The sequence below is a fragment of the Streptomyces sp. PsTaAH-124 genome (assembly GCF_000373685.1).
In the GTDB taxonomy this organism is placed as follows: domain Bacteria; phylum Actinomycetota; class Actinomycetes; order Streptomycetales; family Streptomycetaceae; genus Streptomyces; species Streptomyces andamanensis.
Genome location: NZ_KB892169.1, coordinates 1 through 230,001 on the forward strand (window position 1 = coordinate 1; position 230,001 = coordinate 230,001).

A 230,001-nucleotide genomic window follows, 5' to 3' on the forward strand; every position below is an offset into this window, starting at 1 on the left:
CCGCTGATCCGGGGGCGGGGCGGTGTGTGGTCAAGGTGCGCAACGGGCAGGGCTGCCGGGCCGTTGAGGGAGGTATTGGACGTCCCGACTCAGCAGCACGGGGGTCCTGTTGGTTCCGTATCCTGCCGCACTCGACCTGCCTCACGCGCTGATCGAATGGGTCACGATGCTCATCGTCACCCGTGAAGGTGACCGGCGGTGCAAACTGCCGCCGCACTGGCGTGCGCTGGTCGCACTCGTGTACCTGCGCCGCCACGACACCCTCGCCCGTATCGCCGCAGCGTTCGGGATATCCGTCGGCACCGCACACGCCTACGTCACCGCGGTCACCGCCCTGCTCGCTGAGCAGTCGCCGGGCCTGCTGAAGACACTGCGCGTGCACGACCCGGACTTCGTCCTCCTGGACGGCACGCTCGCCGAATGTGACCGCGTCGGCGACGGGAAGGCTGACTACTCTGCGAAACACAAGCGGCACGGGGTGAACGCACAGGTTGTCACCGATCCGGTCGGCCAGATCATGTGGCTGTCGCCGGCCCTTCCGGGCCGGACCCACGACCTGACGGCCGCCCGCACCCACAAGATCCTCCGGATCTGCGCGCGCCAAGGCGTCCCGATCCTCGCCGACATGGCCTACATCGGTGCGGGCGACTGCGTCACTACCGCCAAGCGCCGCCCGCCCAACGGCGAACTCACTCCCACCGAACGGACCCTCAACCGGGCCCTGTCCGCAGCACGGGCGCCCGTCGAACGAGGCATCGCACGGCTCAAGTGCTGGCAAATCTTCCGCAGATCCTGCATCAGCCCCAACCGCATGTCCGCCATAGCCAAAGCTGTCCTCACCCTGGAGAGGCAAGGCTGAAAACGCTCATTGGTTGTCGTAGAGGTCACGCTCGCCGTGGATTTGCCACGCTTCCACACCTTGCGGCCGTGTCACGCTCACGGTGCCCGGGACGCGGTACGAACTGCGGCCGCGCACTTCCAGCGCCCCCTCGGCAACGAGGCGCGCGAGCACTTGGCGCAGTGCCGTCCGACCGATACCGAGTTCTTCGATCAGCGTGCGTTCAGAGGGCAGCCTGTCGTCGGGGGCATACACGCCGGCCGCGAGCCGTTCGCGCAGCGTCTCGTAGACCTTGGTCGTCTTCGGTCCCATCTGCGGAGCACTCTCCGTTCTGAGGTGGTGCGTACCAGCGTAGCGGGGCGAGCCTGCAGATCCCCCCAGATCCTTCCCCAGGTCTTGCTGGTCTCGCTAGGGAACGTTGAAAAGTCCCGAACACTCGCGGGCGGAACGCTCTACTCTTGTGGCGAAAGCGACGTGAGTCAACTACTCAAATGGGAGGCGCTAGTGAACGAAAAGGAAAACAGCTCGTCGAATAGTGAAATCGGTGAGACGGAAGAAGAGGTTATTCAACTTCTCGCAAATTTCAAGATCTCCTTCCTGGAATCCGGTGACGAATATGTCACCTTTTCCTGTTATGAGAAAATGGCTCGTCGCGCGGCTCGTTATGGGGTTTCGCTGCCACGCAATTTTCTATCTGATCTTCGCGATCAGCTACGCTCGGGGATTGTGCCCCATCCGACACTGCGTGGCATTATCGCACCGGCCGCAGGTTATGTAGAAGTTATTGTGCAGGATTCTGTTAGGGTGGGTAGTGGACTCAGACTGCGCCGGGCCACCACCATGCCCGAAGTATGCCGACACATTGATGACGATCTAAGGATTGTGACCCTAAGGAGGGACGATCACGTTTATACGGATCTCCATATCGCAGGAAGTGGCAGTACTTGCCTGGAGATTTCACCAGCCTCCCCGGCCTGTTACATGTTTACTTCCCTCGAAAGGGTTGTCCCTAGAGAGGCAGGGCGTTGGAGCTTCGGGCTGACAGTAAAGGTCTACCTTGAAGGTGATACGGCCGAGAGTCTGGAGAAGGCTGCGAGTAAAGTAGTTTCCTCCCTGCTGTATGAGCTCGATGTCAGGAACGGTATCCGTCTGAATGCCGATAGATGGTTTGCGGAGCGAGGTGATAGAAATGCTTTGCGGCGCCCGGCGGCCACTTCGGTTGTTAGGTTCCCGGAGATTGCCATTAAACCAGAGATGGCAACCCTTTTCGGGTTTGCTGCCTCTGTCGCGGGTAACCCTCCGCTAGCCTTCCTTACGTACTATCAAATCTTGGAACACAATCTCGCTTCTGCGGTGAAGCGCAGGGCTCTCAGAAAGATGGCTAAGGAGCTGTCTGACCCTATATTTGACAAGTCCAGCAGAGATGACCTGCTGCGAATTTTCATGATCAGTGAGCGATCGACACATATGTCTGAGGTGGATCAGCTGCGGACACTTATCGATGAATGTGTGCGACCTGAGTCTTTGGCGAATTTCTTCACCGCGGGCGACTACGTGGGACACTTCGGCAAGAAGGGGCCCATAGTCGGCGTGGAAGCGGTAAACCCCTCGAATGGCCAAACATCTCTGGCGTCGCAAGTAGCGGACCGCGTGTACAAGATCCGTAACAGGATTGTTCATGCTAAAGACGACCCTAGATTTGGTGAGGCCCCACCGCTGCTCCCTGATGGGCCTGAAGCAGATGCTTTGTGGCCGGACATCATGTTGGCTCGGTTGCTGGCAACCGAGGTGATCCTCGATGGGCACGCAGGCATGTGAGTGCATGACAATAGCGGCAGTGAGCGGTGAGAACCTGCGACGGGCCCTCGGGCCCCGAATAGGGGGGCGGGTCACGATCGCTTTGTGTGTCTGCGGGGCCGTCTGTGGGCCGTCGAAGGGCGGCCCACAGCGACCAACGACGACCGCTCGACCAGTGCTCTGCGCTGGGCCGGCCTCGATCGCGTGAGGTCGCTCCGCGCCCGCGCCACTTCCTCCGCAACAAGAAGCAGGAGTGGGAGGAGTACAGAAGCGAGGTCACGGCGTACGAACTGCGGAAGCATCTGCCGGTGCTGTAGGGGGCGGGCTCGGGACGGGGCTCCCCGGGCGCAGGGGCGCTCTCGCCGCCGTGCGGGGCGAGGGCTGCTCAGAAGGACCGGACGACGGCTACTTCTGGGACCCGATGGGCAGCGCCTTGCCGAGAGCGTCCAGGATCGGCGCCCGAGCGGAGGACTCCCGGGGAAGCACGAGCGTCAGCGCCGCAGTGATCAGCAGGGTGATCCGCAGGCTGCCGGCGACCGCGGGGATTCTCGCCACGTCGGGAATGAGAGGGAGAGCGAACGCGGCTGTCAGCAGGACGAGCGGAGGCAGCAGGCGCTGCCATGCGGCGTGAATCTTCGAGAGGCGTGGGGCTTGGTCGATCTGCGCGACCACGGACTCCCAGTCGTCCTGCGTGAGAGCGGTGATTCCGGCCCACAAGGACGCCATTACGCGGACATGCGATCCCGGTCCGCCGGCTCGTGACAGGACATATTTGTGCTTCCGTATCACGTCGGCGACGCCGAACGCCTCTCTCCTGGCGGTGCTCCGGGACTCCCGATCGAAGATCGAAGCCGACCGGGAGAACTTCAGAGCCAGTACTTCGGCCGTGCCTGCGGCCGCTTCGAGCGCTACCAGAGCCGCGCGTGTCCTGGTCGACCTGAAGGGCTGCCCCATACTCGAATGCACCTTTGAACATGCCATCGTCATGGCGACAAGCAATTCATCGTAGGGATGGTCGTGTTCGGTGATGCGCGGATAGAACAGATATTTCAGCAGGGCGGCGAAAGCCAGGGACATGAGCAGATGGAGAGCCGCTGCCGCGCCGCCGAGCGCGAACCAGGCAAGACACTGCACCACCGGACGGTAGCCCGACGATGTGTCGGTGACCGTCCATATGATGAACGAGTCCACGAGCACCATCACGGGCAGAACACGGTGTCTCACTTTTCTGATGATTTTCAGTGTATGGATTGCTTCCGTCCTGGGCTTTATGCGGCAGGCTACGGCCGTGAGCACCAGTACATAGCCAAGACCAAAGGGGACCCCGAGGGTCACCAGCTGGTCGAACGAAATGCCTTTCACGGCCGCCTGGTCCCCGTGGGCGGATCCGGAGTCCGGCGGTGAAAACAGGCCCAGTGATATCATCCACGGGAGGAGGAGAATCATAGGGTAGTAAATCCACGTGACAGCCCACGCAAGTCTGTTGGCGCGGTTCAGGGTGGACCTCATTGCTCCCCGCCCGACCCTTCGCCGTACCTTCTCCACCTCCTCCGGGCTTGCCAGATCCTGCGCGAAGGCGGCGATCATGTCCGAGAGCCGACGATAGTTCGCTCGCGCCATCAGGAGGGTCATGGCCCTGAAGTGATTGTTTTTCAGAGCCTCCAGGAACGCGCGGCCGAATCCCCTTGTCCTGCCCAGTGCGGCCGCCGCCCGGCGCGATGCGCGGTGGTGCGGTGCGCCGGGGGTGCGGTTCGCGGGCGACGAGGCTTGAGACATGGCAGGCAGTATGGCCACTGGGGTGCCGTGTCGTCCCCGGTCGGCAGGAAACCGGGGCCGCTTGAGCCGTGCTCGTGTCAGCCGGTGCTGTCTGTTTATCACCCTTTGGTCTGGATCAATCGCTGCTACTCTGCGTCGATGTCCGGGTGCCGGGAGCGACGGTCTCGCTCTCCCGTCCGGGAGTGCCACCGTGACGCCGGAACCGGCCGCACCGGGTTGCAGCGGCGGTCGGGCCCGGCCCGACCGACGAGACGAAGCGTATGGATCTCTTACCGATACCGGACCCTGGCAGTCTCCGCACACCCGATGAACTCGCCCAATCCCTGCGGGCGTTGCGCGGCTGGGCCGGGAACCCGTCGTACGCCGAACTCGTCCGGCGGATCGGCGCCGTCCGCGCCGCCCGTGGGGTGCCGGCGTCGGAACGCATGCCGGGCCGGGTCACCGTCTACGACTGCTTCCGTACCGGTCGGCGCCGCATCGACATGAACCTGGTTCTGGACATCGTCACCGCGCTCGGCGTCGAGGGTTCGCCGCGGGAGCAGTGGCGTCGGGCGGTGCGGGCGATGCTGTGCCGGCCGGACAGCGACGGCGGAGGCCGGGTCAGCACGGAACTGCCCGTACCGGTCGAGCCGTTCGCCGGGCGGAGCGCCGAACTGCGCGCGGTGGCCGGGCCGGACCCCCGGCCCCTGGTGATCACCGGGATGCCGGGAGTGGGCAAGACCCAGTTCGCGGTCCGGGCCGCGCGGTCGCTGGCCGCCGCCGGGCTCGGTGCGCACGGCCGGCTGTTCGTCGACCTCCACGGCTATCACCCGTGTCTGCCGCCGGCCGAACCCGCCGCCGTCCTGGCGGGACTGCTGGTCGCCCTCGGGCAGCCCGCCGAGCGGGTGCACCGGATGTCCGCCCGCGCCCGCGCGGCCCGCTACCGTGAACTGCTCGCCGAACGTGACGTCCTCGTCGTCCTGGACGACGCCGCGGACGACGACCAGTTGCGGCACCTGCTCCCCGGCACCTCGCGCGGGGCGACACTGGTCACCGCCCGCAACGCCCTGGTCGGGGGCGCCGGTGCGCGGCGCATCGAGCTACAGCCGCTGAGCTGCGCGGAGGTGGCCGAACTGTTCGGCCAGGTGGTCGGCGCCGACCGGGTCCGCGCGGAGCCCGAGGCGGTCGCGGAACTCGGCAGGCTCTGCGGCAACCTGCCGCTGGACCTCGCGGTCAGCGCGGCGCGCATCGCCGCCACCCCGGCCTGGTCACTGGCCGACCAGGCCCGCAGGCTCGCCGCACGGCCGCGCGGGGCGGCCGCCGGACCGGCTCTCGCCGCCTCCTACCGGCGGCTGGCCCCGGCCGACCGGCGGCTGTTCCGGCTTCTCGCCCTGCACCCGGGAAGCCGGGCCGACGCCGCCTGCGCGGGCGCGCTCGCCGGACGGCCCGCCGCGCAGGCGGCCGAGTCGCTGGTGCGGCTCAGCCACGAGCACCTGCTCCGGCCTGTCGGCGACGACATGTATGAATTCCCCTGCCAGGTACGGGAGTTCGCCTTCGACCTGACCGTGGAGGAAGACCCGTACTCGGTCCAGCTCACCGCCCTGGAGGGACTGCTGGAGCACTACAGCGGTACCGCGGCGGCAGCCGTCGCGGCCCTGTCCGGCCCGGCGCGCGCCGGGCGCCACCCCGCTGTCGGCCCGCGCTTCCCGGACGCGGATTCCGCCATCGGCTGGCTGGAGCGGGAGTGGGCCTCCGCGGTCGCCGTCGCCGCCCGCGCGGCCGAGATCGGCCGTACGGAACATGCGTGTGCGCTGTCCCGCTCGCTCGGCCGCTATCTGAGGGACACCGACCGCGGTGATGTGGCCGAGACCCTGCAATGCCACGCCCGGACCCCGCGGACGCCCACCGGCCCGGCCGAGGGGCCGTCCCGCCGCGCCCTCGTCCCGGAGTGCCCGGTCAGGGACGCGGAGCCGGCCCGGCGCCACGGCGCCGCTCTGGAGCCGACGTAGACCACCGGGCGCGGGGCCGCCGCTGTTCGGGTTCGTTCGGGATGCTCGCCCGGAGTCGGTGCCCCGCGTGAGGCTGACCCGCGTCGGCCGGTGCCGCCCGTGTGCGAGGAGCCGCACGCCCACGCACCGGCCCGCACTCGGATCGACACGAAAGTCCGACACCCGGGTAAGGAAGGGGAACTGATGAAGCGCTTCATCAAGAGGATCGTCGCCCCACTGGCACTGGCACTCGGCCTGGGCCTGGGCCTGCCGGCCACCGCCGACGCCACACCGGCCAGCCCCCAGCCCTACGCCTACGGCTTCCTGGCCTCGCTCACCAGACCGACAGGCGGCGGCACGTACTACTGCATGGACGAACTGCGGCAGGTCAACGGCAACGGCCGTCCGGTCGTGCTGCGGCCCTGTGACGGTTCGTGGAACCAGTTCTGGTTCTGGGACGAGAACGGCCTGATCCACAGCACCAACGACGGCCGCTGTCTGTGGGCCCACTGGGCGAGCGGCCCGAGCGACGGGCCGGACGCCTCCGCCCGGGACTGCAACGGCAACGACTCCCACCAGCGCTGGACCCTCGGCACCGACCGCACCGTCTGCAACGGCGCCGGAGCGTGCCTGGCGAACACGGGCGTGCCCGGACCGCATGACTCCTACCACCTGTTCGGCCACGGCGTGAGCCCCGCTCCCGACCCCACCTTGCAGTTCGACTGGCACCACTCCGACAGCGACACCCCGATCAACCCCGGCAAGTAGCCCGCACGACGGCGCCAGGGCCCCGGCCGTCGCACGACGCCCGGGGCCCGAGCCCATCCGGAACCGGCCTTCCGGACCGCACGGGCACCAGCCGAGCACGACGGCATCCGGACCCGGGGGAGCCCCACCGGGGTCCGGCGGCAAGGGAGGACACCGGCATGGCCACCACCGACGACGGCCACCGGCCCGCGCACCGGGCTCCCGCCCCCGTCCGCCGCCGCGGCACCGACCGCCTCGTCTGCCGGACCGCCCACGCGGCCGAGGGGCACGCCGTCGAGGCCGACGGGATGACCCTCGACGCGGCCTCGTACGTCCTGGAGTACGACGTCGACGCGAGCCGCCGGTCATCGGCGCGGTGACGCCTTCACCGGACGAGCCGGAGGCGTGCCCTTCGGTACGAAGAGGCTCAGCCGGAAGGTGGTCGGCCGGGTCAGGCGTCCGCAGAACCTGTCCATCCGCACCGCCGTCCAGTCGATCCGCGGGTCCGACGCCCGCAGGCGGCGCAAGCCGGCGTGCCACTCCGACTCGTTTTGGGTCTCGAAGAGCACTTCCCAGTGGCCCGTGTCGGGCGCGAACCGGGCAGCCGTCCGCCGCGCCTCGTCCTGCGACCGGCGTCTTCTGCTGCGCTGCCCTGGCATCGGTCCAGCATCGGCCGCCCCCACCGGCACGGCAAGGCCGGGACCGGCGCGGATTTGATCATCGGGCGGGCGGCGCCTAGAACACTCCCATGGCATACAGGTTCACGGCGCGGGTCGCCTGCGGGCTCGATGATCCGGAGGCGGACGACTGCGTGATGGCGGGGGTGGCGGAGTCGGAGGACGCGGAGGCGTTCTCCTTGCTGTTCATGTGCGACTTCGAGGAGCCCGACGCCCAGGAGGCGGCGCTGGGCCTGGACACGTACTGCCTGGTCACGCCGGGGCAGGGCACCGCCTACGGGTGCGTACGGGAAGTGGTGCCGGCCGGGGACGTGCTGCGGGTGTCGCTCGACCCCGCGTCGCTGGCGGACCTGGGGCTGTCCGATCCGGTGGTCGAAGTGCTGCTCCGGGCGCCGGAGGCGGAGGTGGCGCGGATGCGGGAGGTGCTGCCGCGCATCCTGGGCCACGGGCGTCCGGACGCCCGTCCGGAGGTCGCCCTCCCGGCCCCGCCGCCGCGCGGATAAGGTGCCGCCATGCAGCGGATCCTGGTCGTGGGTGTCACCGGTGCGGGCAAGTCGACGCTCGCCCGGTCGGTCGGCGCCCGCCTGGGGGTGCCGTACCACGAGATGGACGCGCTGTACTTCGCCGGTCCCGGCTGGGCCGTGAACGGGCGGCTGGCCGAGGACGTGGGCGGGATCGCCGACGGGCCCCGCTGGATCATCGACTCCCTCGGCTACCCGGAGGTCCGCGACCTGCTGTGGGAGCGGGCGGACACCGTGCTCTGGCTGGACTATCCCCGGCGCGTCGTCATGCCCCGCGTGCTGCGCCGCTCCCTGCGCCGCACGGTCACCCGCGAGGCGCTGTTCGGCGGCAACCGGGAGATCTGGCGGGGATGGCTGAGCCGCGAGCACCCCGCCTGGTGGTCCGCCGCGCAGCACGGGCCGCGCCGCCGCGAGGTGGAACGCCGTACCCGCGACCCCCGCTTCGGCCCGCTCACCGTCCACCGCTTCGGACGCCCCGCCGAGACGGCGGCCTGGCTGGACGGCCTCTGAGCGACGGCCGACGGGAGTGGTACACGGTCTGTACCATGGAGTCATGGCCCTGAAGCGCACCAATGTCTACGCCGAGGACGACGACCTTCTCCTGATCAAGGAGGCCGCCGCCCGGCTGGGGGTCTCCGAGGCGGAGATGATCCGCGAGGGCATCCATCGGATCGCGCTGGCCCACCGGGTGTGGGACGAGCCGTTCGTCTCCGACGAGGAGACCTTCGACCTCGGCGGCCCCGTGACCCCGGAGGAGACCGGCGACGCGGTCGTGCGCGGACACGTGGAGCGGGAGCGGCGCAACCGGCGGGGCAGCGCCGCGTGATCGCCGTCGCCGATACCTCCGGCCTGCTCACCCTCTTCAACCGCTCCGACCCCGGTCACCACGCGGCGCGAAAGGCGGCGGACCAGTGCGGATTCCTGGTCACCACCCCGCTCGCGCTCACCGAGGTGCACCAGGTCGCCACCAGCCGCGCCGGACGGCGGGCCGCCGACGGGATCCTGCGCACCCTCACCGCCCGTGTCCGGCAACTGCGCCTGGTGCTCGCCCCCACGACCCCGGAGATCCTCGACGCCGCGCTGACCGTGCGGACCCGGTACGCCGGTCTCGACCTCGACCTGGTGGACGCGGTGAACGTGGCCCTGGCCGCCGAGTACGACACGGACGCCGTGCTCACCCGGGACCTGCGGGACTTCCGGACCGTACGTCCGGTGGGCGGCAGGTACTCCTGCTTCCGGATCCTGCCCGACGACCTCTGACCGCCGGGCAGGGCGCGGCCACGGCGACCGCCCGCCCCGCCCCGTCGACCGCCCCCCAGCCGACACCCCCGCCTGCCGCTACGCTCTGGCCAGGACCACCTCGATCCGACAGGAGACCGGGATGACGGCGCCGGGGCGCAGGAGCAGCACCTTCACACGGCTGCTGCGGCACGGCTTCACCGATGCCTCGGCCGCCGAGCGGAGGCTGGACAGCCCGGAGCTGGCCCTGGTCCGCGACGACCCGGTGCTGCTGGAGGCGCTGGGCGCCACCGCCGACCCCGATCTCGCGCTGGACGGACTGGTCCGGCTGCTGGAGGCGCAGCCCGCCCCGGCCGCTCGGCGGGAACTGCTGGACACGGTGATAGCGGCCAAACCGCTGCGCGACCGGCTGCTCGGCGTGCTCGGCGCGTCCGCCGCGCTCGGCGAGCACCTGGCGCGGCACGCCGGTGACTGGCAGGCGCTCGTCACCTACGAGCCGCGCGACCTGCACCCGGGTGTGGAGGAGTTCGAACGGGGGCTGGCCGAGGCGGACGACCCCGTCGCGCTGCGCGTCGCCTACCGCCGCTGCCTGCTGTCCATCGCCGCCCGCGACGTCTGCGGCACCACCGGGATCGCCGAGACCGCCGCCGAACTGGCCGACCTCGCCACCGCCACCCTGCGCGCCGCGCTGCGCATCGCCGGTGAAGAGGCCCCCGAGGACGCCGCGCGGTGCCGGCTCGCCGTCATCGCCATGGGCAAGTGCGGCGGCCACGAGCTGAACTACGTCTCCGACGTCGACGTCATCTTCGTCGGCGAGAGCGCCGAGGAGGGCGGCGACGAGACCGAGGCGCTGCGCGCCGCCACCCGCCTCGCCGCGCGGATGATGCGGATCTGCTCCGAGACGACCGTGGAGGGCAGCATCTGGCCGGTCGACGCCAATCTGCGGCCCGAGGGGCGCAACGGACCGCTGGTGCGGACCCTGAGCAGCCACCTCGCCTACTACCAGCGGTGGGCCAAGACCTGGGAGTTCCAGGCGCTGCTGAAGGCCCGCCCGGTCGCCGGGGACGCCGAGCTGGGCGCCGCCTACGTCGAGGCGCTCTCCCCGCTGGTCTGGCAGGCCGCCGAACGGGACAACTTCGTCGCCGACGTGCAGAAGATGCGCCGCCGCGTGGTGGCGAACATCCCCGTCGCCGAGGTCGAGCGCGAACTGAAGCTCGGGCCGGGCGGACTGCGCGACGTCGAGTTCGCCGTGCAGCTGCTCCAGCTCGTGCACGGCCGCGCCGACCCGTCCCTGCGCAGCGGCACCACGCTCGACGCCCTCCAGGCCCTCGCGGCGGGCGGCTACGTCGGCCGTGCGGACGCCGGACGGCTCGACGAGGCGTACCGCTTCCTGCGCTTCATGGAGCACCGCATCCAGCTCTACCGGCTGCGCCGCACCCATCTGCTGCCCGAGGACGACGCCGGACTGCGGCGCCTGGGCCGCTCCCTGGGGCTGCGCGCCGACCCGGTGGCCGAGCTGACCCGCGAGTGGAAGCGGCACACCGGCGTCGTACGGCGGCTGCACGAGAAGCTGTTCTACCGGCCGCTGCTCGACGCGGTCGCCCAGCTCGCCCCCGGCGAGGCCCGGCTGAGCACCGAGGCGGCCCGCGAGCGGCTGGTCGCGCTCGGGTACGCCGATCCGGCCGCCGCCCTGCGCCACCTGGAGGCCCTGGCCTCCGGCGTCACCCGCAAGGCCGCCATCCAGCGCACCCTGCTGCCGGTGCTGCTGGGCTGGTTCGCCGACTCCGCCGACCCGGACGCCGGACTGCTCAACTTCCGCAAGGTCTCCGACGCGCTCGGCAAGACCCCCTGGTACCTGCGGCTGCTGCGCGACGAGGGCGCCGCCGCCGAGAACCTCGCCCGGGTCCTGTCCGCCGGGCGGCTCGCCCCCGACCTGCTGATGCGGGCACCGGAGGCGGTGGCGCTGCTCGGCGACGGCGGCGGCGGACTCGGACCGCGCGGCCGGGCCCAGCTGGAGCAGGAGATCCTGGCCGCCGTCGGCCGCGCCGAGAGCGCCGAGCAGGGCGTCACGGCCGCCCGCGGGGTGCGCAGGCGGGAGCTGTTCCGCACCGCCGCCGCCGACATCGTCGGCTCCTACGGCACCGAGGCCCAGCCCGCCGAGACCGACCAGGGCCCCCTGGTCGACCAGGTCGGCGGCGCGGTCTCCGACCTGACGGCCGCGACCCTCGCGGGCACCCTGCGGGCGGTCGTGCGCGGCGGCTGGGGCGACACCCTGCCCACCCGGTTCGCGGTCATCGGCATGGGCCGCTTCGGCGGTCACGAACTGGGCTACGGCTCCGACGCCGACGTCCTGTTCGTGCACGAGCCGCGCGAGGGCGCCGACGAGCGGGAGGCCGCCGACGCCGCCAACCGGGTCGTCGCCGAGATGCGCCGGCTGCTCCAGCTCCCCAGCGCCGACCCGCCGCTGCTCATCGACGCCGGCCTGCGCCCGGAGGGCAAGTCGGGCCCGCTGGTGCGCACCCTCACCTCGTACGCGGCGTACTACCGGCGCTGGTCGCTGGTGTGGGAGTCGCAGGCGCTGCTGCGGGCCGAGCCGGTGGCCGGGGACGAGGAGCTGGGGCGGCGGTTCGTGGAACTGGCCGACCCGCTGCGCTACCCGGCGGCCGGCCTCGACGAGGACGCGGTGCGCGAGATCCGGCGGCTCAAGGCCCGGATGGAGTCCGAGCGGCTGCCCCGGGGCGCCGACCCCAAGCTGCACACCAAGCTCGGGCCCGGCGGCCTCTCCGACGTGGAGTGGACCGTGCAGCTCCTCCAGATGCGGCACGGCGCCGAGGTGGCCGGGCTGCGCACCACCCGCACCCGGCAGGCCCTCGCGGCGGCGCGGACGGCCGGTCTGGTCACCGAGGAGGACGCCGCCGTCCTGGACGAGGCGTGGGTGCTGGCCACCCGGGTGCGCAACGCGGTGATGCTGGTGCGCGGCCGGGCGGGCGACACCTTCCCGACCGAGCCGCGGGAGCTGGCCGCGGTGGGGCGCTACCTCGGGTACGGGCCCGGTCACGTCGGCGACATGCTCGACGCCTACCGCCGCACCGCGCGCCGCGCCAGGACCGTGATGGAGACCCTGTTCTACGGCACCTGAGCCGTGCTACGGCACCTCAAGTCCCGTACGAATCAAGTCCCGTACGACTGCGACCCCGCCCCTGATCCCGCCCCCGCCCCCGCCCCTGTCCCCGTCGGCCGCCGGGGCGCCGTCCTGGGCAGGGCGTGCGGCAGGGCGCCGTACCAGAGGCGGGCGACGGTGAAGCCGAAGGCGAGGCAGAGCACTCCGCCGACGGCGTCCAGCCAGAAGTGGTTGGCGGTGGCGACGATGACGACCAGGGTGGCCACCGGATAGAGCGCGGCCAGCACCCGCACCCACGGGACCGTGGCCAGGGCCAGCAGGGTCAGCCCGCACCACAGGGACCAGCCGATGTGCATGGAGGGCATCGCGGCGTACTGGTTGGACATGTGCTTGAGGTCGCCGGAGGCCATCGAACCCCAGGTGTGGTGGACCTGGACGGTGTCGACGAAGCGGCCGCCGGACATCAGCCGGGGCGGCGCCAGCGGATACAGGTAGTAGCCGAGCAGGGCCACGCCCGTGGTCGCGAACAGCGCGAGCCGGGCCGCCGCGTACCGGCCGGGGTGGGTGCGGTAGAGCCACACCAGAACACCCACCGTGATCACGAAGTGCAGCGTCGCGTAGTAGTAGTTCATCCCGACGACCAGCCAAGTCACCGCGTTCACGGTGTGGTTGACCCACTGTTCGGCGGCGATGCCGAGATGGTGCTCGGTGCGCCAGACCCAGGCCGCGTTGCGCAGGGCGGCGGCCTTCTGCTCCGGGACGGCGTTGCGGATCAGCGAGTACGTCCAGTAACTGACCGCGATCAGCAGGATCTCGAACCAGATGCGCGGCCGGCGCGGGACGCGCGCCGGTCTCGCGAGCCAGGGGCGCCCGGGGTCCGTGACGGGGTGCGGACGGGCCTCTTCGGGATCTTCCGGTCGGCGCACGGTCGTATCACCCATAGCCGCAGAGTCTGCCAGAAAAGCCGCCCCGCGGCCCTCATCCCGCGGCCCGGTCCCGCCCGCATGTTGTCCGCATGTTGTCCGCCCGTACGGTGTTCGACCGGGTCGCGCCGGGCGGGGGCTAGAAGCGGGCCCTGGGCGCCGACGCCGTCGAGCCGCGGACCACCAGTTCGGGCATGAACACGAACTCGCTGTGCGGCGCGGGCGTCCCGCCGACCTCCTCCAGCAGGGTACGCACCGCCGCCTGCCCCATCGCCGGGACCGGCTTGCGGATCGTGGTCAGCGGCGGGTCGGTGAAGGCGATCAGCGGGGAGTCGTCGAAGCCGACCACGGAGAGGTCCCGGGGGACGGCCAGGCCGTTCTGGCGGCCCGCGCGGATGGCGCCGAGCGCCATCATGTCGCTGGCGCACACCACCGCGGTGCAGCCGCGGGCGATCAGCGCCGTCGCCGCGGCCTGGCCGCCCTCCAGCGTGTACAGGGAGTGCTGCACCAGCTCCGTCTCGATGAGGTCGGGCGCCAGACCGAGCTGGTCCTGCACGGCGCGGACGAAGCCCTCTATCTTGCGCTGCACCGGCACGAAGCGCTTCGGCCCGAGGGCCAGCCCGACGCGGACATGGCCCAGCGAGACGAGATGGGTGACCGCGAGCGTCATGGCCGCGCGGTCGTCGGGGGAGATGAACGGCGCCTGCACCTTCGGGGAGAAGCCGTCCACCAGCACGAACGGCACGCCCTGGGCGCGCAGCCGCTCGTAGCGCTCCATGTCGGCGGTGGTGTCCGCGTGCAGTCCGGAGACGTAGATGATGCCCGCGACCCCGCGGTCCACCAGCATCTCGGTCAGCTCGTCCTCGGTGGACCCGCCGGGGGTCTGGGTGGCGAGCACCGGGGTGTAGCCCTGCCGGGTCAGCGCCTGCCCGATCACCTGGGCGAGCGCCGGGAAGATGGGGTTCTCCAGCTCCGGGGTGATCAGGCCCACCAGACCCTCGCTGCGCTGGCGCAGCCGCACCGGACGCTCGTAGCCGAGGACGTCGAGCGCGGCCAGCACGGACTGGCGGGTGGTGGAGGCGACGCCCGGCTTGCCGTTCAGGACGCGGCTGACGGTCGCTTCGCTCACCCCCGCCTGCGCGGCGATGTCGGCAAGCCGTGTGGTCACAGGAGTGGACTGTACCGGTTGCATGTCAGACTGCCCACCAGACGGCGCAGTCGCGGGGCAGTTGCGTCAAGTCGGGGCCGGGGACCACGTCTGAGCTGGCCAGCAGCAGGGTGCCGGGGGTGGGGAAGGCGACCGGAGCGGCGGTCAGATTGACCGTGCAGACGAAGGATCCCCCGCCGGTGTCGCGGCGGAAGGCGAGCACTCCCTCGGGGCTGTCCAGCCAGGTGATCCGGGTCCCGGCGCCGAGCGCCGGGTGCTCGCGGCGCACGGCGAGCGCGCTGCGGTAGAACTCCAGCGTCGAGTCCGGGTCGCCCTGCTGCGCCTCGACCGTCAGCTCCCGCCACTCGGCGGGCTGCGGCAGCCAGCTCGGGCCGCCCTCGACGGGACCGAAGCCGAACGGCGGCTCCTGCCCGGACCACGGCAGCGGCACCCGGCAGCCGTCGCGGGTGCCGTCCTGGCCGGAGCTGCGGAAGAACGCCGGGTCCTGGCGCACCTCGTCGGGCAGGTCGACGACCTCGGGCAGGCCCAGTTCCTCGCCCTGGTAGAGGTAGGCCGAGCCGGGCAGCGCCAGCATCAGCAGGGTCGCCGCGCGGGCCCGGCGCAGCCCGTCGGCGCCGTCGTCCGCCGCCAGCCGCGTGGAGTGGCGTACGACGTCGTGGTTGGAGAGCACCCAGGTGGCGGGCGCGTGCACGGCGTTCATGGCGCGCAGCGAGCGGTCGATGACGTCGCGCAGCCCGTCGGCGTCCCAACCGGTGGTCAGGTACGAGAAGTTGAACGCCTGGTGCAGCTCGTCGGGGCGCAGGTACAGGGCGCTGCGCTCCACGGTCGGCGTCCACGCCTCGGCGACCGCGATCCGCCCGCCCGTCGCCCGCCACCGCCCTTCCGAGGAAGGCCCTTCGGGCCCTGATCCGTCTTCGGCGTACTCCTCCAGGATCCGCCGCCAGCTGCGGTAGATCTCGTGCACGCCGTCCTGGTCGAAGTACGGCACTGCCTGGGTGCCCAGCAGCTTGACCTGCTCGTCGTGGCCGATGTCGGGCAGTCCGGCGGCCTTGACCAGGCCGTGGGCGACGTCGATGCGGAAGCCGTCGATGCCCAGGTCGAGCCAGAACCGCAGGATGGAGCGGAACTCGTCGTGGACGGCCGGGTGCTCCCAGTTGAAGTCGGGCTGCTCGGGCGCGAACAGGTGCAGGTACCACTGGCCCGGGGTGCCGTCCGGTTCGGTCACCCGGGTCCAGGCCGGGCCGCCGAAGATGGACTCCCAGTCGTTGGGCGGCAGTTCGCCGCCGGTGCCCTTGCCGGGGCGGAAGTGGAAGCGGTCGCGCAGCGGGGATCCTGGGCCCTCGCGCAGCGCCTGCTTGAACCACTCGTGCTGGTCGGAGCAGTGGTTGGGGACGACGTCGACGATGACGCGCAGCCCCAGCGCGTGGGCGTCGCGGACCAGGTCGTCGGCGTCGGTGAGGGTGCCGAACATCGGGTCGATGGCCCGGTAGTCGGCGACGTCGTAGCCCGCGTCGGCCTGCGGGGAGGCGTAGAACGGGGACAGCCAGACGGCGTCGACACCGAGATCGCGCAGGTAGGGCAGCCGGGCCCGGATGCCGGGCAGGTCGCCCATCCCGTCGCCGTCGCCGTCGGCGAAACTGCGCGGGTAGACCTGGTAGATGACCGCGTCGCGCCACCACTCCCGGCGCGCGGCGGCGGCGGCGGGGGCTTCGGCGGGGGCGGTGTCGGTGACGTGCTGGGTCATGGATTCCCTTAGGGGTGCGAGGGGAACGACAGGGCGCGTGCGCGCGGCGGCGGGAGGGGCCGCCGGCCGGGCCGCGCTCAGGACTTGGTGCCGCCGGCCGTCAGACCGGACACCAGGCTGCGCTGGACCAGCATGAACACGAGGGCCGCCGGGATGGTGATGATGATCGCGGTGGCGGAGGTCCACGCCCAGTCGGGGCGCTGGTCCTGGGCGAAGGTGCGGATGCCGACGGCGAGCGTGTAGTGGTCGGACTGCATGAACTGCGTCGCGTAGGCGACCTCGCCCCAGGCGGTGAGGAAGCTGTAGAACGCGGTCACCGCGAGGCCCGGCCTGGCCAGCGGCAGGATCAGCCGCCAGAAGGTGCCGATCGGGGTGAGGCCGTCCACCCGGCCCGCCTCGTCTATCTCCTTGGGGATGGTGTCGAAGTAGCCCTTCATCATCCAGGCGCAGAACGGCACCGCCGTGGTCGCGTACGCCAGGATCAGCCCGAGGTAGTTGTCCAGCAGGTGCAACTCGGACATCAGCAGATAGAGCGGCACGATCAATACGATACTGGGGAACATCTGGGTGACCAGGAAGGTCCACATCAGCTGGCGGCTGCCCGGGAACCGCATCCGGGACACGGCGTAGCCTGCGGTCGAGGCGAGGAAGACGCCGAGCAGGGTGGTGCCGCCCGCCACGACGACGGTGTTCAGGAACCACTTCGCCAGGTCCGAATGGGCCAGTACGTCGGTGTAGTTGTGCAGGCTCAGATGGCTGAGCACCTGGCCCGGCTCCTGCCAGGCGTTCTTGGGGCCCAGCGAGATGAACAGGATCCACACCACGGGGAACGCGGCGATCACGGTGGCGCCGACCAGAGTGGCGTGCAGGACGACGGAGACCCAGGGGGCGCGCTCCTGGCGGCCGCGCACCCTGCGCGGGCGCGGGGCGGCGGCGGGCCGGGCGGGGGCGGCGGGCGCGGCGGGGCCGCTCTCGTGCGTGGCTGCGGTCATGGCGAGGGCTCCTTACGCCTGCTCGGACTTCAGGGTGCTGCGGCGGTAGAAGGTCGAGAAGGCCAGCAGGAGAGCGAGGATGATGATCCCGTAGGTGGCCGATCCCGCGTAGTCCGAGATCCCGTTGAACGCCTTGTGGAAGGCGAAGGTGACGAGGATGTCGGTGTCGCCGGTGGTGTTGTTGCCCAGCAGCAGGTAGATGACGTTGAACATGTTGAACGTCCAGATGCAGCCCAGCAGGATCACGGTGTTCGACACCGGCTTGAGGCCGGGCAGGGTGATGTTCACGAAGCGCTGCCAGGGGGAGGCGCCGTCCATCTCGGCGGCCTCGTACAGCTCCTTGGGTATGGACTGGAGCCCGCCGAGCAGCGCGACCATGTTGAACGGGATGCCGATCCAGACGTTGACCATGATGACGGCGGCCTTCTGGGCCAGCGGGGTGCCCAGCCAGTTCTGCGCGGGCAGGCCGAAGGCCGTGATGACCTCGTTGAAGACGCCGTACTGGGAGTTGAGCATCAGCCGCCAGGCGAAGACGCCGATGAAGGAGGGCACGGCCCACGGCAGGATCAGCATGGCGCGGTAGAAGCCGCGCAGCCGCATCTCGCGGTTGAGCAGCACCGCGAGGGCCATGCCCAGGCCGACCTGGAGCACCACGCAGGACACGGTCCACACGACCGTCCACACCAGGCGCGGGTAGAAGTCGCCGTCCGCGCCGGACAGGACGTGCCAGTAGTTGTCGAGGCCGACGAAGTCGTAGGTGGCGGGCCGGTGGAAGGCGCCGATGGTGCTGGCGACGTTGGACTCGTTGGCGTTCGTCAGCGACTGGTAGAAGCCGTAGCCCAGGGGGTACAGCACCAGCACGGTGATCACGAGGGCGACCGGGGTCACCATCGCCCAGGCGTACCAGTGCTTGTCCCAGGACCGCCGCAGCGCCGAGGCGCGGGCGGGGCGCGGGGGCCGGTCACCGCCCGCCGTGGTGCGGTCGTCTCCGGTGCTCGCTGCGGTCGTCATGGTCATCGGCTCTCTCGCGGACGAAGTCGGGTGGTTCCGCGGCCCCGGGGAGCCCCGGTCGGGGCGGCAGCGGGGAGTCGTTTCCCCGGGGCTGCGTGTCTTCGGCTGCCGTGCGGCGACGGCGGGTGCGGCTGCGGCGGGTGGGGTCAGCCGACGGAGTAGCCGGGCAGGAGCTTCTGGAACTCCTTCGCGGTGGCGTCGAGGCCGCCCTTGACCGACTGGTCGCCCTGGAGGACCTTCACGTAGTTCTGCTGGAGCGGGGTGAACAGCGAGCCGACCTGCGGCAGGGCCACGCGCGGGCGGGCGGTCCGCTCCAGGAGCGGCTTGAAGCCGGCGATCTTGGGATCGGCGGTGACTTCGGAGGTGTACGCCGAGGTGCGGGTCGGCAGGGTGCCGGTGCCCTTGGCGACGGCGATCTGGCTCTCGGTGGACGTCATGAACTGCGTGAACAGATAGCTGGCGTCCAGGTTGCCCGAACCCTGGTAGACCGTGAGGTTGTGGCCGCCGGTCGGGGCCTGGGCCTTGCCGCCGGCGCCCGCCGGGACGGAGGCGAAGCCGAGGTTGGCCTCGTCGCCCTTGAACGCGCTGCCGGTCAGGTCGTCGCCGACCGACCAGGGGCCCTGGATCAGCATGGCCACCTTGCCGTTCTTGAAGGCGGTCTGCATGTTCTGGTAGGCGTTCGCGAAGTCGACCTTCATCGACGCCTCGTCGTTGATCTTCTTCGCGGTGGTGAGCGCGGTGACGGCGGCGGCGTCGCTGATGGTGATCTTCTTGGCGGACGGGTCGGCCAGGTCCGCGCCGTTGCTGTAGAGCAGCGGGAGCAGGAAGTAGGAGTCCGGGTTGACGTAGGTGCCGTAGGCCCCGGTCTTCTGCTTGATGGTCTTGGCGTCGGCGATGAACTCGTCCCAGGTGGCCGGGGGCTCGGCGATGCCGGCCTGCCGGAGGAGCTTCTTGTTGTAGAGCAGGCCGAGGGTGTCGGTGACCGAGGGGACGCCGTAGGTCTTGCCGTTGTACTTGGCGGTGTTCAGCGGTGTGGCGGTGAAGTCGGCGGTGTCCTTGAGGGCCGGGGTGCCGTCGAGCGGGGCGATGTAGCCCAGCGAGGCGTACTCGGCCATCAGACCCACGTCGGTGCGGACCACGTCGGGCGCGCCCTTGCCGCTCTTGGCGGCCGACTTGAACTTCTGCTCGACGTCGGTGAACGGGACGCTCTGGTAGTTCACCTTGATCTTCGGGTACTTGGCCTCGAACTGCTTGACCAGGGCCTTGTACGTCGGGGCTTCGGTCGCCGCGTCCGAGGTGTCCCAGTACGTGATCGTCCCGGAGACGTCCTTGGGGTCCTTCGGCTTGCCGGACGAATCGTTGTCCGACCCGCCGCAGGCCGAGGCGGCCAGCGCGACCACGGTGACCGCGGCGGCGATCGATATGCCACGTCGCATATGAACTCCCTAGATATGGGCCCGGATCATCCCTTGGGAGGACCGTGGGTGCCGTCGGTCCCGATCGACGGCCGCCGGGCGCGGGAGGAACGTAGCAAGGCTGCAATCCCTTGCGAAAGATGTTGCAAGAAAATTTCCGCACGGTCCGGCAAGCGTGACATTTTCGTTACCGCAGGGTGTCGGGTCCGATCGCGGGTGGACCCGTACTGCCCGTGCGGCGGGGGCGCGGGGGGAGCGGCCCCGCCGGGTCGCGTGAGCGTGCGTCGGAAAGCTGTTCCTGAAATTTCTTTCCATGGTTTTCATGACTCTTGCTGCAAGCGATTCACCGGGGATACGGTCTCGCCCGGCGTCCGGCCGCGCAGCCGGAGTGCGCGTGGACACGGGCCCGTCCGAGCCGTCGTCGGTGGTGCGGACCGCGTCCTGCGCGGCGGCCACCGGCACGTTCACCGTCCCGGCCCGTACGGTCGCGGTGTTCACCCGCGCACTAGGGTGACCCCGTCGCCGTAGCCACAAGGAGTGCTCATGCCGCAGATCACCGTCGACTACTCCGCGCCGCTCGCGGACGCCTTCGACCGGGCCGCGTTCGCCCGCGAGGTGCACGTGCGGACCGTCGAGATCGCGGCGGCCAGGCCCCCGGCCTGCACGACGCAGTTCCGCAGGACCGAGGACACCGTCGTCGGCCCGGACGCCGAGGGGCACGCGATCGTGCACGTCAGCGTCGGTCTGCTGGCCGGGCGCACCGAGGAGACCAAGGCACGGCTGGCGGAAGCGGTCCTGGAGGCGCTGCGCACCCATGTGAAGCCCGTCGAGGGCCTGGTCCTGCACGCCTCGGCGGAGATCCGCGACCTCGACGCGTCCTACCGCAAGTACGACACGGAGAGCTGAGGACCGGCGTCCTCCGGCACCGGCCCCGGAACCCGGGGCCCGTCCTGCCTAGGAGGCGAGCCGGAGGAGCCGGCCGAGCAGGTCCGTGAAGGGGCCGTCGGCCGGCTCCGCCGTGAACACGCCGCGCAGCAGCGCGGTCAGCTCCTCGTCCTGGGCGGCGGCGACGGCCAGCAGCGCGGCGAAGTCGTGCACGAGCTGGACCTCCAGCTCGGCGCGCGGCACCCGGCGGCCGTCCAGCCAGAGCAGCGCCGTCGACTCGGCCAGGGAGATCCAGGAGCGCACCACCAGGTCCAGGCGCGCGGGCGGGTCCTGCACACCGAGATGCGACAGCAACTGGTCGTAGGCCACCTGCCGGACGGAGTCGATGAGGGCGTTGGTCGTGGTCGAGCCGACCGCCGGGCCGCCCCGCATCAGGGCCGAGAAGCCGGGCCCGTGCGCGTCCACGAAGTCGAAGAAGCGGCGCATCACCCGCAGCAGCCGCAGCCCCAGCGGGCCTTCGCGCGGCTCGGTGAACCGGTCGGCCAGATCGTCCGCCGCCCGCTGGAGCGCCGCCTCGTACAGGCTGACCTTGCCGGGGAAGTAGTGGTAGACCAGCGGGCGCGATATGCCCGCCGCCGACGCTATCTCGTCGATGGAGACATCGTCGGGGGAGCGCCCGCTGAACAGTTCGAGGGCGACGCCGATCAACTGCTCGCGTCGCTCCTCGACTCCCATCCTGCGCCGTACCCCGGTGGTCATGTGCCCACCCTACCGACCGGATCCGGCCGTGAACGGTCCGGACCGGCCGCGGTGTTCGTCCGGTCCGTCCCGGGGTCCGCCGCCCGGGTCGGCGCACGCCGTGCCTCACATGTCGAGCACCAGGTGCTCGCCGCGCGCCCGGGAGACGCAGATCAGCACGGAGTCGTCCCGTTCGGCGTCGGTGAGCAGTTCGTCCCGGTGGTCGACCTCGCCCTCCAGCACCCGCTGGCGGCAGGTTCCGCAGAAGCCCTGCTCGCAGGAGTACGCGGTGTCCGGCAGCGCGGTGCGCACGGCGGCCAGCACGGTGGTGTCCGCGGGGACGGTCACCGTGCGCCCGCTGCGCCGCAGTTCCACCTCGAAGGCGTGGTTGCCGCCCGCCGCGGCGCGTGGCGCGAACCGCTCCAGGTGCAGTGCGGTGCCCTCGGGCAGCCGCTCCGCCACCGCCGCCATCAGGCCCTCCGGCCCGCAGCAGTAGACGGCGGTGCCCGCCGGGAGGCCGGTGAGCAGCGCGTCCAGGTCCGGGCGGCCGTGCTCGTCCTCGGCGGCCACGGTCACCCGGGTGCCGTCCGGGTCCAGTTCGGCCAGCTCCGCCAGGAACGGCATCGAGGCCCGGCTGCGCCCGCCGTACAGCAGCCGCCAGGGGGTGTGCTCGCCGAGCGCCCGCAGCATGGGCAGCAGGGGGGTGATGCCGATGCCGCCCGCGACGAAGACGTAGGAGTCCGCCGCGGTGAGCGGGAAGCGGTTGCGCGGGCCGCGCACCTCCACCGCGGTGCCCTCGGCGAGCTGTGCGTGCACCTCGCGCGAGCCGCCCCGGCCGTCCTCGATCAACCGGGTGGCCACGGTGTACGACGAGTCGTCCGCCGGGTCGCCGCACAGCGAGTACTGCCGTACGAGTCCGGAGGGCAGTACCAGGTCGAGGTGGGCGCCGGGCTCCCAGCGGGGCAGGGCGTGCCCCTCCAGGCGCAGCCGTACGACGCCCTCGGCGACCGTCTCGCGCGCGGTGACCAGCAGCCGCAGGGCCCGCGAGCGCGGCCGGCCCGAGACCGGCTCGTCCAGGGCGGGCAGCGGCCACAGCGGGGACGCCTGGATACGGCGGCGCAGGGCGCGGCGCGCCAGCACGGCGCCGCCCGCGACCGCCAGGACCGTCCGCAGTCTCGGCGGCTTCGGGCTCACGCGGTCTCCTTCTGGGCCTGCTCGGCCGCGAGCGCCGCCGGGGAGGCGGCGAGGTAGGCGACGGCCTGCTCGGTCGAGCCCTCCTGGGAGGGGTGGTAGCCGCGGGCGAGGTAGGTGGGTATGGAGCGCAGCATGGCGCCGGTGGCGGGCAGGGTGCCGCGGCGGCCGGCGCGGTGGAAGTCGCGCAGCCGGGCCCTGCCGTCGAGCAGCGTCGGGTCGTTCTCCATGAAGAACCGGGCCCCGCGCTGCCACAGGAAGACCAGCGCGGTGAAGGCCGTCGCCCAGGTGCGGGCCCGGCGCCGGTAGTTGCCGTCCACGTGCTGGAACAGGTCGAAGGCGACCGAGCGGTGCTCGACCTCCTCGGCGCCGTGCCAGCGCAGCAGGTCCAGCATGGTGGGATCGGCGCCGCGCCGGTCGAGTTCGCTCGCGTTGAGGACCCAGTCCCCGAGGAAGGCGGTGTAGTGCTCGATCGCCGCGATCAGCGCCACCCGCTCCATCAGCCACCAGCGCCGGGCCGCGCCGGGCGGCAGCGTGCGGTCGCCGAGCAGCTTCTCGAACAGCCAGTCCACCTGCGCGGTGTACGGGGTCGGGTCGAGCCCCAGCTCCCTCAGGTGCGGCAGCACCTCGTCGTGCGCCTGCGAGTGCATCGCCTCCTGCCCGATGAACCCGAGGACGTCCTCGCGCAGCCGCTCGTCGCGGATGTACGGGAGCACCTGCTTGTAGACGTGCACGAACCAGCGCTCCCCGGCGGGCAGCAGCAGATGCAGCACATTGATGGTGTGCGAGGTGAACGGGTCCCCGGGCACCCAGTGCAGTGGCGTGCCCTCCCAGGAGAAGGACACCTTCCGTGCCTTGAGCGGCACCCGGTCCTGCGTGTGAGACATGGCGTCAATGTACTGACGGGTAGGGCGTCCGGGAACCCCTTGGCGCCACCTTGTTGACGTTGATGTCAGTAAGGGGGCCGCCGGTGGGTGACCGTTCGGCGCCCGCCGGGAGGTCTCAGTGCAGCGCCTCCAGCGCGCCGCCGCCCTCCAGGGTGCCCTTCAGCTCCGCCTGCGTGCCCTGCTTCGCCCGCGCCGCGAGCAGCGGACCGGACGCGGTCGCCGAGACCCCGCCGGTCGCGGTGACCGAGGCCGTGTCCGCGTCACCGGCCGCGAGCAGATACCAGGTGTCCGTCTTCGACTTCCACAGCACCCCGGCCAGCACGTGCGGATCGCGGGCGCCGCACGCCGGTACGTCCTCGGCCCTGGCCGCGACCGCCCCGTACGTCCCGCCGTCCACCCGGACCTGGGCCAGCACCCGCGGACCGGCGCCTCGCCAGGTCTCCGTCCGGGTGCACACCCACGCGGCCGTGCCGCCCGATCCGGGCAGCGGCTGCTCGGCGAACCGCCAGGCGTTGACCGACCGCACACCCTGCCCGCGCACCGCGCCCAGCGAGCAGGCGAACGGCGCCCAGGCGCGCAGCCCGGCCGCGCCCGCCGCGCCGTGCGGGGCCGCCGGGCGCCCCGTGGTGAGCCGGGCGGGCACCAGCTCGCCCAGATCGCTCAGCAGTTGGCTGCCGCCGTCGCCGGTCAGCCGCAGCACCCGCCAGGAGGTGCACGCCCCGGTCTGCCGCGCGGTACCGGCCAGCGGCCCGGTCACCCCGTCCGACAGACCCAGGTCCAGCGCGGCGGACGACGGCTTCAGCAGATCGCGCTGGGCCGCCGCGCGGACCCAGGGCGCCGTCAGATAGCGCACATTGCCGTCGGAGCGGTCCAGCACCACCGCCGACGCCTCCGGGCCGCTCGCACCGTCCACCCGGGCGAAGTCGAGGGCGGCCCCGGCGGTGGAGCCCTGCGGTTCGGCGTAGCGGACGATGCGCAGCCCGTCGTAGAGGATCACCACGCGCGCGGCGTCGACGGTCCCGGCGTAGAGCAGTTGCGGCGGTCCGGCGGGGCCGCCCGAGGCGGTGCCGGGCGTCGCCGAGACCCGGACCGCGCCGCCGGGCCGCGCCCACACGGCCAGCGCCCGGCGCAGCAGGGACGCGTTCCCGGTCAGGTCGCCGCGGGCCGGCCACACCGAGAAGTCCAGCCGCGCCGAGGTCCGCCAGGCGGCCGGGGCGGCCCGGGTGAGCCGGCCCGGGTCGAGGGCCGCCTCGGCGGCCGGGTTCTGCGCGTAGGCGGGCGCTGCGGCGCCGTCCGGGCCCCAGCCGCCGCCGGGCAGCGCCACCAGCGCGCCGCACACCGCGAGCGCCGCCGCGGCGGCCAGCGCCGCCCGGGTGTGCTGCCTGCGCCGCAGCAGATCGGTGGGCCGTGCCTGGAGCGAGCACGGGTCGAACTCGGTGGACTCCAGCAGCGCGTGCCGGGCGGGCAGCCGGTCGGCCTGGCGCAGCGCGGCGCCCGGGTCGGCCACGCCCGCGGACGCCAGCACCTGGCGCACGACCGCGTCCGGCAGCCGCTCCAGACCGCGCAGCACATAGGCGGCGCGGGCCGGGGCGGGCAGGGACGCCAGCCGCTGGTCCAGGGCGAGTTCGTCGGCCCCGCCCGAGCGCGGGAAGAGCCGCAGCCCCCACACCTGCGGGAGCAGCGGCGGCAGCGCGGCCCGCCGCTGCCACGGCCCGCGCTTGGCCGCCCGGCCCGTCTCCAGCGCCGTACGGAGCACCTGGCGGCGCAGATAGGCGTAGCCCGGGTCGCCGTCGTCGCCGCGCGACTGCGCCGGGATCGCGGACGCCGCCGACCGGCCCCGGGGCAGCGCCCGCTGGGTGAGCGAGTGCGCGGTCAGGACGCGCCTGCTGCGGCCGAGCCCCGGTGGCAGCACCAGATAGGCGATCCGGACCAGCCGCGGATAGTGCTCGACGAGCGCGGCCTCGGCCTGCTCGACACCGGCGGCGGGACGGGAGGCGGAACGGGGGTGGCGCGGGGCGACGTCCTGTGACTGCACGTCCAGCAGAACGAGCAGAGCGGCGGTTGGTCACCGCCCCCGCGCCTCAGTCGTCCGAAGCCACCAGCAGACGGGCGTAGTTGGCCATCGAGCGCTGATAGCGCGGCAGATGCGGGGCGAGGGCGCCCAGCACCAGGGACAGGCCCTCGCGGTCCCGGCCGAGGGACGACAGGCACAGCGCCAGGCAGGCACGCACCGCGTCGTCCAACTCGTCGGAGGGGGCGTCCAGTTCGGGGGTGAGTAGCTCGACGCCCGCCTCCGGGTGCCCGGTGTTCCGCAGCGAGCTGGAGAGCTGGATCTTCGCGCGGCGGCCCCGGTAGCCGTCGAGCCCGCGCGCCAGCGCCTCCCGGTACAGCGGCACCGCCCGGTCCGAGTGCCCGGTGGAGTCCCACGCGCAGGCCCGCTCGAACGGCCCGAGCGGGCTGTCCTCGGGCAACTCCGCGACGAGCGCGTCGATCTCCGCCCGGAACGCGGGCGCCGCACTCTCGGGAAGCTCCCCGAAGCGGGCCCATGCGGCGGTCACGCGGTCTTCCCAGTCCTGGTCCATCGGGCCACTCTCGCACACCCGTTTGCCCGCACCGGGCGGCTCAGCGGTCGCGGTCCAGATGGGCGAGGACGGCCAGCACCCGCCGGTTGTCGTCGTCCGAGACCTCCAGGCCGAGCTTCGCGAAGATGTTGGAGGTGTGCTTGGCGATGGCCCGCTCGGTGACCACGAGCTGGTGCGCGATGGCGGCGTTCGACCGGCCCTGCGCCATCAGCTCCAGCACCTCCAGCTCGCGCGGCGTCAGCCGGGACAGCCGCCGGTCCGGACCCGAACGCCTCGCCAGCAACTGCTGGATGACCTGCGGGTCCATCGCCGTACCGCCCGCGGCGACCCGGTGCACCGCGTCGATGAACTGCGCCGCGTCGAAGACCCGGTCCTTGAGCAGATAGCCCACCGCGCCGTTGCCGTCGGCCAGCAGCTCGCGCGCGTACAGCTGCTCCACGTGCTGGGAGAGGACCAGCACCGGCAGACCGGGCCGCTCCTGCCGGGCCCGCAGCGCGCACTGGAGCCCCTCGTCGGTCTGCGTGGGCGGCAGGCGTACGTCGACGACGGCGACGTCCGGCTCCAGCTCGGCCAGCGCGCGGGCCAGCTCGGGGCCGGACCCGACCGCCGCCGCGATCTCGAAGTCATGGGCTTCGAGGAGCCGCACCAGCCCGTCCCGCAGCAGGAACAGGTCTTCGGCTAGGACAACACGCACGGAATCTCCATGGTGACCATGGTGGGGCCGCCCGCGGGGCTGCTGACGGCCAGGACGCCGTCGAACGTACCCAGCCGCCGCTCGATCCCGGCCAGGCCCGAACCGGCCCCGATCACCGCGCCGCCCCGGCCGTTGTCGGTGATCGCGATGCGCAGCATACCGTCGCGGTGGTGCAGGTCGATCCAGACCCGGTGGGCGTCGGCGTGCTTGACGGCGTTGGTGAGCACCTCGCTGACCGCGAAGTACGCGGCCGACTCCACCGGGGCGTCGGCCCGGCCCGGCAGCTCCACCGTCACCTCGGTCTCCACCGGCATCCGCAGCGCCAACGCCCGTACCGCGTCCCCGAGTCCGCGTTCGGCCAGCACCGGCGGGTGGATGCCGCGCACCAGGTCGCGCAGTTCGACCACGGCGTCGGCGGAGTTCTTCCGGGCCCGCGCCAGCAGCTCCTTGGCCTGCCCCGGGTCGCGGTCGATGAGCGCCTCGACGGTGCCCAGGTCCATGCCCATCGCGATCAGCCGGGCCTGCGCGCCGTCGTGCAGATCGCGTTCGATGCGCCGCAGTTCGGCGGCGGAGGTGTCGACCGCGTCGCGCCGGGTCTCGGTCAGCACCCGCACCCGCTCGGCCAGTTCGCCGCTGCCGCCGCCGAGCACCGAGCGGGTGAGCAGGAAGTGGCTCCTGAGCAGCAGCGGGGTGAGGCGCCAGGCGGCCGCCAGCAGGACCGCGCCGAGGGCGGCGGCGCCGAACGCGGTCGCCTGGCCGGAGACGGGCACGAACGCGTACCAGTACCCGGTGTGCGTGCCGTCCGTGAACGCCCGCCACAGCCCGGCCGCCAGCGCGAAGCCCTCCAGCGGGTAGAGCAGCAGCGCGGCGGGCAGCAGCGCGGTGGCGAACCCGGCCGTCATGTCGGTCAGCAGCCAGCCGAGGCCGCGCCAGGTCGCCGGGTCGCCCAGCAGGAGGAGGGTGCGCCGGAAGGGCCCGGCGCCCTCGGGCAGCGGCCGGTACACCGCCGGGATCCGCACCCCGCACCACTCCGCGGCCACCACCCGCCGCCAGTCGGTGAACGCCTTCACGCCGCCGAGCACCAGCGGGGTGGTGAGGAAGCCGATGCCGAGCGGCACGAAGGCGATCGACAGCACGGCGAGCACGAACAGCGTGATCGATCCGGTCAGCGAGACCACGGCGAGCAGCAGCCCCCGCAGCCCGGCCGCCGCCACCGTCCGTGCCCGCCCGGCCGCGCCCCGGCCGTCCCCCGTACCCTGCCCGCTCTTCGTGTCCATGCGGCAAGTCTCGCCCGGCGCGACGGCACCCGTCACGGGGCCGGGCCCCCGGACGAGGGGTGTCGCCGGCACCACCCTCGCGCGGTGTCAGGGCCGCCCGAGGCCCAGCACCTTCGCCTCCACCTCGGGGTCCAGGCCCACCAGGGGCCGGTCCGGGCGCTGGGGGGCGACGCCCCCGGTGTCGCACAGCCACCGCCAGGTGTCGGCGACCGTCTCGGCGGCCGGGCGGCAGCGCAGTCCGGCCGCGACCGCCCGGGAGACGTCGGCGGCGTGCAGGGCGTCGTGCTCCGCGCTGCCCGGGGGCGTCCACACGGGCAGCTGGGTCCACGGCTCGATGCCCGCGCCGAGGACCGTCTCCGGATCGGTCCAGCGCAGCTCGGCACCCGAGCCGGTCACCGCGACGCAGGCGTCCAGCAGCTCGCCCATGGTGGCGTGCCCCTGCGGGCTCATCAGGTTGTACGGCCCGCTCAGCTCCCGCTCCACCGAGCCGAGGATCCACGCGGCCAGGTCGCGCACGTCGACGTACTGCAACGGCAGCTCCCGCGGTCCCGGCGCCAGGACGGGCCCGCCGCGCGCGATCCGGCCGAGCCACCAGGGCAGCCTGCCGATGTTCTCGTACGGGCCGAGGATCAGCCCCGAGCGCACCAGCACCGAGTCACCGGCGCCGAACGCGCCGGTCACCGCCAGTTCGGCGCCCAGCTTGTCGCGGGCGTAGTCGGTGCCGTCCGCGTCCGGGTCGGCGCCCTCCACCAGCGGCGCCGCCTCGGTGTACCCGGCGGGCGGCGCCCAGGCGTAGACCGAGCACGTCGAGACGTACACGTACCGCCCGGCGCGGCCCCGCAGCAGCCGCGCCGCGTCGCGGACCGGGCGGGGCCCGGCCGACCAGGTGTCGACGACCGCGTCCCACTCCCCGCTGTCCGCGGCGAGGGCGGCAAGACCGCCGGGCGCGGTGCGGTCGCCGACGAGCGACCGCACCCCGGGGGCGGCGACCGCCCGCCGCCCCCGGTTCAGGACCGTCACGTCCCAGCCGCGCCCGGCCGCCGCCTCGACGACGGCCCGTCCCGCGAAATCCGAACCACCCAGCACCAGAAGTCTCATACCGGTGACTGTGCCCGGTCCGGCCGCGGGAGGGAACAGGGCTCTGCTGTCGGCAGAGCGGGTGCGTCCCGGCCGGTCAACGGCCGCTCGGCGGGGCGTACTTGTAGCCCACCCGGCGCACCGTCTGGATGGCGGCGCGGTGTTCGGCGCCGAGCTTGCGGCGCAGCCGGGCCACGTGCACGTCCACGGTGCGGCCGTCGCCCACGTGGCCGTAGCCCCACACCGTGGTGACGAGCTGGTCGCGGGTGTGCACCCGGTGCGGATGCGCGACGAGATGCGCGAGCAGCTCGAACTCCAGGTAGGTGAGGTCGAGTTCGTGCCCGCCGACCGCGGCGACACGCCGTGCGGTGTCCACCCGGACCAGCGGATCGCCGCCCACCGGGCCCACGGCGGCGGTACCGGTGTCCCCGCCGGTCGCCACCGGGGCCGCCTGCGGGCGGTCGGGCACGGCCACCGGCGGGAACGGCGGCTGCTGGTCGGCCGGGACCAGCACCAGGTAGCCGATCATCGGCGGGCGGCCCGGCAGCGCGGGCAGGGTGTGCTGCGGGGCCGGCAGCCAGGTGGCGCCCGGCGGCAGGAACTCCGTCACGTCCACGACCTCGTCCCGGTCCACGGCCCGCAGCCGGTGCCGGGCGGCGGGCGCGGGGGAGGCGGGGGAGGCGGCGGATCCGGAAGCGGCGGGAAGGGCGGCGGTGGTCAGAGAACGAGAGGTCGCCATGAGAGGTCAGCTCTTTCGCGCGTCGAGTTCGTCGGTCGGGACGGCGGCGGCGAGTTCGTGGTCGCGGGCGCCGGGGACGTACGTCGTGGTGCGCTGGCCGGAGACCGGGGTGTACGGCTCTACAGGGCCCGCGCGATCGTCGCGCGGCAACACACCCGGTCGAAGTCGTGGTGCTGACGGGAAGGCCAGAAGGGCTCGAGGTCATGGCGACCCGTCGCGCTGCACTTCTGGAAGCTGGCCATGGCTCCATTGAAGCAGACGCCGCGCCCCGGCAGGACCCTCCTCTCACTGCTTGGACGGTTTCCCGGACAGCACGAGGGGCGCCCACCTCGCGGTGGACGCCCCGGGGTTGCCGTACGGGTCAGACCTGGCCGGCCTTCTCCAGCGCCGCGCAGCAGGTGTCGACGAGCAGCCGCGTCACGACGTACGGGTCGACGTTGGCGTTCGGACGGCGGTCCTCGATGTAGCCCTTGCCGTCCTTCTCGACCTGCCAGGGGATGCGCACCGAGGCGCCGCGGTCGGAGACGCCGTAGCGGTAGGTGTCCCAGGGGGCGGTCTCGTGCAGCCCGGTGAGCCGGTCGTCGATGCCCGCGCCGTAGTTCTTCACGTGGTCCAGCGGCTTGGAGCCCTCGCCGAGCGCCTCGCACGCGGTGATGATCGCCTCGTAGCCCTCGCGCATCGCCCGGGTGGAGAAGTTGGTGTGCGCGCCCGCGCCGTTCCAGTCGCCCTTGACCGGCTTGGGGTCCAGGGTCGCGGAGACGCCGAAGTCCTCGGCGGTGCGGTAGAGCAGCCAGCGGGCCACCCAGAGCTGGTCGGCGACCTCCAGCGGGGCGAGCGGGCCGACCTGGAACTCCCACTGGCCCGGCATGACCTCGGCGTTGATCCCGGAGAGGTCCAGGCCCGCCTTGAGGCAGTTCTCCAGGTGGGCCTCGACCACGTCGCGGCCGAAGATCTCGTCGGAGCCGACCCCGCAGTAGTAGCCGCCCTGCGCGGCGGGGAAGCCGCCCTCGGGGAAGCCGAGCGGGCGCGAGCCCTTGAAGAAGGTGTACTCCTGCTCGATGCCGAAGACCGGCTCCTGCGCGGCGAACCGCTCGGCGGTACCGGCGAGCGCGGCGCGGGTGTTGGACACGTGCGGGGTGAGGTCGGTGTCGAGGACCTCGCACAGGACGAGCAGGTCGGCACCGCCGCGGATCGGGTCGGGGCAGGAGAAGACCGGCCTGAGCACGCAGTCGGAGGAGTGGCCCTCGGCCTGGTTGGTGGAGGACCCGTCGAAGCCCCACAGCGGCAGCTCGGTCCCCTGGGCGTCGTCGCTGAGGATCTTCGTCTTGGAACGCAGCTTGGCCGTCGGCGCGGTGCCGTCGATCCAGATGTACTCAGCCTTGAAGCTCACGGGGGCCACATCCTTCGGGGTGTCACGGGTGCACGCGCGGTGCGGTGCGGTGCCGCCGGGCCACCCCGGCGGGGCGGCGGCACCGGTGCGTCGCGGTGGATACCCGCAGCCTGTCAACAGCCGGTTTCCCGGCCGTTGCCCGAGTGTGAACCCCGTGTTACCGGGGGAGCGGCGGCGCGTCCGCGCCCGCGGGACCGGCCGCCGCCCGATCCGTCAGCCCCGGCCGAGCGCGTCCCGGACCGCCTCCTCGGTCCGCCCCACCACCGCCGTGCCGTCGTCGGCGGTGATGATCGGCCGCTGGATCAGCTTCGGGTGCGCGGCCAGCGCGGCGATCCAGCGCCCGCGCGCGGCGTCCTCGCGCGGCCAGTCCTTCAGGCCCAGCTCCTTCGCGGCGGCCTCCTGGGTGCGGGTGATGTCCCACGGTTCGAGCCCGAGCCGGGCCAGTACCGTCCGGATCTCGTCCTCGGTCGGTACGTCCTCCAGATAGCGGCGCACGGTGTACTCGGCGCCCTCGGCGTCCAGCACGCCGATCGCGCTGCGGCACTTCGAGCAGGCCGGATTGATCCAGATCTCCATGCGGCCACGGTAGCCGCCGCCGTCCCCGGCGGACCCGCCGCCGGGCCTCCGCACGGTTCGGGCGGCCGGAAACGGCACCGCACGCGCGTACGACTCGTCTTCCTCACGGATGCCCGTACGGCATGCGTACGCACAGCAGAGGGAGAACGGCGCGGTGAAGCGGCACAGCAGGGCAGGCAGGTTCTACGGGGCGCTGGCGGGCACGGCCGTCCTGGCGCTGACGGCCGGCGGCTGCGGCACGGGCGGCAGCGGGGCCGGGGGCGGCGAGCCGGGCGGCTCCACCGGGTCCACGGGCGCCACGCGCGGCCCCGCGCCCACGGCGGGCGCCCACCGGGACACCGCCGCCGACACCGCCGCCGCCTGGCACAAGTGGGGGCTCAAGCCCCTGCCCGCGGCCCCCGCGCCCCCGGCCGACAAGCCCGTCAAGCTCTCCGCGCACGGCACCGTCCCGGTCCTCACCCACATACCGACCTCGCAGAAGATCGTCTTCATCACGCTGGACGACGGGCAGGAGAAGGACCCCCGGTTCATCCGGATGATGCGGGACCTGAAGGTGCCGGTCTCGATGTTCCTGATGAACGACGCGGCCAAGTCGGACTACGCGTACTTCAAGCCGTTGCAGGAGCTGGGCAACCACATCCAGAACCACACCCTGCACCACCCCGTCATGAACACCCTCCCGCTGTCCCGCCAGAAGCAGGAGATCTGCGGCGACCAGAAGATCCTCACCCAGCAGTACGGCACCGCTCCGCTGCTGTTCCGGCCGCCCTACGGCGCCTACAACGCCGACACCAAGGCGGCGGTGAGCGCGTGCGGGCCCCGGGCGATCGTCTGGTGGCGGGAGTCCATGCAGATCCGCAACATGCAGTACCAGACCGCGGACAAGAAGCTGCGCCCCGGCGACATCATCCTGGCCCACTTCCGCGGCCCCTCCGAGCTCAAGGGCACGACCATGACGACGATGTTCGCCAACATGCTCAAGCGCATCCAGGAGCAGGGCTTCACCGTGGCCCGCCTGGAGGACTACATCCAGCCGCCCGCCCAGTAAGCCTCTGTTCGATTTTCTTCCGTCCCGCGCGCCCCGTGCGAACCGCGGGTGACGCAGCGACAATTTCCCTGCTCACCTGGGGCTTTACGCGGTTCCACGACCCTGCCGTTGTCAGTGCCCGGCGGTAGAATGGAGTCAGTGTTCGAGGGCGTCACCGGGGTCTCGGTCCCCGGCCGGCGCCCCCTCGCGACAGGAGGATGCCGGTGTCCGCCGCCACACTGAAGCCCGAGCCGAAGCCGTTGCCGACCCAGTCCACCGCCGAGCGCCCCGTCCCGCTCGACCGGCCCTACGCGCCCGTGCACAAGCGCCCGCTGCCGCCCGGCCGCCCGCGCGAGTGGTACGTCACGCACAACCGCCGCCTGAAGGCGATGCGGCTCGCCATCGCCCTGCTCGACTCCGGCATCCAGCCGGGCGGGGCCCGCGACGAGACGATAGGCGCCACCGCCGAACTCATCGGCGTCCACCCGCCGTCCGCCACCACCTGCCACATGGTCCGCGCCCTGATGCGCTACGCCCGCTGATCCGGCCGGGACCGGCCGCCCCCGGGTGCCGCGCGCGAGCGGGGCACCCGGCGGCACCCGGCGCGCCGCGGGGCACGGGCGCGCCCGGCGGGCGGCTCAGCCGTACCGCTTCAGCAGCCCGGCCACGTACGCCTCCAGCCGGTCGCCCAGCACCGCGGGCGTGAGATCGGTGCGGCCCAGCTCGCGCCAGGGCCCGGCGAGCCGGTCCGCGTCGGGCGCGTAGTGCAGGGCGTCGAGCAGCCGCCAGTACAGCTGGTCGCGCCCCCGGGCCAGACGGCGTCCGCCGTGCGCCTCGTAGCGGTCCGCGAAGGCGAGCCCGTGGCCGGGACCGTGCAGCAGCGCCAGCGCCGTCGCGCAGTGCGCCACGTCCAGATCGGCGGGGCCCCAGGACGTCTCCACCCAGTCGACGACCCCGCTGATCCGCAGCTCCGGGCCCGCCCCGGTGAACAGCACGTTCCCCGGGTGGAAGTCCCGGTGCAGGAAGCAGCCCTCGTACGCGGGCGGCTCGCGGCGCAGCATCCGCACCGCCCGCTCCCACAGCTCACCCGGCCGGGCCCGCACCCGCTCCGGCGGCGTCCATGCCTCGTAGGTCCGCGGCCGCTCGTGCGGCGCCCGCGGTACGACGGCGTGGACGCGGACGAGCTGCGCCGCCAGCAGCTCCAGGCGCCGCTCCAGCTCGGCCGGGCCCGGCTCGTCCAGCCGCGTCCGGCCCGGCAGCGCCGACATCAGCAGGCTCGGATGGTCGCAGTGCTCGGCGGCGGCGTCCACGGCGACCGGTTCCGGCGCCGGGACGCCCGTCTCACCGGCCAGCAGCGTCAGGACCGCCGCCTCACGGGCGAGCAGCGCGGGGGCGTGGCGGCGGAAGAACGGCCGGACGACCGTACGCAGCACCAGGGCGCCGCCGTCGTCCAGGGTGAGCGCCCGCATCTGCGAGGTGGACCCGCCCCGCAGCCGCTCGGCGGTACGCACCGAGCGGCCCGGCGGGAGCTGCCGGGCCACCCACGCCCGGGTCGCGCCCCAGCCGCGGCCGTCCGGCCCGGCGAGCACCGCGCTCACGAAGTCCCGCCGGTCCCCGGCGTGGTCGTGGAACCACTCGCCCAGCCGGTGCCCGGCGCCGGGCACGTCGAGGCGGGTCAACCGGGCGCGGGCGGCCAGGGCGTCCTGCACGGCCTCGGTGACCTCGGCCGGGATGACGTCGTCGGTGCCGGGCACGGCGAGCACCGCCCGGCCCTCGTAGGCGCGCAGCGCGTCCAGGGCGGGGGAGGCGCGCCAGGAGCCGGGGCGGCGGATGATCTCGCTGAAGGCGCCGTCCCCGGTGCCGAACGGCACGTCCCAGGCCTCGGCGGCGTAGACGGCGGGCGCGCACAGGCCCAGCCCGGCCACCCGGTCCCCGTAGTGCCGTGCCAGGTCGGCCGCGGTCTGCCCGCTCATGCTGAAGCCCACCAGCACCAGCGCCCCGTCCTGCGGCACCCACTTGTCGATCACCGCGACCGCCTGCTCGAAACGCCGCCGCAGGGTCAGCTCGCTCAGCGCGCCGCTGCTGGAGCCGTGCCCGGAGAAGTCGAAGGCGAGCACCGGGCAGCCGTGCGCGGCGAACTCGGCGAACAGCGGCCGCAGCCGCGCCGCGCACCCGGTGCCGGCACCGTGCAGCAGCACGGCCGTGGGCCGCCCGGGTACGGCACCGGCGTGGGCGTGGACCCCGCTGAGCGCCTCGCCGTCGTACTCCTGGACGAAGGCGGCGACGGTGCCGAGGGGGTCGGCGGAACCGGGCGGGGGACCGGGCAGGGCGTACTGGTCCGGGACGCGGGAGGGACGGTGCGGATCAGGCATCCCGCCATTCACGCACGGTTCACAGCCCCGGCGCGCCCCAAACCGGGAACCAGCGGCTCAGATCCTGCTCGATGCGCAGGTCACCGGCGAGGGCGGCCTTCACCTGGATCTCCAGGGCGTTGTCGCGCCGCCGCTCCTGGCCGGGCAGCGGGGCGAACGGATAGAAGCTGCCCCGCTTGTACAGGTACACCAGCGCGAGCGGGCGGCCGGTGCCGTCGGTGAAACCGGCGAGCGAGCACAGCAGCTGGGGTCCGAAGCCGTTGACCTCCATGGCGCTGTTCACGGCGTGCAGGTCGTTGACCAGGTCGGGCAGCTGGTCCGGGGCGCGGTGGGAGACCAGCCAGGAGTAGCCGTAGGAGTCCCGGGACAGCTCCACCGGCGGTCCGGTGCGGTCGGTGTCCGCGTCCAGGAGCGCCTGGACCTCGCGGTGGGTCTGCTCGAAGGCGGCGCCCTCGACCGTGGCGAAGCACACCGCGCCCTGCCCGGTCGGGGTGAAGCCGGTCGCCGCCTGGAGCGTCACCGCGGCGGACGGCAGCGCGAAGAGCTGGTCCAGGTCGGGCGGGGCGGGCCTGCTGCGGCCGAGCAGGATGTCCAGGAGGCCCATCCTCAGCCCGCCTTCCCCGGCGCGGCGGCCTCGCCCAGTTCGGCGGAGATCCGCCCCAGCTGGGCCAGCCGCTGCTCCAGGCTCGGATGGGTGGAGAAGAGCCGGGCGATACCGGGGTCGGAGCCCAGCGCCGGAGTGAAGTAGAACGCGTTGAACGCCTGGGCGGTGCGCAGATCCTCCGAGGGGATCCGGGCGATGTCACCGGTGACCTTGGTCAGCGCCGAGGCGAGCGCGGAGGGCCGCCCGGTCAGCAGGGCCGCCGCCCGGTCGGCCGCCAGCTCCCGGTACCGCGACAGCGCCCGGATCAGCAGGAAGCTGATCGCGTACACGGCCGCCGACACCCCCATCACCACGGCGAACACGGCCAGCGTGTTCTGGTCCTTGCGGCCCCGTCCGCCCAGCAGCTCCGAGTAGAACGCGAACCGGACCACCAGCCCCGCGAGCACCCCGAGGAAGGAGGCGACCGTGATCACCGCGACGTCCTTGTGCGCCACGTGCGACAGCTCGTGCGCGAGAACCCCTTCCAGCTCGGCGGGTTCCAGCCGCCGCAGCAGCCCGGTGGTCACGCACACCACGGCGTTGTCCGGGTTGCGCCCGGTCGCGAACGCGTTCGGCATGTCCATGCTGGACACGGCCACCGTCGGTTTCGGCATGTCCGCCATGGCGCACAGCCGGTCGATCACCGCGTGCAGCTGCGGGAACTCCTCCGGCTCCACCACCCGCCCGTGCATCGCGAACAGCGCGATCCGGTCGGAGAACCAGTACTGCGCGATGAGCACACCCGCCGCGATCACCACGACCAGCACCCACGACTTCAGCAACACGATCAACGCGGCCACGAACGCCACGTACAGCAACCCGAGCAGGAACAGCGTCAGCCCCATGCGCACGGTCAGCCGCCGGTCGCTCCGGAAGCGGCTCTGCATCGTCCATCACCCCGCAGAAAGGCACCCACGAATCAGTCCCCTCCCGCTTCCAGTGTGCACCTGCGGGGCGGCCCGGCGGGCGGCCCGCTACACCCCGTGCGTCTGGGCGTAGCCGATGAGGACGATCAGGGCGGCCACGGAGCCGAGGACGGCGGCGGTGGATATCCAGGAGGAGCGGCGGGGGACGGCGGGGCCCGGGTCGCCGCGGAAGGGGACCGGGCCGGGCGGGTCGTCCTTCCAGCGGGCGGCGAGCATACGGGCCCGCGCGGAGGGCTCCTTGTGCTCGGCGGCGCTCGCCCAGCGGTGATCGAATTCCCGCTCGAAGTCGTCGTGTCCGGCCATGCCCGTCACCTCTTCTGCTGTCTTCTGCCGTTCTTCTGCTGTCTTCTGCCGTCGCCGGCTCCGTCAGTAGGAGACCCGCCGGACGCCGGAAGGTTGCACGGGGGCGTCCCTCGTTCGGCTCAAGATGCTGAGTCGTGCGGCGGCGGCTAGCCTCGTTGCAAGTGAGCGCGCTGCGGCCGGCCGCGGCCTTCCGGCACGTCACCCGAGGAGCCGTACCAGCGGCACGAGCGGGTGGAAGGGAAGGTTTTCCATGAAAGCACCACGCGCGAGGCGACTCTTCGCACTGTCCACCGCCGGCCTCCTGCTGGCGGGCGGCGCGGCGATCGGCACGGCGGGCACCGCCTCGGCGGCCACCGCACCGGCCGGCACCTCGGCCACCGCGACCCACGGCAGCTGCGGCTGGTGGAGCAGCAACTGCTACGGCCGCCGCGGCGACCGCGGAGCCCTCTACGGCCCCGGGTACGGCTACGGCTATGGCTTCGGCTACAACCAGAGCTCGGTCGTCGTGATCGTGCTCTGACACCGGCGCCGGGTCCCCCCGACTGCACCCCGAGGACCGAGGACCGGCACCCCTCAAACGAGGAACCGCCCCCCGTGCGAGCACTGCACGGGGGGCGGTTCCATGGGGCGTCGCGCCGGGCGGCGCGGTGCCGGTCACACGTCGAAGTACAGCTCGAACTCGTGCGGGTGCGGGCGGAGCTGGAGCGGGGCGATCTCGTTGGTGCGCTTGAAGTCGATCCACGTCTCGATCAGGTCCGGCGTGAACACGTCGCCCTGGAGCAGGAACTCGTGGTCGGACTCCAGGCGGTCGAGGACGGCGCCGAGGGAGGTCGGGACCTGGGCGACGTTCGCGTGCTCCTCGGGCGCCAGCTCGTAGAGGTCCTTGTCGATCGGCTCGGCCGGCTCGATCTTGTTCTTGATGCCGTCGATGCCCGCGAGCAGCAGCGCGGAGAACGCCAGGTACGGGTTGCCGGAGGCGTCCGGGGCGCGGAACTCGACGCGCTTGGCCTTCGGGTTCGAGCCGGTGATCGGGATGCGCATCGCGGCGGACCGGTTGCGCTGCGAGTACACCAGGTTCACCGGGGCCTCGAAGCCGGGCACCAGGCGGTGGTAGGAGTTCACCGTCGGGTTGGTGAAGGCCAGCAGCGACGGCGCGTGCTTGAGGATGCCGCCGATGTAGTAGCGCGCGGTGTCCGACAGGCCCGCGTAACCGGCCTCGTCGTAGAACAGCGGGTCGCCGTTGCTCCACAGCGACTGGTGCACGTGCATGCCCGAGCCGTTGTCGCCGAAGATCGGCTTCGGCATGAAGGTCGCGGTCTTGCCGTTGCGCCAGGCGACGTTCTTCACGATGTACTTGAAGAGCTGGAGGTCGTCGGCGGCGGCGAGCAGCGTGTTGAACTTGTAGTTGATCTCCGCCTGGCCCGCGGTGCCCACCTCGTGGTGCTGGCGCTCGACCTTCAGGCCGGAGCGCTCCAGCTCCAGGGAGATCTCGGCGCGCAGGTCGGCGAAGTGGTCGACCGGCGGGACCGGGAAGTAGCCGCCCTTGTAGCGGACCTTGTACCCACGGTTGTCCTCCAGCGCGCCGGTGTTCCAGGCACCCGCCTCGGAGTCGATGTGGTAGAAGGACTCGTTCTCGGCGGTGCGGAAGCGCACGGAGTCGAAGACGTAGAACTCGGCCTCGGGGCCGAAGAACGCGGTGTCGGCGATCCCGGTGGACGCCAGGTACGCCTCGGCCTTCTTCGCCACGTTGCGCGGGTCACGGGAGTACTGCTCGCCCGTGATCGGGTCGTGGATGAAGAAGTTGATGTTGAGGGTCTTGTCCCGGCGGAACGGGTCCAGCCGCGCGGTGGACAGGTCGGGACGCAGGGACATGTCCGACTCGTGGATGGCCTGGAAGCCGCGGATCGAGGATCCGTCGAACGCCTGCTCGTCATCGGGGTCGAACGCATCGGCGGGCAACGTGAAGTGCTGCATGACGCCCGGCAGGTCGCAGAAGCGGACGTCGACGAACTTGACGTCCTCGTCCGCGATGAACTTCTTGGCCTCGTCGGCGTTCTGGAACATCCAGCTCCTCCTACTCCCGACCGTCCCGCCGGGGTGGTAGATCGTGCGTGCGGCCAGTGCGGTGGCACACGGTGCCTCGACCCTAGGGACGGGTGATTTCCCGGGCGTGACCCGTTTGTTTCGCAGAAGTTAACCGGCCGGGGCGCGGTCACGTCCGTGGACACCCCGGCGGCCGTCCCACTTCCAGCCTCGCAGTACCGTGGACGGGTGGACAACAGGCAAGCAGTGGGATCGTGGCTCTCCGGACCGCGCGCGGCCATGGAGGACGCGGGCGCCGACTTCGGTTACCGGGGTGAACAGCTCGGACTGCCGGAGCAGGGCCCCGGCTCGATCGCCCGGCCGGGCAGGCGGCTGGCCGCCCTCGCCGTCGACTGGGGCCTGTGCCTCCTGATCGCATACGGCCTCATCGCCGACAGTTACAACGAGGCGGCCCAGGTGTGGGGCCCCCTCATCCTCCTCGTACTGATGGTGCTCACCCTCGGCACGGTCGGCTGCACCCCCGGCAAGCGGCTGCTCGGGCTGCGGGTGGTCGCCCTCGGCACCGGCCGCGTCCAGCCGCTGCGTGCCCTGCTGCGCACGGTGCTGCTCTTCCTGGCCCTCCCGGCGCTGATCTGGGACCGCGACGGCCGCGGCCTGCACGACCGGCTCGCGGGCACGGTCGAGGTCCGGCTGTAGGAGCGTAGAGCTGAGTAGAGCTGAGGGGCGCCCGGAGTGATCCGGGCGCCCCTCAGCTCTACTCAGCTCTACGCTGTCCGCTCGTACGCCGGGAAGGCTCAGCGCGCCTTCGGGCCGCCGCCCCGCGGCATCCGCATGCCCTTGGGCATCGGGCCCTTCGGCAGCGGCATGTTGCTCATCAGGTCGCCCAGGGCGCGCAGCCGGTCGTTGGTGGCGGTGACCTGGGGGCCGGTCAGCACGCGAGGGAACTTCAGCATGGTCGTGCGCAGCTTCTTCAGCTCGACCTGGCCCTCGCCGGTGCCGACGATCACATCGTGCACGGGGACATCCGCGACGATGCGGTTCATCTTCTTCTTCTCGGCGGCGAGCAGGGTCTTCACCCGGTTCGGGTTGCCCTCGGCGACCAGCACGATGCCGGCCTTGCCGACCGCGCGGTGCACCACGTCCTGGCTGCGGTTCATGGCGACGGCCGGGGTGGTGGTCCAGCCGCGGCCGATGTTGTCCAGCACCGCGGCGGCGGCGCCCGGCTGCCCCTCCATCTGCCCGAAGGCGGCCCGCTCGGCCCGGCGGCCGAAGACGACCGCCATCGCCAGGAAGGCGAGCAGGAGGCCCAGGATGCCCAGATAGACGGGGTGGCCGATCAAGAAGCCGATCCCGAGAAGGACACCGAAGACGACGATGCCGACAGCCGCGAGTACGAGGCCGATCTTCGGATCGGCCTTGCGGGTCATCTTGTACGTCAGGGCGATCTGCTTCAGTCGCCCCGGGTTCGCAGCCTCGGCTGCGGTTTCCTTCCTCGCCATGCCACGAAGTCTACGTGCCCCCGCGAGTGGCCGACGACGCAGTGCCCGGCGTCCGGCCGCGGGCGTGCGACGGGGCGCGGCGCGGGCGTACGGCGGGGCGCGCTGCGGGCGCAGGCGCGGCGCGCGCTACGGGCGTACGGCCGGGAAGCGGTCGAGGACGCGCTGCGCCTCGACCCGGTCCTTGGCGCGGCGGCGGTCCTCCAGCACGGAGGTCCAGGCGTTGCGGCGGGCGGTGCGCTGGCCGCCGCTCATGAGCAGCGACTCGACCGCACGGAGTGCGACCGAGAAGGACGGGATGGCGGTGGCGCGGACGGGCGCGGCCTGCATGGTGGAGGTCCCCCCTCGTAACGGCTCCGGACGCGGATGGTGTGGAACCAGGGTCACTGTCTGGTGTTACCAGGGCGTGACCGACCGGTCAAACAGCGGTGAAGCCCTGACATCGCGGGCCAAAAGGGCGACGCGGCCCCGGCCGGCGCCCTCATCTGCGGGGACGCCCGGGACCGCGTCGTCTCGGCCTTTACTGAGCGGTAAGTTCTTGTGCTCGAATTCACACAGTCCCGGCGGTCCCGTCGGAGGCGGCGGGACGCGGCGGTTGACGGTGCGTCAGGCGGCGTGGGCGGTTCAGACGGCCTGCGCGGCGACGAAGGCGCCCCGCTTCTCGATCGCCATCTGGTACAGCCGCCCGGCGCGGTAGGAGGACCGTACCAGCGGCCCGGACATCACGCCCGAGAAGCCGATCCGCTCGGCCTCCTCCTTCAGCTCCACGAACTCCTGCGGCTTGACCCAGCGCTCCACCGGGTGGTGGCGCACGCTCGGGCGCAGGTACTGCGTGATGGTGACCAGCTCGCAGCCCGCCTCGTGCAGCTGCTTCAGCGCCTCGACGACCTCCTCGCGGGTCTCGCCCATGCCGAGGATGAGGTTGGACTTGGTCACCAGGCCGAAGTCGCGGGCCTCGGTGATGACCTTCAGGGAGCGCTCGTAGCGGAAGCCGGGGCGGATCCGCTTGAAGATCCGCGGGACCGTCTCGACGTTGTGCGCGAAGACCTCGGGCCGGGACTCGAACACCTCGGCGAGCTGCTCGGGGACCGCGTTGAAGTCGGGGGCGAGCAGCTCGACCTTGGTCCGGCCGCCCTCGCGCTCCGCCGTCTGCGCGTGGATCTGGCGCACGGTCTCGGCGTACAGCCAGGCGCCGCCGTCCGCCAGGTCGTCGCGGGCGACGCCGGTGATGGTGGCGTAGTTCAGGTCCATGGTGACCACGGACTCGCCCACGCGGCGCGGCTCGTCACGGTCCAGCGCCTCGGGCTTGCCCGTGTCGATCTGGCAGAAGTCGCAGCGCCGGGTGCACTGGTCGCCGCCGATGAGGAAGGTCGCCTCGCGGTCCTCCCAGCACTCGTAGATGTTCGGGCAGCCGGCTTCCTGGCAGACCGTGTGCAGGCCCTCGCTCTTCACGAGGTTCTGCATCTTCGTGTACTCGGGACCCATTTTCGCCCGGGTCTTGATCCACTCGGGCTTGCGCTCGATGGGGGTCTGGCTGTTGCGGACCTCCAGGCGCAGCAACTTGCGTCCGTCGGGTGCGACTGCGGACACATCGGCTCCCTGTAACTTCGATTCTTCGGCGTACCCAGCGTACGCCCGTGTTCCTTGCGCCCTGTCGGTGAGGCCAACCTTCGACCCGCGGAGATCATTCCCGTCGCCGGGCGAGTGCCGCGGGTCCGCCGGGCCGCGCCGTCAGACGGCCGCCGTCTTCTCCACCGCGCGCGGCCTGAGGTCGGCGTTCTCCAGGACGTCCCGCAGATGCCGCTCGACCACGGGCAGCACCTCGGCGATGGTGACGTCCCGGCCCAGCTCGGCCGCGAGCGAGGCGACGCCCGCGTCCCGGATCCCGCAGGGGATGATCCGGTCGAACCACTTGTTGTCCGGGTTCACGTTCAGCGCGAAGCCGTGCATCGTGACGCCCTTGGCCACCCGGATGCCGATGGCGGCGATCTTCCGGTCCTCGCGGCGCTGGCCCGCGTTGGAGGGCGCGTACTCGGGACCGTTCAGCCGGGGGTCGAACTCCTCGTCGGCCAGCCGCGGGTCGAAGTCGAGGGAGAGGCCGCCGAGCGCGGGCCGCAGCTCGACCGGGTCGCCGAGCACCCACACCCCGCTGCGGCCCTCGATCCGGGTGGTCTCCAGGCCGAACTCCGCGCAGGTGCGGATCAGCGCCTCCTCCAGGCGCCGCACGTGCGCCACCACGTCCACCGGGCGGGGCAGCTTCTGGATCGGGTAGCCGACCAGCTGTCCGGGGCCGTGCCAGGTGATCTTGCCGCCGCGGTCCACGTCGACGACGGGGGTGCCGTCGAGCGGGCGCTCGCTGTCCTGGGTGCGCCGGCCCGCCGTGTACACGGGCGGGTGCTCCAGCAGCAGCACGGTGTCGGGGATCTCGTCCGCGAACCGGGCCGCGTGCACCCGCCGCTGCTCGTCCCAGGCCTCCTGGTAGTCCACGGCCTCGGCACCGAATCCCCTGCGGACGAACCGCACCTCACTCACGGCAAGCGCCTCCCTGGAAGGTCGTCAGGCACGTCATGCGCCCACGCCACTGTACGTCCGGCCGCCGCGCGTCAGCCGCGCGGGCAATCCTCACACGATCGGATGAATAGGTGCCGAAGAGCGCAGCCGGGTGTTCACTCTCCGCTACATTCGCGCCGTTCATGAGGCCATAAGGGCTGCTCACAGGCAATCCGGGCACCACGCACCCGCGTGCGGGCCCGAAAGGCAGGAGACCGCACCGCAGATGACGGAACGACCCGCGCAGCGCACCCCCAACCGCCAGCTCGCCGCGCTCATCGCAGAAGCGGGGTTCTCCAACGCAGGTCTGGCCCGTCGTGTGGACCAGCTCGGCCTCGAACACGGCCTGGACCTGAGATACGACAAGACCTCGGTCACCCGCTGGCTCCGCGGCCAGCAGCCCAGAGGGACCACCCCCGCCCTCATCGCCGAGGTCTTCACCCGGCGCCTGGGCCGCCGCCTCACCGCGCAGGACCTCGGCCTGGACGCCTGCGCCCCGGTCTACGCCGGGCTGGAGTTCGCCGCCGCCCCCGAGGAGGCCGTCGACATCGTCAGCGGGCTGTGGCGCAAGGACTCCGGCAGCCAGGCCGAACTCCGCAAGATCGCCTTCACTCCGGCCGGGCTCGTGGTGCCCAGCCGCGACTGGCTGATCGGGCGGGCCGACGACCGCGTCGCCCGGACCGAGCAGCCCGCCGCGCCCCGGGTCCCCGCCCAGGGCCGTACGGCCGCCGCGCCGCCGTCCCGGCCCACGCCCGCGCCCGCGTCCGCGTCCGCGCCCCCGCTCGCCGGGACCGGGCAGCCGGTCCCCGGCGTGCCCCGCCAGCGCGGGCGGGCCGAGCGCGCCCGGACCGAGCAGGAACCCGGCCGCCGGGTCACCCCCGGGGACATCGCCGCGCTGCGCTCGGTGGGCGAGCTGTTCCGCAGCCTCGACGACATGTACGGCGGCGGGCACGCCCGGCAGGCCCTCGTGCGCTATCTGGAACACGAGTGCGAGCCGATGCTGCGCGGCAGCTACGGCGAGCAGACCGGGCGCCGCCTGTTCGCGGCGGCGGCCGACCTCACCCGGCTCGTCGGCTGGACGTCGTACGACATCGCCGCGCACGGCCTCGCCCAGCGCTACTTCGTCCAGGCGCTCCGGCTCGCCCAGGCCGCCGGGGACCGGGCCTACGGCGCCTACGTCCTGGTCACCATGAGCCGGCAGGCCGTCTACCTGGCGCACGGGCGGGAGGCCGTCCAGCTGGCCCGGGTGGCGCAGCAGGGCCTCGGCGGCTCCGCGCCGCCCGCCGTGCAGGCGCTGCTGCACGCGGCCGAGGCACGCGGGCACGGGGTGCTCGGCGAGGTCCGCGCCTGCACGGCGTCGCTGGCCCGCGCCGAACGCGCCCTGGAGGCGGCCAGGCCCGGTGACGAGGTGCCCTTCTGGGCGCGCTCCTACGACGAGGGACAGCTCGCCGACGAACTGGGGCACTGCCACCGGGACCTCCAGCAGTACCGCGCCGCCGCCCAGCACGCCGAACGCGCCCTCCAGCTCCGCGCCCCGGCGTACGCCCGCAGCCGCCTGTTCAGCCGGGTCGTCCTCGCCACCGCCCGCCTCGGCCTCGGCGACCTCGAACAGGCCTGCCGCCTGGGCGCCGAGGCCGCCGCCCAGGCCGCCGACATGCGCTCGGCCCGCGCCGACGAGTACGTCCGCGACTTCGAACGCCGCCTTGAGCCCTACAAGGACGCGCCCCCGGTCCGCACGTACCGCGACAAGGTGGCGTCCCTGGGCTGAGCAGCCGGGACGCGGTGCGGGCGGGCGACGGCCGGTCGTGCGGCCGGGCGGCGGTGCCTGGTCGCGGCGGGGCGGAGGGTGCGTGCTGGTCGGCCGAGGGCGTGGCCGGGGCATCGCGGCGCGCGGCCCGCGCCGAGTGGCCGGGAAGGCTGCCGCGCGTGCGGGTCGGCGTGGTGGTGCCCGGTCACGGGTGCGGCGGGCGGTGGGCGTCTGCCGGTCGCGGGCGGCACCTGCCGCCTGCTCGGCGGAGCGGGCGTGGACCGGCCGCCGTCCTCGCAGCCGGGGCGGCTCGGCACCGGCCGGGCCGCGCCCGGACAGCCGTACGGCTTCCGTCGGCGCCGACCGGACCGCGTCGCCGTGACTGCCCCCGGCCGGCCGCCCGGTGGCGGCACCGGCACCGTCCGTGTCGCGCCCGGCCGGCCGCGCGGCTCGCGTCGGCACCGAACGGGCCGCGTGGCCGTGACCGTCCCCGGCCCGGCCACCCGGTCGCGTCCGCGGCGGTCTCGGGAGGCCCTGCGGGCCGCCGCTGCGCCCCGCCGAGGGGCTGGCCCGGGTGCCCTCGGGCGAGCCCGCCGAGGTCCAGGGGCGGAGCCCCGGTGGGGCCGAAGGGGCGAAGCCCCTGGGGACGGGACGGGAAGGGGCGGCGGGGGCGAGAACCCTGGGCCCACCGGCCGGTCCCCGGGCCCACCGGGCTCTGGCTTCTGGGTCACCGGCCTTGGGCCCAGCCCCCAGGGCCCAAGGGCCCCGCCTCTTCCCGCACCCCCGGAGGGGATCCCCCTCAGGCCGCCGCCGCCCGCGGCGTAGTCGTCGGGAGGGGGTCCGCGCTGTGCATCGGGCGGCCCGTGCCGAGGTCGGCGAGGATCGCGGCGGCGGCGCGGTGGGCCGAGTGCAGGGCGCCCTGGAGGGTGCTGGTGTCGCGGTGGTCACCGCACACGTAGAGCCCGGCCAGCAGCCGCACCGGCCGCCGCAGATCGTGCGGCGCGCGCATCGCGGGCACCGCCTCGGCGTGGTGGTGGACGGCGAGCGTCTCCCAGCGGTCGGTCGAGGTGCCGTACAGCCGGGCCAGATGACGGCGTACGGCGGTGTCGACGTCGGCCGACGGCGTGCCCAGGACCGTGGAGGAGACCAGCGCGCGCCCGGCCGGGGCGCGGGACGGGTCCACGTGGCTCACCACGGCCGTGTGCGCGACCGGCCCGCCCCGCTCCGCGTCGAGCAGCAGGTGCGCGCCCGTCCCGGGCGGCTCGTCCGTGGTGTGGTGCACCACGGTCACCGGGTGGAAGCCGGGGACCCGCAGTCCGGGCAGCAGCGTGGCGGCGGTCCGCGCGCCGGTGGCCACCAGCACCGCGTGGCAGCGGATCTCGCCGTGCTCCGCCGTGGTCACCGTGTTGGTGGACACCGAGGTGACCCGCACGCCGGTGCGCACGGTGCCCGGCGGCAGCGTGCTCGCGAGGAGTTCCGGCAGCACCTCCGCGCCGCCCTCCGGCAGGCACAGCCGCCCGGTGGCGAAGGCGCGCAGCGCCAGGTCGGCGCAGCGGCTGGACGTGGTGAGGTCCGGGTCGCACAGCAGCGCGGACAGCAGCGGCCGCAGGAAGCCGTCGACGGTGCGGGCGGGCAGCCCGCGCTCCGCAAGGGCCTGGGCCGCGGGCACGTCCGGGCGGGCCAGGAGGCGTTCGACCGGGGTGGCGGCGATCCGGGCCAGGGCGGCGCGCACCCGCAGCGGGGTGCCGATGCCGAAGGGCTGGGCGCGGTCGGCCGCCGGTGCGAAGCGGCCGGGCCGGGCCGGTGCCGCGGAACCGGGTGCGGCGAAGTCGTCGGGCCGGGCCGCCCGGGACCGCGGCGGCGGCACGGGACGCAGGGCCCGGACGCCCCGGCCGCCGGGCAGCGCCGCGGAACGGGGGGCGCTCGCCAGGGCGCGCACGGCATGCAGTGCGCTCCGCGCGCTTCCGGCGCCCGCCGGGGCACCCGCCCGGTGGCGCCGCCCGTCGTGGTGCAGCAGGACCCCCGGCGCGAAGGGACGCAGCACGAGCGCGTCCAGCCCGGGACTGCGGGCCAGTTGGGGATACGACGTGAACAGCGGCTGTCCGATCCGGTCGAGCCGGAACCCGTCGGTCTTCTCCGTCGCCATGCGACCGCCCACGAAGGAGGCGGCCTCCAGGACCGCGGTCGTCACTCCTGCGCTGGTCAGCCGATGCGCCGCGGAGAGTCCGGCGACCCCGGCTCCCACCACCACGACATCCACCTGGTACGCGGGCTCAAGCACGTGCCCCTCCTCGAGGTTGCGCGACCGGTGGGGCGGTGATGCCCTCGACCGGCTTGAGGAATACCCGAGTTCGGCACGAGATTAGGGCGCCGTCCGGTCAGGGGCAGTCGCGCATGGACAGGGCACGGTCGCACGGCGGTCGCATACGGCCGCACGCGCACGGCGCCCGCCCCGAGGCCACCGCCGCCCGGCCCACCCCGCCCGTCCCACCGCCTCCCGTACGCCCCTTCCCGCACCACGGCCGGCCGGTACGCCCCACCCCGCACCACGGCCTCCCGCACGCCCTCCCCGGACCACGGCCGCGCCCGCCCCGGCGCCGCGCCCACGACCCTCAGCTCCCGGCGGCTCCCGGTGGCTCCCGGCGGCTTCCGGCGAGCCTGCCCACGGGACCCGGGCGCCCCGTCCGCGGGACCGCGCGCCGAGCGGCCTCCGCCCCCGGAACGGTGTCCTCACAGCGCCGCCCGCACCGCGTCCTCGATCCCGGGGAAGGCGAACACGAACCCGGACTCCAGCAGCCGCCGCGGCAGCACCCGCGCGCTGCCCAGCACGTCCCCGGCCATCTCCCCGAGCGCGGCCCGCAGCACCGGCGCCGGGACCGGCAGCAGCGCGGGCCGGTGCAGCACCCGGGCCATCGCCGCGGTGATCTCACGGTTCGTCAGCGGTTCGGGCGCGGTCAGATTGACCGGCCCGGACAGCGACTCGGTGTCGATGAGATGCCGCAGCGCCGCCACCTCGTCGTGCAGCGCGATGAACGACCAGTACTGCCGCCCGTCGCCCAGCCGCCCGCCGAGCCCGGCCCTGAACAGCGGGAACAGCCGCCCCCACGCGCCGCCCTCACGGGCCACCACCAGACCGGTGCGCGCGAACACCGTCCGCACGCCCGCCTCCTGCGCCGCGGCCGCCGCCTCCTCCCACTCCACGCACAGCGCGGCCAGGAACCCGTCGCCGGGCGGCGCGTCCTCGTCCACGGCCGCCTGGCCCGTGTCGCCGTAGAAGCCGATCGCGCTGCCGCCGACGAAGACCCGTGGCGGGGTGTCCAGGGCGGCGGCGGCCTCGGCCAGCGCCGCCGTGCCGAGCACGCGGCTGTCGCGCAGCGTCCGCTTGTACGCGTCCGTCCAGCGGTGGTCGCCGACCCCCGCGCCCGCCAGATCGACCACCGCGTCACAGCCGATGAGCCCCGCCGTGTCCACGTACTGCCGCTCCGGGTCCCAGCGGACCTCGTCCGCGCCGCGCACCGGCCGGCGCACCAGGCGCACCACCTCGTGCCCGTCGGCGGCCAGGGACCGCACCAGCGCGCTGCCGATCAGACCGGACGCGCCGGCCACCGCGATGCGTGAACGTTCCATGCGCCCCATCCTGCCCCGGCGTGCCCCTCCCACCCCCGCGCCCCGCCACGGAAATCCCCGGGACAGCCACCCGGGCCGCACCTACAGTGCCCCCATGCCCGACAGCACAGACAGCAGCACCGACAGCACCGACAGCGCCCGCATATCCGACGGCGCCGCCCCCGCGCCCGGCGCCGCCGCCCCCGCGCCCCCGGCCGCCCCGCGCATCCGCCGGGCCCGAGCGGCGGACGAAGAGGCCCTGGCCCGGCTCGACGGGGCCACCTGGTCCCCGCTGCACTCGGTGCAGCCGCGCCCCGAGGAGCCGTACCCGCCGTTCTTCACCGAACGCACCGGACCGGACCACCATCTGGTCGCCGAACTCGACGGCCGCCCGGTCGGCTACGTCCGCCTCGGCCACCCCACCGAACTGGCCGCCAACACGCACGTCCAGCAGATACGCGGCCTCGCCGTCGCCGAGGAGGCCCGCGGCGCCGGAACGGGCCGCGCCCTGGTGCGCGCCGCCGTCGAGGAGGCCCGCCGCCTCGGCGCCCGCCGCATCACCCTGCGCGTGCTGGGCCCCAACACCCCCGCCCGCAGGCTCTACGAGTCCGAGGGCTTCGTCGTGGAGGGCGTCCAGCCCGGGGAGTTCTTCCTGGACGGCGCCTATGTCGACGACGTCCTGATGGGCCGTTCGCTGATCTGAGCCGCACGCGGCCCGGTGCCTCAGGCGGCGACGAGCCGGCCCGTGTCCACCGCCGCCGTGGCGGCCGCCGCCCGCCGCGCGTCCGCTGCGACCTCGGCGGCGGTCAGCGCGTACCCCGTCTCGGCGTCCGAGGTGGAACGGGCGAACACCATGCCGTAGACCCGGCCGTCCGTGGTCAGCAGCGGGCCGCCGGAGTTGCCCGGCCGGACCGTGGAGCGGATCGAGTAGATCTCCCGGGTGACGGTGGCGCTGTTGTAGATGTTCCGGCCGGTGGCCCGGATCCGGTTCGCCACCGTCGCCGCCTGGAGGTCGAGGCCGCCGTCCTGCGGATAGCCCGCGACCACGGCCGCGTCGCCGCGCCCCGCGGTGCCGTCGAACCGCAGCACGGGGGCGCGCAGCCCGGGGACGTAGAGCACGGCCACGTCCCGGTCCGGGTCGAACAGGACCACCCGCGCGGCGTACGTGTGCCCGACGCCGCCGATCTGCACGTACGGGGCGTCGATGCCCGCCACCACGTGCGCGTTGGTCATCACGCGCTGGCGCGCGAACACGAAACCGCTGCCCTCGCGGCCCTGGTCGCCCGACGAGCCCTCGATCTTCACCGTGCTGAGCCGGGCGGCGTTCGTCGCGCTCGCCGTGACGCTGTCCCCGGAGGGCCGGGCGACCCCGGCCGCCGGTTCGTTCTCGAACGGGTTGAACACCTGCGGGAAGCCCGCCTCGGTCAGCGCGGAGGTGGCCCGCGAGAACCAGGCCGGGGTGGTGTCCGGCATCGCGTCCTGCACGGCGCCCAGCAGCTTCGAATCCCGTATCGCCGTCGTCACCACGGGGGAGGACGAGGCGCCCAGGACGCTCGCCGCCACCCAGGCCACGATCAGCACCGCCACCGCGTTCGCGGCGGCCCCGCCGATCCCGTCGGCCGCCCGCAGCGAGCCCCCGCCGGCGCCCTCCAGGCGGCTCCGCAGCCGCAGCGCGAGGCGCCCCGCCAGTTCGTGCCCGGCGACCGCGGGCACCAGGACCGTGACCACGGCGGTCACCGTCGCCGCCGTGCTCCCGCGCGTGACCAGGTCCATCACCCACGGCAGCACCCAGACGCCGACGGCCGCGCCACCCACGAAACCGGCCAGCGAGACACAGCCGGCCACCAGACCGCGCCGGTAGCCGGACGCCGCGTACAACACGACGACCAGCAGCAGCACGAGGTCGAGCAGATCCACGCAGGCCGCCTTTCTCTCGGACCCGGACACGCCCCGGGACGGACCCGGTGAGCGGCGTGACCGGTCACGCACAGGGGTCCGGGAACCGGCCGTGTGTACGTGTACCCGGAGAAACGCCCCGGACCAGGACGATGGTTCCACCAGGTGGCACAGCACACATCGCGGACGGCGCGGATGGGGGTGATCGTGAAGCCATGCGTGGAGTGGGAGATCCCGGGCCGCCCGAGCGTGCCCGAAGACCGTGGCGGTGGAGTGCCGGACGGTGGCGAGGGCCCCGGAGCCGGTGGAGCGGACGGGACGGGGGCCGGAACCGGAACCGGTGGAACGGCGGCGGCCCGGACGGGGCGTGGCGGCTGACGGCCGTGCGCCGTCGTACCCGGCGCCTGCGCCGCGCCCTCGTCGCGCTGCTGTGCCTCCTGCCCGCCGCCGCGGCCGTCGGCGCGCTGCTGCTGGGCGCCGAGGGCGTCGGCCGCACCGTGACCGGACGGGCGCACGCCGGAGCGCACGCGCAGGAACCCGGCGCCCGGCCCGAGCAGGCGGCGCCGGCCGGTTCCGCCGTCGCGCACGGAGCGCCCCGGCCGCGCATTGTGCCCCGCTCGGCCTGGCTGGACGCCACCGCGCGGCGCGTGCAGCCGCCCCCGCGCTACGACGACAAGGTCGTCGCCGTCTTCGTCCACCACACCGACTCGCCCAACGGCTACGCCTGCGCCGACGCCCCGCAGATCATCCGCCACCTCTACGCCGGCCAGACCGGCGCCCGCCGCTGGGACGACATCGGCTACAACTTCCTCGTCGACCGCTGCGGCACGATCTACGAGGGCCGCGCCGGGGGCGTCGACCGGGCGGTCACCGGCGCCCACACCCAGGGCTTCAACCACCGCACGGCGGGCATCGCGGCCATCGGCACGTTCACCGCGGGGACGCCCGTGCCGCGCGCCATGACCGATGCGATCGCCGCGCTGGCCGCCTGGAAGCTCGGCCTCGCGGGCGTCGATCCGCGCGGCAGCGTCGCCCTGGTCTCCAGCAACCGGCTCGCCCGCTACACCGCGGGCACCACCGCGCTGCTCCCGGCCCTGGCCGGTCACACCGACGGCTTCCGCACCAACTGTCCGGGCGCCGCCCTCACCGTCCGCCTCCCCGCCATCCGGCAGACGGCGGCCCGCCTCCAGGGCCGTATCTGACCCACGGGCCCGGCAGCCGCCCGGCGGGGACCGCGCGGCCCGGTACACCCGGCGGCCCCGTGCCCCCGGAACCCGCCGCCGCCCGCGCCGCGTCAGTCCCGGAAGCGTTCCCACAGCCGCGGATAGCGCCGGGCCAGCTCGTCGTCGTCCTCGAACGCGACCGGGGTGCCCTCCGGTTCCGCCGGGGCGGGCGGGATACCCAGGTCGGGGGCGACCGTCCCGGTGAGCTGCTCGTAGGCCTCGTCGGCCGCGTACCCCAGCTCCTCGGCGTCGCCGTCGATCTCCTCGTCGAAGTCGCCGAGCAGCCCGGCCAGCGCGTCCGGGTCGTGCAGCGCGCCCTCGAAGACCTCCCGCCCCTGGCCGATCAGCCAGCACCGGAAGAAGTCGAAGGCGTCGTCGCTGGCCCCGTCCAGCAGCACCCAGGCGGCGCCCCACAGGTCCCAGCGGTAGGCGCGGTGGTAGCGGGACTCGAAGTGCCGGGCGAAGTCCAGGACCCGCTCGGGGTCGAACGCGAGCAGCCGCTCCACGAGCAGGTCCGCCTGCTCCTCGGGATCACCCTCGGCGGCCCCGCGCGTCGCGTCGATCAGCTCCCAGAACTCCGTCTCGTCCATCACGGTGTCCAGCATCGGCCCTGCCCCCGCGCGCCGCACGCGGAGCCCGCGGAAGGGCGTCCGCCGCCGCGTCCCCGTCCACGGGCCAGCCCCCGTCCCCATCCCCGTCCATGGGCTCGTACAGCAGGGCCAGGCGCCGGGCGTCGCGGGCGAGGCGGGCGCGCAGGGACGGCGGGGCCAGCACCTCCGCCTCCGGGCCGAGCGCCGTGAGCTGGGCGTGGGCGACCTCCTCGGACTCCACCGGCAGGGTCACCGTGCGCCGCCCGTGCGCGTCGGCGGGAGGGGCACCGGCCAGCGCCGCGCGCGCGGCCACCGGATCGACGACGTGCGCCAGCCGCCGCACACCCTCCTCGGACAGCCGTACGACGGCCTCGGCGCGCAGGATCGAGCGGGCGAACTGCTCGGCGCGCTCCGCCCAGAACGCGGGCAGGTCGAAGCTCTCGTCCCGGGCGAACCCCGCTCCGTCCCCACCCGCTCCGTCCCCCTCCCGAGCCTCCACCGCCGTGAAGCGGTCCACCCGGTAGACGCGGAACCCGGGGGGAGCGGCCGGGGGAGCGGAAGGCGGTTCCCCGCCCGCCGCACGGGCCTCTGCGACCCGCGCGCACAGGTACCAGACCCCCGCCTTCAGCACGAGCCCGTACGGCTCCAGCTCCCGCGTCACCTCGCCCCTGCCGCCGTCCTCGCCCGCCCCGCGCCAGTACCGCACGGTTACGACCCGGTCGGCCCGGACTGCTTCGGCGACGGCGGGCAGCAGCTCGGGCACCTCGGGCTCGCGGAACCAGGCCGGGGCGTCCAGATGGAAGCGCTGCGCCGCCGTGCGCGGGGCGTCGCGCACCGAGGGGAGCAGCGCGGCCGACACCTTCAGCCGGGCGGCCGAGGCGGCGTCCGCCAGCCCCATGTCGCGCAGCGCGTCCGGTACGCCGCTGAGGAACAGCGCCTCCGCCTCGTCGCGCGCCAGACCGGTCAGCCGGGTGCGGTAGCCGCCCACCAGCCGGTAGCCGCCGGCCCGCCCCCGGTCGGCGTAGACCGGAACCCCCGCCTCCGACAGCGCCTGCGCGTCCCGCGTGACGGTCCGCTCCGACACCTCCAGCTCCCGGGCCAGCTCGGCGGCGGTCATCGGCTGCCGCGCCTGGAGCAGCAGCACCATCCTGATCAGCCGGGCGGCACGCATACGGCCATCATGCCGGGCCCCACCGACAACGACGAGGACGCCGGGGACGACGAGGCCGGTGGACGGTGGGGGGACGACGCAGACGGCGGCGGAGGGGTACGGCCGCTGCCGTACCCCTCCGCCGCCTGTCGCGTCCGCCGGCCCTTACAGGCCGTACTTCTCGCGGGCCTCCTTGACCGCCGAGGTCTTCACCTCGCCGCGCCGGGCCAGCTGGGCCAGCGCCGCGACGACGATCGACTCGGCGTCCACACCGAAGTGGCGGCGGGCCGCGTCACGGGTGTCCGACAGACCGAAGCCGTCGGCGCCCAGCGAGGACCAGTCCTGCTCGACCCACTGCGCGATCTGGTCCGGGACCTGGCGCATGTAGTCGGACACGGCCAGCACCGGGCCCTCGGCGCCCTGGAGCGCCTGCCGTACGTACGGCACCCGCTCCTCGCCGCGCAGCAGCGCCGCGTCGGCCTCCAGGGCGTCCCGGCGCAGCTCGGTCCAGGAGGTCGCCGACCACACGTCGGCGGCCACGCCCCACTCCTCGGCCAGCAGCCGCTGCGCGGTCAGCGCCCAGTGGATCGCGGTGCCCGAGCCGAGCAGCTGGATCCGCGGGGCGTTCGCCGGGGCGGACAGACCGGCCGACTCCGCCGTGTTGAAGCGGTACAGGCCCTTGACGATGCCCTCGTCGATGCCGAGACCGGACGGCTTGGCCGGCTGCGGCAGCGGCTCGTTGTAGACGGTGAGGTAGTAGAAGACGTTCTGGTCCTCGCCCTCGGCGGCCTCGCCGTACATCCGGCGCAGGCCCTCCTTGACGACGACCGCGATCTCGTACGCGAACGCCGGGTCGTAGGAGAGCGCCGCCGGGTTGGTCGCGGCGATGACCGGGGAGTGGCCGTCGGCGTGCTGGAGGCCCTCGCCCGTCAGCGTGGTGCGGCCGGCCGTCGCGCCGACGAGGAAGCCGCGGCCGAGCTGGTCGCCGAGCTGCCACATCTGGTCGGCGGTGCGCTGCCAGCCGAACATCGAGTAGAAGATGTAGAACGGGATCATCGCCTCGCCGTGCGTCGCGTACGACGACGAAGCGGCGATGAAGTCGGCCATCGAACCGGCCTCGGTGATCCCCTCGTTGAGGATCTGGCCGTTCTTCGCCTCCTTGTAGTACATCAGCTGGTCGCGGTCGACCGGCTCGTACGTCTGGCCCTTGGGGGAGTAGATCCCGAGGGACGGGAAGAGGCTCTCCATGCCGAAGGTGCGCGCCTCGTCGGGGACGATCGGCACCCAGCGCCGGCCGGTCTCCTTGTCGCGGACCAGGTCCTTGACCAGGCGGACGAAGGCCATGGTGGTGGCCACGTTCTGGGTGCCGGAGCCCTTGTCGAAGGAGGCGAACGCCTTGTCGGCGGGCGCGGGCAGCGGCGCGAGCGGGTGCACCCGGCGGGCCGGGGCCGGGCCGCCGAGGGCCGCGCGGCGCTCCTGGAGGTAGCGCACCTCGGGGGAGTCGGCGCCGGGGTGGCCGTAGGGCACCTGGCCGTCGGCGAAGTCGCTGTCCTTGATGGGCAGGTCGAGGCGGTCGCGCATCGCCTTGAACTCGTCCACCGTCAGCTTCTTCATCTGGTGGTTGGCGTTCTTCGAGGCGAAGCCGTCGCCGAGGGTGTGGCCCTTGACCGTCTGGGCCAGGATCACCGTCGGGGCGCCCTTGTGCTCCAGGGCCGCCTTGTACGCGGCGTAGACCTTGCGGGCCTCGTGGCCGCCGCGGGAGAAGTGGAAGCACTCGACGATCTTGTCGTCGCTGAGCAGCTTCGCCATCTCGGCCAGCGCCGGGTCGGCACCGAAGAAGTCCTGACGGATGTAGGCGGCGTCCCGGGTCTGGTACGTCTGGACCTGGGCGTCCGGCACCTGGCGCAGCCGGCGCAGCAGCGCGCCCGTGGTGTCGAGCTGGAACAGCTCGTCCCAGGCGGTGCCCCACAGCGACTTGACCACGTTCCAGCCGGCGCCGCGGAACTGGGCCTCCAGCTCCTGCACGATCTTGAAGTTGGCGCGGACCGGGCCGTCCAGGCGCTGGAGGTTGCAGTTGATGACGAAGGTCAGGTTGTCCAGACCCTCGCGGGAGGCGAGCGCGAGAGCCGCCGTCGACTCCGGCTCGTCCATCTCGCCGTCGCCGAGGAACGCCCACACGTGCGAGGACGAGACGTCCTTGATGCCGCGGTTGGTGAGGTACCGGTTGAAGCGCGCCTGGTAGATCGCCGACAGCGGGCCGAGGCCCATGGAGACGGTCGGGAACTCCCACAGCCAGGGCAGGCGCCGCGGGTGCGGGTAGGACGGCAGGCCGTTGCCGCCGGCCTCCTGGCGGAAGTGGTCCAGGTGCTGCTCGGTGAGCCGGCCGTCGAGGAAGGCGCGGGCGTAGATGCCCGGGGAGGCGTGGCCCTGGATGTACAGCTGGTCGCCGGAGCCGTCGCCCTCCTTGCCGTGGAAGAAGTGGTTGAAGCCGGTCTCGTACAGCCAGGCCGCCGAGGCGAAGGTGGCGATGTGGCCGCCGACGCCGTACTTGGAGCCACGGGTCACCATCGCCGCCGCGTTCCACCGGTTCCACGCGGTGATACGGGCCTCCAGGGCCTCGTCACCGGGGACGGCCGGCTCCGCGGCGGTCGGGATGGAGTTGACGTAGTCCGTCTCCAGCAGCTTGGGCAGGGCGACACCAGTGCCCTCCGCGCGCTCCAGCGTGCGGCGCATCAGGTACGCCGCGCGGTGCGGCCCGGCCGCCCGGGCGACGGCGTCCAGGGAGGCCCGCCACTCGGCGGTCTCCTCGGGGTCGCGGTCCGGGAGCTGGTCGAGCTCGCTCGGCTGGATGGCGTTGGGGTCGGTCATGTCGCCGCCTTCCTCAGTCGAAGGGGGTTCCCTCATCTGGTAAGGGTTCGGGGGTGCCCTAGGTCTTTGGCAGGACAGGGCGGAGGGCCCTGGTCAGAGCCCGTCGCCGACTGTAACCCCCTGATCGATGATCGATCAAAGGGTTGAGGGGGAAAACCTCTCGATTCCGAGAAAGTCGGCACCCGGTGCCTTTCGGACAGGCACGCCGTGCCGCCATTTTCGAACTGTTTCCGCAGGTGAGCGGGGAAGTGCTCGACTGGCGTCAGGGGCGCGGAGCGCACCCCAGGACATGCGCCTTGACCAGTTCCGCGATCCGCGGATCACGCCGCCGGAACGCCTGCACCAGCTCCTCGTGCTCCTCCGCGTACGACTGCTGCACCGTGCCCAGCCAGCGGATCGACAGCGCCGTGAACACCTCGATGCCCAGCCCCTCCCAGGTGTGCAGCAGCACCGAGTTCCCGGCGGCGCGCACCAGCTCCCGGTGGAAGCCCACGGTGTGCCGCACCTGCGCCGTCCCGTCGGCGCGCCGGTCGGCCTCGTAGAGCGCGGACACGTGCGGCTCCAGGGCCGAGCAGTCCTCCGCGAGCCGTCCGGCGGCCAGCTCCGCCGCTATGGCCTCCAGACCGGCCCGGACCGGGTAGCTCTCCTCCAGGTCGGCGGCGGTCAGATTGCGCACCCGGACGCCCTTGTTGGGCGCCGACTCGATCAGCCGCAGCGACTCCAGCTCGCGCAGCGCCTCCCGCACCGGCGTCTGGCTGACCTCCAGCTCGGTCGCGATCCGCCGCTCCACGATCCGCTCGCCCGGCTTCCAGCGCCCGCTGACGATCCCCTCCACGATGTGCTCGCGGATCTGCTCGCGCAGCGAGTGGACGACGGGCGCGGTCATGGAGGCTCCTTAACACGGGACCGAAGTCGGCCCCCGGGGGCATTGACGCTTAGACAATACGGCGGTCCGCGCACGGCGGAAGGGCGCATACGGGCGCTTTCACGCAGGTGAGACGAGGCTTACACGCCGTGATGGCCAAGAAACGGCAAACGGCGGCGCCCCCGCCCGGAGTGCTCCGGACGGGGGCGCCGCACCAGCTCCCTGCGGGGAGCGGACAGGTCAGAGGCCCAGCTCGACCTCGAACTCGCCCGCCTCCAGGATCGCCTTGACCGCCGTCAGGTAACGGGCCGCGTCGGCGCCGTCCACCAGGCGGTGGTCGTAGGAGAGGGTCAGGTAGGTCATGTCGCGGACGCCGATGACCGTGCCCTCCTCGGTCTCGATGACGGCCGGACGCTTGACCGTGGCACCGATGCCGAGGATCGCGACCTGGCCCGGCGGCACGATGATCGTGTCGAAGAGCGCGCCGCGCGAACCGGTGTTGGAGATGGTGAAGGTCGCACCGGACAGCTCGTCCGGCGTGATCTTGCTGGCCCGGACCTTGCCCGCCAGCTCGGCCGTGGCCTTGGCGATACCGGCGATGTTGAGGTCACCGGCGTGCTTGATGACCGGGGTCATCAGGCCCTTCTCGGAGTCCACCGCGATACCGACGCTCTCGGTGTCGAAGTAGGTGATGGTCCCCTCGGCCTCGTTGATCTTGGCGTTGATGGCCGGGTGGGCCTTCAGCGCCTGCGCGGCGGCCTTGACGAAGAACGGCATCGGGGAGAGCTTGACGCCCTCGCGCGCCGCGAAGGAGTCCTTCGCCTGGGCGCGCAGCCGCATCAGCCGGGTCACGTCGACCTCGACCACCGAGGACAGCTGCGCCTGCTCGTGCAGGGCCTTGACCATGTTGTCGCCGATGACCTTGCGGATCCGCGGCATCTTCACGGTCTGGCCGCGCAGCGGGGAGGCTTCCAGGGCGGGGGCCTTCTTCGCGGCGGGCGCGGCAGCGGCGGCGGGGGCCGGGGCGGCGGCCGGGGTCTTCGCGGCCTCGGCGGCGGCGAGCACGTCCTGCTTGCGGATGCGTCCGCCGACGCCGGTGCCCTTGACGGCGCCCAGGTCGACGCCGTTCTCGGCGGCGAGCTTGCGCACCAGCGGGGTCACGTAGGCACCGTCGTCGGTCGCCTGGGCGGCCGGGGCGGGGGCGGCCGGAGCGGCGGCCGGGGCCGGGGCGGGCGCCGGAGCCGGGGCGGCCGGGGCCTGCGGGGCCGGGGCCGGAGCGGCGGGCGCCTGCGGGGCCGGGGCGGGAGCGGGGGCCGCGGGCGCCTGCGGGGCGGCCGGTTCCGGAGCCGGAGCCGGGGCCGCGGGGGCCGGGGCGGGGGCGGCCGGAGCCGGAGCGGCCGCGGGAGCGGCACCCGGGGCACCGATGACGGCGAGCTTGGCGCCGACCTCGGCGGTCTCGTCCTCGCCGACCACGATCTCCAGGAGCACGCCGGAGGTGGGCGCCGGGATCTCGGTGTCGACCTTGTCCGTGGAGACCTCGAGCAGCGGCTCATCGGCCTCGACGGAGTCGCCGACCGACTTCAGCCAGCGGGTGACGGTGCCCTCGGTGACGGACTCACCGAGTGCGGGCAGGACCACGTCCGTGCCCTCGGCGCCACCGGCGGGGGCGGCGGGCGCCTCCGCGGCAGGGGCCGGGGCAGGGGCGGCGGGGGCCTCGGCGGCGGGGGCCGGGGCGGGCTCGGCGGCCGGGGCGGGAGCGGCCTCGGCGGCGGGCGCCTCGGCAGCGGCGGGGGCGCCCGAGCCGTCGTCGATGACGGCCAGCTCGGCGCCGACCTCCACCGTCTCGTCCTCGGCGACCTTGATGGAGGCCAGCACACCGGCGGCCGGCGAGGGGATCTCGGTGTCGACCTTGTCGGTCGAGACCTCGAGCAGCGGCTCGTCGGCCTCGACGCGCTCGCCCTCGGCCTTCAGCCAGCGGGTGACAGTGCCCTCGGTGACGCTCTCGCCGAGCGCCGGCAGGGTTACGGAAACCGCCATGGTTTCGGTTGCTCCTTACGAAGTACGGAAGTCTGTGTCGTCGCGCCCGTTGACCGAAGGCTCAGTCGTGGGAGTGGAGGGGCTTGCCGGCCAGGGCCAGGTGGGCCTCGCCGAGCGCCTCGTTCTGCGTCGGGTGGGCGTGGATGAGCTGCGCGACCTCGGCCGGCAGCGCCTCCCAGTTGTAGATCAGCTGCGCTTCGCCGACCTGCTCGCCCATGCGGTCGCCGACCATGTGGACGCCGACCACGGCACCGTCCTTGACCTGGACGAGCTTGATCTCGCCCGCGGTCTTGAGGATCTTGCTCTTTCCGTTGCCCGCCAGGTTGTACTTCAGGGCGACGACCTTGTCCGCGCCGTGGATCTCCTTGGCCTTGGCCTCGGTGATGCCGACGGAGGCGACCTCCGGGTGGCAGTACGTGACCCGGGGGACACCGTCGTAGTCGATCGGGACGGTCTTCAGACCGGCCAGACGCTCCGCCACCAGGATGCCCTCGGCGAAGCCGACGTGCGCGAGCTGGAGGGTGGGGACCAGGTCGCCGACGGCCGAGACGGTCGGGACGTTGGTGCGCATGTACTCGTCGACCAGGACGTAGCCGCGGTCCATGGCGACCCCGGCCTCCTCGTAGCCCAGGCCCTGGGAGACCGGGCCGCGGCCGATGGCGACGAGCAGGACCTCGGCCTCGAACTCCTTGCCGTCGGCGAGGGTGACCTTGACGCCGTCCTGGGTGTACTCCGCCTTCTCGAAGAAGGTGCCCAGGTTGAACTTGATGCCCCGCTTGCGGAAGGCGCGCTCCAGCAGCTTGGAGCTGTTCTCGTCCTCGACCGGGACGAGGTGCTTGAGCCCCTCGACGATGGTGACGTCGGTGCCGAAGGACTTCCACGCGGAGGCGAACTCGACGCCGATGACACCGCCGCCGAGGATGATCGCGGACTTCGGCACCCGGTCCAGCACGAGGGCGTGGTCGGAGGAGATGACGCGGTTGCCGTCGATGGTCAGGCCGGGCAGGGACTTCGGCACGGAACCGGTCGCCAGGAGGACGTGGCGGCCCTGGATCCGCTGGCCGTTGACATCGACGGAGGTCGGGGAGGACAGCCGGCCCTCACCCTCGATGTACGTCACCTTGCGGGAGGCGATGAGCCCCTGGAGCCCCTTGTACAGGCCCGAGATGACCTCGTCCTTGTACTTCTGGACGGCCGGGACGTCGATGCCCTCGAAGGTGGCCTTGACACCGAACTGCTCGCTCTCGCGGGCCTGGTCGGCGATCTCGCCCGCGTGCAGCAGGGCCTTGGTGGGGATGCACCCCTTGTGCAGGCAGGTACCGCCGACCTTGTCCTTCTCGATCAGGGCGACGTCCAGGCCCAGCTGCGCCCCGCGCAGGGCCGCGGCGTAACCGCCGCTGCCACCGCCGAGGATCACTAGGTCGAAAACGGTGCTGGCGTCGTTCGCCACGTCACGTCCTCCATGCATGTGCGCCGTGCCGGTCGTCGGTGACCGGCGGGCGGCTTGTGTCCGGCCGCTCGTTCTTCGGCCCTTTGGGTGGGGGCCCTGTCCTGCCGACGCCCATCTTCGCACTTGTCGGGGGTGAACGAGACGCGGGGCCGGGGTGTGAGACATACCACCCGCCGCACGCACCGGGACGCGGGGGCGCGCCGTGCGCCGGACGCGGCGGCCCCGGGTGCGCCGGGCACCCGGGGCCGCCGCGGTGCGGGAGCGGGCCTCAGCCCAGGTCGCCCGCGGCCGTCAGCTCGGCCAGCCGGACCAGGGTGCGCACCGCGCTGCCCGTGCCGCCCTTGGGGGTGTAGCCGAAGGGGCCCTGCTCGTTGAAGGCCGGACCGGCGATGTCCAGGTGGGCCCAGGTGATGCCCTCGCCGATGAACTCGCGCAGGAACAGACCGGCGACCAGGCCGCCGCCCATCCGCTCGCCCATGTTGGCGATGTCGGCGGTCGGGGAGTCCATGCCCTTGCGCAGGTGCTCGGGCAGCGGCATCGGCCACGCCTCCTCGCCGACCTCCTCGGCGGCCTCGTGGATCGCGGAGCGGAACGCGTCGTCGTTCGCCATGATCCCGAAGGTGCGGTTGCCGAGCGCCAGCACCATCGCGCCGGTCAGCGTCGCGACGTCCACGATGGCGTCCGGCTTCTCCTGCGAGGCGGCCCACAGCGCGTCCGCGAGCACCAGCCGGCCCTCGGCGTCGGTGTTGAGCACCTCCACCGTCTTGCCGCTGAACATGCGCAGCACGTCACCGGGGCGGGTGGCGGAACCGGAGGGCATGTTCTCGGCCAGCGCCAGCCAGCCGGTCACGTTGACCTCCAGGCCCAGCCGGGCGGCGGCGACGACGGCGGCGAAGACCGCGGCGGCACCGGCCATGTCGCACTTCATCGTCTCGTTGTGACCGGCCGGCTTGAGCGAGATGCCGCCCGAGTCGTAGGTGATGCCCTTGCCGACGAGCGCCAGGTGCTTCTTCGCCTTCGAGCTGGTGTACGACAGCTTGACCAGGCGCGGCCCGGCCGCCGAACCGGCGCCGACGCCGAGGATGCCGCCGTAGCCGCCCTTGGCGAGCGCCTTCTCGTCCAGCACCTGGATCTTCAGGCCGTGCGCCTTGGCCGCGTCCTGCGCGACGGCGGCGAACGAGGCCGGGTTCAGGTCGTTGGGCGGGGTGTTGATGAGGTCGCGGGCGCGGTTCAGCTCCTCGGCGAGGGCGGTGGCGCGCTCGATCGCCGCCTTGAACGCCTTGTCGCGGGGCTTGCCGCCGAGCAGCACGGCGTCGGCCAGCGGCGCCTTGCCGCCGCGGCCCTTGGCGTCCTTGCCCTCCTCCTTGTACGTGTCGAAGGAGTACGCGCCCAGCAGCGCGCCCTCGGCGACCGCGCCGGCGTCGGCGGCGTCCGCGAGCGGCAGCGCGAACGCGGCCTTCTTCGCACCGGTGAGGGCGCGGGCGGCCACACCGGCGGCCCGGCGCAGCGCCTCGGCGTCGAACCCGGCGTCCTTCTCGGGCTCGGCGCCCAGGCCCACCGCGAGGACGAGCGGGGCCTTGAAGCCGGACGGCGCGGGCAGCTTCGTGACCTCGCCCTCGGCCCCGGAGGCGCCGAGGGTCTCCAGGACGGCGGCGAGCTTGCCGTCGTAGGCCGCGTCGACGGCCTCGGCGCCCGGTGCGAGGACCAGGGTCCCGGACCTGGATGTGCCCTTGGCGACACCGACGACGATCGCGTCGGCGCGCAGGCCGGGCGCCGCGGCGGTGCTGAGAGTGAGAGCAGTCACGGTGGTGATTTCTCGCTTCCCTGTGAAAGGTGGTTGGCCGAATACGGGTGGGTCGACCGGGCCCGACGACCGACCTCAGGCCCTGTCGGACCCGACTCCATCTGCGGTGCGGTCTGCACCCGGGCAGGCAATCACCCGGCACGAGCCTACGCGCGTCCGCACGCCGATCCGTCGCGTGGTCTTCACCCGGCGGCGGCACGGCCGTCACCGGATGCCCCGCGCACCGCCGCACCATGCGTGCGCGGGAGGCCGCCGGGAAGCCAACTGCCCTGGCGGCGGGGTGCGGTGGGGCATCGGCGATGATCGAATGGTGCACACCCCCACGGATCACCCCACCACCCGTCCTGCCCGCCGCCCCGCCGCTCCCGCCGGATTCCGGTCCGCCGCCCGCCCGGCCGCGCTCGTCGCGCTCGTCCTCCTGCTGCTCGCCGGATGCGGGAGCGGCCCGCGCGACGGCGGCGACGGCGGCGACGGCAAGTCGCGTACCGGGAAGGCCACCGCGTCCCCGGCGGACCGCTGGCGCCCCCGGCCGGGCACCAGTTGGCAGTGGCAGCTCAGCGGCCGGCTCGACACCTCGGTGGACGCGGCGGTCTACGACATCGACGGCTTCGACCACTCGAAGGAGACGGTCGCCGCACTGCACCGCGCGGGCCGCAAGGTCATCTGCTACGTCTCCACCGGCGCCTGGGAGGACTTCCGGCCCGACGCCGGACGTTTCCCCGCCCCGGTGCTCGGCGAGGGCAACGGCTGGAAGGGCGAGCGCTGGTTCGACATCCGCCGCACCGACGTCCTCCGGCCGCTGCTGGCGGCCCGCCTCGACATGTGCAGGGACAAGGGCTTCGACGCGGTGGAGCCGGACAACATGGACGGCTACAGGAACCGCACCGGATTCCCGCTCACCGCCGCCGACCAGCTCCGCTACAACCGCCTCGTCGCCTCCCTCGCCCACGCGCGCGGCATGTCGGTCGGCCTGAAGAACGACCTGGACCAGATCCCCGAGCTGGTGGGCGACTTCGACTTCGCGGTCAACGAACAGTGCGCCCAGTACGGCGAGTGCGCGCGGCTCAAGCCGTTCGTCGCGGCCGGCAAGGCCGTCTTCCACACCGAGTACGAACTGCCCACCGGCCGCTTCTGCGCGCGGTCCCGCGAGCTGGAACTGAGCTCCCTGCTCAAGAAGTACGAGCTGGGGGCGTGGCGCCGGGCGTGCTGAACCCCGTACCCGACGGGGGGAACCCGGGGCCGGGCGGGGGAGGCAATCCCGGGCCGCCGCCGGGCCGGGGAAGTCCCTGGCCGCCGCCGGGCGCGGGGTATCCCGGGGCGGCGATCGGCGGGTACCCCGGGTCCGCGGGCGGCGGGAACCCCGGCGCGGCGGGCGCCGGGAACGCCGGACCCGGCGGTGCGTCCGGCGCGGTGAGGTCCGGGGCCGTGCGGAGCGGTGCGCCGGGGGCGGCGCCCAGCCACAGCCCGGTGACCGACGTCCGCGCCAGCCGGTCGGCCAGCGAGCGGCGCCCGCGGAACAGCACCGGCAGCGCGTTGACCAGGAAGAGCAGCACGGCCACCGCCCACACCAGCACCGACAGCAGGAAGTGCCCCTCGATCAGCAGCACGCAGGCCACCGCGTAGACGGCGACGTCGGCCGCGGTGGTGACGGCGGCCCGGACCGCGGCCGAGCGGCCCCGCCGGGACAGCGTCGACAGCGGGGCGACCTTCAGCCCGAGCAGCGCCTTGCCCGCCGTGCGCCCGGCCAGCGCCAGGCAGGCCCACTGGTAGAGGAAGGTGGCGAGCACCAGCAGCGCGAAGCCCTGCTCCACGTACAGCACGGCCTTGTTCCACAGCGAGAGGCCCAGGTGCTCGGAGCTGCCGACGACGTCACCGCGCGAGCCGAGCAGATCCAGGCCGCCGCGCGTGGCCAGCTCGGGTACGTCGGTGACCAGGGCGGCGATCCGGTGGAAGGTGAGCACGGCGAGCGCGGAGGCCGCCGCGACCACCAGCGCGAAGTCGATCAACCAGGCCATGACACGGCGTAGCTTCGGCACAGACGTCCCCCGATCCCGTCACCCGTTGTCTGTTCCGCTGTTCAGACTAGCGAGCGGGGGACGGGCGGCCGAAGGGTCCGGCGGGAATCGTTTCAGCCCAGTGACACGACGAGCAGCGCGCAGGTCGCCGCCGTCTCGGCGAGGCCGCCGAAGACGTCGCCGGTCACGCCGCCGAAGCGGCGCGTGCAGTGCCGCAGCAGCAGTTCCGCGGCGCCGAGCGCGGCGAGCACCGCAGCGGCCGCGCGCCAGGCGGTGCCCGTGCCGAGGGCCGCGCCCGCCGCGCCCGCCGCCAGGGTGACGGCGAGCGCCACGGCCAGCGCGGCGGGCACCGGCACCACCCCGGCGACGGCCGCGCCCAGCCCCTCGGGCCGGGCGGCGGGCACCCCGGTGCGCGCGGCCAGGGTCAGCGCCAGCCGGGCGGCGGCCGCCGCGACGACGGCCGCGAGGGCGCCTCTCGCCCACGATCCGGCGTACGCCTGGGTGAGGGCGGCCACCTGGGCGAGCAGCACGAACAGCAGGGTGATCACGCCGAAGGGGCCGATGTCCGACTGCTTCATGATGCGCAGCGCGTCCGCGGCGGGCTTGCCGCTGCCCAGCCCGTCGGCGGTGTCCGCGAGCCCGTCCAGATGCAGACCACGGGTCAGGACGGCGGGCACGGCGGCGGTGGCGACGGCGGCGAGCAGCGGAGCGGCCCCGAGCAGGTGCAGCAGCAGCCCGGCGCCCGCCGCGGCCACGCCCACCACGAGCCCGGCGACCGGCGCGCACAGCATCCCCCCGCGCGCCGCCCCCCGGTCCCAGCGGTGCACCCGGACCGGCAGCACGGTCAGCGTGCCGAAGGCGAACCGCGGCCCGTGCGTCCACGAGCCCGGCGGGGGAGAGGACGGGGAGGAGGGCGCGGTCGACGGGGACGAGGGGGACGAGGGGGACGAGGGGTCGGACACGCGGGCAGACTACGGGAGGGGCGCGCGCGGCGGGCCGGTGGGCGGGCGACCGCCCGGCGGACGGGGCAGACTGCTGTCCATGGGGCACTGGCTGTACCGCAACATCGTCGAACCCGGCAAACTGCCCCTGCTCCTGGCGCTGGGCGCGTTCGTCGCCACCTTCCTGATCACCCGTGTCATCACCCGTCTCATCCGGGCCGGCCGGGGCCCCTTCGGGAACGTCAAGGCGGGCGGGCTGCACATCCACCATGTCGTCCCCGGAGTCGTCCTCGCCGTCCTGGGCGGCTTCGGCGCGATCGCCACCAGCAGCAGGCACGGCGTGGGCGCCTCGGTGTTCGCGGTGATCTTCGGTACGGGCGTGGGTCTCGTCCTGGACGAGTTCGCGCTGCTGCTGCACCTGGACGACGTCTACTGGACCGAGGAGGGCCGCAAGAGCGTCGAGGTGGTGGTCCTCACCGCGGCCCTGGTCGGACTGGTCCTCGCCGGGTTCTCCCCGTTCGGCGTCAACGACGTCACCCCCGGTGAACTCCAGGACCGCGGGACGGTCATCGCGGGCGTGGCCGCGAACTTCCTCCTCTCCCTGGTGGCGCTCGGCAAGGGCAAGCTGCGCCTGGCGGTCTTCGGCGTGATCGTGCCCTTCGTCGCCCTGGTCGGCGCCGTCCGGCTGGCCCGGCCCGGCTCCTACTGGGCCCGGCACCTCTACCGCCACCGCCCGCGCGCCCGCGCCCGCGCCGCCCTCCGCGCCCACCGCCACGACCGCCGCTGGGCGGCACCCCGCCGCGCCTTCCAGGACTGGATCGCCGGCAAACCGACCACGTCCCCGCCCGCCCTCCCGACGGCGGGCCCGCCCCCCTTGACGGAACCGCGCCCCACCCCGGAGACGGACCCCGCCCCGCGCCCGGAACCGGGCGGAGCCCCCGTCCGGGACGCGGAGCCGGGAACAGACCCGGGGGAGGGACGAGGCCGAGGGAGCCGGGGGAAGGGACGAGGCCGGGGGAAGGGCCGGGATCCGGGTGGGGGCGCGGCCCGGACCTGAGGCCGGTCCTGGGCGGGACCCGGCGCGAGCGGTGCGGCGGGGGCCGGGTTCGGGTGGCCTGGCTCTGGCGTGGTCCGGTGCGGGTCCGGTGCGGGTGCGGGTGCGGGTGCGGCCCGGCTCGGGCGGGGGTACCGGCCGGGACCGCGGTACCGCGACCGGGCGCGGGCTGACGGCAGGGTGCGGCCCGGCTCGGGTGCCGGTCCGGCTCGGGTGTTCGGCCCGGACGCGCCCTCCTGGCCAGGGACCCGGAGCCCCGGCGTCCTCCGCGCGTGGTGCGGCGCCGGGTCAGGTGTCACGGACGCGGCCGGACGCCGGGCCCGCCCCGCGCCCCGGCGGTGTTCCGCGCGCCGGTCCCGGCCCGGACCCAGATGGCGGCCCCGCGCCCGGACGCCGTCCCGGGCCCCGGCCCGGCGGCCGCGGTCGCAGCCCCTGGCTCCGTCCGGGCGCAAACCCCGCCCGCTCGACCGGATCCACCGCCTCGGCCGACCCGGCCGCCCCGGCCTCCGGGACCACGACCGGCGACGCCACCCGGACCGGTCCCCGGCCCGGCCCCCGTCTCCGCCCCCGCGCGGCAAGCGGTGCCGCAGGCCGCCGCTGCCGTCGGCGGCGGGGGAGGCGGTGGGCGGCGGGGGGTGCGGCGCAGGGCCGCCGGGGCGGCGTACAGCAGTGCCGCGCCCGCGATCGCGGCCAGGTGCTCCTTTCCCGCGAGGTTGTCCTTCAGGGCGGCCTCGGCGGCCATGGCCGCGGTCACCGCGCCCGCCGTGAGGTACGCCCCGTGGCGCAGGCCGACGTACACCGCGAGCCCGACGACGGCCGCCGACGGGCCGGTGTCGACGACGTGCGCGTCGGCGGGCGGCAGACCCAGCGGGCGGTGCGGACCCAGGGCGAGGCCGAGCCGCGCGTACAGCGTGCCGGTGAGCGTGGCGGCGTAGGCGACGGCCAGGGTGCGCGGCCGGCCGAGGCAGATCTCGGCGACGCCGAACACGCACAGGACCTGTGCCAGCGCACCCCACACCGGCAGGTCGGGCGCCGGGACGCACAGCGAGAGCGGGGTGTGCAGCAGGGCCCGCCACAGTGGGTCGTCGGCCCGTACGACACCGGTCCGCCGCACCAGGGCCTCCCCCCACGGCCGGTGCTGCGCGAAGTACAGCAGCGCCGTCAGGCACACGGCGGCCAGCGTCATCGGCACCGCACGCGGCCCGCGCCCCAGCAGCGGGCCGCGCACGGTGCCGTACACCCGCGCCCACTCGGCGCCGACCCGGCGGACGGCGCGCCCCATCAGGCCCGTACGCCGTGCCCGGCGCACCGCTGCCGCGCCCCCGGCGACCCCGGCGGTTCCAGTGCTCCCGTTGGTCCCGGCGTCCCCGCCCTCATCGCCGGGTCTCCAGCCGCCCCCGGCGGCGCAGCCACTCCGGTAGCCCGCGCACCGCCGGACCGGTGGTCAGGAAGCCCTCGGCGCGGGCCGCCGCGAGGCCGATGCGCGGCAGATCCGCGCTCTTCTCGAAGAGCAGGAACCGCGGCTCCCACACCGGCCGGTACTTGGCGTTGGCGCGGTACAGCGACTCGATCTGCCACCACCGGGAGAAGAAGCCGAGCAGCGAGCGCCACACGCGCAGCACCGGACCGGCCCCGAGCCGCGCCCCGCGCTCGAAGACCGAGCGGAACATCGCGAAGTTCAGCGAGACCTGGGTGACGTGGACCTCCCGTGCCCGGCCGAGGAGTTCGATGACCATGAACTCCATGAGGCCGTTCTCGGCGTCCCGGTCACGGCGCATCAGGTCCAGGGACAGTCCGTGCGGCCCCCAGGGCACGAAGGAGAGCAGGGCGCGCAGACCGCCCTGCGCGTCGTGGCACTCCAGCATCACGCAGCGGCCGTCGGCCGGGTCGCCGAGCCGGCCCAGCGCCATGCTGAAGCCGCGTTCGGTGGGCCCGTCCCGCCAGTCGTCCGCCCGCCGCACCAGGGACGCCATCTCGTCCGGCGGGATGTCCTCGTGCCGCCGTACGCGCACGGTGTACCCGGCCCGCCGCACCCGGTTGTGGGCCTGGCGCACGGTGCGCATGGCCCGGCCCTCCAGGGTGAAGTCGGCGACCTCCACCACCGCCTCGTCGCCCAGTTCCAGGGCGTCCAGGCCGTGGCGCGCGTACACCGTGCCCGCCTCCTCGCCCGCGCCCATCACAGCCGGGATCCAGCCGTGCGCCCTGGCCTCGGCCAGCCACGGCCCGATGGCGCCGGGCCACGCCTCCGGGTCGCCCAGCGGATCCCCGGAGGCCAGCGACACCCCGCCCACCACCCGGTAGGCGACGGCCGCCTTCCCGGTCGGCGACCACACGACGCTCTTCTCGCGGCGCAGCGCGAAGTAGCCGAGCGAGTCCCGCTCGCCGTGCCGGTCCAGCAGCTCGCGCAGCCGCTTCTCGTCGTCCTCGGTGAGCGGGTCGACGGCGCGCCGGGAGCGGAAGGCGGCGTACAGGACGGCGAGGACCAGCGCCGTGGACAGCACGTTGACGGAGACGTCCGCCCAGGGCGGGGTGGCGATCCCGGGGAACCTGGCCTCCGGCGCGGCCACCGAGACCAGCCGCAGCGTGCCGTAGTGCCAGCGCTCGGGCCAGGTCGAACGGGCCGCGTCCGGCGCCTGGTTGGTGACCGTCACCAGCAGGGTGGCCAGCAGCGAGGCGGTCAGCAGCCCGGCCGTCGCGACGAGGGCGGCGAGCTTCGGGTTGGCGCGGTCGCCCTTGGCGTAGAACTCGCGCCGCCCGAGCAGCAGGGCGGCCACGAAGGCGGCGGTGAGGACCAGCGAGACCCAGTTCTGTGCGGAGCCGCGGATCTCCGGCAGCGTCATCGCGACGGCGAACAGCCCGAGGAACGGCGCGCTCAGACCGAGGTTCAGGATCCAGGCGGCCCGCTTGCGCCGCCGCATGGTGACGGCCAGGAAGGCGGCGAACACCCCGGAGGCGAAGCCGGCGGTGAGCAGGTACGGGGTGAACAGGTTCTCCTGGTTGTGCCGCCGCACGTCCTGGCCCAGGGAGACCCACACCGCGCTGAGGAAGTCGACGAACGCGACCGCCCGCAGATACCAGACGGCCCACGCGGCGGCCCGCCGCGCGGTCGCGCCGGTCGGACGGCCCGGACCGGCGACGCGAGCGGATGCGGGTGCGATCGGGGCATATCCCATGAATACGGATCATATGCATGGCGTCACGGCACGGTACGGACGCGCGTCGCGCCGTACCGTGCCGTGTCCCGTTCCCCGGGCGAGTGCCGCCCGCCACGTCACCCCGCGGGGTGACCGCGGGTCAGTCCAGGCCGGAGTAGTCCGTGGGCTCGTCCTCCGGAGCGGCGGCGGCCGCGACGGTCCCGGCGGCGGCGTCGGTCTCGTCGTCGGCGGCGGGCGCCGTCTCGGGCAGCTCGGCCGCCAGGTCCGCGGCGGCCCGCACCAGCGGGAGCGCCAGCAGCGCGCCCGCGCCCTCCCCGACCCGTACGGCGTGGTCGAGCAGCGGCTCCAGCGCCATCCGGTCCAGCGCCTTGGCCTGTCCCGGCTCCCCGCTGACGTGCCCCGCCAGCCACCAGTCCGGCGCCCGGAAGGCCACCCGCTGCGCCACCAGCGCGCACGCCGCCGAGACCACGCCGTCCAGGATCACCGGCAGCTTGCGCACCGCGCACTGGAGCAGGAAGCCGGTCATCGCCGCCAGATCGGCCCCGCCGACCGCCCCGAGCAGTGCCAGCTGGTCCCCGAGCACCGGCCGCGCCCGGCGCAGCGCGTCCCGGATCGCGGCGCACTTGCGCATCCAGGCCAGGTCGTCGATCGCCTCGCCGCCGCGGCCGGTCACCACCGACGCGTCCGTCCCGCACAGCGCGGCGATCAGCACCGCCGCCGCCGTCGTCCCGCCCACGCTGACGTCACCGAGCACCACGAGGTCCGTACCGGAGTCGGCCTCCTCGTCGGCCACCGCGACCCCGGCCCGGAACGCGGCCTCGGCCTCCTCGGGGGTCAGCGCGTCCTCGATGTCGATGCGTCCGCTGCCGCGCCGCACCCGGTGCCGTACGACGTCCTCGGGCAGCGCCCCGGGCTCGCAGTCCAGGGCCATGTCCACCACCCGCACCGGCACGCCCTGGCGCCGGGCCAGCACGGAGACCGGCCGCGCGCCCTCCAGCACCGCCCGGACCGACTGCGCGGCGGTGCCCGCCGGGCGGCCCGACACGTCGAGCGCGGCGATGCCGTGGTCACCGGCGAAGAGCACGACGCGCGGCTGTTCGACCGGCCGCACCGGTACGGCGCCCTGGGCCGCGGCCAGCCACTCACCCAGGTCGTCGAGGCGGCCCAGCGCACCGGGCGGCACGATCTGACGCTCCCGGCGCGCCTCGGCGTCACGCCGCACTCCGCCGTCGGGGCGCTCGATCAGGTCGGAGAAGTCGTCGAGATTCAGCGAGCTCATTCGCCGAACAGTACCGGCCCCGGCCGAACGGGACCGACCCACGTCCCGAAGACCCCGCCACCCCTGCACGGCCGACGCCGCCACCCCCGCACGGCCGACGCCGCCACCCCCGCACGGCCGACGCCGCCACCCCCGCACGGCCGACGCCGCCACCCCCGCACGCCGACGCCGTCGCCTCCGCGCGCCGGGCCGTCGGCACACCCGTACGGCGTCTTCCCGGCCGCGACACGGATCCCATACGTTCCCTTTTGCAGGGAATTGTCGACAGTGGCCGCACGACCGGCCGCCCCGGCCGCTCCCCGCCGTACGCCCGCTCGCCCACCGGGAGCCGACCATGCCGCCCCTGCCGTACGCCCCGCGGGTCTACGACCCGCGCCGCATCGGGTACGCCGCCGAACTCGCCCAGGGCACCGACCGGTTCCACGAGCCGCGCCGCGCGGACTGCCCCTGGTGCGGCTCGCCCCGGCTGCGCACCCGGCTGAGCGCGCCCGACCTGCTCCAGCGCAAGCCGGGCAGATTCGCGCTCGACCAGTGCCGCGACTGCGGGCACGCCTTCCAGAACCCCCGGCTCACCCCGGCCGGACTCGCCTTCTACCACCGCGACTTCGACGAGAGCGACCCCGGCGCGCTGCCCGACCCGGTGCTCGCCGCCCGCCGCAGCCACCGCAGGCACCGCTGGGACGCCCACCTGATGCGCGAGGTGGGCGAACCGGAGAGCTGGCTCGACGTCGGCACCGGCCACGCCCACTTCCCCGCCGCGGCCCGGGAGATCTTCCCGTACACCTCCTTCGACGGGCTCGACCCCACGCCCCGGGTGGAGGCCGCGCGCGCGGCGGGGCGGATCGAGGAGGCGCACATCGGCCACCTCTCCGACCCACGCGTGGCCGAACGGCTGCGCGGACGCTACGACGTGGTCAGCATGTTCCACCACCTCTCCCACGCCCCCGACCCCCGGGCCGAGCTGCGCGGCGCCCTCACCGCGCTGCGCCCCGGCGGCCACCTCCTGATCGAACTGCCCGACCCGCGCAGCGCGTTCGCCCTGCTGCTCGGCAAGTGGTGGCTGCCGCACGGGCAGCCGCGCCATCTGCACCTGCCGCCCGTGCGCAACCTGCGCGCCGCGCTGGAGTCCGCGGGCTGCACCGTCCTCGTCACCGACCACCGCACCCCGCACACCCCGAACGACCTGTCGGCCGCCCTCGCCCTGGCCCTCGCCCGCCTGCTGCCCGCCCCCGACGCCCCCTGGCGGCAGACCCCGCCCAGCGCCCCGCGGCGCGCGCTGCGCACGGTCCTCGCCGCCGCCACCAGCCCGCTGGTCGACCTCGCCGCCCTGCTCGATCTGGCCCTCGCCCCGCTGCTGCGCCGCACCCCGGGCTGCTCGAACACCTACCGGCTCGTCGCCCGCCGCGACACGGCCTGACCCGCCGCGACACGGTCTGACCCGTCCGACCGTCCCACCCGCGCGGACCCGCCCCGGCAGCTTCCGCCGCTTCCGCTGCTTCAGCCGCGCAGGCGCAGCGCCTGGCCCGCCACCACCAGCAGCACCTGCTCGCACTCGGCGGCGAAGGCCGCGTTCAGCCGCCCCAGTTCGTCGCGGTAGCGGCGGCCCGAGGCGGTGGCCGGGACGATGCCCGAACCGACCTCGTTGGAGACGGCGACCACCATCCGCCGGGCGGCCCGGACCGCCGACGTCAGCGCGGCCGTCCGCTCCCGCAGCGCCCGTTCGCCGCCGTCCGCCCACTCCGCGTCGTCCCAGGCGCCCACGGAGTCCATCGCGTCCGTCAGCCACAGCGACAGGCAGTCGATCAGGAGCGGCGGACCGTCCTGCGCGAGCAGTGGCACCAGGTCGCACGTCTCGGACGTACGCCACGAACCCGGCCGCCGCTCCCGGTGCAGGGCCACCCGCGCCGCCCACTCCGTGTCCCCGCCCCGGGTGCCGCCGGTGGCCACGTACAGGACGTCGGGAAAGGCCGCCAGCCGCCGCTCGGCCTCCACCGACTTGCCCGAACGCGCCCCGCCCAGCACCAGCGTGCGCCGGGGCACGTCCGGTACGGCCGCCATGTTCTCGTACGCCCCGATCACCAGCGTGCTGCCGTCCGGCACCGCCCGCGCCCCGGCCGCCGCCAGCCGCCGGGACAGCTCGGGACCCGGCGGCACATCGTGGTCGAGATGGACCGCGACGACATCGGTCGCCCGCCCCACGGCCCCCACCGCCCGCAGCTTCGCCAGCGCGTCCGGCCGTCCCGTCACATCCGCGACGACCATGTCGTACGCAGGTACCGAACCCTCCTCCAGACCGGCCGGGGCGCCGCCCGGCGGCAGATACAGCAGCCGCTTGCCGTCCGGCCCGGTCACCGCGTACCCCGTGCCCGGCGCGTCCAGCGCCACCGCCCGCACCCGGTGCCCGGTCAGCAGCGCCAGCTCCCGCCCGTCCGGCACCCGGCCCGGCTGCGGCAGCCCGGCGGGCACCTCCACGGCCGGACCGTCGTGCGGATGGGACAGCAGCACCTGGGCCACCTGCCCCAGCGACTGCCCGGCCCGAGCGGCGGCGAACGCCACGCCGGGCGTCAGGTCCAGCAGCAGCGAGCCGTCCACGAGCAGCGCCGTCGCCGCGCGGGCCTGCGCACCGAGGGCCGTCGCGCAGGCCGCGCACGGGCAGTGGGGGCGGGGCAGCCCCGCGGGGGCACCGGTACCGAGCAGAGTCACGTCCACGGACCCGATTTTCCCGTGCCGGTGCGGGTCGTGCGCATCCGGCTAGGCTGCTCCGGGCGGGAACCGGATCATGCTCCGCGTGATCCGGCCGCCGATGGGCAGTGTGTGCAGTGGGTGCGCAGTGCGCCCGCAGACGTGTGCCCGTACTCGTGTGCTCGCATCAGGGAGGCGTACATGGCGGCATGGACGTGGCGGTTCGAGACGGCCGACGGGACGGAGGTCCAGCCCGCGGTGGAGCCGGAGGAGTTCACCACGCAGGGCGATGCCGAGTCCTGGATCGGGGAGAACTGGAAGGCTCTGGCCGACGGCGGCGCGGACCAGGTGCGGCTGTTCGAGGACACCGCCGAGATCTACGGTCCGATGAGCCTGCACGCCGACCAGGCCCAGGCGTAGGGCCCGGGGCCTCGCGGACCGGGTCCATCGGACGGTCCCGGCCCGCCGGACGGTCCCGGCGCGGCGGCGGCCACCGACGGCCGCCCCCGTGCCGGGCCCCGCTCACGCTCACTGCTCGCCCAGCGTCACGTCCACCGTCCGCTCGGCGCCGTCGCGGGAGTACGTCACCTTCGTCCGCTGCCCCGGCCTGTCCCCGGCCAGCGCCTCCGACAGCGAGGTGATGTCGGTGATGCCGGTGCCGCCGACCTTGAGGATGATGTCGCCGGGCCGGATCCCCGCCCGGTCCGCCGCGCCACCGGACTTCACCTCGACGACCGCGACCCCGGCGGGCTGGTACGAGGTGTCGATGACGGTGCGCCCGGTGATGCCGAGCGCGGCCCGCCCCGAGTCGACGACCTTGCCGTACCTCACGATCTGCCCGGCGATCGTCCTCACCATGGACGAGGGGATCGCGAACCCGATGCCGGGCGCCGCGCTGCCCCCGAGCTGCGGATCGGTGGCGGCGAGCGTCGGGATGCCGATGACCTGGCCGTCCAGGTTCACCAGCGCGCCCCCGCTGTTGCCGGGGTTGATCGCCGCCGAGGTCTGCACCATGTCGGCGATCGTCGCCCCCGTGCCGCCGCCGCTCTGCCCCTCGCTGACGGTCCGCCCGGTCGCCGACACGATCCCCTGGGTGACGCTCGACGAAAGACCCAGCGGCGACCCCATGGCGAGCACGATCTGCCCGACCGCGACCTTGTCCGAGTCCCCGAAGGCGGCTGCCTTCAGCCCGTCCGGGACCTTGTCCAGCTTGACGACGGCGAGGTCCTGCTCGGGATAGGCGGACACGAGGGTCGCGGTGAGCGTCTCCTCGCTGCCCGCCGTGGTGACGCGGAAGCGCTTCTCGTTGCCGACGACGTGCGCGTTGGTGACGATGTGCCCCTTGTCGTCGAAGACGACCCCCGAGCCGAGGTCGCGGCTCGCCTGGATCTGCACGACCGAGGGCAGGACCTCCTTGATCACCCGCTGGTAGTCGCTCTGGAGGTCGTCCGCCGCCGCCGGGGCGGCCACCTGCCGCCCGCCCGAGGAGGGCGTCGGGGCGCCGGAGGCCGCCGTCTCCTCGGGCCCGGCGGAACCGCTGCACCCGGCCAGCGCGGCGGCACAGCACACGAGCGCGACCAGCGGCCCGGCCGTCCGGCGGCCCCGGACACAGGGACGGCCACGGGTGCGCGTACGGCCGGGTGCGGCACTGCCGGTACGGCTGACGGGGCTGCTACGGCTACGGAAAGCGTCCATGAGCCGAGTCTGTCGCCGGGACGGACACCGGGCCCTGCCGACGCACCCGATCGGGCGGCCGGGCGGCCCGCCAGGGGGAGGAGGGGGCCGAGAGACCGAGGCAGCCGGCCCGGAGAAGGGACCGGGCGGCCGGGCCAGGTCGCCAGGGAGTGCTAGCCCCGCACCCCGCACAGATGCAGCAGCGCTGCCACCGCGCGGTACGGGTCGGTCCGGCCGGCCCGCTCCTCCGTGTCGAGCAGCGTGGCCACGTCCGCCGACGGCTCGGCGCCGTCCGCCGCCGTGTCCGTGAAGACCCGCACCCCGTACCAGGCGTGCAGCGGCGCGCCGATCCCCGCGAGGGTCGCGGTCAGATCGGCGAGCCGGTCCGCCCGTACGTCCAGGCCCAGCCGGTTGCGGTACACCGTCGAGTCGAACGCGGCCAGCGCGGTCGGCCAGTCGCCCATCAGCCCCGGCCGCAGCGCCAGCGCGTCGGCGTTGCGCACCAGCAGCGACAGCAGACCGCCCGGCGCGAGCATCCGGGCCAGCCCCGCCAGCAGCGGGTCGGGCTCCTCGACGTACATCAGCACGCCGTGGCAGAGCACGACGTCGAAGCTGCCGGGCAGGAAGTGCACCCCGGTGTCCTGGCCGTCGCCCTCGACGATCCGCATCCGCGCCCGGATGCCCTCGGGCTCGGCGGCCAGCGCCTCCCGGGCCACGGCGATCATCTTCTGGTCGCGCTCCAGGCCGGTGACCTGGTGCCCCGCACGGGCCAGCCGCAGCGCCTGGGTGCCCTGGCCCATCCCGACGTCGAGCACCCGCAGCCGCTGCCCGACCGGGAAACGCCCCGCTATCTGCTCGTCGAGCTGCCGGGCGACCAGCTCCTGCCGTACGACGTCACGCAGCCCGCCGAGCTTCTGGAGCCAGGCGTCGGCCGCGCCCCCGGAGAAAGCGGTCGTACTCAGGGCCGCTCTCCACGCTTGACCTGCGGCTTGGGCAGCCGGAGCCGGCGCATCTGGAGGGAGCGCATCAGCGCGTAGGCGACGGCGCCCTTGCGGCTCTGGTCCGGGAAGCGCTCCGCCAGCCGCTTCTTCAGCCGGAAGACGCTGAGGACCGAGTCGAGCACGATCAGCACGATCACCACGAGCCACAGCAGCAGCGCGAGGTTCTGCAAGTAGCCGACGCGCACCATGCTCAGCACCAGGATGACCACGGCCATCGGCAGGAAGAACTCCGCGATGTTGAACCGCGAGTCGATGAAGTCACGCGCGAACTTGCGCACCGGGCCCTTGTCACGGGCCGGGAGGTAGCGCTCGTCGCCGCTGGCCAGCGCCTGGCGCTGGCGCTCCATCTGGACGCGGCGCTCCTCGCGCTGCCGCTTGGCGGCCTCCTTGCGGTTGGTCGGCGTGTTGGCGACGCTGCGGCGCTGGCCCTGGGCCTCACTCCTCTTCGGCGTGGGGCGGCCCTTGGGCGCCTGCGGGTCACGGGGCTGCTTGGAGATGCTCACCGTCGTCTTTTCGGCGACCGGCGCCTTCTCTTCCTTGGCACGGCTACGGAACACAAATCCCAAGGGTACGGGCTCGACCCGCATGGACCCCAGCCCGGTGGGGAACGATCCGGCAACACCGGACGTCTTAAGGGGACAGGGGGAAGACGGTCCGCACTCCGGCCGGGCCCACAGTCGGGGTCACCTACTCCCTACGCCGGATCGGGAACGCGGTCAGTCGTCCTTGGGGATGACCGCATCCGTTCCCGAACAGTGCGGTAATGGTTGCAGGGCCCGTACTGTGGGTTCTGTCGCAGAGCTGTGAGCTGGAGTCCGTCAGAAGGGGGCGCGCGAAGCCCATGAGCGGTGTCATGAAGCGTATGGGGATGATCTTCCGCGCGAAGGCGAACAAGGCCCTTGACCGGGCCGAGGACCCGCGCGAAACCCTCGATTACTCGTACCAGAAGCAGCTTGAGCTGCTCCAGAAGGTCCGCCGCGGCGTCGCCGACGTGGCGACCAGCCGCAAGCGCCTGGAGCTCCAGCTGAACCAGCTCCAGCAGCAGTCCGGCAAGCTGGAGGACCAGGGCCGCAAGGCGCTCGCGCTCGGCCGTGAGGACCTCGCCCGCGAGGCGCTGTCCCGCCGTGCCGCGCTCCAGCAGCAGGTGACGGACCTGGAGACCCAGCACTCCACGCTCCAGGGCGAGGAGGAGAAGCTCACCCTGGCGGCCCAGCGGCTCCAGGCGAAGGTGGACGCCTTCCGCACCCGCAAGGAGACCATCAAGGCGACCTACACGGCGGCCCAGGCGCAGACCCGGATCGGCGAGGCGTTCTCCGGCATCTCCGAGGAGATGGGCGACGTCGGCCTGGCCATCCAGCGTGCCGAGGACAAGACCGCGCAGCTCCAGGCCCGCGCCGGTGCGATCGACGAGCTGCTCGCCTCCGGTGCCCTGGACGACCCCACCGGCATGGCCAAGGACGACATCGCCGCCGAGCTGGACCGCATCTCCGGTGGTACGGATGTGGAGCTGGAGCTTCAGCGCATGAAGGCCGAGCTGGCCGGCGGCTCCTCCGCCGACCGCCAGGCCATCGAGGGCGGCCAGGGCCAGGGCCAGGCCCAGCCCCAGCAGCAGCCGCAGGACACCCCGCGCTTCGACAAGCAATGAGCACCGTGGCCCCGGCCACCCCGCCGAGGAGGGCGACATGATCGTACGGATCATGGGGGAGGGACAGGTGAGGCTGGCCGACGACCACCTCGCCGAGCTGGACGAGCTGGACGACGAGCTCCTGGCCGAGATGGAGAAGGGCGACGGCCCCGGTTTCCGCCGGACGCTGTCCGCCCTCCTCACCAAGGTCCGGGAGCTGGGCGAGCCCCTCCCGGACGACGCCCTGGAGCCGTCCGAGCTGATCCTGCCCGCCCCGGACGCCGGCCTGGACGACGTACGCGCCATGCTCAGCGACGACGGCCTCATCCCCAACTGAACCCTGCTCGGTGCCCGGCCCCCGCCGCCAGGCCGCGGGGCCGGCCTCCGGGCGGGACGTTCCGGGAGGCGCACCGGAGGCGTCCGGTGCGCGCCGGGAGCGGCGCGCGCCCCGGCCGGAGCCGATGACCCGGCCCGCAGTCCCGTACCGGGCCCCCGCGCCTCGCAGCCACCCGGGCCGGGTCCGGAAACCGCGTGAAGCGGCTCACGGAGCCGGTGGCCCGGCCCAGGGTCCCGGCCCCGTCCCCCGTGTCGCCCGTATCGGGCCGCCGGTTCACGGCCCTCAGACGGCCGCCGGGTTCCCCGCGCCCGCGCCCGCACCGGCCACGGCCCCGCCGATCGCGCGGCACCGGCCCGCCGCGCGTCCCCGCGCCGCACGGGCCATTCGTGCCCCCGCGGGCCACCCCACCCGTCCCACGGGCCACCCCACCCGCCCCCACGGGGCACCCGTCTCACGGACCCAACGCCCCACGCCCCACCCGCCCCAAGAATCCCCCGCACCCCCCGACCCACCCCCACCCCGCTTCCCGCCGGACGTGCCCGTGTCCGGCGCGCTCCCCGTACCGTTGGCAGGCGTGAGCCCCCTCGACCGCATGCGCAGCCGGCTGACGGCGCACCCCTTCGCGCTGGACGCGGCCATCGCCGCGGGAGTGCTGGTCTGCATGGTCGCCGGTTCCTTCGTGGAGCCGCGCGGCGAGCACGGCGTCAGCTGGGCGGTGCGCCATCCGGAACCGATCAGCCTGGTGCTGATGGCCCTCGGCGCCGCCGCGCTCGTCTTCCGCCGCCGCGCCCCGCGCGCCGTGCTCGCGGTCACCGGCGCCGTCTCGCTGGCCGGCTGCCTCACCGGCGACCCGCGCGCGCCCGTCGCCATGGCGGCCGTCATCGCCCTGTACACCGTCGCCGCCACCACCGACCGCCCCACCACCTGGCGCCTGGGCCTGTCCACCATGACCGTGCTGACCGGGGCCGCCATGCTCGGCGGCCCCGAGCCCTGGTACGCCCAGGAGAACCTCGCCATCTTCGCCTGGACCGGCATGGCCGCAGCGGGCGGCGACGCCGTCCGCAGCCGTCGCGCCTTCGTCAGCGCCATCCGCGAACGCGCCGAGCGCGCTGAACGCACCCGCGAGGAGGAGGCCCGCCGCCGCGTCGTCGAGGAGCGCCTGCGCATCGCCCGCGACCTGCACGACGTGGTCGCCCACCACATCGCGCTGGTCAATGTGCAGGCCGGGGTCGCCGCCCACATCATGGACAAGCGCCCCGACCAGGCCAAGGAGGCCCTCGCCCATGTCCGCGAGGCCGGCCGCTCCGCGCTGAACGAACTGCGCGCCACGGTCGGGCTGCTGCGGCAGTCCGACGACCCCGAGGCCCCCACCGAACCGGCCCCCGGCCTGGACCGGCTCGACGACCTCGTCGGCACCTTCCGCAGCGCGGGCCTGCGCGTCGAGGTCGCCCGCTCCGACGGCGGCGCCCCGCTGCCCGCCGCCGTCGACCTGGCCGCGTTCCGCATCGTCCAGGAGGCCCTGACCAATGTGCAGAAGCACGCGGGCAGCGGGGCCGCGGCCGAGGTCAGCGTCGTACGGGTCGGACCGAACGTGGAGATCACCGTGCTGGACGACGGCGCGGGCGCGGACGGTGCCCCGGGCGCCGACGGGGGCGGCCACGGGCTGCTCGGCATGCGCGAGCGGGTCACCGCCCTGCGCGGCACCCTCACCACCGGCCCCCGCTACGGCAGCGGCTTCCGCGTCCATGCGATCCTTCCCGTCAGGACCGACACCGGCACCACCGCCCGTACCGGTGGCACCGGTGGCACCGCGACCCGCGCCCCCGGTGAGCCCGGCACCGGCACCGGTTCGTGCACCGCCCGCACCCGCACCCGCGCCCCGGGGGACCCCGTATGACCATCCGTGTCCTGCTCGCCGACGACCAGGCACTGCTGCGCAGCGCCTTCCGCGTGCTCGTCGACTCCGAGCCCGACATGGAGGTGGTCGGCGAGGCGACCGAGGGCACCGAGGCGGTGCGCCTGGCCAAGGAGCAGCGCGCCGACGTCGTCCTCATGGACATCCGGATGCCGGGCACCGACGGCCTCGCCGCCACCCGTCTGATCAGCGCCGACCCGGCCCTCGACCAGGTCCGCGTGGTCATCCTGACCACCTTCGAGGTCGACGACTACGTGGTGCAGTCGCTGCGCGCGGGCGCCTCCGGCTTCCTCGGCAAGGGCAGCGAACCCGAGGAACTGCTGCACGCCATCCGCACAGCCGCCGCCGGGGAGGCCCTGCTGTCCCCGGCGGCCACCAAGGGCCTCATCGCCCGCTTCCTCGCCCAGGGCGACGGCACGGACGACGGCCGCGACCCGGTCCGCTCCGCCCGCCTCGACGCGCTCACCGGCCGCGAACGCGAGGTGCTCGTCCAGGTCGCCGGGGGCCATTCCAACGACGAGATCGCCGAACGCCTCACGGTCAGCCCGCTGACCGTGAAGACACACGTCAACCGGGCCATGGCCAAGCTGGGCGCCCGAGACCGCGCCCAGCTCGTCGTGATCGCCTACGAGTCCGGTCTGGTCCGCCCCCGGGTGGACTGAGCCCCTCCACCCCCGGTACATCCAGGGGTGGAGCGGCCTCTACCCGGGCGTACTGCGGCCGGAGTAGGCGTACCGCGCGGAATTGGACCAGGGGGCTACGGATCACCGGGTGTCCATGCCCGAGGGTGTAGGGGTGGGCGCTGCTGCGCGCCCGTGCCGCTCCTGCCGCTCCCGGCGCTCACAGAAGAGAGACCCTGACCCATGTCCTGGCTGTCCAGATTCAGCCTCGCGCAGCGGGCGCTGATCGGGCTGATCTCGATCGTCGCGCTCGTCTTCGGGGCCATCGCGATCCCCCAGCTCAAGCAGCAGCTGCTGCCCAGCATCGAACTTCCCGTGGTGTCCGTCCTCGCGCCCTACCAGGGTGCCTCCCCGGACGTCGTGGAGAAGCAGGTCGTCGAGCCCCTAGAGAACAACATCAAGGCCGTCGACGGCATCACCGGCGTCACCGCCACCGCCAGCGAGGGCAGCGCCGTGATCACGGCGTCCTTCGAGTACGGCAACGACACCCAGCAGCTCGTCGCCAACGTCCAGCAGGCCGTCAACCGCTCGCGCGCCCTCCTCCCGAACGACGTCGACCCGCAGGTCGTCGCCGGTTCCACCGACGACATACCCACCGTGGTCCTCGCCGTGACCTCCGGCAAGGACCAGCAGGCGCTCGCCGACCAGCTCGACAGGACGGTCGTCCCGGCCCTGAAGAACGTCGACGGCGTCGGCCAGGTCACCGTGGACGGCGTACGCGACCTCCAGGTCACCGTCACCCCCGACGACGCGAAGCTCGCCGGTGCGGGCCTCACCACCGCCGATCTGGCCCAGGCGCTCCAGGCGGGCGGGGCCACCGTCCCGGCCGGATCCTTCGACGAGGGCGGCGCCGGCCGGACCGTCCAGGTCGGCGGCGGGTTCACCTCGCTGAAGCAGATCGAGGACCTGCGGATCGCGGGCCAGACCGGTGCCGGGCAGTCCGCCGCCGGGGAGGGCAAGGCACCGGCCCGTCTGGGCGATGTCGCCACCGTGCGGCAGCAGCCCGCCAAGGCCGACTCCATCACCCGTACCGACGGCCGTCCCAGCCTCGCCGTCGCGGTCACCCTGGACCACGACGGCAGCGCGGTCGCCGTCTCGGACGCCGTCCGGGACAAGCTGCCCGAGCTGCGCAAGAGCCTCGGCTCCGACGCGAAGATCACCACGGTCAGCGACCAGGGCCCGGCCGTCTCCAAGTCCATCGAGGGCCTGACCACCGAGGGCGCGCTCGGTCTGCTCTTCGCCGTCCTGGTCATCCTGGTCTTCCTGGCGTCGCTGCGCTCCACGCTGGTGACGGCGGTCTCGATCCCGCTCTCCGTGGTCATCACCCTGATCGTCCTGTGGACCCGCGACCTGTCGCTGAACGTCCTGACCCTGGGCGCCCTGACCATCGCCATCGGCCGCGTCGTCGACGACTCGATCGTGGTCCTGGAGAACATCCGCCGCCACCTCGGCTACGGCGAGGAGCGCCGCGAGGCCATCCTGGGCGCCGTGCGCGAGGTCGCCGGGGCGGTGACCTCCTCGACGCTGACCACGGTCGCCGTGTTCCTGCCGATCGGGCTGGTCGGCGGTCTGGTGGGCGAGCTGTTCGGCCCGTTCAGCATCACCGTGACGGTGGCGCTGCTGGCCTCGCTGCTGGTGTCGCTGACGGTCGTGCCGGTCCTGTCGTACTGGTTCCTGCGCGCCCCGAAGAACACGCCCGCCGATCCGGCGGAGGCGCGCCGCAAGGCGGAGGAGAAGGAGGCCGACAGCCGTCTCCAGCGCTTCTACGTGCCGGTCCTGCGCTTCGCGACCCGCCGTCGCCTCACCAGTGTGCTGATCGCGGTGGTCGTCCTGGTCGGCACCTTCGGCCTGGCCCCGCTGCTGAAGACCAACTTCTTCGACCCGGGCGACCAGAAGGTGCTCAGCGTCAAGCAGGAGCTGAAGCCGGGCACCAGCCTGGCGGCCACCGACGCGCAGGCGAAGAAGGTCGAGAAGCTGCTCTCCGGCACCAAGGGCGTCAAGGACTACCAGGTGACGGTCGGTTCCTCCGGCTTCCTGGCGGCCTTCGGCGGCTCCACGGACGCCAACCACGCCTCCTACCAGGTGATGCTGGAGGACTCCGCCTCGGCCGAGGACGTCCGCAAGGACATCGAGTCCGGGCTGCACAAGCTGTCCGGCATCGGCACCACCACCGTCAACGCCGGTGACGGCTTCGGCGACCAGGACCTGAAGGTCGTCGTCAAGGCGCCGGACGCGAAGTCGCTGCGGGACGCGGCCGAGCAGGTCCGCAAGGCGGTCGCCGGACTCGACGATGTCAGCGACGTCACCAGCGACCTGTCGCAGAGCGTGCCCCGCGTCTCGGTGCGGGCCAATGACAAGGCGGCCGCGGCCGGTTTCACCCAGCAGACCCTCGGCGCGGCCGTCGCCCAGGCGGTGCGCGGCACCACGGCCGCCAAGGCGGTCCTGGGCGACACCGAGCGGGACATCGTGATCAAGTCGGCGAAGCCCGCCGAGACGCTGTCCCAGCTGCGGAACCTCCGTCTCGGTCCGGTGAAGCTCGGGGACATCGCCACCGTCGAACTGGTCGACGGGCCGGTCTCCATGACCCGTATCGACGGTCAGCGCGCGGCGACCGTCACCGCCAAGCCGGTCGGTGACAACACCGGCGCGGTCAGCTCCAAGCTCCAGTCGAAGGTCAAGGCGCTGGACCTCCCGGCGGGCGCGACCGCCGAGATCGGCGGTGTCACCTCCGACCAGGACGACGCCTTCAAGAACCTGGGCCTGGCCCTGCTGGCGGCCGTCGCCATCGTGTTCATGCTGCTGGTGGCGACCTTCCGTTCGCTGGCCCAGCCGCTGATCCTGCTGGTGTCCATCCCGTTCGCGGCCACCGGCGCGCTCGGCCTGCTCATCGCCACCGGCACCCCGCTGGGCGTGCCCGCGATGATCGGCATGCTGATGCTGGTCGGCATCGTGGTCACCAACGCAATCGTGCTGATCGACCTCATCAACCAGTACCGCCGACAGGGTTACGGCGTCGTCGAAGCCGTCGTGGAGGGCGGTCGCCACCGCCTCCGCCCGATCCTCATGACGGCCCTGGCGACGATCTTCGCCCTGCTCCCCATGGCCCTCGGCGTCACCGGCCAGGGCGGCTTCATCGCCCAGCCGCTCGCCGTGGTCGTGATCGGCGGCCTGATCACCTCCACCCTCCTGACCCTCCTCCTCGTCCCGACCCTCTACGCCATGCTCGAACTCCGCAAGGAACGCCGGGCCGAGAAGCGCGAGGCGAAGCGGACCACCAGGACGGAGACGGAAGACCTGGAACCGGCGGGCGTCTGACACCCCCTCACCACAAGAGACGGCCGGGCCTCTTCTCGGAGGCCCGGCCGTCTCGTTTCGCGCGTGCCCCGCCCGGGGCACCACGGACAGGCCCGCGGTCAGGGGTCAGGGTCAGGCGGGCGGGGTGCCGGGGCGGGCGTCGTACGCGGCGCGGGCGGCGTCGATGCGGGTCAGGTGGGCGATGCTCCACTCCAGCAGGGGCGCGGTGGCTTCGCGGAGGGTCCTGCCCATCGGAGTGAGTTCGTAACTGACGTGCGGTGGCATGACATTGCGGACGGTCCGGGTGAGGATCCCATCGCGTTCCAGGCCGCGCAGGGTGACGGTGAGCATGCGCTGGCTGATCCCGTCGACGGCCCGCTTGAGTTCGGTGAAGCGGCGTGGCCCCTGGCTGAGGTTGCGCACGACCAGCAGCGACCACTTGTCGCCGACGATGCCGAGCACTTCACGGGCCTTGCACGGGTCCTCCGGCTGTGCCGCCCGCGACTCGCCGCCCGCTGTGCCGTCCATGGTTACCTCCAGAGAACCAGGGCACCTAAATGTGCCTTATTGATCGGGGTGCGGCAGGTGCAGCACGATTATCACGGTTCCCCAAGAGTACCGAGGCACGAACAGGAACCGTGATGTTCCCGTGCCGTCACGCCCCGAAGAGGAAGAGACATCCCCTCATGGCAACTTTTCTGCTGGTACACGGTGCCTGGCACAGCGGCCGGTGCTGGGAGCGGGTGGCCCCCCTCCTGGAGGCGGCCGGACACCGCGTGTTCGCGCCCTCGCTGACCGGCTACGGCGACAAGGCACACCTGCTCGGCCCCGAGGTGGGGCTCGACACGCATGTCGAGGACGTCGTGGAGCTGATCCGCGAGGAGGACCTGAGCGAGGTGGTGCTCGTGGGGCACAGCTACGCGGGGCTGGTCGTCTCGTCCGTGGCCAACGAGGCGCCGGAACGGATCGCGCATCTGGTGTACCTGGACGCGATGGTCCCGGAGCACGGCGAGACCGCCGTCGACGTGCAGCCCATGACCCAGAACCTGATCGACCTGGCCGCCGAGTCCGGCAACGGCTGGCGCATCCCGCCGCTGCCCGAGCTGCCCGCGCCCTTCGGGCTGTTCGGGGTCACCGACCCGGCGGACAGGGCATGGCTGCGTGCGACGCTCTCCGACCAGCCGGTGGACTGCCTGCGGCAACCGGTCCGGCTGGACAACCCCGCCTCGGACTCGGTTCCGCGTACGCACATCCACTGTGTCGGCGCGGAGCCGGAGGGCATTGTGCGGCGGCCCGTCCCCGCGACACAGCCCAACGGCTCCCCGGCACGGATACGGGAACTGCCGACCGGACACGACTGCATGATCACCATGCCGTCGGCCCTGAGCGAACTGCTCCTGGAATCCGCTCCCGGCCGGCATCCGGCCCGCGACGGCGCCGGCGAGCCGGACAAGGTCCGCCACTGACGGACGGTGAACCTGGGCCACGAATCCGCCCGCTCCGACGAGCCGGGCTGCACCGCCGCTACGAGCGAAAGGCCGAGCATCCCCTCGCCTTCGCCCGCATCACCGCAGCCCTCATCGGCCACCGCCGACCCGCCAACTGGAACGATGTCTCAGAAGGAGACTTGTCCCTGCTTGTCCGCTGGTTCGTAGGCCACGACCTGCTGGACGAACCAGGACATGATCTCGGCGATCTCCTCGGAACGATCCGCCAACACCTCGAGAGGGAACGACGGGCGCAGTTCGAGCTTCGCCTCTGCCAGCTCGATCCCCGGGACGGCATTCAGGCGGGACATGAATTCCTGACGCAGTCCGCTGTCGTCGAAAGGCGGCCTGGAGCGCATGTACTGGAAGACGACCTCGACCGTGCCGAATACAGGGTAGAGGGTGAACGGCCAGATGGCGGCGGCACGGGACGCGGACTCCTTGCGGAGCATCAGGAAGCAGCTCGTCTCGGTCGCCTTGCCGTAGTCGAGATGGCAGCCGGGCGCGAGCGCTTTCCATGACTGGAGGAACGCGAGGATGGCGTCGGCGGCGTCGGGCCGATTCGCCCGCAGCAGTTCGGTGAAGCGCGCGGCACGCGCATCGAACGTGCTGCCCGGGGCCACCTGGTCGGGGGAGCTGCTGGACGTTCCGATCTCGGGCACCTCTTTGCCCAGGAGCGATGCGAGGTCCTCTGCGGTCAGGCGATGGGAACTGCGCGCCTTCCCGCTGGAGTCGAACGGCACCCCTTCTGCGTGGAGGAGCGTCAGAGGGTTGCCGCCGTGTTCGTCGTTCGGCCAGCGGAATGAAGCGGAGACCCGTCCGGCGGCGGTCAGGACCCGGTAGGCCCCCCGCACGCCGGCCTTCGTGGCGAGGAAGTTGCCGACGGAGACAGGGTGGCTGCCGATCAGTTCGGCAATGTCCCCGTAAGTGGTCCAGGTGCCGGTGGGCATGGCGATCAGCGCGGCGCGCAGATCGGCCCATCCCGTCCACTCATCGCCGTCGGCGCGTTGCTCGCCCTCGGGGCCGGGCCACAGGGAGACGGCACGCGCTGCCAGGTTGTCGGCACGTTCCAGGATCTCTCTGCGGCCCCACCGGCGTGTCCCGGCGATTTCCTGGTTCATCCGGAGCGAACTCGCTTCCAGGATCTGTTGCTTCCGCTGGAAGGGGTGGTTGGAGAGTTTTGTGTTCTCGGCCGAGAGCGTCAGGTTTCCCAAGGTGTGAACCAGCAGATCGTGCAGTTCCTGAGGAGTCTGGCCGTCGTCCGAATCCTCGGCGAGGACATCGATCCAGGCCTGGGCCGGCCGCTGTGGCAGCACGTGCTCCACCGTGAACTTGGCCTGCTTGAAGTCCACGGGCTCCGCAGAGCCGTAACTCTCCTCCAGCCGCTCCAGGACGTACGCACGTTGCGGTGCTTGTCCGTTCCAGTAGAACGGCTTGCTGCGGATCCCTGCGGCCACCTCGGCGTCAGTGGGCCAGCCGCGGCGTCGGCCCGAGAGATAGCGCTGCACCGCCTCCGCGGCCGGGCGGTCGGCCTCCATGTCACCCGGCATCGACATGAAGAGCCGGTTCAGGCTCTGGGTGCTGGTCTGGCACAGCATGCGGCGGACCAGGAATCCTTCCACGTATCCGAGGGCTTTCGCCGCCTCGTCGGCCTGGGCGCGCCCGGCGTCCACGAGATCGAGCAGGTGGAGTGCGATCGGATAGTGGATCCGTCCGCCCCAGCGGGCAAGGTGGCGAAGCTGCCGGCGCAGCTCGTCATGCGGCTCCAGGGCGGGATCGAGGATCCGCCCCAGCAGCTCGGCGCGCCGGGCGAGCTCGCTGATCTCCTTCTCCAGCGCCTCCTCGTTCCCCGCCAGCGGTTCGAGTCGCTGCTGCTGAACGCGGTAGATGTCGGTCTGCTTCGTCTTGCTCTCGCCGCGTACGACGAGGTCGAGCCAGACGAGGAGTTCCAGATTCTTGGGCCCCAATTGCTGCTGCATGGGCAGCCACAGCTGCTCGTACACACGCTCCCCCCGGCCCGGGAGCAGCATGAACACATAGTTGCGGAGCAGATCGCTCTGGCTGAGGCCGACGCCGGTGTTGTTGATCGATTCGAAGATCCGGTACACGTTGTCACCGCGCTCGGCGGTGATCTCCACGATGGAGAGCAGATCCCGTAGAGCGATCTCCACCGCGTTCGTCCACTCCGCGCCGTGCTGCTCCTGGCCGCTCGCCAGCACGCCGCGGAAGAACCGGTAGGAGGCTCCGATGTTGTCGGCGCCGCCCGAACGGGGGCTGTTGGAGACGCAGGCTCCGTAGGACGCCCGGTCGGCCTGGGTGGGAAGCAGCCGGAAGTGCTCGTCGCCTTCCAGGAACTCGTTGACGAGGTACTGGCGGTGGATGCGGTCGGCCGTTCGCGCGGAACCCTCAGCCGCCGAATCCCTGATGTGGTCGCGCAACGCGGTGAACGCCAGCATGATCGTCGTGATCCGCTGCTGCCCGTCCACGACGAGCCAGCGTTGCACTCCTCCGGCCTGCAACTGGCCCGGGGCAAGAACGACGGAGCCGAGGAAGTGCGAGGCGGGCCTGCCGCCTTCGAGCTGCTGCTCGACCAGATCGCTCAGGTCGTCCCACAGCCGTTCCAACTGCTTGCGCGTCCAACTGTAGGTCCGCTGGTAGAGAGGTACCTGAAACTGCTTCTCCCCCTGAACGAGCTTCAAAAAGGTGATCTCTTGCGCGCGCAAGGAGCGGCCCCCCTCGATTGTGAACGTCCTGCCCGGCGGCCTCGCGCCCTGTGACGTCTCTCTGTCAAGAGCGTAGTGCGCGGCTTCGCCGCCCATGGTCCGGTCGGGGAAGCCGCAGGGCTCCGTGAAGTCGTCAGGCGCACCGTGATGCCTGCCCTCGGTACCGGGAACCGTTCCCTCGATCGTGGCACGAAAGGGGCGCCCCCGGCCGCCGGAAGCGGTCAGGGGCGCCCCTTGTCGGTTCCCGGGTCCTACGGCAGCGCCAGCATCCGTTCCAGCGCCAGCTTCGCGTAGGTCTCCGTCTCCTTGTCGACCTGGATGTGGTTGACGAGGGTGCCCTCGGCCAGGGATTCCAGGGTCCAGACGAGGTGGGGGAGGTCGATGCGGTTCATCGTCGAGCAGAAGCAGACCGTCTTGTCGAGGAAGACGACCTCCTTGCCCTCGGGGGCGAAACGGTTCGCCAGGCGGCGGACCAGGTTCAGCTCCGTGCCGATGGCCCACTTGGAACCGGCCGGGGCCGCCTCCAGCGCCTTGATGATGTACTCCGTCGAGCCGACGTGGTCCGCGGCGGAGACCACCTCGTGCCTGCACTCGGGGTGCACCAGGACGTTCACGCCGGGGATGCGGGCGCGGACGTCGTTCACCGAGTCCAGGCTGAAGCGGCCGTGCACCGAGCAGTGGCCGCGCCACAGGATCATCTTCGCGGCGCGCAGCTCCTCGGCGCTCAGCCCGCCGTTCGGCCGGTGCGGGTTGTAGACGACGCAGTCCTCCAGGGACATGCCCATGTCCCGCACCGCCGTGTTGCGGCCCAGGTGCTGGTCGGGCAGGAAGAGGACCTTCTCGCCCTGCCGGAAGGCCCACTCCAGGGCCCGCTTGGCGTTCGACGAGGTGCAGATGGTGCCGCCGTGCCGTCCGGTGAACGCCTTGATGTCGGCCGAGGAGTTCATGTACGAGACGGGGACGACCTGCTCGGCGACGCCCGCCTCGGTCAGCACGTCCCAGCACTCGGCGACCTGCTCGGCCGTCGCCATGTCGGCCATCGAGCAGCCGGCCGCCAGATCCGGCAGGACCACCTTCTGCGCGTCGTTCGTCAGGATGTCCGCGGACTCCGCCATGAAGTGCACACCGCAGAAGACGATGTACTCGGCCTCCGGCCGCGCCGCCGCGTCCCGGGCCAGCTTGAAGGAGTCGCCCGTGACGTCGGCGAACTGGATGACCTCGTCGCGCTGGTAGTGGTGGCCGAGGACGAAGACCTTGTTCCCGAGCTTCTCCTTGGCCGCGCGGGCGCGCGCCACGAGGTCCGGGTCGGACGCTGCGGGGAGGTCGCCGGGGCACTCGACGCCGCGCTCGCTCCTCGGGTCGGCCTCGCGGCCGAGCAGCAACAGGGCGAGGGGCGTCGGCTGAACGTCGAGCTCCTGGGTCTGGGCGGTGGTCACGACACGCACCCTTTCTACTTTTCGTCTAATTGACGCTATCTATCATAACCGCTTCACGTCACTTTGACGATGGCCATCGTGTCGATGTGACGTGAATCCCGGCGCCCGGCCACTGCGCGCACTTTCGGGTATGTGCGAGCATGAAGTGGACGAGCGGGACGAGCGGCACGCGCGTGGAACCGCGTGGAACACCGAAAAGCACGCGCCCGGCCCGGAATGAATGCGTGGCCCCACCGGTTGAACTCGTCGGCAAGCAGTCTCCGTACAACCCGGGAGAGATGTAGATGTCCGTATCGGACGAGACCACCACCGTCACCGACGGCATCGTCCTGACCGACGCCGCCGCGGCGAAGGTCAAGGCCCTGCTCGACCAGGAAGGCCGCGACGACCTCGCCCTGCGGGTCGCCGTCCAGCCCGGCGGCTGCTCCGGCCTGCGCTACCAGCTCTTCTTCGACGAGCGCTCCCTCGACGGGGACGTCGTGAAGGACTTCGGCGGCGTCAAGGTCGTCACCGACCGCATGAGCGCCCCCTACCTGGGCGGCGCCACCGTCGACTTCGTGGACACCATCGAGAAGCAGGGCTTCACGATCGACAACCCGAACGCGACGGGCTCGTGCGCCTGCGGCGACTCCTTCAGCTGAGCCGCGGCCCGGCGGCACGGGAAGCGAACGGAAAGGCGGCAGCCCCCGCGCGGGGGCTGCCGCCTCTTTGTCGTTCAGGGCTCACCGCACCGGCGTCCCCGACTGGGGCAGCCCGGCGCCCGCGGCCCGGGACGGGATCGCCCGGCCGTCCGGGCCGACCACCGTCCGCTCCCCGAGCGGCCGGTCCAGGTGCACGGTCCGGTGGTACACCTTGGCGATCATGATGCAGACCTTGCCCTGCCAGGGCGTCTCGGTCACCGTGACGGTCACCCGCCCGGAGTCCTCCTTCGCCGACACCCGGTAGTCGGCGCACACGCCGCCCTCGAAGGTCACCGTCAGCTCGTCGCCGCTGACGCTGTACCCGGCCGGGTGCACCTCACGGGTGGCCGGGGCGGTGGTCGCGCCCGGTCCGCTCGGCCGGGGCTCCGGCTGCCCGGACGGCGGGGTGGGCGTGGTCAGGTACCTCGGGTCGACCGCCGGATACGTCACCGTGAACGGGGACTGCCCGGCCGCCCCGCGCACCTGGAACAGCCAGGACGGCACCAGCGTCTGCCGCCCCCCGGAGGGGTGCGCCGCCAGCCCGAACACGGCCTTCTCGACGGTCAGGGTGGTCCGCGTGCCGCCGCCCGGCGCGGAGGAGGAGCCGCCGGCCGCCTTCCCGCCCGTGGCGGACGAGTCGCACTTCGCCGCCGGCCGGTCCTTCGCCGGGTCCTCCAGCGGTACGGGAGCGGCGCACCCGCCGATGCCGCCGCCCCCGCCGGTGCGCGGCGCCGCGTTCAGCAGGTCCAGCGTCCGGCGCGCGTCCAGCACGGGGTACGTGTCGCCCTTCACCGGTGCCTTCAGCTGCCCGCCCGCGGCCAGCACCTCGCCCTGCGGACCGAGTGTCAGGCTGGTCGTCCAGCCCTGCGTGGGCAGCCCGCCGACCACCGGATCGGCCTCGACCACCCGCTGGGCGCCCTGCGTCCGGCTCGCGTCCACCTGCGCGCCGTCCTGTCCCGCCGCCTTCAGCACCGGGGCCGCCGCCTTGCGCGCCGCGGCCTCGCTCACCGGGTGCGCGGCGGGCGCGGCGGGGTCGTGGCGGCACATCAGGCCCTTGCAGTCGTCGGTGCCCGGCAGATACCGGTCGAACGTCCAGGTCCCCGGCGCCGCCCGGCCGACCCGCAGCACCGGCCCGGCGCCGTCCTTGACGTTCCCGGTCCGCCACCCCTGCGCGTCGGCCACCGGAGTGCCCGTCACCCCGAGCGCCGCGGCGAGCCGCGCCGCCTCCTCGCGGGTGACCTCGCCCCGCGCCGTGTACACCGGAGCCGAACCGGGCCCCTCGGGCAGGGCGCCCGCCGCCCGGTACGTGGTGCCGTACGGGTCCGGCTCACCGGGCGCGATGCCGTTCGAGCCGCCGTTCGAGCCACCGGCGGGGCCCGCGCCGTCCGTGCCCGGTCCCGACCGGGCGGCGGTCGCGGTGTGGTCGTCCAGCGCCAGCGGCGGGGGAGTGCCGTGGCCGCCGGACGCCGCGGCGCCCGTACGGCCGTCGCCGGAGCCGCCCGTCGCGCCCATGGCCAGATACGTCCCGCCGCCGCCCGCCAGCAGCACGGCGGCGGCCACCGAGGCGGCGACCAGCGGCGGACGGCCCCGCCGGAAGCGCCCGCCGCCCCCGTCGTCCGGGCTCCGCCCGCCGTCGCGGTCACCGCCTCCGCCGCCGCCCCTGCCGTCGTCACCGCCACCGCGGTCGTCCTGCCCGCCGCCGGCACCGCCCGCGGGCCCCGCGGCATCCGCGGTCGCCGCCTTCGCCGCGTCCTCGTGGTCCGGTCGCTCGGTGTTCACCGCATCGCTCCTTCGCCTGCGCAGCCGTCCGGTGACCCTGACCCGGCCCTGACAAAGTCGACGGCCGACGGGTCGTGTCCCGTATCCCCCTCACGGGGGGACAGCGATGGGACGCGCCGGAGGAGCGCCCGGTTCCACCCGCCGCGACGGATCCCGCGACGGATCCCGCGCCGGACCCGTGACCGCTCAGGCGCCGCACTCCGCTCAGTCGCCGTACTCCGACATCCCCTCCAGCAGCCGGGCGGACGTGTCCGGGACCGATACGCCGTGGATGCGGGCGGGGGACACCGCCGTCGGGTCCGCTCCGGACTTCCGGGCGGGAGCCGACCAGCGCGGGGCCATCCGGGCGCCGTCCCCGCGCAGCGACGCCAGATCACCGTCCAGGTCGCCGCCCGGATCGCCGCCCGGGGCGGTACGGACGGGAACGGCATGGAGCTCTTCGTTCGTCATGAGGGAACCGTAAGCACGGCACACCCCGCCGAGAAAGATCTACTATCGGGTAGTTTCGCCCGCTTCAGCGCTCCGCGCCGAACGGGTAGCGTGAACTGTCAGTCCCTCCGCCCACCAGGAGCGTCCACGCCGTGCGCATCGCAGTCACCGGCTCCATCGCCACCGACCACCTCATGACCTTCCCCGGCCGATTCGCCGACCAGCTCGTCGCGGACCAGCTGCACACGGTCTCGCTCTCCTTCCTGGTCGACCAGCTGGACGTGCGGCGCGGAGGCGTCGGCGCCAACATCGCCTTCGGCATGGGCCAGCTCGGCACCGGCCCGGTGCTCGTCGGCGCCGCCGGATCCGACTTCGGCGAGTACCGCGCCTGGCTGGACCGGCACGGCGTCGACACCGCCTCGGTCCGCATCTCCGAGACCCTGCACACCGCCCGCTTCGTGTGCACCACCGACGCCGACCACAACCAGATCGGCTCCTTCTACACCGGTGCGATGAGCGAGGCCCGCCTCATCGAGCTGAAGACCGTCGCGGACCGCGTCGGCGGCCTCGACCTGGTGCTGATCGGCGCCGACGACCCGGAGGCCATGCTCCGGCACACCGAGGAGTGCCGCTCGCGCTCCATCCCCTTCGCCGCCGACTTCTCCCAGCAGATCGCCCGGATGAACGGCGACGAGATCCGGATACTGCTGGACGGCGCCACCTACCTGTTCTCGAACGAGTACGAGAAGGGCCTCATCGAGACCAAGACCGGCTGGAGCGACGCCGAGATCCTGGACCGCGTCGGCCACCGGGTGACCACCCTCGGCGCGCGCGGCGTGCGCATCGAGCGCACCGGCGAGGACCCGATCGAGGTCGGCTGCGCGGACGAGGAGCGCAAGGCCGACCCCACCGGTGTCGGCGACGCCTTCCGCGCCGGGTTCCTGTCCGGCCTCGCCTGGGGCGTCTCCCTGGAGCGCGCCGCCCAGGTCGGCTGCATGCTGGCGACCCTGGTGATCGAGACGGTGGGCACCCAGGAGTACCAGCTGCGCCGGGGCCACTTCATGGAGCGCTTCACCAAGGCGTACGGCGACGAGGCGGCCGAGGAGGTCCGCGCCCACCTCGCCTGACCCGCACCCGCGCGCCGGTCCGCCCCGCGTGGCGGACCGGCCGTCAGGAGATCCGGCGGACGACGTAGGCCGAGCCCTCGTCCGCCGGCTCCTCGCCGACGTACTCCTGCCCCCGCATCTCGCACCACGCCGGGATGTCCAGGCGCGCGGCCCCGTCGTCCGAGAGGACCCGGACCGTGCCGCCGACCGGTACGTCCCCGATGACCTTCGCCAGCTCGATGACGGGGATCGGGCAGCGCCTGCCGAGCGTGTCGAGCACCAGCTCCCCGGCGCGGGCCCCTTCTCCGGCACGGGCCCCTTCCGCGGCACGCGCGCCCGGTGTCTCCCGCTGCCCCGGTCCCGGACCCGGCGCCTGCGCCGCCGCCCCCAGCTTCTCCCGTACGCCCGCCACCACGCCCGGCAGCACCGACAGGAACCGCTCGACGTCCTCGGCCGCCGTCCCGGCGGGCAGCGACACCCGTACGTTGCCCTCGCTCAGCACCCCCATCGCCCGCAGCACATGACTCGGGGTCAGCGTGCTGCTGGTGCAGGAGGAGCCCGAGGAGACGGAGAAGCCCTCCCGGTCCAGCTCGTGCAGCAGGGTCTCCCCGTCGACATAGAGACAGGAGAAGGTGACGATCCCCGGCAGCCGGTGCACCGGGTCGCCCACCACCTCCACTTCCGGCACCAGTTGCGGCACCCGCGCCCTGATCCGCTCGGTCAGCTCCCGCAGCCGTACCGCCTCGGCCGCCGCCTCGGCCCGCACCGCCCGCAGCGAGGCGGCCGCCGCCACGATCGCCGGCAGGTTCTCGAATCCGGCCGCCCGGCCCGACTCCCGCTCGTCGGCCGGTCCCCGCGGGGCGAACCGCACCCCCTTGCGCACCACCAGCAGCCCGGTCCCGGACGGCCCGCCCCACTTGTGGGCGCTCGCCGTCAGCAGCGACCAGTCGCCGCCGACCGGCCCCCAGCCGAGCGACTGCGCCGCGTCCACCAGCAGCGGCACCCCCGCGGCGCGGCACACCTCGGCCACCTCGGCGACCGGCTGCTCGGTGCCCACCTCGTGGTTGGCCGACTGGAGGCACGCCAGCGCGGTGTCGGGGCCGAGCGCCGCCGCGTAGGAACCGGCGCTCACCGCGCCGTGCCGGTCGACCGCGACCCGGCCGACCGTCCCGCCCCCCGCCTCGTGGACCTCCGCCGAATGGAGCACCGAGGAGTGTTCGACCGCTGACACGATCAGGTGACGTCCGACCCGGCGCCGCCCGGCCAGCGCCCCCGCGACACCGGTGTGCACGGCCCGGGTGCCGGACGAGGTGAACACCAGCTCGTCGGCCCGGCATCCCACCGCCTCCGCCGCCGCCTGGCGCGCCGCGTCCAGCAGCAGCCGCGCGCGCCTCCCCTCCTTGTAGAGCCGTGCGGGATCGGCCCACCCCTCGTCGAGCGCGGCGAGCAGGGCCTGACGGGCGACGGGGTGCAGGGGAGCGGCGGAAGCGGCGTCGAAGTAGGGCACGGGTTCACGCTAAGCGCCCCGCGGGGCACCGGGGAACCGCGGGAGGCGCCACGCCAGCCCCGCGCCCGCTGCCGAACCGTCCCGCCGGTGTGGACCGCCCGTCTCCGCCCCCACCGCCCCGCGCCCGCCGCCGCACCGCCGCGCCGGTGCGGAACGCCCGCCTCCGCCCCGACTGGCCCCCACCCGTCCCGTTCGCCCCGCCCGTCCCGCACCCGCCCCCGCCTGCCCCCCATTCGCCACGAACGGCCTACGCCCGCCCCGTTGGGCACCCCGGTGCGTGCCCGGCACGCCCCGGCGAAGCGCCCCACTTCAGGGCATCCCACCCGTCGGCGTGACCCGCGGCGCGTTGGGCCCCCCTCCCCGCGACCCGCCGGAAGGCGTCCAGTAGGGTTTGGTCCGCATAAACATCCAAACCCCTGCCCGACGCAGGGCGGCGACCGACCAGCGAGAAGGCAGGCCGCAGCCAACCGCGCGGGCGAGACTCTCGGGAAGGCGCTACGTGAGTCCCAACGGCTCCGACCGCTCGCCGCGGCGCCCGATGCGGCGGAAGCTGCTGCAGGCACTGACTGCGGGCCTGGTCCTGGCGACCGCAACCGGTTGCACATACAAGGACTTCCCCCGGCTGGGCATGCCCACCCCGGTCACGGAAGAGGCTCCGCGGATCCTCTCCCTGTGGCAGGGGTCCTGGGCCGCCGCGATCGCGGTCGGCGTGCTGGTGTGGGGTCTGATCCTGTGGAGTGCTTTCTTCCACCGGCGCAGCCGCACCAAGGTCGAGGTACCTCCGCAGACCCGGTACAACATGCCCATCGAGGCCCTGTACACGGTGGTCCCGCTCATCATCGTCTCGGTGCTCTTCTACTTCACGGCCCGCGACGAGTCGAAGCTTCTCGACGAATCGAAGAAGCCCGACGTCACGGTCAACGTGGTCGGCTACCAGTGGAGCTGGGCCTTCAACTACGTCACGCCGGTCGCCGGTTCGGCGGGTGACGCGAAGACCGACAAGAACCTGACGGCCATTCCGGACCGGTTCAAGAAGGACTTCCCGGCCGCCGCCGGCGGTGTCTACGACTACGGCACCCCGGGCACCCGGAACCCGCAGACCGGCAACCCGGGCCCGACCCTGTGGCTGCCGAAGGGCAAGACCGTCCGCTTCATCCTCACCTCGCGGGACGTGAACCACTCCTTCTGGGTGGTCCCGTTCCTGATGAAGATGGACGTCATCCCCGGCCACACCAACTCCTTCCAGGTGACCCCCAACCAGGAGGGCACCTTCAAGGGCAAGTGCGCCGAGCTCTGCGGCCAGGACCACTCCCGGATGCTGTTCAACGTGAAGGTCGTCTCGCCGGAGCGTTACGAGCAGCACCTCAAGGACCTCGCCAAGAAGGGGCAGACCGGTTACGTTCCCGCCGGCATCGCGCAGACGAGCCACGAGAAGAACCGGGAGACGAACAACCTGTGAGCATCCTCAACGAACCTCAGGGTGCCGCGGCGGCTGCGGGCTCATACGAGAGCGAGCTGCCGGTCCGGCGCAAGCAACCCGGCAACGTCGTGGTGAAGTGGCTGACGACCACCGACCACAAGACGATCGGCACGCTCTATCTGGTGACGTCGTTCGCGTTCTTCTGCATCGGTGGCGTCATGGCGCTGCTGATGCGTGCCGAGCTGGCCCGTCCGGGCCTCCAGCTCATGTCGAACGAGCAGTTCAACCAGGCGTTCACGATGCACGGCACGATCATGCTGCTGATGTTCGCGACGCCGCTGTTCGCCGGCTTCACGAACTGGATCATGCCGCTCCAGATCGGCGCGCCGGACGTGGCCTTCCCCCGGCTGAACATGTTCGCCTACTGGCTCTACCTGTTCGGCTCGCTCATCGCGGTGGGCGGCTTCCTCACCCCGCAGGGTGCGGCCGACTTCGGCTGGTTCGCCTACGCGCCGCTCTCCGACGCGGTGCACTCGCCGGGCATCGGCGGCGACATGTGGATCATGGGTCTGGCCTTCTCCGGCTTCGGCACGATCCTCGGCTCGGTCAACTTCATCACCACGATCATCTGCATGCGCGCGCCCGGCATGACCATGTTCCGCATGCCGATCTTCGTGTGGAACGTGCTGCTGACCGCGGTGCTGGTCCTGCTCGCCTTCCCGGTGCTGGCCGCCGCGCTGTTCGCCCTGGAGGCGGACCGCAAGTTCGGTGCGCACATCTTCGACGCGGCCAACGGCGGAGCACTGCTGTGGCAACACCTCTTCTGGTTCTTCGGCCATCCAGAGGTGTACATCATCGCCCTGCCGTTCTTCGGCATCATCAGTGAGGTCATCCCGGTCTTCTCCCGCAAGCCGATGTTCGGCTACATGGGTCTGATCGGTGCCACGATCTCCATCGCGGGCCTCTCCGTGACGGTGTGGGCGCACCACATGTACGTCACCGGCGGTGTGCTGCTGCCGTTCTTCTCCTTCATGACCTTCCTGATCGCGGTACCGACCGGTGTGAAGTTCTTCAACTGGATCGGCACCATGTGGAAGGGCAGTCTCTCCTTCGAGACACCCATGCTGTGGGCGACCGGCTTCCTGATCACCTTCACCTTCGGTGGTCTGACCGGTGTCATCCTGGCCGCGCCGCCGCTGGACTTCCACATCTCCGACTCGTACTTCGTGGTGGCCCACTTCCACTACGTGGTCTTCGGCACGGTCGTCTTCGCGATGTTCTCCGGCTTCCACTTCTGGTGGCCGAAGTTCACCGGCAAGATGCTGGACGAGCGCCTGGGCAAGATGACCTTCTGGATGCTGTTCATCGGCTTCCACGGCACCTTCCTCGTGCAGCACTGGCTGGGCACCGAGGGCATGCCGCGACGCATCCCGGACTACCTGGCGGCGGACGGCTTCACCGCGCTGAACACGGTGTCGACGATCTTCTCCTTCCTGCTCGGCCTGTCGATCCTGCCGTTCTTCTACAACGTGTGGAAGACGGCCAAGTACGGCAAGCCGGTCAACATGGACGACCCGTGGGGCTACGGCCGCTCCCTGGAGTGGGCGACGTCCTGCCCGCCGCCGCGGCACAACTTCCTCACCCTGCCGCGGATCCGCAGTGAATCCCCGGCGTTCGACCTGCACCACCCGGAGATCGCCGCGCTGGACCAGCTGGAGAACGCCGGTCACGGCGGGTCCGAGAAGGCTGCCGTCGCCGGCGGCAAGGAGGCCGGCAAGTGAAGATCCAGGGCAAGATGTTCATCTGGCTGAGCGTCTTCCTGCTCGTCATGGCGATCGTCTATGGCGTGTGGTCGAAGGAGCCGGCCGGTACCACGGCGCTCTTCCTCTCGTTCGGCCTGAGCATCATGGTCGGCTTCTACCTCGGCTTCACGGCCAAGCGGGTCGACGCCGGCGCTCAGGACGACAAGGAGGCCGATGTCGCGGACGACGCCGGTGAGCTGGGCTTCTTCAGCCCGCACAGCTGGCAGCCGCTCGCGCTCGGCGTCGGTGGCGCGCTGGCCTTCCTGGGCGTGGCCCTGGGCTGGTGGCTGCTGTACTTCGGCGCTCCGATCATCCTGATCGGTCTGTTCGGCTGGGTCTTCGAGTACTACCGCGGTGAGAACCGCACCCAGTAGCACAGGGCGCACTTCGGGGAACCCGGGCACTCCATCGAACGAGTGTCCGGGTTCCCTCTTTTTGTCGTACCGGCGTCCCCCGGACGGACGATCCACCGTGCCGGAGTTGACGGGGCTCCTTAGCGTGCTGCCATGAGCACCGAACTGTTCTCCCGGGGCGCAAAGGCCGGTCTCAGCTGCACTCTGCTGGTGGTCGCCCTCGGCGCGGGCGTCACCGCCTGCGGCGCGGACGGCAACCCGCTGGCCGCCGACCCGTACGACGCGGCGGATCAGATCACCTTCAGCGGGCCCACCGAGGCCGGCAAGAAGGTTGACCCGGACAAGCCCCTGGTGGTCACCGCCACGGGCTCCGACGGACACCTCACGGACGTCAGCGCCGAGGACGCCACCGGACGGCACGTCGCGGGCGAACTCGCCGCCGACGGCAGCCGCTGGCACAGCACCTCGCCGCTGGCCGCCGGCGCCCACTACACGCTCACGGTCCGCACCGAGAACGACGACGGCGCACCCGGCCGCAAGGTCCTCACCTTCGACACCAGCAAGCCCGCCACCACCCGGCGCCTGAACATCGAGTTCGGCCCGGAGGCGGGCACCTACGGCGTCGGCGAGCCCCTCGTGGCCGAACTCGACCAGCCCGTGAAGGACAAGGCGCAGCGCGCCATCGTGGAGCGCGGCCTCCAGGTGCGCTCCACCCCCGCCGTGCAGGGCTCCTGGTACTGGGTGGACGACAAGCAGCTCCACTACCGGCCCCGGGACTACTGGCCCGCGAACGCCACCGTCGAGGTGCGCAGCACCCTGGAGGACATCCGGATCGCCGACGGGCTCTACGGCGGCAGCGCCAAGCCGCTGACCATCACCACCGGCGACCGCGTCGTCGCCGTCACGGACGCGGCCACGCATGCGATGACGGTCTACCGCAACGACGAGAAGATCAAAGAGATCCCGGTCACCACCGGCAAGCCCGGCTTCGAGACCCGCAACGGCGTCAAGGTGGTCCTCGCCAAGCAGTACTTCGTGCGGATGAAGAGCTCCACCGTGGGCATCGCCGCGGGCTCGACGGACTCCTACGACCTGCCGGTGTACTACGCCACCCGGGTGACCTGGAGCGGGGAGTTCGTGCACGCCGCGCCCTGGTCCATCGGCTCCCAGGGCATCGCCAACGTCAGCCACGGCTGCACCGGTATGAGCACGCCGAACGCCAAGTGGTTCTTCGACCACATCCACGAGGGCGACGTCGTGCAGGTCGTCAACTCCAAGGGCGACCCGATGGAGCTGTTCGACAACGGCTACGGCGACTGGAACCTGTCCTGGCAGAAGTGGCTCCAGGGCAGCGCCCTGAGCGGCGGTCCACAGGCCGGCAGCCCGCAGGCGGACCAGTCCAGGCTGCGCCCGCAGAGCCTCTGAGAGGCCGTACGAGGGCCTGTCCCGGGGCGGTCCGCGGTCAGTGGCCGCGGACCGCCCCGGGCGCTCAGGCGACGAGAGCCTTGCGGCGCAGCAGCGAGGCCAGGGCGCCCGCGAACTCCACCGGGTCCACCGGCAGGGTCACGGCCGCGTCCGCCCGGCTCCAGGTGGCCAGCCAGGCGTCCTGGGGCCGTCCGATGAGCAGCAGCACCGGCGGGCAGCGGAAGACCTCGTCCTTGATCTGGCGGCACATCCCCATGCCGCCCATCGGGACGGCCTCGCCGTCCAGGACGCACACGTCGATCCCGCCCCCGTCCAGCTCGGCGAGGACCGCCGCCGGCGTCGCGCACTCCACGAACTCCACGAGGGGCGCGTCCTGGGCCGGCCGCCGGCCGGTGGCCAGCCGCACCTGCTCCCGGGTGTCGGCGTCGTCGCTGTAGACCAGCACCGTGGCGGTCGCCTGCATTGTTCCTCCACGCATCTTGACTCGAGAAGACACAGCAATGTTCGGGAACTTCCGGGTACCGATGGCGCGGATGCTACTCCCTCGGCCACCCCGCCAACACCGCCTGGAACACCCCTTCGATGGGCCATACGGGCTGGACACACCCCACAGACACTCCGAACGGCACCCCCCGGAGTGAGGGCGGGATAAGCGACCGACATAATGTCGGTCGTGGCGACAGCAACGACAGTAGAAACCGGGCACGCGCACCCGTCGGTCAACCGGCCGAACCTCACCAGCGTCGGAACCATCATCTGGCTGAGTTCCGAGCTGATGTTCTTCGCGGCCCTCTTCGCGATGTACTTCACCCTGCGATCGGTGACGGGTCCGGCGCACTGGAAGGAGATGGCGGACAGCCTCAATGTCCCCTTCTCGTCGGTGAACACCACGATCCTGGTGCTCTCCTCGCTCACCTGCCAGCTCGGCGTCTTCGCCGCCGAGCGCGGTGACGTGAAGAAGCTCCGGGGCTGGTTCATCGTCACCTTCATCATGGGTGCGATCTTCATCGGCGGTCAGATCTACGAGTACACGAGCCTGGTGAAGGAGGAGGGGCTCTCCCTCTCCTCCGACCCGTACGGCTCGGTGTTCTACCTGACCACCGGCTTCCACGGCCTGCACGTGACAGGCGGTCTCATCGCCTTCCTGCTGGTCCTCGGCCGCACCTACGCGGCCAAGAGGTTCACCCACGAGCAGGCGACCGCGGCCATCGTCGTGTCCTACTACTGGCACTTCGTCGATGTCGTCTGGATCGGCCTCTTCGCCACGATCTACCTGATCAAGTAGCCGACGAACCGATCCCAGTCCGCAAAGCATCGACGCAGAAGATCCTGACACCGGGGTAATCCGTGAAAAAGCTCTCCGCACGACGACGCCATCCGCTGGCGGCGGTCGTCGTCCTCCTTCTCGCGCTGGCGGCCACGGGGGGGCTGTACACCGCGTTCGCGCCCGCGAGCAAGGCGAAGGCCGACGAGTCGGCTCAGTCCCTCACCATCGAGGAGGGCAAGAAGCTCTACCAGGTCGGCTGCGCAAGCTGCCACGGCACCGGTGGTCAGGGCACCACTGACGGTCCGTCCCTGGTGGGCGTGGGCGCCGCGGCAGTCGACTTCCAGGTGGGCACCGGCCGTATGCCGGCCCAGCAGCCCGGCGCGCAGGTCCCGCGCAAGAAGGTCATCTACACCCAGGCCGAGATCGACCAGCTGGCGGCGTACATCGCCTCCCTGGGCGCCGGCCCGGCCGTGCCGACGACGAACCAGTACAGCCCGGAGGGCGCGGACATCGCCAAGGGCGGTGAGCTGTTCCGCACCAACTGCGCCCAGTGCCACAACTTCACCGGCAAGGGCGGTGCGCTCACGCACGGCAAGTTCGCCCCGGACCTCGAGGGTGTCGACCCGAAGCACATCTACGAGGCCATGCAGACCGGCCCGCAGAACATGCCCTCCTTCCCCGACACGACCCTGTCGGAGAAGAACAAGAAGGACATCATCGCGTACCTGAACGCGGTCAACAGCGACAACTCGGACAACCCCGGCGGTCTCGAACTGGGTGGCCTCGGGCCGGTCAGCGAGGGTCTGTTCGCGTGGATCTTCGGACTGGGCGCGCTGGTCGCCGTCGCCGTGTGGGTCGCCGCTCGGACCGCAAAGGCCAAGAAGTCATGAGTACCCAAGACATCCCAGAAGAGAACCTGCCCGCTGAGCAGGGCGCGGCGCACACCGCCGCAGAGGTCGCGGACGACAGGAACCCGTTCGCCGACCCTGGCCTGCCGCCCCACGAGCACCGGATCCAGGACATCGACGAGCAGGCCGCCCGCCGGTCCGAGCGCGTCGTCGCCATGCTGTTCACGGTCTCCATGCTGGCCACCGCGGGCTTCATCGCCTCGTACGTGACCATCCCGAACGACAAGTCGGTCTACGTCTTCCCGCTCGGGCACATCAGCGCGATCAACTTCGCGCTGGGTCTGACGCTGGGTGTGGCGCTGTTCAGCATCGGCGCGGGCGCGGTCCACTGGGCCCGCACGCTGATGTCGGACGCCGAGGTCGCCGACGAGCGTCACCCGATCGAGGCGTCCCCCGAGGTCCGCGCGAAGGTCCACGCCGACTTCAAGCAGGGTGCCAAGGAGTCCGCGATCGGCCGCCGGCCGCTGATCCGCAACACCATGCTGGGCGCGCTCACCCTGGTGCCGCTGTCCGGTGTGTTCCTGCTGCGCGACCTGGGCCCGCTGCCCAAGGAGACGCTGCGGCACACCCTGTGGGCCAAGGGCAAGCGCCTGGTCAACATGAACACCAACCAGCCGCTGCGTCCCGAGGACGTCATCGTCGGTTCGCTCACCTTCGCCAAGCCCGAGGGCCTGGAGGAGACGGACGAGGACTTCCAGACCGAGATCGGCAAGGCCGCCCTGATGATCGTCCGGCTCCAGCCGGACAACATCAAGGACAAGCGCGAGCTGGACTGGTCGTACCAGGGCGTCGTGGCCTACTCGAAGATCTGCACCCACGTCGGTTGCCCGATCTCCCTGTACGAGCAGCAGACGCACCACGTGCTGTGCCCGTGCCACCAGTCCACCTTCGACCTCTCCGACGGTGCCCGAGTGATCTTCGGCCCGGCCGGTCACGCCCTGCCGCAGCTGCGCATCGGCGTGGACAGCGAGGGGTACCTCGAAGCGCTCGGCGACTTCGAGGAGCCCGTCGGTCCTGCATTCTGGGAGCGCGGATGAGTACTCATGCGAGCAACGAGCCGAACCGCTCGCGCGGCAAGGCACCGGCCGGCGAGAAGCTGGCCGACTGGGCCGACGGCCGGCTGGGCATCTACAGCCTGGCCAAGGCCAACATGCGCAAGATCTTCCCCGACCACTGGTCGTTCATGCTGGGTGAGGTCTGCCTCTACAGCTTCCTGATCATCATCCTCACGGGTGTGTATCTGACGCTGTTCTTCCACCCGTCGATGAACGAGGTGGTGTACCACGGCAGCTACGTCCCGCTCCAGGGACAGCTGATGAGTGAAGCGTTCAACTCGACCATGCACATCTCCTTCGAGGTGCGCGGTGGTCTGCTCATCCGGCAGATCCACCACTGGGCGGCGCTGATCTTCCTCGCCGGCATGTTCGTGCACATGATGCGCGTGTTCTTCACCGGCGCGTTCCGCAAGCCGCGTGAGATCAACTGGATGTTCGGCTTCCTGCTGTTCGTCCTGGGCATGTTCACCGGTTTCACCGGCTACTCGCTCCCGGACGACCTGCTCTCCGGCACCGGTGTCCGCTTCATGGAGGGCGCGATCCTGTCCGTGCCGATCGTCGGCACGTACGTCTCGTACTTCCTCTTCGGCGGCGAGTTCCCCGGCCACGACTTCGTGGCCCGGTTCTACTCGATCCACATCCTGCTGCTGCCGGGCATCATGCTCGGCCTGGTCGTCGGCCACCTGATCCTGGTCTTCTACCACAAGCACACGCAGTTCGCGGGCCCCGGCAAGACGAACAACAACGTCGTCGGCATGCCGCTGCTGCCGGTCTACATGGCCAAGGCCGGAGGCTTCTTCTTCCTGGTCTTCGGTGCCGTCGCGGCCGTCGCGGCGATCGCGCAGATCAACCCGATCTGGGCCATCGGCCCCTACCGGCCGGACCAGGTGTCCACCGGCGCCCAGCCCGACTGGTACATGGGCATGGCCGAGGGCCTGATCCGCGCGATGCCCGGCTGGGAGATCAACTTCTGGGGCCACACACTGGTCCTGGGCGTGTTCATCCCGCTGGTGCTCTTCGGTGTGGTCCTCATCGCCCTCGCGGTGTACCCGTTCATCGAGTCCTGGGTCACCGGCGACAAGCGCGAGCACCACATCCTGGACCGCCCGCGCAACGTCCCGACCCGCACCGCCTTCGGCGCCGCGTGGATCGCCTGGTACTTCGTGCTGCTGGTCGGCGGTGGAAACGACCTGTGGGCCACCCACTTCCACCTGTCGATCAACGCCATCACCTGGTTCGTGCGGATCGCGTTCTTCGTGGTCCCGGTCATCACCTTCGTGATCACCAAGCGGATCTGCCTCGGCCTCCAGCGCCGGGACAAGGAGAAGGTGCTGCACGGCCGCGAGTCCGGCATCATCAAGCGCCTGCCGCACGGTGAGTTCATCGAGGTCCACGAGCCGCTCAGCCAGGAGCAGCTGTACACCCTCACCGCCCACCACCAGTACGAGCCGGCCGAGATCGGCCCGACGGTGGACGAGAACGGTGTCGAGCGCAAGGTCGGCGGTACGGAGAAGCTGCGCGCCAAGCTCAGCAACGCGTACTACGGCGAGGACAGCCAGATCTCGAAGCCGACCGTCGAGGAGTACAAGGAGATCACGAGCGGCCACGGCCACCACTGATCACTGACCCCTGAGCGTCGCCACGCCAGGCCGGAGGGCCCCGTCCGAACCCCGGACGGGGCCCTTCGCCGTCCTCCGGGCTGGATAGGGTGGATGTCGATACGAGAGGTAGCGTCCCGGAGTCCGGGACACCGAATCAGGAGCGGCTTATGAGCGCTGTGACCCCCGCTGGAGGCGACACCGCGGCGGGCCGTTCCTGGCCCGTCCTGCTGAACGGCCTGCTGGACCGCCGTGACCTCACCGCCGACGACACCGCCTGGGCCATGGACCGGATCATGGGCGGCGAGGCGACCGACGCCCAGATCGCCGGGTTCGCGGTGGCGCTGCGTGCCAAGGGCGCCACCGTCGCGGAGATCACCGGCCTGGTGCGCACGATGTACGAGCACGCCAAGGTGATCCAGGTGCCCGGCGCCACCGTCGACATCGTCGGCACCGGCGGCGACGGCGCCAGGACGGTGAACATCTCCACCATGTCCTCGATCGTCGTGGCGGGCACCGGCGCCAAGGTCGTCAAGCACGGCAACCGGGCCGCGTCCTCCGCCTCCGGCGCCTCCGACGTGCTGGAGAAGCTGGGCGTGAACCTCGATCTGACGCCGCGCCGGGTCGCCGAGGTCGCCGAGGAGGCCGGGATCACCTTCTGCTTCGCGGTGAAGTTCCACCCGGCGCTGCGCCATGTGGGCGCGGCCCGTGGCCAGCTGGGCATCCGCACGGTGTTCAACCTGCTGGGCCCGCTGACCAACCCGGCCCAGGTGAAGGCGCAGGCGGTCGGCGTGGCCGTGGCCCACGAGGCGCCCATCGTGGCGGGCGTCTTCGCCGAGCGCGGCAACTCCTCCCTGGTCTTCCGGGGCGACGACGGCCTGGACGAGCTGACCACCACGGCCACCTCGCGGGTCTGGGTGGTGCACGAGGGCACGGTCACCGAGGAGCGCTTCGATCCCCGCGACGTCGGCCTCGACCTGGTGCCGGTGGAGGCGCTGCGCGGCGCCGACGCCTCCTACAACGCGGAGGTGGCCCGCCGCCTGCTGGACGGCGAGCACGGCCCCGTACGGGACGCGGTGCTGCTGAACTCGGCGGCTGCCCTGGTCGCCCTGGAGCCGGGCTCCGGGACGCTGGCGGAGCGGATCAGGGCCGGTATGGCGCGGGCCGCCGAGTCGATCGACTCCGGGGCGGCCCGGGGCACGCTGGAGCGCTGGGTGGCCGCCAGCAACGCCTGAGCGCCCCCGCGGTGCGCGTCCGCACGCGGTGAGGTGACGCAAGGCGCGGTCCACGATCCGGACCGCGCCTTGCGCACAGAAGATCGTGTGGCAGGATGGCACCAGGTCATGAGTGACAGCCATGTGGCCCCGGCCGGCTGTCCGGCAACCCTCCGTCCGTGGCGGGGTGCCCCGGGTGAAGACCAGGTCGTAGGCAGCGAGGTCTACGGCAAGCGCGGACCCCTCGCGCGCTTCCCGAGGAAGTGCGGGGCCAGGGGTCCTGGTCGGTCGAGGGAGCCTTCCGTGAGCAAGCGAATGCGTTAGGGCGCCGAGCCCCGCCTCCGCACACCCACTTCACCCTTCCGCGCCGGTGCCCCGTGCCGGGCTCGCGCGGTCGGTTCACCCTGCTTTCACGGGAGTTCCCCCATGTCTGTCTCCACCGCTGCCGCCGACCAGTCCGTCTGTGCCCCGCTGCCCGTTCTGGGCCGGGATGTCACCGTGCCGCTCGTCACCGGCGGTGAAGTCACCTACGCCGCCCTCGACTACGCGGCCAGCGCCCCCGCGCTCCAGCGGGTCTGGGACGACGTGGCCGCCTACGCGCCGTACTACGGCAGCGTGCACCGCGGCGCCGGCTACCTCTCCCAGCTCTCCACCGACCTGTTCGAGAACGCCCGGCGCACCGTCGCCGAGTTCCTGGACTGCCGCATCGAGGACAGTCCGGGCGAAGCCCGGTCCGGCAAGGGTGGTGGTGGGCGACGGGAGGGCGACCAGGTGGTGTTCACCCGGTCCACCACCGACTCGCTCAACCTGCTGGCCCGGGTGGTCCCGGCCGATTGCCGGGTGTTCGTCTTCGAGACCGAGCACCACGCCTCGCTGCTGCCCTGGCGCGACGCCCAGGTGACCTATCTGAACGCCCCGCGCACCCCGGAGCAGGCCGTGGCCACGCTGGAGCGGGCGCTGGCCGACCGCGAGCCCTACGGCCCGGCCCTGGTCTGCGTCACCGGCGCCTCCAACGTCACCGGCGAACTGTGGCCGGTACGGGAACTGGCCGCCGCCGCCCACGCGCACGGCGCCCGGATCGTGCTGGACGCCGCCCAGCTCGCCCCGCACCACCCGGTGTCCGTCAAGGACCTCGACGTCGACTGGGTCGCCTTCTCCGGGCACAAGCTGTACGCCCCCTTCGGCTCCGGCGTGCTGGCCGGACGCGCCGACTGGCTGCGCGAGGCCGAGCCCTACCTCGCGGGCGGCGGAGCCAGCCGCCGGGTGTCCCGCCGCACCGACGGGGGAGTGGACGTGGAGTGGCACGACAGCGCCGCCCGCCACGAGGCCGGCTCGCCCAACGTCATCGGCGCCTACTCCATCGCGGCGGCCTGCAAGGCGCTGACCGAGGCCGGGTTCGACACGCTGGTCGCCCGCGAGCAGCACCTCATCGACCGGGTCCGCGAGGGCCTGGCCGCGGTCCCGCAGGTGCGGGTGCTCTCCCTGTTCGGGGACGACGCCCCGCGGGTCGGTGTGATCTCGTTCGTCGTCGAGGGCTGGAACAGCTCGCACTTCGCCGCCGCGCTCTCCGCCGAGTACGGCATCGGCGTGCGCGACGGGCTCTTCTGCGCCCACCCGCTGGTACGCACCCTGCTCGGCAGCGACCCGCAGACCCAGGGCGAGTGCGGCGCCCCCGAGGCCGCGCCCGGCGAGAAGTCCCTCAACGCGATCCGCGTCAGCTTCGGCGCGGGCACCCCCGACGAGCACGTGGAGCGCTTCGTGACGGCGGTGCGCGAGCTGGTCAGCGACGGCGCCAAGTGGCGCTACCGCACGGAGGACGGCCGCTGCGTCCCGGCGGTGTGAGGCGCGCGGCCCCGGAGGCGGCGGACCGGCCGGAGGTCAGGAGTCCAGACCGATGGCGAACGCCGCCTCCAGGTCGTGCTGCGAGTACGTACGGAACGCCACGTGAGTGTCCGTCGCCTCCACCCCGGGGATCTTGCTGATCCGGCCCGGGATGATCTCCGCCAGGTCCTCGTGCCGGCCCACCCGCACCATGGCGATCAGGTCGTAGGTGCCGGTGACGGAGAAGACCTCGCTGACGCTCTCCAGCGAGGCGATCCGCTCGGCGATCTCGGGGATCCGGTCCACGCTGGTCTTGATGAGGACGATCGCGGTGATCACGGCTGGTTCTCTCCCTCGGGGGCCGGAGCGGGGCTGACCTTCACTCTAGCCGTGCGCCCGTGGCCGGCCCACGCGCAGCCGAAGCCGAGGCCGAAGCCGATGACATGGGCCAGGTACGCCACGCCCGGTCCGTCGCCGGCCCGGCCGGCGGCCAGCCACTGGAGGGCCGCCCAGAAGGGCAGCACCACCCAGGCGGGCAGGCGCAGCGGCAGGAAGAACAGGAACGGCAGCAGGCTGGTCACCCGGGCCCGCGGGAACAGGTACAGGAAGGCGCCGAGCACCGCCGAGATCGCCCCCGACGCCCCGACCAGGGTCTGGCCGGAGTCCGCGTGCGCCGCGGCGTACCCCAGCAGGGCCAGATAGCCGCAGCCCAGGTAGAACAGGGTGAAGCGGACCCGGCCCAGGCGCTGCTCGGTCATCGCGCCGAAGACGTGCAGGAAGAGCATGTTGCCGAGCAGATGCACCCAGCTGCCGTGCACGAACAGGGCCGTGGCCGGGGTGAGCGCCGCCCGCGGCGAGCCCGAGAACAGGTCCACGGGGACCACGCCCCAGCGCCGGAAGTACGCCTGCTGGGCGAGGAGTAGTCCGTGCCCGGTGCCGTAGGACGGGATCAGGCCGGAGGCCGGGCTCATCGCGAAGACCAGGCAGCACAGGGCGAGCATCGCACGTGTCACCGGCGCGCGCGTGGTCCGTACCGCCCGCAGGGCCCGGAGGACTCGGGCGGGCACCGCGTTCCTGGAGCTGGTCATGTGCACAGAGCATGGCGTAACGGGACGCATCCGCACACAGCGCCTCGCCGCCGTGGACAGCCGGGCGCCGAGTGGCTCCCAGGCCGTAGGGTTACGGCCGACGCTCCGGGGACACCGGCGCGGCACGGTCCCGGAAGGAAAGTGAGCAGCCACGATGACGGTTCCCCTGCCGACCGCCACGACGCGGTGGCGCTGCACGCTGTGCGGCAACCTCACCCGTTTCGACGTGACGCGCTCGTCGAAGGTCGTCGAGTACGTCCACCTCGACCTGGCCGGTGAGCCCACGGTCGAGGAGCGCGAGGTCGTCAGTGAGACCATCGAGTCGGTGCGCTGCCGCTGGTGCAACGCCGTGGACAAGGTGGAACTCGTGGACAGGCCGGGCGCCGGCTCCTGAGCGGAGCGGGCCCCGCACAGGTGGTCCCCGCGGGGATCCCGTGACGCATTGGGGTGACGGATGGCGCAGACACAAGGCGGGGAGCCGGGCGACGGCGCCGCTGAGGTGCTGGACCGTCCGCTGCCCGACGGCGTACGGCGCCGGGTCGTGCAGATCGTGGCCGACGCCTTCGGGCAACTGACCGTCGGTGAGCTGCCCGCGCAGCTGCGCCAGTACGCCCGGTTCGCGCCCAACCGCCGCGCCAAGTTCGCGGGCAACGCGATGGCGGCGGCGCTGGAGACCGATCCGCTGTTCCGGCAGCGGGTCGGGGAGAAGTTCCGCGAGGCGCAGGGCGAGCTGTGCGGCGCCCTGGACTCCGGGGCGCCGCCGCCGGCCGCCGACCCGCTCGACGTGGCCGCCGCCGCCTATGTGCTGCGCCCCGCGGGCTGGGTGAAGCTGGTGACCGCGGCCGGTGAGGAGGCGCTGCGGGCGCACGCCGAGCGCGCCGACGAGGAGAGCCGGGCCGAACTGGAGCGGTTGCGCGAGCAGCTCGCCGGGGCCCGCGAGCAGACCCGCGCCGAGACCGAGCGCCTGCGCGCCGAACTGGACGCGGCCCGCCGGGAGACCGAGGCGCTGCACCGCAAGCTGCGCGCCGCGCTCAGCGACGTCAAGCGCGGCGAGGCGGCGCTGCGCAAGGCGCGCGGCGAGACGGAGAGCGTGCGCGCCGAGGGGCAGGTGCAGATCTCGGCCGCCGAGAGCGAGAACCGGCGCCTCAAGGCCCGTCTGGGCGAGGCGGAGGCGGCCCTGGAGGCCACCCGCAAGGCGGCGCGCGAGGGCCGCAGCGTCGAGGACATGCGGGTGCGGCTGCTCCTGGACACCGTGCTGGAGGCGGCGCAGGGGCTGCGGCGCGAACTCGCGCTGCCCCCGGTGTCCGTACGGCCGGCCGAGACCGTGGACGCGGTGGAGCCGGGCCGGATGACGCCGAAGGACATCGCGGCGCGGGCGCTGTCCGAGCACGACCCGGCGATCCTGGACCAGTTGCTGGCGCTGCCGCAGGCGCATCTGGTCGTCGACGGCTACAACGTCACCAAGACCGGCTATCCGCAGATGCCGCTGGAGAAGCAGCGGCTGCGCCTGCTCGGGCAGCTCTCGCAGCTCGCCGCGCAGACCGGCGCCGAGGTCACCTGCGTCTTCGACGGGGCGGAGCTGGCGGCGCCGGTGCTGCTCGCGCCGCCGCGCGGGGTGCGGGTGCTGTTCTCCAAGCCGGGCGTCACCGCCGACGAGTTGATCCGCCAGCTGGTGCGGGCCGAGCCGCCGGGCCGGCCGGTCATCGTCGCCTCGACCGACCGCGAGGTGGCCGACGGCGTCGCCAGGGCGGGGGCGCGGCCGGTGGCGTCGGCGATGCTCCTGAAGCGCCTGTTCCGCGGCTGAGCGCGTCTGCGGCCGAGAGCGTCTGCGGCCGAGAGCGTCCGCGGCTGAGCGCGTCCGCGATGCGGATGATTCCGGACATAAGCCGATCTCCTGCTCATTCGCAACGGAGAGGTTTGATGCCCGAATTGACGGAACCGTCACGCGACGTAGCGTCAACCGGGCCTCACCCCTGGTGAGTTCCTGGCAAAGAATGCGGTGCGTGACGGGTTTTCTTGTCGGTAGGATTTGAATTCATCACGATGAGGTCACTAGGGTCTGGCTTCGAACCTCCGAGCGGGTGATCACTCACAAGAAGGAGCTCGCTTCCGTGGCGTCCCACCGTCGACCCAAACAGCCCAGCCGTGCCCGGGTGACCATGCTCACCACCGCGGCAGCCGCCGCCGTCGCGATCAGCGCGCAGGCGGCCAACGCGGCACCGAGCGAGAAGCCGAGCAAGGACGCGGTCAAGTCCAAGGTCGACGCGCTCTACGAGCAGGCGGAGCAGGCCACCGAGAAGTACAACGGGGCCAAGGAGAAGCAGGAGAAGCTCCAGAAGGAGATCTCCACCATCCAGGACAACGTCGCCCGCGGTCAGCAGGACCTCAACAAGCTGCGCGACGGCCTCGGTTCGATGGCGGCCGGCCAGTACCGCAGCGGCGGCATCGACCCCTCCCTCCAGCTCTTCCTCTCGTCCCACCCGGACGAGTACCTGGACAAGGCCGCCACCCTCAGCCAGGTCAGCGGGCAGCAGGCCGACTCCCTGAAGAAGATCCAGGACAAGCAGCGCCAGCTCGCCCAGCAGCGCGCCGAGGCCACCGGCAAGCTCAAGGACCTCTCCGCCACCCGCACCGAACTGGGCAACAAGAAGAAGGAAGTCCAGAGCAAGCTGGCCGAGGCGCAGAAGCTCCTCAACACCCTGACCGCGCAGGAGAAGCAGCAGCTCGCCCAGGCCGAGCAGTCCCGCGCCACCCGCGGCACCGAGCGCGTCTCCATGGGCAAGACAACGCCCGGCAGCGGCCACGCGGGCGCCGCCTTCTCCGCCGCCCAGAGCGTGATCGGCACCCCCTACGTCTACGGCGCCACCGGCCCGTCCTCCTTCGACTGCTCGGGCCTGACCTCCTGGGCCTACGCCCAGGCCGGCGTCTCCATCCCGCGCACCTCCGAGGCCCAGGCCAACGCCGGCCAGCGCATCTACTCGCAGAGCCAGCTCCAGGTCGGCGACCTGGTGCTCTTCTACGGCGACCTGCACCACGTCGGCCTGTACGCGGGCAAGGGCATGGTCCTGCACGCCCCGCACACCGGCGCCAACGTGCGCTACGAGGCGATCGGCAACATGCCCTTCCAGTTCGGCGTCCGCATCTGAGTCCGAACCGGCTCCACCGGCACGCCGTCACACCGCCCGAACGGGCGAATCGCATCAACCCACGCTGACCCCGCGCCCCGCCCCTGACCTGTGTCGGAGGCGGGGCGCCGTGTCGTACGCCCGCCGAGGTCTTTGGCCGGTGCGTGCCGACACGGCTACTGTCGGCCGCGTTTCCCCCACCGCCGTGGCGCACCGCGCCGCACCCGCGGCCCGAGGGGAGACCGTCCGTGCTGACCAGTGGAGGGAGTTCGGCTTCCCGTGGGGTCCCATCGCCGTCTTGCACCGTCCGGTCCCGACCGGGGCACCGGTGCCGCCCGTGCCGCCGTCACCGTGCTGTCCGCCGCCGCCGCGGCCCTGGGCGCGCTGCCGGCCGCCGCCCCGGCCGCCGCCGCACCGCACGGCGGGACCCGGGCCGAGGTGGACCGCCTCTACCACGAGGCGGAGAAGGCGACCGAGGACTACGACCGGGCCGACGAACACGCCGACGCGCTGCGCCGCCAGGTGCACGACGCCCAGGACCGCATCGCCCGCCGGCAGCAGCGCGTCAACACCCTGCGCGAGTCGATCGGTTCGGTGGCCGGCGCGCAGTACCGCTCCGGCGGCATCGACCCGTCCCTGGCGCTGCTGTTCTCCCACGACCCGGCCGAGTACCTGGACCGGGCGAGCACCCTGGACCGGATCGGCGCGCACCAGGCCGGTGAACTCCAGGCGCTGCGCCAGGCGCTGCGCTCGCTCGCCCAGCAGCGCGCCGAGGCCACCGCCGCCCTCGCCGAACTGGAGAAGAGCCGCACCGCCGTCGCCGCCCACAAGCACACCGTGGAACGGAAACTGGCCCAGGCCCGGCGGCTGCTGAACTCCCTCACCCGCGCCGAGCGCGACGCCTACACCAGCGTCTCCCGCTCCGGCCGCGACGACCTCCTGTCCGGGCCCGACTCAGGCCCGGCCGCCTCCGGACGCGCCGCCGCCGCCCTCGCCGCCGCCCGCTCCGCGCTCGGCCGCCCCTATGTGTGGGGCGCCAACGGCCCCTCCGGCTTCGACTGTTCGGGCCTCATGCAGTGGGCGTACGCACAGGCCGGGGTGCATCTGCCGCGCACCTCGCAGGAGCAGCGCTACGCGGGCCGGCAGATCCCGCTCTCCCAGGCCCGGCCCGGCGACCTCGTCGTCTACCGCTCCGACGCCAGCCACGTGGCCATGTACGTCGGCGGCGGCCGGGTGATCCACGCCCCGCACCCGGGCGCCCCGGTGCGCTACGACCCCGTGAACATGCTGCCGATCTCGTCGGTCACCAGGGTCTGACGGCGCCCCGGCGCCGCCGTACGATCGGGCAATGGCCGGGCGCGGACGGGTACGGGGACGAGCGGTGGCGGCGGCGTGCCTGCTGCTCGCCTCGCTGACGGCGTGCGGCGGGCCGAGCGCCGCCGACACCGCCCGCGCGCAGGTGCAGCATCTGCTCGACACCCGCGCGGCGGCGGTCCTCCACCACGACCCGGCGGCCTACGCCACCACCGGCACCCGCACCCCGTACACCCGGCTGCGGTCCGTGCCGTTCACCGCCTGGTCCTACCGCGTGGCCGCGGTGCGCCGCAGCGGCGCCACGGCCACCGCCGACGCCGAGCTGAGCTACCGGGTGACCGGCTACGACACCGCCCCCGTCATCGTCGGCCGCACCCTGACCCTGTCCACCGCCGCCGACGGCGCGTGGTACGTCGACTCCGAGCGTCCGGCGCGCGACGCGGCGCAGCAGCTGTGGGACCAGGGCACCGTGGGTGTGGCCCGGGGCCGCAGCAGCATCGTCCTCGGCGTCGGGCAGAGCACACGCTCGCTGCGCGACTACGCCTCCCTCGCCGACCACGCGGTGCCCGCCGTGTCGGACGCCTGGGGCACCGACTGGAGCCGCCGCGTGGTCGTCCTGGTCCCCGGCTCGCTGGACGCCATGGCCGCGCTGCTCGGCTCGCCCGCCGACGACTACCGGGGCATCGCCGCCGTCACCACCGGCGAGGCCGGGGGCAGCGGGCGGGCCCCCGCCGACCGGGTCGTCGTCAACCCCGACGCGTACAGCCTGCTGGGCCCGCTCGGCCGGCAGGTCGTGCTCACCCACGAGACCACCCATGTCGCCACCCGCGCCCACACCGACGCCGCCACCCCGCTGTGGCTCTCCGAGGGCTATGCCGACTGGGTCGGCTACCGCGACTCCGGGCGCACCCCCGAGCAGGCCGCGCCGGAACTCCAGCACGCCGTGGCCGACGGGCATGTCCCCGCCGCGCTGCCCACCGACAAGGACTTCGGCTTCGCCGAGGACTCCACCCGCCTCGCCCAGTCCTACGAGGGCGGCTGGCTGGCCTGCCGGATGATCGCCGCCCACTGGGGCGAGAACCGGCTGGACGCGTTCTACCGCGCCGTCGGCGCCCACGACCGCCGCTCGGGCGCGGTCGAGGACGCGCTGCGCACGGTGCTGGGCACGGACCTGGCGCGGTTCACCGGGCAGTGGCGGGAGTATCTGCGGGAGCAGCTGGGCTGAGCGGCGAGCGGCCGGGCCGGGGAGCGGACGCCGAGGGGCGCCGGGTCAGGGGGCGGGGGACGGCTGCCGGGTGCGGGCGGGGGCCCGGTCGTGCGGGGGCGGCGGTCCGGCGGGCCGGGCGGCGGTGCCGCGCCACAGGACGCGGCCCGCGCCCAGACAGGCGGCCACCAACAGGCCGTTGCGCAGGAACATCAGCGTCAGGCCCAGCGGGTCGCTCGCCACGACATGCCCGAAGTACACCGGGAACTCCAGCACGGTCACCAGCGCCGCGGCCAGCACCAGGGCGACGGGCGGCCACATCCGGCTGCCCGCGCAGCACCCGCAGACCGCGCCGAGCCCCACCAGCCACACCAGGTACTGCGGGCTGATCACCCGGCTGGTCACCGTGAACAGCAGCACCGCCGTGAACGCGGCGTCCACGACCACGCACGGCGCGAACCGCCCGTGCCGGGTCCGCAGCCGCCACCACAGCAGCCAGCCGAAGGCCGCCGCCGTCAGCACCTGCGCGCCCGCGCTCACCACACCGACGTACGGCCCCAGGAACTCCATCGAGCCGTAGTGCAGCAGCACCTGCCCCGGCCAGCCGAACCGCCGTGCCGCGTGCAGGACGAGCGCGCCCAGCGACTCCACCTCCGTGCCCCGGCCGCTCTGCGCGGCCAGGAAGGACAGCGTGCCGGGCACGCACAGCGCGCACACCGCCACCGGCACGGCCATCGTCACCGCCGCGGCCGTCCACGCCCGCCGCCCGCCCCGCCCGCGCACCCCCGCCAGCAGCAGCACCGGCCACACCTTGAGCAGCGCCCCGATACCCGCCAGCACCCCCAGCACCCGGGGCCTGCGGGCGCCCGCGAGCAGCGCGGCCACGGCCACCGCGGTCACCAGCACGTCGTAGCGGGCGTAGAGGACCGGACCCAGCAGGGGAGCGCCCGCCGTCCACACCCACGCGCCGCGCAGCGGACGCCCCAGCCGCCGCCCGCCGCACAGCAGCAGGCACAGCACCGCCAGATCGGCCGCGCACGCCAGGGCGAAGAAGGCGTCGGCGTACCCGAGGAACGGCAGCGCCAGCGGGGCGAGAAGGGCGAGCGCGGCCCCGGGCGGGTACTGCCAGGCGACGTCGCCGGCCGGGAACGCGCCCTGCCGCAGCACCTCGGACCAGCCCTGGTAGATCACCGACACATCACCGGTGACGTCCGGACCCGGGAACACCAGCACCCGCAGCACGTACAGCAGCAGCACCGCACGGCTCACCGCCCAGACCGCGAGCACCACCGCCGGACGCCGCACCCCGCCTGCCTCGTCCACCTCGGCCCCTCGTCCGTCCGCCGCCGGCCACGTCCCACGCCCATCGTCCCCGCCGCCGCGCCCGCCGGCCACGCGGACACCGCCGCACGAGGGCCGGGCGGGGGCCGGGCGGGTGGAGAGGGTGGATTGGGTAGGGTCTGCGGCGATGCACAAGACCCTCGTCGTCACCAACGACTTCCCGCCCCGCCCCGGCGGCATCCAGGCGTTCCTGCACAACATGGCGCTGCGCCTCGACCCCGGACAGCTCGTCGTGTACGCCTCCACCTGGAAGCGGAGCCGGGAGGGCGTGCGGGCGACGGCCGCCTTCGACGCGGAGCAGCCCTTCACCGTCGTACGGGACCGCACGACGATGCTGCTGCCCACCCCGGACGCCACCCGGCGCGCGGCCGGGCTGCTGCGCGAGCACGGCTGCACCTCGGTGTGGTTCGGGGCGGCGGCCCCGCTCGGCCTGATGGCACCGGCCCTGCGCAGGGCGGGCGCCGAACGGCTGGTGGCCACCACCCACGGCCACGAGGCAGGCTGGGCCCAACTGCCCGCCGCACGGCAGCTGTTGCGCCGCATCGGCCGGTCCACCGACACGATCACCTACCTCGGTGAGTACACCCGCTCCCGGATCGCCGCCGCACTGACACCCGAGGACGCCGCACGGATGGCGCACCTCCCGCCGGGCGTGGACGAGAAGGTCTTCCACCCCGCCTCCGGCGGCCCCGAGGTGCGCGCCCGGCTCGGGCTCACCGACCGCCCGGTCGTCGTGTGCGTCTCCCGGCTGGTCAAGCGCAAGGGCCAGGACACCCTGATCCGCGCGATGCCCGCGATCCTCGCCGCCGAGCCGGACGCCGTCCTGCTGATCGTCGGCGGCGGCCCCTACGAGCGGGACCTGCGCCGCCTCGCCGACGAGACGGGCGTCGCCGCGTCCGTGCGCTTCACCGGCGCGGTCCCCTGGAGCGAACTGCCCGCCCACTACGGCGCCGGTGACGTCTTCGCGATGCCCTGCCGCACCCGCCGCGGCGGCCTGGACGTCGAGGGCCTGGGCATCGTCTACCTGGAGGCGTCCGCGACCGGTCTGCCCGTCGTCGCGGGCGACTCCGGCGGCGCACCCGACGCCGTCCTCGACGGCGAGACCGGCTGGGTCGTCCCCGGCGGCTCCCCCCACCACACCGCCGACCGCATCACCACCCTCCTCGCCGACCCCCAACTCCGCCACCGCATGGGCCAACGGGGCCGCCAGTGGATCGAACAGACCTGGCGCTGGGACTTGTTGGCGGAACGGCTGAGGGGACTTCTGTAGCGGGGGCGGGACAACTCACTTGGGGGTGCAGGGGGCGGAGCCCCCGCAGGAGCTCCGGGGGTCCGGGCGACCCACCCCAGGGGTGCAGGGGGCGGAGCCCCTGTCGGGGTCCGGGGCGGAGCCCCGAGGCTGACCCACCGCGCGCGCTCCGGGGGTCCGGGCGACTCACCCCAGGGGTGCAGGGGGCGGAGCCCCCGCCAGGGTCCGGGGCGGAGCCCCGAGGCGGGTCCCCTCTCCCCACCGAGTCGGGCGGGTGGGTGGGACAGCTGTTGCGGGGTCCGGGGCGGAGCCCCGGGAGGGCGCCCCCGCACCCCACCGAGTCGGGCGGGCGGGTGGGCAGAGCTTCTCCGGGGTCCGGGGCGCAGCCCCGCGAGGGCACCCCCCACCCCACCCCGTCCTACTTCGAGTAGATCGCCTCGATCTCCCCCGAGAAATCCTTCGCCACCACACTCCGCTTCAGCTTCAGCGAGGGCGTGAGATACCCCGCCTCCTCACTGAACTGCGCCCCGAGCACCCGGAACTTCCGCACCGACTCCGCCTTCGACACCGCCGCGTTCCCGTCGTCCACCGCGCTCTGCACCGCCGCGAGCAGATCCGGGTCCTCCCGCAGGGACTCGGCCGTGGACCCGGCGGGCTTGCCGTGCTCCGCGCACCAACGCCCCAGGAACTCCTCGTCGAGGGTGACCAGCGCCCCCACGAAGGGCCGCCCGTCCCCGACCACCATGCACTCCGCGACCAGCGCATGCGCCCGGATCCGGTCCTCGATCACCGCGGGCGCGACGTTCTTGCCGCCCGCCGTGACGATGATCTCCTTCTTGCGGCCGGTGATCCGCAGATACCCGTCCTCGTCGAGCGTGCCGAGATCCCCGGTGTGGAACCAGCCGTCGGCCAGCGCCTCCCGCGTGGCGTCCGGATTGTTCCAGTACTCCTTGAACAGGTGCTCGCCGTGCAGCAGCACCTCCCCGTCGTCCGCGATCCGGATGACCGAACCGGGCAGCGGCTGCCCGACGGTGCCGATCTTCGGCCGGTCCCACGGGTTGAAGGCGGTGGCCGCGCAGGACTCGGTCAGCCCGTACCCCTCCAGGACGGTGAAGCCGATGCCGCGGAAGAAGTGGCCCAGCCGCTCACCGAGCGGCGCCCCGCCGGAGATCGCGTACTCGCCGCGCCCGCCGAGCACCGCCCGCAGCTTGCCGTAGACCAGCTTGTCGAACATCTTGTGCCGCAGCCGGAGGCCGAACGACGGCCCGGAGACGGTGTCCAGCGCCCGGCTGTAGGCGATCGCCGTGTCCGCCGCCCGGTCGAAGATCTTCCCCTTGCCGTCCGCCTGCGCCTTGGCGCGCGCCCCGTTGTACACCTTCTCGAACACCCGCGGGACGCCCAGTATCAGCGTCGGCCGGAACGAGGCCAGTTCCTCGGTGAGGTTCTTGATGTCCGGGACGCAGCCCAGCCGGATCGGCGCCATCATCGGCGCGATCTGCACCAGCCGTCCGAAGACGTGCGCGAGCGGCAGGAAGAGCAGCACCGAGCACTCACCGGTGCGGAAGAGCGGACGCAGCCGCTCCACCACGTTGCCGCACTCGGCGAAGAAGCTGCGGTGGGAGAGCACACAGCCCTTGGGACGGCCGGTGGTGCCGCTGGTGTAGACGATGGTCGCCGGGTCGTCGGCCTTGGCCAGCGAGCCGCGCTCCTCGACCGTGGCGTCGCTGACGTCCTGCCCGGCCCGCTCCAGCTCCGCGACCGCGCCGGCCTCGATCTGCCAGACGTTCTTCAGCGCGGGCAGGTCCTCGCGCACCGACTCCACGGCGGCGGCGTGGACGTCTGTCTCCACCAGACAGGCCGTCGCGCCCGAGTCGCCGAGGATCCACCGCACCTGCTCGGGCGAGCTGGTCTCGTACACCGGCACGGTGACGCCGCCCGCGCTCCAGATCGCGAAGTCCAGCAGCGTCCACTCGTAGCGCGTACGGGACATCAGACCGACGCGGTCGCCGGGCTGGACACCGGAGGCGATGAGGCCCTTGGCGGCGGCCCGCACCTCGGCGAGGAACTCCCGCGCGGTGACGTCCTGCCAGCTGCCGCCCGCCTTGCGGGCGATCACGGCGACCTCGGGATGCTGCGCGGCGTTTCTGCGGACGATGTCGGTCAGATTCCCGTCCGCGGGGACCTCGTACAAAGCCGGAAGGCTGAACTCGCGCAAGACTGCTGCTCCTCATAGGGCGCCGGCGCCACGACGTTGTGTGATGCGACGGTGCGGTCCAAGGCTCGGTCGTGCCCGGGACCTCGCCGGGAACCTCGGGGGCCCGGTGGCCGAAATCCGGAGCACGACTGGACTGCCCGGACGTTACCCGCCGGTATGGCTTTTTCGACAGGGGGTCCCGGTGAGATGTTCGCTGCGTCACACGATGGGTGTCTCCTTGCGCACAGTAGTCGACCCGTTGAACGACTGGCCAGTAACCGCAGGTCCGGCCACCCCCGGCACGGCCTACCCTTCTTGCTCATGGTTCCCCTCTCGGCACCCGGGCCCACACGCCCCGGCGGCACCCGTGTCCATGTGGTCAGCGACGTGCACGGCAACGCCCGTGACCTGGCCCGCGCCGGCGAGGGTGCCGACGCCCTGATCTGCCTGGGCGACCTCGTCCTCTTCCTCGACTACGCCGACCATTCGCGCGGGATCTTCCCCGAGCTGTTCGGCGTGGAGAACGCGGACCGCATCGTCGAGCTGCGCACCGCCCGCCGCTTCGCCGAGGCCCGCGAACTCGGCGCCCGGCTGTGGGGCGGGCTGGACGGCGACCGCGCCCAGGTGATCGAGGCGGCCGTGCGCCGCCAGTACGCCGAACTCTTCGCGGCCTTCCCCACCCCGACGTACGCCACCTACGGCAATGTCGACATGCCGCCCCTGTGGCCGGAATTCGCCCACGAGGGCACCACCGTCCTGGACGGCGAACGCGTCGAGATCGGCGGCCGCGTCTTCGGCTTCGTCGGCGGCGGCCTGCGCACCCCCATGCGGACGCCGTACGAGATCGGCGACGAGGAGTACGCCGCCAAGATCGAGGCGGTCGGCGAGGTCGACGTGCTGTGCACCCACATCCCGCCCGAGGTGCCCGAACTCGTCTACGACACCGTCGCCCGCCGCTTCGAACGCGGCAGCCGCGCCCTGCTCGACGCCATCCGCCGCACCCGTCCCCGCTACGCCCTCTTCGGCCACGTCCACCAGCCGCTGGTCCGGCGCATGCGCGTCGGCGCCACCGAGTGCGTGAACGTGGGGCACTTCGCGCGCACCGGCACCCCCTGGGTCCTCCAGTGGTGAGCCCGGCCGTGACCGCAGGTGGGGGTGGAGTCCGCCGTCCGCCTGCGCGGTAGCCTTCACGCTGCGCACACGTGCGCACGACGACCGACTTTGGGCCCGCACCTGGAGGAGCCACGGCGATGGCGGAACACACCAGCTCGAGCATCACGATCGAGGCGGCCCCCGCCGACGTGATGGGGGTGATCGCCGACTTCGCCCGCTACCCCGACTGGACCGGGGAGGTCAAGGAGGCCGAGGTCCTCAGGACCGACGAGCAGGGCCGCGCCGAGCAGGTCCGCCTCGTCATGGACGCGGGCGCCATCAAGGACGACCAGACCCTCGCCTACACCTGGACCGGCGCCGACGAGGTGTCCTGGACCCTGGTCAAGTCCCAGATGCTGCGCTCCCTGGACGGCTCCTACCTGCTCAGGCCGGCCGGCGCGGGCGCGACCGAGGTGACGTACCGCCTCACCGTCGACGTCAAGATCCCCATGCTGGGCATGATCAAGCGCAAGGCCGAGAAGGTCATCATCGACCGCGCCCTGGCGGGACTGAAGAAGCGGGTGGAGTCGGGCGCGGCGCCCGACGGGCCGTCCCTGGAGAAGTAGCGCGGGACCCCGGCCCCGGGGCGGCCCCGGATCCCGTACGACCCGGGCGCGGGTAGCGTTCACCCCCATGCGCACCCTGCTGATCACCGGACCGGGCGGTTCCGGCCGCACCACCGTGGCCGCGGCCACCGCGCTCGCCGCGGCCCGCGAGGGACTCCGCACCCTTGTCCTCGGCGCCGACCGCACCGACACCCTCGGCGCGGCCCTGGGCGTGCCCACCGGCGCGCGGCCCGCGCCCGCCGCACCGGACCTCACCGCCTGGCGCCCCGACGCCGCGGCCGACTTCCGGGCCGACCTCACCGCCTTCCAGGACCGCGCGGCGAGCGTCCTCGACCTGCTCGGCGCCGCCCGGCTGGACGCCGAGGAGGTCACCCCGCTGCCCGGCGCCGAGGAGCTGGCCCTGCTGCGCGCGCTGCGCGACGCCGCCCTCTCCGACCGCTTCGACCTGCTCGTCGTCGACCTGCCGCCCGCCCCGCAGGCCCTCGCCCTGCTCGCCCTCCCCGCCGAGCTGCGCCGCTATCTGCGCCGCCTGCTGCCGCCCGAGCGGCAGGCCGCACGCGCCCTGCGCCCGGTCCTCGGCCGCCTCGCCGGTGTCCCGCTGCCCGCCGAGCGGTTCTACGAGACGGCGGCCCGCTGGGACGTCGAACTGGCCGCCGCCGAGGCCGTCGTCACCGACCCGGGCACCGCCGTACGCCTGGTCGCCGAACCCGGACCGGCCGGCACCGACGCCGTCCGCCGCACCGCCCTGGGTCTCGCCGTGCGCGCGCTGCCCGTGGAGTGCCTGGTCGCCTCCCGCGTCCTGCCCGACGCCCCGGCCGACTCCTGGCTGGCCGCTCCGGTCGCCCAGCAGCGCAAGGCCCTGGAGGAGTGGCAGGAGACCTACGCCGTCCACCCGGCCGCCCACCTGGGCCGGGACCCGCGCGGCGGCGACGACCTGACCGCCCTCGCCGTCCCCGCGCCCGGCCCGGCCGCGGGCGCCGCGCCCGCTCCCGCCGAGTGGCCGGTCGAGGACCGGATCGCCGACGACGGCGTCCTGGTGTGGCGCATCCCGCTGCCCGGCGCCCGCCGCGACGAACTCGACCTCGTCCGGCGCGGCGACGAACTGGTGCTCACCGTGGGGGGCTTCCGCCGCATCGTGGCGCTGCCCTCGGCGCTGCGCCGGTGCACCGTGGACGGCGCCGCCCTGCGCGAGGACGAACTGCGCATCCGGTTCGCGCCGGACCCGGCGCTGTGGCCCCGCGACAGGTGAACGGCCGGGCCCCGTTCGGGTAACGTCGGAAGGACGAACCGTAGTCAGGAGCCCGCCATGAGCGAAGAGCGCCCACCGTCCGACGACGCCGCGCGGGACGACGCCGCTCAGGAGCGCACCACCGGTCCCACCAGCACCGGCGGCCCCACCAGCCGCACCGGTCCCACCGGTCCCACCGGTCCCACCGGCCGCGCGGACACCCCCCGGCCCGGCGGGGACGAGGACCCGGAACCGCCCCGGGCCGCCGACGCCGACGCCTGGGCCACCGCCTGCGCCGAGGACCTGGAGGCCGAGCAGGCCCGGCGCCGCGCGCGGTACGGACCGCCCCCCGGCTCCGCCGCCGAGGAGCTGCGCAAGTTCGTCGACACCGTCGCCGACAAGCTGTCCTCCTTCCGCTCCCCGCTGCTCGGCGCCCTCGCCGGACCCGCCGCCGAGCAGCTGGTGCGCCAGGCCGTGCGGCAGGCCAGGGCCGCCGTCGAACCGGTGGTGGAACGCAACCCCGGCGTCTTCGACCACCTCGCCGCGGCCGGCGGCGAACTGCTGGCCGCCTACCGCTCCGCCGTCGAGGCCCAGGAGCACCGCTGGACGTCCGGTGCGTCCGGCGCGGACGATCTCCGCGACGACCGGCCGGGAGACGGCCCGCACGACGGCCGCGAGGACGGTTCACGGGGCGGCCGCGAGGGCGGCGCAGGGGGCGGCCCGCAGGCCGGTCCCAAGGGCTTCGGCGACCGCCGCGACCCCGGCGAGGGCACCGGCGGCGGCGAACGGATCGACGTGGACTGACGGTCCGCTCGGGTACGGTTGGCCGTAGCGGGGCTCGACCGGAACTGAGGGATTCATGGGACTCACCATCGGCGTCGACATCGGCGGCACGAAGATCGCGGCCGGCGTGGTCGACGAGGAAGGCAACATCCTCTCGACCTTCAAGGTGCCGACCCCCACCACACCCGAGGCCATCGTGGACGCCATCGCCTCGGCGGTGGAGGGCGCGCGTGCGGGGCACGAGATCGTCGGCGTCGGCATCGGCGCCGCCGGATACGTCAACCGCCAGCGCTCCACGGTCTACTTCGCGCCCAACATCGACTGGCGCCAGGAGCCGCTGAAGGAGAAGGTCGAGGCGCGCGTCGGCCTCCCGGTCGTCGTGGAGAACGACGCGAACGCCGCGGCCTGGGGCGAGTACAGGTTCGGCGCGGGCAAGGGCCACCGCAACGTCATCTGCATCACCCTCGGCACCGGCCTCGGCGGCGGCATCATCATCGGCAACAAGCTGCGCCGCGGCCACTTCGGCGTGGCCGCCGAGTTCGGCCACATCCGGATGGTCCCGGACGGCCTGCTGTGCGGCTGCGGCTCACAGGGCTGCTGGGAGCAGTACGCCTCCGGCCGCGCCCTCGTCCGGTACGCCAAGCAGCGCGCCAACGCCACCCCCGAGCGTGCCGAGGTGCTGCTCGCCCTCGGCGACGGCACGCCCGACGGCATCGAGGGCAAGCACATCTCCATGGCCGCCCGCCAGGGCTGCCCGGTCGCCGTCGACTCCTACCGCGAGCTGGCCCGCTGGGCCGGTGCGGGCCTGGCCGACCTGGCCTCCCTCTTCGACCCGTCCGCCTTCATCGTCGGCGGCGGCCTGTCCGACGAGGGCGACCTGGTCCTGGACCCGATCCGCAAGTCGTACAAGCGCTGGCTGGTCGGCGGGAACTGGCGCCCGGTCGCCGATGTGATCGCCGCCCAACTCGGCAACAAGGCCGGTCTGGTGGGCGCGGCCGACCTCGCCCGGGAGCCCGACCCGGTCATGTGAACCACCCCGCCGCGCCGTCGCGGCGGCACGCGCCCACCGTCCCCTCCGTCCGGGCCGGTGGGCGCCGTCGTACCGCGCGCCCGGACCGCGCCTCCTGTCGCGCCGGGGCGCCGGAAGGCCCCGGCGGGCCGTCCGTGACCTCGGCGACCTCGGCCGGGAGCCGGACGGGGGCCGGGCACGGGCCGGACACGGGCCGCGCAGGGAACCGCTGTTCGGCAGCGCCCCCGGCCCCGCGTATGTTGATCGTCATGCAGCTGCCCAACTCCCGCACTGAAGCCGACGGTTCCGCCGTCGTCCGCGTCCTGAGCCTCAACATCCGGTCGATGCGGGACGACACCGCCGCCCTCGCCCGGGTGATCAGCGCCTGCGCGCCCGATCTCGTCCTCCTCCAGGAGGCGCCGCGCCTCTTCCGCTGGCGCAAGAAGCTGGCGCGGCTGGCGTCGGCCTCGGACCTGGTGATCCTCACCGGCGGCGGGACGGCCGCCGGTCCGGCCGTTCTGTGCTCCCTGCGGGCCACCGTGGAACGCACCGAGGACGTCCTGCTGCCCCTCACTCCGGGCCTGCACCGGCGGGGCTTCGCCACGGCCGTGGTCCGCTTCGGCGGCGCCCGGCTCGGCGTGCTCGCCTGCCACCTCTCGCTCGACAGGAACGAGCGGTACACGCAGAGCGGCGCGCTCCTGGACCGGCTGGCCGGGATGGGCGTGCGGCACGCCATCGTCGGCGGCGACCTCAACGAGGGCCCCGAGGGACCGGCCTTCCAGCGGCTGACCGGCACCCTCCAGGACGGCTGGGCGACGGCGCCCTGGGGCGGCGAGCACACCTTCCCGGCCCGCGCCCCGCAGCGGCGCATCGACGCACTGCTCGCGACCGAGGGCGTCGAGATCCTCGGCTGCGGGGTGCCGCGGGAGCTGCCGGGGGTGACGGAGGCGGACCTGAGGGCGGCCACCGACCACCTTCCGGTCCTGGCCGCCGTCCGCGTCCCGGCGGACGCCTGACGGAGCCGGGTCCTGGCCGGGCGGTCCGCCCCGGCGGCCCGGACCCGCGCCGGAGTGTCTAGACCACGGCTCCGCGGCCCGGGTCGTCGTCGTCCTCGTCACCCGGGTTCATGCGGGCCACCAGTGTCGCCACGCCGCCGACGAAGCCGCCGATGCCGAGGGTGGTCAGCCACCAGGTCATCTCCCAGCCGAGCAGGACGGCCAGCAGGAGCAGCACGGGGCCGCCGAGCACGCCCAGCCACGCGAACTTCGCGGTGGCGTCCGCCTCGGGCAGCGGCGGCGGCTCCGGCGGGACGAAGTGGCCCTCGTCGTCCGGGCCGAGGTCGTCGTCGGACGGCTCGCGCGGCGCGTAGTCGCGCGGTCCCGGCCCGGCGAGGCCCGGCGCGAAGGAGACGGAGCTGCCCAGCGGCTTGGCCGGGCGGTTCTCGCCGCCTCCGGTGTCGCCCGCGCCTCCGGTGCCGTCGCCGCTGTCGCCGTCACCGGTGCCGTTCTCGTCCGGGGGTTCCGGCAGCAGCAGGTCCTCGATGGGCTTGAAGGGCTTGGCGCCCGGCGGGTCCGGCGGCTCCTCGCCGTACCCGGCGACGATCGCCGCCCAGACGGCGTCCTCGTCGAGCGCCGCCGCCTCCTTGCCGGAACCGGACCCTCCTGGCCCTGCTGACCCACCGGCTCCACCGGCATCGCCCGTACCGGCGGAACCACCGGTGTCGCCCGGCCCACCGGCCCCTTCGGCGCCGCCCGTCACATCAGCGACCTCCGCGAGGTCCGCCGACGCCACCGGCTCCACGGGCTTGACCGGTTCCGCGGGCTTGACGGGGTCCACGGACCGTACGGGATCCACGGACTTGACGGGATCCACGGACTTGACGGGGTCCACGGGCCGTACGGGCCGCGCGGCGCCCGCCGGGTCCACCGGCTGCGCGGGAGCGGCCGGCGGCGGTGCGGGCTCGACCGGCTCACGGTTCTCCCGGCCTTCGCGGTCGGAGTCGTGCTCAGCCACCTGCGGCCGTCCCTTCCTTGCCGACACTGGGTGCGATCCGGCCGATGAAGGCGAGGCTCTCCTCGAAGATCCGGTCCGCGTCGTGGTCCAACGTCGCGACGTGGTAGCTCTGTTCCAGCAGGATCTCCGTGACGTCCACCGAGGAGATGCGGCCGAGGATCCGGGCCGAGTCGGCGGGCGGCACCACATGGTCCTGCGGGCTGCGCAGGAGCAGCAGCGGCTGGGTGACCTGCGGCAGCTCGCCGTCGACCAGCCGGAAGAAGGTCCGCAGCGAGTGCGCGCTGTGCAGCGGCACCCGGTCGTAACCCAGTTCGGCGCTGTCCTCCCTCGCGATGTCGCTGGCGATCCCCTTGGTCGTCCGCACCAGGTGCCGGGCCACCGGCAGCGCGTACGCGGACAGGCCGTGCACCTTGTTGGCCGGGTTGACGACCACGACACCGGAGACCGCGTCCCCGTGCTTCGCCGCGAGCCGCAGCGCCAGGGCGCCGCCCATCGACAGACCGGCCACGAACACCTGTGCGCATCGCTCGCCGAGCACGCGCAGCTCGCGGTCCACCTCCGCGTACCAGTCCTGCCAGCCGGTGACCTGCATGTCCTGCCAGCGGGTGCCGTGGCCCGGCAGCAGCGGGAGCGAGACCGTCAGGCCGTGCCCGGACAGGTACTCGGCCCAGGGGCGCAGCGACTGGGGGGAACCGGTGAAGCCGTGGCAGAGGAGGACGCCGACCTCGCCGCCCTCGTGGCGGAACGGCTCGGCTCCGGGGAGGACCGGCACGTCGGTCTCCTGTTCGTGGAGTGGGCTGGGCACGTCGATGGCAGGTACTTCACCGTACGCGACGGCACTGACACCGACCAGGGCCGTAGGCGCCTTCCGTGCCGCTCCGGGTTATGGTCTGAGCGACACACACGGGAGGCAGTCGGTTGTTCTACGGCACGATGAAGGTCGCCATCGGGGGGCCGCTGAAGCTCGCCTTCAGGCCCTGGGTGGAGGGACTGGAGAACATTCCGGCCGCGGGTGCGGCCATCCTGGCCAGCAACCACCTCTCGTTCTCGGACTCGTTCTTCCTGCCCGCGGTGCTCGACCGCAAGGTCACGTTCATCGCCAAGGCCGAGTACTTCACGACGCCCGGGGTGAAGGGCCGGCTGACCGCCGCGTTCTTCAAGGGCGTCGGCCAGCTCCCCGTGGACCGCTCGGGCGCGCGCGGCGCGGGCGAGGCCGCGGTGAAGAGCGGCATAGAGGTGCTGGAGCGCGGCGAGCTGTTCGGCATCTACCCCGAGGGCACCCGCTCGCCCGACGGGCGCCTCTACCGCGGCAAGCCGGGCGGCCTGGCCCGGGTGGCGCTGGCCACCGGGGCGCCGGTGATCCCGGTCGCGATGATCGACACCGAGAAGATCCAGCCGCCCGGCAAGGTGGTCCCCAAGCTGATGCGTCCGGGCATCCGGATCGGCAAGGCGCTCGACTTCAGCCGCTACCAGGGCATGGAGGGCGACCGCTTCGTCCTGCGCGCGGTGACCGACGAGGTCATGTACGAGATCATGAAGCTCTCCGGCCAGGAGTACGTCGACATCTACGCGACCGCCGCCAAGCGGCAGATCACCGAGGCGGCGAAGGCCGAGAAGGAGGCGGAGAAGGCCACGAAGGCCGCCCTCGCCCAGGCCGCCAAGGAGCAGAAGGAACAGCAGGAGCAGGCGGGGCAGTCCGGGCAGCGGGAACAGCAGGAGCAGTAGCCGCCCCGCGCGGCAGGGGGCGGACGGGGACAGGGGGACCGGGGGAGATGGCCCGACGCGTGCGCGTCATGAGGATGTCGGTCGAGCAGCCGCTGTGGCGCGCGCTCGCCGGCTACCGGGTGCTCACCCTCTTCTACGCGGTCGGGCTGTTCGCCACCGCCTACGCCCGCTTCCCGCACCCCTGGGTGGCCATCGCGTACTACGGCGTGCTGTTCGTCTGGACCCTGGGCACCCTGCCCCGGGTGGCGAGCGCCGCGAACTGCACCAAGCGCTTCCTCGCCGCCGACCTGACGCTCGCGGTGGGCGGCATCCTGCTCACCCCGCTCGCCGACGCCCACACGCGGATCGCGCACGGCGGGCCCACCCTGCCGTCGATATGGACCGCCGGTTCCGTCCTCGCCTTCGCCCTCAAGGGCGGCTGGCGCTGGGCCGCCGTCGCCTCCACCGCGGTCGCCGTGGCCAACCTGGTCGAGCGCGGCAACCCGGCCCGCGACACCGTGCACAACGTGATGCTGGTCTGGGTCGCCTCCATCGCCATCGGCTACGTCGTCGAGGTGGCCCGCGCCTCCGAACGCACCCTGGCCCGCGCCCTGGAGATCGAGGCGGCGACCCGGGAGCGCGAGCGGCTGGCCCGCGACATCCACGACAGCGTGCTCCAGGTGCTGGCGATGGTGCAGCGGCGCGGCGCGGTCATCGGCGGCGAGGCGGCGGAGCTGGGCCGGCTGGCGGGCGAGCAGGAGGTGGCGCTGCGCACCCTGGTCTCGGGCGGGCTCAACCCCGTCTCCCGGGTCTGTGAGGACGCGGCCGACGGCGCGGTGGTCCGGATCGTCGACGAGCCGGTCCCGGAGAGCGCCGACGAGCCCCTCGACCTGCGCGCGCTGCTCGCCCCCTACGCCGGTTCCCGGGTCGCGCTGGCCGAGCCGGGCGCCCCGGTGCCGCTGCCCGCGGCGGCGGCCCGCGAGGTGGCCGCGGCGGTCGGCGCCGCGCTGGACAACGTCCGCCGCCACGCGGGCGAGGACGCGCGGGCCTGGATCCTGCTGGAGGACGAGCCGGACACCGTGCTGGTGACGGTGCGCGACGACGGTCCGGGCATCCCCGAGGGGCGGCTCGCCCAGGCCGAGGGCGAGGGCCGGCTCGGGGTGGCCCAGTCGATCCGGGGCCGGCTGCGCGACATCGGCGGCACCGCCGAACTGATCTCCGTGCCCGGCCAGGGCACGGAGGTCGAGCTGTCCGTCCCCAGGGCGGCGGTCCGCCCGAGCGACACCAGGAGCACCCGCCGTACCAGGAGCACCAAGAGCATCACGAGCCCCGAAGACATCAAGAGCACCACGAGCACGAAGAGCGTCAGCAGCACCACGACGGGGAGGGCGGAGAGCCGATGACGGCGACGAGCGGACGGCAGGGCCCGGTCAGGGTCATGGTGGTCGACGACCACCCGATGTGGCGGGACGCCGTCGCCCGCGATCTGGCCGAGGCCGGCTTCGACGTGGTCGCCACCGCGGGCGACGGCGAGCAGGCGGTGCGCCGCGCCAGGGCGGCCGCGCCCGACGTGCTCGTCCTCGACCTCAACCTGCCCGCCAAGCCCGGTGTCCAGGTCTGCAAGGAACTCGTCGCGGACAACCCGGCGTTGCGGGTGCTGGTGCTCTCCGCGAGCGGTGAGCACGCCGATGTGCTGGAGGCCGTGAAGTCGGGGGCGACCGGCTATCTGCTGAAGTCGGCCTCGACGGAGGAGCTGCTGGACGCCGTGCGCCGCACCGCCGTCGGCGACCCGGTGTTCACGCCCGGCCTGGCCGGTCTGGTCCTCGGGGAGTACCGCCGCCTCGCCGCCGAGCCCCAGCCGGGGGACACCGCCACGGACGGCGAGCCGAAGACCCCCCGGCTCACCGACCGCGAGACGGAGGTGCTGCGCCTGGTCGCCAAGGGCCTGAGCTACAAGCAGATCGCCGAGCGCCTGGTCATCTCGCACCGCACCGTCCAGAACCATGTGCAGAACACCCTGGGCAAGCTCCAGCTGCACAACCGGGTGGAGCTCGTCCGGTACGCCATCGAACGCGGCCTCGACGGCGAGTAGGCGGGAAGGGCCGTCCGGCGAGCGGGCGAGCCGGAGGAACGGCTGAGGCGCGGGCGCGGACGGCCCGGTCAATCCGCGGCCCGCGCGCGTCCACTCGTCCGAGTGGATTTGCTCTGATCAACTGCCGGACATTCCACCGGAATTGACTTTTCCGCCCATGTCGGAGTGACGTGGGTCACCATTACCGTGCCCTTCACCAGGCAACCGTGGCGAAGGGACATTTCCATGCGCGTCGGAGTACTGACCGGTGGCGGCGACTGCCCCGGGCTCAACGCCGTCATCCGGGGGATCGTCCGCAAGGGCGTCCAGGAGTACGGCTACGACTTCGTCGGCTTCCGGGACGGCTGGCGCGGTCCGCTGGAGAACGACACCGTCCGCCTCGACATCCCCGCCGTACGCGGCATCCTGCCCCGCGGCGGCACCATCCTCGGCTCCTCGCGCACCAACCCCCTCAAGCAGGAGGACGGCATCCGCCGGATCAAGGACAACCTCGCCAAGCAGGAGGTCGAGGCGCTCATCGCGATCGGCGGCGAGGACACCCTCGGCGTGGCCGCCCGGCTCAGCGACGAGTACGGCGTGCCCTGCGTCGGCGTGCCCAAGACCATCGACAACGACCTGTCCGCCACCGACTACACCTTCGGCTTCGACACCGCGGTCGGCATCGCCACCGAGGCCATCGACCGCCTGCACACCACCGCCGAGTCCCATATGCGGGTCCTGGTCTGCGAGGTGATGGGCCGGCACGCCGGCTGGATCGCCCTGCACTCGGGCCTCGCCGGTGGCGCCAACGTCATCCTCCTGCCCGAGCAGCGCTTCGACGTCGACCAGGTGTGCGCGTGGGTCACCTCCCGCTTCCGCGCCTCGTACGCCCCGATCGTGGTCGTCGCCGAGGGCGCCATGCCCAAGGACGGCGAACTGGTCCTCAAGGACGGGTCGCTGGACTCCTTCGGGCATGTGCGGCTCTCCGGCGTCGGCGAGTGGCTGGCCAAGGAGATCGAGCGGCGCACCGGCAAGGAGGCGCGGACCACCGTCCTCGGGCACATCCAGCGCGGCGGCACGCCCAGCGCCTTCGACCGCTGGCTGGCCACCCGCTTCGGGCTGCACGCCGTCGACTGCGTCCACGACGGCGACTTCGGCAAGATGGTCGCCCTGCGCGGCACCGACATCGTCCGCGTCCCGATCGCCGAGGCCACCGCCAAGCTGAAGACGGTCGACCCGGCGCTGTACGCGGAGGCGGGCGTCTTCTTCGGCTGACCGCGCCGACCGGTCGCGGGGCAGGGCCCCGCGCCGGTCGGGCCGGTCGCGCCGGGGGGAGGGGCCGGATGTCCGCGCACACCCGTATATTCGGCCCATACCCCACCGAACGGGAGGCACCGTGGAGATCCTGGCCTTCGGCGTGCAGGCCGACGAGAAGCCCCTGATCGAACACGCCTTCCGGGACCACCACGAGGTCCGCTGCCTGGACGTCTTCCTCACCGAGGACACCGCCCCCATCGCCGCCGGTTACGAGATCGTCTCCACCAGCGTCAACGCCGAGCTCGGCGGCCGGGTCCTGGAGACCCTCGCGGCCGGCGGCACCCGGCTGGTCGCCCAGCGCTCCACCGGCTTCAACAACATCGACCTGCACGTCGCCGAACGCCTCGGCATGACGGTCGCCCGGGTCTCGTACTACTCGCCCCACGCGGTCGCCGAGTTCGCCTGGACGCTCGCCCTCGCGGTCAACCGGCGCATCGTGCGGGCCGCCACCCGCACCCGCGACTTCGACTTCCGGCTCGACGGGCTGATGGGCCGCGACCTGCACGGCCGCACCGCCGGAGTGATCGGCACCGGCAAGATCGGCGAGGCGTTCACCCGCATCGCCCACGGCTTCGGCATGCGCCTGCTCGGCTGGGACGTCGCCGAGAACCCGGCCTGCATGGAGCTCGGCATGAAGTACGTCCACAAGGACCAGCTCCTCGCCGAGTCCGACCTCGTCTCCCTGCACGTCCCGCTGATGCCGCAGACCCAGCACCTGATCGACGCGGCCGCCCTCAAGGCGATGAAGGACGACGCGATCCTGGTCAACTCCAGCCGCGGCGGCCTGATCGACACCGAGGCCCTCGTCGCCGAACTGCGCGAGGGCCGTTTCACCGGCGTCGGCCTGGACGTCTACGAGTCCGAGGCGGGCCTGTTCTTCCTCGACCGCTCCCTGGAGGCCATCGAGGACGACACCCTGGCCCGCCTGGTCACCTTCCCCAACGTCCTGGTCACGTCCCACCAGGCGTACTACACCGAGGACGCGCTGCGGCAGATCGTCGACGCCACCGTGCGCAACGTCCTCGACTACCGGGCGGGCCGCCGCTCGGAGAACGTCCTGGTCCCGCACAGCTGACCCATCAGCCCGGTCACGATCGCGGCGCCGTTCAGCGTCAGCACCGACTCCGGGTGGAACTGCACGCCCGCGAAGCCCGGCCCGCGCAGCGCGTGCACCTCGCCGCCCGCGCCGCGGCTCACCTCCACGCCGTGCGCGGCCAGCTCGGCGCGGGCCTCGTCGTCGCAGCGCGCCGTGAAGCTGTTGTAGAAGCCGACGGTCTCCGGGCGCCCGAACAGGTCGACCGTCGTCTGCGCCCCCTGGTACGGCACCTCCTTGCGGACGATGTCCAGGCCCAGTTCGGCCGCGATCAGCTCGTGCCCCAGGCAGACGCCGAGCACCCCGTGCCGGTGCCCGGCCAGCACCTCGGCGGTCAGCGCGCGCAGCAGCCGCATCTTGGGGTCGGCCGGGTCGCACGGGTCGCCGGGGCCGGGTCCGAGCACCAGCGGCCCCTCGTGCGCGCGGACGGCCGCGCGCAGCCCGGCCTCGTCGTAGCGGCGCACGGTGACGTCCAGACCGCAGGAGCGCAGCACATGGGCGAGCATCGCGGTGAAGGTGTCCTCGCCGTCCACCACCAGGGCGTGCCCCGCCAGGGCCTGCGACCGCTCCTGCATCCGCAGCCAGAACGGTGCCAGCGAGGCCCGCCGCCCGTCCAGCGCGGCCCGCACCCGTGGATCCTCCGCCAGCCGGGGCAGCTCCCGCTCCCCGCCCGGTGCGCCGGGGCGCACGCCCAGCGCGGCCAGGACGCCCGCCGCCTTCGCGTGTGTCTCCGCGACCTCGCCCGCCGGGTCCGAGCCGCGCACCAGGGTGGCGCCCACCGGCACGCGCAGCCGTCCGTCCGCGTCGATGTCGGCGGTCCGGATCAGGATGGGGGAGTCCAGCGTCTGGGCGCCGCCCGCGTCCCGCCCGAGCAGCGCCAGCGCGCCCGCGTAGTAGCCGCGCCCGCCGGACTCGTGCCGTTCGATGACCCGGCAGGCGTTCTGCACCGGCGACCCGGTGACGGTCGCCGCGAACAGCGTGTGGCGCAGCACCTCGCGCACGTCCAGCGAGGACCGCCCGCGCAGCTCGTACTCGGTGTGCGCGAGGTGCGCCATCTCCTTCAGCCGGGGCCCGACCACCACTCCGCCCATGTCGCCGACCGTGCACATCATCTTCAGTTCCTCGTCGACGACCATCGACAGCTCCTCGATCTCCTTGCCGTCGGCGAGGAAGCCGAGCAGGTGCTCGGGGGTCGGCCCGGTGGCGGGGTAGCGGTAGGTGCCGCTGATCGGGTTCATCACGACCGTGCCGCCGGACATGCGCACATGCGCCTCGGGGCTCGCGCCCACCAGCGTCCGCCCGCCCGGCCCGTCCCCGGTGTGCACGACGAACGTCCAGTACGCGCCCCGCTCGCCCGCCAGCAGCCGCCGGAACAGCGCGAGCGCGTCGGCCCGCCCGAAGCCGGGGATCTCGCCCCGGTAGGTCCGCCGGATGACGAAGTTGGCGCCCTCGCCGGTGCCGATCTCCTCCTCCAGCACCCGCCCGACGATCCGCGCGTACTCCTCGTCGTCCACGTCGAAGCCGCCGCCCGTGACCCGCACCGCGTGCTCGGGCAGCCGCGCCAGGGCGTCGGCCAGCGGGACGGTGTACGACTCCTCGGGCGTGAGGACCGCCAGCGGGGTGCCGTCGTCGCGGACGTCGAAGCCGCGCTCGCGGATCTGCCGGAACGGCACCAGGGCCAGCCCCTCGTCGGGCAGGTCGGCGAGCCGTTCGCAGGTGGTCACCGGGCCGGTCAGCACCTCGACCAGGTCGTGGTCGTGTCCCGGCGTGCGGCGCCGGAGCAGGGCGAAGGGGCGGGAGTCGTGCAGCAGCCTGGCCAGGTCCATGGGGTCGGTTCCTCTTCCCTCGGTGGTGCGTCGGTGTCGGGGAGGAACGGCCGGGCTCCGCAAACGCCGAAGGCCGCCCCTCGGGCGGCCTTCGCGAAGTCTGGGATACGCGCAGTCAGCGGGCCGCCGGAGAAGCGGTCCACCACCAGTTCTGGATCTGGGTCGGGTGCGCGAACATGCCCGCACCCTATCCCATCCGCGCGGGCCGCCGGATCGCCCGGACGCACCACACCCGGTTTCCGCCGGGTCGGGGCGGTGGAAGGAGGGCGGGCGTCCCCACCCGCCCGGCACCAGGAGCACACCATCGCCACGCCACGCCCGCGCCGCCACCGCGCCGCGCGCCTCCCGAGAGCACTGGCCGTGCCGGCCGCGCTGGCCGTACCGGCGCTCTGCGCGGCCCTGGCCGTCGGCCGGCCCGCCGCCGCCCTCCCCGACGCGTCCGGCACCGACGCGTCCCCGGCCGCGTCCCGGAGCGTGCCGCCGACCGCGTACCGGACCGTCGCCTACCGCGGCCACACCTTCACCGTCCCCGCCGACTGGCAGGTCGTCGACCTCACCGCCGACCCGGCGGCCTGCGTCCGTTTCGACCGGCACGCCGTCTACCTGGGCACCCCGGGCGAGCAGCAGGACTGCCCGGCCCGCGCCACCGGCCGCACCGAGTCCCTGTGGGTGCGGCCCGCCACCGCCGAACGGGCCGCCGTCACCGAGAACCGCACCGCCCGCCTCTTCCACGCCACGGCGTCGGCCGAGGGAATCGCCGTCACCGCCCCCTACCGCGAGGACCGCGCGGTGGTCCAGGAGGTGCTGCGCAGCGCGGGACTCCCGGTGTCGGCGGCCCGCACCGGGCCGGGGGACGGCAGCGCGCAGTCCGTCCCGGCGCTGCCCGCCGACGCCACCGTGTACCGCGGCCGGGGCTTCGACACCTGTGCCGCGCCGGGCCAGAAGGCCATGGACGCCTGGCGGGCCGCCTCGCCCTACGGCGCCGTCGGCGTCTACATCGGCGGCGTCAACCGCGCCTGCGCCCAGCCGAACCTCACCGACACCTGGGTGCGGACGCAGTACACCAGCGGCTGGCGCCTGCTCCCGCTCTACGTCGGCCCGCAGCCCTCCGCCGGTGCCGGGAGCTGTGCGGACGACTGCGCCGCCATCACCGACCCGGCGCCCCAGGGCCGGGCCGCCGCCGAGGACGCGGTGGTCCAGGCGGGCGCCCTCGGCCTCGGTCCCGGCGCGGTGCTCTACAACGACCTGGAGCAGTACACGCCCGGCGCGGCCCTCACCGCGCGGGTGCTCGGCTATCTGGAGGCGTGGACCCTGCGGCTGCACGAGCTGGGCTACCGCTCGGGCGCGTACGGCAGCGTCTCCTCGCTCGTCGCCGACCTGGTCGGCAACGCGGCGCGGACCACCCTGCCGGACGTGATCCACTTCGCGCGCTGGAACGACGAGGCCGTCACCACCGACGCCGCCCTCCCGGCCGGTCTGTGGAGCCAGGGGCAGCGCGTCCACCAGTACGCGGGCGACCGCGCCGAGACGTACGGGGGCACGCGGATCAGCGTCGACCGGGACCAGCTGGACGTCGGCGCGGGCACCTGACGGGGGCGGCTTCGGAAGTGTCCGCAAACAAGCGGTGTCCGTCTCACTTGATGAGCAGATGAAGGGACCCGCTCAGTGACCCCTTAGGGTTTGTGGTGTGACCGTGAACGCTAAGACCAGCACGAGTGCTGGCAACACCTGGCGAGACCTGCCCGCGGCGCAGCAGCCCGAGTACCCCGACACCGAGGCTCTGCGCGCAGTGATCGCGGACCTCGAGTCGTATCCACCGCTCGTCTTCGCGGGCGAGTGTGACCAGCTGCGCGCCCGGATGGCGGCCGTCGCCAGGGGAGAGGCGTTCCTCCTCCAGGGCGGCGACTGCGCGGAGTCGTTCGACGCGGTGTCCGCCGACGACATCAGGGCCAAGCTCAAGACCCTGCTCCAGATGGGCGCCGTGCTCACCTACGCCGCCTCGGTGCCGGTCGTCAAGGTCGGCCGGATCGCGGGGCAGTACTCCAAGCCGCGTTCCAAGCCGACCGAGACCCGCGACGGGGTCACCCTGCCGACCTACCGCGGCGACTCCGTCAACGGCTTCGAGTTCACCGAGGCCGCCCGGATCCCGGACCCGGAGCGGCTGAAGCGGATGTACCACGCCTCGTCCTCCACGCTGAACCTGGTGCGCGCCTTCACCACCGGCGGCTACGCCGACCTGCGCCAGGTGCACGCCTGGAACCAGGACTTCGTGAAGTCCTCCCCGTCCGGCCAGCGCTACGAGCAGCTCGCCCGCGAGATCGACAACGCGCTCAACTTCATGCGGGCCTGCGGCACCGACCCGGCCGAGTTCCAGACGGTCGAGTTCTACTCCTCCCACGAGGCGCTGCTGCTCGACTACGAGTCGGCGCTCACCCGCACGGACTCGCGCACCGGCCAGCTCTACGACGTCTCCGGGCACATGGTCTGGATCGGGGAGCGCACCCGGCAGCTCGACCACGCGCACATCGAGTTCGCCTCGAAGATCCGCAACCCGATCGGCATCAAGCTCGGCCCGACCACCACGGCCGAGGAGGCGTTGCAGTACATCGAGCGCCTGGACCCGGACCGCGAGCCGGGCCGGCTGACCTTCATCGTGCGCATGGGCGCCGACAAGGTCCGCGACAAGCTGCCCGAGCTGGTGGAGAAGGTCACCGCCTCGGGTGCGACCGTGGCCTGGGTGACCGACCCGATGCACGGCAACACCTTCGAGGCCGCCTCCGGGCACAAGACCCGCCGCTTCGACGACGTGCTCGACGAGGTCAAGGGCTTCTTCGAGGTGCACAAGGAGCTGGGCACCCACCCGGGCGGCATCCATGTGGAGCTGACCGGCGACGACGTCACCGAGTGCGTGGGCGGCGGCGACGAGATCTTCGTCGACGACCTGCACCAGCGCTACGAGACGGCCTGCGACCCGCGGCTCAACCGCAGCCAGTCGCTGGACCTGGCCTTCCTGGTCGCGGAGATGTACCGGGACCAGTGAGCCGTCCGCCGGGCACCGGCTGACGAGTGGGGCGCGGATCACACACGGTCCGCGCCCCCCTCTCTTTCTCGCGTCCGGTACGACGGGTAAGGTTAGGTTTGCCTCACCGAGAAGTCGGGACGGCGCCACTGATCGATCCCGGCGGGAGGTGAGCCGCGCGTGTACGTCTGTAGTTGCTTCGGCATCACCGAGCAGCAGGTCCAGCAGCACGCGGAGAGCGGTGCCTGCACCCCCCGCCAGATCGCCTCGGCCTGCAAGGCGGGCACCGACTGCGGCGGCTGCGTCCGCCGCATCCAGGCCCTGCTCGGCCGGGGCGCCTGCCCGCGGCGCGAGCTGATCGAGCGGCGCGCCCCGGCGTTCGCGCGGCTCGCCGCCGAGGACGACGCGGGCGCCGCCCGCAGGGAACTGGGCGACGCCGCGTAGGGTCCGTCCGGCCGGGGCCGGGTGCCTCAGTGGGTGGAGAACCCGCTGGTGCCGGGGCCCGAGGAGTCCGGCTGGCTCTGCTCGATCACGGTCGAGAGGTACAGCGCCTCGCCCAGCTTGTCGACCAGCTCCAGCTGGGTGTCCAGGTAGTCGATGTGGTGCTCCTCGTCGGCGAGGATCGCCTCGAAGACATTGGCCGACGTGATGTCGCCCTTGTCGCGCATGACGTCCACGCCCCGGCGCAGCCGGTCGATGGCCTCGACCTCGATCTGCCGGTCGGCCCGGAACATCTCGGTCACCGTCTGCCCGACTGACACATGGAAGAGCCGCTGGTAGTTCGGCAGGCCGTCCAGCAGCAGGATGCGGTCGGTGAGGATCTCCGCGTGCCGCATCTCGTCGAAGGACTCGGCCCGGGTGTACTCGGCGAGCTTCGACCACCCCTTGTGATCCTGGAGCTTGGCGTGCAGGAAGTACTGGTTGATCGCGGTCAGCTCGGCGGTGAGCTGCTCGTTGAGCAGTTCGATGACCTCGGGGTCGCCTTGCATGCGGGGCACTCCTTCTGTGCTGGTACGGGCCGTCACGGGCCGATAGCGCCGCATGATTCCATCGGCTCCCACATCAGTCCAGTAAGTGCACACTTAGTATGAGTTGCCCGAATTGGTCCGGGGCTGGTCCTGCGCACCCCGCCCCGTCTGTCAGGATGGAGGCATGGGTCAGCCGGTGGAACGCGCGTCCGGGGAGGCGTCGGGAGCAGCGCAGGGAGCAGCGGTACAGCCGGAGCTTCCGCCGGGCCAGCGGCTCCAGCGGGGCTGGCCGGTCACCCACTACGGTCCGGTGCCCAAGTTCCGGCCCGAGCGCTGGGAATTCAGGGTCTTCGGCGCCACCGCCGACGGCGAGAAGCACTGCTGGACCCATGAGGAGTTCACGGCGTTGCCGTACGCCACCGTGGTCGCCGATCTGCACTGCGTCACCAAGTTCAGCATGCTCGGCGCCGAGTGGGGCGGCATCCCCGCGCGCACGATCCTGGACATCGCCCCGCCCGCGCCCGACGTCACCCATGTCATGGTCTGGGCCGAGTACGGCTTCAGCTCCAACCTGCGCCTGACGGACTTCGCCGCGGACCGGACCCTGTTCGCCACCCACAAGGACGGCGAACTGCTCACCGCCGAGCACGGCTTCCCGCTGCGCCTGGTCGTCCCCCACCTGTACGCCTGGAAGGGCCCCAAATGGGTCCGCGGCGTGGAGTACATGACCGCCGACCGCCGGGGCTTCTGGGAGGAGCGCGGCTACCACAACATCGGCGACCCCTGGCAGGAGCAGCGCTACTCCTACCAGGAGGGGCCCGGGGACGGCCCCGGGCTGTGAGGCTCCGGCTCAGCCGTCCCTGAGCCGCTTCAGCCGGGCCACGTCCGCCGCGTGCCCCTCCTTGCCGCCGGGCGTCTCGATCACCAGCGGCACACCCGCGGTGGCGGGATGCGCCATCAGGGCCCGGAACGGGTCCTCGCCGATATGGCCGGAGCCGATGTTCTCGTGCCGGTCCTTGTGGGCGCCCACCACGTCCTTGGAGTCATTGGCGTGGATCAGTTTCAGCCGGCCCTCGCCGACCGTCTCCACCAGCAGGTCCAGGGTCTGGCGCATGCCGTCCGGGCCGGTCAGGTCGTGGCCCGCGGCGAAGATGTGGCAGGTGTCCAGGCACACGCCCAGCATCGGATGGGCGTCCAGCGCCTCGAAGTACGGCCCGAAGTCCCAGGTGCGCGAGCACAGCGACGCGCCCTGCCCGGCGGTCGACTCCAGGAGCAGACACGGGTCGTCGTCGTGGGTCAGCTCGTCCAGCAGCGGCAGCATGTGCTCCCGTACCTGCTTCAGCGCCACCGCCCGGTCCCGGCCGCCGGTCGCGCTGCCGGTGTGCACGACGACGCCGAGCGCGCCGATCCGCCGGGCGCGCCGCAGCGAGTGCCGCAGCGAGGTGACGGAGCGCTCCACGGTCGCCTCGGTGTGCGAGCCGAAGTTGATCAGATACGGGGCGTGCACATAGGCCGGGACGGACTGCTCGGCGCAGGCCGCGCGGAACGCCTCGTCCTGGCGCGGGTCGCCGGTGGGCGTGGCCCAGCCGCGCGGATTGGCGACGAAGACCTGCACGGTCTCGGCCTCCAGCTCACGGGCGTAGGACAGGCCCACGGAGTGGAGCCCGCCGGCCACGGGGACATGGCCGCCGACCGGATTGCGCACGGCGCCGGACAGGCCCGGGACCGGGGCCGCGGCGGACGGGGAGGGGGCGGGGGACTGCTGACTGCTCACCTGTTCAGGGTGTCATGCGGGCCGGGGCCACCGGCCGTCGGCCGTGGTGATCCCCGTCTCCTCCGCCCGCTCCTGCCGTGCCCTGCGGGCACCCCGGCGGGATCACCTGATGGTGATCTTTATCGTCGAGCCCTTCGGCGCCTGCTCGCCGCCCGCCACCGACTGCTTCTTGACGGTGTCGCCGAACAGGCCGAGCAGCCCGCGGTCCTCGGAGACCTTGAAACCGGCGTCCTCCAGCGCCTTGTGCGCGTCGTCGACGCTGTCGCCCGTCACATCCGGGACCGTGATCATCTCCGGGCCCTTGGACAGGGTCAGCGTGACCGTGTCGCCCTCGGCCGCCTGGCCGTCGGCCGCCGGGCTCTGCCGGGCGACCTGCCCCTTGTCGTACTCGGAGTTGACCTGCTCGGAGGCGATCGTCACCTTCAGACCCGCCTCCTCCAGCTCGGACTGCGCCTGGTCCAGGTCGTCGCCCGTGACGTCCGGCACGTCCACCGGGCTGCCCTTGCTGACGGTGAGCGCGATCGCCGAGCCCGCGTGCCGCTCGGTGCCCGAGGCGGGGTCCGTGCCGATCACCGAGCCCTTGGCGACGTCCTCGCTGAACGCGCGGCGCACCATGCCCGGCTCCAGACCGGCCTTCTTCAGCAGGCGCTGGGCCGCGTCCAGCGGGCGGCCCTTCAGATCCGGCACCTTCACGGTCTCCGGGCCGTCGGAGACGGTGAGCGTCACCGAGTCGTTGCTGCGGATCCGGGCGCCCGCCGCCGGGTCGGTGCTGATGACGGTGCCGCGCTTCACGGTGTCGCTGTAGGCGTGCCTGACGTCCTTGACGTCCAGACCGGCCGCGTCGAGCCGCTTCCTGGCCTGTGCCTCGGTCTTCGCCAGCAGCGGCGGCACCTTCGTGAACTGGCCGGAGTTGATGTACCAGACGCCGCCGCCGACACCGAGGACCAGCAGGACGGCGACGACCACGGTCAGCACCATCCGCTTCGGCCGCCGGGCGGACCGCCGGGGTGCCAGGGCCGCGGACGCCTCGAAGCGGCTGGTGCGGTGCAGCGGGTCCCCGCCGCCCGCACCGGCCGGGTCCGGCGTGTCCTCGTTCACCGGCAGCGGCCGCGGCACCGTCAGCGCGCGCGGGATCACGCTCGTACGGTCCTCGCCGTTGTCGTGCTCCGCGGTGCGGGCCCGCGGCGGCAGGGCGTCGAGCTGCTGCGCGGAGAGCGCGGCACGGGCCTCGCGGACCCGCGCCAGCAGCGCCACCGCGTCGTGCGGCCGGACGTCGGCGGTGCGCGCGGTGGCCGCCGCGACCAGCTCGTCCAGCGTGTGCGGCAGGCCGGGCACCGCGGCGGACGGGGCCGGCACGTCCTCGTGCAGATGCTGGTACAGCACCTGGGCCGGGCTGTCGCCCTGGTGGGGCTTGCCGCCGGTCAGCATCTCGTAGAGCACCACACCGCACGCGTACACGTCGACCCGGGTGTCGGCGGTGCCCTGCTCTATCTGCTCGGGGGCCAGGTAGGAGACGGTGCCGAGGACGGCGCCGGTGGTGCTGGTGACCGAGTCCACCGCGCGGACCAGCCCGAAGTCGGCGACCTTGACCCGGCCGTCGTCCCCTATCAGCACGTTCTCCGGCTTCATGTCGCGGTGCACGAACCCGGCGCGGTGCGCCGCGCCGAGCGCCGCGAGCACCGGCTCCAGGATGTCCAGCGCGGCCCGCGGCTGGAGCGCCCCACGCTCGCGCAGCACGTCGCGCAGCGTGCACCCGGCGACGTACTCCATGGCCAGGTAGACGTACGACCCGTCGGTGCCCTGGTCGAAGACCTGCACCACGTTCGGGTGGTCCAGGCGGGCCACCGACTTGGCCTCCCGGATGAACCGCTCCACGAAGGAACCGTCGACCGCGAGCGCCGGGTGCATCACCTTGAGCGCGAGGACGCGGTCCAGGCGGGTGTCCAGGGCCCGGTAGACCGTGGCCATCCCGCCGACGGCGATCCGCGCGTCGACGCGATAGCGGCCGTCGAGCACCTGCCCGACGAGAGGGTCCTGAAGGGTCGTATCCACGCACGTGAGTCTACGAGCCGCCACCGACACGCTCACCGCCCCGCGGGCCCCGGCGGCGGGACTGCGACCGAGCTGTGACGCTTCCCACGCGCGCGGGGCCTGTGACGGGCCTAGAACGCGGGCCGTTCCGGGTCCAGGTCGGCCAGGCCCTGCTCCGGGGACGACGCCCGCGCGAAGTGGCGCTTGGGGATGCGGCCCGCCAGCCGGGCCAGCCGCCCGGCCGTCACCGCGTGCCGCATCGCCTCCGCCATCACCGCGGGCTCCTGCGCCCGCGTCACCGCCGAGGCGAGCATCACGGCGTCGCACCCCAGCTCCATGGCCAGCGCCACGTCGGAGGCCGTACCGGCGCCCGCGTCCAGGATCACCGGCACGCGCGCGTGCTCCACGATCAGCTCGAAGTTGTGCGGATTGCGGATGCCGAGGCCGGAGCCGATCGGCGAGCCCAGCGGCATGACCGCGGCACAGCCCACGTCCTGGAGCCTGCGGGCGAGCACCGGGTCGTCGTTGGTGTACGGCAGCACCGTGAAGCCGTCGTCGACCAGCGTCTCCGCCGCGTCCAGCAGCTCGATCGGGTCCGGCAGCAGGGTGCGCTCGTCGGCGATGACCTCCAGCTTGACCAGGTCGGTGCCGAGCGCCTCGCGGGCCAGCCGGGCGGTCAGCACCGCCTCGCCCGCCGTGAAGCAGCCCGCCGTGTTGGGCAGCACCCGGATGCCGAGCCGGTCCAGCACGGACAGCACGGAACCGTGCGAGGAGGGGTCCACCCGGCGCATCGCGACCGTGGTCAGCTCGGTGCCGGAGGCCACCAGGGACCGTTCCAGCACGTCCAGGCTGGGCGCACCGCCGGTGCCCATGATCAGCCGGGAGGTGTAGGACGTGCCTCCCAGGAGGAAGGGGTCGTCGGCCATGGGTCAGCCTCCTTGGACAGCGGTGAGGATCTCGACGCGGTCGCCCTCGGACAGCGCGGTGGCGGGCCACTGCGCGCGCGGGACGACGGTCTCGTTGACGGCGGCGGCCACCCCGGAGGGCGCTGCGGTCACGGCGCGCACGACTGCGTCCAGGGCCGTGCCGGGCGCGATCTCGCGCGGCTCGCCGTTGACGGAGACGGACAGGAGCGGGGACGGGGGCAGGGGTGCGGAGGTGTTCATACGGGCTGCTCCGTGCGGGAGGCGGCGAACCGCCGCGGGGTGAAGGGACGGGCCTCGTCCGGCAGCGCGCCGGTGGTCAGGACGTGCGCCATGACGTCGCCGGTGACCGGGGTGAGCAGCACACCGTTGCGATGGTGCCCGGTGGCCAGCAGCAGCCCGTCCAGACCGGTCGGGCCGAGCAGCGGGGCGTTGTCCGGGGAACCGGGACGCAGCCCGGCGCGGGTCTCGGTCAGCGGCAGCTCGGTGATCCCGGGCACCAGCTCGTGCGCGTCGCGCAGCAGCTCGTAGACGCCGCCCGCGGTCACCGTCGTGTCCCAGCCCAGCTCCTCGCTGGTGGCACCGACGACCAGCTCGCCGTTCAGACGCGGCACCAGGTAGACGTGGCCGCCGCGCACCACGGCGCGCACGGTACGGCTCAGGAACGGCGCGTACCGCTTCGGCACGGTCAGCCGCAGCACCTGCCCCTTGACCGGGCGCACCGGCGGCAGCACCTCGTCCGGGACCCCCGCCAGGCGTCCGCTGAGGCTGCCGGCGGCCAGCACCACCTGCTCGGCGGCGAGCGCCGTGCCGTCGCGCAGGACGCAGCCCGCGGCCCGGTCCCGGGCGAGGGTGAGCCGCTCGGCCCGGTCGCGGTGGAAGACCACCCCGGCGTGCTCGCAGGCGGCCACCAGGGCGGCGGACAGGCGGCGCGGATCGATCTGGTGGTCGCCGTCCACCCGCAGGCCGCCGCGCACACCCGGTGCGAGCATCGGCTCCAGCCGGCGGCAGTCCCGCCCGGACAGCCACTCCGCCTCCAGCCCGCAGCGCAGTTGCAGGGCGTGCAGGTCCCGCAGGTGGGCGCGGTCGTCGGCGTCCAGCGCGACGGCCAGCGTGCCGCAGCGGCGGTAGCCGAGGTCGTGCCCGGTGGCCTCGGTCAGCTCGGCCGCGAAGTCCGGATAGCGGCGGGCCGAGGCCAGGTTCAGGCCGAGCAGCGTCTCCTCGCCGTAGTGCAGCTCCGTGACGGCGGCCAGCATCCCGGCCGCCACCTGCGCGGCCCCGCCGCCCGGCTCGGGGTCCACCACGGCCGTGGACAGCCCGCGCAGGGCCGCCCGCCAGGCGGTCACGAGCCCGATGATTCCGCCCCCGACGACGAGGACGTCTGACGTACGTGGCGACGACATGGGCGTCCAGCCCCTCCCTTCGCCGGCATGACCCGGATCAGGTTCGTACGGTCGGAGGCCGCCAGCCTCCCTCTCAGCCCGGTGCGTCCGGGCTCCCGCGAGTGCTTGTACGGTCGCCAGCCTAGCCCCACGAGCAGCGCCCCTGTAAGGGAGCCTCCGGTGCGCCGCCTCCCCGCGGACCGGGGCCCGGACCGGACCGGCACCCGCGCCCGGACCGGCCCCCTGCCTGACGCCTTGTCAGGTGACTATGGTGATCGGGTGAGCGAGCAGACACCGGAACCGGGACAGGCGCAGGAGCAGGAGCACGGGCGGACCCGGCAGGGCGCGCCGCAGCCGCGGCGCGTGGTCGTCGTCGGCGCGGGCATGGCCGGCGTGCAGACCGCGGTCGCCCTGCGCGAACAGGGCTTCACCGGCACGGTCACCCTGATCGGCGCCGAACCCCACCAGCCCTACGACCGGCCGCCGCTGTCCAAGGCCGTCCTGCTCGGCAAGGCCGAGGGCTCCGCCTTCGACGTCGACTTCGAGGCCCTCGGCGTCGAGCTGCGCCTGGGCTGCGCGGCCCTGGCCGTACGCACCGACGCCCATGTGCTCGACACCTCCGAGGGGCCCGTCCCGTACGACGTGCTCGTCCTGGCCACCGGCGCCGAACCGGTGCGGCTGCCCGGCACCGAGGACGTCCCCGGTGTGCACCTGCTGCGCACCCTGGACGACGCCGAACGGCTGCGCCCGGTCCTCGCCGGGCAGCGGGACGTCGTGGTGGTCGGCGCCGGCTGGATCGGCGCCGAGTTCGCCACCGCCGCGCGCGAGGCGGGCTGCGCCGTGACGGTCGTGGAGGCCGCGGGCCGGCCGCTGGCGGGCGTCCTGCCCGCCGAGGTGGCCGCGCCGATGACCGCCTGGTACGCCGACAGCGGCGCCGTACTGCGCACCCACGCGCGCGTGGCGGCCGTCGAGCCCGGCGCGGTCGTCCTCGACGACGGCGAGCGGCTGCCCGCGGGCGCCGTGGTCGTCGGTATCGGCGCCCGCCCCGCCACCGGCTGGCTGGCCGGTTCCGGCATCGCCCTGGGCGAGTGGGGCGAAGTGCTCGCCGACGACCGTCTGCGCACCGGCGCGCCGGACGTGTACGCGGTCGGCGACTGCGCCTCCTTCCCCTCGCGCCGCTACGGCGAACGCCTGCTGGTCCACCACTGGGACAACGCGCTCCAGGGGCCGCGCACCGTCGCCGCCGACGTGATCGGCCTGACCCCCGCGGCCTACGACCCGGTGCCGTACTTCTGGTCCGAGCAGTTCGGCCGGTTCGTGCAGTACGCCGGGCACCACACGGCGGCCGACGCCATGGTCTGGCGCGGCGAGCCGTCCGGCCCGGCGTGGACGGTCTGCTGGCTGCGCCAGGGGCGGCTGGTCGCCCTGTTGGCGGTCGGCCGGCCGCGGGATCTCGCCCAGGGCAGACGGCTGATCGAGGGGGGCGCGCCGATGGACCCCGAGCTGCTGGCGGACCCGGCGCGGCCGCTGAAGACGGCCGTCGCCTAGGGCCTGTCGTCAAATTCCCGTCGTCCGCCCGGAGGGCGGGCTTCGCGGCGTCAGGTGCGTGCTCTCGGCGTGCCGGGTCCTGGCCTGCGTACTGGACGTACTCGGGTCGGGTCCCGGTGCGGCGAGAGTGCGTGCATGGCGTCGCGGGGCAGGCGGGAATTTGACGACAGGCCCTAGGAGAGGTCCCGGGGCGCGGCGCCGCCGCGCCGCCCGGGTGGACGGGGTCGGCTTCCGCGTGTCAGTGGCAGATGGCACGCTTGGTTCCGTGACCGAGATTGACGCGAAGACCGATGGGCTCGTCCCCGCCTGGCTCACCCTCCCCGATATCGCCGAGATGCTCGGCGTCGAGGTGACGCGTGTGCGGCAGCTGGTGAAGGAGGGCCAGCTCATCGCCGTACGCCGGGGTGAGAACCGCGCGCTGCACGTCCCCGCCGCCTTCATCGACGGGGACAAGGTCGTCAAGGGCCTGACCGGGACCCTGACCCTGCTGCGGGACGACGGCTTCACGGCCGAAGAGATGATCGAGTGGCTCTTCACTCCCGACCCCAGCCTGCCCGGCACCCCCGCGCAGGCCCTCAGCGAGAACCGTGGCACGGAGGTGAAGCGCCGCGCCCAGGCGCTGGCCGTCTGAGTCCGCGGCCGGGACGACCGGCCCACCGAGCCGTGCGGGGCGTGCGCGCCGCGCGCGCCCCACGCCTCGCCTCCGGCCCGCACGGCGACCGGAACGCCACCATGCACGCACACGTACGCATACGGCGTAGGAACTACGCGCGGTACGCACGCCCCGCAGCCCCGCAGCCCCGCAGCACGCACGACACGCACGACCACGCACGACTGATCCGATCGCAGGGGGACTCCACGCATGTCCGACACCGCAGCCGCCGCCCGCGCCCGTCTGGCCGACGCGCGCCTGTATCTGTGCACGGACGCCCGCAGGGACCGGGGCGACCTGCCCGAGTTCCTGGACGCGGTCCTCGCGGGCGGGGTCGACATCGTGCAGCTGCGCGACAAGGGCATGGAGGCCGGGGAGGAGCTGGAGCACCTGGAGGTGTTCGCCGACGCCTGCGCCCGCCACGGCAGACTGCTCGCGGTCAACGACCGCGCGGACGTCGCCCACGCGGCCCGCGCCGACGTGCTGCACCTGGGCCAGGGCGACCTGCCGGTCCCGGCGGCCCGCGCCGTCCTCGGCGACGACATCCTGATCGGCCGCTCCACGCACGCCGAGTCCGAGGCCGCCGCTGCCGCCGTCCAGGACGGCGTGGACTACTTCTGCACCGGCCCCTGCTGGCCCACCCCCACCAAGCCCGGCCGCCACGCGCCCGGCCTCGACCTGGTCCGGTACACCGCCTCCCTGGGCACCGACCGCCCCTGGTTCGCCATCGGCGGCATCGACCTGGGCAATCTGGACCAGGTGCTGGAGGCGGGCGCCCGGCGTGTCGTCGTGGTCCGGGCGATCACCGCGGCCGCTGACCCCGGCGCCGCGGCGGCGGAGTTCGCGAAGCGGCTGCGCGAGACGGTCTGACCCCGGCCCTGCCCCGGCCGCGGTCTCAGCCCCGCCGCGGACCGGCCCGGCGCGTCCGTGGACAGAAAGTGTCCAAGGAGTGGACAACAATTCGGCAAATCGGGCAAAAAGCCATCGTTCGGTTGGGTGGCCGCCGCACCCTGGCTAACCTGCGGGTATGGCCCTCGGCACCGCATCCACCAGGTCGGACCACGCCCGCACGGTCCGCGACATGCTCGCGACCGGTAAGACGACGTACTCCTTCGAGTTCTACGCCCCGAAAACCCCGAAGGGCGAGCGGAACCTGTGGAACGCGCTGCGCCGGGTCGAGGCCGTGGCGCCCGACTTCGTCTCGGTGACCTACGGCGCGGGCGGCTCCACCCGCGCGGGCACGGTCAAGGCGACCGAGGCCATCGCCTCGGACACCACGCTCACCCCGATCGCCCACCTCACCGCCGTCGACCACTCCGTGGCCGACCTGCGCAACATCATCGGGCAGTACGCCGACGCCGGGATCCGCAACATGCTGGCCCTGCGCGGCGACCCGCCCGGCGACCCGATGGGCGAGTGGGTGCCCCACCCCCGCGGTCTGCGCTACGCCGCCGAACTCGTCGAGCTGATCAAGACCTCCGGTGACTTCTGCGTCGGTGTCGCGGCCTTCCCCGCGATGCACCCGCGCTCCGCCGACCGGGACACCGACGTCCGCCACTTCGTCGACAAGTGCCGGGCCGGCGCCGACTACGCCGTCACCCAGATGTTCTTCGACCCGGAGGACTATCTGCGGCTGCGCGACCGGGTCGCGGCGGCCGGCTGCGAGACCCCGATCATCCCCGAGATCATGCCCATCGCCAGTGTGAAGACGCTCGCGCGGATCCCGTCGCTCACCAACGCCGTCTTCCCCGGCGCCCTGAAAGAGCGCATCCTCGCGGCGCAGGACGATCCGGCCGCTGTACGCTCCATTGGCATCGAGTTCGCCACGGAGTTCTGCGCGCGGCTGCTGGCCGAAGGAGTGCCCGGACTGCACTTCATCACGCTCAACAACTCCACGGCGACGCTGGAGATCCACGAGAATCTGGGCCCGCACCGCTCACCGCGGGCCTAGACCGGTCGCATCCGTGTGCGACACACTGCGGAACGGCCACTGGGAGAGGGGCGTACATGGGCTGGGCGGTCCTCTACATCGCGTTCGGCGGCGTCGCACTGTGGCTGCTCGGCGAAGTGCTGTTGCAGTACAAGGCGCGGCTGCGCTGGCGGCTGCTCGCCTTCGGCGGCTTCCTCTGCGTGGTGCTCGGTGTGCTCATGCCGTCCGTCCTGGTCATCGCCCTGGGGGCGATCGCCTTCGCGACCGGGCAGACCTATGTGACGCTGTCCTTCCGCCGCGGCTTCGTCGCGGGCTGGGCGGTGCGGCAGCCCGGCGGCGCGGAGGGCACCAAGCGCCGCCGGGGCAGGGGCGGCCGCAAGGACGCGGCCCCGGAGAACTCCGGTCCGGAGGCCGCCGTCGACGGACCCGGTGAGGCGTTCGGCGCCGATGACCCGGCCTCCGTGCACGACGGGCCCGGACCCGACGGTTCCGCCTATGGGCACGACGACGATCCCGACGACGTCTTCACCCCGGCCCGCCCGCTGGAGCCCACGGCTGCCGAGTCCACCGCCGTCTACGCCCCGCAGCCGCTGCCCGACGACACCGGCTCCTACGGCGTCTACGGCGGCACCGCCCCCGCCACCGGCGGCCCGGCCCAGGACCCGTACGCCGCCACCGCCCAGGCCCCCGACCAGGGCTACGGCTACGACTACTCCGGGTACCAGCAGCAGGGGTACGCCTACGACGGCACGGGCCAGCAGCAGTACGCCGCCTACTCGGACCCGTACATCGGCACCCAGACCTACGACGGCGGCACCGGCACCGGCTACCCCGGTGACTACGGGCGGCAGGGCTACGGCGGCCAGGACCAGTACGCCGCGGGCGGTCCGGGCGGCGGCTACGGCGGCGAGACCCCGGCGGGCGGCGTGTGGGTCCCGCAGCAGCGCAGCGACGACCCCTACGGCGGCCAACTCCCGCCGGAGCAGCAGCCGTACCCGTACCAGGGCGACGGGCAGGGCGACGGCACCCACGGCCAAGGGCACGGCCAGGGTCAGGGACACGGCCAGGGTCAGGGCCAGGCGCCGCACGGCGCGGGCTACGACGAGCAGTACCGTTTCTGAAGCAGCCTCACCGGCCGCCCCCGGGCAGCTTCCTCGGCCCTCGGACGGCCCCACCGGCGCTCCGGCGGCCTCGCTGCCCTGCCCCTGAGCCGACCTCAGTACTGGCCGCGCCCCCGGCTCACTGCGAGCCGCGGAAGTCCGGGCCCTCCACGACGAGTCCGGCCACCAGCGCGCCCGACATCCCGGCGTGCGCCAGCCCGCCGCCGGGATGCGCCCAGCCGCCCACGGCGAACAGGCCCTCGGTGCCGGTGGAGTTCGCCGGGTGCAGCAGCCGCCCCCGGCCCGCGGCCAGCGCCGGTGCGGGCACCGAACCGCCCGGCGCGCCCGTCTCCCGCGCGATGTCGGCGGGGGTGCGGACCTCGTGCCACAGCAGCCGGTCGCGCAGTCCGGGCACGGCTCGGGCGGCGGCGGTGATCATCCGGTCGGCGTGCGCGGCCAGGTCACGCTGCCCGGCGGCCGCCGAACCCCGGGCCGGGACCGTGGCCGTGAGCGTGACCGCCTCGTGCTCCGGGTCCGGGACCAGCGCGGGATCGCCGGGGCGCGTCACGACGACCGTGGGCCGCGCGGGCAGCCCCGCACCGCCCGCACCGTCCGAGCCGAACAGTGCCTCGAACTCCTGCGCGGGGTCGGGCGCGTGCACCACGGTCCGGTGGGCGGTCCCCTCCGGGCGGGCGCCGCGCAGCGCCAGCAGCACGGTCAGCCGGCTCGGCAGCCCCCGCTGCGGCGCTACCGCGCCCGCACCGTTCGGCGCCGTGCCGGGGCCGCCCGGCGTCCCGGGGGCCGCCGCGGTGACCACGAACTCCGCCTCGGCGCCGCCCCCGTCCGCGAACTCCACCCCGGCCACCCGGCCGTCCTTCTCGACGACCCGCGCGACCTCGGTGCCGAAGACGAACCCGACCCGGCGGGCCGTGCACCGCTCGTACACCGCGCGCGCCAGCTCCCGCAGCCCGCCGCGCACGTACCAGACGCCGAAGGCGTGCTCCATGTACGGCAGCACGGCGGCGCTCGCCGGGGCGGTCCGGGGATCGAGTCCGTACGCGAGCGCGTGGCTGTCCAGGAGCGCGGCCAGACGCGGATCACGCAGCTCCCAGGCGCCGATCTCGGCGAGTGTGGCGGCCCGGCGGGTGCGCAGCAGGCGCTTGTGCGGGACCGCCGGATAGGGCTCGCGCTCGGCCAGCACCCGCCAGTCGGGCCACAGCGGCTCCTCCAGCAGGGGGCGGCGGGTGCGGTCCCACGCCTCGCGCGCCCGCACCAGGAAGTCGCCCCAGCGCTGCCCGGCGCCCGCGCCGAGCGCGTCGTCCAGGGCGGCGACGACGCCCGCGCGGGAGGCGTTCGGCAGGGCGCACTCGGTGCCGTCCGCGAAGACATGCCGCGCCGCGGGGTCGACCTGGACCAGCTCGACCCGGTCCTCCAGGGGCTCCTTGCCGGTCTTCACGAACAGGTCGCGGTAGACCGCGGGCAGCGGGAGCAGGGCGGGACCGGTGTCGAAGGCGAAGCCGTCCCGCTCGAAGCGGCGCACCGCTCCGCCGTACGTCTGGGTCCGCTCGTACACCGTCACCCGGTGGCCCGCGACGGCCAGCCGGGCAGCCGCCGCCATCGCGCCCATCCCGGCGCCGATCACCGCAATCCGTGCCATGCCCGCGACTTTATCGACCACCACCGACAATCCCTGTTCCGGGTGCGGCGGCCGGCGCCTTCGCGGCGGCGCGCGGGCTCGTCCGGGCCGGGTGCCCGGGGACGGGTACGGAGGGCTGAGTACGTGTACCTAGACGGCGAGATGAGTACGTGCGCGGATGGGACACGGCCCGCGCGGACGGAAGAGTGGAGGCACGGGAAGGGGCACAGCGCCGGTACCGCCGACACGGGGCGGCGGAACGGCGCTGCCCTGGACCGCTCCTTCCGCCGGCCCAGGTCGGCGGGAGCGAGGCACGGGGGAGCCCGGAACGACCGAACGGGGTCCGACGGGGGAGCAGCGAGGTACGGGGGAACACGGGGGAACACCGGGAGGCGCCGGTGCGTGGTGGCCCGCGGGGGACGCGGCCACGGCGCACCGGCGCCTCTCCCCGCGCGTGCTCTCAGCGGGAGCCGCTCACCCGGCCCTGGAGCAGCCGCGACAGCGCGGCGTGGACGTCGTCCAGGGAGCGCTCCGGCTGGAACGCCTTCCAGTCCAGGGCGGCCACCAGCACCATCCCCACCAGTGCGGCGGCGGTCAGCGGCACATCGATCTCCGTGCAGAACTCGCCGCTCGCCATGCCGTCGCGCAGCACGTCCTCGACGACCGCGACCGCCTGCTTCCTGACCACCATGAGCGTGGACTGCCAGGCCCGGTTGGTGCGCCACAGCTCGGCCACGTACAGCTGGGTGAAGGCGGGATAGCGGTCGATGAAGACCAGCCCGGCGCGGATCATCGCGTCCAGGGCGTCGACCCGGCCGCCGCCCTCGCGCGCCGCGTGCTCGGCCGCCTCCCGCAGGGAGGCGGTGAGCAGGCCCACGCCGTGCCGCAGCAACTCCTCGAAGAGGACGGACTTGCTGGCGAAGTTGTAGTAGACGGTGCCCTTGGCGACCCCGGCCCGCTCGGCGATCTCGTCCACCGTGGTCGCGGAGAAGCCCTGCTCGGCGATGAGCGTGACGGCTGCCTCGTAGAGCTTCTGCCGGGTGGCCTCGCGGCGGGTACGGCCGCCCGGCGTGGCGCTGCTGCTTTCCATGGCCCTGATTGTCACAGGAACGGACCGCCCGCCGAGCGCCGCCACCGGCCGCGGCCCCGGACCGCCACGCGCCGGACGGCCCCGCGCCGCCGCCGGGCCCGCACGTACGAGCGAGGCAAAAGACCAGGTCAGAACGGATTGTCAGTGGCATACCGCACGATGGGCACATACGGCACCCGTGCCGTCACCCAGACGACAGGAGGTTCGTCATGGCCAAACCCTCCGCGGCCGCCGCCCACCGGCGCCGCGCCACCGGCCCTGCCCCCTCACTGACCGGCCCGGCGAGCGACGTGCACCCCGTGCTCCGCCGGGCCACGGCCCCGCCCGCCGCCCTCGACCTGCTCGCCCAGGCCCGGTCCGGCCTCGAAGAGGCGGCCGTCCTCCCCACACCGAACGAGCGCTACGCCACCGCCCACCTCGCCGCCCTGCGCACCGCCGCCGCCGTGCTCGCCGCGCGGGCCCGCCCGGAGACCGGCTCCCGGCGGCGGGCCCGGATCCGCAGCGCCTGGGAGGTGCTCCCCGAGATCGCACCCGAACTGACCGAGTGGAGCGCCCTGTTCGCCTCGGGCGCCCGCCGCCGCGCGCTGGCCGAGGCCGGGGTGCGGGGCGCGGCGGGCCACCGGGACGCCGACGACCTGATGCGGGACGTGGCGATGTTCCTGCGCCTCGTCGAGCGGATGCTGGTCCTCCAGCCGGTCCTGCCGGCGCCCCGGCCGGGGGACCCGGCGGCCGACCCGCGCACCGCGGGCTTTGAGCAGGCGAGAGGTCCGCGGACCGGCGGCGCGCGGGTCGCGCGACCACCGGCCGACGGCATACCGGACGCGGGCTGACCCGCACGGGTCCGGGGCGGCGGAAGGCGGCGCCGAGGCGACGGGCGGACCGGGCGGCGGAGGCAATAGGGTGGAGACGCCTGAAGCCTTCCCACCTCCCGTGTCGCGGGCCGGGGAGGCAGCCCGATCGCTCCGCCGTACCCGAGGCGGTGCCGCCGCGAGGAGTCAACTGCCGTGTCGGACCCGATGCGCCCACCCGTCGCCCGATCCCGCGCCTCGCTTCGCACGGCCGTGGTCTGGGACGTCCTGCGGGACGCCCTCGACCGGCTGGCCAAGGCCACGGGCCGGGAGTCGCTGGACGTCCTCGACACCGGCGGCGGCAGCGGCAATTTCGCCGTGCCCGTGGCCCGCCTCGGCCACCGTGTCACCGTCGTCGACCCCAGCCCCAACGCGCTCTTCGCGCTGGAGCGCCGCGCCGGCGAGGCCGGTGTGGCCGACCGGGTGCACGGCGTGCAGGGCGATGTGCACGGCCTCTTCGACGTGGTCGAGCGCGGCGGCTACGACGCGGTGCTCTGCCACGGCGTCCTGGAGTACGTCGACGACCCGGCCGCCGGTGTCCGCAACGCGGTCGCGGCGCTGCGCGCCGAGGGCGTGCTCAGCCTGCTCGCCGCCGGACTCGGCGGTGCGGTGCTCGCCCGTGCCCTGGCCGGCCACTTCACGGAGGCCCGGCAGGCGCTGGGCGACCCGGAGGGACGCTGGGGCGAGGGCGACCCGGTGCCGCGCCGCTTCACCGCCGAGCAGCTCACCGGCTTCGTCGAGGAGGCGGGCCTGGCGATCGGCGCGGTGCACGGCGTACGGGTCTTCGCCGACCTGGTGCCGGGCGTACTGGTGGACACCGAGCCGGGGGCGCTGGACGCCCTGCTCCAGCTGGAGGCGGCGGCGGCCGAACTGCCGGCGTTCCACTCCGTGGCCACCCAGCTCCATGTCCTCGGCGAGACCCGGGGTGCGTCCGGGGCCTGACCGGCCTGGTGCGACGGGCCGCCGCCCGGCGGTCCGACCGGGCATGGAGTGTGCCACAGGCCCCCCGATCCAGGTCGTGGCGCCGTATGATCGAGGGAGGCCGCCCGGCATGACGGGCCGGTCGCCGGGGAATGAAGCCTCAGCGAGCCGGGTTCCGTCATGGTGATCCGGTTGGCCAATTGGCGTAGAGGGGCGGGTTTCACGGGGGCGATTCCCTGCCTATCCTGAAGGGACCCCCCGGGTCGCCCCGGCGACTGCACGATGAGGAGGACTCCGTGCCGCTCTCGGAGCACGAGCAGCGCATGCTCGAGCAGATGGAGCGAGCGCTGTACGCCGAAGATCCCAAGTTCGCGTCGGCGCTCGAGGGAAGCGGGCTGCGTACGTACACCCGGCGGCGGGTCTACCAGGCGGTCGCGGGCTTCCTCGTAGGTATCGCGCTCCTCATGGCAGGTGTGATCGCCCAGTATCCCTGGGTGAGTGTGGTGGGCTTCCTGGTGATGCTGGGATGCGCGCTGCTGGCCGTGACCGGCTGGCGCAAGGCTCCCAAGCCGGGCGAGCGGCCCGCCGCCGGCCCGCACCCGGGCCGTCAGGCCCGCCCGAAGCGCTCCATGATGGACCGCATCGAACAGCGCTGGCAGCGCCGCCGCGACGAGCAGGGACGATAGCCCCGCCCGAGCGGCACGTCACGAACGGCTTGTGTGAGGGGCCGACCACGACTCGTGGTCGGCCCCTTGCCCATGCCTGCCCCACCTCCGCGGCCCGCCGACCCGTCGGCCCGCCCGCACCCGGCGCTCAGCCGCCCGGCGGCCCCGTCCGTCCCGCCCACGGCGGCTTGTCGGCCGAGGAGGAAGCAGCCGAGCGGTAGGCGATCCGGCAGGACGCGATCCGGTCCGGCAGGACGCGCCTCGGTCGGTCATGACACGCGCCGGTCCGTCACGACGCGACGCGGCCCAGTGCGGCCCCGGCTGGTCCGAGCCCCCCGGCGGTCACCCGGAGTATCCGGGCGACCGCCTCGCGCCGGGCGGTCAGCCCTGCTGGCGCGAGGGCTGGCGCGAGGAGCGGCGCAGGGCCGGGCGGAGGGCCGCGGCGCGGGCACGGAGGGCGGCCGAGCGGGCGGAGAGGGCCCAGGACAGACGCGCGGTCGAGCGCGGGGCGAGGGCGGCGCGCAGCCGGGCGCCGCGCGAGGCCGTGCCGCGCAGCCCCGCGACGACCCGGCGGACGTCGTCGGCGAGCCCCGGCATCGGGCTCGGGCTCGGCGCGTAGAGCACCTGCTCCAGGGCGTCGGCCAGCCGGTGGGCCGAGGCCGCGGCCACCGGGTCGAGCCGTCCCACCCGGACGATCCGCTCCGCCGTCCTGCGCGGTGTCTGCGACTCGTCCGGGAAGATCCCGAAGTCCCAGGCCGTATCGGTCAGTTCCTGCCAGACGGCCAGTCGGTGCGGGAGCGCGTCCGCCGGGCCACGGCCGTGCGCCCCCAGCCGGACGGCTCTTCTCCGCTTCCGCCACAGCAGCGGTGACAGCAGCAGGACGAGCACGGCGAGGCCGCCCAGCGCCCAGCCCGTGATCGCCCCCCACGGCGTGCCACTGTCCCCGACGGGCAGCGCCGCCTGCGCGGACGGGCTCGGGCACTCCTGGAGCCGCTTCATCTGCGGGGTGCAGCCGGTGCTCGCGGACGGTGCGGCGGACGGCTGCGAGCTGGCCCCCTGGGACGGCTGCGCCGGGTTCGGCAGCGTCGAGTTCGAGGGGTCCGAGGTGGTGTACTGCGGGACCGTGCCCCGGGTCGGCGTGGGCTCGAAGCGGGTCCAGCCGACTCCCTGGAAGTACAGCTCGGGCCACGCGTGCGCGTCCTTGAGCCCCACCTGGACACTGCCGTCGCCCTGCGGGGCGCCCGGGGCGAAACCCACCGCCACCCGCGCGGGGATGCCGAGCGTACGGGCCATCGCCGCCATGGTGAACGAGAAGTGGACGCAGAAGCCCCGCTTGTCCCTGAGGAACCGTGTGATCCCCTGCGAGCCCGCGCCCACCTCGACCTGCGTGTCGTACTGGAAGCCGCCTTCGAAGGAGAACCAGTTCTGGAGCTTCACCGCCTGCTCGTAGTGGTTCGCCGCTCCCGACGTGACCCGGCGCGCGGTGCTCGCCACGACACCCGGCAGGCTGTCGGGCACCTTGGTGTACTCGCGCTCCAGGGCCGCGGGAGGCTGCCCGGCGGTGGCGAGCTGCTCCGCCGTCGGCTGCACCTCCAGGCTCTTGACCTGGTACGACAGACCGCGGGTGTTCTGCCCGTGGTCGCCGACCAGGGTCATGCCCACGGGTTCGTAGCGCCAGCTGCCGTCGACCCGCACACCGCTCGGCGGGTACGGCATCGGCAGCCAGTCCTGCGCGTACCAGTCGGCGGCGGCGATGGAGGTGGTGATCTCGGTGCGCCGGACGCCGCCGTCCAGGCCGGACGGGGTGGGGAACGGGTCGGGCACGCCGACGATGTGCCGCTGGGACGGCTTCCAGGTGGTGCCGTCGAAGTCGTCCAGGGAGACGATGCGCAGATACAGGTCGGAGGCGTTCGGGGAGTTGGTGCGCAGGCTGAGGACCGTGCGGTTCTCGTCGACGTTCAGGCTGTCGCGCAGGGACACCAGCGGGTTCACCGCCGAGATGGTCCCGCCGCCCCCGATGCCCGAGCCCACGCCGCCGTCGCCGTCCAGCAGGCCGCCGCGCATCCCGGGCAGGGCGAGCGGCACCACCAGGGCGACGCCCAGCGCGACCGCGCCGATCCGGCGTCCGGTGCGGATCGGGGCCACCGCTCCGCCGGATCCGCCGCCCGGCGCCCGCGCCGCCCCGCCGAACACCCGCCCCCACTGCGCGAGCCGGTCCCGGCCCTCGACCAGCAGCAGCATGAGGTAGCCGGCCGCCGCCAGGAGGAACCACAGCCAGGCCGAGCCGCCGTCGGACAGCCCGGCGGCCACGGAGTACAGCGCGAGCAGCGGGAGCCCGGCGGGGGCCGCGCTGCGCAGGGTCACCGCGAGGGTGTCCACGATCAGCCCGATCATCAGCACACCGCCGATGAGCATCAGCCGGATGCCGTCGGACAGCGGCGCCGGGATCGCGTAGCGCCCGACGTCGTCACCGCCCTGCTGGAGCAGTGCGGCCAGCCGCCGGAAGGCGTCCGGCCCGGGGATCAGCCCGGCGATCGCCTGCTGCCGGGCGAAGAGGAGGGTGAGCAGCAGCAGGGCGGCCAGGGCCTGCGCCGCCACGGTCAGCGGGCGCGCCAGCGGCACCCGGCGGGCCGCCACGCCGACGCCCGACTGCACCGCGAGCATCAGCGTCGCCTGGAGGATCCAGGTGGCGGGGGAGACCAGCGGCAGCAACGCGCACGCCGCCATCAGCGTGGCCACCGCCGCGCACAGCGCCAACCGCGTCCGCCCGCTCATCCCCGCCCCTCCCGCCGGCCCACCGGCCGGGCCACGCCGCTCATGCCCCTGTCCCCGCTCGCCCGCGCCCCGGCCCGGTCCGCCGTGACACTCCGACGCGCCCGGACCCGGCCCGTGCTCGCCGCCGGAGGCCGCGCCCACCTCTGCACCCGGCTTCTGCGCCCGACGCGGCGGCCGGTTCCCCGCCCGCTGCCCCGGTCTCGCCGACCGCCCCGCCGACCGCCCCGGGCCGCCTTCCTGCTCCCGGCGCGGGCCCTGGCCGCCCGGCGGCCCCCGGCCAGGTACGCGGCGGTGCTCCGCCCGGCCGCCGCGGTGCCCGGCCCGCTGCTCTGCCCTTCACCACGACCCCTCCCCGCCCGCGCCCGCGCGGCGCGCCGCCACCGGTCCACCCGGGCCCGGCCCCGCCTGGCTCGCCGCCGTCGACGTGGCGAAGTGGGAGCCGCCGGCCGGGCCTGAGGCGGAGCGCTCGTGGTCCGCCCGGCGCCATGCCTCGTCCAGGGACATGCCCCGGGACACGCGCACGGCCGTCCAGCCCGTGTCATGGAGCATCCGCAGCCGCTCACCGGCCGCGTCGCCCGCCGCGGGCGCGCCCGCCGGGTCACGGCTCCAGTCCTCGCTGTCCAGGACGAAGGCGACCGCGCCCCCGCTGCGCTGCCGCATCTTCGCGGCCATCGTGGTCTGCGCCTCGTCGAGATCGCCGAGGAAGGCCACGAGCAGGCCCTCGTTGCCGCCGCGCAGCACGTCGTAGGCGCGGGACAGACCCGCTCCGTCCGAATGGTCGATCACGGCGAGGGTGTCCATGAGCAGCCCGGCCGCGTCCGCCGAGTCCTGGCCGGACCCCGCGAAGCCCTCCGAGCCCTCGCCCGGCACCGAATCGCCGGTGTCGGTCAGCAGCCGCACCGAGAAGCCGCGCTCCAGCATGTGCACCAGGACGGAGGCGGCACCGGAGACCGCCCACTCGAAGGCCGCGTCGGGGCCCGCGCCCCGATAGGCGACGGCGCGGGTGTCCAGCAGCACCGTGCAGCGGGCCCGCTGCGGCTGCTCCTCGCGGCGCACCATCAGCTCGCCGTAGCGCGCGGTGGAGCGCCAGTGCACCCGGCGCAGATCGTCGCCGTGGCGGTAGCCGCGCGGGATCACGTCGTCCTCGCCGGCCAGCGCCAGCGAACGCTGCCGCCCGTCGCCGTACCCCTTGGCCTCGCCGCTCAGCCGCACCGGCGGCAGCGGCTCCACGCGCGGGACGACCGTGAGCGTGTCGTACGCCGAGAAGGAGCGGGTCAGCTCGCACATCCCGAACGGGTCGGTCAGCCGCAGTTGCAGCGGGCCGAGCGGATAGCGCCCGCGCAGGTCGGAGCGGACCCGGTAGGACACCTCGCGGCGCCCGCCCGGCTCCATCCGGTCCAGGACGAAGCGCGGCCGGGGCCCGAGGACGTAGGGCACCCGGTCCTGGAGCATCAGCAGGCCCGTGGGGAGCCGGGAGACGTTGTCCATCCGCAGATGGACGCGGGCCTCGGCGCCCGCGGGCACCCGCCCGGGGCTGAGGCGGCGGCTGCCCGCGACCCGGTGGCGGGTGCGGTGGAGCACGGCCGCGCAGACCAGGGGCAGCACGGCCAGCAGCAGCCCGACCCGCAGCAGTTCGCCCTGCCCGAGGATGTACGCGCACACGGCCGCCGCGATCCCGGCGGCCAGGAAGGACCGGCCGCGGGTGGTGAGACCCGAGAGCGCGGTACGGACGCCGCCCCGGCCGCCCTGCTCGTCCTCCGCGCGCGCGGGCCCCGGGCCGGTCATCACAGCCTCCGCGGCTGCTGCCGGCCGAACTCCGGTGCGGTGTTGCCCATCCCGAGACCGCCGCCCGCCTGGGCCGCCGCGGGCACCGGGGTGCGCTGCACGATCTCGTCGACGACCTGCTCCGCCGTCCGCCGGTTGAGCTGCGCCTGCGCGGTGGGCAGCAGCCGGTGGGCCAGTACCGCGACGGCGAGTGCCTGCACGTCGTCGGGCAGCGCGTACTCCCGGCCGCTCAGCGCGGCCGACGCCTTCGCCGCGCGCAGCAGATGCAGCGTCGCGCGCGGGGAGGCGCCGAGTCTGAGGTCGGGGTGGGTGCGGGTGGCGGCGACCAGGTCGACCGCGTACCGCTGCACGGCCTTGGCGACGTGCACCGCGCGGACCGCGTCGATGAGCTTCACGATGTCGTGCGCGTGCGCCACCGGTTGCAGGTCGTCCAGGGGGCTGACGCCGCCGTGCACGTCCAGCATCTGCAACTCGGCCTCCGGGCTGGGGTAGCCGATGGACACCCGGGCCATGAAGCGGTCGCGCTGCGCCTCGGGCAGCGGGTAGGTGCCCTCCATCTCGACCGGGTTCTGCGTGGCCACCACCATGAAGGGGGCGGGCAGTTCGTAGGTCTGCCCGTCGATGGTGACCTGGCGCTCCTCCATGGACTCCAGCAGCGCCGACTGGGTCTTGGGGGAGGCGCGGTTGATCTCGTCGCCGATCACGATCTGCGCGAAGATGGCGCCCGGCTTGAACTCGAAGTCCCGGCGCTGCTGGTCCCAGATGGACACACCGGTGATGTCCGACGGCAGCAGGTCGGGCGTGAACTGGATGCGCCGCACCGAGCAGTCGATGGAGCGCGCCAGTGCCTTGGCGAGCATCGTCTTGCCCACGCCGGGGACGTCCTCGATGAGGAGGTGTCCCTCGGCGAGCAGAACGGTCAGCGAGAGCCGTACGACCTCGGGCTTGCCCTCGATCACTCCTTCCACCGAACCGCGGACCCGCTCCACGGTGGCGGTCAGATCACCCCCCACGCCCGACCGCGCTCGCGCGGGGGCACCCCCATGGCTCGCTCGATCGTCATAGGTCGTCACCGGCCCTCCTCGGCCCGTCCCCACGCCCGTCGCCGGGCGGGGGGATTCCCCAGATTTCCGGGCCGACGCCCCGCTGCGCGGACCGGGCCCACCCCGAACACGACATCACCCGGAAGGTCCCGCGTGATGTCACACCCCGCATTCTTGCCGCCGTTACCGATTCGTGTCACTCGCCTGTGGACAACTGGCCGCGATATTCGGGTTTCACGACTTTTCACCGTGGACGACGCGCAACCCGCCCACATGGCGCCGCGGCACCGCCCACGTGTCACCGCCGTCCCGCCCGTATGTCGCCGCGGCCCCGCCCCGGCACGCCGGGGCGGGGCCCGGGATCACTCCGGGTCGATCTCGCGCAGCCGGCCCGTGCGGACGTCGAACACGAAGCCGCGCACGTCGTCGGTGTGCGGCAGGAACGGCGAGGTGCGCACCCGCTGCATCGACTGCCGCACGTCCTGGTCGGCGTCCTTGAAGGCCTCCACCGCCCAGGAGGGGCGCTGTCCGACCTCCATCTCCAGGTCGTGGCGGAAGTCCTCGGTGATGGTCTGCATGCCGCAGTTGGTGTGGTGGATGAGCACCACCCGGCGGGTGCCGAGCGCGCGCTGGCTGATGGCGAGCGAGCGGATCACGTCGTCGGTGACCACGCCGCCCGCGTTGCGCAGCGTGTGGCAGTCGCCGAGGCGCAGACCGAGCGCGGCGTGCAGGTCGAGACGGGCGTCCATACAGGCCACGACGGCGACCTGGAGGACCGGCCGGGCGTCCATGCCCGGGTCGGTGAACGCGTCGGCGTAGGTCCCGTTGGCCGTGACGAGCCGGTCGATGACGGAACGGTCCGTTATGGCGTCCTCGGGACCGGCGGGAACTGATGCGGAAGTCGTCATACTCATGACGTTACTGGGCGTGCGCGCCGCGGTCTCGTCGTGGGAGCCGACAAAGAACATCACAGTGGCTTGTTGTGAGAGAACCCACACACAGGGTATCCGCGTCCGGACGGGTGAACCGGCGGCCCGCGCCGTGTCCCGGCACTCCGGCGGGCGACGCGCAGGCCGGTTGATTGACCGGGCGACACGGTGGACTAAAGTGACGCGAAGCGGGAGGCGCAGCCCTCCCTGCTGCACGGCATTTCCCCGGAGACCACGGCTCGCGCCCGACGGTCTCCCCACGTGCGCGGCGCGTACGTACGGCTCGGCCTCCTCCCGCTCCCGGTCGGCTGACGCTTCCGGCGCCGGCAGGGCCCCCTCGTCCCGCGAGCGGCCGGGGACCCGGCGGTGCGTGCGGGCCCGCCGGACCTGAGAGGGCCCCTTGAGCGACAGCCGACACGTCCCCGTGATGCTCCAGCGGTGCCTGGATCTGCTGGCACCCGCCCTGGAGCGGCCGGGAGCGGTGGTCGTCGACTGCACCCTCGGGCTCGGCGGACACAGCGAGGCGCTGCTCACCCGCTTCCCCGAGGCCCGCCTCGTCGCCCTGGACCGCGACAAGGAGGCGCTGCGCCTGTCCGGCGAACGCCTCGCCCCCTTCGGCGACCGCGCCACCCTGGTGCACGCCGTCTACGACGAACTGCCCGAGGTGCTCGACCGGCTCGGCCTGCCGCGCGTGCGGGGCGTCCTGTTCGACCTCGGGGTCTCCTCCATGCAGCTCGACGAGGCCGACCGCGGCTTCGCCTACGCCCAGGACGCGCCCCTGGACATGCGCATGGACCAGTCGGCCGGCATCGGCGCCGCCGAGGTGCTGAACACCTACCCGCCCGGCGAACTGGTGCGCATCCTGCGGGCCTACGGCGAGGAGAAGCAGGCCAAGCGGATCGTGGCCGCCGTGGTGCGCGAGCGGCAGAAGGAGCCGTTCACCCGCAGCGCCCGCCTGGTGGAGCTGATCCGCGACGCGCTGCCCCAGGCCGCCAAGCGCACCGGCGGCAACCCCGCCAAGCGCACCTTCCAGGCGCTGCGCATCGAGGTCAACGGCGAACTCGCCGTGCTGGAGCGGGCGATCCCGGCCGCGGTGAAGGCCCTCGACGTCGGCGGAAGGATCGCCGTACTGTCGTACCAGTCGCTCGAAGACCGCCTGGTCAAGCAGGTGTTCGCGGCCGGAGCCGCCACGACCGCGCCCCCCGGGCTCCCGGTCGTCCCCGAGCGTTACCAGCCCCGGCTCAAGCTGCTCACCCGCGGTGCCGAACTTCCCACCGAGGAAGAGATCGCCGAGAACCGGCGGGCGGCACCGGCCAGGCTGCGCGGGGCCGAGCGCATCAGGGAGGACGCCGAGTGAGCCAGGGGGACCAGTGAGCAGCAAACCCGAGCCGCGGGGGCGTGCCGCCCGGCTGGCGCGGCTCCTGCCGGGAAAGGGGCCCCAGGCCGCCCGCGCCCCCTTCGTCCTGCTCGTCGTGCTGCTCCTGGGCGGCGGCCTCATCGGACTGCTGGTGCTGAACTCCGCGCTCAGCGAAGGCGCCTTCCAGATGGACGACCTGAAGAAGGACACCAAGAACCTCACGGACGAGGAGCAGGCCCTCCAGCGGGACATCGACTCCTACTCCGCCCCCGACGCCCTCCAGCGCCGCGCGCGGCAACTGGGCATGGTGCCCGGCGGTGATCCCGCCTTCCTGAACCCCGACGGCACCGTCAAGGGCGTGCCCTCCGCCGCCGCCGAGCAGTCCGCCGCGTACGACCTCCCGGTGTCCGTACGGCCGCCCGAGAGCCTGACGGGCGGCACGCTGCCCACGGCCCCCGCGCCCGCCGCCGACGGCACCGCCCCGGACACCGGGCAGAGCGCGCCCGCCGCGACCCCCGGGAGCGACACCGCCGCGCCCGCGGGCCAGGCCGACGCGACCGGCCCCCAGCCCGCCACGACCCCGACCCCCGGCAGGTGACGGAAGTGACCGACAGGGAACCGCCGCGCCGCCGCGTGCCCGGACCCGCCAGGCCCGCCAGGCAGGCCCGCCCCGGCGGCGGCAGGCAGCGGCCCGGCCCCGGCGCCCGTCCGGCCCGCCGCCCGAACTCCACCTGGCGGCCCCCGCCGGTGCGCGTCCTGCGCCTGGGCAGCCCCCGGCCCAGGCTGCGCATGGTCGCCCTCGCGCTGACCCTGGTGATGCTCGTCTTCGTGGTCCGGCTGCTCCAGGTGCAGGCCGTCGACGCCGGTGCCTACGCTGCCAAGGCCGAGGCCAACCGCTACGTGGTGCACACCATCGCCGCCGAGCGCGGCGGCATCACCGACCGCAACGGCGTCTCCCTGGCCACCAGCGTGGACGCGAACGACATCACGGCCGACCCGACGATGTTCACGCGCGAGAGCCTCAAGGTCGGCGACGGCCCCGAACAGGCCGCCGCGCTGCTCGCCCCGATCATCGGCCAGGACCAGGCCCAGCTGGCGAAGAAGCTCCGCACGGCGAACACCCGCTACGTGCTGCTGGCCCGCCGCCAGACCCCGCAGGTCTGGACGCAGATCAAGGACCTGAAGGCCGCGCTCGCCCAGAAGGCGCGCACGGACAAGACCGCCGCCAACGTCCTGGCCGGTGTCTTCTCCGAGCCCAGCACCAAGCGCGTCTACCCGGGCGGCGACCTGGCCGCCGCGCTGCTGGGCTGGGTCAACGCCGAGGGCAAGGGCGGCGGCGGCATCGAGCAGCAGCTCGACAAGCAGCTGGCCGGCAAGCCCGGCAAGATCCGCTACACCCAGTCGGGCGGCCGCGAGGTGCCCACCGCGGGCTCCACCGGCACCCCGGCCGTCCCGGGCACCGACGTCGAGCTGACCATCGACCGCGACATCCAGTGGGCCGCGCAGAACGCCATCACCCAGCAGGTGCGCGACTCCCGGGCGGACCGCGGCTATGTGATCGTGCAGGACACCCGGACCGGCGAGATCCTCGCCATGGCGAACTCCCCGGGCTTCGACCCGGGCGACCTGGCCCACGCCGACCCGGCGGCGCTCGGCAACGCCGCCGTCCAGGACGCCTTCGAGCCCGGCTCCACCGCCAAGCTCATGTCGATGGCCGCCGTGCTGGAGGAGGGCGTGGCCACCCCGGGCACCCATGTGGTCGTACCCAACCGGCTGCACCGCGGCGACCGGCTCTTCCAGGACGACGTCGACCACGAGACCTGGTATCTCACGCTCAACGGCGTGCTCGCCCGGTCCAGCAACATCGGCACGATCCTGGCCACCGGACGGCTCGGCAAGACCCAGCCGGAGGCCAACAAGGTCCTCTACTCGTATCTGCGCAAGTTCGGCATCGGCGGCTACACCGGCATCCACTTCCCCGGCGAGACCAAGGGCATCCTGGCGCCGCCCGAGAAGTGGTCCACTTCGCAGCAGTACACGGTCCCGTTCGGCCAGGGCTTCTCCCTCAACGCGCTCCAGGCGGCGTCCATCTACTCGACGATCGCCAACGGCGGGGTCAGGATCCAGCCGAGCCTGGTGCGCGGCACCAAGGGACCCGACGGCCGCTTCGCCCCGGCGGCCGAGCCCGCGAAGCAGCGGGTCGTGAGCGCCGAGACGGCCAAGGAACTCTCCCAGATGCTGGAGTCCGTGGTCGACGACGAGCAGGGCACCGGCCTCAAGGCCCGCATCCCCGGCTATCGCGTCGCGGGCAAGACCGGTACGGCCAACCGTGTGGATCCGGCCACCGGCAGATACCGCGGCTACACCTCGTCCTTCGCCGGGTTCGCCCCGGCCGACAACCCCCGCATCACCGTCTACTGCGCGATCCAGAACGCCACCAAGGGCAACTACTACGGCGGCCAGATCTGCGGCCCGATCTACAAGCAGGTCATGACGTTCGCGCTGAAGACCCTCCAGGTGCCGCCGACGGGCGCGCAGACCGCGAACCTGCCCGTCGACTACAAGCCCTGACCCGCCGGGCAGACCCTTTCGGCCCAGCGCCCCCCCAGCCCCTCCCGAGCCCGTACCCGAGCGCCCCAGCGGCCCCCGACCGGCACGCAGCACCCGCCGGAACCCGTACCACCGGACCAGAACCACCAGGAACCAGCCCGTGACAACGATCACCCCCGACCCCGGGAACCGCCGGCCGCCCGCGGCCTCGCTTCGCCCGCAGGCCGGTGAGCCCGGTACGCTCACCGCCGTGTCACACCCTGATCAGTCCCAAACCACCCAGAAGGGCGCTTCCGTGACGTACCCGGGACCGCCGCGACCGGTTCAGGTCACCGCCATCCCCCTCGCGGAGCTGGCCGATCAGCTGGGTACCGCGCGACCGGACCGCAGCGCCGAGGTCACGGGCATCACCCACGACTCACGTGCCGTGCGCCCCGGCGACCTGTACGCCGCCCTGCCCGGAGCCCGCGCGCACGGCGCCGACTTCGTCACCCAGGCGGCGAGCCTCGGCGCGGTCGCCGTGCTCACCGACCCGGCGGGCGCCGCCCGCGCCGCCGCGACCGGACTGCCCGTGGTGGCCGTCGAGGACCCGCGCGCGCGGATGGGCGAGCTGGCGGCGGCCATCTACGGCGGGCCCGGCCGCGACCTGCTCCAGATCGGCATCACCGGTACCTCCGGCAAGACCACCACCGCCTACCTCGTCGAGGGCGGCCTGAAGACCGCGCGGTCCACCGGTCTGATCGGCACGGTGGAGATGCGCATCGGCGAGGAGCGCATCAAGTCCGAGCGCACCACGCCCGAGGCCACCGACCTCCAGGCCCTGTTCGCCGTGATGCGCGAACGCGGCGTCGAGGCGGTCGCCATGGAGGTCTCCAGCCACGCGCTGGTGCTCGGCCGGGTCGACGGCTGCGTCTTCGACATCGCCGTCTTCACCAACCTCAGCCCGGAGCACATGGAGTTCCACTCCGGCATGGAGGACTACTTCCAGGCCAAGGCGCAGCTGTTCACCCCAAAGCGCAGCAGGCTCGGCGTGGTCAACCACGACGACGAGTACGGCCGCCGGCTCGCCCGGGAGGCCACCGTCCCGGTCGTCACCTTCTCCGCCGAGGGCCACCCGGACGCCGACTGGCGCGCCGAGGACGTCCAGGTCGGCCCGCTCGACTCGACGTTCACGGTGATCGGCCCCGAGGGGCAGCGGATCGCCGCCAGGTCCCCGATCGCGGGCCCGTTCAACGTCGCCAACACCCTCGCCGCGATCGTCGCGCTGGCCGCCGCCGGACTCGACCCGCAGACCGCCGCCGACGGCGTGGCCGCCGTCCCGGGCGTGCCGGGCCGCCTGGAGCGGGTGGACGCCGGACAGCCCTACCTCGCGGTCGTCGACTACGCGCACAAGACGGACGCCGTCGAGTCGGTGCTCAAGGCCCTGCGCAAGGTCACCAAGGGCCATCTGCACGTGGTGCTGGGCTGCGGCGGCGACCGCGACACCACCAAGCGCGCCCCGATGGGCGCCGCGGTGGCCCGGCTCGCCGACACCGCCGTGCTGACCTCCGACAACCCCCGCTCCGAGGACCCGCTCGCGATCCTGGCCACCATGCTCCAGGGCGCCGCCTCGGTGCCCGCGCACGAGCGCGGCGAGGTGCTCCTGTTCGAGGAGCGGGCCGCCGCCATCGCCGCCGCCGTGGGCCGGGCCCGGCCCGGGGACACCGTCCTGGTCGCGGGCAAGGGCCACGAGCAGGGCCAGGACATCGCCGGTGTGATCCGCCCCTTCGACGATCGAGAGGTCCTGCGCGAAGCCGTCCGCACCACCCAGGGATGACCGTCCGTGAGACCAGGGGCGGCCCCGTACACCTGAACAGCCAGGGACGACCGTCCGTACGACCCAGGGATTGAAAATCCAGAAGACCCAGGGGATGAACTTGTGATCGCCCTCTCCCTCGCCGAGATCGCAGCAGTCGTCGGCGGGCAGACGCACGACATACCGGATCCGTCCGTCCAGGTCACCGGACCCGTCGTCCGGGACTCCCGGGAGGCGGTGCCCGGCAGCCTCTTCGTCGCCTTCGCCGGTGAGCGCGTGGACGGCCACGACTTCGCCGCGGACGTCGTCGCGGCGGGCGCCGTCGCGGTGCTGGCCTCCCGTCCCGTCGGCGTGCCCGCGATCGTGGTCGAGGACGTGCAGTCCGCCCTCGGCGCCCTCGCCCGCCACGTCGTGGCCGAACTCGGCGCGACCCTCGTCGCCCTGACCGGCTCCGCGGGCAAGACCAGCACCAAGGACCTGATCGCCCAGGTGCTGCGGAGCAAGGCCCCGACCGTGTTCACGCCCGGCTCGCTCAACAACGAGATCGGGCTGCCGCTGACCGCCCTGACCGCCACCGAGGAGACCAAGTACCTCGTCCTGGAGATGGGCGCCCGCGGCATCGGCCACATCCGCTACCTCACCGGGCTGACCCCGCCGAAGGTGGGCCTCGTGCTCAACGTCGGCAGCGCCCACATCGGCGAGTTCGGCGGCCGGGAGCAGATCGCCCAGGCCAAGGGCGAGCTGGTCGAGTCCCTGCCGCCGGCCGAGGAGGGCGGCACCGCGATCCTCAACGCCGACGATCCGCTGGTCCGTGCCATGGCCTCCCGTACGCAGGCGAAGGTGCTCCTTTTCGGAGAGGCGGGCGAAGCGGACGTACGCGCCGAGAACGTGAGACTCACGGACAGCGGACAGCCTTCCTTCAGGCTTCACACACCCTCCGGTGCATGCGATGTGACCATGCGCCTGTACGGTGAGCACCACGTGTCGAACGCGCTCGCCGCGGCCGCCGTCGCCCATGAGCTGGGCATGTCCGCAACGGAGATCGCCACCGCGCTCTCCGGGGCGGGCTCCCTCTCCCGCTGGCGGATGGAGGTCACCGAGCGCCCGGACGGCGTGACCGTCGTCAACGACGCCTACAACGCCAACCCGGAGTCCATGCGAGCCGCCCTGCGCGCGCTCGCGGCCATGGGCAAGGGGCGGCGGACCTGGGCGGTGCTCGGCAAGATGGCCGAGCTCGGGGACGAGGCGCTCGCCGAGCACGACGCGGTCGGACGGCTCGCCGTCCGGCTCAACGTCAGCAAGCTCGTCGCGGTCGGGGGCAGGGAAGCGTCCTGGCTGCAACTGGGCGCATACAACGAGGGTTCGTGGGGTGAGGAGTCGGTGCACGTGTCCGACGCACAGGCGGCGGTCCACCTGTTGCGCAGCGAGTTGCGCCCGGGGGACGTCGTGCTCGTGAAGGCGTCCCGTTCGGTCGGTCTGGAGAGCGTGGCCCAGGCGCTCGTCGAGACCGGTGCCGAGGGTGAGGTCGCCGCCCGATGATGAACCAGGTCCTGTTCGCAGGAGTCATCGGTCTCTTCCTGACGCTGGTCGGCACCCCGCTGCTGATCAAGCTGCTGGCCCGCAAGGGCTACGGCCAGTACATCCGGGACGACGGCCCGCGCGAGCACGCCAGCAAGCGCGGTACGCCGACGATGGGCGGCATCGCCTTCATCCTGGCCACGGTCGCCGCGTACTTCCTGTCCAAGGTCATCTCCGGCAAGCCCCCGACGTACTCGGGTCTGCTGGTGCTCGGCCTCATGGTCAGCATGGGCATGGTCGGCTTCCTCGACGACTACATCAAGATCGTCAAGCGCCGTTCGCTGGGTCTGCGCGCCAGGGCGAAGATGGCGGGCCAGCTGATCGTCGGCATCGGCTTCGCGGTGCTGTCGCTGATGTTCTCCGACAGCCGCGGCAACACCCCCGCGTCCACGAAGCTGTCGTTCATCACGGACTTCGGCTGGACCATCGGCCCGGTGCTGTTCGTGATCTGGGCGCTGTTCATGATCCTGGCGATGTCCAACGGCGTGAACCTCACCGACGGTCTGGACGGTCTGGCCACCGGCGCCTCCGTGCTGGTCTTCGGCGCCTACACCTTCATCGGTGTCTGGCAGTTCCAGGAGTCCTGCGCCAACTCGATGACGCTGACCAATCCCAACGCCTGCTACGAGGTGCGCGATCCGCTGGACCTGGCGGTCGTCGCCTCCGCGCTGATGGGCGCCTGCCTCGGCTTCCTGTGGTGGAACACCTCGCCGGCCAAGATCTTCATGGGCGACACCGGTTCGCTGGCGCTCGGCGGTGTCCTCGCGGGCCTGGCCATCTGCTCGCGCACCGAACTGCTGATGGCGCTGCTGGGCGGCCTGTTCGTCCTCATCACCATGTCGGTGGTCATCCAGGTCGGCTCCTTCCGGCTCACCGGGAAGCGGGTCTTCCGGATGGCGCCGCTCCAGCACCACTTCGAACTCAAGGGCTGGTCCGAAGTGCTCGTCGTGGTCCGTTTCTGGATCATCCAGGGCATCTGTGTGATCGTCGGACTCGGCCTCTTCTACGCGGGATGGGCAGCGGACAAGTGACCGACTGGCAGGGGAAGAACGTCACCGTCGCCGGACTCGGCGTCTCCGGGATCCCGGCGGCCAAGGTCCTGCACGGCCTCGGCGCGCACGTCACCGTCGTCAACGACGGCGACGACGAACGGGCCCGTGCGCAGGCGGCCGAACTGCGCACCCTGGGCGTCACCGTGCGCCTCGGCGACGGCGACACCCTGCCCGAAGGCACCGAACTGATCGTCACCACGCCCGGCTGGAAGCCGGACAAGCCGCTGTTCCTGGCGGCGGACCGGGCGGGCGTCCCGGTCTGGGGGGACGTCGAACTCGCCTGGCGGCTGCGCGGCCTGGACGGCCGGGAGCCGGCCCCCTGGCTGGCCGTCACCGGCACCAACGGCAAGACCACCACCGTGCAGATGCTCGCCTCCATCCTGGCGGCGGCGGGCCTGCGCACGGCGGCCGTGGGCAACATCGGCGTCTCGCTGCTGGACGCCGTCCTCGGCGAGGAGCGCTACGACGTGCTCGCCGTCGAGCTCTCCAGCTACCAGCTGCACTGGGCGCCCTCGCTGCGCGCCCACTCCGCCGCCGTCCTCAACCTCGCCCCGGACCACCTCGACTGGCACGGCTCCATGGAGGCGTACGCCGCCGACAAGGGCCGTATCTACGAGGGCAACCAGGTGGCCTGCGTGTACAACGCGGCCGACCCGGCGACCGAGGACCTGGTGCGCGCGGCCGACGTCGAAGAGGGCTGCCGGGCCGTCGGGTTCACCCTCGGCACCCCGGCGCCCTCCCAACTCGGCGTGGTGGAGGGCATCCTGGTCGACCGGGCCTTCGTCGAGAACCGGCACAAGAACGCCCAGGAGCTGGCCGAGGTCTCCGACGTCCGGCCGCCCGCCCCGCACAACATCGCCAACGCCCTTGCCGCGGCGGCCCTCGCGCGCGCCTTCGGCGTCCCCGCGACGGCCGTGCGGGACGGCCTGCGGGCCTTCACCCCGGACGCGCACCGCATCGCGCACGTGGCCGACGTGGACGGCGTCGCCTACATCGACGACTCCAAGGCCACCAACCCCCACGCGGCCGAGGCGTCGTTGGGGGCATATGAGTCGATCGTATGGATTGCGGGCGGTCTGGCGAAGGGCGCGGACTTCGACGAGCTGGTCGCCCGCTCGGCGAAGCGGCTGCGCGGCGCCGTCCTGATCGGCGCCGATCGCGCGCTGATCCGCGAGGCCCTGGCGCGACACGCCCCCGAAGTCCCCGTCGTCGACCTCGACCGGACCGACACTGGGGCCATGCTCCAGGCGGTCCGGGAGGCGCGGCGGCTGGCCGCCGCGGGCGACACGGTGCTCCTCGCCCCGGCCTGTGCCTCCATGGACATGTTCACCAACTACAACCAGCGCGGTGACGCGTTCGCGGAGGCCGTTCGCGAACTCGGCACCCGCTGACCCCGGCCGCCCCCGCCGCCGGGCGACCTTGGGAGGGACGCGTGGGACCCGCGAACCGAGCCAGGCGTACGCCGCCGACGTACCGCGGAGGCGGAGATGCCCGGTAGTCCCGGCAGCCGCCGGGGCCGTCCGCCCGTGCAGCGGGCCGGGCGCGGGCCCGCCGCGGTCCGCGGCCCCCGCGACAACGCCGTACGCACCCTCGTCACCCGCGCCCGCAAGGCCTGGGACCGGCCGCTCACCGCGTACTACCTGATCCTCGGCGGCAGCGCGCTGATCACCGTGCTGGGCCTGGTGATGGTCTACTCGGCCTCCCAGGTCACCGCGCTCCAGATGGCGCTGCCCGGTTCGTACTTCTTCCGCAAGCAGCTCCTGGCCGCCGTGATCGGCGCCGGACTGCTGCTGGCCGCCGCCCGGATGCCGGTGAAGCTGCACCGGGCGCTGGCCTACCCGATCCTGGCGGGCGCGGTGTTCCTGATGGCGCTGGTGCAGGTGCCGGGGATAGGGATGTCGGTCAACGGCAACCGGAACTGGATCTCGCTGGGCGGCTCCTTCCAGATCCAGCCCAGCGAGATCGGCAAGCTGGCGCTGGTGCTCTGGGCCGCCGACCTGATCGCGCGCAAGCAGGAGAAGCGGCTGCTCACGCAGTGGAAGCACATGCTGGTGCCGCTCGTCCCGGTCGCCTTCATGCTGCTCGGGCTGATCATGCTCGGCGGCGACATGGGCACCGCGATCATCCTCACCGCCATCCTGTTCGGCCTGCTGTGGCTGGCGGGCGCGCCCACCCGGCTGTTCGTCGGCGTGCTGTCGGTCGCCGCTCTGATCGGCCTGGTCCTCATCAAGACCAGCCCCAACCGCCTGGACCGGTTCGCCTGCGTCGGCTCCACCGACGTGACCAAGTGCTGGCAGGCGGTACACGGCATCTACGCCCTGGCCTCCGGCGGATTCTTCGGTTCCGGACTCGGGGCGAGTGTGGAGAAATGGGGGCAACTCCCCGAAGCCCACACCGACTTCATCTTCGCGGTGACCGGTGAGGAACTGGGCCTCGCGGGGACTCTGTCGGTGCTCGCCCTGTTCGCGGCTCTAGGCTATGCGGGCATCCGCGTGGCCGGACGCACGGAGGAACCCTTCGTCAGGTATGCCGCGGGAGGCGTGACCACCTGGATCATCGCGCAGGCGGTGATCAACGTCGGTGCGGTGCTCGGTCTGCTGCCGATCGCCGGTGTCCCGCTCCCGCTGTTCTCCTACGGAGGATCCGCCCTGCTGCCGACCATGTTCGCCATCGGGCTGCTGATCGCCTTCGCGCGAGACGAACCCGCTGCGCGGGCGGCGCTTGCCATGCGGCAACCTCGCTTTGGTAGAAAGCGGGCAGGAGGCTCCGCGGCCGGCCGCTCGGCCGGCCGGGGGCCCGCGCGGACGCCCGGCCGGAATCCCGGACGGGAGCCCGCCGGGGGCTTAGGCCGCGGCTCGGACCGGGGATCCGGTGCAGGATCGGGTCAGGGGTCCGGCCAGGGGCCTCGGAGATGGAACACGATGCGACGGCGCGCCTCGGCGGCGCGTTCGTCCGGAGAGCGGTGAATTTCGGTGCATGTCGTACTCGCCGGCGGAGGTACCGCGGGCCACATCGAGCCCGCGCTCGCCCTCGCGGACGCCCTGCGCAGGCAGGACCCGACCGTGGGGATCACGGCCCTGGGCACGGAACGGGGCCTGGAGACCCGGCTCGTCCCGGAGCGCGGTTACGAGCTGGCGCTGATCCCGGCGGTACCGCTGCCGCGCAAGCCCACGCCCGAGCTGATCACCGTCCCGGGCCGGCTGCGCGGCACGATCAAGGCGGCCGAGCAGATCCTGGAACGCACCAAGGCGGACGCCGTGGTGGGCTTCGGCGGCTATGTCGCCCTGCCCGGCTACCTCGCCGCCAAGCGGCTCGGTGTGCCCATCGTGATCCACGAGGCCAACGCCCGTCCGGGCCTGGCCAACAAGATCGGTTCGCGCTACGCGGCCCAGGTCGCCGTCTCCACCCCGGACAGCAAGCTGCGCGGCGCCCGCTACATCGGCATCCCGCTGCGCCGGGCCATCGCCACGCTGGACCGGGCGGCCGCGCGGCCGGAGGCCCGCGCGATGTTCGGACTCGACCCCAACCTGCCCACGCTGCTGGTCACCGGCGGCTCGCAGGGCGCCCGCCGGCTCAACGAGGTGGTCCAGCAGGTCGCTCCCTGGCTCCAGCAGGCGGGCATCCAGATCCTGCACGCGGTCGGCCCGAAGAACGAACTGCCGCGTGTGCAGCAGATGCCGGGTATGCCCCCCTATATCCCGGTAAGTTATCTGGACCGGATGGACCTCGCGTACGCCGCCGCCGACATGATGCTCTGCCGCGCCGGCGCGATGACCGTCGCCGAACTCTCCGCCGTCGGACTGCCGGCCGCCTACGTCCCGCTGCCCATCGGCAACGGCGAACAGCGGCTGAACGCCCAGCCGGTGGTCAAGGCGGGCGGCGGACTGCTGGTCGACGACGCGGACCTCACCCCGGAGTGGGTGCAGCAGCAGGTGCTGCCCGTGCTCGCCGATCCGCACCGGCTGTACCAGATGTCCCGGGCCGCCGGTGAGTTCGGCCGGCGCGACGCCGACGAACTGCTCGTCGGCATGGTGTACGAGGCCATCGCCTCGCGCCGTTAGGACCATATGAACGAAGGGGATCGACAGCGTGGCCGGAGCGACGTCCGAGGAACGCGGTGAACGCCGGCGGGAGTCGCCGTCCGGCCCGCCCCTGGTCCGCCGGTTGCGGCGGCTTCCCCTTCGCACGCTCGTCCTGGCGGCCGTGGCCGTGCTCCTGCTCGGCGGCGGCACCCTGTGGGTCCTCTACGGCTCCTCGTGGACCCGGGTGGAGCGCGTCTCCGTCTCCGGGACAAGGGTGTTGACCGCCGCTCAGGTGCGCTCGGCCGCCGCGGTGCCGGTGGGCGACCCGCTGGTCTCCGTGGACACCGGCGCCGTCGCCGCCCGGCTGCGGCACCGGCTGCCCCGCATCGAATCGGTCGCCGTGGTGCGCTCGTGGCCGCACGGAATCGAGCTGAAAGTCGTCGAGCGAACCGCGGTCATGGTGGAGGAAAAGGGCGGAAAGTTCGTCGAAGTGGACGCCGCCGGTGTCCGATTCGCCACAGTTCCGCAGGCGCCGAAAGGCGTTCCCGTCCTGGAATTGTCGCTTTCCCGCACCGCCGCCACGGCGGCGAGTCTGCGCCGCTTCGACGAGGCGCGCCTGGTGCGCGAGGCCGTCACGGTGGCCGGCCGCATCCCGGCCGCGGTGGCCCGCACGACCCGCGCCGTCAAGGTCCGTACCTACGACGACATCTCGCTGGAGCTGAGCGGCGGACGCACCGTGTCCTGGGGCAGCGGGGAGGGCAGCGCCGCGAAGGCCCGCGTGCTCACCGCGCTGCTGAAAGCCACCCCCGACGCCCGGCACTTCGACGTGAGTGTCCCCATCGCCCCGGCGTCATCCGGGAGTTGACGGGTATACGTGCAGGCCAGCACCCTGGTTGGGCACCGCTATGCCTGATCACATAGGGTGAAAAGAAAAACGGGAGGTTCGGCGTGTTCGTTGAACGGGCGCCACTTGTCGACTTAGTGTCCTGTTCAGAAGACTTCAAGGAACAGGCACACTGGTAACCCTAAACTTCAGGGTTAGGGTTCGGGTCGGCGTTACGGACCGTCCCATTCGGCATCAGCCGTCGCGGCGCGGACAGCGCGCAACGACGGCGACGTAATTCGAGGCGAGAGGCCTTCGACGTGGCAGCACCGCAGAACTACCTCGCAGTCATCAAGGTCATCGGTGTCGGCGGCGGTGGTGTCAATGCCATCAACCGGATGATCGAAGTCGGTCTCAAGGGCGTCGAGTTCATCGCCATCAACACCGACGCGCAGGCGCTGTTGATGAGCGACGCCGACGTCAAGCTGGACGTCGGCCGCGAACTGACCCGCGGACTCGGCGCCGGGGCCAACCCGGCCGTCGGCCGCAAGGCCGCAGAGGACCACCGCGAGGAGATCGAAGAGGTCCTCAAGGGGGCCGACATGGTCTTCGTGACGGCCGGTGAAGGCGGCGGCACCGGCACCGGCGGCGCACCCGTCGTGGCCAACATCGCGCGCTCCCTGGGCGCCCTCACCATCGGCGTGGTGACACGCCCGTTCACCTTCGAGGGACGGCGCCGCGCCAATCAGGCCGAGGACGGCATCGCCGAACTCCGCGAAGAGGTCGACACCCTCATCGTCATCCCCAACGACCGGCTGCTGTCCATCTCGGACCGCCAGGTCAGCGTGCTCGACGCGTTCAAGTCCGCGGACCAGGTGCTGCTGTCCGGTGTGCAGGGCATCACCGACCTGATCACCACCCCCGGCCTGATCAACCTCGACTTCGCCGACGTCAAGTCGGTCATGTCCGAGGCCGGTTCGGCGCTCATGGGCATCGGCTCGGCCCGCGGCGACGACCGCGCGGTGGCCGCGGCCGAGATGGCGATCTCCTCCCCGCTGCTGGAAGCCTCCATCGACGGCGCCCGCGGCGTCCTGCTCTCCATCTCCGGCGGCTCCGACCTCGGTCTGTTCGAGATCAACGAGGCCGCCCAGCTGGTCAGTGAGGCCGCGCACCCCGAGGCCAACATCATCTTCGGCGCGGTCATCGACGACGCCCTCGGCGACGAGGTGCGGGTCACCGTGATCGCGGCCGGCTTCGACGGCGGCCAGCCCCCGGCCCGTCGGGAGAACGTCCTCGGCTCGGCCGCCTCCTCGTCGTCCGCGCCCCGCCGCGAGGAGCCCGCTCCGGTACGGCAGTCCGAGAGCCGTCCGACCTTCGGCTCGCTGGGCAGCGTGACGCCCAAGGAGGAGCCGGAGCCGGTCGCCCCGGAACCGCTGAGCGACCTCACCACCGCGCCGCCCGCCCCGCCGGCGCCGCGCACCTACACCGACAGCGCGGCCGAGGAACTGGACGTCCCGGACTTCCTGAAGTGATAGGACCGCGCGACACCGTGAACGGCGCGCACTTCGCCTTCACCGACCGGTGGGGCGGGGTGAGCGCCGTTCCGTACGAGGAGCTGAACCTGGGCGGCGCCGTCGGGGACGACCCCGGCGCCGTACGGGCCAACCGCGCACGGGCCGCCGCCGCCCTCGGGCTCGAAGCGGCCGACGTGGTCTGGATGAACCAGGTGCACGGCGACGACGTCGCGGTCGTGGACGGCCCCTGGGACCCCGCGGCGGACATCCCGGCCGTCGACGCGCTCGTCACCGCCCGCCGGGGACTGGCCCTCGCCGTGCTCACCGCCGACTGCACCCCGGTGCTGCTCGCCGACCCGGTCGCCGGGATCGCCGCCGCGGCCCACGCGGGCCGGCCCGGCATGGTGGCCGGGGTGGTGCCCGCCGCCGTGCGGACCATGGTGGAACTCGGCGCCGACCCCGCCCGGATCACCGCCCGCACCGGACCCGCCGTGTGCGGCCGGTGCTACGAGGTGCCCGAGGCGATGCGCGCCGAGGTGAGCGCCTCCGAGCCGGCGGCGTACGCCGAGACGAGCTGGGGTACGCCGGCGCTCGATGTGAGTGCCGGGGTGCACGCGCAACTGGAGCGCCTGGGAGTGCGCGACCGCGAGCGGTCGTCGGTCTGCACCCGGGAGTCGGACGACCACTTCTCGTACCGCCGCGACCGCACCACCGGTCGGCTCGCGGGCTATGTCTGGCTGGACTGATGAGGCATGACGGAACGTAAGGACGAACTCGCCGCGAATCTGGCGAGGGTGGAGGGGCGCATCGCCGCCGCGTGCGCCGCGGCGGGACGCCCCCGCGAGGACGTGACCCTCATCGTGGTCACCAAGACCTACCCGGCCTCGGACGTGCGGATCCTGGCGGACCTCGGGGTCCGGCAGGTCGCCGAGAACCGGGACCAGGACGCGGCACCGAAGGCCGCGGAATGTACGGATCTGCCCTTGAGTTGGCATTTTGTCGGTCAACTTCAGACCAACAAGGTGCGATCCGTCGTCGGCTACGCGGACGTCGTGCAGTCCGTGGACCGCGATCGGCTGGTCACCGCGCTCTCCAGGGAGGCCGTGCGCGCGGGGCGCGAACTCGGGTGCCTGATCCAGGTCGCCCTGGACGCGGGCGAGCAGGCGCGGGGCGAGCGGGGCGGGGTGGCGCCGGGCGGCATCGGGGAGTTGGCGGACCTCGTCGCGGACGCCCCGGGGCTGCGGCTCGGCGGCCTGATGACCGTCGCGCCGCTGACCGGGGAGTACGCCGGCCGCCAACAGGCGGCGTTCGAACGGCTCATGGATTTGTCGACCTCCCTGCGCCGGGCCCATCCTGCTGCCACCATGGTCTCGGCAGGGATGAGCGCGGACCTCGAACAGGCCGTGGCCGCCGGAGCGACACATGTGCGCGTCGGCAGCGCGGTACTCGGAGTCCGCCCCGGCCTCGGGTAACGTCGCCAAGAAGTCGGACCACAGCAGAAAATATGGTCAATACCGCCGAAGAAGGCGCAACGACCTCGTGGATCGCGGGGACTTGGCGGTCGTCAGTCGATCCACCACAGAGCGGAGGACTCAGAGAATGGCCGGCGCGATGCGCAAGATGGCGGTCTACCTCGGCCTCGTGGAGGACGATGGGTACGACGGCCGGGGTTTCGACCCCGATGACGACTTCGAACCCGAACTCGACCCGGAGCCCGAGCGGGACCGCAGGCGGCACGAGCCGTCGCACCAGCCGCACGGCACACATCAGCAGCAAAGGGACGAACCGGTACGGGTGATGCAGCCTCCGGCACCCCGCGAACCCGTGTCCCATTCCGCTTCGCTCCCGGCGGAATCCCCTCGTCCGGCGCGTATCGCGCCCGTGGCATCCATCACACAAGAACGCGCGAGCCTGGAGAAGAACGCACCGGTGATCATGCCCAAGGTCGTGTCGGAACGTGAGCCGTACCGGATCACCACACTTCACCCCCGGACCTACAACGAGGCCCGTACCATCGGGGAACACTTCCGTGAAGGCACTCCGGTGATCATGAATCTGACGGAGATGGACGACACGGACGCGAAGCGACTTGTCGACTTTGCGGCCGGTCTGGTGTTCGGCCTCCACGGCAGCATCGAGCGGGTGACGCAGAAGGTGTTTCTGTTGTCGCCTGCTAACGTCGATGTCACGGCGGAGGACAAGGCCCGCATCGCAGAGGGCGGGTTCTTCAACCAGAGCTGAGACGCAACACCGGACAACCGGCACGGAACAGGGGAGAGGGAAGCACCGATCATGGGCGTGGCCATGGAGGTTCTCTACATCGCGCTGATGGTGTTCCTCATCGTACTGATCTTCCGATTGGTCATGGATTATGTGTTCCAGTTCGCCCGCTCGTGGCAACCCGGCAAGGCGATGGTGGTCGTTCTGGAGGCCACCTACACTGTCACCGATCCACCGCTGAAGCTTCTGCGGCGGTTCATCCCGCCGCTGCGTCTCGGGGGCGTGGCGCTCGACCTGTCCTTCTTCGTTCTGATGATCATCGTCTACATCCTGATCTACATCGTGGGAAGCCTCGCGACGTGAGTGTGGACGATACGGTCTTGCCGACTGCCGATGACTACGTTGAGGTGAAGAGATGCCGTTGACCCCCGAGGACGTGCGGAACAAGCAGTTCACGACCGTCCGCCTCCGAGAAGGCTATGACGAGGACGAGGTCGATGCCTTCCTCGACGAGGTCGAGGCCGAGCTGACCCGTCTGCTCCGTGAGAACGAGGACCTGCGCGCCAAGCTGGCCGCGGCCACCCGTGCCGCCGCGCAGAACCAGCAGAACATGCGCAAGCCTCCGGAGCAGCAGCAGGACCAGCAGCAGCACCCGCAGCACCCCCAGCACCAGCAGCAGGGGCCGGGCATGCCCCAGCAGGGCGGGATGCCGCAGCAGGGCATGCGAGGTCCCGGCGCTCCGGTGCCCGCCGGCATATCGGGCCCGCCGCAGCAGCAGATGGGTGGCCCCATGGGTGGTCCGCCCCAGCTGCCGAGCGGTGCCCCGCAGCTGCCCGCCGGCCCCGGCGGACAGGGCCCGCAGGGTCCCGGCCCGATGGGTCAGGGTCCGATGGGTCAGGGTCCCGGACCGATGGGCCAGGGCCCCGGTCCGATGCAGGGCCAGATGGGTCCGGGCCCGATGGGCGGCCCGAACCCGATGGGCGGTCCCGGACCGATGGGTCAGGGTCCCGGTGGCGACAGTGCCGCGCGGGTGCTGTCGCTGGCCCAGCAGACCGCCGACCAGGCGATCGCCGAGGCCCGTTCCGAGGCCAACAAGATCGTCGGCGAGGCCCGTTCGCGCGCCGAGGGTCTGGAGCGCGACGCCCGCGCCAAGGCCGACGCGCTGGAGCGGGACGCGCAGGAGAAGCACCGCGTCGCGATGGGCTCCCTGGAGTCCGCCCGCGCCACGCTGGAGCGCAAGGTCGAGGACCTGCGCGGCTTCGAGCGCGAGTACCGCACGCGTCTGAAGTCGTACCTGGAGTCGCAGCTGCGCCAGCTGGAGACCCAGGCCGACGACTCGCTGGCCCCGCCGCGCACCTCCCCGGCGGCCGCTTCGCTGCCGCCGTCCCCGGCGCCCTCCATGGCTCCGGCCGGTGCCAGCGCTCCGTCCTACGGCGGCAACGGCGCGATGGGCGGTCCGTCCGGCCCGTCCGGTCCGTCCTACGGCGGCCAGCAGCAGATGTCCCCGGCGATGACCCAGCCGATGGCTCCGGTCCGGCCGCAGGGCCCGTCCCCCATGGGCCAGGCCCCGTCCCCGATGCGCGGCTTCCTGATCGACGAGGACGACAACTGAGGCGCCCTGACGGGTTCCTGAGCGAACGCACGAACAAGGCGTCGGCAGCCTGAGAGAACGGCCCCGGAGGATCTCCTCCGGGGCCGTTCTCGTGTGCACGGGCAGTGGCTGGCCGTACGGGTCTCCCCGCGCTCCCCGCGCCCCCGGGGGAGCGCGGGGAGCCCGCCCGGCTACGCCTTGCGCAGCCGGAACGTCAGGGACAGGCCCTCGTCGGTGAACGGGTCACCGTAGGCGCCGTCCGCCTCGCCCTGGGCGAAGTCCGTGGCCAGGACCTCGTCGGCGATGAGCCCCGCGTGCTCGGACAGGGCCGCGATGACCGCCGGGTCGGTGGAGGTCCAGCGCAGCGCGATCCGGTCCGCGACGTCCAGGCCGCTGTTCTTGCGCGCCTCCTGGATGAGCCGGATGGCGTCGCGCGCCAGGCCCGCCTGCCGCAGCTCCTCGGTCAGCTCCAGGTCGAGCGCCACGGTCGCGCCCGAGTCGGACGCCACCGACCAGCCCTCGCGCGGGGTCTCGGTGATGATCACCTCGTCCGGGGCCAGTGTGACGGTCTCGCCGTCGACCTCCACCGACGCCGTGCCCTCGCGCAGCGCCAGCGACAGCGCCGCCGCGTCGGCCGCGGCGACGGCCTTCGCCACGTCCTGGACGCGCTTGCCGAACCGCTTGCCCAGGGCGCGGAAGTTGGCCTTCGCGGTGGTGTCCACCAGTGACCCGCCGACCTCGCTGAGCGACGCCAGCGAGGAGACGTTGAGCTCCTCGGTGATCTGCGCGTGCAGCTCGCGGTCCAGGGTGTCGAAGCCCGCCGCCGCGACCAGCGCGCGCGAGAGCGGCTGGCGGGTCTTGACGCCCGACTCCGCGCGGGTGGCCCGGCCCAGCTCCACCAGCCGTCGCACCAGCACCATCTGCCGGGACAGCTCGGGGTCGATCGCGGACAGGTCGGCCTCGGGCCAGGAGGCCAGGTGCACCGACTCCGGGGCGTCCGGCGACACCGGCACCACCAGGTCCTGCCAGACCCGCTCGGTGATGAACGGGGTCAGCGGGGCCATCAGCCGGGTGACCGTCTCGACGACCTCGTGCAGCGTGCGCAGCGCGGCCTTGTCGCCCTGCCAGAAGCGGCGGCGCGAACGGCGGACGTACCAGTTGGACAGGTCGTCCACGAACGCGGAGAGCAGCTTTCCGGCACGCTGCGTGTCGTACGCCTCCAGGGCCTGTGTGACCTGGTCGGTCAGCGCGTGCAGCTCGCTGAGCAGCCAGCGGTCCAGCAGCGGGCGGTCGGCCGGGGCCGGATCCGCCGCGCTCGGCGCCCAGTTCGACGTACGGGCGTACAGCGCCTGGAAGGCGACCGTGTTCCAGTAGGTCAGCAGCGTCTTGCGCACCACCTCCTGGATGGTGCCGTGGCCGACCCGGCGGGCTGCCCAGGGCGAACCGCCGGCCGCCATGAACCAGCGCACCGCGTCCGCGCCGTGCTGGTCCATCAGCGGGATCGGCTGGAGGATGTTGCCCAGGTGCTTGGACATCTTGCGGCCGTCCTCGGCGAGGATGTGGCCCAGGCACACCACGTTCTCGTAGGACGACTTGTCGAACACCAGGGTGCCGATCGCCATCAGCGTGTAGAACCAGCCGCGGGTCTGGTCGATCGCCTCGGAGATGAACTGCGCCGGGTAGCGGCTCTCGAACAGCTCCTTGTTCTTGTACGGGTACCCCCACTGCGCGAACGGCATCGAACCCGAGTCGTACCAGGCGTCGATGACCTCGGGCACGCGCACGGCCGTCGCCCCGCAGCCCTCCTCGGGGCAGGCGAAGGTCACCTCGTCGATGAACGGGCGGTGCGGGTCCAGGCCCGACTGGTCGGTGCCGGTCAGCTCGGTCAGCTCCGCGCGGGAGCCGACGCAGGTGAGGTGGTCCTCGGCGCAGCGCCAGACGGGCAGCGGGGTGCCCCAGTAGCGGTTGCGGGACAGCGCCCAGTCGATGTTGTTGTTCAGCCAGTCGCCGAAGCGGCCGTGCTTGACGCTGTCCGGGTACCAGTTGGTCCGCTCGTTCTCCGCCAGCAGCCGGTCCTTCACGGCGGTGGTGCGGATGTACCAGGACGGCTGGGCGTAGTACAGCAGCGCGGTGTGGCAGCGCCAGCAGTGCGGGTAGCTGTGCTCGTAGGGCAGGTGCCGGAAGAGCAGGCCCCGCTCGCGCAGATCCTCGGTGAGCCGCTCGTCGGCCTTCTTGAAGAAGACACTGCCGACCAGCGGCAGGTCCTCCTCGAAGGTGCCGTCCGGGCGGACCGGGTTGACCACCGGCAGCCCGTAGGAGCGGCACACCCTGAGGTCGTCCTCACCGAAGGCGGGGGACTGGTGGACCAGACCCGTGCCGTCCTCGGTGGTGACGTACTCGGCGTTGACCACGTAGTGGGCGGGCTCGGGGAACTCGACCAGTTCGAAGGGGCGCCGGTAGGTCCAGCGCTCCATCTCGGCGCCGGTGAAGGACTCGCCGGTCCTCTCCCAGCCCTCGCCGAGCGCCTTGGCGACCAGCGGCTCGGCGACGACGACCTTCTCCTGGCCGTCCGTGGCGACCACATAGGTGACGTCCGGGTGGGCGGCGACGGCCGTGTTGGACACCAGGGTCCAGGGGGTCGTCGTCCACACCAGGAGCGCCGCCTGCCCGGCCAGCGGTCCGGAGGTGAGCGGGAAGCGCACGTACACGGACGGGTCGACGACCGTCTCGTAGCCCTGCGCCAGCTCGTGGTCGGACAGGCCGGTGCCGCAGCGCGGGCACCAGGGGGCGACCCGGTGGTCCTGCACCAGCAGGCCCTTGTCGAAGATCTGCTTCAGCGACCACCAGACCGACTCGATGTACTCGGGGTCCATGGTCCGGTAGGCGTCGTCCAGGTCGACCCAGTAGCCCATGCGCGTCGTCAGCTCGGCGAAGGCGTCGGTGTGCCGGGTCACGGACGCGCGGCAGCGGTCGTTGAACTCGGCGATGCCGTACGCCTCGATGTCCTGCTTGCCGGTGAAGCCCAGCTCCTTCTCCACCGCCAGCTCGACGGGCAGGCCGTGGCAGTCCCAGCCGGCCTTGCGGCCCACGTGGTAGCCGCGCATGGTGCGGAAGCGGGGGAAGACGTCCTTGAAGACGCGGGCCTCGATGTGGTGGGCGCCGGGCATGCCGTTGGCGGTGGGCGGGCCCTCGTAGAACACCCATTCGGGGCGGCCCGCGGACTGCTCCAGGCTCTTGGCGAAGATCTTCTGCTCGCGCCAGAAGTCGAGCACCGCGTGTTCGAGCGCGGGCAGGTCGACCTGGGCGGGCACCTGGCGGTACTGCGGCTGCGTATTCAACGAGCTTCCTCCGGCGGATGTGCTGCCTACCGTCGGAGGGACGAGAGCGTTCGTGCTTCCACGCCGTGCGGCGCGCTCCCGCGGTACCACCCTCCTTGGCCCTCCGGTGCGCCGTACGCTCCGGCGAGCCCCCTCATTGGGCTCGCGATGCCGGGTCTACTGGCCCCCGGGCTGCTCCCTGGGGTGTTCTTCCGGCGGCTCCGGGGTGATCTTCACGTCGCGCTCGCCCCCGGGCTCACACCGTCCCCGGGTCGCTCTGGGCTGCCTGCGCCGCTACTCGTCCCCATCCACGCTTCTCGCTCCGCCCAGTGTACGGCGCTCCGGGGACCGCGGCCGACCGGTTTTCGGCGCCCGGCGCCGGGCGCGGGGCGGGGGCGCGGGTGACCCGAACGGCGGCGGCGCCGCCCGCCGAGATCGTCCGACGTGCGTCTTGTCGGATTACCCGGCGGGGAGCTGGGCACAACGCTTGCATGCCGGGCGCGCGGTGCGCGCGAGGCGGGCGAATCGGGCGGCGTGCCCCGTTGCCGCGGGGCTTGAGTCGATTTATCGTCCCAGCACGATTCGCGAGCAAGATCACAATATATGAAGGGGCCGCGGCCATGGTGGCGAAGAAGACCGCCGAGCAGTCGGCGTCCGACGGGTCCCGGCACACCGGCGCGGACGGCCGGACGACCGGGTCCGCGCGGTCCACCGGAGCGGAAGGCGCCGCCCGCGAGAGGGCCACGGGCCGCGCGCAGGGCCGTACGAAGGCCCCGGCGGAGGGCGGCGCGGCCGGGGCGGGCCCGGCCGGGGATCCGGAACGGACCGCGGCCGCCGCACCCCGGCGCACTCCGGCGCGGAAGACCGCCCCCCACAAGACCCCCGCGCGCAAGGCCGCCCCGGCGAAGGAGTCCGCGCCGGACGACTCCCCGCCGAAGAGCGCCGCGCAGGGTGGGAGCGGTGCCGCTGTGGGCAGGAAGAGCTCGGGCAAGAAGGCGGGCGCGGCCGAGGCCGCGAAGCAGACGGGAGCCACGACGGTGGTTGCGAAGAAGACTCCTGGCAGGGCCGGCAGGACCGGCAGGGCCAGTACGGCCACGGCGGCCAAGACCGCGGTCCCCATGGCGCGCGTCGCCGCGGCGGTGGAGCCGGGCGACCTCGCGGTCCGCCCGGGTGAGGACCCGTGGACCGAGGAGGAGGTCGCCGAGGCCCGCGCGGAGCTGGAGTCCGAGATGGAGCGGCTGAGCACCGAGATCAGCTCGTCCGAGGCGTCCCTCGCGGGTCTGATGCGGGACTCCGGGGACGGCGCGGGCGACGACCAGGCGGACACCGGCACCAAGAACATCACGCGCGAGCACGAACTGGCGCTGGCCGCCAACGCGCGCGAGACGCTCACCCAGACCGAGCGCGCCCTCGACCGGCTGGACGCGGGCACCTACGGCGTGTGCGAGAACTGCGGCAACCCCATCGGGAAGGCCCGTATGCAGGCCTTCCCGCGGGCCACCCTGTGCGTGGAGTGCAAGCAGAAGCAGGAGCGCCGGTAGCCACCTGCGGTGAACGGGTGCCGGCGCCCTCCTGAGCGCGTCGGCCCCGCGGGACGTGCCGTAGTCTCGTCCTCAGTCAGGTACCTAGGTCGAGGGACTCACGTGGCAGAGGCGGAGCGCATCATCGGTACGCCGGACGAGACCCCGGACGCGGAGCGTCCCGGGGAGCAGCGGCGGCCCGACGCCGCGGCGGAGACGGCCGCACCAGCAGGGACGACGCCGGACGCGCCGGAGGCCGGCGGCAGCGCGCAGGAGGAGTCCGCCGCCGCGGACGGGCCGCCGCGGGGCAGGCGCCGCGTCGGCGTGCTGTTCGCGGTGGCCGCCGTGGCGTACGCCCTCGACCTCGTCAGCAAGATCCTCGTGGTGGCCAAGCTGGAGCACCACGCCCCGGTGAAGATCATCGGGGACTGGCTCCAGTTCCAGATGATCCGCAACTCCGGTGCCGCCTTCAGCTTCGGCGAGGCGTACACGGTGATCTTCACGGTCATCGCCGCCTCCGTGATCGTGGTGATCGTCCGGCTGGCCCGCAAGCTGTACAGCCTGCCCTGGGCGTTCGCGCTCGGCCTGCTGTTCGGCGGCGCACTGGGCAACCTCACCGACCGGATCTTCCGCTCGCCGGGGGTCTTCAAGGGCGCGGTCGTCGACTTCATCTCGCCCAAGCACTTCGCCGTCTTCAACCTCGCCGACTCGGCGATCGTCTGCGGCGGCATCCTGATCGTGCTGCTCTCCTTCGGCGGCCGGGACCCGGACGGCACCATCCACAAGGACTGAGGCGCGCACCGGCGCGTACGGGAGTGTCCGGCCCGTCCGGCATACTCGACGGGTGAGCACCCTTCCCGAGATCCGTACCCTGCCCGTGCCCGACGGCCTGGAGGGCGAGCGTGTCGACGCCGCCATCTCCCGCATGTTCGGCTTCTCCCGTACGAAGGCGGCCGAGCTGGCCGCGGCGGGCAAGGTGCTGGTCGACGGCACGGCGGTCGGCAAGTCCGAGCGGGTGAGCGGCGGCGCCTGGCTGGAGGTCGAGATGCCGCAGGCCCCCGCGCCCGTGCAGATCGTCGCCGAGCCCGTGGAGGGCATGGAGATCGTCCACGACGACGACGACGTCGTCGTGATCGTCAAGCCGGTCGGCGTCGCGGCGCACCCCAGCCCCGGCTGGACCGGCCCCACGGTCATCGGCGGGCTCGCCGCCGCCGGGTACCGCATCTCGACCTCGGGCGCCGCCGAGCGCCAGGGCATCGTGCACCGCCTGGACGTCGGCACCTCCGGCCTGATGGTGGTCGCCAAGTCCGAGTACGCGTACACCTCGCTCAAGCGCCAGTTCAAGGAGCGCACGGTCGACAAGCGCTACCACACCCTGGTCCAGGGCCACCCCGACCCGACCAGCGGCACCATCGACGCCCCCATCGGACGCCACCCGAACCACGACTACAAGTGGGCCGTCACCGCCGAGGGCAAGCCGTCCGTCACGCACTACGACCTCATCGAGGCCTTCCGCGCCGCCTCCCTGCTCGACGTGAAGCTGGAGACCGGCCGCACCCACCAGATCCGCGTCCACATGGCCGCCCACCGCCACCCCTGCGTCGGCGACCTCACCTACGGCGCCGACCCCACCCTGGCCAAGCGGCTGAAGCTGACCCGGCAGTGGCTGCACGCGGTGCGGCTCGGCTTCGAGCACCCCGGCGACGGCCACTGGGCGGAGTTCGCCAGCGACTACCCGGCCGACCTCCAGCAGGCCCTGGACCAGGTCCGCGAGGAGACCTACGCGTGACCCGGACCGCGTACCGGACCCGGGTGGCCGCCGGCGCCGCCGACCGCGAGGCGTGCTTCGCGGTGCGCAAGGAGGTCTTCGTCACCGAGCAGGGCGTCCCCGAGGACCTGGAGTACGACGAGCTGGACGCGGTGGCGGTGCATGTGCTCGCCGTCCGCGACGACGGCACCCCGCTCGGCACCGGACGGCTGCTGCACGGCGCCGCGGCGGCCGGCCGCACCGGCGGCGACCCGGCCGTCGGCTCGCTGGGCCGCCTCGCCGTCACCGCCGCCGCCCGGGGCCTCGGCGTCGGCGCGGCCCTGGTGCGCGCCCTGGAGGACGCGGCCCGCGCGCACGGCCTGACCGCCATGGACCTGCACGCGCAGACCCACGCCCTCGGCTTCTACGAGCGGCTGGGCTACACGGCCCACGGCCCCGAATTCCCGGACGCCGGCATTCCGCACCGGGCCATGCGGCGCACCCTGTAGCCGCGGCCAGGCGGTTCCCAGCAGGCCGACGCGGCGGACGGCATGGCACGCTGGAGGCTGCCGTGTGACCGTCCGACCCCCGGAGCGCCGAGCGTGGATCAGCTGGCCCTGTTGTTCGTCGTCCTGCTCGGGGCCGTGATCAGTGTCCCCGTCGGAGACCGGCTCGGGCTGCCCGCCCCGGTGCTCATGACGCTCCTCGGGATCGTCCTGGCGGTCCTGAACTTCGTGCCGAACATCGACATCCCGCCCGAGCTGATCCTGCCCGCGCTGCTGCCGCCGCTGCTCTACGCCGCCGTACGGCGCACCTCCTGGCGGCAGTTCGCGGCGAACAGACGTCCGATCTTCCTGCTGGCCGTGGCCCTGGTGTTCGTCACCACCCTGTGCGTCGCGGTGGTCGCCCACACCATCGTGCCGGGGCTGCCGCTGGCCGCCGCGGTGGCGCTCGGCGCGCTGGTCGCGCCGCCCGACCCGGTCGCGGCGACCGCGGTGGCCGGACAGCTCGGGCTGCCCCGCCGCCTGGTGTCGATCCTGGAGGGCGAGGGCCTGTTCAACGACGTCACCGCCATCGTGCTCTACCACGTCGCGATCGCCGCCGCCGTCAGCGGCGAGTTCTCCGCCTGGCAGGCCGGACTCGACCTGGTGCTGTCCGCGGTGGTCGCCGTGATCATCGGCGTGGCCCTCGGCTGGGGCGCCAACAAACTGCTCGACCTGCTGGGGGACGCCACCCTCCAGATCGGCCTGACGCTCCTGGTGCCGTACGCCTCCTACGTGCTGGCCGAGGAACTGCACGGCTCCGGCGTCCTCGCCGTGCTCACCACCGCGCTGTTCCTGGCCGAGTACGCCTACGGGGCCGACGACGTGATGAGCCGGCTGGCCGGACACACCGTCTGGGACGTCGTCGACACCCTCGTCACCGGAGTCGCCTTCGGACTGATCGGCCTGGAACTGCACAACGCGATCCGCACCGCGTCCGGCCGCTGGCTGGAACTGCTCGGCTGGGCCGGGGTGGTCGTGGGCGTCGTGATCCTGGTCCGGCTGCTGTGGCTGCTGCCCGCGACCTGGCTCACCCAGCGCCTGCACGCCCGGCGGGACTACGACGAGGACATCCCGACGAGCTGGCGGGAGACCGTCGTCATGTGGTGGGCGGGGATGCGAGGGGTGGCCTCGGTGGCGCTGGCCCTGGCCATCCCGCTCAAGACGGACAGCGGCGCGCCCTTCCCCGACCGCGACGAGATCGTCTTCATCGCCTTCGGCGTGATCATGGTGACGCTCGTGCTCCAGGGGCTCACCCTGCCGTGGCTGGTCAAGCGGCTCGGGGTGCGCGCCGACACCGAGCGCGAGAAGGAGTTCGAGAAGGAACTGGCGGTGCGGGCGGCGCGCGCGGCCAAGCGGCGGCTGAAGGAGATCGAGTCGGTCGAGGACCTGCCCGACGAGGTCTCCGAGCAGATGCTGCGGCGCGCCTTCGAGATCGGCCTGCGGATCAACCCGCAGATCGGCGACGAGGAGCGCCGCGAGGCCCAGGAGCACCGGGTGCGCAGGATCAAGCGGCTGCGCAGGATCCAGGCCGAGATGCTGAGCGCCGCCCGGCACGAGGTGCTCGCCGCCCGCAGCGAGCCGGGCGCCGACCCGGAGATCGTGGACCGGGTGCTGCGCCACCTCGACGTGCGCAGCCTGCGCTGACCCGTCGGCGGCCGGGCAGGTCCTAGTCTCGGTGGCATGACACGCAACGTAGTGATCAGCGGTGGTGGTACGGGCATCGGGCTGGCCGCGGCGCGGGCGTTCGCCGCCGACGGGGACCGCGTCCTGCTGCTCGGACGGCGCGAGCAGGTGCTGCGCGAGGCGCGGGTGCCGGGGGCGCTCGTCCGCGCGGCCGACCTCACGGACGTGGACGACGTACGGCAGGCCGCCCGCTTCGTGGCCGAGGAGATGGGCGCCGTGGACGTGCTCGTGCACAGCGCGGGCGGCTCCGGACTGCTGGAGCAGCGGCCGGAGCGGGCCGACCCGCTGGAGCGGATCGCCGACGACTGGTCGCTCAACTTCCGGCTCAACACGCTGACCGCCGTGCTGCTCACCGAGGCCCTCAGGCACCGGCTGGCCGAGCCCGGCGGACGGGTGCTGTTCCTCAGCTCCATCGCCGCCTACCGGGGCTCGGGCAGCGGTGCCTACGGCGCGGCCAAGGCGGCCCTGCACCCCTACGCCCACGATCTGGCCCGTCAGTTGGGCCCGCACGGCATCACGGTGAACGTGGTCGCCCCCGGCTACATCGAGGACACCGGCTTCTTCGGCGACGCGATGGACGACGAGCGCCGCGCCCGGCTCGTCGGCGAGACCTCGACCGGCCGCGCCGGCACCCCCGGCGATGTCGCCGCCACCCTGCACTGGCTGGCCTCCCCGGCCGCCGCGCACGTCACCTCGCAGATCGTCCAGGTCAACGGCGGCGCCGAGCGCGGCCACTGAACGCCCGGCGGCCCCGTCAGCCGCGCCCGGCGCGGGACGCGTCCAGGCCGGTGCGCGTCCCGTCCGGACCGGCGACGGGCACTGCCCGGTCCCCGTGCCCGTCCCCGGCGGCGCGGTCCCGCGGCGGCACCGCCTCGCCCGTGTTGACGCGGGGCAGCGCGTACGGGTGCTCCTCGCACAGCCACCGGAGCATCTGCTCGCGCACCGCGACCCGTACCGTCCAGATGTCGTCGGCGTCCTTCGCCGTCACCAGCGCCCGCACCTGGACGGTGGTGGGCGTGGTGTCCGTGATCTGCACGTTGCAGGCGCGGCCGTCCCAGGCCGGGCAGGTGCGCAGGATGTCGCGCAGCTTGTCGCGCATCGCCTCCAGGGGCGCGGAGTGGTCGAGGTGCCAGAACACGGTGCCGGTCATCTGCGGGGTGCCGCGCGACCAGTTCTCGAACGGGTTGGACGTGAAGTAGGAGACCGGCATGGTGATCCGGCGCTCGTCCCAGGTCCGTACGGTCAGGAAGGTCAGCGTGATCTCGTCGACGGTGCCCCACTCGCCGTTGACGACGACGGTGTCGCCGATGCGCACCATGTCGCCGAAGGCGATCTGGAGCCCGGCGAACATGTTGCTCAGCGTGGACTGCGCGGCGACACCGGCGACGATGCCGAGGATCCCGGCCGAGGCCAGCAGCGAGGCACCGGCCGCGCGCATCGCCGGGAAGGTCAGCAGCATCGAGGCGGCGGCCACCACGATGACGACCGCGGTGACCACCCGCATGATCAGCTCGACCTGGGTGCGCACCCGGCGCACCCGGGCCGGGTCCCGCTGGGCGCGGGAGCTGGCGTAGCGGGAGTACGAGGTCTCGACGACGGCCGCCGCGATCCGGACGGCCAGCCAGGCGGCGGACCCGATCAGCACCAGGGTCAGGGTGCGGCCGATGCCGCCCCGGTGCTCCTGGAGGAGTTCGGCGCGGTCGTAGGAGCCTCTGAGCAGGGCGGAGCACAGGACGAGCTGGTAGGGCACGCGGGCCCGGCGCAGCAGTCCCCACAGCGGTGTCTCGTGGTGCCGTTCGTCGGCCTTGCGCAGCAGCAGGTCGGTGGCCCAGCCGATGAGCAGGGTGAGGACGACCGAGCCGCCGATCACGGTCAGCGGGCGGAGTGCGTCTTCCATGCCTGCGAACGTAACCGGGGGCGGCCGGGGACGAACATGTGTCTTCCGGCGGTTCGTGGGTAGGGCCGGGCCCGTGTGGCGAGGCCCACGCAGGACGTTCACATCCGGGCGGGTGCGCTCGGGCGTTGTCGTACCCGGCTGGCACCATGGCCTCATGAACATCATGCTCTTCCACTCGACCTACGGCCTCACCCCCGCGGTGCGGCAGGCCGCCGACCGGCTGCGCGCCGCCGGGCACGAGGTGTGGACGCCCGATCTCTTCGCGGGCCGTACGTTCGACTCGGTCGAGGAGGGCATGGCCTTCAAGGACGAGACCGGCAAGGACGAGCTGCTCAGACGGGCCGTGCTGGCCGCCGCCCCCTACTCGGAACGCGGCCTGGTCTACGCCGGGTTCTCCTTCGGCGCCTCCGTCGCGCAGACCCTCGCCCTCGGCGACGACAAGGCCCGCGGCCTGCTGCTCCTGCACGGCACGTCCGACATCGCGCCGGGCGCCCGGGCCGACGAGCTGCCCGTCCAGCTGCATGTGGCCGAGCCGGACCCGTTCGAGACGGACGACTGGCTGAGCGCCTGGTACCTCCAGATGGGCCGCACCGGCGCCGACGTCGAGATCTACCGGTACGCCGGGGCCGGTCACCTCTACACCGACCCGGACCTGCCGGACTACGACGCGGAGGCCGCCGAGGCCACCTGGCGGGTGGCGCTCGGCTTCCTCGACAGCATCGGCTGAGCCCGCGCCGGACAGGTCCGGCTAGACGGGGTCGTAGGTCCGCTCGATCTTCTGCGTGCCGCTGCGGGTGCGGTACGAGCGGGCCCAGGAGGAGGTCGCGTCCGCCCGGGTGCGGTCGGAGACGACGTAGTAGTCCATCTGCGCGCGCTCGGCGGTGATGTCCAGGACGCCGTAGCCGTGGCGGTCGGTGTCGACCCAGTGGACGTGCCGGTTGGCGGCCCGGATCACCGGCGCGGCCAGCGCCGAGACGGTGCCCTCGGGGACCTTGACCATGTCGTCGAGGTTGTCGGAGGTCAGCGAGGTGACCACGAACTCGGTCGCGGCCGAGGGAGACAGCGGATAGGTCCCGGCGTCCACCGGCACGTCGTTGGCCCACGCCATGTGGATGTCCCCGGTCAGGAAGACGGTGTTGCGGATGGCGTTGCCCCGCAGATGGCCGAGGAGTTCGCGGCGGTCGTCGGTGTAGCCGTCCCACTGGTCGGTGTTGATCGCCAGGCCCTCCTGGGGCAGCCCCAGCAGCTTGGCGAGCGGCTTCAGCAGGTCCGCCGAGAGCGCGCCGACGACGAACGGGGAGATCATCACCGAGTTGCCGACCAGCCGCCAGGTGGTGTCCGAGGCCGTCAGACCCGCCTTGAGCCAGTCCAGTTGGGCGCGGCCGGTGAGGGTGCGGCCGGGGTCGTCGACCGATCCCGAGCCGGTGGACGCCTGCTGCGAGCGGAAGGAGCGCAGGTCGAGCAGGGACAGATCGGCGAGCCTGCCGAAGCGCAGCCGCCGGTAGGTGGTGCCCGCGATCGCCGGGCGCACCGGCATCCACTCGAAGTAGGCGCGCTTGGCGGCTGCCTGGCGGTCGCTCCAGGCGCCCTCGGCGCCCTCGGTGTGGTTGACCGCGCCGCCCGACCAGGCGTTGTCGGCGAACTCGTGGTCGTCCCAGATCGCGATGACCGGCGCGCGGTGGTGCAGCGCCTGGAGGTCGGGGTCGGTCTTGTAGCGGGCGTGCCGGATCCGGTAGTCGGCGAGCGTGAGGATCTCGTGCGCCGGTTCGTGCGGGCGCACGACCGTGCCCCGGGCCGCGTACTCGCCCGACTTGTACTCGTAGATGTAGTCGCCCAGGTGCAGCCAGGCGTCCAGGTCGCCGCGGTCGGCGAGGTGGCGGTAGGCGGCGAAGCGGCCGGCCTCCCAGTTGGCGCAGGAGACCACGCCGAAGCGCAGGCCGGTCACGGCGGCGTCGTGGGCGGGCGCGGTCCGGGTGCGGGCCACGGGCGAGTCGGTGCCGCCGGCCGAGAAGCGGAACCAGTAGTCGGTGGCGGGCCGCAGGCCGCGGATGTCGGCCTTGACGGTGTGGTCCGAGGCCGCGCTCGCGACGGTGGAGCCGCGGGCGACGACGGTGGTGAACGCCCGGTCGGTGGCGACCACCCAGCTCACCTCGGTGTCGGGCCCGGCACCGGAACCCGGCAGCGCCTCCGGGACCGGGGTCACCCGGGTCCACAGCAGGACGCCGTCGGGCAGAGGGTCGCCGGAGGCCACCCCGTGCAGGAAGGCGGGCGCGGCGGTCGCGGCGCGCGCGGGCAGCGCGGCGGCGAGCGGCGCGGCCAGGGCGGCACCGGCCGCGGCGGCCTTGACGACCGTACGGCGGCGCGGGCCCGGCGCGGGGCCGTCGGCGCGAGGAGGGGTCTGGGCAGGGTCGGACGCTCTGTGTCGGCTGGTCACGGCCGATCACATTACTGACCGGTACGCGCAAAGAGCGGGCGAACGGGGAAAGTTCGCCCGCTCTTCAACGGGGATTGGCGCAGGGCCGTGCGAACCGGGACGGATCCGGCGCGCACCGCCCCGGCCGGGTCAGCCCTTCAGCGCGGCGCCGACCACCGAGTCGAAGTCCTCCACCGTCATCGGCGCGTTGTCCGAGCCGGGGGTGGTGAGCTTCTTGCCGTTCATGACCAGGCTCGGGGTGCCCTTCACGTCGTCCTTGTTGTCGTCGAAGGACTTCGACATGGCCATGGCCCAGGCGTCGTAGGTGCCGTTCTTCACGGCGGTCTGGAACTTGGCGTTGCCCTTGAGCGCCGAGACGGTGTCGGCGATCTGGATGAGGTACGAGTCGTTCTTGAGCTTGTCGTCGTTCTCGTCCGGGTGCCACTTGGCGGAGTAGAGCGCCGTCTTGTACTCCAGGAACGCCTCGGGGCTGACGTTGAGCGCGGCACCGAGGGCGCTCAGCGCGTTCTTGGAGCCCTCGCCCTGGTCGTGGTCGTCGAGGAAGGTGCCCGAGATGAACTGCATCTTGAACTTGCCGTCGTCGATGTCCTTCTTCAGGGTCGCGCCGACGGTCTGCTCGAACTGCGCGCAGACCGGGCAGCGCGGGTCCTCGTAGACCTTGAGGGTCTTGGCGGCGGTGCTCTTGCCGAAGACGACCGTCGTGCCGTCCTTGCCCGAGGTGTTGGCGGGCGCGACGACCTTCTCGTCCTTCACGGCCTCCCAGTGGCCGGGCTTGTTGGCCTGGACGACGGCGTAGCCGATGCCGCCCGCCGCGGCCAGCACCGCGACGACCGAGACGCCGACGATGACCTGCCGCCTGACCTTGGCCCGCTTCGCCTCGCGCTCGCGCTCGACGCGCAGCCGCTCCCGGGCCGCCGTCTTCGCCGACTGGCTGTTCCGCTTGCTCATGGTGGTGTTCTCCCTGTGGGCCGCGCAGCCTGGTGCGCGGACGTACGTGTGACGTGGTGGGGACCGGTCGGTCCGGACCGGCGCCGCCGCTCAGCCGAGGGCGGGGGCGTGCCGGTGGGCGCGGGCGGCCGGGCGCGGCGGACCGCGTCGTCCCAGGGAGTGGACGAGGAGGCGGGCGCGCAGGGTGGTGCGGTGCGGCGCGGGACGCGTCGGGCGCCGCACCGTGCCGCGCCGGCGGACCGTGACCGCGGCGACCGCGAGCAGCAGCGGCCGGAAGGTGGTCGCGGCCATCGCGCGCACCAGCTGGGCCAGTGCCCGCTCGCCGCGGCGCAGCCAGCCCGCCGCGAGCAGGCCCACGGCGACATGCGCGGCCAGCAGCAGCCAGGCGGTCGCCGGGTCGGCGTGCGCGAGCAGCAGCGCGAGCCGGTCGGTGTCGGCGCCGGTCATCCGGGCCAGCGGCGTGCCGACATGGGTGTTGCTGCCGCACAGCACGTCCCAGCCGACCGAGCGCAGCGGACCGGCGAGCGGGCCGCCCGCGCTGCCGTAGCAGACCTGCTGGCCGGTGGTGAAGACGGTGTCGGCGGCCAGTTCCAGCGGGACCAGCAGGGCGGCGATCCGGCCGAAGCCGCGCTCGCGGCCCGCCAGGGCGTAGGCGAGGACGAACACGGCGCCCGCGACGGCGGCCACCGTGTTCAGCGGCAGCGGGACCTGGGACAGCAGGATGTGCGACGCGGTGCTGAGCGTCACGACCACAGCCGTGAACAGCGCCGCGCGCACGGCTCTGAGTCGGGTCCCGGATATGTCCATAGCAGAAGGAGAGTGTGGCACGTCCGCCGGTAAGGCGCCCCTAAAGGGTCCCTGTGAGCGTCCCTGTCGTCACAGACCCGGAATACGACCGTTGCGGAACAGGTCGACGAAGATCCGGTGGTCCTCGCGCGCGCGGGCCGCGTAGGTGTGCGCGAAGTCCGTCAGCATCGGGGCGAAGCCCTCCTCGTCGGCCGCGATGGCGGCGTCGATGGCCCGCTCGGTGGAGAACGGCACCAGGGACTCGCCGGACTGGTCGTCGGCCGCCGCGTGCATGGCGGCGGTGGCGCGGCCGAGGTCGGCGACGACCTGCGCGATCTCCTCCGGGTCGTCGATGTCGCCCCAGTCCAGGTCGACGGCGTACGGCGAGACTTCGGCGACGAGCTGCCCCGCGCCGTCCAGCTCGGTCCAGCCCAGCCACGGGTCGGCGTGCGCCTGGAGGGCGCGCTGGGAGATCACCGTGCGGTGGCCCTCGTGCGCGAAGTAGTCGCGGATCGCCCGGTCGGTCACATGCCGCGAGACGGCGGGGGTCTGGGCCTGCTTGATGTAGATCACGACGTCGTTCTCCAGGGCGTCGCTGTTGCCCTCCAGCAGGATGTTGTACGAGGGCAGCCCGGCCGAGCCGATGCCGATGCCCCGGCGCCCCACGACGTCCTTGACGCGGTAGGAGTCCGGGCGGGCCAGGGACGACTCCGGGAGGGTCTCCAGATAGCCGTCGAAGGCGGCGAGCACCTTGTAGCGGGTGGCCGCGTCCAGCTCGACGGAGCCGCCGCCGGGCGCGAAGCGGCGCTCGAAGTCGCGGATCTCGGTCATCGACTCCAGCAGGCCGAACCGGGTCAGCGAGCGGGCGTCGCGCAGCGCGTCCAGGAGCGGGCCCTCGGCGGTGTCCAGGGTGAAGGGCGGCACCTCGTCGCTCTTGGCGCCGGTGGCCAGGGCGTGCACCCGCTCGCGGTAGGCGTGCGCGTAGACGCTCACCAGTTCGGTGATCTGCCGGTCGCCGAGCGCCTTCGCGTACCCCACCAGGGCGACGGAGGCGGCGAAGCGCTTGACGTCCCAGGTGAACGGGCCGACGTAGGCCTCGTCGAAGTCGTTGACGTTGAAGATCAGCCGACCGTTCGAGTCCATGTACGTACCGAAGTTCTCCGCGTGCAGATCGCCGTGGATCCACACGCGCGAGGTGCGCTCGTCCAGATACGGTCCGGCGGCGGCCCGCGCGCCGTCGCCGCCGGGGCTCTGGGCGGCCAGGTCGTGGTAGAAGAGGCACGCCGTGCCCCGGTAGAACGCGAAGGCGGAGGCCGCCATCCTGCGGAACTTCACACGGAACGCGGCCGGGTCGGCGGCCAGCAGTTCGCCGAAGGCGGTGTCGAAGACGGAGAGGATCTCCTCGCCGCGCTGCTCGTCGCTGAGCTGGGGGACCGACATCGCGGGTGCCTCCTGGTACGGGTGGTGCGTGACATGGGCGGATCACGGCAAGCCGGGGCGGGGCCGGGCCGCCCCGGCCCCGCGACTTCTCCCGATCAACGTCCGGCGCCGCGGGGGAGTGCCCGGTTCCCCGCCGAAGGTACGCCCGGCCGGACTCCGGGTGTCAGTGCCGGGGCATAGACTTCGACGCTGTCCCCCAGACTGTCCGCAGCCCGTCGCCGAGAGCTCTCCCAGGAGGCCGCACCGTGTCGAAGCCGCCGTTCACGCACCTGCACGTCCACACCCAGTACTCGATGCTGGACGGTGCCGCGCGGCTGAAGGACATGTTCGACGCGTGCAACGAGATGGGCATGTCGCACATCGCCATGTCCGACCACGGCAACCTCCACGGGGCGTACGACTTCTTCCACACCGCGCAGAAGGCCGGGGTCACCCCGATCATCGGCATCGAGGCGTATGTCGCGCCCGAGTCCCGGCGCAACAAGCGCAAGGTCCGCTGGGGCCAGCCGCACCAGAAGCGCGACGACGTCTCCGGTTCCGGTGGTTACACCCACAAGACGATGTGGGCGGTGGACCGCACGGGCCTGCACAACCTCTTCCGGCTCTCCTCCGACGCCTATGCCGAGGGCTGGCTCCAGAAGTGGCCCCGCATGGACAAGGAGACCATCGCGCAGTGGTCCCAGGGCATCGTCGCCTCCACCGGCTGCCCCTCGGGCGAGGTGCAGACCCGGCTGCGTCTGGGGCAGGACGAGGAGGCGCTGAAGGCCGCCGCCGACTACCAGGACATCTTCGGCAAGGACCGGTACTTCCTGGAGCTGATGGACCACGGCATCGACATCGAGCACCGGGTCCGCGAGGGCCTGCTGGAGATCGGCAGGAAGCTCGGCATCCCGCCGCTGGTCACCAACGACTCGCACTACACGTACGCGCACGAGGCCGGTGCGCACGACGCCCTGCTGTGCATCCAGACCGGCAAGAACCTCTCCGACCCCGACCGCTTCAAGTTCGACGGCACCGGCTATTACCTGAAGTCCACGGACGAGATGTACGCCATCGACTCCTCGGACGCCTGGCAGCAGGGCTGCGCCAACACGCTCCTGGTGGCCGAGATGGTCGACACCACGGGCATGTTCGAGAAGCGCGACCTGATGCCGAAGTTCGACATCCCCGAGGGCTTCACCGAGGTCACCTGGTTCAAGGAGGAGGTCCGGCGCGGCATGGAGCGCCGCTTCCCCGGCGGCATCCCCGAGGACCGCCAGAAGCAGGTCGACTACGAGATGGACGTCATCATCTCGATGGGCTTCCCGGGCTACTTCCTCGTGGTCGCCGACTTCATCATGTGGGCGAAGAACAACGGCATCGCGGTCGGCCCCGGCCGGGGCTCGGCGGCCGGTTCCATCGTCGCCTACGCCATGGGCATCACCGACCTCGACCCGATCCCGCACGGTCTGATCTTCGAGCGGTTCCTCAACCCCGAGCGCATCTCCATGCCCGACGTCGACATCGACTTCGACGAGCGCAGGCGCGTGGAGGTCATCCGGTACGTCACGGAGAAGTACGGCGCCGACAAGGTCGCCATGATCGGTACGTACGGCAAGATCAAGGCCAAGAACGCGATCAAGGACTCCGCGCGCGTGCTGGGCTATCCGTACGCGATGGGCGACCGCATCACCAAGGCGATGCCGGCCGACGTCCTCGGCAAGGGCATCGATCTGAACGGCATCACGGACTCCTCGCACCCGCGGTACTCGGAGGCCGGCGAGGTCCGCGCGATGTACGAGAACGAGCCGGATGTGAAGAAGGTCATCGACACCGCGAAGGGCGTCGAGGGCCTGGTGCGGCAGATGGGCGTGCACGCCGCCGGTGTGATCATGTCCAGCGAGACCATCACCGAGCACGTCCCGGTCTGGGTGAGGCACACCGACGGGGTGACCATCACACAGTGGGACTACCCGAGCTGTGAGTCGCTCGGCCTGCTGAAGATGGACTTCCTGGGCCTGCGCAACCTGACGATCATGGACGACGCCGTCAAGATGGTGAAGTCCAACAAGGGGATCGACATCGATCTCCTGGGGCTGCCGCTGGACGACCCGACGACCTTCGACCTGCTCCAGCGCGGCGACACCCTGGGTGTCTTCCAGTTCGACGGCGGGCCGATGCGTTCCCTGCTGCGGCTGATGAAGCCGGACAACTTCGAGGACATCTCCGCCGTCTCGGCGCTGTACCGGCCCGGTCCGATGGGCATGGACTCGCACACCAACTACGCGCTGCGCAAGAACGGCCTCCAGGAGATCACCCCGATCCACAAGGAGCTGGAGGAGCCGCTCGAAGAGGTCCTGGCCGTCACCTACGGCCTGATCGTCTACCAGGAGCAGGTGCAGAAGGCCGCGCAGATCATCGCGGGGTACTCGCTCGGCGAGGCCGACATCCTGCGCCGGGTGATGGGCAAGAAGAAGCCCGACGAGCTGGCGAAGAACTTCACCATCTTCCAGGCCGGAGCGAAGAAGAACGGCTACAGCGACGAGGCGATCCAGGCGCTGTGGGACGTGCTGGTGCCCTTCGCCGGGTACGCGTTCAACAAGGCGCACTCGGCCGCGTACGGGCTGGTGTCGTACTGGACCGCCTATCTGAAGGCCAACCATCCGGCCGAGTACATGGCGGCCCTGCTGACCTCGGTCAAGGACGACAAGGACAAGTCGGCGGTCTACCTCAACGAGTGCCGGCGCATGGGCATCAAGGTGCTCCCGCCCAACGTCAACGAGTCCGAGGCGAACTTCGCCGCGCAGGGCGACGACGTGATCCTCTTCGGCCTCTCCGCCGTCCGCAACGTCGGCACCAACGTGGTGGAGTCGATCATCCGGAGCCGCAAGGCCAAGGGGAAGTACTCCTCCTTCCCCGACTACCTCGACAAGGTCGAGGCGGTGGTCTGCAACAAGCGCACCACCGAGTCGCTGATCAAGGCCGGCGCCTTCGACGAGATGGGCCACACCCGCAAGGGCCTCACCGCGCAGTACGAGCCGATGATCGACAATGTGGTCGCGGTCAAACGCAAGGAGGCCGAGGGGCAGTTCGACCTCTTCGGCGGGATGGGCGACGAGCCCAGCGGCGAACCCGGCTTCGGGCTGGACGTGGAGTTCACCACCGATGAGTGGGACAAGACGTACCTGCTCGCCCAGGAGCGGGAGATGCTCGGCCTCTATGTCTCCGACCACCCCCTGTTCGGCCTGGAACACGTCCTCTCCGACAAGGCCGACGCGGGCATCTCCCAGCTCACCGGCGGCGAGCACGCCGACGGCGCGGTCGTCACCATCGGCGGCATCATCTCCGGCCTCCAGCGCAAGATGACCAAGCAGGGCAACGCCTGGGCCATCGCCACCGTCGAGGACCTGGCCGGCTCCATCGAGTGCATGTTCTTCCCGGCCACCTACCAGCTCGTCTCCACCCAACTCGTCGAGGACGCGGTGGTGTTCGTCAAGGGACGCCTCGACAAGCGTGAGGACGTGCCGCGGCTGGTCGCCATGGAGCTCCAGGTCCCCGACCTGTCCAACGCGGGCGCCAACGCACCCGTGGTGCTGACCATCCCGGCCACCCGGATCACCCCGCCCATGGTCAGCCGTCTCGGCGAGATCCTCACCCACCACCGGGGCGACAGCGAGGTCCGGATCAAGCTCCAGGGGCCGTCCAAGACGACCGTGCTGCGGCTCGACCGGCACCGGGTCAAGGCCGACCCCGCCCTCTTCGGCGATCTGAAGGTCCTGCTCGGCCCGTCCTGCCTGGCGGGCTGAGCCCGGCGGCCCGGCCGACGACGAGGGGCGTTCCCGTGTGCATCGGGTACGCCCCTCGCGGGTGCCAGGGCCCGGTCAACGGCCCTCGCGCCGGTCTCAGTTGTGGCCGAAGCGCTTCTGCCGGCCCTTGCGGGCCACCTCGGTCGGACTCAGCTGCGGCGCGTGGTGCTCGGACTGCGGTTCCGACACCGAGTGCTCCGACTCCCGCGGGCCGCCCGCGCCCACGGACGCCTTCTGCTTGCCGCGGTCCTGCTTGCGGTTCTTGGCCATGGTGATCAGCCTCCTGAAGGGGGTCTAGGGGCCAGGGCCGCGACCAGATTCACATATGGCGACAATGAACGCATGTCGGATAATTACCGTATGTAACAAGGGGCATCGGACCGCGGTCCCCCGAAACGCCACGCCGAAGATCGAGTTCGGGCCGTTAACCCCGTCGTGGTCGGGCAGACTCGAAACAAGCCCGAAGCACCTCCCTGAGCAACCTCCCCGGAAAGAGGGTGGATCGCGTGGACCGCTGCATCGTCCTGGTGGACGCCGGGTATCTGCTGGGGGCCGCCGCGAGCCTCCTCGCCGGTGAGCCGTCGCGGTCCCGGATCACGGTCGACCATGCCGCCCTGATCCAGGGGCTGCGCGAGCAGGCCGAGTCGGAGACCGAGCGTCCGCTGCTGCGCATCTACTGGTTCGACGGCGCCCCCGACCGCGTCCCGCAGCCCGAGCACCGCAGGCTGCGCGTGATGCCCCGGGTCACCGTCCGGCTCGGCGCGCTCACCCGCAGCGACGGGCGCTGGGCGCAGAAGGGCGTGGACGCCGCCATGCACGCAGAGCTGACCGAACTGGCCCGCAACCGCGCCTGCTCGGACGTGGTACTGGTCACCGGCGACGGCGACCTGCTGCCCGGCATGATGGCCGCCAAGGAGCACGGCGTCGCCGTCCACCTGTGGGCCGTACAGGCCGCCGACGGCGACTACAACCAGTCCGAGGACCTGGTCGCCGAGGCCGACGAGCGCCGGGTCCTGGACCGCACCTGGATCACCAAGGCGGTCCGCGCCAAGGAGGCGGGCGGCGTGTGCGCCCCGCCGCCGGTGCCCCGGCCCGAGATCGCCGCGATCCTCTCCGCGCCGCTGCCCGAGTCCGGCCTCTCCGCGTCCCGCGAGCGCCCCGCCGACCGCCCGCGCCATCCGGCCGACGCCGGCGAGCGCGCCGCCGCCGAGGAGCGGCTGCCCGCGGCCAAGGGCGTCCCCACCCCCAAGGACCTCGCCGCCCTGCGCGCCCCCGGTGCCCAGGGCGCCGACCGGCAGCCGGCCACCGCGACCCTGCGCTGGTCCTCCGACAAGGGCTGGGTGGACCGCCCCGGCACGGCCACCGAACCGCCCGAGGCCGCCTCCATGCCCACCCTCGCCCAGCTCACCACGGCCGAGCAGCGCTGGGCGGACCGCGAGGAGGACATCACGACCGTCGGCGGCGACCCGTACGAAGTCGGACAGGTGTTCGCCCGCCGCTGGGTGGAGCGCCTCGGCGACCAGGTCCATCTCCAGAAGCTGTCGTCGATGTACCCGCGGGTGCCGCACCGCGTCGACGGCGAGCTGCTGCGCTACGCCGCCCGGTTCGGGCTGCTCGCCCACAAGGACGACCAGATCGACGAGCACGACCGGTATGCCATCCGGGCCGGGTTCTGGCGCGAGATCGACGTCCGGACGGACGCCGAGCACGCCCCGGCGGGCGACTGACCCGGGGCCCGGGGCCGGCACGATGTCCGCACGCCCGCCACAGCCAGTGCTTTGAGGCGCGAGTGCCGCGCGTCGTAGAGCCGGACAGGGCGAAGCGCGGGGCGCTTCGTGAACCGTACGTCTGCTCCCGGAGGGCCCGCGTGTTCACGGGCGCCCCCAGCTCGTCTCCTGTGTCTGCTCCGCACGGTCTTGCTTCGCTGCGATGAACCGGGCGTCGGACGCCATGGAGCTGACGCCGGAGCGGCGGAGGTAGGCACCGGACGTGATGGCCGGTCTCCTTCGAGGCATGGCCGGAACAGGTCACGGCGTGCTGGAGTGGCCGAAGAGCCGAACCAGGACGCGGCAGCGGCTCGTACGGCGCTGGACTCGCTCCAGCACCGCTTGAGCAGCCACCTTCGAGCGCTGTACGCGGACCCAGTGAGGCGGCACGGTTCTCACGAGCGAGCAAACGGCATCCCGTAGTTACCGCAGAACCGAGCTGCCTGGGTACCGTCGGAGGGAGCACCGAAGGAGGACCCATGTCCGATGAACACGGCCTCGGAGACCGGCTACGGGAGATCCGCAAGCGGCGCGGTCTCTCGCAGCGCGAACTGGCGCGAGCATCGAAGGTCAGCCACTCGCTGATCACCAAGCTGGAACAGGGCGTGGTGGCCGACACTCGCATGGAGACCGCGCGGAAGCTGGCCGCCGCCCTCCGGGTGCCCACCACCACGCTGGTGGCGCGTGCCGCCGCTGAGCCTCATCCTGCGCCCGAGCCGTGGCAAGCCCTTCAGCGCGCCGTTGAACGCCCCGCAGAGCAGCCCGACGAGGAGCCGACGACCCGGAGCGTCCTGGCGGGACTGGAGGCCGTCAGGGCCGCCCACTTCGGGAAGCGGATGCGAGAGTCTGTGGACCTCTTGGTGCCGCTGCTGCGGGACGCCGAAGCCCTCGGGGACTCCCCGGCCGCACGGGCGGCCCGCGCGCAGTTGCTCCAGATCGCCGGATCGACCCTGACCGGAGCCCGGCAGTTCGCCGCGGCCGAGACCGCGCTGCGCCGCGCCCTGGACGAGGCCCCGGACCGACTGCGGGCCGCAAGCGTCGTCACCACCTGGACATGGCTGCTGGTGAGGCAGGGACGGTTCGACGCTGCTCGCGCCATGGCGGTGAAGTGGGCGGACGACGCCGAACCCCGCATGTCCCGGGCGACCGCCGAAGAGATCGCCGCCTGGGGGTGGCTGCTGATCCAGGGACACGCGGCAGCCCTCCGGGACAACCGGGGAGGGGAGGCCGCCGACATGCTGCGCCTCGCCCGGTCGGCGGCCGTCGCCACGGGGCCGCTCCGGCACGGGGACGTACGGATCGCCACCTGGGGGCCCGCCACGGTGGCGTACAAGGCCGCCGAACAGGGTGTCGTGACGGACCGGCCGGACGAGGTGCTGGAGATCGCCCCCCGGCTGAAGGGCGGCACCGGATCCGAGTATCACCGTCACAGGCTCGATGTGGCGAAGGCGTACACCATGACGCGTCAGCACGGACGCGCGCTCGAAGTGCTCGGGGAGGTCGCGGCCGAGGCCCCGGAATGGATCGCAGAGCAGCCTTATGCCCGCGACACGCTGGCCGACACGATCGCCCGTCGGCGCACCCTCACCACCGAGACGCGTCAACTTGCCGACCTGGTGGGTCTACCGCTCTGAACTACGCCTTTGATACTTCGGGCTGACGGCACGCCAGACTGTCATTGAACCGGCGGAGCGGTGTCGTCACGGTTGAGACCATGACCCCTTTCGTACTCCGCGCCGTCTGTCCGCCCCCGCCTCGCAGAGCCCCGGGCCGGGGGCACAGGTCGGGGGAGCGTGTCCGGTGATCATGGCTGCCTCTCCGCGCCCGACCGGGCGCCCCGGGTACAGCGAGACCCTGCCGCGCGAGCCCGGAAGCGCCGCCACCGCGCGCCGCCTGGTCCGGGTCGCCTTATCCGTCTGGGGCCTGGATGAGTTGGCCGACGACGGGGCCCTGATCGTCACCGAACTGGTGACGAACGCCGTGCAGCACGCCCGGAGGGAATCCATCCGGATCACGGTCGATCGGCCCGAAGGGGGCCGGGTGCGTGTCGCTGTCGTGGACTTCTCCCAGCGATACCCCGTACGTAGGGACTCGGGTCCCGAGGACGAGGGCGGGCGTGGCCTCGCGCTCGTGGAGAAGTTGGCGGCGGACTGGGGAACCGACCCGCTGCCGTGGGGCAAGCAGGTGTGGGCGGACCTGGAGGGGCGCGGGTGACTACCGAAGAGATGCCCGGCCGCAGCATGGCCCGTGCCCACCTGTCGCAGTTGATCGAGTTGTTCGGTACGAACGGGTGGCTACAGGTCAGAACCACTCACGACCCCGCCACAGCCGGTGAAGCCTCGGACGCCGCTCCCGGCGGTGGCGAGCCGGAGGACGGGGAACGGAGCTGACCCAGGGGAGGGCGAAGCCCCGGCCGGGGCTTCGCCGTCTCACGCCGCTCTCGCGGATTGTTGGGGGACTGTATGGAAAATACGGTGCTGACCTGGGAAGGCACGTAAACCCTGGACGCCTGTGGACGCCAAAAGACGGCCTGTAGGGTAGACCCTTGTGAGTACGCGCGCGGCACCCGGACTTCGGCACACGGACGACGTCGTGTGCGCGGTGCGCGGACTGACCAAGACCTATCCCGCCGTCCGGGGCCGCCGCGGCACCCCGGCCACTCCCGAGGTGCGGGCCACCGACGACATCGGGCTCCAGGTGCGGCGCGGCGAGATCTTCGGGCTGCTCGGCCCGAACGGCGCCGGCAAGTCCACCCTGGTGCGGCAGCTCACCGGACTGATGCGCCCCGACACCGGCAGCGTGGAGATCCTCGGCCACGACATCGTGGCGCACCCCGAGCGGGCCGCCCGTATCCTCGCCTACCTCGGCCAGGAGTCCACCGCCCTGGACGAGCTGACCGTCTCGCTCGCCGCCGAGACCACCGGCCGGCTGCGCGGCCTGGACGTCCGGCGGGCGCGGGCCGAGCGGGACGCCGTCCTCGGCGAGCTGGGCCTCACCCCGATCGCCGGGCGCCCGCTCAAGAAGCTCTCCGGCGGCCAGCGCCGTCTGGCCTGCTTCGCCGCCGCGCTGGTCGGCGAGCGCCCGCTGCTCGTGCTCGACGAACCCACCACCGGCATGGACCCGGTGGCGCGGCGCGCGGTGTGGTCCGCCGTGGACCGGCGCCGCGCCGAGCACGGCACGACCGTGCTGCTGGTCACCCACAACGTCATCGAGGCCGAGACCGTCCTGGACCGGGTCGCCGTCCTGGACCGGGGGCGGGTCATCGCCTGCGACACCCCGACCGGCCTCAAGGAACGGGTCTCCGGAGAGGTGCGGGTCGAACTGGTGTGGCGCGAGCGCGCCCCGCTGGAGGTCCCGGAGGTCGCGGCCCTCCAGGACCGGGCCGCCCGCTCGGGGCGCCGCTGGACGCTGCGGCTCGCGCCCGAGGAGGCCCGCGCCGTCGTCGCCACGGTCACCGGCGGAGCCGCCTTCGCCGCCCTGGACGACTTCACCCTCACCACGCCCAGCCTGGAGGACGTCTACCTGGCGCTGGGCGGCGCCGCCCGGCAGGGGCTGGTCAAGGCATGACCGGGCCGGACCACGCCGCGGAGCGGAAAGCGATAAGGAGCAGTTCCACGTGAGTGTCGTATCCGCCGATGTGCCGGCCGCCGTGCCGGCCGCGCAGGACACCGGCCCCGCGCGGCGGACGGCGGTCGCCGAGCTCGCGCCGCGGGCCCGGCTGTGGCCCTCCCTCGCGGCCGTCTACCGGGCCCAGCTGTCCCGGGCACGGGTGGCCCGGATCCCGCTGCTGTTCGTGGCGACCTTCCAGTCCGTCGGCATCATGGTCATGATGCGGGGCGTGGTCAGCGGCGGCGGCGAGGCCCGGTCGGTGGTGGCGGGCGCGTCGATCGTCGTCGTCGCCTATGTCGCGCTCAACCTGCTCGCGCAGTACTTCGGCCAGCTGCGCGCCAGCGGCGGGCTCGACCACTACGCGACGCTGCCGGTACCGCCCGCGGCCGTGGTGCTCGGCGCGGCGGCGGCGTACGCGTCCTTCACGGTGCCGGGGACGCTGGTGACGGCGGTCTTCGGATGCGCGCTGTTCGGGCTGCCGCTGGGCAACCTGTGGGTGCTCGTGGCGGTGATCCCGCTCGCGGGCGCGGCCCTCTCGGGGCTCGGCGCCGCCTGCGGGCTGCTCGCGGCCCGCCAGGAACTGGCCACGCTGCTGGGCCAGTTGGGCATGTCGGCGGCGCTGCTGCTCGGTGTGCTGCCGCCCGAGCGGATGCCGGAGCTGATCCGGCTCGCGCGCGCCCTGCTGCCGTCGACCTACGGCGTGGAGGCGTACACCCGCAGCTTCGCCGACCATCCCGACTGGGCGTGGGTCGGCATCGACATGGCCGTGTGCGCCGGGGTCGGCGTGATCTCGCTGGCCGTGGCGACCTGGGCCTACCGCCGGGCGGCCGTCCGGTGACGCGGCCCACAGAGTCACCTGGCACGATGACAGGGTGAGCGCTCCGTTGACTCCCCCCACGCCGCCGAACCGGCGGCCCGCCCCGTCGTCTCCGTCGTCCCCGTCCGGCGAGGCCGCCGGGCCCCCGGCGCCGCAGCCGTCCGGGCCCGCGCCGCAGGACGGGCCGAGCGCGGAGGAGCAGGAGTACGCGCGCACCTGGCGGGCACCGGGGAGCGGAGCGGGGACGGAGGGCTCGTTGTACACACAGGACGGCCCCGGGATACGGGCCGAGCTGCGGGAGGCCGCCGTGGTCACGGTGGCCGTGGCGCTCGGCGGCGTACTGCTGGGCCTGCTGTGGCTGTGGCTGGCCCCGCGGGTGCCCCTGGTCGGGACCGTCACCCAGAACAGCTGGGCCGTCTACCTCAAGGACGTCGAGGGCGAACAGGCGATCGGCGTCGACGGAACGTTCACGCTGCTCGCCGTCGGGCTCGGTGTGCTGAGCGCCGCGGTCGTCTTCCTGCTGCGCAGGCGCGGGGGAGTGCCCCTGGTGGTGGCCCTCTGCCTCGGCGGGCTCCTCGGCTCGCTGCTCGCCTGGCGGCTCGGCGTGTGGCTCGGCCCCCAGCAGGACATCGTCGCGCACGCCAGGGCCGTGGGCCAGGGCAAGACCTTCTCGGCCCCGCTCCGCCTCGGCGCCAAGGGCGCCCTGCTGGCCTGGCCGCTGGCCGCGCTGGTGATGCATCTGGCGGTGACGGCCCTGTTCGGCCTGCGCGACCCCGACCCGTACGCGCAGACACCGGCCCAGGGCCCGGCCGGTGATCCGGCGCAGGGCCCGCAGGAGAGCGCCCCGCCGACGCCGTAGCCGGTCCGTCCGGCCGACCGACCCCGGTCCGGTGCCGGTACCGCCAGTGCCACCGCAGCCGCCCCGCTGGACGGCCGGACCCCAGGCGGGCTCGGCGGAGCCGGGACGGCGGGCGTCGCCCTGCTCGCCGACGCCCGTAGCGGCGTTCTTCCGTCACCTGGGGTGTCCCCTGTGGTCGGGGTCCGTGGGCTCGGCGGGGGTGGTCCGCGATCCGCCTTCCGCCCGAGCCGGGGGCCACCGGCCGGACGTCCGGACCCGGGCCGGTGCCCCCGGCGCCGCATTCGCCGTAGCCGCCCACCGGACTGCCAGCACCGGTCAGTGCCGCACCGGCACCGCGGCTGCCCCGGTGGACGGCCGGATCTCGGGCCGCCTCGGCGGAGCCGGGAGCAGGTGCGGCGGGACCGGGAGCCGGGACGGCGGTTCGCGGTCCGGCGCTCCGTCCGCGCCGGGGCGCCTACCCGGAATCACCTGCCGGGCGGCCGGGCCCGGCTCACCGAAGCAGGGCAGGGAGCGGGGCAGGGAGCAGGGCCGGGAGCCCGGAGCGGGGGAGTGGTGGTCAGGGGCGGCCGATCGGCGCCAGGACCGCCCCGGTCAGGCGGGACAGGTCCGCCGGGGCGAGTTCGACCTCCAGGCCGCGCCGCCCGGCCGAGACGCAGATCGTGCCATGGGCCGTGGCCGAGGCGTCCAGGACGGTGGGCAGCCGCTTGCGCTGGCCCAGCGGGCTGATGCCGCCGCGGACATACCCCGTGGTGCGCTCCGCGAGGGCCGGGTCGGCCATCGCCGCGCGCTTGCCGCCGACCGCCGACGCCAGGGCCTTCAGATCGAGCGAGCCCGCGACCGGGACCACGGCCACCGTCAGCGCGCCGTCGACGTCCGCGACCAGCGTCTTGAACACCCGCTCCGGCGAGACCCCCATCGCCTCGGCGGCCTCCTCGCCGTAGGAGGGGTGGGCGGGATCGTGGTCGTAGGAGTGCACGGTGTGGGCCACGCCCGCCGCGGTCAGCGCCACCGTCGCGGGCGTCCCGCCCGCCTGCTGCTTCTTCGCCTTCTTCGCCATCGGGCGCTGCTCTTTCTGCTCGGCCTGCTCGGCGTGCCGTGTCTCGGTGTCAGTTGAAGCTGGTCGGACCGCGGGTCAGCTCCGGGGCCGGGAGCGACGGCAGGCTGCGGATGATCGACGTCTCCGAGCGCAGCAGCCGCAGCTCGTCGCGCAGCCGCGAGGAGGTGTCCGGGGCCTGGAGCAGCCGCTGCCGGGTCGGGGTGTCCAGCACCATGGCCGCCGCCACCAGGTACGACACCACGCTCGGCTCGTCCGGGAGTTCCGCGCCCGTGGCCAGGGAGCGCTCGCGCGCCCCGGCGAGCCGCTTCTGGTACTGCCGGAAGGACCGCAGTACCCCCTCGGCCAGGGCGCCCGCCTCGTCGCCCGGCTCCTCGGGCAGCTCCTCCAGCTCGGCGGTGAGGAAGGGCCCCGAGGCGTCCACCGACAGCAGCCGCACCCGGGTGGTGCCGGTGGCCAGCACCTCGAAGCTGCCGTCGGAGCGCTCCCGTATCGTCGCCGCGTCCGCCACACAGCCCACGCCGTGGAACGCCTTGACGGGGTCGGGCCCGAAGCCGGCCGTGGGGCCGCGCTCGGGCACGGCGGTCGGATCCGGCAGGCCGGGGGCGCTGGGCGCCACCTCGTGGCCGTCGCGGATCGCCACGACGGCGAACCGGCGCGGCTCGTCCTCGGGAGTCTTGAGCAGGGTGCGCAGCATGGCGCGGTAGCGCTCCTCGAACACGTTCAGAGGCAGCACCAGTCCCGGGAACAGCACCGAGTTCAGGGGGAAGAGCGGAAGCCGGACGGTGGTCACGGCGCAAAAGCCTAATGGTCCCGCGATCCGGCCCGTCCGCCGCGCCCGGTTCCGGCGCCGCCCGGGGCGCTCGGGGCGCCCGGCAGGGGCATCGAGCGGACGTCGGCGCGCAGTTCCAGGAACAGTCCGAGCGGATCGTCGGACACCCGGTCCCAGGGGAAGGAGGTGGCGTAGGGGCCGATGAGCCGCAACTGCGCCAGCGCGTCCCGGTGGCGGCCCAGCCGGACCAGGACGTACGTCAGCAGATTGCGCAGTTCCGCCGGTGCGGGCGCCGTCGCCGGGAGCAGCGCGGACAGCGCGATGGCCCGGTCCGCCGCCGCGTCCAGCCGGGCCCGCCCCACCTCGGCCCCGCGCCCGGCGGCCAGGCAGGCGAGGGCGGCCCGGAGCGGCAGGCCCTGCACCAGGGCGTGCGCGGGGGCGTCCTGGGCGGCCCGATCGGCGAAGTCGAAGCACTCGCGGTGCGCGCCGTGCGGGCCGTGGGCGGCCAGATAGCGCAGGGCGGCCACATGGCAGCCGTGGTGGTGCGGTGCGCGGCGCACGGCCGCCTCCCACAGCTCGCCGAAGTACCGGTGCCCGGCGCGGCTGCCGCGCGCGTGGTCGAGGGCGACCCGCCAGGGCACCGGGTCCCGGTCGTCGGCGCGGGCCGCGGCGGTGATCAGCGGGCTGACCTCGCGCAGCAGATCGGCGCGGGCCGGTGAGGGCCAGGCGCGGTCCACCGCGAGCTGGGCGGCGACCAGCAGCGCGTCCGGGTCGTCGGGGGCGGCGGCGCCCCAGGCGTCCAGCCACTCGCCGCGCGAGCGCGCGAACGCGGCCAGATGACGCGCGTAGCGGTCGCGGTCCTCCCACTCGGCGCGCTCCCGGGTACCGGCGAGCAGAGCGGCGGCGGGTCCGTACGCGCCGCGGGCGGCGGCGACCAGGACCGGGCCGAGGCGTTCGTCGGGCGCGTCGAGAAGCACCTCGTCGTCGGCGGGCAGTCCGGTGGCGGGGGCGGCCCCGGCGGCGGGGCGCCCGCTTCGCGGCATCCGGGCGGGGCGGATGAAGGGGGGCAGCAGAGCCATGGTGTCGACCATTGAAAGACGCAGGTCGCGGACGCGCCAGAGGGTTGGGGGAAGCCGGTGAAAGTTGTACGGCAGCCGGTCAAGGTCGGGTAAAGAGGTGACTGACCGTCAGGTGTTCGGACGCCGTCCGGACATTCGGACGGCGGCGCACGGACCGGCGCGCCGGGACCTGGGACAACGCCGGAACCGGGGACAGCGGCGGGGCCGGGGGTCAGGGACCCCAGGGGCCAGGGGCCAGGGGCCAGGCACCGGAGAACGGAGGACCGGAGACGGGGGAGGGCGGACCGGCGCGGCGGCCCCGGCGGCCTTAGCGGCCTCAGCGGCCCCGGCGGCCTCAGCTGCGGCGCAGCAGCCGCGTCGCGCCCGCGGCCACCGTGGTGGCCAGGGTCCAGCCCGCCATGACCATCGCCGCCGCGAGCCACTGCCAGCCGCCGCTGAGCTGCCACTGGCTGACCTGGCCGAAGTCCACGACCGGGAGCAGCAGGTCGAGCGCGTACAGCGCCGGGTTCCACGGCGGGTGGTCGCCCGCGCCCGCCCCGGCCCCGGCCGCGGGCCGGCCCGCGTGCGCGAAGGCGAGCGAGCCCGCCGCCCACAGCACCGCCATCCACACCGCGGCCCGGCCGGGCCGGTAGCCGTAGGCCACGGTCCCGTCCTGCACATAGCCCCAGAGCCTGGCCGCGGGCGGCAGCGTCTCGCGGCGGCGGCGGTGCTTGGCGAGCAGCACCTCGCGCGCGTCCTCGTCCTCCCCGGCCTCGCGCAGCACCGCGGCCAGCCGCTCGTACGGCTCCGGGTTGTACTCGGCGGTCGCCGCCGCCACCCAGCCGAGGCGCTCGGCCAGCGGGAACGGGCCGCGCGGCACGAGGTTCTCGTAGACGAAGCCGCCCATGTGCAGACAGCCGGGTCCCGGCCAGCCGGCCGCCCGGTCGACGAGGGTGGAGATCCGCGCCCCGGACAGCACCACCTGGCCGCGCGGCAGCCGCTCCCCGAGGAAGCGCAGCTCGGGCGCCTGCACCCGGCGCAGCGACAGCGCCTGCTCGTCGGTGAGGGCGAACCGCGCGCCCTCCAGGTCGACGGCCTCGCCGAAGCGCCCGTCGTCCAGCCGCACCCCGCCCTGGCACTCGAAGTGCTGGATCCGTGTCCCGCGCGCCGGGGTGACCCCGCTCAGCAGCGGGGAGCCGAGGGCGGCCGGGGTCAGGTACAGGGTGCGCCCGACCGTCAGCTGCGGCGCGTTCAGCGCGAAGCGCGTGTACGGGCCGGCCAGCCGGGCGCCGCGCAGGCTCAGCGAGGCGCCTATCTTCGCGCTGCGCAGGCTCACCTCGCCGTGCGCCTGGAGCATCTCGGCCTGGAGGTCCTGGCCGACGGTGAGCCCGTCGGCGGCGATCGACCGCCCGGCGCGGTCGTGGTGCACGCTGGCCTGGTTGAGCAGCAGGTCCGTGCCGATGCGCGCGTCGGTGAGCCGGACACCGGCCAGGAAGCGGCAGCGGGGCAGGTGCAGATCGCCCTCGGTGTGCACCCGCGCCGCCTCCAGGCGCGGCACCGCGCAGTCCACCAGGCGCACGGTGGTGAAGCGGGCCTCGGGCAGCAGCACCTCGTTCTCGAAGCGGCAGCCCATCATCTCGACGTAGGGCACCACCGTGCCCCCGGCCAGATCCAGCGTGCCGGTGATGCGCAGTCCGGTCAGCTTCAGGGAGGAGACACGCCCGGCGAGCGCGGGCGGTCCGTCCAGCAGCAGCCAGCAGACCACCCGGGCGCGTACGCTCCGCTGCGGCCCCCACGGGTGCAGTCCGTGCGGGTCGTCCACCGCCGCGTCGCCGCCGCGCAGGTCGTACACGCTGCCGTTGCGGAAGGCCTGCCACATCCCGGCCTCGACGTCGGTCAGGTCGTCCGGCAGGTCCCCGGCACGGCCGCCGGTCCCCTCGGTCACGTTTCTTCCCTTCTTTCCCTGCTACCCGTGAGTTCGGTCGTTTTGTACAACCGGTGATGCCCGTTGTGTGACGGTCTGAACGCGGAATGTGAAGCGGATCTTCCGACTTGTACCGGAAGGCCGGAACCGTGCGCTCCCGGGCTCTGTATCAGCCATTGATACGGGCGCACGGGCCCGGAGCGCGGTCTGAGAGAATTGGAACCGTGATCTCCCGAATCGATCTGCGCGGCGACGCCCTTCCCGAGGGCCCCGCCCTGCGTGACCTGCTGCCCCGAGCCGACTTCGACGTACAGGCCGCCCTGGAGAAGGTGCGCCCGATCTGCGAGGCCGTGCATCATCGCGGGGACGCGGCACTGATCGACTTCGCCGAGAAGTTCGACGGGGTACGGCTGGAATCCGTGCGGGTTCCGGCCCAGGCGATCAAGGACGCCCTGGCGGAGCTGGACCCCGCGGTGCGCGCCGCCCTGGAGGAGTCCATCCGCCGGGCCCGTCTGGTCCACCGCGCGCAGCGCCGCACCACGCACACCACCCAGGTCGTCCCCGGCGGCTCGGTCACCGAGAAGTGGGTCCCGGTCGAGCGGGTCGGGCTCTACGCGCCCGGCGGCCGGTCGGTCTACCCGTCCTCGGTGATCATGAACGCGGTGCCCGCGCAGGAGGCCGGTGTCGAGTCCATCGCGCTCGCCTCCCCGGCCCAGGCCGAGTTCGGCGGACTGCCGCACCCGACGATCCTCGCCGCCTGCGCCCTGCTCGGCGTCGACGAGGTGTACGCCGCGGGCGGCGCCACCGCCGTCGCGATGTTCGCGTACGGCACCGAGTCCTGCCCGCCCGCGAACATGGTCACCGGCCCCGGCAACATCTGGGTCGCCGCCGCCAAGCGCTACTTCACCGGCCGCATCGGCATCGACGCCGAGGCCGGGCCCACCGAGATCGCGGTCCTCGCCGACGCCACCGCCGACCCGGCGCACGTCGCCGCCGACCTGATCAGCCAGGCCGAGCACGACCCGCTGGCCGCCGCCGTCCTGGTCACCGACTCCGCCGAGCTGGCGGACGCGGTCGACAAGGAGCTGGCGCCCCAGGTCGCCGCCACCAAGCACGTCGAGGACCGCATCCGCCCGGCGCTGTCCGGCAGGCAGTCCGCGATCGTCCTGGTCGACGGCGTGGCGGAGGGCCTGAAGGTGGTCGACGCGTACGGCGCCGAGCACCTGGAGATCCAGACCGCCGACGCCGCCGCGGTCGCCGACCGGGTGCGCAACGCCGGCGCGATCTTCATCGGCCCCTGGGCGCCCGTCTCGCTCGGCGACTACGCGGCCGGCTCCAACCACGTGCTGCCCACCGGCGGCTGCGCCTGCCACTCCTCGGGCCTGTCCGTGCAGTCCTTCCTGCGCGGCATCCACATCGTCGACTACACGCGCGACGCCCTCGCCGAGGTCGCCCACCACGTGGTGACGCTGGCCGAGGCCGAGGACCTGCCCGCGCACGGCGCGGCGATCAAGGCGAGGTTCGGGTGGAAGGTACCGGCGGACCAGTGAACTTCGGCATCGACGACCTCCCCGTACGCGACGAGCTGCGCGGCAAGTCCCCCTACGGCGCGCCCCAGCTGGACGTCCCCGTACGGCTGAACACCAACGAGAACCCCTACCCGCTGCCCGAACCCCTCGTCGAACGGATCGCCGAGCGGGTCCGCGAGGCGGCTCGCGGCCTCAACCGCTACCCGGACCGGGACGCGGTCGAGCTGCGCACCGAGCTGGCGACGTACCTGACCCGCACCGGCGGCCACCGCGTCGGCCCGGAGAACGTCTGGGCGGCCAACGGCTCCAACGAGGTCATCCAGCAGTTCCTCCAGGCCTTCGGCGGCCCCGGCCGCACCGCGATCGGCTTCGAGCCCTCGTACTCGATGCACGCGCTGATCGCGCGTGGCACCGGCACCGGCTGGATCTCCGGGCCGCGCGGCGCGGACTTCACCATCGACGTGGCCGCCGCCGAGAGGGCCGTCGCCGAGCACCGGCCCGACGTCGTCTTCGTCACCACCCCCAACAACCCCACCGGCAACGCGGTCCCGGCCGACACGGTCCTCGCGCTCTACGAGGCCGCGCAGGCGGTGAAGCCGACCATGGTCGTCGTCGACGAGGCGTACGTCGAGTTCAGCCACGGCGCCTCGCTGCTGCCGCTGCTGGAGGGCCGGCCCCACCTGGTGGTCTCCCGGACCATGTCCAAGGCGTTCGGCGCCGCCGGGCTGCGCCTGGGCTATCTGGCCGCGCACCCCGCGGTGGTGGACGCCCTCCAGCTCGTCCGGCTGCCGTACCACCTCTCGGCGATCACCCAGGTCACCGCGCTGGCCGCGCTGGAACACACCGACACGCTGCTCGGCTACGTCGAGCAGCTGAAGTCCGAGCGGGACCGGCTCGTCGGCGAGCTGCGGGCGATCGGCTGCGACGTCACCGAATCGGACGCCAACTTCGTCCAGTTCGGGCGGTTCGAGGACTCCCACGACGCCTGGCGCCGGATCCTCGACCGGGGCGTCCTGGTCCGGGACAACGGCGTACCGGGATGGCTGCGGGTCACCGCGGGGACCCCGGCCGAGAACGACGCGTTCCTCGATGCGGTGCGCGATCTCAAGAAGGAACAGGAGCAGAGCGGATGAACCGCGTCGGGCGCGTGGAGCGCACCACCAAGGAGACCTCCGTCCTGGTCGAGATCGACCTCGACGGCACCGGCAGGACCGACATCGCCACCGGTGTCGGCTTCTACGACCACATGCTCGACCAGCTCGGCCGGCACGGACTGTTCGACCTGACCGTCAAGACCGACGGCGACCTGCACATCGACTCCCACCACACCATCGAGGACACCGCCCTCGCGCTGGGCGCCGCCTTCAAGCAGGCGCTCGGCGACAAGGTGGGCATCTACCGCTTCGGCAACTGCACGGTCCCGCTGGACGAGTCCCTCGCCCAGGTCACCGTCGACCTCTCCGGCCGCCCCTACCTCGTGCACACCGAGCCCGAGAAGATGGCGCCGATGATCGGCGAGTACGACACCACGATGACCCGGCACATCCTGGAGTCCTTCGTCGCCCAGGCCCAGGTCGCGCTGCACGTGCACGTGCCCTACGGACGCAACGCCCACCACATCGTCGAGTGCCAGTTCAAGGCGCTGGCGCGGGCCCTGCGCTACGCCTCGGAGCGCGACCCGCGCGCGGCCGGCATCCTGCCTTCGACGAAGGGCGCCCTGTAACCGCCATGAACAGCTTCTCCACCATCCTGATCGTCCTTGGCCTCTTCCTGGCCGGCGGCGTCTACTCCTTCGCCAAGCAGAAGATGCCCACGAGCCTGATCGTGCTGCTCTCGCTCGGCGCGGCGATGTGCATCTTCACGGGCGTGCTGCGGCTGGAGGTGTGGAATTGAGCACCGGCGGCGCCAAGAAGGTCGTGGTCTTCGACTACGGCTTCGGCAATGTCCGCTCCGCCGAGCGGGCACTGGCCCGCACCGGCGCCGAGGTCGAGATCACCCGTGACTTCGACCGCGCGATGGCCGCCGACGGCCTGCTGGTCCCCGGCGTCGGCGCCTTCGCCGCCTGCATGCGCGGCCTGAAGGAGGCCCGCGGCGACTGGATCATCGACCGCCGGCTGTCCGGCGGCCGCCCGGTCATGGGCATCTGCGTCGGCATGCAGATCCTCTTCGCGCGCGGCATCGAGCACGGCGTGGAGGCCGAGGGCCTGGACGAGTGGCCCGGCACGGTCGCGCCGCTGGCCGCCGACGTCGTCCCGCACATGGGCTGGAACACCGTCGAGGCGCCCGGGGACTCCGAGCTGTTCGCCGGTCTGGACGCCGCCGCCCGCTTCTACTTCGTGCACTCCTACGCCGTCCAGGACTGGCAGCTGGAGACCGCCAACCCGGCGATGCGCGCCCCCAAGGTCACCTGGGCCACCCACGGCACGCCCTTCGTGGCCGCCGTGGAGAACGGCGCCCTGTGGGCCACCCAGTTCCACCCCGAGAAGTCCGGCGACGCCGGAGCGCAGCTGCTGAACAACTGGATCGGAACCCTGTGATGGCTTCGAAGCTCGAACTCCTGCCCGCCGTCGACGTCCGCGACGGCCAGGCCGTCCGCCTCGTGCACGGCGAGTCCGGGACCGAGACCTCCTACGGCTCCCCGCTGGAGGCTGCCCTCGCCTGGCAGCGCTCCGGCGCCGAGTGGCTGCACCTGGTCGACCTGGACGCCGCGTTCGGCACCGGCGACAACCGCGCCCTGATCGCCGAGGTCGCCGAGGCCATGGACATCAAGGTCGAGCTGTCCGGCGGCATCCGCGACGACGACACCCTCGCCGCCGCCCTCGCCACCGGCTGCACCCGCGTCAACCTGGGCACCGCCGCCCTGGAGACCCCCGAGTGGGTCGCCGAGGTCATCGCCCGGCACGGCGACCGGATCGCCGTCGGCCTGGACGTGCGCGGCACCACACTGCGCGGGCGCGGCTGGACCCGCGACGGCGGCGACCTCTACGAGACGCTGGCCCGCCTGGACAAGGAGGGCTGCGCCCGCTACGTCGTCACCGACATCGCCAAGGACGGCACCCTCCAGGGCCCCAACCTGGAGCTGCTGAAGAACGTCTGCGCGGCCACCGACCGCCCCGTGGTGGCCTCCGGCGGCGTCTCCTCGCTCGCCGACCTGCGCGCGCTGGCCGCGCTGGTGCCGCTCGGTGTCGAGGGCGCCATCGTCGGGAAGGCCCTGTACGCGAAGGCGTTCACGCTCGAAGAGGCCCTGGAGGAAGTGTCGTCATGACGTCCGATGCCGTACGGCGTGTGCAGAGCGGAGTTCCCTGGGAAGAGACGTTCGGATTCGCACGGGCCGTCGCGGCGGGGGACCTCGTCCTGGTGGCGGGCACCACCGCCTTCCGGGGCGACGTCCTGTACGGGGAGGGCGACCCGTACGAGCAGGCACGGACCGCCTTCGCCAGCGCGGTGGAGGCGATCGGCGCGTTCGGGCTCGGCGTGGAGTCCGTGATCCGGACCCGTATGTATCTCGGCCATGCCCGGGATATGGACGGTGTGGGCCGCGCCCACAAGGAGCTGTTCGACGCGGTGCGCCCGGTGGCGACGCTGCTCGTCGTGGACGGTTTCGTCGACCCGCGCATCCTGGTCTCGGTGGAACTCGAAGCATTCAGAGGAAGATCAGAGGAGCCCGTTCCATGACCCTGGCGGTCCGAGTCATCCCCTGCCTGGACGTCGACAACGGCCGGGTCGTCAAGGGCGTCAACTTCCAGAACCTGCGCGACGCGGGCGACCCCGTCGAGATGGCCAAGGTGTACGACGCCGAGGGCGCCGACGAGCTGACGTTCCTGGACATCACCGCGTCCTCCGGCGACCGGGAGACCACGTACGACGTGGTGCGCCGCACCGCCGAGCAGGTGTTCATCCCGCTCACGGTCGGCGGCGGCGTGCGCACCGCGCAGGACGTGGACCGGCTGCTGCGGGCGGGCGCCGACAAGGTGGGCGTCAACACGGCGGCCATCGCCCGCCCGGACCTGATCCGGGAGATCGCCGAGCGCTTCGGCCGCCAGGTGCTGGTCCTTTCGGTGGACGCGCGCCGCACCGAGGGCGGCACCTTCGAGGTGACCACGCACGGCGGGCGGCGCGGCACCGGCATCGACGCGGTGGAGTGGGCGCACCGCGCCGCCGAGCTGGGCGCGGGCGAGATCCTGCTCAACTCCATGGACGCGGACGGCACCAAGGACGGCTACGACCTGGAGATGATCGCGGCCGTCCGCAAGCACGTCACCGTCCCGGTGATCGCCTCCGGCGGCGCCGGGCGGCTCGCCGACTTCCCGCCGGCCGTCGCGGCGGGCGCGGACGCGGTCCTCGCGGCCTCGGTGTTCCACTTCGGTGATCTGCGCATCGGCCAGGTCAAGGAGACGCTGCGGGAGGCCGGGCACCCCGTGCGGTGACCCGGCGGGCCCGGAGCCCCGGCCGCCGTACGGCGGCCGGGGCTTTTTCCCGCGCGGATCCGCAAGAAAAATTGCGCAAGAGAAGTTGTGCAAAACTAGTTGTGCAACTTTTCTTTCGCATCTAGCGTTGCGGTCATGACGGACAGGAAACGAGACCGCCGGATCCAGGACCTGGGCACGCTCAAGGCCATCGCCCACCCGCTGCGCATGCAGCTCTACCGCGCGCTGACCATCGCCCGTACGGCGACCGCCTCCCAGCTCGCCGAGCAGGTCGACGAGGCGGTCTCCCTGGTCAGCTACCACTTGCGCAAGCTGGCCGAGCACGGGCTGATCGAGCAGGCCGAGCCGCAGACCGCGGACGGCCGCGAACGCTGGTGGCAGCCCGCCAGCGACGGCGTCTCCATCCACGACGAGGACTTCTCGGACGCCCCCGAGAAGGCCGCCGCGCACACCGCCGCCAGCCGCCTCTTCTTCGACCAGCGCGCCGACCTGTACCGGCGCTTCCTCGACGAGCGCGCCCACTGGGGCCCCGAGTGGAGCCGGGCGGCCGACTCCGCCGAATGGCTGCTCAAGCTCACCCCCCAGGAACTGGCCGAGCTGTCCCGGCGCATGTACGGCCTCGTCCGCGAGTACGAGGAGCGCGGCCGGGCCGCCGTCGCCGCCGGTGACACCGAGGGCCGCGAGAACGTCGCGGTGCACACGTACGGCTTCCCGTTCCGCGCCTGACCCCGCCCCCTCCGCGCCCGGCCCCGGCCACGATGCCCGGGGCCCGGCCCTCCGCGTCTGAGAGGACGTACCGCCGTGACCACCACGCTCACGCCCCCGGCCGCTCTGCACGGCAGACCCGCCCACCGCGACCCGAACGTCCTGCGCTGGCTCGGCGGATACCTCTCCTCCGCGGTCGGCGACAACGTCTACTACATCGCCCTGTCCTGGGCGGCCGTCCAGTCCGGCACCCCCGCGCAGGCCGGGATCGTCACCGCCGCCGGAGCGCTGCCCCGCGCTCTGCTGATGCTGGGCGGGGGAGTGGTGGCCGACCGCTACGGTCCGCGCCGGGTGGTCCTCGGCAGCACCGCCGTCCGCTCCGTCCTCGTGCTGACCGCGGCCGTCCTGCTGCTGGTCGCGAGCCCGGGGCTGTGGACGCTGGGCGCGGTCGCCGTTCTCTTCGGACTCGTCGACGCCGTCTTCCTGCCCGCCGCGGGCGCCCTGCCCGGCCGGATCGCCGCCCGCGACCAGATCGCCCGCGTCCAGGGCATGCGCGGCCTCGCCGTCCGCCTCGCCAACGTCCTCGGCGGCCCGCTCGGCGGCCTCGGCGTCGCCCTCGGCGGCACCACGGGGGCCTTCGGCCTCGCCGCCCTCCTCGTCGGCATGTCCCTGCCGCTGCTGTTCCTGGTGCGGGTCGGCGGGCCCACCCCCGGTACCGCCGAGCCCGCCCGGCGCGCCCTCGGCGCCGAACTGCGCGACGGCCTGCGCCACATCCGCAAGGACCCCGTCCTGCGCCCCCTGGTCCTCGCCATCGCCCTCAGCGACCTCGGCTTCGTCGGCCCGATGAACCTCGGCCTCACCCTGCTCGCCCAGCAGCGCGACTGGGGAACCGCCGGCCTCGGCTGGGTGCTCGCCGGCTTCGGCACCGGCGCCGGGGCGGCCTCGCTCCTGCTCACCTGCCGCGGCCGGATACCGCGCGCCGGGGCGGTGGCCGCCCTCGCCAACGTCGTCTCCGCGGTCGCCGTCGCCGCCCTGGCCCTGATGCCGTCCGTCCCCGCCGCCGCCGCGACGGCCCTGGTCATCGGCGCGAGCGCGGGCCTCGCCGGAGCGCTGTGCGGGGCCCTGGTCCAGGCCCGCGCGGGCACCGCCTACCTCGGCCGGGTCACCTCGGTCTCCACGCTCGTCGGATTCGGCGTCGCACCGCTCACCTTCCCGCTGGTCGGCGCGGGCGTCGCCCTGTGGGGCACCGGCCCCGTCTTCGCCGCCTGCGCCGCGATCAGCGGCCTCGCCGGACTCGTCGTCCTGGGCGCCCGCGACCTGCGCCGCGCCGAACTCCCCTGACGACCGGGCCCAAGAGCCTCAGAAGCCTCAGAACCCCAGCTGCCTGGTCTCCGACACCTTCGCGATCGCGTCCTGCTCGCCCTCCAGCTCCACCCGGGCCCTGCCCTGCCGGCCGAAGGCGAACAGCAGCAGCTCCGACGGCTCGCCCGTCGCCGTGACCACCGGGGTCCCGCGATGGGCGACGGTCGTCTGGCCGTTGGGCCGGCGCAGCACCAGACCCGTCGGGATGCCCCGGCCCAGCAGCCGCGCGGTGCGCTCCAGACGCGACCACAGGGCCTCCTGGAAGACCGGGTCCAGCTCGCGCGGCGCCCAGTCGGGCTGCGCCCGCCGCACGTCCTCGGCGTGCACATAGAACTCGACGGTGTTGGCCGCCTCGTCCACCTGCTTGAGCTGGAAGGGTGAGAACCGCGGCGGTCCGGTCCTGATGAGCTGGATCAGCTCCTCGTACGGCTTCGCCGCGTACTCCTCCAGCACTTTCTCCAGACGCCCCGCCAGCGGCTTGATCAGCGCGCCGCCGGCCGCGTCCGGGCGCCGCTCGCGCACCACCACGTGCGCCGCGAGATCGCGGGTGCGCCAGCCCTCACAGAGGGTGGGCGCCTCCGGCCCCGCGGTTTCCAAGAGGTCGGCGAGCAGAAGCCGTTCACGCTTGGCGAAGGTCGACATGCTGTCAGCCTACGACCCCCCGGCCCGTCCGCCCACCGGACCGTCGCCCGGTGTGCCGCTCCCGCGCGGCACAATGGCACCCATGACCAGCACGCCCGGCACCGCCCGGTCCAGCAGCCTCGACCCCGAGATCGCCGCGCGGCTCAAGCGCGGCACCGACGGACTCGTCCCCGCCATCGCCCAGCAGTACGACACCGGCGAGGTGCTCATGCTCGGCTGGATGGACGACGAGGCGCTGCACCGCACCCTGACCACCGGACGCTGCACCTACTGGTCGCGCAGCCGCCGCGAGTACTGGGTCAAGGGCGACACCTCCGGGCACGTCCAGTGGGTGAAGTCGGTCGCCCTGGACTGCGACGCCGACACCCTGCTGGTCAAGGTCGACCAGGTCGGCGCCGCCTGCCACACCGGCGACCGCACCTGCTTCGACGCCGACGTGCTGCGCGCGGACGCCACCGCCGGACCGGACGCGTCCGCCGCGTCCGCCGAGCTGGCCGTCTCCGCCCCGGACGGGGCATCCGGCCGCGCGGATTCCGGCGCACCGGCCGCGGATCAGTAGGGTCGGCCGCCATGGACCTCGACACCTTCCGCAAGCTGGCCGGCGACCGCCGCGTCATCCCGGTCACCCGCAAGCTCCTCGCCGACGGCGACACCCCCGTCGCGCTCTACCGCAAGCTCGCCGCCGAGCGCCCCGGCACCTTCCTGCTGGAGTCCGCGGAGAACGGCCGCTCCTGGTCCCGGTACTCCTTCGTGGGCGTCCGCAGCTCCGCCACGCTCACCGCGCGCGACGGCCGCACCCACTGGCTGGGCAGCCCGCCGGTCGGCGTCCCCGTCGAGGGCGACCCGCTCGCCGCCCTGCGGGCCACCGTCGAGGCCCTGCACACCCCGCGCGACCTCGCCCAGGACCTGGGCCTGCCGCCCTTCACCGGCGGCATGGTCGGCTACCTCGGCTACGACATCGTGCGCCGCCTGGAGAAGGTCGGCCCCGGCGAGCGCGACGACCTGAAGCTGCCCGAGCTGACCATGCTGCTCACCTCCGACCTGGCCGTCCTCGACCACTGGGACGGCACGGTCCTGCTGATCGCCAACGCGATCAACCACAACGACCTCGACACCGGCGTCGACGAGGCGTACGCGGACGCCGTCGCCCGCCTGGACGCGATGGAGGCCGACCTGTCCCGGCCCGTCGCCCAGCCCCCGGCCGCGCTGCCGCCCTCCGAGCTGCCCGAGTACACCGCCCGCTGGGGCGGCGCCGACTTCCGGGCGGCCGTCGAGGACGTCAAGGAGCGCATCCGCGCGGGCGAGGCGTTCCAGGTCGTGCCCTCGCAGCGGTTCGAGACGCCGTGCACGGCGAGCGCCCTGGACGTCTACCGGGTGCTGCGGGCCACCAATCCCTCGCCGTACATGTACCTGTTCCGCCTCGACGGCTTCGACGTCGTCGGCTCCTCGCCCGAGGCCCTGGTCAAGGTGGAGGACGGGCGGGCCATGGTCCACCCCATCGCCGGCACCCGGCCGCGCGGCGCCACCCCGCAGCAGGACCAGGCCCTCGCCGACGAACTCCTCGCCGACCCCAAGGAGCGCGCCGAGCACCTGATGCTGGTCGACCTCGGCCGCAACGACCTGGGCCGGGTCTGCGAACCGGGCTCCGTCGAGGTCGTCGACTTCATGTCCATCGAGCGCTACTCGCACGTGATGCACATCGTCTCCACCGTGACCGGCCGCGTCGCCCCCGGCCGCACCGCCTTCGACGTGCTCACCGCCTGCTTCCCGGCCGGCACCCTGTCCGGCGCGCCCAAGCCGCGCGCCCTCCAGATCATCGACGAACTCGAACCCTCCCGGCGCGGCCTGTACGGCGGCTGCGTCGGTTACCTCGACTTCGCCGGGGACTCCGACACCGCCATCGCCATCCGCACCGCCCTGCTGCGCGACGGCACCGCCTACGTCCAGGCGGGCGCGGGCATCGTCGCCGACTCCGACCCGGTCGCCGAGGACATGGAGTGCCGCAACAAGGCCGCCGCCGTGCTGCGCGCGGTCCACACCGCCAACCGGCTGACCCCGTAGGGCCGCTGCGGGCGGCGCGCGCGGCCGGTGGGGCGCATCTCACGGAACCCCGGGTGACGCTCCGCCCGCCGCGCACGCGATAGTGGAGTACGTGACTGCCGTACCTCACCCCCGTTCCGAGGCCGCCGCCCGCTCCGGCCGCCGCAGCCTCGCCGTCGCCCTGCTGTGCGGGGCGGCCGGTGCCGCCGTGGCGCTGCTGGCCTCCCGGCAGCGCTGGGCGGAGGGCACCGCGTCGGTGGCCGGCGGGGCCTTCCCGCTGACCGCCAGGGGCAGCGACATCACGGGCGTGCCCGCGGCGCTCGCCGTCGTGGGACTGGCCGCGCTGGTCGCCGTCTTCGCGGTCCGCCGCTCCGGGCGCGTGCTGGTCGCCGCCCTGCTCGCGCTCTCCGGCGCGGGCACCGTCGCCGCCGCCCTCAACGGCGCCTCCGACGCCGGGGCGCTCGACGAGAAGGCCGCGCAGGCCTCCGGCGACACCGCCGCGACCGCCGCCTCGCTCAGTCACACCGGCTGGCCCTACGTCGCCGTGGTCGGCGGCGTGCTGCTCCTGCTCGCCGGGCTGCTGGCCCTGCGCTACGGCAGGTCGTGGCCCGCGATGTCCGGCCGCTACGAACGCTCCGGCGCGCCGCGCCCCCGCGCGGCCAAGCCCCTCGACCCCGACCGGCCCGAGGACCTCTGGAAGGCCCTCGACCGCGGCGAGGACCCGACCGGCACGGGCCCCGCCTGACCGCCGCGCGTCCGGTCCGCCTTCCCGATGGGATGAAACGGGTCGCGAGGAGCGACCCCCGCTCACGTCGCGTGCACGCGTACGGGACAATGGGACCGAGCATCCGGCTCGGATCCGTACCGGCGCCGCACGAGCGACGTACAAGCGACGCACAAGCAACGAGGAGCAAGTCATGGCGGGCAGCAGCCACGGTCACACCCCGGCCGCCTGGACCGGTGTCATCATCGCCTTCATCGGTTTCTGCGCCGGTGGCGCCTTCATGGTGATGGCCCAGCCCGTCGGCTTCTGGGTCAGCATGGGCATCGTGCTGCTCGGCGGTGTCGTCGGCGGCGTCATGCGCCTGATGGGCATGGGCCAGAAGAACGAGCACCCGGTGCACCAGGTGGCCGCCAAGGGCGCCCCGGCCGGTGCCAAGGGCTGACAGCCCCGCCGCGGACCGCGCGGCGCGACGGGAGACGGGAAGGGGCGGCAGGCAGCCGCCCCTCACGCGTGTGCGCGACGTGCCCGCCGCGCATCCCGCGCGCGGGAGCCGCGCCGCGGGCAGAATGCGACAGGTGAACGCAGACAGTCACCGGGCGCCGCGCGGCCGGACGCCCGTCCCCGGCCCCCGGGGCGCCCGCGACGACGGGACGGCCCCCGGGGCGCGTCCCGGGCAGGTGCTCGGGCGGCTCGCCGTACCCGGCGCGGTGCTCGCGGCCGTCGCCGGAGCCTTCGCGTACGTCGCGGTGGTGGACCCCGGCGAGCCGGGGCACTACCCCGCCTGCCCGCTGCTGCGCCTCACCGGCCTGTACTGCCCCGGCTGCGGCGGACTGCGCAGCGCCCACGCCTTCGCCCACGGCGACCTCCTCACGGCCCTGCGGGACAACGCCCCGGCCGTCCTCGGCTATCTGGCCTTCGCCGTGCTGTGGACGCTGTGGACCGTCCACGCCATCCGCGGGCGCCCCCTGCGTCTCGCGCCGCCCCCGGCGCTGCTGTGGAGCCTGGGCGCCCTGTTCGCGCTCTTCGCCGTTGTCCGGAACCTGCCGTTCGGCGGCTGGCTCCACCCTTGATCGTCCGGTGTCTGTCCAGGTAATGGGACCGTGGTCGGCCGGATGTGAGCCCTCGCCCCTCCTGCGGATACCATCGCAGTGACCACCGGTTCCGCCCGCTTGATCCGTCAGATCCGCACGATCCGCCGCAGGCGGCCCGCCGGAGGCCGCTCGACCCGCTGGAACATCCCACCGTCTGGAAGGGGGCCGCTCGCGTGAGTGTGCTCGACGAGATCATCGACGGAGTCCGTGCCGACCTTTCGGAGCGGCAGGCGCGCGTCAGCCTCGACGAGCTCAAGGAGCGCGCGGCGAAGGCACCGGCCGCCAAGGACGGGCTCGCCGCGCTCGGCGGCGACGGCGTCAAGGTGATCTGCGAGGTCAAGCGCTCCAGCCCGTCCAAGGGCGCGCTGGCCGCGATCGCCGACCCGGCCGGACTCGCCGCCGACTACGAGGCGGGCGGCGCCTCCGTCATCTCGGTCCTGACCGAGCAGCGCCGCTTCGGCGGCTCGCTCGCCGACCTGGAGGCCGTCCGCGCCCGCGTGGACATCCCCGTGCTGCGCAAGGACTTCATCGTCACGTCGTACCAGCTGTGGGAGGCCCGTGCCTACGGCGCCGACCTCGCCCTGCTGATCGTCGCCGCCCTCGACCAGCCGGCCCTGGAGTCGCTGATCGAGCGCGCCGTGTCCATCGGGCTCACCCCGCTCGTGGAGGTCCACGACGAGGACGAGGTCGAGCGCGCGGTGGACGCCGGAGCCAAGGTGATCGGCGTCAACGCGCGCAACCTGCGGACGCTGGAGGTCGACCGCGACACCTTCGAGCGCGTCGCGCCGGAGATCCCGGACAGCGTCGTCAAGGTCGCCGAGTCCGGGGTCCGCGGCCCGCACGACCTGATCGCCTACGCCAACGCCGGCGCCGACGCCGTCCTGGTCGGCGAGTCCCTGGTCACCGGCCGCGACCCGAGGACGGCCGTCGCCGACCTGGTGGCCGCCGGGGCGCACCCCGCACTGCGGCACGGCCGCGGCTGAGACGCCGGTAGGCTGGCCCCGATGACGCTCACCATGACGACCGCCGACCGGCACGCGCGCCTGGCGCGCGGCTGCCGCCCCCGGGGCTGCCGCGCCCCGGCGCGGCGGGTGCACGGCCGACGCGTCCGGTACGTCATCGGTGCCGAACCGGGCCAGGTCAACGGCCGCCGATGGCAGCGCCCCTGACGGGGCGCGAGCAACCGTGTCCGGCCCGCCGCCGGACGCCGTCCCGCCCCCACGGCGCACAGTGTTGTCCCACGCACTCACCGTGAGGTTCTGGCATGCCCAGCGAATTCTTCTTCCCCGACCAGGACGGTCAGGTCCCCAGCGCCGAGGGCTACTTCGGCGCGTACGGCGGCAAGTTCATCCCGGAGGCCCTGGTCGCCGCCGTGGACGAGGTCGCCGTCGAGTACGACAAGGCGAAGGCCGATCCCGCCTTCGCCCGTGAGCTGGACGACCTGCTCGTCCACTACACCGGCCGGCCCAGCGCCCTGACCGAGGTGCCCCGCTTCGCCGAACACGCGGGCGGCGCCCGGGTGTTCCTCAAGCGCGAGGACCTGAACCACACCGGCTCCCACAAGATCAACAACGTGCTCGGCCAGGCGCTGCTCACCAAGCGCATGGGCAAGACGCGGGTGATCGCGGAGACCGGCGCCGGCCAGCACGGCGTCGCCACCGCCACCGCCTGCGCCCTGTTCGGCCTGGACTGCACGGTCTACATGGGCGAGATCGACACCGAGCGGCAGGCCCTGAACGTGGCCCGGATGCGCATGCTCGGCGCCGAGGTCGTGGCCGTGAAATCCGGCAGCCGCACCCTGAAGGACGCCATCAACGAGGCGTTCCGCGACTGGGTCGCCAACGTCGACCGCACCCACTACCTGTTCGGCACCGTCGCCGGACCGCACCCCTTCCCGGCCATGGTCCGCGACTTCCACCGGGTCATCGGCGTCGAGGCGCGCCGCCAGCTCCTGGAGCGCGCCGGACGGCTGCCCGACGCCGCCGTCGCGTGTGTCGGCGGCGGCTCCAACGCCATCGGCCTCTTCCACGCCTTCATCCCCGACACCGGCGTCCGCCTGATCGGCTGCGAGCCGGCCGGGCACGGCGTGGAGAGCGGCGAGCACGCGGCGACCCTGACCGCGGGCGAGCCGGGCGTGCTGCACGGCTCCCGCTCCTACGTCCTCCAGGACGACGAGGGCCAGATCACCGAGCCGTACTCCATCTCGGCCGGGCTCGACTACCCGGGCATCGGCCCCGAGCACTCCTACCTCAAGGACTCCGGCCGCGGCGAGTACCGCGCCGTCACCGACGACGCCGCCATGCAGGCGCTGCGCCTGCTGTCGCGCACCGAGGGCATCATCCCGGCCATCGAGAGCGCCCACGCGCTGGCCGGCGCCCTGGAGGTCGGCCGGGAGCTGGGCCCGGACGGGCTGCTCGTGGTCAACCTCTCCGGGCGCGGCGACAAGGACATGGACACCGCCGCCCGCTACTTCGGCCTGTACGACGCCGATGCCGAGGTGGCCGCCGACGCGGCCGACACCGCCGAGATCGAGGGGGACGCCAAGTGAGCGGCACCATCCAGCTTCTGTCGGACACCCTCGCCGCCGCCCGCGCCGAGGACCGCGCCGCGCTCATCGCCTACCTCCCGGCGGGCTTCCCGACCGTGGACGGCGGCATCGAGGCGATCAAGGCCGTCTTCGACGGCGGCGCCGATGTCGTGGAGGTCGGGCTGCCGCACAGCGACCCGGTCCTGGACGGCCCGGTCATCCAGACCGCCGACGACATCGCCCTGCGCGGCGGTGTGCGGATCGCGGACGTCATGCGCACGGTCCGCGAGGCGCACGCGGCCACCGGCAAGCCGGTCCTGGTCATGACGTACTGGAATCCCATCGACCGCTACGGCGTGGAGCGGTTCACCGCCGAGCTGGCCGACGCGGGCGGCGCCGGGTGCATCCTGCCCGACCTGCCCGTGCAGGAGTCCGCGCTGTGGCGCGAGCACGCCGACAAGCACGGTCTGGCGACCGTCTTCGTGGTGGCGCCCAGCAGCAAGGACGAGCGGCTCACCGAGATCACCGCCGCCGGTTCCGGCTTCGTCTACGCCGCCTCGCTCATGGGGGTCACCGGCACCCGCGAGTCGGTCGGCGCGCAGGCCCAGGACCTGGTGCGGCGCACCCGCGGCACCGGCACGGAACTGCCCGTCTGCGTCGGGCTCGGTGTCTCCACCCCGGCCCAGGCCGCGGAGGTCGCGGGCTTCGCCGACGGCGTCATCGTCGGCTCGGCGTTCGTCAAGCGGATGCTGGACGCCCCGGACGCCGCCGCCGGTGTCGAGGCCGTCCGGGAACTGGCCGGCGAACTGGCCCACGGGGTGCGCGGCCAGGCGTAGCCGGACGCGCGGCGCCGCGCGGCGGACGCCGCAGAACGGACACAGCAGAACATTCGGTCACTCGAACGGGTGGACCTGGGACCGGGGAGGCGCATTGCGCCTCCCCGGTTCGTTCTGGGGGTGTGAGCGAGAAGAACCATGACGCGAAGCGCACCGCCCGGCAGCGGCTGGCGGTCCAGCGCGAGAAGCAGAAGGCCTCCGAGCGGCGCCGGCGCACGCTGATCGTGGCCGCCAGTGTGGTCTGTGTACTGGCCCTGGCGACGGTGATCGGCGTGCTCGCCGCGAACTCCGGCAAGGACAAGAGCAGCAGCGGCGCGGGCCCGGTCGCGGCGCCCTCGGGCGCGCAGGGCAAGGACGGTCTCGCGATCCCGGTCGGCAAGGACGGCGCCCGGTCGACGCTCACCGTGTGGGAGGACTTCCGCTGCCCGGCCTGCCAGGCGTTCGAGGTGGCGTACCGGCCGACGGTGCACTCCCTCGTCGACTCCGGCAAGCTCCGGGTCGAGTACCACCTGGTCCGCCTGATCGACGGCAACCTCGGCGGCAGCGGCTCGCTGCGCGCGGCCAACGCGGCGGCCTGCGCCCAGGACGCCGGGCACTTCCCGGCCTTCCACGACGTGCTCTACGACAACCAGCCCAAGGAGACGGACGACGCCTTCGCCGACAACGCCGCGCTGATCCGGCTGGCCGGCAAGGTGAAGGGCCTGGACACCCCGGCCTTCCGCGCCTGTGTCGACAAGGGGACGCACGACAGCTGGGTCGACAAGTCCCACCAGGCGTTCCAGTCCGGCGGCTTCTCGGGCACCCCGACCGTCCTGCTCAACGGCAAGAACATCCTGGAGGACCGGTCGATGACCCCGGCCAAGCTCAAGCAGCAGGTCGAAGCGGCGGACAAGGGATGAGCACGGGCCGGACGGGAGCGGGGCAAGGCGCGGGTAAGGGTCCGGTGAGGGCCGGGTGTGTCCCCGGGCGGTGCCGCCGCCGGGCGGCGGCCCGTTATGGACCCGTAGCCGGGCTGCTCGTCCTGGGCCCGCTCCGGCTGCGGTAGCGTCGACCCTGCCATGGAACTTGCCTACATTCCCAGCCCGTCGCACGGAGTGGTGTACCTCGGTCCCCTTCCGCTGCGCGGCTACGCGTTCTGCATCATCATCGGCGTCTTCGTAGCCGTCTGGCTCGGCAACAAGCGCTGGATCGCCCGTGGCGGGCGGTCCGGCACGGTGGCCGACATCGCCGTCTGGGCCGTCCCGTTCGGCCTGGTGGGCGGTCGGCTCTACCACGTGATCACGGACTACGAGCTGTATTTCGGCGAGGGCCGTGACTGGGTGAACGCCTTCAAGGTGTGGGAGGGCGGCCTCGGCATCTGGGGAGCCATCGCGCTGGGCGCGCTCGGCGCGTGGATCGGGGCCCGCCGCCGCGGTGTGCCGATGCCCGCGTACGCCGACGCGGTGGCGCCGGGCATCGCCTTCGCGCAGGCGCTGGGCCGCTGGGGCAACTGGTTCAACCAGGAACTGTATGGCCGGGAGACCCACGTCCCTTGGGCGCTGCACATCACCTCGACCACGGACGGCCGGGTCCCCGGGTACTACCACCCGACCTTCCTCTACGAGTCCCTGTGGTGCGTCGGCGTCGGCTTCCTGGTGATCTGGGCCGACCGCCGCTTCAAGCTGGGCCACGGCCGGGCGTTCGCCCTGTACGTCGCCTCGTACTGCCTGGGCCGCGGCTGGATCGAGTACATGCGCGTCGACGACGCCCACCACATCCTGGGCCTGCGGCTGAACGACTGGACGGCCCTGCTGGTCTTCCTGCTCGCCGTGGCCTACATCTGGATCTCGTCGAAGAAGCGGCCGGGCCGCGAGCTCCAGGTCGAGCGCGGCATGCCCGCCGAGGACGGGACGGCGGCCGGGACGGAGACTGACAAGACCGTCTCCGCCGCGGGCGGTACCGCGGACCGGGCCGAGAAGGACAAGGCCGAGAAGGACAAGAAGGACACCCCCGGCGACGCCCCCGACGACGCGGCCGGGCCCACCGGCAAGGCGGGGGACACCGACGCGAAGGCGGATCCGGGCCCGCAGGACGCCGGTCCCGGCGGCGCGGGCGAGACCGGTGCGGCCGAGGAGGCCCCGGCGGAGGCCG

206 protein-coding genes, 3 pseudogenes and 2 riboswitches (1 of these 211 only partly in view) are annotated in these 230,001 nt (G+C 73.1%); of the genes and pseudogenes, 122 read left to right on the forward strand and 87 right to left on the reverse strand.

Going from position 1 to position 230,001, the window contains the following annotated elements; all coding sequences use genetic code 11:
• Positions 1–109: 109 nt before the first annotated feature.
• On the forward strand, positions 110–859 hold the full coding sequence (locus B086_RS0115470; protein WP_026252458.1) for an IS5/IS1182 family transposase: 750 nt from the start codon (positions 110–112) through the stop codon (positions 857–859).
• A 9-nt stretch (positions 860–868) separates the two neighbouring features.
• Here the strand turns inward: B086_RS0115470 and B086_RS40075 are convergent.
• A pseudogene (locus B086_RS40075) lies at positions 869–1,150 on the reverse strand (winged helix-turn-helix domain-containing protein); the annotation flags it as partial.
• A 192-nt stretch (positions 1,151–1,342) separates the two neighbouring features.
• On the opposite strand from B086_RS40075, the gene B086_RS44585 reads away from it, so the two are divergent.
• Both B086_RS44585 and B086_RS45450 read left to right on the forward strand, forming a co-directional pair.
• Entirely contained in the window at positions 1,343–2,656 is a 1,314-nt protein-coding gene (locus B086_RS44585; RefSeq protein WP_158690393.1) for a hypothetical protein, read from the forward strand.
• Positions 2,657–2,865: 209 nt separating this feature from the next.
• Positions 2,866–2,952: pseudogene (locus B086_RS45450) on the forward strand (glutamine synthetase); the annotation flags it as partial.
• A gap of 88 nt (positions 2,953–3,040) precedes the next feature.
• Here B086_RS45450 and B086_RS0115480 read toward each other — a convergent pair.
• On the reverse strand, positions 3,041–4,411 hold the full coding sequence (locus B086_RS0115480) for a hypothetical protein (protein WP_158690394.1): 1,371 nt from the start codon (positions 4,409–4,411) through the stop codon (positions 3,041–3,043).
• 260 nt (positions 4,412–4,671) lie between these two features.
• Here B086_RS0115480 and B086_RS40080 point away from each other — a divergent pair, with 260 nt between their 5' ends.
• From B086_RS40080 to B086_RS0115525, 8 genes are all read left to right on the forward strand, one after another.
• Positions 4,672–6,399: an NB-ARC domain-containing protein gene (locus tag B086_RS40080; protein ID WP_078531105.1), complete on the forward strand. Its 1,728-nt coding sequence runs from the start codon at positions 4,672–4,674 to the stop codon at positions 6,397–6,399.
• Between the two features lie 183 nt (positions 6,400–6,582).
• On the forward strand, positions 6,583–7,146 hold the full coding sequence (locus tag B086_RS0115490) for an RICIN domain-containing protein (protein ID WP_018567330.1): 564 nt from the start codon (positions 6,583–6,585) through the stop codon (positions 7,144–7,146).
• A gap of 158 nt (positions 7,147–7,304) precedes the next feature.
• Positions 7,305–7,505: a hypothetical protein gene (locus tag B086_RS46230; protein ID WP_018567331.1), complete on the forward strand. Its 201-nt coding sequence runs from the start codon at positions 7,305–7,307 to the stop codon at positions 7,503–7,505.
• A gap of 368 nt (positions 7,506–7,873) precedes the next feature.
• On the forward strand, positions 7,874–8,305 hold the full coding sequence (locus tag B086_RS0115505; protein ID WP_018567332.1) for an Imm10 family immunity protein: 432 nt from the start codon (positions 7,874–7,876) through the stop codon (positions 8,303–8,305).
• A gap of 9 nt (positions 8,306–8,314) precedes the next feature.
• A complete protein-coding gene (locus B086_RS0115510; RefSeq protein WP_018567333.1) occupies positions 8,315–8,833 on the forward strand; it encodes a hypothetical protein in 519 nt (172 codons plus the stop codon).
• Between the two features lie 43 nt (positions 8,834–8,876).
• Positions 8,877–9,149, forward strand: a complete 273-nt coding sequence (locus tag B086_RS0115515) for a CopG family transcriptional regulator (protein ID WP_018567334.1) — start codon at positions 8,877–8,879, stop codon at positions 9,147–9,149.
• Positions 9,146–9,583 carry a type II toxin-antitoxin system VapC family toxin gene (locus tag B086_RS0115520; RefSeq protein WP_018567335.1) on the forward strand — a complete coding sequence of 146 codons (438 nt, stop codon included), beginning with the start codon at positions 9,146–9,148 and terminating at the stop codon, positions 9,581–9,583. Before B086_RS0115515 ends, B086_RS0115520 begins: the two co-directional genes overlap by 4 nt.
• 121 nt (positions 9,584–9,704) lie before the next feature.
• On the forward strand, positions 9,705–12,701 hold the full coding sequence (locus B086_RS0115525; RefSeq protein WP_018567336.1) for a bifunctional [glutamine synthetase] adenylyltransferase/[glutamine synthetase]-adenylyl-L-tyrosine phosphorylase: 2,997 nt from the start codon (positions 9,705–9,707) through the stop codon (positions 12,699–12,701).
• Positions 12,702–12,733: 32 nt separating this feature from the next.
• On the opposite strand, the gene B086_RS0115530 is transcribed toward B086_RS0115525, so the two are convergent.
• The 6 genes from B086_RS0115530 to B086_RS0115555 form a co-directional block, all read right to left on the reverse strand.
• On the reverse strand, positions 12,734–13,624 hold the full coding sequence (locus B086_RS0115530; RefSeq protein WP_051115844.1) for a phosphatase PAP2 family protein: 891 nt from the start codon (positions 13,622–13,624) through the stop codon (positions 12,734–12,736).
• Between the two features lie 121 nt (positions 13,625–13,745).
• Positions 13,746–14,774 carry a LacI family DNA-binding transcriptional regulator gene (locus tag B086_RS0115535; RefSeq protein WP_018567338.1) on the reverse strand — a complete coding sequence of 343 codons (1,029 nt, stop codon included), beginning with the start codon at positions 14,772–14,774 and terminating at the stop codon, positions 13,746–13,748.
• 25 nt (positions 14,775–14,799) lie between these two features.
• Entirely contained in the window at positions 14,800–16,518 is a 1,719-nt protein-coding gene (locus B086_RS0115540; protein WP_018567339.1) for a glycoside hydrolase family 13 protein, read from the reverse strand.
• A gap of 77 nt (positions 16,519–16,595) precedes the next feature.
• A complete protein-coding gene (locus tag B086_RS0115545; protein WP_018567340.1) occupies positions 16,596–17,510 on the reverse strand; it encodes a sugar ABC transporter permease in 915 nt (304 codons plus the stop codon).
• Between the two features lie 12 nt (positions 17,511–17,522).
• A complete protein-coding gene (locus B086_RS0115550; protein WP_078531123.1) occupies positions 17,523–18,521 on the reverse strand; it encodes a carbohydrate ABC transporter permease in 999 nt (332 codons plus the stop codon).
• A 146-nt stretch (positions 18,522–18,667) separates the two neighbouring features.
• The gene (locus B086_RS0115555; RefSeq protein WP_018567342.1) at positions 18,668–19,957 is read right to left on the reverse strand and encodes an extracellular solute-binding protein; all 1,290 of its coding nucleotides are present in this window, start codon (positions 19,955–19,957) and stop codon (positions 18,668–18,670) included.
• Between the two features lie 373 nt (positions 19,958–20,330).
• Here B086_RS0115555 and B086_RS45455 point away from each other — a divergent pair, with 373 nt between their 5' ends.
• Together B086_RS45455 and B086_RS0115565 are read left to right on the forward strand one after the other, a co-directional pair.
• Positions 20,331–20,450, forward strand: a complete 120-nt coding sequence (locus B086_RS45455) for an alpha-1,6-glucosidase domain-containing protein (RefSeq protein ID WP_018567343.1) — start codon at positions 20,331–20,333, stop codon at positions 20,448–20,450.
• A 29-nt stretch (positions 20,451–20,479) separates the two neighbouring features.
• The gene (locus tag B086_RS0115565) at positions 20,480–20,842 is read left to right on the forward strand and encodes a 5-carboxymethyl-2-hydroxymuconate Delta-isomerase (protein WP_018567344.1); all 363 of its coding nucleotides are present in this window, start codon (positions 20,480–20,482) and stop codon (positions 20,840–20,842) included.
• A 48-nt stretch (positions 20,843–20,890) separates the two neighbouring features.
• Here B086_RS0115565 and B086_RS0115570 read toward each other — a convergent pair whose 3' ends face one another.
• From B086_RS0115570 to B086_RS0115625, 12 genes are all read right to left on the reverse strand, one after another.
• Complete coding sequence (locus B086_RS0115570) at positions 20,891–21,580, reverse strand: TetR/AcrR family transcriptional regulator (protein WP_078509956.1); 690 nt, start codon at positions 21,578–21,580, stop codon at positions 20,891–20,893.
• Positions 21,581–21,685: 105 nt separating this feature from the next.
• A complete protein-coding gene (locus tag B086_RS0115575; RefSeq protein ID WP_018567346.1) occupies positions 21,686–22,753 on the reverse strand; it encodes a PDR/VanB family oxidoreductase in 1,068 nt (355 codons plus the stop codon).
• A complete protein-coding gene (locus B086_RS0115580; RefSeq protein WP_026252462.1) occupies positions 22,750–23,637 on the reverse strand; it encodes a metal-dependent hydrolase in 888 nt (295 codons plus the stop codon). The genes B086_RS0115575 and B086_RS0115580 overlap by 4 nt, the downstream gene beginning before the upstream one ends.
• A gap of 115 nt (positions 23,638–23,752) precedes the next feature.
• Positions 23,753–25,672, reverse strand: a complete 1,920-nt coding sequence (locus B086_RS0115585) for a hypothetical protein (RefSeq protein WP_018567348.1) — start codon at positions 25,670–25,672, stop codon at positions 23,753–23,755.
• 46 nt (positions 25,673–25,718) lie between these two features.
• Complete coding sequence (locus B086_RS0115590) at positions 25,719–26,219, reverse strand: tetratricopeptide repeat protein (RefSeq protein ID WP_018567349.1); 501 nt, start codon at positions 26,217–26,219, stop codon at positions 25,719–25,721.
• A 40-nt stretch (positions 26,220–26,259) separates the two neighbouring features.
• Complete coding sequence (locus B086_RS0115595; RefSeq protein ID WP_018567350.1) at positions 26,260–26,913, reverse strand: response regulator transcription factor; 654 nt, start codon at positions 26,911–26,913, stop codon at positions 26,260–26,262.
• On the reverse strand, positions 26,898–28,190 hold the full coding sequence (locus B086_RS0115600; protein ID WP_018567351.1) for a sensor histidine kinase: 1,293 nt from the start codon (positions 28,188–28,190) through the stop codon (positions 26,898–26,900). Before B086_RS0115600 ends, B086_RS0115595 begins: the two co-directional genes overlap by 16 nt.
• Before the next feature lie 87 nt (positions 28,191–28,277).
• Positions 28,278–29,288 carry an NAD-dependent epimerase/dehydratase family protein gene (locus tag B086_RS0115605; RefSeq protein ID WP_037873573.1) on the reverse strand — a complete coding sequence of 337 codons (1,011 nt, stop codon included), beginning with the start codon at positions 29,286–29,288 and terminating at the stop codon, positions 28,278–28,280.
• Positions 29,289–29,364: 76 nt separating this feature from the next.
• Positions 29,365–30,006 (reverse strand): winged helix-turn-helix domain-containing protein, encoded by a 642-nt coding sequence (locus B086_RS0115610; RefSeq protein ID WP_018567353.1) that lies wholly within the window; start codon positions 30,004–30,006, stop codon positions 29,365–29,367.
• Between the two features lie 6 nt (positions 30,007–30,012).
• Positions 30,013–30,156 carry a hypothetical protein gene (locus B086_RS44590; RefSeq protein WP_158679335.1) on the reverse strand — a complete coding sequence of 48 codons (144 nt, stop codon included), beginning with the start codon at positions 30,154–30,156 and terminating at the stop codon, positions 30,013–30,015.
• A 211-nt stretch (positions 30,157–30,367) separates the two neighbouring features.
• The gene (glnII, locus tag B086_RS0115620) at positions 30,368–31,396 is read right to left on the reverse strand and encodes a glutamine synthetase (protein ID WP_018567355.1); all 1,029 of its coding nucleotides are present in this window, start codon (positions 31,394–31,396) and stop codon (positions 30,368–30,370) included.
• A 213-nt stretch (positions 31,397–31,609) separates the two neighbouring features.
• Complete coding sequence (locus B086_RS0115625) at positions 31,610–31,972, reverse strand: arsenate reductase family protein (RefSeq protein ID WP_018567356.1); 363 nt, start codon at positions 31,970–31,972, stop codon at positions 31,610–31,612.
• Between the two features lie 154 nt (positions 31,973–32,126).
• Between B086_RS0115625 and B086_RS0115630 the strand changes: the two genes are divergently transcribed.
• Positions 32,127–33,020 (forward strand): polysaccharide deacetylase family protein, encoded by an 894-nt coding sequence (locus B086_RS0115630; RefSeq protein ID WP_018567357.1) that lies wholly within the window; start codon positions 32,127–32,129, stop codon positions 33,018–33,020.
• 203 nt (positions 33,021–33,223) lie between these two features.
• Complete coding sequence (locus B086_RS0115635; RefSeq protein ID WP_018567358.1) at positions 33,224–33,541, forward strand: hypothetical protein; 318 nt, start codon at positions 33,224–33,226, stop codon at positions 33,539–33,541.
• A 96-nt stretch (positions 33,542–33,637) separates the two neighbouring features.
• Here B086_RS0115635 and B086_RS0115640 read toward each other — a convergent pair whose 3' ends face one another.
• The 4 genes from B086_RS0115640 to B086_RS0115655 all read right to left on the reverse strand — a co-directional run bounded on the left by B086_RS0115640 (position 33,638) and on the right by B086_RS0115655 (position 37,243).
• Positions 33,638–35,371 (reverse strand): alpha/beta fold hydrolase, encoded by a 1,734-nt coding sequence (locus tag B086_RS0115640; RefSeq protein ID WP_018567359.1) that lies wholly within the window; start codon positions 35,369–35,371, stop codon positions 33,638–33,640.
• Positions 35,372–35,390: 19 nt separating this feature from the next.
• Positions 35,391–35,975: a PspA-associated protein PspAB gene (gene pspAB, locus B086_RS0115645; protein WP_018567360.1), complete on the reverse strand. Its 585-nt coding sequence runs from the start codon at positions 35,973–35,975 to the stop codon at positions 35,391–35,393.
• A 2-nt stretch (positions 35,976–35,977) separates the two neighbouring features.
• Positions 35,978–36,901 (reverse strand): zinc metalloprotease HtpX, encoded by a 924-nt coding sequence (gene htpX / locus B086_RS0115650; RefSeq protein ID WP_018567361.1) that lies wholly within the window; start codon positions 36,899–36,901, stop codon positions 35,978–35,980.
• Between the two features lie 87 nt (positions 36,902–36,988).
• Entirely contained in the window at positions 36,989–37,243 is a 255-nt protein-coding gene (locus B086_RS0115655) for a hypothetical protein (RefSeq protein ID WP_018567362.1), read from the reverse strand.
• Between the two features lie 250 nt (positions 37,244–37,493).
• Between B086_RS0115655 and B086_RS0115660 the strand changes: the two genes are divergently transcribed.
• Complete coding sequence (locus B086_RS0115660; RefSeq protein ID WP_018567363.1) at positions 37,494–37,763, forward strand: hypothetical protein; 270 nt, start codon at positions 37,494–37,496, stop codon at positions 37,761–37,763.
• Between the two features lie 134 nt (positions 37,764–37,897).
• Here B086_RS0115660 and glnA read toward each other — a convergent pair whose 3' ends face one another.
• The gene (gene glnA, locus B086_RS0115665) at positions 37,898–39,307 is read right to left on the reverse strand and encodes a type I glutamate--ammonia ligase (RefSeq protein ID WP_018567364.1); all 1,410 of its coding nucleotides are present in this window, start codon (positions 39,305–39,307) and stop codon (positions 37,898–37,900) included.
• A 207-nt stretch (positions 39,308–39,514) separates the two neighbouring features.
• On the opposite strand from glnA, the gene B086_RS0115670 reads away from it, so the two are divergent.
• Complete coding sequence (locus B086_RS0115670) at positions 39,515–39,982, forward strand: RDD family protein (RefSeq protein WP_078509958.1); 468 nt, start codon at positions 39,515–39,517, stop codon at positions 39,980–39,982.
• Between the two features lie 98 nt (positions 39,983–40,080).
• Here the strand turns inward: B086_RS0115670 and B086_RS0115675 are convergent, their stop codons facing one another.
• The 4 genes from B086_RS0115675 to lipB form a co-directional block, all read right to left on the reverse strand.
• Positions 40,081–40,785 (reverse strand): DUF4191 domain-containing protein, encoded by a 705-nt coding sequence (locus B086_RS0115675; RefSeq protein WP_018567366.1) that lies wholly within the window; start codon positions 40,783–40,785, stop codon positions 40,081–40,083.
• 126 nt (positions 40,786–40,911) lie between these two features.
• Entirely contained in the window at positions 40,912–41,112 is a 201-nt protein-coding gene (locus tag B086_RS0115680; RefSeq protein ID WP_018567367.1) for a hypothetical protein, read from the reverse strand.
• Positions 41,113–41,406: 294 nt separating this feature from the next.
• On the reverse strand, positions 41,407–42,372 hold the full coding sequence (lipA, locus tag B086_RS0115685; RefSeq protein WP_018567368.1) for a lipoyl synthase: 966 nt from the start codon (positions 42,370–42,372) through the stop codon (positions 41,407–41,409).
• Between the two features lie 141 nt (positions 42,373–42,513).
• Entirely contained in the window at positions 42,514–43,314 is an 801-nt protein-coding gene (gene lipB / locus B086_RS0115690) for a lipoyl(octanoyl) transferase LipB (protein ID WP_018567369.1), read from the reverse strand.
• A 244-nt stretch (positions 43,315–43,558) separates the two neighbouring features.
• Here lipB and B086_RS0115695 point away from each other — a divergent pair, with 244 nt between their 5' ends.
• Complete coding sequence (locus B086_RS0115695) at positions 43,559–45,100, forward strand: hypothetical protein (protein ID WP_018567370.1); 1,542 nt, start codon at positions 43,559–43,561, stop codon at positions 45,098–45,100.
• Positions 45,101–45,878: 778 nt separating this feature from the next.
• Here B086_RS0115695 and B086_RS0115700 read toward each other — a convergent pair.
• Both B086_RS0115700 and B086_RS0115705 read right to left on the reverse strand, forming a co-directional pair.
• Positions 45,879–47,360, reverse strand: a complete 1,482-nt coding sequence (locus B086_RS0115700; RefSeq protein ID WP_018567371.1) for an NAD(P)/FAD-dependent oxidoreductase — start codon at positions 47,358–47,360, stop codon at positions 45,879–45,881.
• A 449-nt stretch (positions 47,361–47,809) separates the two neighbouring features.
• Positions 47,810–48,706, reverse strand: coding sequence for a TIGR01777 family oxidoreductase (locus B086_RS0115705; RefSeq protein WP_018567372.1), 897 nt, complete (start codon positions 48,704–48,706; stop codon positions 47,810–47,812).
• Positions 48,707–48,800: 94 nt separating this feature from the next.
• Between B086_RS0115705 and B086_RS0115710 the strand changes: the two genes are divergently transcribed.
• On the forward strand, positions 48,801–49,388 hold the full coding sequence (locus B086_RS0115710; RefSeq protein WP_018567373.1) for a GNAT family N-acetyltransferase: 588 nt from the start codon (positions 48,801–48,803) through the stop codon (positions 49,386–49,388).
• A gap of 20 nt (positions 49,389–49,408) precedes the next feature.
• Here the strand turns inward: B086_RS0115710 and B086_RS0115715 are convergent, their stop codons facing one another.
• Positions 49,409–50,602 carry a MarP family serine protease gene (locus B086_RS0115715; RefSeq protein ID WP_018567374.1) on the reverse strand — a complete coding sequence of 398 codons (1,194 nt, stop codon included), beginning with the start codon at positions 50,600–50,602 and terminating at the stop codon, positions 49,409–49,411.
• A 362-nt stretch (positions 50,603–50,964) separates the two neighbouring features.
• Between B086_RS0115715 and B086_RS0115720 the strand changes: the two genes are divergently transcribed.
• Positions 50,965–51,783 (forward strand): peptidoglycan recognition protein, encoded by an 819-nt coding sequence (locus tag B086_RS0115720; protein ID WP_018567375.1) that lies wholly within the window; start codon positions 50,965–50,967, stop codon positions 51,781–51,783.
• A 92-nt stretch (positions 51,784–51,875) separates the two neighbouring features.
• On the opposite strand, the gene B086_RS0115725 is transcribed toward B086_RS0115720, so the two are convergent.
• The 7 genes from B086_RS0115725 to B086_RS0115755 form a co-directional block, all read right to left on the reverse strand.
• On the reverse strand, positions 51,876–52,394 hold the full coding sequence (locus B086_RS0115725; protein ID WP_018567376.1) for a DUF4240 domain-containing protein: 519 nt from the start codon (positions 52,392–52,394) through the stop codon (positions 51,876–51,878).
• The gene (locus tag B086_RS0115730) at positions 52,336–53,565 is read right to left on the reverse strand and encodes a helix-turn-helix transcriptional regulator (RefSeq protein WP_018567377.1); all 1,230 of its coding nucleotides are present in this window, start codon (positions 53,563–53,565) and stop codon (positions 52,336–52,338) included. The genes B086_RS0115725 and B086_RS0115730 overlap by 59 nt, the downstream gene beginning before the upstream one ends.
• Before the next feature lie 144 nt (positions 53,566–53,709).
• Positions 53,710–56,412 carry a pyruvate dehydrogenase (acetyl-transferring), homodimeric type gene (gene aceE, locus B086_RS0115735; protein ID WP_018567378.1) on the reverse strand — a complete coding sequence of 901 codons (2,703 nt, stop codon included), beginning with the start codon at positions 56,410–56,412 and terminating at the stop codon, positions 53,710–53,712.
• 262 nt (positions 56,413–56,674) lie between these two features.
• A complete protein-coding gene (locus tag B086_RS0115740; protein ID WP_018567379.1) occupies positions 56,675–57,298 on the reverse strand; it encodes a GntR family transcriptional regulator in 624 nt (207 codons plus the stop codon).
• A 219-nt stretch (positions 57,299–57,517) separates the two neighbouring features.
• Positions 57,518–59,314 (reverse strand): 2-oxoglutarate dehydrogenase, E2 component, dihydrolipoamide succinyltransferase, encoded by a 1,797-nt coding sequence (gene sucB / locus B086_RS0115745; RefSeq protein ID WP_018567380.1) that lies wholly within the window; start codon positions 59,312–59,314, stop codon positions 57,518–57,520.
• 61 nt (positions 59,315–59,375) lie between these two features.
• Complete coding sequence (gene lpdA / locus B086_RS0115750) at positions 59,376–60,764, reverse strand: dihydrolipoyl dehydrogenase (protein ID WP_018567381.1); 1,389 nt, start codon at positions 60,762–60,764, stop codon at positions 59,376–59,378.
• A gap of 268 nt (positions 60,765–61,032) precedes the next feature.
• Entirely contained in the window at positions 61,033–62,568 is a 1,536-nt protein-coding gene (locus B086_RS0115755; protein WP_018567382.1) for a leucyl aminopeptidase, read from the reverse strand.
• 307 nt (positions 62,569–62,875) lie between these two features.
• Here B086_RS0115755 and B086_RS0115760 point away from each other — a divergent pair, with 307 nt between their 5' ends.
• Positions 62,876–63,778, forward strand: coding sequence for an endo alpha-1,4 polygalactosaminidase (locus tag B086_RS0115760; protein WP_018567383.1), 903 nt, complete (start codon positions 62,876–62,878; stop codon positions 63,776–63,778).
• On the opposite strand, the gene B086_RS45915 is transcribed toward B086_RS0115760, so the two are convergent.
• Positions 63,738–64,583, reverse strand: coding sequence for an RDD family protein (locus B086_RS45915; protein ID WP_037873575.1), 846 nt, complete (start codon positions 64,581–64,583; stop codon positions 63,738–63,740). The two genes, B086_RS0115760 and B086_RS45915, sit on opposite strands and share 41 nt — an antisense overlap.
• 113 nt (positions 64,584–64,696) lie before the next feature.
• On the reverse strand, positions 64,697–65,545 hold the full coding sequence (locus tag B086_RS0115770; RefSeq protein ID WP_026252466.1) for an adenosylcobinamide-GDP ribazoletransferase: 849 nt from the start codon (positions 65,543–65,545) through the stop codon (positions 64,697–64,699).
• 79 nt (positions 65,546–65,624) lie between these two features.
• Here B086_RS0115770 and B086_RS40085 point away from each other — a divergent pair.
• A pseudogene (locus B086_RS40085) lies at positions 65,625–66,380 on the forward strand (hypothetical protein); the annotation flags it as partial.
• 493 nt (positions 66,381–66,873) lie between these two features.
• On the opposite strand, the gene B086_RS46235 reads toward B086_RS40085, so the two are convergent.
• From B086_RS46235 to cobT, 3 genes are all read right to left on the reverse strand, one after another.
• Complete coding sequence (locus tag B086_RS46235; protein WP_018567386.1) at positions 66,874–67,860, reverse strand: hypothetical protein; 987 nt, start codon at positions 67,858–67,860, stop codon at positions 66,874–66,876.
• 91 nt (positions 67,861–67,951) lie between these two features.
• A complete protein-coding gene (locus tag B086_RS0115785; RefSeq protein ID WP_018567387.1) occupies positions 67,952–69,751 on the reverse strand; it encodes a phosphatidylglycerol lysyltransferase domain-containing protein in 1,800 nt (599 codons plus the stop codon).
• Between the two features lie 121 nt (positions 69,752–69,872).
• Positions 69,873–71,012 (reverse strand): nicotinate-nucleotide--dimethylbenzimidazole phosphoribosyltransferase, encoded by a 1,140-nt coding sequence (cobT, locus tag B086_RS0115790; protein ID WP_018567388.1) that lies wholly within the window; start codon positions 71,010–71,012, stop codon positions 69,873–69,875.
• Between the two features lie 334 nt (positions 71,013–71,346).
• Between cobT and B086_RS0115795 the strand changes: the two genes are divergently transcribed.
• Positions 71,347–72,429 (forward strand): class I SAM-dependent methyltransferase, encoded by a 1,083-nt coding sequence (locus B086_RS0115795; protein WP_018567389.1) that lies wholly within the window; start codon positions 71,347–71,349, stop codon positions 72,427–72,429.
• 80 nt (positions 72,430–72,509) lie between these two features.
• On the opposite strand, the gene B086_RS0115800 is transcribed toward B086_RS0115795, so the two are convergent.
• Positions 72,510–73,721, reverse strand: coding sequence for a bifunctional adenosylcobinamide kinase/adenosylcobinamide-phosphate guanylyltransferase (locus B086_RS0115800; protein ID WP_018567390.1), 1,212 nt, complete (start codon positions 73,719–73,721; stop codon positions 72,510–72,512).
• 174 nt (positions 73,722–73,895) lie between these two features.
• Here B086_RS0115800 and B086_RS0115805 point away from each other — a divergent pair, with 174 nt between their 5' ends.
• The gene (locus B086_RS0115805) at positions 73,896–74,114 is read left to right on the forward strand and encodes a hypothetical protein (RefSeq protein ID WP_018567391.1); all 219 of its coding nucleotides are present in this window, start codon (positions 73,896–73,898) and stop codon (positions 74,112–74,114) included.
• 108 nt (positions 74,115–74,222) lie between these two features.
• Here the strand turns inward: B086_RS0115805 and B086_RS0115810 are convergent, their stop codons facing one another.
• The 3 genes from B086_RS0115810 to B086_RS0115820 form a co-directional block, all read right to left on the reverse strand.
• Positions 74,223–75,275: a S1C family serine protease gene (locus B086_RS0115810; RefSeq protein ID WP_026252468.1), complete on the reverse strand. Its 1,053-nt coding sequence runs from the start codon at positions 75,273–75,275 to the stop codon at positions 74,223–74,225.
• Positions 75,276–75,541: 266 nt separating this feature from the next.
• A complete protein-coding gene (locus tag B086_RS0115815; protein ID WP_026252469.1) occupies positions 75,542–76,246 on the reverse strand; it encodes a methyltransferase domain-containing protein in 705 nt (234 codons plus the stop codon).
• An 80-nt stretch (positions 76,247–76,326) separates the two neighbouring features.
• The gene (locus tag B086_RS0115820) at positions 76,327–76,956 is read right to left on the reverse strand and encodes a DUF3043 domain-containing protein (protein ID WP_078509960.1); all 630 of its coding nucleotides are present in this window, start codon (positions 76,954–76,956) and stop codon (positions 76,327–76,329) included.
• 254 nt (positions 76,957–77,210) lie between these two features.
• On the opposite strand from B086_RS0115820, the gene B086_RS0115825 reads away from it, so the two are divergent.
• The 5 genes from B086_RS0115825 (at position 77,211) to B086_RS0115845 (ending at position 84,240) form a co-directional block, all read left to right on the forward strand.
• The gene (locus tag B086_RS0115825; RefSeq protein WP_199790757.1) at positions 77,211–78,014 is read left to right on the forward strand and encodes a PspA/IM30 family protein; all 804 of its coding nucleotides are present in this window, start codon (positions 77,211–77,213) and stop codon (positions 78,012–78,014) included.
• 37 nt (positions 78,015–78,051) lie between these two features.
• Complete coding sequence (pspAA, locus tag B086_RS0115830) at positions 78,052–78,330, forward strand: PspA-associated protein PspAA (protein WP_018567396.1); 279 nt, start codon at positions 78,052–78,054, stop codon at positions 78,328–78,330.
• 574 nt (positions 78,331–78,904) lie between these two features.
• The gene (locus B086_RS40095; RefSeq protein WP_078531124.1) at positions 78,905–80,227 is read left to right on the forward strand and encodes a sensor histidine kinase; all 1,323 of its coding nucleotides are present in this window, start codon (positions 78,905–78,907) and stop codon (positions 80,225–80,227) included.
• Positions 80,224–80,907: a response regulator gene (locus tag B086_RS0115840; protein WP_018567398.1), complete on the forward strand. Its 684-nt coding sequence runs from the start codon at positions 80,224–80,226 to the stop codon at positions 80,905–80,907. Before B086_RS40095 ends, B086_RS0115840 begins: the two co-directional genes overlap by 4 nt.
• 201 nt (positions 80,908–81,108) lie before the next feature.
• A complete protein-coding gene (locus B086_RS0115845; protein WP_018567399.1) occupies positions 81,109–84,240 on the forward strand; it encodes an efflux RND transporter permease subunit in 3,132 nt (1,043 codons plus the stop codon).
• Between the two features lie 111 nt (positions 84,241–84,351).
• On the opposite strand, the gene B086_RS0115850 is transcribed toward B086_RS0115845, so the two are convergent.
• Complete coding sequence (locus tag B086_RS0115850) at positions 84,352–84,747, reverse strand: winged helix-turn-helix transcriptional regulator (RefSeq protein WP_018567400.1); 396 nt, start codon at positions 84,745–84,747, stop codon at positions 84,352–84,354.
• A 158-nt stretch (positions 84,748–84,905) separates the two neighbouring features.
• On the opposite strand from B086_RS0115850, the gene B086_RS40100 reads away from it, so the two are divergent.
• The gene (locus tag B086_RS40100) at positions 84,906–85,685 is read left to right on the forward strand and encodes an alpha/beta fold hydrolase (protein WP_078531107.1); all 780 of its coding nucleotides are present in this window, start codon (positions 84,906–84,908) and stop codon (positions 85,683–85,685) included.
• Positions 85,686–85,834: 149 nt separating this feature from the next.
• Here B086_RS40100 and B086_RS40105 read toward each other — a convergent pair whose 3' ends face one another.
• Positions 85,835–88,429, reverse strand: coding sequence for a GmrSD restriction endonuclease domain-containing protein (locus B086_RS40105; RefSeq protein ID WP_051115850.1), 2,595 nt, complete (start codon positions 88,427–88,429; stop codon positions 85,835–85,837).
• Positions 88,430–88,680: 251 nt separating this feature from the next.
• A complete protein-coding gene (gene nadA, locus B086_RS0115865; RefSeq protein WP_026252471.1) occupies positions 88,681–89,865 on the reverse strand; it encodes a quinolinate synthase NadA in 1,185 nt (394 codons plus the stop codon).
• Between the two features lie 284 nt (positions 89,866–90,149).
• Here nadA and erpA point away from each other — a divergent pair, with 284 nt between their 5' ends.
• On the forward strand, positions 90,150–90,506 hold the full coding sequence (gene erpA, locus B086_RS0115870; RefSeq protein ID WP_018567404.1) for an iron-sulfur cluster insertion protein ErpA: 357 nt from the start codon (positions 90,150–90,152) through the stop codon (positions 90,504–90,506).
• An 81-nt stretch (positions 90,507–90,587) separates the two neighbouring features.
• On the opposite strand, the gene B086_RS0115875 is transcribed toward erpA, so the two are convergent.
• Together B086_RS0115875 and B086_RS0115880 are read right to left on the reverse strand one after the other, a co-directional pair.
• A complete protein-coding gene (locus B086_RS0115875; protein WP_018567405.1) occupies positions 90,588–92,324 on the reverse strand; it encodes a hypothetical protein in 1,737 nt (578 codons plus the stop codon).
• A gap of 204 nt (positions 92,325–92,528) precedes the next feature.
• Positions 92,529–92,774, reverse strand: coding sequence for a hypothetical protein (locus B086_RS0115880; protein ID WP_018567406.1), 246 nt, complete (start codon positions 92,772–92,774; stop codon positions 92,529–92,531).
• A 131-nt stretch (positions 92,775–92,905) separates the two neighbouring features.
• Here B086_RS0115880 and B086_RS0115885 point away from each other — a divergent pair, with 131 nt between their 5' ends.
• Positions 92,906–93,880 carry a carbohydrate kinase family protein gene (locus tag B086_RS0115885; protein WP_018567407.1) on the forward strand — a complete coding sequence of 325 codons (975 nt, stop codon included), beginning with the start codon at positions 92,906–92,908 and terminating at the stop codon, positions 93,878–93,880.
• Between the two features lie 43 nt (positions 93,881–93,923).
• Here B086_RS0115885 and B086_RS0115890 read toward each other — a convergent pair whose 3' ends face one another.
• Entirely contained in the window at positions 93,924–95,366 is a 1,443-nt protein-coding gene (locus B086_RS0115890) for a cysteine desulfurase/sulfurtransferase TusA family protein (RefSeq protein ID WP_018567408.1), read from the reverse strand.
• A gap of 499 nt (positions 95,367–95,865) precedes the next feature.
• On the opposite strand from B086_RS0115890, the gene coxB reads away from it, so the two are divergent.
• The 4 genes from coxB to B086_RS0115910 all read left to right on the forward strand — a co-directional run bounded on the left by coxB (position 95,866) and on the right by B086_RS0115910 (position 100,366).
• Positions 95,866–96,825: a cytochrome c oxidase subunit II gene (coxB, locus tag B086_RS0115895; RefSeq protein ID WP_018567409.1), complete on the forward strand. Its 960-nt coding sequence runs from the start codon at positions 95,866–95,868 to the stop codon at positions 96,823–96,825.
• On the forward strand, positions 96,822–98,567 hold the full coding sequence (gene ctaD / locus B086_RS0115900; RefSeq protein ID WP_018567410.1) for a cytochrome c oxidase subunit I: 1,746 nt from the start codon (positions 96,822–96,824) through the stop codon (positions 98,565–98,567). The genes coxB and ctaD overlap by 4 nt, the downstream gene beginning before the upstream one ends.
• Entirely contained in the window at positions 98,564–98,962 is a 399-nt protein-coding gene (locus B086_RS0115905) for a cytochrome c oxidase subunit 4 (RefSeq protein ID WP_018567411.1), read from the forward strand. Before ctaD ends, B086_RS0115905 begins: the two co-directional genes overlap by 4 nt.
• Before the next feature lie 132 nt (positions 98,963–99,094).
• Positions 99,095–100,366 (forward strand): L,D-transpeptidase, encoded by a 1,272-nt coding sequence (locus B086_RS0115910; protein WP_018567412.1) that lies wholly within the window; start codon positions 99,095–99,097, stop codon positions 100,364–100,366.
• Positions 100,367–100,430: 64 nt separating this feature from the next.
• On the opposite strand, the gene B086_RS0115915 is transcribed toward B086_RS0115910, so the two are convergent.
• Entirely contained in the window at positions 100,431–100,829 is a 399-nt protein-coding gene (locus B086_RS0115915; protein ID WP_018567413.1) for a hypothetical protein, read from the reverse strand.
• Between the two features lie 201 nt (positions 100,830–101,030).
• Here B086_RS0115915 and B086_RS0115920 point away from each other — a divergent pair, with 201 nt between their 5' ends.
• The 6 genes from B086_RS0115920 (at position 101,031) to B086_RS0115945 (ending at position 108,250) form a co-directional block, all read left to right on the forward strand.
• A complete protein-coding gene (locus tag B086_RS0115920; protein WP_026252473.1) occupies positions 101,031–101,651 on the forward strand; it encodes a cytochrome c oxidase subunit 3 in 621 nt (206 codons plus the stop codon).
• 62 nt (positions 101,652–101,713) lie between these two features.
• Positions 101,714–102,523: a c-type cytochrome gene (locus tag B086_RS0115925; RefSeq protein ID WP_018567415.1), complete on the forward strand. Its 810-nt coding sequence runs from the start codon at positions 101,714–101,716 to the stop codon at positions 102,521–102,523.
• Positions 102,520–103,578 (forward strand): ubiquinol-cytochrome c reductase iron-sulfur subunit, encoded by a 1,059-nt coding sequence (locus B086_RS0115930; protein ID WP_018567416.1) that lies wholly within the window; start codon positions 102,520–102,522, stop codon positions 103,576–103,578. The genes B086_RS0115925 and B086_RS0115930 overlap by 4 nt, the downstream gene beginning before the upstream one ends.
• Positions 103,575–105,215, forward strand: a complete 1,641-nt coding sequence (locus B086_RS0115935) for a cytochrome b (protein WP_018567417.1) — start codon at positions 103,575–103,577, stop codon at positions 105,213–105,215. The genes B086_RS0115930 and B086_RS0115935 overlap by 4 nt, the downstream gene beginning before the upstream one ends.
• Positions 105,216–105,364: 149 nt before the next feature.
• Positions 105,365–106,429 (forward strand): anthranilate phosphoribosyltransferase, encoded by a 1,065-nt coding sequence (gene trpD / locus B086_RS0115940; protein ID WP_018567418.1) that lies wholly within the window; start codon positions 105,365–105,367, stop codon positions 106,427–106,429.
• Positions 106,430–106,533: 104 nt separating this feature from the next.
• Positions 106,534–106,650: riboswitch (SAM riboswitch) on the forward strand.
• 184 nt (positions 106,651–106,834) lie between these two features.
• Entirely contained in the window at positions 106,835–108,250 is a 1,416-nt protein-coding gene (locus B086_RS0115945) for an aminotransferase class V-fold PLP-dependent enzyme (protein ID WP_018567419.1), read from the forward strand.
• A gap of 36 nt (positions 108,251–108,286) precedes the next feature.
• On the opposite strand, the gene B086_RS0115950 is transcribed toward B086_RS0115945, so the two are convergent.
• Entirely contained in the window at positions 108,287–108,568 is a 282-nt protein-coding gene (locus B086_RS0115950; RefSeq protein WP_018567420.1) for an Lrp/AsnC family transcriptional regulator, read from the reverse strand.
• Positions 108,565–109,317, reverse strand: a complete 753-nt coding sequence (locus B086_RS0115955) for a rhomboid family intramembrane serine protease (RefSeq protein WP_078531108.1) — start codon at positions 109,315–109,317, stop codon at positions 108,565–108,567. The genes B086_RS0115950 and B086_RS0115955 overlap by 4 nt, the downstream gene beginning before the upstream one ends.
• Positions 109,318–109,471: 154 nt before the next feature.
• Between B086_RS0115955 and B086_RS0115960 the strand changes: the two genes are divergently transcribed.
• From B086_RS0115960 to B086_RS0115980, 5 genes are all read left to right on the forward strand, one after another.
• Positions 109,472–109,711, forward strand: coding sequence for a hypothetical protein (locus tag B086_RS0115960; protein ID WP_018567422.1), 240 nt, complete (start codon positions 109,472–109,474; stop codon positions 109,709–109,711).
• Between the two features lie 60 nt (positions 109,712–109,771).
• A complete protein-coding gene (locus tag B086_RS0115965; protein ID WP_026252475.1) occupies positions 109,772–111,121 on the forward strand; it encodes an NYN domain-containing protein in 1,350 nt (449 codons plus the stop codon).
• 307 nt (positions 111,122–111,428) lie between these two features.
• Positions 111,429–112,463, forward strand: a complete 1,035-nt coding sequence (locus B086_RS0115970) for a C40 family peptidase (protein WP_026252476.1) — start codon at positions 111,429–111,431, stop codon at positions 112,461–112,463.
• Positions 112,464–112,721: 258 nt separating this feature from the next.
• Positions 112,722–113,759: an NlpC/P60 family protein gene (locus tag B086_RS0115975; RefSeq protein WP_018567425.1), complete on the forward strand. Its 1,038-nt coding sequence runs from the start codon at positions 112,722–112,724 to the stop codon at positions 113,757–113,759.
• Between the two features lie 31 nt (positions 113,760–113,790).
• A complete protein-coding gene (locus B086_RS0115980) occupies positions 113,791–114,981 on the forward strand; it encodes a lipoprotein (RefSeq protein ID WP_037873576.1) in 1,191 nt (396 codons plus the stop codon).
• 45 nt (positions 114,982–115,026) lie between these two features.
• Here the strand turns inward: B086_RS0115980 and B086_RS0115985 are convergent, their stop codons facing one another.
• Positions 115,027–116,283: a glycosyltransferase 87 family protein gene (locus B086_RS0115985; RefSeq protein WP_018567427.1), complete on the reverse strand. Its 1,257-nt coding sequence runs from the start codon at positions 116,281–116,283 to the stop codon at positions 115,027–115,029.
• A 145-nt stretch (positions 116,284–116,428) separates the two neighbouring features.
• Between B086_RS0115985 and B086_RS0115990 the strand changes: the two genes are divergently transcribed.
• On the forward strand, positions 116,429–117,571 hold the full coding sequence (locus B086_RS0115990; RefSeq protein ID WP_018567428.1) for a glycosyltransferase family 4 protein: 1,143 nt from the start codon (positions 116,429–116,431) through the stop codon (positions 117,569–117,571).
• 397 nt (positions 117,572–117,968) lie between these two features.
• Here B086_RS0115990 and B086_RS0115995 read toward each other — a convergent pair whose 3' ends face one another.
• Positions 117,969–119,765 carry an AMP-dependent synthetase/ligase gene (locus tag B086_RS0115995; RefSeq protein ID WP_026252477.1) on the reverse strand — a complete coding sequence of 599 codons (1,797 nt, stop codon included), beginning with the start codon at positions 119,763–119,765 and terminating at the stop codon, positions 117,969–117,971.
• Between the two features lie 354 nt (positions 119,766–120,119).
• Here B086_RS0115995 and B086_RS0116000 point away from each other — a divergent pair, with 354 nt between their 5' ends.
• The 6 genes from B086_RS0116000 to B086_RS0116025 all read left to right on the forward strand — a co-directional run bounded on the left by B086_RS0116000 (position 120,120) and on the right by B086_RS0116025 (position 125,498).
• Positions 120,120–120,875: a metallophosphoesterase family protein gene (locus B086_RS0116000; RefSeq protein ID WP_018567430.1), complete on the forward strand. Its 756-nt coding sequence runs from the start codon at positions 120,120–120,122 to the stop codon at positions 120,873–120,875.
• Between the two features lie 119 nt (positions 120,876–120,994).
• The gene (locus B086_RS0116005) at positions 120,995–121,462 is read left to right on the forward strand and encodes an SRPBCC family protein (RefSeq protein ID WP_018567431.1); all 468 of its coding nucleotides are present in this window, start codon (positions 120,995–120,997) and stop codon (positions 121,460–121,462) included.
• A 67-nt stretch (positions 121,463–121,529) separates the two neighbouring features.
• On the forward strand, positions 121,530–122,711 hold the full coding sequence (locus B086_RS0116010) for an ArsA family ATPase (protein ID WP_018567432.1): 1,182 nt from the start codon (positions 121,530–121,532) through the stop codon (positions 122,709–122,711).
• A 57-nt stretch (positions 122,712–122,768) separates the two neighbouring features.
• Positions 122,769–123,494 (forward strand): DUF5304 domain-containing protein, encoded by a 726-nt coding sequence (locus tag B086_RS42865; RefSeq protein WP_018567433.1) that lies wholly within the window; start codon positions 122,769–122,771, stop codon positions 123,492–123,494.
• A gap of 55 nt (positions 123,495–123,549) precedes the next feature.
• Positions 123,550–124,503, forward strand: coding sequence for an ROK family glucokinase (locus tag B086_RS0116020; protein ID WP_018567434.1), 954 nt, complete (start codon positions 123,550–123,552; stop codon positions 124,501–124,503).
• Positions 124,504–124,751: 248 nt separating this feature from the next.
• Positions 124,752–125,498, forward strand: coding sequence for an endonuclease/exonuclease/phosphatase family protein (locus tag B086_RS0116025; protein ID WP_234021153.1), 747 nt, complete (start codon positions 124,752–124,754; stop codon positions 125,496–125,498).
• Between the two features lie 58 nt (positions 125,499–125,556).
• Here the strand turns inward: B086_RS0116025 and B086_RS44100 are convergent, their stop codons facing one another.
• Both B086_RS44100 and B086_RS0116035 read right to left on the reverse strand, forming a co-directional pair.
• Positions 125,557–126,273 (reverse strand): hypothetical protein, encoded by a 717-nt coding sequence (locus B086_RS44100; RefSeq protein WP_051115851.1) that lies wholly within the window; start codon positions 126,271–126,273, stop codon positions 125,557–125,559.
• Between the two features lie 214 nt (positions 126,274–126,487).
• On the reverse strand, positions 126,488–127,267 hold the full coding sequence (locus B086_RS0116035) for an alpha/beta hydrolase (protein WP_018567437.1): 780 nt from the start codon (positions 127,265–127,267) through the stop codon (positions 126,488–126,490).
• A gap of 161 nt (positions 127,268–127,428) precedes the next feature.
• On the opposite strand from B086_RS0116035, the gene B086_RS0116040 reads away from it, so the two are divergent.
• The 5 genes from B086_RS0116040 (at position 127,429) to B086_RS0116060 (ending at position 132,662) form a co-directional block, all read left to right on the forward strand.
• Positions 127,429–128,220, forward strand: a complete 792-nt coding sequence (locus B086_RS0116040; protein ID WP_037873603.1) for a lysophospholipid acyltransferase family protein — start codon at positions 127,429–127,431, stop codon at positions 128,218–128,220.
• A 47-nt stretch (positions 128,221–128,267) separates the two neighbouring features.
• Complete coding sequence (gene macS / locus B086_RS40110; RefSeq protein ID WP_078531110.1) at positions 128,268–129,602, forward strand: MacS family sensor histidine kinase; 1,335 nt, start codon at positions 128,268–128,270, stop codon at positions 129,600–129,602.
• Positions 129,599–130,291 (forward strand): response regulator, encoded by a 693-nt coding sequence (locus B086_RS0116050; RefSeq protein ID WP_018567440.1) that lies wholly within the window; start codon positions 129,599–129,601, stop codon positions 130,289–130,291. The genes macS and B086_RS0116050 overlap by 4 nt, the downstream gene beginning before the upstream one ends.
• Before the next feature lie 225 nt (positions 130,292–130,516).
• On the forward strand, positions 130,517–131,545 hold the full coding sequence (locus B086_RS0116055; protein ID WP_018567441.1) for a 6-phosphofructokinase: 1,029 nt from the start codon (positions 130,517–130,519) through the stop codon (positions 131,543–131,545).
• 121 nt (positions 131,546–131,666) lie between these two features.
• The gene (locus B086_RS0116060; protein ID WP_018567442.1) at positions 131,667–132,662 is read left to right on the forward strand and encodes a 2-hydroxyacid dehydrogenase; all 996 of its coding nucleotides are present in this window, start codon (positions 131,667–131,669) and stop codon (positions 132,660–132,662) included.
• Here the strand turns inward: B086_RS0116060 and B086_RS0116065 are convergent.
• Both B086_RS0116065 and B086_RS46240 read right to left on the reverse strand, forming a co-directional pair.
• Positions 132,614–134,506, reverse strand: coding sequence for a phenazine-specific anthranilate synthase component I (locus B086_RS0116065; RefSeq protein ID WP_018567443.1), 1,893 nt, complete (start codon positions 134,504–134,506; stop codon positions 132,614–132,616). The genes B086_RS0116060 and B086_RS0116065 overlap by 49 nt on opposite strands.
• 115 nt (positions 134,507–134,621) lie before the next feature.
• Positions 134,622–134,684: a trp operon leader peptide gene (locus B086_RS46240; protein ID WP_106436090.1), complete on the reverse strand. Its 63-nt coding sequence runs from the start codon at positions 134,682–134,684 to the stop codon at positions 134,622–134,624.
• 182 nt (positions 134,685–134,866) lie between these two features.
• Here B086_RS46240 and B086_RS0116070 point away from each other — a divergent pair, with 182 nt between their 5' ends.
• The 3 genes from B086_RS0116070 (at position 134,867) to B086_RS0116080 (ending at position 137,969) form a co-directional block, all read left to right on the forward strand.
• Positions 134,867–136,096, forward strand: coding sequence for a glycoside hydrolase domain-containing protein (locus tag B086_RS0116070; protein WP_018567444.1), 1,230 nt, complete (start codon positions 134,867–134,869; stop codon positions 136,094–136,096).
• A 97-nt stretch (positions 136,097–136,193) separates the two neighbouring features.
• Positions 136,194–137,546, forward strand: coding sequence for a class II 3-deoxy-7-phosphoheptulonate synthase (locus tag B086_RS0116075; RefSeq protein ID WP_026252479.1), 1,353 nt, complete (start codon positions 136,194–136,196; stop codon positions 137,544–137,546).
• Positions 137,547–137,705: 159 nt separating this feature from the next.
• Positions 137,706–137,969, forward strand: a complete 264-nt coding sequence (locus tag B086_RS0116080; protein ID WP_018567446.1) for a (2Fe-2S)-binding protein — start codon at positions 137,706–137,708, stop codon at positions 137,967–137,969.
• 26 nt (positions 137,970–137,995) lie between these two features.
• Here B086_RS0116080 and bfr read toward each other — a convergent pair whose 3' ends face one another.
• Positions 137,996–138,514: a bacterioferritin gene (bfr, locus tag B086_RS0116085; protein WP_018567447.1), complete on the reverse strand. Its 519-nt coding sequence runs from the start codon at positions 138,512–138,514 to the stop codon at positions 137,996–137,998.
• Between the two features lie 163 nt (positions 138,515–138,677).
• On the opposite strand from bfr, the gene B086_RS0116090 reads away from it, so the two are divergent.
• Complete coding sequence (locus B086_RS0116090; RefSeq protein WP_018567448.1) at positions 138,678–139,334, forward strand: sulfite oxidase-like oxidoreductase; 657 nt, start codon at positions 138,678–138,680, stop codon at positions 139,332–139,334.
• A gap of 9 nt (positions 139,335–139,343) precedes the next feature.
• Here the strand turns inward: B086_RS0116090 and B086_RS0116095 are convergent, their stop codons facing one another.
• From B086_RS0116095 to thiO, 5 genes are all read right to left on the reverse strand, one after another.
• The gene (locus B086_RS0116095; protein WP_018567449.1) at positions 139,344–140,267 is read right to left on the reverse strand and encodes a deoxyribonuclease IV; all 924 of its coding nucleotides are present in this window, start codon (positions 140,265–140,267) and stop codon (positions 139,344–139,346) included.
• A gap of 102 nt (positions 140,268–140,369) precedes the next feature.
• A complete protein-coding gene (pknB, locus tag B086_RS0116100; protein WP_026252480.1) occupies positions 140,370–142,319 on the reverse strand; it encodes a Stk1 family PASTA domain-containing Ser/Thr kinase in 1,950 nt (649 codons plus the stop codon).
• A gap of 110 nt (positions 142,320–142,429) precedes the next feature.
• Positions 142,430–143,224 carry a thiazole synthase gene (locus B086_RS0116105; protein ID WP_018567451.1) on the reverse strand — a complete coding sequence of 265 codons (795 nt, stop codon included), beginning with the start codon at positions 143,222–143,224 and terminating at the stop codon, positions 142,430–142,432.
• A gap of 3 nt (positions 143,225–143,227) precedes the next feature.
• Positions 143,228–143,428, reverse strand: a complete 201-nt coding sequence (thiS, locus tag B086_RS0116110) for a sulfur carrier protein ThiS (protein ID WP_026252481.1) — start codon at positions 143,426–143,428, stop codon at positions 143,228–143,230.
• 32 nt (positions 143,429–143,460) lie between these two features.
• Positions 143,461–144,624: a glycine oxidase ThiO gene (thiO, locus tag B086_RS0116115; protein WP_026252482.1), complete on the reverse strand. Its 1,164-nt coding sequence runs from the start codon at positions 144,622–144,624 to the stop codon at positions 143,461–143,463.
• Positions 144,622–144,733, reverse strand: a riboswitch (TPP riboswitch). It overlaps the preceding gene by 3 nt.
• Before the next feature lie 149 nt (positions 144,734–144,882).
• Here thiO and B086_RS0116120 point away from each other — a divergent pair.
• The 5 genes from B086_RS0116120 to B086_RS0116140 all read left to right on the forward strand — a co-directional run bounded on the left by B086_RS0116120 (position 144,883) and on the right by B086_RS0116140 (position 149,854).
• Positions 144,883–146,151, forward strand: a complete 1,269-nt coding sequence (locus B086_RS0116120) for an FAD-dependent oxidoreductase (protein WP_018567454.1) — start codon at positions 144,883–144,885, stop codon at positions 146,149–146,151.
• A 265-nt stretch (positions 146,152–146,416) separates the two neighbouring features.
• Positions 146,417–146,782, forward strand: a complete 366-nt coding sequence (locus tag B086_RS0116125; RefSeq protein ID WP_018567455.1) for an Rv2175c family DNA-binding protein — start codon at positions 146,417–146,419, stop codon at positions 146,780–146,782.
• 231 nt (positions 146,783–147,013) lie between these two features.
• The gene (gene thiE, locus B086_RS0116130; RefSeq protein ID WP_018567456.1) at positions 147,014–147,673 is read left to right on the forward strand and encodes a thiamine phosphate synthase; all 660 of its coding nucleotides are present in this window, start codon (positions 147,014–147,016) and stop codon (positions 147,671–147,673) included.
• A 157-nt stretch (positions 147,674–147,830) separates the two neighbouring features.
• On the forward strand, positions 147,831–148,754 hold the full coding sequence (gene metF, locus B086_RS0116135; RefSeq protein ID WP_018567457.1) for a methylenetetrahydrofolate reductase [NAD(P)H]: 924 nt from the start codon (positions 147,831–147,833) through the stop codon (positions 148,752–148,754).
• 56 nt (positions 148,755–148,810) lie between these two features.
• Positions 148,811–149,854, forward strand: a complete 1,044-nt coding sequence (locus B086_RS0116140) for a hypothetical protein (protein ID WP_018567458.1) — start codon at positions 148,811–148,813, stop codon at positions 149,852–149,854.
• 118 nt (positions 149,855–149,972) lie between these two features.
• Here the strand turns inward: B086_RS0116140 and B086_RS0116145 are convergent, their stop codons facing one another.
• Complete coding sequence (locus tag B086_RS0116145) at positions 149,973–151,490, reverse strand: phytoene desaturase family protein (RefSeq protein ID WP_026252484.1); 1,518 nt, start codon at positions 151,488–151,490, stop codon at positions 149,973–149,975.
• Between the two features lie 439 nt (positions 151,491–151,929).
• The gene (locus B086_RS0116150; protein ID WP_018567460.1) at positions 151,930–152,559 is read right to left on the reverse strand and encodes a TetR/AcrR family transcriptional regulator; all 630 of its coding nucleotides are present in this window, start codon (positions 152,557–152,559) and stop codon (positions 151,930–151,932) included.
• 209 nt (positions 152,560–152,768) lie between these two features.
• Here B086_RS0116150 and B086_RS0116155 point away from each other — a divergent pair, with 209 nt between their 5' ends.
• From B086_RS0116155 to B086_RS0116165, 3 genes are all read left to right on the forward strand, one after another.
• Positions 152,769–153,389: an SAV_6107 family HEPN domain-containing protein gene (locus B086_RS0116155; protein WP_018567461.1), complete on the forward strand. Its 621-nt coding sequence runs from the start codon at positions 152,769–152,771 to the stop codon at positions 153,387–153,389.
• A gap of 174 nt (positions 153,390–153,563) precedes the next feature.
• A complete protein-coding gene (locus B086_RS0116160; protein WP_018567462.1) occupies positions 153,564–154,349 on the forward strand; it encodes a methyltransferase in 786 nt (261 codons plus the stop codon).
• A gap of 275 nt (positions 154,350–154,624) precedes the next feature.
• Positions 154,625–155,014, forward strand: coding sequence for a DUF3040 domain-containing protein (locus B086_RS0116165; protein ID WP_018567463.1), 390 nt, complete (start codon positions 154,625–154,627; stop codon positions 155,012–155,014).
• A gap of 360 nt (positions 155,015–155,374) precedes the next feature.
• Here the strand turns inward: B086_RS0116165 and B086_RS0116170 are convergent, their stop codons facing one another.
• From B086_RS0116170 to B086_RS0116185, 4 genes are all read right to left on the reverse strand, one after another.
• Positions 155,375–157,768, reverse strand: a complete 2,394-nt coding sequence (locus B086_RS0116170) for a transglutaminase TgpA family protein (RefSeq protein ID WP_026252485.1) — start codon at positions 157,766–157,768, stop codon at positions 155,375–155,377.
• A gap of 336 nt (positions 157,769–158,104) precedes the next feature.
• Positions 158,105–159,553 carry a DUF58 domain-containing protein gene (locus B086_RS0116175; protein ID WP_018567465.1) on the reverse strand — a complete coding sequence of 483 codons (1,449 nt, stop codon included), beginning with the start codon at positions 159,551–159,553 and terminating at the stop codon, positions 158,105–158,107.
• The gene (locus B086_RS0116180; RefSeq protein WP_381743733.1) at positions 159,553–160,626 is read right to left on the reverse strand and encodes an AAA family ATPase; all 1,074 of its coding nucleotides are present in this window, start codon (positions 160,624–160,626) and stop codon (positions 159,553–159,555) included. The genes B086_RS0116175 and B086_RS0116180 overlap by 1 nt, the downstream gene beginning before the upstream one ends.
• Positions 160,627–160,958: 332 nt before the next feature.
• On the reverse strand, positions 160,959–161,504 hold the full coding sequence (locus B086_RS0116185; protein ID WP_018567467.1) for a beta-class carbonic anhydrase: 546 nt from the start codon (positions 161,502–161,504) through the stop codon (positions 160,959–160,961).
• 421 nt (positions 161,505–161,925) lie between these two features.
• Between B086_RS0116185 and rsmH the strand changes: the two genes are divergently transcribed.
• The 16 genes from rsmH (at position 161,926) to B086_RS0116265 (ending at position 180,048) form a co-directional block, all read left to right on the forward strand.
• Positions 161,926–162,882 (forward strand): 16S rRNA (cytosine(1402)-N(4))-methyltransferase RsmH, encoded by a 957-nt coding sequence (rsmH, locus tag B086_RS0116190; protein WP_026252486.1) that lies wholly within the window; start codon positions 161,926–161,928, stop codon positions 162,880–162,882.
• 13 nt (positions 162,883–162,895) lie between these two features.
• Complete coding sequence (locus B086_RS43635) at positions 162,896–163,480, forward strand: septum formation initiator family protein (protein ID WP_018567469.1); 585 nt, start codon at positions 162,896–162,898, stop codon at positions 163,478–163,480.
• Between the two features lie 5 nt (positions 163,481–163,485).
• Entirely contained in the window at positions 163,486–165,453 is a 1,968-nt protein-coding gene (locus tag B086_RS0116200) for a peptidoglycan D,D-transpeptidase FtsI family protein (RefSeq protein WP_018567470.1), read from the forward strand.
• A 274-nt stretch (positions 165,454–165,727) separates the two neighbouring features.
• Positions 165,728–167,248, forward strand: a complete 1,521-nt coding sequence (locus B086_RS0116205; protein ID WP_018567471.1) for a UDP-N-acetylmuramoyl-L-alanyl-D-glutamate--2,6-diaminopimelate ligase — start codon at positions 165,728–165,730, stop codon at positions 167,246–167,248.
• 102 nt (positions 167,249–167,350) lie between these two features.
• The gene (locus B086_RS0116210) at positions 167,351–168,766 is read left to right on the forward strand and encodes a UDP-N-acetylmuramoyl-tripeptide--D-alanyl-D-alanine ligase (RefSeq protein ID WP_018567472.1); all 1,416 of its coding nucleotides are present in this window, start codon (positions 167,351–167,353) and stop codon (positions 168,764–168,766) included.
• A complete protein-coding gene (gene mraY, locus B086_RS0116215; protein WP_078509967.1) occupies positions 168,763–169,836 on the forward strand; it encodes a phospho-N-acetylmuramoyl-pentapeptide-transferase in 1,074 nt (357 codons plus the stop codon). Before B086_RS0116210 ends, mraY begins: the two co-directional genes overlap by 4 nt.
• Positions 169,818–171,248 (forward strand): UDP-N-acetylmuramoyl-L-alanine--D-glutamate ligase, encoded by a 1,431-nt coding sequence (gene murD, locus B086_RS0116220; protein WP_026252487.1) that lies wholly within the window; start codon positions 169,818–169,820, stop codon positions 171,246–171,248. The genes mraY and murD overlap by 19 nt, the downstream gene beginning before the upstream one ends.
• Positions 171,249–171,344: 96 nt before the next feature.
• Positions 171,345–172,823, forward strand: a complete 1,479-nt coding sequence (ftsW, locus tag B086_RS0116225) for a putative lipid II flippase FtsW (protein ID WP_051115845.1) — start codon at positions 171,345–171,347, stop codon at positions 172,821–172,823.
• Between the two features lie 6 nt (positions 172,824–172,829).
• Positions 172,830–173,918: an undecaprenyldiphospho-muramoylpentapeptide beta-N-acetylglucosaminyltransferase gene (gene murG, locus B086_RS0116230; RefSeq protein ID WP_018567476.1), complete on the forward strand. Its 1,089-nt coding sequence runs from the start codon at positions 172,830–172,832 to the stop codon at positions 173,916–173,918.
• A gap of 28 nt (positions 173,919–173,946) precedes the next feature.
• Positions 173,947–174,744, forward strand: coding sequence for a cell division protein FtsQ/DivIB (locus B086_RS0116235; RefSeq protein ID WP_018567477.1), 798 nt, complete (start codon positions 173,947–173,949; stop codon positions 174,742–174,744).
• 278 nt (positions 174,745–175,022) lie between these two features.
• Positions 175,023–176,234 (forward strand): cell division protein FtsZ, encoded by a 1,212-nt coding sequence (gene ftsZ / locus B086_RS0116240; protein ID WP_018567478.1) that lies wholly within the window; start codon positions 175,023–175,025, stop codon positions 176,232–176,234.
• The gene (pgeF, locus tag B086_RS0116245; protein ID WP_018567479.1) at positions 176,231–176,962 is read left to right on the forward strand and encodes a peptidoglycan editing factor PgeF; all 732 of its coding nucleotides are present in this window, start codon (positions 176,231–176,233) and stop codon (positions 176,960–176,962) included. The genes ftsZ and pgeF overlap by 4 nt, the downstream gene beginning before the upstream one ends.
• Positions 176,963–176,968: 6 nt before the next feature.
• The gene (locus tag B086_RS0116250) at positions 176,969–177,688 is read left to right on the forward strand and encodes a YggS family pyridoxal phosphate-dependent enzyme (protein ID WP_018567480.1); all 720 of its coding nucleotides are present in this window, start codon (positions 176,969–176,971) and stop codon (positions 177,686–177,688) included.
• A 127-nt stretch (positions 177,689–177,815) separates the two neighbouring features.
• On the forward strand, positions 177,816–178,457 hold the full coding sequence (locus B086_RS0116255) for a cell division protein SepF (RefSeq protein ID WP_018567481.1): 642 nt from the start codon (positions 177,816–177,818) through the stop codon (positions 178,455–178,457).
• Between the two features lie 51 nt (positions 178,458–178,508).
• Positions 178,509–178,799 (forward strand): YggT family protein, encoded by a 291-nt coding sequence (locus tag B086_RS0116260; RefSeq protein ID WP_018567482.1) that lies wholly within the window; start codon positions 178,509–178,511, stop codon positions 178,797–178,799.
• Between the two features lie 52 nt (positions 178,800–178,851).
• A complete protein-coding gene (locus B086_RS0116265) occupies positions 178,852–180,048 on the forward strand; it encodes a DivIVA domain-containing protein (RefSeq protein WP_018567483.1) in 1,197 nt (398 codons plus the stop codon).
• A gap of 170 nt (positions 180,049–180,218) precedes the next feature.
• Here the strand turns inward: B086_RS0116265 and ileS are convergent, their stop codons facing one another.
• Positions 180,219–183,365: an isoleucine--tRNA ligase gene (ileS, locus tag B086_RS0116270; protein ID WP_199790759.1), complete on the reverse strand. Its 3,147-nt coding sequence runs from the start codon at positions 183,363–183,365 to the stop codon at positions 180,219–180,221.
• 599 nt (positions 183,366–183,964) lie between these two features.
• Here ileS and B086_RS0116275 point away from each other — a divergent pair.
• The 6 genes from B086_RS0116275 to B086_RS0116300 all read left to right on the forward strand — a co-directional run bounded on the left by B086_RS0116275 (position 183,965) and on the right by B086_RS0116300 (position 189,577).
• Positions 183,965–184,885 carry a TraR/DksA family transcriptional regulator gene (locus B086_RS0116275; RefSeq protein WP_018567485.1) on the forward strand — a complete coding sequence of 307 codons (921 nt, stop codon included), beginning with the start codon at positions 183,965–183,967 and terminating at the stop codon, positions 184,883–184,885.
• Positions 184,886–184,987: 102 nt separating this feature from the next.
• Positions 184,988–185,656 carry a signal peptidase II gene (gene lspA, locus B086_RS0116280; protein WP_018567486.1) on the forward strand — a complete coding sequence of 223 codons (669 nt, stop codon included), beginning with the start codon at positions 184,988–184,990 and terminating at the stop codon, positions 185,654–185,656.
• Between the two features lie 52 nt (positions 185,657–185,708).
• Positions 185,709–186,653, forward strand: a complete 945-nt coding sequence (locus tag B086_RS0116285) for an RluA family pseudouridine synthase (RefSeq protein ID WP_018567487.1) — start codon at positions 185,709–185,711, stop codon at positions 186,651–186,653.
• On the forward strand, positions 186,650–187,120 hold the full coding sequence (locus tag B086_RS0116290; RefSeq protein WP_018567488.1) for a GNAT family N-acetyltransferase: 471 nt from the start codon (positions 186,650–186,652) through the stop codon (positions 187,118–187,120). The genes B086_RS0116285 and B086_RS0116290 overlap by 4 nt, the downstream gene beginning before the upstream one ends.
• A 93-nt stretch (positions 187,121–187,213) precedes the next feature.
• The gene (locus B086_RS0116295) at positions 187,214–188,800 is read left to right on the forward strand and encodes a Na+/H+ antiporter (protein ID WP_018567489.1); all 1,587 of its coding nucleotides are present in this window, start codon (positions 187,214–187,216) and stop codon (positions 188,798–188,800) included.
• 36 nt (positions 188,801–188,836) lie between these two features.
• On the forward strand, positions 188,837–189,577 hold the full coding sequence (locus B086_RS0116300) for an SDR family NAD(P)-dependent oxidoreductase (RefSeq protein ID WP_026252488.1): 741 nt from the start codon (positions 188,837–188,839) through the stop codon (positions 189,575–189,577).
• 16 nt (positions 189,578–189,593) lie between these two features.
• On the opposite strand, the gene B086_RS0116305 is transcribed toward B086_RS0116300, so the two are convergent.
• Positions 189,594–190,736: a mechanosensitive ion channel family protein gene (locus tag B086_RS0116305; protein ID WP_018567491.1), complete on the reverse strand. Its 1,143-nt coding sequence runs from the start codon at positions 190,734–190,736 to the stop codon at positions 189,594–189,596.
• A 154-nt stretch (positions 190,737–190,890) separates the two neighbouring features.
• Between B086_RS0116305 and B086_RS0116310 the strand changes: the two genes are divergently transcribed.
• The gene (locus B086_RS0116310) at positions 190,891–191,463 is read left to right on the forward strand and encodes a dienelactone hydrolase family protein (RefSeq protein ID WP_026252489.1); all 573 of its coding nucleotides are present in this window, start codon (positions 190,891–190,893) and stop codon (positions 191,461–191,463) included.
• Positions 191,464–191,484: 21 nt separating this feature from the next.
• On the opposite strand, the gene B086_RS0116315 is transcribed toward B086_RS0116310, so the two are convergent.
• The 4 genes from B086_RS0116315 to B086_RS0116330 form a co-directional block, all read right to left on the reverse strand.
• Positions 191,485–193,170 (reverse strand): alkaline phosphatase D family protein, encoded by a 1,686-nt coding sequence (locus B086_RS0116315; protein ID WP_018567493.1) that lies wholly within the window; start codon positions 193,168–193,170, stop codon positions 191,485–191,487.
• 129 nt (positions 193,171–193,299) lie between these two features.
• On the reverse strand, positions 193,300–194,118 hold the full coding sequence (locus tag B086_RS0116320) for a thioredoxin domain-containing protein (protein WP_018567494.1): 819 nt from the start codon (positions 194,116–194,118) through the stop codon (positions 193,300–193,302).
• A gap of 90 nt (positions 194,119–194,208) precedes the next feature.
• A complete protein-coding gene (locus tag B086_RS0116325; protein WP_026252490.1) occupies positions 194,209–194,925 on the reverse strand; it encodes a hypothetical protein in 717 nt (238 codons plus the stop codon).
• 69 nt (positions 194,926–194,994) lie between these two features.
• Positions 194,995–196,344 (reverse strand): DUF2252 domain-containing protein, encoded by a 1,350-nt coding sequence (locus B086_RS0116330; protein WP_018567496.1) that lies wholly within the window; start codon positions 196,342–196,344, stop codon positions 194,995–194,997.
• A gap of 245 nt (positions 196,345–196,589) precedes the next feature.
• Here B086_RS0116330 and dnaE point away from each other — a divergent pair, with 245 nt between their 5' ends.
• Positions 196,590–200,129, forward strand: coding sequence for a DNA polymerase III subunit alpha (dnaE, locus tag B086_RS0116335; protein WP_018567497.1), 3,540 nt, complete (start codon positions 196,590–196,592; stop codon positions 200,127–200,129).
• 96 nt (positions 200,130–200,225) lie between these two features.
• On the opposite strand, the gene B086_RS45000 is transcribed toward dnaE, so the two are convergent.
• Positions 200,226–200,399, reverse strand: a complete 174-nt coding sequence (locus tag B086_RS45000) for a hypothetical protein (RefSeq protein WP_018567498.1) — start codon at positions 200,397–200,399, stop codon at positions 200,226–200,228.
• A gap of 236 nt (positions 200,400–200,635) precedes the next feature.
• Here B086_RS45000 and B086_RS0116345 point away from each other — a divergent pair, with 236 nt between their 5' ends.
• The 6 genes from B086_RS0116345 (at position 200,636) to B086_RS40115 (ending at position 207,180) form a co-directional block, all read left to right on the forward strand.
• A complete protein-coding gene (locus B086_RS0116345; RefSeq protein WP_018567499.1) occupies positions 200,636–201,856 on the forward strand; it encodes an NYN domain-containing protein in 1,221 nt (406 codons plus the stop codon).
• 518 nt (positions 201,857–202,374) lie between these two features.
• Entirely contained in the window at positions 202,375–203,529 is a 1,155-nt protein-coding gene (locus B086_RS0116350; RefSeq protein WP_018567500.1) for a helix-turn-helix domain-containing protein, read from the forward strand.
• A 172-nt stretch (positions 203,530–203,701) separates the two neighbouring features.
• Positions 203,702–204,109 carry an ATP-binding protein gene (locus B086_RS0116355; protein ID WP_037873610.1) on the forward strand — a complete coding sequence of 136 codons (408 nt, stop codon included), beginning with the start codon at positions 203,702–203,704 and terminating at the stop codon, positions 204,107–204,109.
• A 378-nt stretch (positions 204,110–204,487) separates the two neighbouring features.
• Positions 204,488–205,462 (forward strand): ABC transporter ATP-binding protein, encoded by a 975-nt coding sequence (locus B086_RS0116365; RefSeq protein WP_018567503.1) that lies wholly within the window; start codon positions 204,488–204,490, stop codon positions 205,460–205,462.
• Between the two features lie 49 nt (positions 205,463–205,511).
• A complete protein-coding gene (locus B086_RS0116370) occupies positions 205,512–206,342 on the forward strand; it encodes an ABC transporter permease (RefSeq protein ID WP_026252491.1) in 831 nt (276 codons plus the stop codon).
• 34 nt (positions 206,343–206,376) lie between these two features.
• Entirely contained in the window at positions 206,377–207,180 is an 804-nt protein-coding gene (locus B086_RS40115; RefSeq protein WP_086024227.1) for a DUF2567 domain-containing protein, read from the forward strand.
• Positions 207,181–207,736: 556 nt separating this feature from the next.
• Here B086_RS40115 and ybaK read toward each other — a convergent pair.
• The 4 genes from ybaK to B086_RS0116395 form a co-directional block, all read right to left on the reverse strand.
• On the reverse strand, positions 207,737–208,237 hold the full coding sequence (gene ybaK, locus B086_RS0116380; RefSeq protein ID WP_018567506.1) for a Cys-tRNA(Pro) deacylase: 501 nt from the start codon (positions 208,235–208,237) through the stop codon (positions 207,737–207,739).
• Between the two features lie 49 nt (positions 208,238–208,286).
• Positions 208,287–209,027, reverse strand: coding sequence for an LON peptidase substrate-binding domain-containing protein (locus B086_RS0116385; protein WP_018567507.1), 741 nt, complete (start codon positions 209,025–209,027; stop codon positions 208,287–208,289).
• An 11-nt stretch (positions 209,028–209,038) separates the two neighbouring features.
• Positions 209,039–210,097: a hypothetical protein gene (locus B086_RS0116390; RefSeq protein ID WP_018567508.1), complete on the reverse strand. Its 1,059-nt coding sequence runs from the start codon at positions 210,095–210,097 to the stop codon at positions 209,039–209,041.
• A gap of 322 nt (positions 210,098–210,419) precedes the next feature.
• Positions 210,420–212,009, reverse strand: a complete 1,590-nt coding sequence (locus B086_RS0116395; protein WP_018567509.1) for an oxidoreductase — start codon at positions 212,007–212,009, stop codon at positions 210,420–210,422.
• A 203-nt stretch (positions 212,010–212,212) separates the two neighbouring features.
• Between B086_RS0116395 and hisD the strand changes: the two genes are divergently transcribed.
• The 10 genes from hisD (at position 212,213) to B086_RS0116445 (ending at position 219,990) form a co-directional block, all read left to right on the forward strand.
• Complete coding sequence (gene hisD / locus B086_RS0116400; protein ID WP_018567510.1) at positions 212,213–213,538, forward strand: histidinol dehydrogenase; 1,326 nt, start codon at positions 212,213–212,215, stop codon at positions 213,536–213,538.
• A complete protein-coding gene (locus tag B086_RS0116405) occupies positions 213,535–214,650 on the forward strand; it encodes a histidinol-phosphate transaminase (protein ID WP_018567511.1) in 1,116 nt (371 codons plus the stop codon). The genes hisD and B086_RS0116405 overlap by 4 nt, the downstream gene beginning before the upstream one ends.
• The gene (gene hisB / locus B086_RS0116410) at positions 214,647–215,240 is read left to right on the forward strand and encodes an imidazoleglycerol-phosphate dehydratase HisB (protein WP_018567512.1); all 594 of its coding nucleotides are present in this window, start codon (positions 214,647–214,649) and stop codon (positions 215,238–215,240) included. Before B086_RS0116405 ends, hisB begins: the two co-directional genes overlap by 4 nt.
• A gap of 5 nt (positions 215,241–215,245) precedes the next feature.
• Positions 215,246–215,410, forward strand: a complete 165-nt coding sequence (locus tag B086_RS45005; protein WP_018567513.1) for a hypothetical protein — start codon at positions 215,246–215,248, stop codon at positions 215,408–215,410.
• Positions 215,401–216,054 (forward strand): imidazole glycerol phosphate synthase subunit HisH, encoded by a 654-nt coding sequence (hisH, locus tag B086_RS0116420; protein ID WP_199790760.1) that lies wholly within the window; start codon positions 215,401–215,403, stop codon positions 216,052–216,054. Before B086_RS45005 ends, hisH begins: the two co-directional genes overlap by 10 nt.
• On the forward strand, positions 216,054–216,782 hold the full coding sequence (gene priA / locus B086_RS0116425; protein ID WP_018567515.1) for a bifunctional 1-(5-phosphoribosyl)-5-((5-phosphoribosylamino)methylideneamino)imidazole-4-carboxamide isomerase/phosphoribosylanthranilate isomerase PriA: 729 nt from the start codon (positions 216,054–216,056) through the stop codon (positions 216,780–216,782). The genes hisH and priA overlap by 1 nt, the downstream gene beginning before the upstream one ends.
• Positions 216,779–217,192, forward strand: a complete 414-nt coding sequence (locus B086_RS0116430; RefSeq protein ID WP_018567516.1) for a RidA family protein — start codon at positions 216,779–216,781, stop codon at positions 217,190–217,192. The genes priA and B086_RS0116430 overlap by 4 nt, the downstream gene beginning before the upstream one ends.
• Positions 217,189–217,944 carry an imidazole glycerol phosphate synthase subunit HisF gene (gene hisF, locus B086_RS0116435; RefSeq protein ID WP_018567517.1) on the forward strand — a complete coding sequence of 252 codons (756 nt, stop codon included), beginning with the start codon at positions 217,189–217,191 and terminating at the stop codon, positions 217,942–217,944. The genes B086_RS0116430 and hisF overlap by 4 nt, the downstream gene beginning before the upstream one ends.
• A gap of 135 nt (positions 217,945–218,079) precedes the next feature.
• A complete protein-coding gene (locus B086_RS0116440; protein ID WP_018567518.1) occupies positions 218,080–218,670 on the forward strand; it encodes an ArsR/SmtB family transcription factor in 591 nt (196 codons plus the stop codon).
• Positions 218,671–218,745: 75 nt separating this feature from the next.
• Positions 218,746–219,990, forward strand: coding sequence for an MFS transporter (locus tag B086_RS0116445; protein ID WP_018567519.1), 1,245 nt, complete (start codon positions 218,746–218,748; stop codon positions 219,988–219,990).
• Positions 219,991–220,017: 27 nt separating this feature from the next.
• On the opposite strand, the gene B086_RS0116450 is transcribed toward B086_RS0116445, so the two are convergent.
• On the reverse strand, positions 220,018–220,653 hold the full coding sequence (locus B086_RS0116450; protein WP_018567520.1) for a TIGR03085 family metal-binding protein: 636 nt from the start codon (positions 220,651–220,653) through the stop codon (positions 220,018–220,020).
• An 82-nt stretch (positions 220,654–220,735) separates the two neighbouring features.
• Here B086_RS0116450 and hisI point away from each other — a divergent pair, with 82 nt between their 5' ends.
• The 11 genes from hisI to lgt all read left to right on the forward strand — a co-directional run.
• Entirely contained in the window at positions 220,736–221,212 is a 477-nt protein-coding gene (gene hisI, locus B086_RS40120) for a phosphoribosyl-AMP cyclohydrolase (protein ID WP_018567521.1), read from the forward strand.
• Between the two features lie 11 nt (positions 221,213–221,223).
• Complete coding sequence (locus tag B086_RS0116460) at positions 221,224–222,714, forward strand: anthranilate synthase component I (protein ID WP_018567522.1); 1,491 nt, start codon at positions 221,224–221,226, stop codon at positions 222,712–222,714.
• 82 nt (positions 222,715–222,796) lie between these two features.
• Positions 222,797–223,438: a TIGR02234 family membrane protein gene (locus B086_RS0116465; protein ID WP_018567523.1), complete on the forward strand. Its 642-nt coding sequence runs from the start codon at positions 222,797–222,799 to the stop codon at positions 223,436–223,438.
• A gap of 172 nt (positions 223,439–223,610) precedes the next feature.
• The gene (locus B086_RS0116470; protein ID WP_018567524.1) at positions 223,611–223,859 is read left to right on the forward strand and encodes an HGxxPAAW family protein; all 249 of its coding nucleotides are present in this window, start codon (positions 223,611–223,613) and stop codon (positions 223,857–223,859) included.
• Between the two features lie 124 nt (positions 223,860–223,983).
• Positions 223,984–224,487, forward strand: coding sequence for a DUF2752 domain-containing protein (locus B086_RS0116475; protein WP_078531113.1), 504 nt, complete (start codon positions 223,984–223,986; stop codon positions 224,485–224,487).
• A gap of 194 nt (positions 224,488–224,681) precedes the next feature.
• Positions 224,682–225,491, forward strand: coding sequence for an indole-3-glycerol phosphate synthase TrpC (trpC, locus tag B086_RS0116480; RefSeq protein ID WP_018567526.1), 810 nt, complete (start codon positions 224,682–224,684; stop codon positions 225,489–225,491).
• Between the two features lie 21 nt (positions 225,492–225,512).
• Entirely contained in the window at positions 225,513–225,677 is a 165-nt protein-coding gene (gene trpM / locus B086_RS44110; protein WP_018567527.1) for a tryptophan biosynthesis modulator TrpM, read from the forward strand.
• Positions 225,678–225,772: 95 nt separating this feature from the next.
• Entirely contained in the window at positions 225,773–227,056 is a 1,284-nt protein-coding gene (gene trpB, locus B086_RS0116490; protein ID WP_018567528.1) for a tryptophan synthase subunit beta, read from the forward strand.
• Complete coding sequence (trpA, locus tag B086_RS0116495; RefSeq protein ID WP_018567529.1) at positions 227,053–227,871, forward strand: tryptophan synthase subunit alpha; 819 nt, start codon at positions 227,053–227,055, stop codon at positions 227,869–227,871. The genes trpB and trpA overlap by 4 nt, the downstream gene beginning before the upstream one ends.
• Before the next feature lie 122 nt (positions 227,872–227,993).
• A complete protein-coding gene (locus tag B086_RS0116500; RefSeq protein WP_018567530.1) occupies positions 227,994–228,770 on the forward strand; it encodes a DsbA family protein in 777 nt (258 codons plus the stop codon).
• A 159-nt stretch (positions 228,771–228,929) separates the two neighbouring features.
• Positions 228,930–230,001, forward strand: the 5' portion of a protein-coding gene (gene lgt / locus B086_RS40125) for a prolipoprotein diacylglyceryl transferase (RefSeq protein WP_078531114.1). It continues 38 nt past the right edge of the window; only the first 1,072 of its 1,110 coding nucleotides appear in the window; the start codon lies at positions 228,930–228,932; its stop codon lies beyond the right edge, outside the window.

What these genes read in the sequence shown, in the direction of transcription:
- B086_RS0115480 (WP_158690394.1), bottom strand. Translation starts at nt 4,411, where the DNA reads ATGTCTCAAGCCTCGTCGCCCGCGAACCGCACCCCCGGCGCACCGCAC.
- B086_RS40080 (WP_078531105.1), top strand. Translation starts at nt 4,672, where the DNA reads ATGGATCTCTTACCGATACCGGACCCTGGCAGTCTCCGCACACCCGAT.
- B086_RS0115490 (WP_018567330.1), top strand. Translation starts at nt 6,583, where the DNA reads ATGAAGCGCTTCATCAAGAGGATCGTCGCCCCACTGGCACTGGCACTC.
- B086_RS46230 (WP_018567331.1), top strand. Translation starts at nt 7,305, where the DNA reads ATGGCCACCACCGACGACGGCCACCGGCCCGCGCACCGGGCTCCCGCC.
- B086_RS0115505 (WP_018567332.1), top strand. Translation starts at nt 7,874, where the DNA reads ATGGCATACAGGTTCACGGCGCGGGTCGCCTGCGGGCTCGATGATCCG.
- B086_RS0115510 (WP_018567333.1), top strand. Translation starts at nt 8,315, where the DNA reads ATGCAGCGGATCCTGGTCGTGGGTGTCACCGGTGCGGGCAAGTCGACG.
- B086_RS0115515 (WP_018567334.1), top strand. Translation starts at nt 8,877, where the DNA reads ATGGCCCTGAAGCGCACCAATGTCTACGCCGAGGACGACGACCTTCTC.
- B086_RS0115525 (WP_018567336.1), top strand. Translation starts at nt 9,705, where the DNA reads ATGACGGCGCCGGGGCGCAGGAGCAGCACCTTCACACGGCTGCTGCGG.
- B086_RS0115530 (WP_051115844.1), bottom strand. Translation starts at nt 13,624, where the DNA reads ATGGGTGATACGACCGTGCGCCGACCGGAAGATCCCGAAGAGGCCCGT.
- B086_RS0115540 (WP_018567339.1), bottom strand. Translation starts at nt 16,518, where the DNA reads ATGACCCAGCACGTCACCGACACCGCCCCCGCCGAAGCCCCCGCCGCC.
- B086_RS0115545 (WP_018567340.1), bottom strand. Translation starts at nt 17,510, where the DNA reads ATGACCGCAGCCACGCACGAGAGCGGCCCCGCCGCGCCCGCCGCCCCC.
- B086_RS0115550 (WP_078531123.1), bottom strand. Translation starts at nt 18,521, where the DNA reads ATGACGACCGCAGCGAGCACCGGAGACGACCGCACCACGGCGGGCGGT.
- B086_RS0115555 (WP_018567342.1), bottom strand. Translation starts at nt 19,957, where the DNA reads ATGCGACGTGGCATATCGATCGCCGCCGCGGTCACCGTGGTCGCGCTG.
- B086_RS0115565 (WP_018567344.1), top strand. Translation starts at nt 20,480, where the DNA reads ATGCCGCAGATCACCGTCGACTACTCCGCGCCGCTCGCGGACGCCTTC.
- B086_RS0115570 (WP_078509956.1), bottom strand. Translation starts at nt 21,580, where the DNA reads ATGACCACCGGGGTACGGCGCAGGATGGGAGTCGAGGAGCGACGCGAG.
- B086_RS0115580 (WP_026252462.1), bottom strand. Translation starts at nt 23,637, where the DNA reads ATGTCTCACACGCAGGACCGGGTGCCGCTCAAGGCACGGAAGGTGTCC.
- B086_RS0115590 (WP_018567349.1), bottom strand. Translation starts at nt 26,219, where the DNA reads ATGGACCAGGACTGGGAAGACCGCGTGACCGCCGCATGGGCCCGCTTC.
- B086_RS0115600 (WP_018567351.1), bottom strand. Translation starts at nt 28,190, where the DNA reads ATGGACACGAAGAGCGGGCAGGGTACGGGGGACGGCCGGGGCGCGGCC.
- B086_RS0115605 (WP_037873573.1), bottom strand. Translation starts at nt 29,288, where the DNA reads ATGAGACTTCTGGTGCTGGGTGGTTCGGATTTCGCGGGACGGGCCGTC.
- B086_RS0115610 (WP_018567353.1), bottom strand. Translation starts at nt 30,006, where the DNA reads ATGGCGACCTCTCGTTCTCTGACCACCGCCGCCCTTCCCGCCGCTTCC.
- B086_RS0115625 (WP_018567356.1), bottom strand. Translation starts at nt 31,972, where the DNA reads ATGGAGATCTGGATCAATCCGGCCTGCTCGAAGTGCCGCAGCGCGATC.
- B086_RS0115640 (WP_018567359.1), bottom strand. Translation starts at nt 35,371, where the DNA reads ATGCCTGATCCGCACCGTCCCTCCCGCGTCCCGGACCAGTACGCCCTG.
- pspAB (WP_018567360.1), bottom strand. Translation starts at nt 35,975, where the DNA reads ATGGGCCTCCTGGACATCCTGCTCGGCCGCAGCAGGCCCGCCCCGCCC.
- htpX (WP_018567361.1), bottom strand. Translation starts at nt 36,901, where the DNA reads ATGCAGAGCCGCTTCCGGAGCGACCGGCGGCTGACCGTGCGCATGGGG.
- B086_RS0115655 (WP_018567362.1), bottom strand. Translation starts at nt 37,243, where the DNA reads ATGGCCGGACACGACGACTTCGAGCGGGAATTCGATCACCGCTGGGCG.
- B086_RS0115660 (WP_018567363.1), top strand. Translation starts at nt 37,494, where the DNA reads ATGAAAGCACCACGCGCGAGGCGACTCTTCGCACTGTCCACCGCCGGC.
- glnA (WP_018567364.1), bottom strand. Translation starts at nt 39,307, where the DNA reads ATGTTCCAGAACGCCGACGAGGCCAAGAAGTTCATCGCGGACGAGGAC.
- B086_RS0115675 (WP_018567366.1), bottom strand. Translation starts at nt 40,785, where the DNA reads ATGGCGAGGAAGGAAACCGCAGCCGAGGCTGCGAACCCGGGGCGACTG.
- B086_RS0115680 (WP_018567367.1), bottom strand. Translation starts at nt 41,112, where the DNA reads ATGCAGGCCGCGCCCGTCCGCGCCACCGCCATCCCGTCCTTCTCGGTC.
- B086_RS0115695 (WP_018567370.1), top strand. Translation starts at nt 43,559, where the DNA reads ATGACGGAACGACCCGCGCAGCGCACCCCCAACCGCCAGCTCGCCGCG.
- B086_RS0115705 (WP_018567372.1), bottom strand. Translation starts at nt 48,706, where the DNA reads ATGGAACGTTCACGCATCGCGGTGGCCGGCGCGTCCGGTCTGATCGGC.
- B086_RS0115710 (WP_018567373.1), top strand. Translation starts at nt 48,801, where the DNA reads ATGCCCGACAGCACAGACAGCAGCACCGACAGCACCGACAGCGCCCGC.
- B086_RS0115725 (WP_018567376.1), bottom strand. Translation starts at nt 52,394, where the DNA reads ATGGACGAGACGGAGTTCTGGGAGCTGATCGACGCGACGCGCGGGGCC.
- B086_RS0115730 (WP_018567377.1), bottom strand. Translation starts at nt 53,565, where the DNA reads ATGCGTGCCGCCCGGCTGATCAGGATGGTGCTGCTGCTCCAGGCGCGG.
- aceE (WP_018567378.1), bottom strand. Translation starts at nt 56,412, where the DNA reads ATGACCGACCCCAACGCCATCCAGCCGAGCGAGCTCGACCAGCTCCCG.
- B086_RS0115740 (WP_018567379.1), bottom strand. Translation starts at nt 57,298, where the DNA reads ATGACCGCGCCCGTCGTCCACTCGCTGCGCGAGCAGATCCGCGAGCAC.
- sucB (WP_018567380.1), bottom strand. Translation starts at nt 59,314, where the DNA reads ATGGCGGTTTCCGTAACCCTGCCGGCGCTCGGCGAGAGCGTCACCGAG.
- B086_RS0115760 (WP_018567383.1), top strand. Translation starts at nt 62,876, where the DNA reads ATGGTGCACACCCCCACGGATCACCCCACCACCCGTCCTGCCCGCCGC.
- B086_RS45915 (WP_037873575.1), bottom strand. Translation starts at nt 64,583, where the DNA reads ATGGCCTGGTTGATCGACTTCGCGCTGGTGGTCGCGGCGGCCTCCGCG.
- B086_RS46235 (WP_018567386.1), bottom strand. Translation starts at nt 67,860, where the DNA reads ATGGGGCGCGCCGTCCGCCGGGTCGGCGCCGAGTGGGCGCGGGTGTAC.
- B086_RS0115785 (WP_018567387.1), bottom strand. Translation starts at nt 69,751, where the DNA reads ATGGGATATGCCCCGATCGCACCCGCATCCGCTCGCGTCGCCGGTCCG.
- cobT (WP_018567388.1), bottom strand. Translation starts at nt 71,012, where the DNA reads ATGAGCTCGCTGAATCTCGACGACTTCTCCGACCTGATCGAGCGCCCC.
- B086_RS0115795 (WP_018567389.1), top strand. Translation starts at nt 71,347, where the DNA reads ATGCCGCCCCTGCCGTACGCCCCGCGGGTCTACGACCCGCGCCGCATC.
- B086_RS0115805 (WP_018567391.1), top strand. Translation starts at nt 73,896, where the DNA reads ATGGCGGCATGGACGTGGCGGTTCGAGACGGCCGACGGGACGGAGGTC.
- B086_RS0115820 (WP_078509960.1), bottom strand. Translation starts at nt 76,956, where the DNA reads ATGCGGGTCGAGCCCGTACCCTTGGGATTTGTGTTCCGTAGCCGTGCC.
- B086_RS0115825 (WP_199790757.1), top strand. Translation starts at nt 77,211, where the DNA reads ATGAGCGGTGTCATGAAGCGTATGGGGATGATCTTCCGCGCGAAGGCG.
- pspAA (WP_018567396.1), top strand. Translation starts at nt 78,052, where the DNA reads ATGATCGTACGGATCATGGGGGAGGGACAGGTGAGGCTGGCCGACGAC.
- B086_RS0115840 (WP_018567398.1), top strand. Translation starts at nt 80,224, where the DNA reads ATGACCATCCGTGTCCTGCTCGCCGACGACCAGGCACTGCTGCGCAGC.
- B086_RS0115845 (WP_018567399.1), top strand. Translation starts at nt 81,109, where the DNA reads ATGTCCTGGCTGTCCAGATTCAGCCTCGCGCAGCGGGCGCTGATCGGG.
- B086_RS0115850 (WP_018567400.1), bottom strand. Translation starts at nt 84,747, where the DNA reads ATGGACGGCACAGCGGGCGGCGAGTCGCGGGCGGCACAGCCGGAGGAC.
- B086_RS40100 (WP_078531107.1), top strand. Translation starts at nt 84,906, where the DNA reads ATGGCAACTTTTCTGCTGGTACACGGTGCCTGGCACAGCGGCCGGTGC.
- erpA (WP_018567404.1), top strand. Translation starts at nt 90,150, where the DNA reads ATGTCCGTATCGGACGAGACCACCACCGTCACCGACGGCATCGTCCTG.
- B086_RS0115880 (WP_018567406.1), bottom strand. Translation starts at nt 92,774, where the DNA reads ATGACGAACGAAGAGCTCCATGCCGTTCCCGTCCGTACCGCCCCGGGC.
- B086_RS0115910 (WP_018567412.1), top strand. Translation starts at nt 99,095, where the DNA reads ATGAGCACCGAACTGTTCTCCCGGGGCGCAAAGGCCGGTCTCAGCTGC.
- B086_RS0115915 (WP_018567413.1), bottom strand. Translation starts at nt 100,829, where the DNA reads ATGCAGGCGACCGCCACGGTGCTGGTCTACAGCGACGACGCCGACACC.
- B086_RS0115920 (WP_026252473.1), top strand. Translation starts at nt 101,031, where the DNA reads ATGTCGGTCGTGGCGACAGCAACGACAGTAGAAACCGGGCACGCGCAC.
- B086_RS0115930 (WP_018567416.1), top strand. Translation starts at nt 102,520, where the DNA reads ATGAGTACCCAAGACATCCCAGAAGAGAACCTGCCCGCTGAGCAGGGC.
- B086_RS0115935 (WP_018567417.1), top strand. Translation starts at nt 103,575, where the DNA reads ATGAGTACTCATGCGAGCAACGAGCCGAACCGCTCGCGCGGCAAGGCA.
- trpD (WP_018567418.1), top strand. Translation starts at nt 105,365, where the DNA reads ATGAGCGCTGTGACCCCCGCTGGAGGCGACACCGCGGCGGGCCGTTCC.
- B086_RS0115945 (WP_018567419.1), top strand. Translation starts at nt 106,835, where the DNA reads ATGTCTGTCTCCACCGCTGCCGCCGACCAGTCCGTCTGTGCCCCGCTG.
- B086_RS0115955 (WP_078531108.1), bottom strand. Translation starts at nt 109,317, where the DNA reads ATGACCAGCTCCAGGAACGCGGTGCCCGCCCGAGTCCTCCGGGCCCTG.
- B086_RS0115960 (WP_018567422.1), top strand. Translation starts at nt 109,472, where the DNA reads ATGACGGTTCCCCTGCCGACCGCCACGACGCGGTGGCGCTGCACGCTG.
- B086_RS0115965 (WP_026252475.1), top strand. Translation starts at nt 109,772, where the DNA reads ATGGCGCAGACACAAGGCGGGGAGCCGGGCGACGGCGCCGCTGAGGTG.
- B086_RS0115980 (WP_037873576.1), top strand. Translation starts at nt 113,791, where the DNA reads ATGGCCGGGCGCGGACGGGTACGGGGACGAGCGGTGGCGGCGGCGTGC.
- B086_RS0115990 (WP_018567428.1), top strand. Translation starts at nt 116,429, where the DNA reads ATGCACAAGACCCTCGTCGTCACCAACGACTTCCCGCCCCGCCCCGGC.
- B086_RS0116005 (WP_018567431.1), top strand. Translation starts at nt 120,995, where the DNA reads ATGGCGGAACACACCAGCTCGAGCATCACGATCGAGGCGGCCCCCGCC.
- B086_RS0116010 (WP_018567432.1), top strand. Translation starts at nt 121,530, where the DNA reads ATGCGCACCCTGCTGATCACCGGACCGGGCGGTTCCGGCCGCACCACC.
- B086_RS42865 (WP_018567433.1), top strand. Translation starts at nt 122,769, where the DNA reads ATGAGCGAAGAGCGCCCACCGTCCGACGACGCCGCGCGGGACGACGCC.
- B086_RS0116020 (WP_018567434.1), top strand. Translation starts at nt 123,550, where the DNA reads ATGGGACTCACCATCGGCGTCGACATCGGCGGCACGAAGATCGCGGCC.
- B086_RS0116025 (WP_234021153.1), top strand. Translation starts at nt 124,752, where the DNA reads ATGCAGCTGCCCAACTCCCGCACTGAAGCCGACGGTTCCGCCGTCGTC.
- B086_RS0116040 (WP_037873603.1), top strand. Translation starts at nt 127,429, where the DNA reads ATGAAGGTCGCCATCGGGGGGCCGCTGAAGCTCGCCTTCAGGCCCTGG.
- macS (WP_078531110.1), top strand. Translation starts at nt 128,268, where the DNA reads ATGGCCCGACGCGTGCGCGTCATGAGGATGTCGGTCGAGCAGCCGCTG.
- B086_RS0116050 (WP_018567440.1), top strand. Translation starts at nt 129,599, where the DNA reads ATGACGGCGACGAGCGGACGGCAGGGCCCGGTCAGGGTCATGGTGGTC.
- B086_RS0116055 (WP_018567441.1), top strand. Translation starts at nt 130,517, where the DNA reads ATGCGCGTCGGAGTACTGACCGGTGGCGGCGACTGCCCCGGGCTCAAC.
- B086_RS0116065 (WP_018567443.1), bottom strand. Translation starts at nt 134,506, where the DNA reads ATGGACCTGGCCAGGCTGCTGCACGACTCCCGCCCCTTCGCCCTGCTC.
- bfr (WP_018567447.1), bottom strand. Translation starts at nt 138,514, where the DNA reads ATGCAAGGCGACCCCGAGGTCATCGAACTGCTCAACGAGCAGCTCACC.
- B086_RS0116090 (WP_018567448.1), top strand. Translation starts at nt 138,678, where the DNA reads ATGGGTCAGCCGGTGGAACGCGCGTCCGGGGAGGCGTCGGGAGCAGCG.
- B086_RS0116105 (WP_018567451.1), bottom strand. Translation starts at nt 143,224, where the DNA reads ATGGCCGACGACCCCTTCCTCCTGGGAGGCACGTCCTACACCTCCCGG.
- thiO (WP_026252482.1), bottom strand. Translation starts at nt 144,624, where the DNA reads ATGTCGTCGCCACGTACGTCAGACGTCCTCGTCGTCGGGGGCGGAATC.
- thiE (WP_018567456.1), top strand. Translation starts at nt 147,014, where the DNA reads ATGTCCGACACCGCAGCCGCCGCCCGCGCCCGTCTGGCCGACGCGCGC.
- metF (WP_018567457.1), top strand. Translation starts at nt 147,831, where the DNA reads ATGGCCCTCGGCACCGCATCCACCAGGTCGGACCACGCCCGCACGGTC.
- B086_RS0116140 (WP_018567458.1), top strand. Translation starts at nt 148,811, where the DNA reads ATGGGCTGGGCGGTCCTCTACATCGCGTTCGGCGGCGTCGCACTGTGG.
- B086_RS0116145 (WP_026252484.1), bottom strand. Translation starts at nt 151,490, where the DNA reads ATGGCACGGATTGCGGTGATCGGCGCCGGGATGGGCGCGATGGCGGCG.
- B086_RS0116150 (WP_018567460.1), bottom strand. Translation starts at nt 152,559, where the DNA reads ATGGAAAGCAGCAGCGCCACGCCGGGCGGCCGTACCCGCCGCGAGGCC.
- B086_RS0116155 (WP_018567461.1), top strand. Translation starts at nt 152,769, where the DNA reads ATGGCCAAACCCTCCGCGGCCGCCGCCCACCGGCGCCGCGCCACCGGC.
- B086_RS0116170 (WP_026252485.1), bottom strand. Translation starts at nt 157,768, where the DNA reads ATGAGCGGGCGGACGCGGTTGGCGCTGTGCGCGGCGGTGGCCACGCTG.
- B086_RS0116175 (WP_018567465.1), bottom strand. Translation starts at nt 159,553, where the DNA reads ATGACCGGCCCGGGGCCCGCGCGCGCGGAGGACGAGCAGGGCGGCCGG.
- B086_RS0116185 (WP_018567467.1), bottom strand. Translation starts at nt 161,504, where the DNA reads ATGACGACTTCCGCATCAGTTCCCGCCGGTCCCGAGGACGCCATAACG.
- mraY (WP_078509967.1), top strand. Translation starts at nt 168,763, where the DNA reads ATGATGAACCAGGTCCTGTTCGCAGGAGTCATCGGTCTCTTCCTGACG.
- murD (WP_026252487.1), top strand. Translation starts at nt 169,818, where the DNA reads ATGGGCAGCGGACAAGTGACCGACTGGCAGGGGAAGAACGTCACCGTC.
- ftsW (WP_051115845.1), top strand. Translation starts at nt 171,345, where the DNA reads ATGCCCGGTAGTCCCGGCAGCCGCCGGGGCCGTCCGCCCGTGCAGCGG.
- B086_RS0116250 (WP_018567480.1), top strand. Translation starts at nt 176,969, where the DNA reads ATGACGGAACGTAAGGACGAACTCGCCGCGAATCTGGCGAGGGTGGAG.
- B086_RS0116255 (WP_018567481.1), top strand. Translation starts at nt 177,816, where the DNA reads ATGGCCGGCGCGATGCGCAAGATGGCGGTCTACCTCGGCCTCGTGGAG.
- B086_RS0116260 (WP_018567482.1), top strand. Translation starts at nt 178,509, where the DNA reads ATGGGCGTGGCCATGGAGGTTCTCTACATCGCGCTGATGGTGTTCCTC.
- B086_RS0116265 (WP_018567483.1), top strand. Translation starts at nt 178,852, where the DNA reads ATGCCGTTGACCCCCGAGGACGTGCGGAACAAGCAGTTCACGACCGTC.
- B086_RS0116275 (WP_018567485.1), top strand. Translation starts at nt 183,965, where the DNA reads ATGGTGGCGAAGAAGACCGCCGAGCAGTCGGCGTCCGACGGGTCCCGG.
- B086_RS0116300 (WP_026252488.1), top strand. Translation starts at nt 188,837, where the DNA reads ATGACACGCAACGTAGTGATCAGCGGTGGTGGTACGGGCATCGGGCTG.
- B086_RS0116305 (WP_018567491.1), bottom strand. Translation starts at nt 190,736, where the DNA reads ATGGAAGACGCACTCCGCCCGCTGACCGTGATCGGCGGCTCGGTCGTC.
- B086_RS0116310 (WP_026252489.1), top strand. Translation starts at nt 190,891, where the DNA reads ATGAACATCATGCTCTTCCACTCGACCTACGGCCTCACCCCCGCGGTG.
- B086_RS0116320 (WP_018567494.1), bottom strand. Translation starts at nt 194,118, where the DNA reads ATGAGCAAGCGGAACAGCCAGTCGGCGAAGACGGCGGCCCGGGAGCGG.
- B086_RS0116325 (WP_026252490.1), bottom strand. Translation starts at nt 194,925, where the DNA reads ATGGACATATCCGGGACCCGACTCAGAGCCGTGCGCGCGGCGCTGTTC.
- B086_RS0116330 (WP_018567496.1), bottom strand. Translation starts at nt 196,344, where the DNA reads ATGTCGGTCCCCCAGCTCAGCGACGAGCAGCGCGGCGAGGAGATCCTC.
- B086_RS45000 (WP_018567498.1), bottom strand. Translation starts at nt 200,399, where the DNA reads ATGGCCAAGAACCGCAAGCAGGACCGCGGCAAGCAGAAGGCGTCCGTG.
- B086_RS0116350 (WP_018567500.1), top strand. Translation starts at nt 202,375, where the DNA reads ATGTCCGATGAACACGGCCTCGGAGACCGGCTACGGGAGATCCGCAAG.
- B086_RS0116355 (WP_037873610.1), top strand. Translation starts at nt 203,702, where the DNA reads ATGGCTGCCTCTCCGCGCCCGACCGGGCGCCCCGGGTACAGCGAGACC.
- ybaK (WP_018567506.1), bottom strand. Translation starts at nt 208,237, where the DNA reads ATGGCGAAGAAGGCGAAGAAGCAGCAGGCGGGCGGGACGCCCGCGACG.
- B086_RS0116390 (WP_018567508.1), bottom strand. Translation starts at nt 210,097, where the DNA reads ATGGTCGACACCATGGCTCTGCTGCCCCCCTTCATCCGCCCCGCCCGG.
- hisB (WP_018567512.1), top strand. Translation starts at nt 214,647, where the DNA reads ATGAACCGCGTCGGGCGCGTGGAGCGCACCACCAAGGAGACCTCCGTC.
- B086_RS45005 (WP_018567513.1), top strand. Translation starts at nt 215,246, where the DNA reads ATGAACAGCTTCTCCACCATCCTGATCGTCCTTGGCCTCTTCCTGGCC.
- priA (WP_018567515.1), top strand. Translation starts at nt 216,054, where the DNA reads ATGGCTTCGAAGCTCGAACTCCTGCCCGCCGTCGACGTCCGCGACGGC.
- B086_RS0116430 (WP_018567516.1), top strand. Translation starts at nt 216,779, where the DNA reads ATGACGTCCGATGCCGTACGGCGTGTGCAGAGCGGAGTTCCCTGGGAA.
- hisF (WP_018567517.1), top strand. Translation starts at nt 217,189, where the DNA reads ATGACCCTGGCGGTCCGAGTCATCCCCTGCCTGGACGTCGACAACGGC.
- B086_RS0116440 (WP_018567518.1), top strand. Translation starts at nt 218,080, where the DNA reads ATGACGGACAGGAAACGAGACCGCCGGATCCAGGACCTGGGCACGCTC.
- B086_RS0116450 (WP_018567520.1), bottom strand. Translation starts at nt 220,653, where the DNA reads ATGTCGACCTTCGCCAAGCGTGAACGGCTTCTGCTCGCCGACCTCTTG.
- hisI (WP_018567521.1), top strand. Translation starts at nt 220,736, where the DNA reads ATGACCAGCACGCCCGGCACCGCCCGGTCCAGCAGCCTCGACCCCGAG.
- B086_RS0116460 (WP_018567522.1), top strand. Translation starts at nt 221,224, where the DNA reads ATGGACCTCGACACCTTCCGCAAGCTGGCCGGCGACCGCCGCGTCATC.
- B086_RS0116470 (WP_018567524.1), top strand. Translation starts at nt 223,611, where the DNA reads ATGGCGGGCAGCAGCCACGGTCACACCCCGGCCGCCTGGACCGGTGTC.
- B086_RS0116475 (WP_078531113.1), top strand. Translation starts at nt 223,984, where the DNA reads ATGCGACAGGTGAACGCAGACAGTCACCGGGCGCCGCGCGGCCGGACG.
- trpM (WP_018567527.1), top strand. Translation starts at nt 225,513, where the DNA reads ATGACGCTCACCATGACGACCGCCGACCGGCACGCGCGCCTGGCGCGC.
- trpB (WP_018567528.1), top strand. Translation starts at nt 225,773, where the DNA reads ATGCCCAGCGAATTCTTCTTCCCCGACCAGGACGGTCAGGTCCCCAGC.